Origin of the sequence: Promicromonospora sp. NPDC050262 (genome assembly GCF_040655935.1) — a bacterium.
GTDB lineage: Bacteria > Actinomycetota > Actinomycetes > Actinomycetales > Cellulomonadaceae > Promicromonospora.
This window is the reverse complement of the sequence record NZ_JBFAKX010000004.1, coordinates 170,489-395,310: the sequence shown is the minus strand read 5'-3', so window position 1 is coordinate 395,310 and position 224,822 is coordinate 170,489. Positions and strand designations below refer to the sequence as shown.

General features: G+C 72.0%; 218 protein-coding genes and 1 tRNA gene (2 of these 219 running past the window's edge). 139 read left to right on the top strand and 80 right to left on the bottom strand.

Annotated elements, in window-relative coordinates:
* Both ddaH and AB0I29_RS09235 read left to right on the top strand, forming a co-directional pair.
* Positions 1–472: the 3' portion of a dimethylargininase gene (ddaH, locus tag AB0I29_RS09240; protein ID WP_357480652.1), read on the top strand. Its footprint begins 416 nt before the window's first position; 472 of the gene's 888 nt are visible here — the last part of the coding sequence; its start codon lies off the left edge, out of view; the stop codon is at positions 470–472.
* Complete coding sequence (locus AB0I29_RS09235) at positions 469–1,497, top strand: ornithine cyclodeaminase (RefSeq protein ID WP_357480649.1); 1,029 nt, start codon at positions 469–471, stop codon at positions 1,495–1,497. The genes ddaH and AB0I29_RS09235 overlap by 4 nt, the downstream gene beginning before the upstream one ends.
* A gap of 75 nt (positions 1,498–1,572) precedes the next feature.
* Here the strand turns inward: AB0I29_RS09235 and AB0I29_RS09230 are convergent, their stop codons facing one another.
* Positions 1,573–3,075 (bottom strand): M81 family metallopeptidase, encoded by a 1,503-nt coding sequence (locus tag AB0I29_RS09230; RefSeq protein ID WP_357480645.1) that lies wholly within the window; start codon positions 3,073–3,075, stop codon positions 1,573–1,575.
* Positions 3,072–4,349, bottom strand: a complete 1,278-nt coding sequence (locus tag AB0I29_RS09225) for an ROK family transcriptional regulator (RefSeq protein ID WP_357480642.1) — start codon at positions 4,347–4,349, stop codon at positions 3,072–3,074. The genes AB0I29_RS09230 and AB0I29_RS09225 overlap by 4 nt, the downstream gene beginning before the upstream one ends.
* A 275-nt stretch (positions 4,350–4,624) precedes the next feature.
* Here AB0I29_RS09225 and AB0I29_RS09220 point away from each other — a divergent pair, with 275 nt between their 5' ends.
* Genes AB0I29_RS09220 through AB0I29_RS09200 form a run of 5 tightly spaced genes read left to right on the top strand, consistent with a single transcriptional unit; the run spans position 4,625 to position 10,955 of the window.
* The gene (locus AB0I29_RS09220; RefSeq protein ID WP_357480639.1) at positions 4,625–6,436 is read left to right on the top strand and encodes a peptide ABC transporter substrate-binding protein; all 1,812 of its coding nucleotides are present in this window, start codon (positions 4,625–4,627) and stop codon (positions 6,434–6,436) included.
* A gap of 1 nt (position 6,437) precedes the next feature.
* Positions 6,438–7,475 (top strand): ABC transporter permease, encoded by a 1,038-nt coding sequence (locus tag AB0I29_RS09215; RefSeq protein ID WP_357480636.1) that lies wholly within the window; start codon positions 6,438–6,440, stop codon positions 7,473–7,475.
* On the top strand, positions 7,472–8,308 hold the full coding sequence (locus tag AB0I29_RS09210; RefSeq protein ID WP_357480633.1) for an ABC transporter permease: 837 nt from the start codon (positions 7,472–7,474) through the stop codon (positions 8,306–8,308). Before AB0I29_RS09215 ends, AB0I29_RS09210 begins: the two co-directional genes overlap by 4 nt.
* Positions 8,305–10,050 (top strand): ABC transporter ATP-binding protein, encoded by a 1,746-nt coding sequence (locus AB0I29_RS09205; protein ID WP_357480630.1) that lies wholly within the window; start codon positions 8,305–8,307, stop codon positions 10,048–10,050. Before AB0I29_RS09210 ends, AB0I29_RS09205 begins: the two co-directional genes overlap by 4 nt.
* A complete protein-coding gene (locus AB0I29_RS09200; protein WP_357480627.1) occupies positions 10,047–10,955 on the top strand; it encodes an ROK family protein in 909 nt (302 codons plus the stop codon). Before AB0I29_RS09205 ends, AB0I29_RS09200 begins: the two co-directional genes overlap by 4 nt.
* A 79-nt stretch (positions 10,956–11,034) precedes the next feature.
* Here AB0I29_RS09200 and AB0I29_RS09195 read toward each other — a convergent pair whose 3' ends face one another.
* A complete protein-coding gene (locus AB0I29_RS09195) occupies positions 11,035–11,454 on the bottom strand; it encodes an Hsp20/alpha crystallin family protein (RefSeq protein ID WP_285102515.1) in 420 nt (139 codons plus the stop codon).
* Between the two features lie 103 nt (positions 11,455–11,557).
* On the bottom strand, positions 11,558–12,556 hold the full coding sequence (locus tag AB0I29_RS09190) for a S66 peptidase family protein (RefSeq protein ID WP_357480624.1): 999 nt from the start codon (positions 12,554–12,556) through the stop codon (positions 11,558–11,560).
* A gap of 78 nt (positions 12,557–12,634) precedes the next feature.
* Here AB0I29_RS09190 and AB0I29_RS09185 point away from each other — a divergent pair, with 78 nt between their 5' ends.
* Positions 12,635–12,988: a VOC family protein gene (locus AB0I29_RS09185; protein WP_285102517.1), complete on the top strand. Its 354-nt coding sequence runs from the start codon at positions 12,635–12,637 to the stop codon at positions 12,986–12,988.
* A 30-nt stretch (positions 12,989–13,018) separates the two neighbouring features.
* Here the strand turns inward: AB0I29_RS09185 and AB0I29_RS09180 are convergent, their stop codons facing one another.
* A complete protein-coding gene (locus AB0I29_RS09180; RefSeq protein WP_357480621.1) occupies positions 13,019–14,206 on the bottom strand; it encodes an XdhC/CoxI family protein in 1,188 nt (395 codons plus the stop codon).
* Between the two features lie 149 nt (positions 14,207–14,355).
* Between AB0I29_RS09180 and AB0I29_RS09175 the strand changes: the two genes are divergently transcribed.
* Positions 14,356–14,844 carry a dsRBD fold-containing protein gene (locus AB0I29_RS09175; RefSeq protein WP_357480618.1) on the top strand — a complete coding sequence of 163 codons (489 nt, stop codon included), beginning with the start codon at positions 14,356–14,358 and terminating at the stop codon, positions 14,842–14,844.
* Positions 14,845–14,851: 7 nt separating this feature from the next.
* On the opposite strand, the gene AB0I29_RS09170 is transcribed toward AB0I29_RS09175, so the two are convergent.
* The gene (locus AB0I29_RS09170; RefSeq protein WP_285102521.1) at positions 14,852–15,490 is read right to left on the bottom strand and encodes a hypothetical protein; all 639 of its coding nucleotides are present in this window, start codon (positions 15,488–15,490) and stop codon (positions 14,852–14,854) included.
* A 78-nt stretch (positions 15,491–15,568) separates the two neighbouring features.
* Between AB0I29_RS09170 and glp the strand changes: the two genes are divergently transcribed.
* Together glp and AB0I29_RS09160 are read left to right on the top strand one after the other, a co-directional pair.
* Positions 15,569–16,879, top strand: a complete 1,311-nt coding sequence (gene glp, locus AB0I29_RS09165) for a gephyrin-like molybdotransferase Glp (RefSeq protein WP_357480614.1) — start codon at positions 15,569–15,571, stop codon at positions 16,877–16,879.
* 40 nt (positions 16,880–16,919) lie between these two features.
* Complete coding sequence (locus tag AB0I29_RS09160) at positions 16,920–17,354, top strand: molybdenum cofactor biosynthesis protein MoaE (protein ID WP_285103139.1); 435 nt, start codon at positions 16,920–16,922, stop codon at positions 17,352–17,354.
* On the opposite strand, the gene AB0I29_RS09155 is transcribed toward AB0I29_RS09160, so the two are convergent.
* The 7 genes from AB0I29_RS09155 to AB0I29_RS09125 form a co-directional block, all read right to left on the bottom strand.
* A complete protein-coding gene (locus tag AB0I29_RS09155) occupies positions 17,320–18,765 on the bottom strand; it encodes a glycosyltransferase family 1 protein (protein WP_357480612.1) in 1,446 nt (481 codons plus the stop codon). The two genes, AB0I29_RS09160 and AB0I29_RS09155, sit on opposite strands and share 35 nt — an antisense overlap.
* 76 nt (positions 18,766–18,841) lie before the next feature.
* A complete protein-coding gene (locus AB0I29_RS09150) occupies positions 18,842–20,224 on the bottom strand; it encodes an ABC transporter substrate-binding protein (protein ID WP_357480609.1) in 1,383 nt (460 codons plus the stop codon).
* A 76-nt stretch (positions 20,225–20,300) separates the two neighbouring features.
* A complete protein-coding gene (locus AB0I29_RS09145) occupies positions 20,301–21,155 on the bottom strand; it encodes a carbohydrate ABC transporter permease (RefSeq protein WP_357480606.1) in 855 nt (284 codons plus the stop codon).
* Positions 21,152–22,141: a sugar ABC transporter permease gene (locus AB0I29_RS09140; RefSeq protein WP_357480603.1), complete on the bottom strand. Its 990-nt coding sequence runs from the start codon at positions 22,139–22,141 to the stop codon at positions 21,152–21,154. Before AB0I29_RS09140 ends, AB0I29_RS09145 begins: the two co-directional genes overlap by 4 nt.
* A 149-nt stretch (positions 22,142–22,290) precedes the next feature.
* The gene (locus AB0I29_RS09135) at positions 22,291–23,562 is read right to left on the bottom strand and encodes a DUF4143 domain-containing protein (protein ID WP_357480600.1); all 1,272 of its coding nucleotides are present in this window, start codon (positions 23,560–23,562) and stop codon (positions 22,291–22,293) included.
* 102 nt (positions 23,563–23,664) lie between these two features.
* Positions 23,665–24,783, bottom strand: a complete 1,119-nt coding sequence (moaA, locus tag AB0I29_RS09130) for a GTP 3',8-cyclase MoaA (RefSeq protein WP_357480597.1) — start codon at positions 24,781–24,783, stop codon at positions 23,665–23,667.
* A gap of 57 nt (positions 24,784–24,840) precedes the next feature.
* Positions 24,841–25,224, bottom strand: a complete 384-nt coding sequence (locus AB0I29_RS09125) for a universal stress protein (protein ID WP_285102533.1) — start codon at positions 25,222–25,224, stop codon at positions 24,841–24,843.
* Between the two features lie 225 nt (positions 25,225–25,449).
* Between AB0I29_RS09125 and AB0I29_RS09120 the strand changes: the two genes are divergently transcribed.
* The 10 genes from AB0I29_RS09120 (at position 25,450) to AB0I29_RS09075 (ending at position 37,483) form a co-directional block, all read left to right on the top strand.
* Positions 25,450–26,565, top strand: coding sequence for an SPFH domain-containing protein (locus tag AB0I29_RS09120; protein WP_357480594.1), 1,116 nt, complete (start codon positions 25,450–25,452; stop codon positions 26,563–26,565).
* A 1-nt stretch (position 26,566) separates the two neighbouring features.
* Positions 26,567–27,793 carry a hypothetical protein gene (locus tag AB0I29_RS09115; RefSeq protein ID WP_357480592.1) on the top strand — a complete coding sequence of 409 codons (1,227 nt, stop codon included), beginning with the start codon at positions 26,567–26,569 and terminating at the stop codon, positions 27,791–27,793.
* 62 nt (positions 27,794–27,855) lie between these two features.
* On the top strand, positions 27,856–28,302 hold the full coding sequence (locus AB0I29_RS09110; protein ID WP_285103141.1) for a zf-TFIIB domain-containing protein: 447 nt from the start codon (positions 27,856–27,858) through the stop codon (positions 28,300–28,302).
* Between the two features lie 234 nt (positions 28,303–28,536).
* The gene (locus AB0I29_RS09105; RefSeq protein WP_357480589.1) at positions 28,537–29,379 is read left to right on the top strand and encodes a TIGR03620 family F420-dependent LLM class oxidoreductase; all 843 of its coding nucleotides are present in this window, start codon (positions 28,537–28,539) and stop codon (positions 29,377–29,379) included.
* Positions 29,380–29,605: 226 nt separating this feature from the next.
* Complete coding sequence (kdpF, locus tag AB0I29_RS09100) at positions 29,606–29,698, top strand: K(+)-transporting ATPase subunit F (RefSeq protein WP_020016455.1); 93 nt, start codon at positions 29,606–29,608, stop codon at positions 29,696–29,698.
* A gap of 5 nt (positions 29,699–29,703) precedes the next feature.
* Entirely contained in the window at positions 29,704–31,371 is a 1,668-nt protein-coding gene (gene kdpA, locus AB0I29_RS09095; protein ID WP_357480585.1) for a potassium-transporting ATPase subunit KdpA, read from the top strand.
* Positions 31,368–33,560, top strand: coding sequence for a potassium-transporting ATPase subunit KdpB (gene kdpB, locus AB0I29_RS09090; protein ID WP_285102540.1), 2,193 nt, complete (start codon positions 31,368–31,370; stop codon positions 33,558–33,560). Before kdpA ends, kdpB begins: the two co-directional genes overlap by 4 nt.
* A gap of 32 nt (positions 33,561–33,592) precedes the next feature.
* Positions 33,593–34,219: a potassium-transporting ATPase subunit KdpC gene (kdpC, locus tag AB0I29_RS09085; RefSeq protein ID WP_285102542.1), complete on the top strand. Its 627-nt coding sequence runs from the start codon at positions 33,593–33,595 to the stop codon at positions 34,217–34,219.
* Positions 34,220–34,223: 4 nt separating this feature from the next.
* Entirely contained in the window at positions 34,224–36,767 is a 2,544-nt protein-coding gene (locus tag AB0I29_RS09080; RefSeq protein WP_357480581.1) for a DUF4118 domain-containing protein, read from the top strand.
* On the top strand, positions 36,764–37,483 hold the full coding sequence (locus AB0I29_RS09075; protein ID WP_285102545.1) for a response regulator transcription factor: 720 nt from the start codon (positions 36,764–36,766) through the stop codon (positions 37,481–37,483). Before AB0I29_RS09080 ends, AB0I29_RS09075 begins: the two co-directional genes overlap by 4 nt.
* A 25-nt stretch (positions 37,484–37,508) precedes the next feature.
* Here the strand turns inward: AB0I29_RS09075 and AB0I29_RS09070 are convergent, their stop codons facing one another.
* Entirely contained in the window at positions 37,509–38,270 is a 762-nt protein-coding gene (locus AB0I29_RS09070; RefSeq protein ID WP_357480578.1) for an alpha/beta hydrolase, read from the bottom strand.
* Between the two features lie 134 nt (positions 38,271–38,404).
* Here AB0I29_RS09070 and AB0I29_RS09065 point away from each other — a divergent pair, with 134 nt between their 5' ends.
* Positions 38,405–38,905, top strand: a complete 501-nt coding sequence (locus tag AB0I29_RS09065) for an Lrp/AsnC family transcriptional regulator (RefSeq protein WP_357480576.1) — start codon at positions 38,405–38,407, stop codon at positions 38,903–38,905.
* A gap of 140 nt (positions 38,906–39,045) precedes the next feature.
* Here the strand turns inward: AB0I29_RS09065 and AB0I29_RS09060 are convergent, their stop codons facing one another.
* Entirely contained in the window at positions 39,046–39,999 is a 954-nt protein-coding gene (locus AB0I29_RS09060; RefSeq protein WP_357480573.1) for a dihydrodipicolinate synthase family protein, read from the bottom strand.
* A gap of 125 nt (positions 40,000–40,124) precedes the next feature.
* Between AB0I29_RS09060 and AB0I29_RS09055 the strand changes: the two genes are divergently transcribed.
* Together AB0I29_RS09055 and AB0I29_RS09050 are read left to right on the top strand one after the other, a co-directional pair.
* Positions 40,125–40,631 (top strand): hypothetical protein, encoded by a 507-nt coding sequence (locus AB0I29_RS09055; protein ID WP_357480571.1) that lies wholly within the window; start codon positions 40,125–40,127, stop codon positions 40,629–40,631.
* Positions 40,628–41,509, top strand: a complete 882-nt coding sequence (locus AB0I29_RS09050) for an alpha/beta hydrolase (protein WP_357480568.1) — start codon at positions 40,628–40,630, stop codon at positions 41,507–41,509. Before AB0I29_RS09055 ends, AB0I29_RS09050 begins: the two co-directional genes overlap by 4 nt.
* A 17-nt stretch (positions 41,510–41,526) precedes the next feature.
* Here AB0I29_RS09050 and AB0I29_RS09045 read toward each other — a convergent pair whose 3' ends face one another.
* Positions 41,527–41,943, bottom strand: coding sequence for a MarR family transcriptional regulator (locus AB0I29_RS09045; RefSeq protein ID WP_357480565.1), 417 nt, complete (start codon positions 41,941–41,943; stop codon positions 41,527–41,529).
* 51 nt (positions 41,944–41,994) lie between these two features.
* Here AB0I29_RS09045 and AB0I29_RS09040 point away from each other — a divergent pair, with 51 nt between their 5' ends.
* A complete protein-coding gene (locus AB0I29_RS09040) occupies positions 41,995–42,594 on the top strand; it encodes a TIGR03086 family metal-binding protein (protein ID WP_357480563.1) in 600 nt (199 codons plus the stop codon).
* Positions 42,595–42,760: 166 nt separating this feature from the next.
* Entirely contained in the window at positions 42,761–44,476 is a 1,716-nt protein-coding gene (metG, locus tag AB0I29_RS09035; protein WP_357480561.1) for a methionine--tRNA ligase, read from the top strand.
* Between the two features lie 132 nt (positions 44,477–44,608).
* Here the strand turns inward: metG and AB0I29_RS09030 are convergent, their stop codons facing one another.
* Positions 44,609–45,064, bottom strand: a complete 456-nt coding sequence (locus tag AB0I29_RS09030; RefSeq protein WP_285102560.1) for a SufE family protein — start codon at positions 45,062–45,064, stop codon at positions 44,609–44,611.
* 65 nt (positions 45,065–45,129) lie between these two features.
* Here AB0I29_RS09030 and AB0I29_RS09025 point away from each other — a divergent pair, with 65 nt between their 5' ends.
* Positions 45,130–45,429 (top strand): DUF3175 domain-containing protein, encoded by a 300-nt coding sequence (locus tag AB0I29_RS09025; RefSeq protein WP_357480557.1) that lies wholly within the window; start codon positions 45,130–45,132, stop codon positions 45,427–45,429.
* Positions 45,430–45,433: 4 nt separating this feature from the next.
* Here the strand turns inward: AB0I29_RS09025 and AB0I29_RS09020 are convergent, their stop codons facing one another.
* Both AB0I29_RS09020 and AB0I29_RS09015 read right to left on the bottom strand, forming a co-directional pair.
* Positions 45,434–46,327 (bottom strand): sulfurtransferase, encoded by an 894-nt coding sequence (locus AB0I29_RS09020; protein ID WP_357480554.1) that lies wholly within the window; start codon positions 46,325–46,327, stop codon positions 45,434–45,436.
* Between the two features lie 78 nt (positions 46,328–46,405).
* The gene (locus tag AB0I29_RS09015; protein WP_357480551.1) at positions 46,406–47,710 is read right to left on the bottom strand and encodes a transcriptional regulator; all 1,305 of its coding nucleotides are present in this window, start codon (positions 47,708–47,710) and stop codon (positions 46,406–46,408) included.
* 289 nt (positions 47,711–47,999) lie between these two features.
* Here AB0I29_RS09015 and AB0I29_RS09010 point away from each other — a divergent pair, with 289 nt between their 5' ends.
* Positions 48,000–48,632, top strand: a complete 633-nt coding sequence (locus tag AB0I29_RS09010) for a hypothetical protein (protein WP_285102566.1) — start codon at positions 48,000–48,002, stop codon at positions 48,630–48,632.
* 273 nt (positions 48,633–48,905) lie between these two features.
* Here the strand turns inward: AB0I29_RS09010 and AB0I29_RS09005 are convergent, their stop codons facing one another.
* Positions 48,906–50,579: a von Willebrand factor type A domain-containing protein gene (locus AB0I29_RS09005; RefSeq protein ID WP_357480547.1), complete on the bottom strand. Its 1,674-nt coding sequence runs from the start codon at positions 50,577–50,579 to the stop codon at positions 48,906–48,908.
* Between the two features lie 243 nt (positions 50,580–50,822).
* Here AB0I29_RS09005 and AB0I29_RS09000 point away from each other — a divergent pair, with 243 nt between their 5' ends.
* A complete protein-coding gene (locus AB0I29_RS09000; RefSeq protein ID WP_285102569.1) occupies positions 50,823–52,346 on the top strand; it encodes an aldehyde dehydrogenase family protein in 1,524 nt (507 codons plus the stop codon).
* Positions 52,347–52,439: 93 nt separating this feature from the next.
* Positions 52,440–52,877 (top strand): DUF779 domain-containing protein, encoded by a 438-nt coding sequence (locus AB0I29_RS08995; RefSeq protein ID WP_357480543.1) that lies wholly within the window; start codon positions 52,440–52,442, stop codon positions 52,875–52,877.
* On the opposite strand, the gene AB0I29_RS08990 is transcribed toward AB0I29_RS08995, so the two are convergent.
* A complete protein-coding gene (locus AB0I29_RS08990) occupies positions 52,834–53,334 on the bottom strand; it encodes a hypothetical protein (RefSeq protein ID WP_357480540.1) in 501 nt (166 codons plus the stop codon). The genes AB0I29_RS08995 and AB0I29_RS08990 overlap by 44 nt on opposite strands.
* A gap of 126 nt (positions 53,335–53,460) precedes the next feature.
* Here AB0I29_RS08990 and AB0I29_RS08985 point away from each other — a divergent pair, with 126 nt between their 5' ends.
* Positions 53,461–54,264 carry a MerR family transcriptional regulator gene (locus tag AB0I29_RS08985; protein WP_357480537.1) on the top strand — a complete coding sequence of 268 codons (804 nt, stop codon included), beginning with the start codon at positions 53,461–53,463 and terminating at the stop codon, positions 54,262–54,264.
* Here the strand turns inward: AB0I29_RS08985 and AB0I29_RS08980 are convergent.
* A complete protein-coding gene (locus AB0I29_RS08980) occupies positions 54,228–54,845 on the bottom strand; it encodes a DinB family protein (protein WP_285102576.1) in 618 nt (205 codons plus the stop codon). The two genes, AB0I29_RS08985 and AB0I29_RS08980, sit on opposite strands and share 37 nt — an antisense overlap.
* Positions 54,846–54,900: 55 nt before the next feature.
* Here AB0I29_RS08980 and AB0I29_RS08975 point away from each other — a divergent pair, with 55 nt between their 5' ends.
* Positions 54,901–55,785 carry a PfkB family carbohydrate kinase gene (locus tag AB0I29_RS08975; protein WP_357480533.1) on the top strand — a complete coding sequence of 295 codons (885 nt, stop codon included), beginning with the start codon at positions 54,901–54,903 and terminating at the stop codon, positions 55,783–55,785.
* On the top strand, positions 55,776–56,414 hold the full coding sequence (locus AB0I29_RS08970) for a nucleoside/nucleotide kinase family protein (protein WP_357480530.1): 639 nt from the start codon (positions 55,776–55,778) through the stop codon (positions 56,412–56,414). The genes AB0I29_RS08975 and AB0I29_RS08970 overlap by 10 nt, the downstream gene beginning before the upstream one ends.
* Positions 56,415–56,422: 8 nt before the next feature.
* On the opposite strand, the gene AB0I29_RS08965 is transcribed toward AB0I29_RS08970, so the two are convergent.
* Both AB0I29_RS08965 and AB0I29_RS08960 read right to left on the bottom strand, forming a co-directional pair.
* Positions 56,423–57,040: an Rv3235 family protein gene (locus tag AB0I29_RS08965; protein ID WP_357480527.1), complete on the bottom strand. Its 618-nt coding sequence runs from the start codon at positions 57,038–57,040 to the stop codon at positions 56,423–56,425.
* Positions 57,041–57,098: 58 nt separating this feature from the next.
* On the bottom strand, positions 57,099–58,004 hold the full coding sequence (locus tag AB0I29_RS08960; protein ID WP_357480524.1) for a hypothetical protein: 906 nt from the start codon (positions 58,002–58,004) through the stop codon (positions 57,099–57,101).
* A gap of 153 nt (positions 58,005–58,157) precedes the next feature.
* Here AB0I29_RS08960 and AB0I29_RS08955 point away from each other — a divergent pair, with 153 nt between their 5' ends.
* A complete protein-coding gene (locus tag AB0I29_RS08955; RefSeq protein WP_357480521.1) occupies positions 58,158–58,712 on the top strand; it encodes a hypothetical protein in 555 nt (184 codons plus the stop codon).
* 99 nt (positions 58,713–58,811) lie between these two features.
* On the opposite strand, the gene AB0I29_RS08950 is transcribed toward AB0I29_RS08955, so the two are convergent.
* A complete protein-coding gene (locus AB0I29_RS08950; RefSeq protein WP_020016485.1) occupies positions 58,812–59,030 on the bottom strand; it encodes a helix-turn-helix domain-containing protein in 219 nt (72 codons plus the stop codon).
* Positions 59,031–59,225: 195 nt separating this feature from the next.
* Here AB0I29_RS08950 and AB0I29_RS08945 point away from each other — a divergent pair, with 195 nt between their 5' ends.
* From AB0I29_RS08945 to hisN, 3 genes are all read left to right on the top strand, one after another.
* On the top strand, positions 59,226–59,915 hold the full coding sequence (locus AB0I29_RS08945; RefSeq protein ID WP_357480517.1) for a hypothetical protein: 690 nt from the start codon (positions 59,226–59,228) through the stop codon (positions 59,913–59,915).
* Entirely contained in the window at positions 59,912–61,213 is a 1,302-nt protein-coding gene (locus AB0I29_RS08940; protein ID WP_357480514.1) for a hypothetical protein, read from the top strand. Before AB0I29_RS08945 ends, AB0I29_RS08940 begins: the two co-directional genes overlap by 4 nt.
* 93 nt (positions 61,214–61,306) lie before the next feature.
* A complete protein-coding gene (hisN, locus tag AB0I29_RS08935; protein ID WP_285102588.1) occupies positions 61,307–62,107 on the top strand; it encodes a histidinol-phosphatase in 801 nt (266 codons plus the stop codon).
* A gap of 8 nt (positions 62,108–62,115) precedes the next feature.
* Here hisN and AB0I29_RS08930 read toward each other — a convergent pair whose 3' ends face one another.
* Complete coding sequence (locus tag AB0I29_RS08930) at positions 62,116–62,670, bottom strand: hypothetical protein (RefSeq protein WP_357480510.1); 555 nt, start codon at positions 62,668–62,670, stop codon at positions 62,116–62,118.
* Positions 62,671–62,798: 128 nt separating this feature from the next.
* Here AB0I29_RS08930 and AB0I29_RS08925 point away from each other — a divergent pair, with 128 nt between their 5' ends.
* Together AB0I29_RS08925 and AB0I29_RS08920 are read left to right on the top strand one after the other, a co-directional pair.
* Positions 62,799–63,428 (top strand): hypothetical protein, encoded by a 630-nt coding sequence (locus AB0I29_RS08925; protein ID WP_285102590.1) that lies wholly within the window; start codon positions 62,799–62,801, stop codon positions 63,426–63,428.
* Between the two features lie 65 nt (positions 63,429–63,493).
* Complete coding sequence (locus AB0I29_RS08920; protein ID WP_285102591.1) at positions 63,494–63,922, top strand: VOC family protein; 429 nt, start codon at positions 63,494–63,496, stop codon at positions 63,920–63,922.
* Between the two features lie 8 nt (positions 63,923–63,930).
* Here AB0I29_RS08920 and AB0I29_RS08915 read toward each other — a convergent pair whose 3' ends face one another.
* The 4 genes from AB0I29_RS08915 to AB0I29_RS08900 form a co-directional block, all read right to left on the bottom strand.
* A complete protein-coding gene (locus AB0I29_RS08915; protein ID WP_357480506.1) occupies positions 63,931–64,452 on the bottom strand; it encodes an endonuclease V in 522 nt (173 codons plus the stop codon).
* A gap of 2 nt (positions 64,453–64,454) precedes the next feature.
* Entirely contained in the window at positions 64,455–65,591 is a 1,137-nt protein-coding gene (locus AB0I29_RS08910; RefSeq protein WP_357480503.1) for a ribosome small subunit-dependent GTPase A, read from the bottom strand.
* Positions 65,591–66,907: a 3-phosphoshikimate 1-carboxyvinyltransferase gene (gene aroA, locus AB0I29_RS08905; RefSeq protein WP_285102594.1), complete on the bottom strand. Its 1,317-nt coding sequence runs from the start codon at positions 66,905–66,907 to the stop codon at positions 65,591–65,593. Before aroA ends, AB0I29_RS08910 begins: the two co-directional genes overlap by 1 nt.
* A 91-nt stretch (positions 66,908–66,998) precedes the next feature.
* The gene (locus AB0I29_RS08900) at positions 66,999–67,472 is read right to left on the bottom strand and encodes a DoxX family membrane protein (RefSeq protein WP_357480499.1); all 474 of its coding nucleotides are present in this window, start codon (positions 67,470–67,472) and stop codon (positions 66,999–67,001) included.
* Between the two features lie 377 nt (positions 67,473–67,849).
* Between AB0I29_RS08900 and AB0I29_RS08895 the strand changes: the two genes are divergently transcribed.
* From AB0I29_RS08895 to AB0I29_RS08875, 5 genes are all read left to right on the top strand, one after another.
* Positions 67,850–68,623 carry a sigma-70 family RNA polymerase sigma factor gene (locus AB0I29_RS08895; protein ID WP_285102596.1) on the top strand — a complete coding sequence of 258 codons (774 nt, stop codon included), beginning with the start codon at positions 67,850–67,852 and terminating at the stop codon, positions 68,621–68,623.
* Positions 68,620–68,904, top strand: a complete 285-nt coding sequence (gene rsrA / locus AB0I29_RS08890) for a mycothiol system anti-sigma-R factor (protein WP_285102597.1) — start codon at positions 68,620–68,622, stop codon at positions 68,902–68,904. The genes AB0I29_RS08895 and rsrA overlap by 4 nt, the downstream gene beginning before the upstream one ends.
* A 309-nt stretch (positions 68,905–69,213) precedes the next feature.
* Positions 69,214–70,080, top strand: a complete 867-nt coding sequence (locus tag AB0I29_RS08885) for a DUF4097 family beta strand repeat-containing protein (RefSeq protein ID WP_357480494.1) — start codon at positions 69,214–69,216, stop codon at positions 70,078–70,080.
* Entirely contained in the window at positions 70,080–70,766 is a 687-nt protein-coding gene (locus tag AB0I29_RS08880; RefSeq protein ID WP_285102599.1) for a PadR family transcriptional regulator, read from the top strand. Before AB0I29_RS08885 ends, AB0I29_RS08880 begins: the two co-directional genes overlap by 1 nt.
* 41 nt (positions 70,767–70,807) lie before the next feature.
* Positions 70,808–71,605: a hypothetical protein gene (locus AB0I29_RS08875; RefSeq protein ID WP_285102600.1), complete on the top strand. Its 798-nt coding sequence runs from the start codon at positions 70,808–70,810 to the stop codon at positions 71,603–71,605.
* 159 nt (positions 71,606–71,764) lie between these two features.
* On the opposite strand, the gene AB0I29_RS08870 is transcribed toward AB0I29_RS08875, so the two are convergent.
* Together AB0I29_RS08870 and AB0I29_RS08865 are read right to left on the bottom strand one after the other, a co-directional pair.
* Positions 71,765–72,373, bottom strand: a complete 609-nt coding sequence (locus AB0I29_RS08870; RefSeq protein ID WP_285102601.1) for a GDSL-type esterase/lipase family protein — start codon at positions 72,371–72,373, stop codon at positions 71,765–71,767.
* A 127-nt stretch (positions 72,374–72,500) separates the two neighbouring features.
* The gene (locus tag AB0I29_RS08865; protein WP_357480713.1) at positions 72,501–73,439 is read right to left on the bottom strand and encodes an aldose 1-epimerase family protein; all 939 of its coding nucleotides are present in this window, start codon (positions 73,437–73,439) and stop codon (positions 72,501–72,503) included.
* Positions 73,440–73,613: 174 nt separating this feature from the next.
* On the opposite strand from AB0I29_RS08865, the gene AB0I29_RS08860 reads away from it, so the two are divergent.
* Positions 73,614–74,609, top strand: coding sequence for an aldo/keto reductase (locus AB0I29_RS08860; RefSeq protein WP_357480489.1), 996 nt, complete (start codon positions 73,614–73,616; stop codon positions 74,607–74,609).
* 66 nt (positions 74,610–74,675) lie between these two features.
* Here AB0I29_RS08860 and AB0I29_RS08855 read toward each other — a convergent pair whose 3' ends face one another.
* From AB0I29_RS08855 to AB0I29_RS08845, 3 genes are all read right to left on the bottom strand, one after another.
* Positions 74,676–78,515 carry a multifunctional oxoglutarate decarboxylase/oxoglutarate dehydrogenase thiamine pyrophosphate-binding subunit/dihydrolipoyllysine-residue succinyltransferase subunit gene (locus AB0I29_RS08855; protein ID WP_357480486.1) on the bottom strand — a complete coding sequence of 1,280 codons (3,840 nt, stop codon included), beginning with the start codon at positions 78,513–78,515 and terminating at the stop codon, positions 74,676–74,678.
* Between the two features lie 359 nt (positions 78,516–78,874).
* Entirely contained in the window at positions 78,875–80,119 is a 1,245-nt protein-coding gene (locus AB0I29_RS08850; RefSeq protein WP_285102604.1) for a HAMP domain-containing sensor histidine kinase, read from the bottom strand.
* 16 nt (positions 80,120–80,135) lie between these two features.
* Positions 80,136–80,909 carry a response regulator transcription factor gene (locus AB0I29_RS08845; protein ID WP_285102605.1) on the bottom strand — a complete coding sequence of 258 codons (774 nt, stop codon included), beginning with the start codon at positions 80,907–80,909 and terminating at the stop codon, positions 80,136–80,138.
* Between the two features lie 173 nt (positions 80,910–81,082).
* Here AB0I29_RS08845 and AB0I29_RS08840 point away from each other — a divergent pair, with 173 nt between their 5' ends.
* The 3 genes from AB0I29_RS08840 (at position 81,083) to AB0I29_RS08830 (ending at position 84,589) form a co-directional block, all read left to right on the top strand.
* Positions 81,083–82,564 carry a hemolysin family protein gene (locus AB0I29_RS08840; protein ID WP_357480482.1) on the top strand — a complete coding sequence of 494 codons (1,482 nt, stop codon included), beginning with the start codon at positions 81,083–81,085 and terminating at the stop codon, positions 82,562–82,564.
* Positions 82,561–83,607 carry a hemolysin family protein gene (locus AB0I29_RS08835; RefSeq protein ID WP_357480479.1) on the top strand — a complete coding sequence of 349 codons (1,047 nt, stop codon included), beginning with the start codon at positions 82,561–82,563 and terminating at the stop codon, positions 83,605–83,607. The genes AB0I29_RS08840 and AB0I29_RS08835 overlap by 4 nt, the downstream gene beginning before the upstream one ends.
* 118 nt (positions 83,608–83,725) lie before the next feature.
* Positions 83,726–84,589 (top strand): M15 family metallopeptidase, encoded by an 864-nt coding sequence (locus AB0I29_RS08830; RefSeq protein ID WP_357480476.1) that lies wholly within the window; start codon positions 83,726–83,728, stop codon positions 84,587–84,589.
* A 31-nt stretch (positions 84,590–84,620) separates the two neighbouring features.
* Here AB0I29_RS08830 and AB0I29_RS08825 read toward each other — a convergent pair whose 3' ends face one another.
* The 4 genes from AB0I29_RS08825 to AB0I29_RS08810 form a co-directional block, all read right to left on the bottom strand.
* Positions 84,621–85,292: a CYTH domain-containing protein gene (locus AB0I29_RS08825; RefSeq protein ID WP_357480473.1), complete on the bottom strand. Its 672-nt coding sequence runs from the start codon at positions 85,290–85,292 to the stop codon at positions 84,621–84,623.
* 54 nt (positions 85,293–85,346) lie between these two features.
* Entirely contained in the window at positions 85,347–85,907 is a 561-nt protein-coding gene (locus AB0I29_RS08820; protein ID WP_285102610.1) for an STM3941 family protein, read from the bottom strand.
* A 72-nt stretch (positions 85,908–85,979) separates the two neighbouring features.
* Positions 85,980–86,801 carry a sulfite exporter TauE/SafE family protein gene (locus tag AB0I29_RS08815; RefSeq protein WP_357480470.1) on the bottom strand — a complete coding sequence of 274 codons (822 nt, stop codon included), beginning with the start codon at positions 86,799–86,801 and terminating at the stop codon, positions 85,980–85,982.
* A 125-nt stretch (positions 86,802–86,926) separates the two neighbouring features.
* Entirely contained in the window at positions 86,927–87,967 is a 1,041-nt protein-coding gene (locus AB0I29_RS08810; protein WP_357480710.1) for a TerC/Alx family metal homeostasis membrane protein, read from the bottom strand.
* 412 nt (positions 87,968–88,379) lie between these two features.
* Between AB0I29_RS08810 and AB0I29_RS08805 the strand changes: the two genes are divergently transcribed.
* Positions 88,380–89,405, top strand: coding sequence for a DUF3883 domain-containing protein (locus AB0I29_RS08805; protein WP_357480707.1), 1,026 nt, complete (start codon positions 88,380–88,382; stop codon positions 89,403–89,405).
* 946 nt (positions 89,406–90,351) lie between these two features.
* Here the strand turns inward: AB0I29_RS08805 and AB0I29_RS08800 are convergent.
* The 4 genes from AB0I29_RS08800 to AB0I29_RS08785 form a co-directional block, all read right to left on the bottom strand.
* A complete protein-coding gene (locus AB0I29_RS08800; protein WP_357480467.1) occupies positions 90,352–90,597 on the bottom strand; it encodes a hypothetical protein in 246 nt (81 codons plus the stop codon).
* A gap of 258 nt (positions 90,598–90,855) precedes the next feature.
* Positions 90,856–92,097 carry a DUF6575 domain-containing protein gene (locus AB0I29_RS08795; protein ID WP_357480464.1) on the bottom strand — a complete coding sequence of 414 codons (1,242 nt, stop codon included), beginning with the start codon at positions 92,095–92,097 and terminating at the stop codon, positions 90,856–90,858.
* A gap of 454 nt (positions 92,098–92,551) precedes the next feature.
* The gene (locus tag AB0I29_RS08790; protein WP_357480461.1) at positions 92,552–93,397 is read right to left on the bottom strand and encodes a protein phosphatase 2C domain-containing protein; all 846 of its coding nucleotides are present in this window, start codon (positions 93,395–93,397) and stop codon (positions 92,552–92,554) included.
* Positions 93,394–94,218 carry a hypothetical protein gene (locus tag AB0I29_RS08785; RefSeq protein WP_357480458.1) on the bottom strand — a complete coding sequence of 275 codons (825 nt, stop codon included), beginning with the start codon at positions 94,216–94,218 and terminating at the stop codon, positions 93,394–93,396. The genes AB0I29_RS08790 and AB0I29_RS08785 overlap by 4 nt, the downstream gene beginning before the upstream one ends.
* Before the next feature lie 126 nt (positions 94,219–94,344).
* Here AB0I29_RS08785 and AB0I29_RS08780 point away from each other — a divergent pair, with 126 nt between their 5' ends.
* From AB0I29_RS08780 to AB0I29_RS08730, 11 genes are read left to right on the top strand one after another with little or no spacing between them, the layout of a single operon-like run.
* The gene (locus tag AB0I29_RS08780) at positions 94,345–94,782 is read left to right on the top strand and encodes a plasmid replication, integration and excision activator (protein ID WP_357480455.1); all 438 of its coding nucleotides are present in this window, start codon (positions 94,345–94,347) and stop codon (positions 94,780–94,782) included.
* Complete coding sequence (locus AB0I29_RS08775; protein WP_357480452.1) at positions 94,782–95,039, top strand: hypothetical protein; 258 nt, start codon at positions 94,782–94,784, stop codon at positions 95,037–95,039. The genes AB0I29_RS08780 and AB0I29_RS08775 overlap by 1 nt, the downstream gene beginning before the upstream one ends.
* Positions 95,039–95,284 (top strand): hypothetical protein, encoded by a 246-nt coding sequence (locus tag AB0I29_RS08770; protein WP_357480449.1) that lies wholly within the window; start codon positions 95,039–95,041, stop codon positions 95,282–95,284. Before AB0I29_RS08775 ends, AB0I29_RS08770 begins: the two co-directional genes overlap by 1 nt.
* The gene (locus AB0I29_RS08765; protein ID WP_357480446.1) at positions 95,284–95,517 is read left to right on the top strand and encodes a hypothetical protein; all 234 of its coding nucleotides are present in this window, start codon (positions 95,284–95,286) and stop codon (positions 95,515–95,517) included. The genes AB0I29_RS08770 and AB0I29_RS08765 overlap by 1 nt, the downstream gene beginning before the upstream one ends.
* Positions 95,517–95,762 (top strand): hypothetical protein, encoded by a 246-nt coding sequence (locus AB0I29_RS08760; RefSeq protein ID WP_357480443.1) that lies wholly within the window; start codon positions 95,517–95,519, stop codon positions 95,760–95,762. The genes AB0I29_RS08765 and AB0I29_RS08760 overlap by 1 nt, the downstream gene beginning before the upstream one ends.
* On the top strand, positions 95,759–97,399 hold the full coding sequence (locus AB0I29_RS08755) for an FtsK/SpoIIIE domain-containing protein (RefSeq protein ID WP_357480440.1): 1,641 nt from the start codon (positions 95,759–95,761) through the stop codon (positions 97,397–97,399). The genes AB0I29_RS08760 and AB0I29_RS08755 overlap by 4 nt, the downstream gene beginning before the upstream one ends.
* 2 nt (positions 97,400–97,401) lie before the next feature.
* Positions 97,402–98,094 carry a DUF2637 domain-containing protein gene (locus tag AB0I29_RS08750; protein WP_357480437.1) on the top strand — a complete coding sequence of 231 codons (693 nt, stop codon included), beginning with the start codon at positions 97,402–97,404 and terminating at the stop codon, positions 98,092–98,094.
* A complete protein-coding gene (locus AB0I29_RS08745) occupies positions 98,091–98,486 on the top strand; it encodes a WhiB family transcriptional regulator (RefSeq protein ID WP_357480435.1) in 396 nt (131 codons plus the stop codon). The genes AB0I29_RS08750 and AB0I29_RS08745 overlap by 4 nt, the downstream gene beginning before the upstream one ends.
* Complete coding sequence (locus AB0I29_RS08740; protein ID WP_357480432.1) at positions 98,483–100,048, top strand: replication initiator; 1,566 nt, start codon at positions 98,483–98,485, stop codon at positions 100,046–100,048. Before AB0I29_RS08745 ends, AB0I29_RS08740 begins: the two co-directional genes overlap by 4 nt.
* Before the next feature lie 35 nt (positions 100,049–100,083).
* Complete coding sequence (locus tag AB0I29_RS08735; protein ID WP_357480429.1) at positions 100,084–100,281, top strand: helix-turn-helix domain-containing protein; 198 nt, start codon at positions 100,084–100,086, stop codon at positions 100,279–100,281.
* On the top strand, positions 100,278–101,468 hold the full coding sequence (locus AB0I29_RS08730; protein ID WP_357480426.1) for a site-specific integrase: 1,191 nt from the start codon (positions 100,278–100,280) through the stop codon (positions 101,466–101,468). The genes AB0I29_RS08735 and AB0I29_RS08730 overlap by 4 nt, the downstream gene beginning before the upstream one ends.
* 283 nt (positions 101,469–101,751) lie before the next feature.
* Here AB0I29_RS08730 and AB0I29_RS08725 read toward each other — a convergent pair whose 3' ends face one another.
* On the bottom strand, positions 101,752–102,372 hold the full coding sequence (locus AB0I29_RS08725) for a hypothetical protein (RefSeq protein ID WP_357480424.1): 621 nt from the start codon (positions 102,370–102,372) through the stop codon (positions 101,752–101,754).
* Between the two features lie 196 nt (positions 102,373–102,568).
* Here AB0I29_RS08725 and AB0I29_RS08720 point away from each other — a divergent pair, with 196 nt between their 5' ends.
* A complete protein-coding gene (locus AB0I29_RS08720) occupies positions 102,569–104,035 on the top strand; it encodes a hypothetical protein (RefSeq protein ID WP_357480422.1) in 1,467 nt (488 codons plus the stop codon).
* A 127-nt stretch (positions 104,036–104,162) separates the two neighbouring features.
* Here the strand turns inward: AB0I29_RS08720 and AB0I29_RS08715 are convergent, their stop codons facing one another.
* Both AB0I29_RS08715 and AB0I29_RS08710 read right to left on the bottom strand, forming a co-directional pair.
* The gene (locus tag AB0I29_RS08715; protein ID WP_357480419.1) at positions 104,163–105,377 is read right to left on the bottom strand and encodes a helix-turn-helix transcriptional regulator; all 1,215 of its coding nucleotides are present in this window, start codon (positions 105,375–105,377) and stop codon (positions 104,163–104,165) included.
* The gene (locus AB0I29_RS08710; RefSeq protein ID WP_357480416.1) at positions 105,370–105,690 is read right to left on the bottom strand and encodes an antibiotic biosynthesis monooxygenase; all 321 of its coding nucleotides are present in this window, start codon (positions 105,688–105,690) and stop codon (positions 105,370–105,372) included. The genes AB0I29_RS08715 and AB0I29_RS08710 overlap by 8 nt, the downstream gene beginning before the upstream one ends.
* 158 nt (positions 105,691–105,848) lie before the next feature.
* Between AB0I29_RS08710 and AB0I29_RS08705 the strand changes: the two genes are divergently transcribed.
* From AB0I29_RS08705 to AB0I29_RS08640, 14 genes are all read left to right on the top strand, one after another.
* Positions 105,849–106,079, top strand: coding sequence for a hypothetical protein (locus AB0I29_RS08705; RefSeq protein ID WP_357480413.1), 231 nt, complete (start codon positions 105,849–105,851; stop codon positions 106,077–106,079).
* A complete protein-coding gene (locus tag AB0I29_RS08700; RefSeq protein WP_357480410.1) occupies positions 106,076–106,390 on the top strand; it encodes a DUF6284 family protein in 315 nt (104 codons plus the stop codon). The genes AB0I29_RS08705 and AB0I29_RS08700 overlap by 4 nt, the downstream gene beginning before the upstream one ends.
* Before the next feature lie 11 nt (positions 106,391–106,401).
* Positions 106,402–106,608, top strand: a complete 207-nt coding sequence (locus AB0I29_RS08695) for a hypothetical protein (RefSeq protein ID WP_357480407.1) — start codon at positions 106,402–106,404, stop codon at positions 106,606–106,608.
* Positions 106,609–106,610: 2 nt separating this feature from the next.
* A complete protein-coding gene (locus tag AB0I29_RS08690) occupies positions 106,611–108,860 on the top strand; it encodes a hypothetical protein (protein ID WP_357480404.1) in 2,250 nt (749 codons plus the stop codon).
* 3 nt (positions 108,861–108,863) lie between these two features.
* Positions 108,864–109,091 carry a hypothetical protein gene (locus AB0I29_RS08685; RefSeq protein WP_357480401.1) on the top strand — a complete coding sequence of 76 codons (228 nt, stop codon included), beginning with the start codon at positions 108,864–108,866 and terminating at the stop codon, positions 109,089–109,091.
* Positions 109,092–109,115: 24 nt separating this feature from the next.
* Positions 109,116–110,207 (top strand): hypothetical protein, encoded by a 1,092-nt coding sequence (locus AB0I29_RS08680; RefSeq protein ID WP_357480398.1) that lies wholly within the window; start codon positions 109,116–109,118, stop codon positions 110,205–110,207.
* A gap of 16 nt (positions 110,208–110,223) precedes the next feature.
* The gene (locus AB0I29_RS08675; RefSeq protein ID WP_357480395.1) at positions 110,224–110,607 is read left to right on the top strand and encodes a hypothetical protein; all 384 of its coding nucleotides are present in this window, start codon (positions 110,224–110,226) and stop codon (positions 110,605–110,607) included.
* A 144-nt stretch (positions 110,608–110,751) separates the two neighbouring features.
* Entirely contained in the window at positions 110,752–111,276 is a 525-nt protein-coding gene (locus tag AB0I29_RS08670) for a hypothetical protein (RefSeq protein ID WP_357480392.1), read from the top strand.
* A gap of 13 nt (positions 111,277–111,289) precedes the next feature.
* On the top strand, positions 111,290–111,697 hold the full coding sequence (locus tag AB0I29_RS08665; RefSeq protein WP_357480389.1) for a hypothetical protein: 408 nt from the start codon (positions 111,290–111,292) through the stop codon (positions 111,695–111,697).
* Entirely contained in the window at positions 111,690–112,166 is a 477-nt protein-coding gene (locus AB0I29_RS08660) for a hypothetical protein (protein ID WP_357480386.1), read from the top strand. The genes AB0I29_RS08665 and AB0I29_RS08660 overlap by 8 nt, the downstream gene beginning before the upstream one ends.
* Entirely contained in the window at positions 112,166–113,830 is a 1,665-nt protein-coding gene (locus AB0I29_RS08655; RefSeq protein WP_357480383.1) for a DNA cytosine methyltransferase, read from the top strand. The genes AB0I29_RS08660 and AB0I29_RS08655 overlap by 1 nt, the downstream gene beginning before the upstream one ends.
* 15 nt (positions 113,831–113,845) lie before the next feature.
* Positions 113,846–115,129 (top strand): hypothetical protein, encoded by a 1,284-nt coding sequence (locus AB0I29_RS08650; RefSeq protein ID WP_357480380.1) that lies wholly within the window; start codon positions 113,846–113,848, stop codon positions 115,127–115,129.
* A gap of 175 nt (positions 115,130–115,304) precedes the next feature.
* Positions 115,305–115,535: a helix-turn-helix domain-containing protein gene (locus tag AB0I29_RS08645; protein WP_357480377.1), complete on the top strand. Its 231-nt coding sequence runs from the start codon at positions 115,305–115,307 to the stop codon at positions 115,533–115,535.
* Complete coding sequence (locus AB0I29_RS08640) at positions 115,532–116,689, top strand: site-specific integrase (protein WP_357480374.1); 1,158 nt, start codon at positions 115,532–115,534, stop codon at positions 116,687–116,689. The genes AB0I29_RS08645 and AB0I29_RS08640 overlap by 4 nt, the downstream gene beginning before the upstream one ends.
* Before the next feature lie 101 nt (positions 116,690–116,790).
* Here AB0I29_RS08640 and AB0I29_RS08635 read toward each other — a convergent pair.
* Positions 116,791–116,863, bottom strand: a tRNA-Arg gene (locus AB0I29_RS08635).
* A 268-nt stretch (positions 116,864–117,131) separates the two neighbouring features.
* Here AB0I29_RS08635 and AB0I29_RS08630 point away from each other — a divergent pair.
* From AB0I29_RS08630 to lysA, 4 genes are all read left to right on the top strand, one after another.
* Positions 117,132–117,725, top strand: a complete 594-nt coding sequence (locus AB0I29_RS08630; protein ID WP_285102614.1) for a SigE family RNA polymerase sigma factor — start codon at positions 117,132–117,134, stop codon at positions 117,723–117,725.
* The gene (locus tag AB0I29_RS08625) at positions 117,725–119,266 is read left to right on the top strand and encodes a hypothetical protein (protein ID WP_357480371.1); all 1,542 of its coding nucleotides are present in this window, start codon (positions 117,725–117,727) and stop codon (positions 119,264–119,266) included. Before AB0I29_RS08630 ends, AB0I29_RS08625 begins: the two co-directional genes overlap by 1 nt.
* Positions 119,267–119,375: 109 nt before the next feature.
* On the top strand, positions 119,376–121,037 hold the full coding sequence (argS, locus tag AB0I29_RS08620) for an arginine--tRNA ligase (protein ID WP_357480368.1): 1,662 nt from the start codon (positions 119,376–119,378) through the stop codon (positions 121,035–121,037).
* Positions 121,034–122,395, top strand: coding sequence for a diaminopimelate decarboxylase (gene lysA, locus AB0I29_RS08615; protein ID WP_357480365.1), 1,362 nt, complete (start codon positions 121,034–121,036; stop codon positions 122,393–122,395). Before argS ends, lysA begins: the two co-directional genes overlap by 4 nt.
* Before the next feature lie 32 nt (positions 122,396–122,427).
* Here the strand turns inward: lysA and AB0I29_RS08610 are convergent, their stop codons facing one another.
* The 4 genes from AB0I29_RS08610 to aceA form a co-directional block, all read right to left on the bottom strand.
* The gene (locus AB0I29_RS08610) at positions 122,428–123,258 is read right to left on the bottom strand and encodes a hypothetical protein (protein WP_357480362.1); all 831 of its coding nucleotides are present in this window, start codon (positions 123,256–123,258) and stop codon (positions 122,428–122,430) included.
* A gap of 60 nt (positions 123,259–123,318) precedes the next feature.
* Positions 123,319–124,971 carry a D-alanyl-D-alanine carboxypeptidase family protein gene (locus AB0I29_RS08605; protein ID WP_357480358.1) on the bottom strand — a complete coding sequence of 551 codons (1,653 nt, stop codon included), beginning with the start codon at positions 124,969–124,971 and terminating at the stop codon, positions 123,319–123,321.
* Between the two features lie 461 nt (positions 124,972–125,432).
* Positions 125,433–127,316: a malate synthase A gene (aceB, locus tag AB0I29_RS08600; protein ID WP_357480355.1), complete on the bottom strand. Its 1,884-nt coding sequence runs from the start codon at positions 127,314–127,316 to the stop codon at positions 125,433–125,435.
* Positions 127,316–128,674, bottom strand: coding sequence for an isocitrate lyase (aceA, locus tag AB0I29_RS08595; protein WP_357480352.1), 1,359 nt, complete (start codon positions 128,672–128,674; stop codon positions 127,316–127,318). Before aceA ends, aceB begins: the two co-directional genes overlap by 1 nt.
* Positions 128,675–128,947: 273 nt before the next feature.
* Between aceA and AB0I29_RS08590 the strand changes: the two genes are divergently transcribed.
* Entirely contained in the window at positions 128,948–130,441 is a 1,494-nt protein-coding gene (locus AB0I29_RS08590; protein WP_285102622.1) for a helix-turn-helix transcriptional regulator, read from the top strand.
* A 20-nt stretch (positions 130,442–130,461) separates the two neighbouring features.
* On the opposite strand, the gene AB0I29_RS08585 is transcribed toward AB0I29_RS08590, so the two are convergent.
* Entirely contained in the window at positions 130,462–131,757 is a 1,296-nt protein-coding gene (locus AB0I29_RS08585) for a PHB depolymerase family esterase (protein ID WP_357480349.1), read from the bottom strand.
* 266 nt (positions 131,758–132,023) lie between these two features.
* Here AB0I29_RS08585 and AB0I29_RS08580 point away from each other — a divergent pair, with 266 nt between their 5' ends.
* Genes AB0I29_RS08580 through AB0I29_RS08545 form a run of 8 tightly spaced genes read left to right on the top strand, consistent with a single transcriptional unit; the run spans position 132,024 to position 139,861 of the window.
* The gene (locus tag AB0I29_RS08580) at positions 132,024–133,205 is read left to right on the top strand and encodes a substrate-binding domain-containing protein (RefSeq protein WP_357480346.1); all 1,182 of its coding nucleotides are present in this window, start codon (positions 132,024–132,026) and stop codon (positions 133,203–133,205) included.
* The gene (locus AB0I29_RS08575) at positions 133,205–133,990 is read left to right on the top strand and encodes an ABC transporter ATP-binding protein (RefSeq protein ID WP_357480344.1); all 786 of its coding nucleotides are present in this window, start codon (positions 133,205–133,207) and stop codon (positions 133,988–133,990) included. The genes AB0I29_RS08580 and AB0I29_RS08575 overlap by 1 nt, the downstream gene beginning before the upstream one ends.
* The gene (locus AB0I29_RS08570; protein ID WP_357480341.1) at positions 133,987–134,748 is read left to right on the top strand and encodes an ABC transporter ATP-binding protein; all 762 of its coding nucleotides are present in this window, start codon (positions 133,987–133,989) and stop codon (positions 134,746–134,748) included. Before AB0I29_RS08575 ends, AB0I29_RS08570 begins: the two co-directional genes overlap by 4 nt.
* Positions 134,745–135,620, top strand: coding sequence for a branched-chain amino acid ABC transporter permease (locus AB0I29_RS08565; RefSeq protein WP_285102627.1), 876 nt, complete (start codon positions 134,745–134,747; stop codon positions 135,618–135,620). The genes AB0I29_RS08570 and AB0I29_RS08565 overlap by 4 nt, the downstream gene beginning before the upstream one ends.
* Positions 135,617–136,678 (top strand): branched-chain amino acid ABC transporter permease, encoded by a 1,062-nt coding sequence (locus tag AB0I29_RS08560; protein WP_357480337.1) that lies wholly within the window; start codon positions 135,617–135,619, stop codon positions 136,676–136,678. The genes AB0I29_RS08565 and AB0I29_RS08560 overlap by 4 nt, the downstream gene beginning before the upstream one ends.
* Positions 136,675–138,222, top strand: coding sequence for an AMP-binding protein (locus AB0I29_RS08555; RefSeq protein WP_357480334.1), 1,548 nt, complete (start codon positions 136,675–136,677; stop codon positions 138,220–138,222). Before AB0I29_RS08560 ends, AB0I29_RS08555 begins: the two co-directional genes overlap by 4 nt.
* A 17-nt stretch (positions 138,223–138,239) precedes the next feature.
* Positions 138,240–138,872 carry a TetR/AcrR family transcriptional regulator gene (locus AB0I29_RS08550; protein ID WP_357480704.1) on the top strand — a complete coding sequence of 211 codons (633 nt, stop codon included), beginning with the start codon at positions 138,240–138,242 and terminating at the stop codon, positions 138,870–138,872.
* On the top strand, positions 138,869–139,861 hold the full coding sequence (locus AB0I29_RS08545; RefSeq protein WP_357480331.1) for an alpha/beta fold hydrolase: 993 nt from the start codon (positions 138,869–138,871) through the stop codon (positions 139,859–139,861). The genes AB0I29_RS08550 and AB0I29_RS08545 overlap by 4 nt, the downstream gene beginning before the upstream one ends.
* A 276-nt stretch (positions 139,862–140,137) precedes the next feature.
* Here AB0I29_RS08545 and AB0I29_RS08540 read toward each other — a convergent pair whose 3' ends face one another.
* On the bottom strand, positions 140,138–141,067 hold the full coding sequence (locus tag AB0I29_RS08540; protein ID WP_285102631.1) for a LysR family transcriptional regulator: 930 nt from the start codon (positions 141,065–141,067) through the stop codon (positions 140,138–140,140).
* Between the two features lie 166 nt (positions 141,068–141,233).
* Between AB0I29_RS08540 and AB0I29_RS08535 the strand changes: the two genes are divergently transcribed.
* The 5 genes from AB0I29_RS08535 to AB0I29_RS08515 all read left to right on the top strand — a co-directional run bounded on the left by AB0I29_RS08535 (position 141,234) and on the right by AB0I29_RS08515 (position 146,216).
* Positions 141,234–142,598, top strand: a complete 1,365-nt coding sequence (locus tag AB0I29_RS08535; RefSeq protein ID WP_357480327.1) for an MFS transporter — start codon at positions 141,234–141,236, stop codon at positions 142,596–142,598.
* A complete protein-coding gene (locus AB0I29_RS08530) occupies positions 142,595–143,344 on the top strand; it encodes a 3-hydroxybutyrate dehydrogenase (protein WP_285102634.1) in 750 nt (249 codons plus the stop codon). Before AB0I29_RS08535 ends, AB0I29_RS08530 begins: the two co-directional genes overlap by 4 nt.
* A gap of 79 nt (positions 143,345–143,423) precedes the next feature.
* Complete coding sequence (locus tag AB0I29_RS08525) at positions 143,424–144,230, top strand: CoA transferase subunit A (RefSeq protein ID WP_357480324.1); 807 nt, start codon at positions 143,424–143,426, stop codon at positions 144,228–144,230.
* Between the two features lie 3 nt (positions 144,231–144,233).
* Positions 144,234–144,884, top strand: coding sequence for a CoA transferase subunit B (locus tag AB0I29_RS08520; protein ID WP_285102638.1), 651 nt, complete (start codon positions 144,234–144,236; stop codon positions 144,882–144,884).
* Between the two features lie 159 nt (positions 144,885–145,043).
* Positions 145,044–146,216 carry an acetyl-CoA C-acyltransferase gene (locus tag AB0I29_RS08515; protein ID WP_357480701.1) on the top strand — a complete coding sequence of 391 codons (1,173 nt, stop codon included), beginning with the start codon at positions 145,044–145,046 and terminating at the stop codon, positions 146,214–146,216.
* Between the two features lie 118 nt (positions 146,217–146,334).
* Here the strand turns inward: AB0I29_RS08515 and nhaA are convergent, their stop codons facing one another.
* Together nhaA and AB0I29_RS08505 are read right to left on the bottom strand one after the other, a co-directional pair.
* Positions 146,335–147,627, bottom strand: a complete 1,293-nt coding sequence (nhaA, locus tag AB0I29_RS08510; RefSeq protein ID WP_357480321.1) for a Na+/H+ antiporter NhaA — start codon at positions 147,625–147,627, stop codon at positions 146,335–146,337.
* A gap of 112 nt (positions 147,628–147,739) precedes the next feature.
* Positions 147,740–148,303 carry a DUF1697 domain-containing protein gene (locus AB0I29_RS08505; protein WP_357480318.1) on the bottom strand — a complete coding sequence of 188 codons (564 nt, stop codon included), beginning with the start codon at positions 148,301–148,303 and terminating at the stop codon, positions 147,740–147,742.
* A 468-nt stretch (positions 148,304–148,771) separates the two neighbouring features.
* Here AB0I29_RS08505 and AB0I29_RS08500 point away from each other — a divergent pair, with 468 nt between their 5' ends.
* The gene (locus tag AB0I29_RS08500) at positions 148,772–150,067 is read left to right on the top strand and encodes a PhoH family protein (protein WP_285103152.1); all 1,296 of its coding nucleotides are present in this window, start codon (positions 148,772–148,774) and stop codon (positions 150,065–150,067) included.
* Positions 150,068–150,339: 272 nt separating this feature from the next.
* Positions 150,340–151,107: a GPP34 family phosphoprotein gene (locus tag AB0I29_RS08495; protein WP_285102644.1), complete on the top strand. Its 768-nt coding sequence runs from the start codon at positions 150,340–150,342 to the stop codon at positions 151,105–151,107.
* Positions 151,108–151,181: 74 nt separating this feature from the next.
* Here the strand turns inward: AB0I29_RS08495 and AB0I29_RS08490 are convergent, their stop codons facing one another.
* The 4 genes from AB0I29_RS08490 to AB0I29_RS08475 form a co-directional block, all read right to left on the bottom strand.
* Positions 151,182–152,627, bottom strand: a complete 1,446-nt coding sequence (locus AB0I29_RS08490; RefSeq protein ID WP_357480314.1) for a class II fumarate hydratase — start codon at positions 152,625–152,627, stop codon at positions 151,182–151,184.
* 94 nt (positions 152,628–152,721) lie between these two features.
* Positions 152,722–153,384, bottom strand: a complete 663-nt coding sequence (locus AB0I29_RS08485; RefSeq protein WP_285102647.1) for a carbonic anhydrase — start codon at positions 153,382–153,384, stop codon at positions 152,722–152,724.
* On the bottom strand, positions 153,381–154,307 hold the full coding sequence (locus AB0I29_RS08480; RefSeq protein WP_357480311.1) for a carbohydrate kinase: 927 nt from the start codon (positions 154,305–154,307) through the stop codon (positions 153,381–153,383). The genes AB0I29_RS08485 and AB0I29_RS08480 overlap by 4 nt, the downstream gene beginning before the upstream one ends.
* On the bottom strand, positions 154,304–154,540 hold the full coding sequence (locus AB0I29_RS08475) for an exodeoxyribonuclease VII small subunit (protein WP_357480308.1): 237 nt from the start codon (positions 154,538–154,540) through the stop codon (positions 154,304–154,306). Before AB0I29_RS08475 ends, AB0I29_RS08480 begins: the two co-directional genes overlap by 4 nt.
* A 172-nt stretch (positions 154,541–154,712) precedes the next feature.
* Between AB0I29_RS08475 and AB0I29_RS08470 the strand changes: the two genes are divergently transcribed.
* The gene (locus AB0I29_RS08470; RefSeq protein WP_357480305.1) at positions 154,713–156,332 is read left to right on the top strand and encodes an ATP-binding cassette domain-containing protein; all 1,620 of its coding nucleotides are present in this window, start codon (positions 154,713–154,715) and stop codon (positions 156,330–156,332) included.
* Here the strand turns inward: AB0I29_RS08470 and AB0I29_RS08465 are convergent.
* A complete protein-coding gene (locus AB0I29_RS08465) occupies positions 156,329–156,946 on the bottom strand; it encodes an HAD-IA family hydrolase (protein ID WP_357480302.1) in 618 nt (205 codons plus the stop codon). The two genes, AB0I29_RS08470 and AB0I29_RS08465, sit on opposite strands and share 4 nt — an antisense overlap.
* A gap of 133 nt (positions 156,947–157,079) precedes the next feature.
* On the opposite strand from AB0I29_RS08465, the gene AB0I29_RS08460 reads away from it, so the two are divergent.
* Positions 157,080–157,823: an NAD(P)H-binding protein gene (locus AB0I29_RS08460; protein ID WP_357480300.1), complete on the top strand. Its 744-nt coding sequence runs from the start codon at positions 157,080–157,082 to the stop codon at positions 157,821–157,823.
* On the opposite strand, the gene AB0I29_RS08455 is transcribed toward AB0I29_RS08460, so the two are convergent.
* Positions 157,789–158,745 carry an RNA polymerase sigma-70 factor gene (locus AB0I29_RS08455; RefSeq protein ID WP_285102655.1) on the bottom strand — a complete coding sequence of 319 codons (957 nt, stop codon included), beginning with the start codon at positions 158,743–158,745 and terminating at the stop codon, positions 157,789–157,791. The genes AB0I29_RS08460 and AB0I29_RS08455 overlap by 35 nt on opposite strands.
* Positions 158,746–158,900: 155 nt before the next feature.
* Between AB0I29_RS08455 and AB0I29_RS08450 the strand changes: the two genes are divergently transcribed.
* Complete coding sequence (locus AB0I29_RS08450; RefSeq protein ID WP_357480297.1) at positions 158,901–159,650, top strand: class I SAM-dependent methyltransferase; 750 nt, start codon at positions 158,901–158,903, stop codon at positions 159,648–159,650.
* A 47-nt stretch (positions 159,651–159,697) separates the two neighbouring features.
* Positions 159,698–160,351 carry a TetR/AcrR family transcriptional regulator gene (locus AB0I29_RS08445; RefSeq protein ID WP_357480294.1) on the top strand — a complete coding sequence of 218 codons (654 nt, stop codon included), beginning with the start codon at positions 159,698–159,700 and terminating at the stop codon, positions 160,349–160,351.
* On the opposite strand, the gene AB0I29_RS08440 is transcribed toward AB0I29_RS08445, so the two are convergent.
* From AB0I29_RS08440 to xseA, 3 genes are all read right to left on the bottom strand, one after another.
* Complete coding sequence (locus tag AB0I29_RS08440) at positions 160,312–160,719, bottom strand: RidA family protein (protein ID WP_285102661.1); 408 nt, start codon at positions 160,717–160,719, stop codon at positions 160,312–160,314. The two genes, AB0I29_RS08445 and AB0I29_RS08440, sit on opposite strands and share 40 nt — an antisense overlap.
* A 134-nt stretch (positions 160,720–160,853) precedes the next feature.
* Positions 160,854–161,996 (bottom strand): epoxide hydrolase family protein, encoded by a 1,143-nt coding sequence (locus AB0I29_RS08435; protein ID WP_357480291.1) that lies wholly within the window; start codon positions 161,994–161,996, stop codon positions 160,854–160,856.
* A gap of 59 nt (positions 161,997–162,055) precedes the next feature.
* On the bottom strand, positions 162,056–163,318 hold the full coding sequence (xseA, locus tag AB0I29_RS08430; protein WP_285102665.1) for an exodeoxyribonuclease VII large subunit: 1,263 nt from the start codon (positions 163,316–163,318) through the stop codon (positions 162,056–162,058).
* Positions 163,319–163,381: 63 nt separating this feature from the next.
* Between xseA and AB0I29_RS08425 the strand changes: the two genes are divergently transcribed.
* Positions 163,382–164,419 carry a 4-hydroxy-3-methylbut-2-enyl diphosphate reductase gene (locus AB0I29_RS08425; RefSeq protein ID WP_285102667.1) on the top strand — a complete coding sequence of 346 codons (1,038 nt, stop codon included), beginning with the start codon at positions 163,382–163,384 and terminating at the stop codon, positions 164,417–164,419.
* 28 nt (positions 164,420–164,447) lie between these two features.
* Here AB0I29_RS08425 and rmuC read toward each other — a convergent pair whose 3' ends face one another.
* Entirely contained in the window at positions 164,448–165,947 is a 1,500-nt protein-coding gene (gene rmuC / locus AB0I29_RS08420; RefSeq protein WP_357480286.1) for a DNA recombination protein RmuC, read from the bottom strand.
* 196 nt (positions 165,948–166,143) lie between these two features.
* On the opposite strand from rmuC, the gene AB0I29_RS08415 reads away from it, so the two are divergent.
* The 4 genes from AB0I29_RS08415 to ychF all read left to right on the top strand — a co-directional run bounded on the left by AB0I29_RS08415 (position 166,144) and on the right by ychF (position 170,518).
* Entirely contained in the window at positions 166,144–166,974 is an 831-nt protein-coding gene (locus tag AB0I29_RS08415; protein WP_285102670.1) for an ABC transporter ATP-binding protein, read from the top strand.
* The gene (locus AB0I29_RS08410; protein WP_357480283.1) at positions 166,956–168,569 is read left to right on the top strand and encodes a hypothetical protein; all 1,614 of its coding nucleotides are present in this window, start codon (positions 166,956–166,958) and stop codon (positions 168,567–168,569) included. Before AB0I29_RS08415 ends, AB0I29_RS08410 begins: the two co-directional genes overlap by 19 nt.
* 75 nt (positions 168,570–168,644) lie before the next feature.
* Positions 168,645–169,421 (top strand): DinB family protein, encoded by a 777-nt coding sequence (locus tag AB0I29_RS08405; RefSeq protein WP_357480280.1) that lies wholly within the window; start codon positions 168,645–168,647, stop codon positions 169,419–169,421.
* 11 nt (positions 169,422–169,432) lie between these two features.
* Positions 169,433–170,518 carry a redox-regulated ATPase YchF gene (gene ychF, locus AB0I29_RS08400; RefSeq protein WP_357480277.1) on the top strand — a complete coding sequence of 362 codons (1,086 nt, stop codon included), beginning with the start codon at positions 169,433–169,435 and terminating at the stop codon, positions 170,516–170,518.
* A 248-nt stretch (positions 170,519–170,766) separates the two neighbouring features.
* Here ychF and AB0I29_RS08395 read toward each other — a convergent pair whose 3' ends face one another.
* Positions 170,767–172,044, bottom strand: a complete 1,278-nt coding sequence (locus AB0I29_RS08395; RefSeq protein ID WP_357480274.1) for an FAD-dependent monooxygenase — start codon at positions 172,042–172,044, stop codon at positions 170,767–170,769.
* A gap of 646 nt (positions 172,045–172,690) precedes the next feature.
* On the opposite strand from AB0I29_RS08395, the gene AB0I29_RS08390 reads away from it, so the two are divergent.
* The gene (locus tag AB0I29_RS08390) at positions 172,691–172,975 is read left to right on the top strand and encodes a hypothetical protein (RefSeq protein ID WP_357480272.1); all 285 of its coding nucleotides are present in this window, start codon (positions 172,691–172,693) and stop codon (positions 172,973–172,975) included.
* A 456-nt stretch (positions 172,976–173,431) separates the two neighbouring features.
* Here AB0I29_RS08390 and AB0I29_RS08385 read toward each other — a convergent pair whose 3' ends face one another.
* The 3 genes from AB0I29_RS08385 to AB0I29_RS08375 all read right to left on the bottom strand — a co-directional run bounded on the left by AB0I29_RS08385 (position 173,432) and on the right by AB0I29_RS08375 (position 176,235).
* Positions 173,432–173,707, bottom strand: a complete 276-nt coding sequence (locus AB0I29_RS08385; protein ID WP_357480270.1) for a hypothetical protein — start codon at positions 173,705–173,707, stop codon at positions 173,432–173,434.
* A 434-nt stretch (positions 173,708–174,141) separates the two neighbouring features.
* Positions 174,142–174,918, bottom strand: coding sequence for a hypothetical protein (locus tag AB0I29_RS08380; RefSeq protein WP_357480267.1), 777 nt, complete (start codon positions 174,916–174,918; stop codon positions 174,142–174,144).
* A gap of 372 nt (positions 174,919–175,290) precedes the next feature.
* Positions 175,291–176,235, bottom strand: coding sequence for a helix-turn-helix domain-containing protein (locus AB0I29_RS08375; RefSeq protein WP_357480264.1), 945 nt, complete (start codon positions 176,233–176,235; stop codon positions 175,291–175,293).
* A 188-nt stretch (positions 176,236–176,423) separates the two neighbouring features.
* On the opposite strand from AB0I29_RS08375, the gene AB0I29_RS08370 reads away from it, so the two are divergent.
* From AB0I29_RS08370 to AB0I29_RS08360, 3 genes are all read left to right on the top strand, one after another.
* A complete protein-coding gene (locus tag AB0I29_RS08370) occupies positions 176,424–179,162 on the top strand; it encodes a LuxR family transcriptional regulator (protein ID WP_357480261.1) in 2,739 nt (912 codons plus the stop codon).
* Positions 179,163–179,247: 85 nt separating this feature from the next.
* Complete coding sequence (locus tag AB0I29_RS08365) at positions 179,248–180,069, top strand: alpha/beta hydrolase (RefSeq protein WP_357480258.1); 822 nt, start codon at positions 179,248–179,250, stop codon at positions 180,067–180,069.
* A gap of 2 nt (positions 180,070–180,071) precedes the next feature.
* Complete coding sequence (locus AB0I29_RS08360; protein ID WP_357480255.1) at positions 180,072–180,860, top strand: MBL fold metallo-hydrolase; 789 nt, start codon at positions 180,072–180,074, stop codon at positions 180,858–180,860.
* 36 nt (positions 180,861–180,896) lie between these two features.
* Here AB0I29_RS08360 and AB0I29_RS08355 read toward each other — a convergent pair whose 3' ends face one another.
* Entirely contained in the window at positions 180,897–182,186 is a 1,290-nt protein-coding gene (locus tag AB0I29_RS08355) for an endo-1,4-beta-xylanase (protein ID WP_357480252.1), read from the bottom strand.
* A gap of 51 nt (positions 182,187–182,237) precedes the next feature.
* A complete protein-coding gene (locus AB0I29_RS08350) occupies positions 182,238–183,353 on the bottom strand; it encodes a LacI family DNA-binding transcriptional regulator (RefSeq protein WP_357480249.1) in 1,116 nt (371 codons plus the stop codon).
* A gap of 93 nt (positions 183,354–183,446) precedes the next feature.
* Here AB0I29_RS08350 and AB0I29_RS08345 point away from each other — a divergent pair, with 93 nt between their 5' ends.
* From AB0I29_RS08345 to chrA, 9 genes are all read left to right on the top strand, one after another.
* On the top strand, positions 183,447–184,838 hold the full coding sequence (locus tag AB0I29_RS08345; RefSeq protein ID WP_285102681.1) for an ABC transporter substrate-binding protein: 1,392 nt from the start codon (positions 183,447–183,449) through the stop codon (positions 184,836–184,838).
* A 109-nt stretch (positions 184,839–184,947) separates the two neighbouring features.
* Positions 184,948–185,895, top strand: a complete 948-nt coding sequence (locus tag AB0I29_RS08340) for a sugar ABC transporter permease (RefSeq protein WP_285102682.1) — start codon at positions 184,948–184,950, stop codon at positions 185,893–185,895.
* Between the two features lie 2 nt (positions 185,896–185,897).
* Positions 185,898–186,686, top strand: a complete 789-nt coding sequence (locus AB0I29_RS08335; protein WP_285102683.1) for a carbohydrate ABC transporter permease — start codon at positions 185,898–185,900, stop codon at positions 186,684–186,686.
* 17 nt (positions 186,687–186,703) lie between these two features.
* Entirely contained in the window at positions 186,704–187,447 is a 744-nt protein-coding gene (locus tag AB0I29_RS08330; RefSeq protein WP_357480244.1) for an SDR family oxidoreductase, read from the top strand.
* Positions 187,448–187,501: 54 nt separating this feature from the next.
* On the top strand, positions 187,502–188,575 hold the full coding sequence (locus AB0I29_RS08325; protein ID WP_357480241.1) for a Gfo/Idh/MocA family oxidoreductase: 1,074 nt from the start codon (positions 187,502–187,504) through the stop codon (positions 188,573–188,575).
* A complete protein-coding gene (locus AB0I29_RS08320; protein ID WP_285102686.1) occupies positions 188,572–189,024 on the top strand; it encodes a VOC family protein in 453 nt (150 codons plus the stop codon). The genes AB0I29_RS08325 and AB0I29_RS08320 overlap by 4 nt, the downstream gene beginning before the upstream one ends.
* Positions 189,024–189,875, top strand: coding sequence for an amidohydrolase family protein (locus AB0I29_RS08315; RefSeq protein WP_357480238.1), 852 nt, complete (start codon positions 189,024–189,026; stop codon positions 189,873–189,875). The genes AB0I29_RS08320 and AB0I29_RS08315 overlap by 1 nt, the downstream gene beginning before the upstream one ends.
* 128 nt (positions 189,876–190,003) lie before the next feature.
* Entirely contained in the window at positions 190,004–190,381 is a 378-nt protein-coding gene (locus AB0I29_RS08310; RefSeq protein ID WP_357480235.1) for a DUF4259 domain-containing protein, read from the top strand.
* A 97-nt stretch (positions 190,382–190,478) separates the two neighbouring features.
* Positions 190,479–191,867: a chromate efflux transporter gene (gene chrA / locus AB0I29_RS08305; RefSeq protein WP_357480232.1), complete on the top strand. Its 1,389-nt coding sequence runs from the start codon at positions 190,479–190,481 to the stop codon at positions 191,865–191,867.
* A 10-nt stretch (positions 191,868–191,877) separates the two neighbouring features.
* On the opposite strand, the gene AB0I29_RS08300 is transcribed toward chrA, so the two are convergent.
* Positions 191,878–192,255, bottom strand: coding sequence for a metalloregulator ArsR/SmtB family transcription factor (locus tag AB0I29_RS08300; RefSeq protein ID WP_285102690.1), 378 nt, complete (start codon positions 192,253–192,255; stop codon positions 191,878–191,880).
* Between the two features lie 83 nt (positions 192,256–192,338).
* On the opposite strand from AB0I29_RS08300, the gene AB0I29_RS08295 reads away from it, so the two are divergent.
* Positions 192,339–193,754, top strand: coding sequence for an FAD-dependent oxidoreductase (locus AB0I29_RS08295; protein ID WP_357480229.1), 1,416 nt, complete (start codon positions 192,339–192,341; stop codon positions 193,752–193,754).
* A gap of 9 nt (positions 193,755–193,763) precedes the next feature.
* On the opposite strand, the gene AB0I29_RS08290 is transcribed toward AB0I29_RS08295, so the two are convergent.
* From AB0I29_RS08290 to AB0I29_RS08280, 3 genes are all read right to left on the bottom strand, one after another.
* Entirely contained in the window at positions 193,764–194,189 is a 426-nt protein-coding gene (locus tag AB0I29_RS08290) for an arsenate reductase ArsC (protein WP_357480226.1), read from the bottom strand.
* 28 nt (positions 194,190–194,217) lie between these two features.
* Positions 194,218–195,249, bottom strand: coding sequence for a metalloregulator ArsR/SmtB family transcription factor (locus AB0I29_RS08285; protein WP_357480223.1), 1,032 nt, complete (start codon positions 195,247–195,249; stop codon positions 194,218–194,220).
* A 66-nt stretch (positions 195,250–195,315) separates the two neighbouring features.
* Positions 195,316–197,028, bottom strand: a complete 1,713-nt coding sequence (locus AB0I29_RS08280; protein ID WP_357480220.1) for a DUF1349 domain-containing protein — start codon at positions 197,026–197,028, stop codon at positions 195,316–195,318.
* 284 nt (positions 197,029–197,312) lie between these two features.
* Here AB0I29_RS08280 and AB0I29_RS08275 point away from each other — a divergent pair, with 284 nt between their 5' ends.
* The 7 genes from AB0I29_RS08275 to AB0I29_RS08245 all read left to right on the top strand — a co-directional run bounded on the left by AB0I29_RS08275 (position 197,313) and on the right by AB0I29_RS08245 (position 206,089).
* The gene (locus AB0I29_RS08275) at positions 197,313–198,425 is read left to right on the top strand and encodes a LacI family DNA-binding transcriptional regulator (RefSeq protein ID WP_357480217.1); all 1,113 of its coding nucleotides are present in this window, start codon (positions 197,313–197,315) and stop codon (positions 198,423–198,425) included.
* On the top strand, positions 198,422–200,044 hold the full coding sequence (locus AB0I29_RS08270) for an FAD-dependent oxidoreductase (RefSeq protein WP_357480214.1): 1,623 nt from the start codon (positions 198,422–198,424) through the stop codon (positions 200,042–200,044). Before AB0I29_RS08275 ends, AB0I29_RS08270 begins: the two co-directional genes overlap by 4 nt.
* Before the next feature lie 26 nt (positions 200,045–200,070).
* Complete coding sequence (locus AB0I29_RS08265; protein ID WP_285102699.1) at positions 200,071–201,384, top strand: sugar ABC transporter substrate-binding protein; 1,314 nt, start codon at positions 200,071–200,073, stop codon at positions 201,382–201,384.
* 2 nt (positions 201,385–201,386) lie between these two features.
* Positions 201,387–202,277 (top strand): sugar ABC transporter permease, encoded by an 891-nt coding sequence (locus tag AB0I29_RS08260; RefSeq protein ID WP_357480211.1) that lies wholly within the window; start codon positions 201,387–201,389, stop codon positions 202,275–202,277.
* Positions 202,267–203,241 carry a carbohydrate ABC transporter permease gene (locus tag AB0I29_RS08255; protein WP_357480207.1) on the top strand — a complete coding sequence of 325 codons (975 nt, stop codon included), beginning with the start codon at positions 202,267–202,269 and terminating at the stop codon, positions 203,239–203,241. Before AB0I29_RS08260 ends, AB0I29_RS08255 begins: the two co-directional genes overlap by 11 nt.
* Before the next feature lie 174 nt (positions 203,242–203,415).
* Entirely contained in the window at positions 203,416–205,257 is a 1,842-nt protein-coding gene (locus tag AB0I29_RS08250; RefSeq protein ID WP_357480204.1) for a BCCT family transporter, read from the top strand.
* 43 nt (positions 205,258–205,300) lie between these two features.
* Positions 205,301–206,089 (top strand): GNAT family N-acetyltransferase, encoded by a 789-nt coding sequence (locus AB0I29_RS08245; RefSeq protein WP_357480201.1) that lies wholly within the window; start codon positions 205,301–205,303, stop codon positions 206,087–206,089.
* A gap of 52 nt (positions 206,090–206,141) precedes the next feature.
* On the opposite strand, the gene AB0I29_RS08240 is transcribed toward AB0I29_RS08245, so the two are convergent.
* Both AB0I29_RS08240 and AB0I29_RS08235 read right to left on the bottom strand, forming a co-directional pair.
* Entirely contained in the window at positions 206,142–206,672 is a 531-nt protein-coding gene (locus tag AB0I29_RS08240) for a GNAT family N-acetyltransferase (RefSeq protein WP_285102709.1), read from the bottom strand.
* A 9-nt stretch (positions 206,673–206,681) separates the two neighbouring features.
* The gene (locus tag AB0I29_RS08235) at positions 206,682–207,263 is read right to left on the bottom strand and encodes a histone deacetylase (RefSeq protein WP_357480197.1); all 582 of its coding nucleotides are present in this window, start codon (positions 207,261–207,263) and stop codon (positions 206,682–206,684) included.
* A gap of 218 nt (positions 207,264–207,481) precedes the next feature.
* Here AB0I29_RS08235 and AB0I29_RS08230 point away from each other — a divergent pair, with 218 nt between their 5' ends.
* The 5 genes from AB0I29_RS08230 (at position 207,482) to AB0I29_RS08210 (ending at position 214,546) form a co-directional block, all read left to right on the top strand.
* Positions 207,482–207,937 carry a cold shock domain-containing protein gene (locus tag AB0I29_RS08230; RefSeq protein ID WP_357480194.1) on the top strand — a complete coding sequence of 152 codons (456 nt, stop codon included), beginning with the start codon at positions 207,482–207,484 and terminating at the stop codon, positions 207,935–207,937.
* Between the two features lie 231 nt (positions 207,938–208,168).
* Entirely contained in the window at positions 208,169–209,983 is a 1,815-nt protein-coding gene (locus tag AB0I29_RS08225) for an ABC transporter family substrate-binding protein (protein ID WP_285102714.1), read from the top strand.
* Positions 209,984–210,177: 194 nt separating this feature from the next.
* Positions 210,178–211,698: an ABC transporter permease gene (locus tag AB0I29_RS08220; RefSeq protein ID WP_285102715.1), complete on the top strand. Its 1,521-nt coding sequence runs from the start codon at positions 210,178–210,180 to the stop codon at positions 211,696–211,698.
* A gap of 27 nt (positions 211,699–211,725) precedes the next feature.
* Positions 211,726–212,724 carry an ABC transporter permease gene (locus AB0I29_RS08215; RefSeq protein WP_285102716.1) on the top strand — a complete coding sequence of 333 codons (999 nt, stop codon included), beginning with the start codon at positions 211,726–211,728 and terminating at the stop codon, positions 212,722–212,724.
* A 4-nt stretch (positions 212,725–212,728) separates the two neighbouring features.
* A complete protein-coding gene (locus tag AB0I29_RS08210; RefSeq protein ID WP_285102717.1) occupies positions 212,729–214,546 on the top strand; it encodes an ABC transporter ATP-binding protein in 1,818 nt (605 codons plus the stop codon).
* Positions 214,547–214,615: 69 nt separating this feature from the next.
* On the opposite strand, the gene AB0I29_RS08205 is transcribed toward AB0I29_RS08210, so the two are convergent.
* Entirely contained in the window at positions 214,616–215,584 is a 969-nt protein-coding gene (locus AB0I29_RS08205; protein WP_357480188.1) for a hypothetical protein, read from the bottom strand.
* Positions 215,585–215,673: 89 nt separating this feature from the next.
* Positions 215,674–216,621 carry a 2,3,4,5-tetrahydropyridine-2,6-dicarboxylate N-succinyltransferase gene (gene dapD, locus AB0I29_RS08200; RefSeq protein ID WP_285102720.1) on the bottom strand — a complete coding sequence of 316 codons (948 nt, stop codon included), beginning with the start codon at positions 216,619–216,621 and terminating at the stop codon, positions 215,674–215,676.
* 42 nt (positions 216,622–216,663) lie between these two features.
* On the opposite strand from dapD, the gene dapE reads away from it, so the two are divergent.
* From dapE to AB0I29_RS08180, 4 genes are all read left to right on the top strand, one after another.
* Positions 216,664–217,827 carry a succinyl-diaminopimelate desuccinylase gene (dapE, locus tag AB0I29_RS08195; protein ID WP_357480185.1) on the top strand — a complete coding sequence of 388 codons (1,164 nt, stop codon included), beginning with the start codon at positions 216,664–216,666 and terminating at the stop codon, positions 217,825–217,827.
* A 9-nt stretch (positions 217,828–217,836) separates the two neighbouring features.
* Positions 217,837–218,691: a TIGR00730 family Rossman fold protein gene (locus AB0I29_RS08190; RefSeq protein WP_285102724.1), complete on the top strand. Its 855-nt coding sequence runs from the start codon at positions 217,837–217,839 to the stop codon at positions 218,689–218,691.
* A complete protein-coding gene (gene folP / locus AB0I29_RS08185) occupies positions 218,692–219,642 on the top strand; it encodes a dihydropteroate synthase (protein ID WP_357480182.1) in 951 nt (316 codons plus the stop codon).
* Positions 219,643–219,812: 170 nt separating this feature from the next.
* Positions 219,813–219,980 (top strand): DUF3117 domain-containing protein, encoded by a 168-nt coding sequence (locus AB0I29_RS08180; protein ID WP_084467633.1) that lies wholly within the window; start codon positions 219,813–219,815, stop codon positions 219,978–219,980.
* A 64-nt stretch (positions 219,981–220,044) separates the two neighbouring features.
* On the opposite strand, the gene AB0I29_RS08175 is transcribed toward AB0I29_RS08180, so the two are convergent.
* Entirely contained in the window at positions 220,045–220,617 is a 573-nt protein-coding gene (locus AB0I29_RS08175; protein ID WP_350224564.1) for an O-methyltransferase, read from the bottom strand.
* A 175-nt stretch (positions 220,618–220,792) separates the two neighbouring features.
* On the opposite strand from AB0I29_RS08175, the gene sigE reads away from it, so the two are divergent.
* The 5 genes in view from sigE to trpS are tightly spaced (at most 55 nt apart) and all read left to right on the top strand, a layout consistent with a single transcriptional unit that may run on beyond the window.
* The gene (sigE, locus tag AB0I29_RS08170) at positions 220,793–221,398 is read left to right on the top strand and encodes an RNA polymerase sigma factor SigE (protein ID WP_357480179.1); all 606 of its coding nucleotides are present in this window, start codon (positions 220,793–220,795) and stop codon (positions 221,396–221,398) included.
* On the top strand, positions 221,395–222,333 hold the full coding sequence (locus AB0I29_RS08165) for a zf-HC2 domain-containing protein (protein WP_285102729.1): 939 nt from the start codon (positions 221,395–221,397) through the stop codon (positions 222,331–222,333). Before sigE ends, AB0I29_RS08165 begins: the two co-directional genes overlap by 4 nt.
* The gene (locus AB0I29_RS08160) at positions 222,330–223,805 is read left to right on the top strand and encodes a trypsin-like peptidase domain-containing protein (protein WP_357480176.1); all 1,476 of its coding nucleotides are present in this window, start codon (positions 222,330–222,332) and stop codon (positions 223,803–223,805) included. The genes AB0I29_RS08165 and AB0I29_RS08160 overlap by 4 nt, the downstream gene beginning before the upstream one ends.
* A 55-nt stretch (positions 223,806–223,860) precedes the next feature.
* Positions 223,861–224,247, top strand: coding sequence for a twin-arginine translocase TatA/TatE family subunit (locus tag AB0I29_RS08155; protein ID WP_285102732.1), 387 nt, complete (start codon positions 223,861–223,863; stop codon positions 224,245–224,247).
* Between the two features lie 40 nt (positions 224,248–224,287).
* A protein-coding gene (gene trpS, locus AB0I29_RS08150; protein WP_285102734.1) for a tryptophan--tRNA ligase crosses the window boundary here: on the top strand, positions 224,288–224,822 show its 5' end (the start). The gene runs 539 nt beyond the window's last position; 535 of the gene's 1,074 nt are visible here — the first part of the coding sequence; it begins with the start codon at positions 224,288–224,290; its stop codon lies off the right edge, out of view.

Genomic DNA, 224,822 nt, shown 5'->3' with positions numbered 1-224,822 from the left:
GCTGCTCGCCGGCACCGGCTTCCGCACCACGCCCGCCGGCCACGCCGAGGTGGCCGAGCGGCTGGAGCTCGCGGAGCAGGGCATGGAGCTGGTGCCGCTGGAGCTCGTCGACCCGCGCTACTACCACCTCGACACCGCGCTCTCGGTGCTCGACGACGGCGCCGTCTCCGGCGAGACCGTCGTGGCCTACCACCCCGAGGCGTTCAGCCCGGCCGCGCAGGAGACGCTGCGCACCCTGTTCCCCGACGCGATCCTGGTCGGCGACGACGACGCCGCCGTCCTGGGCCTGAACGTCGTGTCCGACGGCCTGAACGTGTTCCTCAGCGACCGCGCCCGCGACTACGCCGACGCGCTCAAGGAGCGCGGCTTCGTGCCCGTGGGCATCGACCTGTCCGAGATCTTCAAGGGCGGTGGCTCGGTCAAGTGCTGCACGCTCGAGCTGCGCCCCGCCACCACCGAGGAGACCCGATGACCACCGTCCCGTACCTCGACGTCGCCGCCACCGCCCGCTGGGTCGCCCGCCGCGGCCCCGAGGCCGCCATCGCCGCGCTGACCGACGCCCTGGACCGCGACTTCGCGCGCTGGCCCGAGCTCGACAAGCGGCCGCGCATCGCGTCGCACTCGGAGCACGGCGTCATCGAGCTCATGCCCACCTCCGACGCCGAGACCTACGGCTTCAAGCTGGTCAACGGCCACCCGCTCAACCCGGCCAACGGCTTCCAGACGGTCACCGCGATCGGCATGCTGGCCGACGTCGGCAACGGGTACCCGACGTTCCTCGCCGAGATGACGCTGCTCACCGCCCTGCGCACGGCGGCGACGTCGGCCCTGGCCGCGCGCTACCTGGCCCCGGCGAACTCGCGCACGCTCGCCCTCATCGGCTGCGGCTCGCAGGCCGAGTTCCAGGCCCTCGGCATGCGCGCCGAGCTCGGCATCGAGACGCTGCGCGTCTTCGACGTCGACCGCGACGCGATGGAGAAGCTGGCGAAGCACGCCAAGGCGCTGGGCTTCGACGTCGTCCTGGCGGACGACGCCGCCGACGCCGTGCGCGGCGCCGACGTCATCACCACGTGCACCGCCGACAAGCAGAACGCGACCGTGCTGCACGACGCCGACGTGACCGGCGGCGTCTTCATCAACGCGATCGGCGGTGACTGCCCGGGCAAGACCGAGCTGGACCCGGCGATCGTCGCCCGGGCGAGCGTGTTCGTCGAGCTCCCGGAGCAGACCCGCATCGAGGGCGAGATCCAGCGCCAGGCCGCCGACTTCCCGGTGACCGAGCTGTGGCAGGTCGTCACGGGCGCGGCGCAGGGCCGCCGGAGCCAGGACGAGCTGATCGTGTGGGACTCCGTCGGCTTCGCCGTCGAGGACTGGACCGCGCTGAAGTTCGTGCTGGAGGACGTGACGGCGAACGCGCCGGAGCTGCTCCAGCACCTGGACCTCATCGCGGAGCCGGAGAACCCGAAGGACCTGTTCTCCCTGGTCGCGGAGGCCTGACCCCGCGACCTCGTTGAGTGCTGGATATTCGCCCTTCTGGCACACAGAAAAGGGCGAATATCCAGCACTCAACGGTCAGAGGAGTTCGGCGTGGAGCGGTGGTTCCGCGCCGAAGGTGTGGAACGGGTGGGTCGGGACCGTCAGGCGGTGGTGGCCCAGGCGGAGCAGGTCCTGGTCCACGCCGCCCGGGGTGAGCATGAGCATCCAGTCGGCCGCCATGTCGTACAGCTCGGGCTCCAGGTAGCCGATCTTCACCACGACGACGTCGGTGCCGCGCGGGTCCAGGCCGATCGTCGTGAAGTCGCTCTCCAGGTGGTACGGCTTGCGGCGCTCGGTGAGGATCACGCGCAGCCCGCCCACGCACACGACGGCGACGATGCCGGCGTCGGGGTCGCCCTCGCTCACGTGCTCGACCACGCCCGTCAGGCGGACCGGCCCGTGCGGGCCGTCGTCGACCCGGGCGCCGGCCTCGACGTCGACCGCCGCGCCGGGGCCGGCCGACGCGAACGTCGCGGCGACGGACCGCGCCGCCGCGGCGTCCGGCAGCGAGGCGTAGATCGCGGTGCTCCCGCCCTCCTCGACCGGACGGGCGAAGGCCGGCTCCGCGAGGAGCCGGGCGAGCGTCCACGTGACGTCGCCCGCGCCGCCCGCAGTGGGGTTGTCGCCCGAGTCCGACAGGAAGTACGGCCGCGCGTCGCTCGTCAGGGCGGTCGCCACGCACTCGTCGTACGGGGCGGCGGGCGCGACGAACGCGAAGTCGTCCCGCGCGTCCCAGTACTGCCGGGCGAGCTGCTCGGCCTCGCGCACGATCACCTCCTCGTCGTCGCCCGTGACGACGACGGCGGCGCGGCAGCTCGGCTCGTCGGCCCACGCGTACCCGACCCAGAGCGCCGCGTCGACGACGCCCGGCAGGTCGGCCACGCGGGCGACGTCGGCGTAGATGGACGCCGCGGGCTCGATGCGGGTGCTGGTCTTCTCGCCCGGCAGCAGCACGGGGACCTGGAGCCAGGCCTTCTTCGGCGCTCCGCCCGCGCGGAGCCGCGCGAGCAGGTTGGTCGCGGCGCGCTCGCGGGTCTCCCAGGCGTCCTCGTGCGGGGCCATGCGGTAGCAGGTGATCAGGTCGCTGGCCTGGGCCAGCTCGCGCGGCACGTTGCCGTGCAGGTCCATCGTGGTGCTGATCAGCGTCCGGGGGCCGACGACGGCGCGCACTGCCGCCGCGAGGTCGGACTCGGCGTCGTCCCGGCCCACCACGGTCATCGCGCCGTGGATGTCGAGCAGCAGGCCGTCGTACGGCCCGTGCTCCGCCTGCTGGTCGCGCAGGGTCGCAACGATCTCGTCGCGCACCGACTCGTAGACCTCGGCGGGCACGGCTCCGCCGGGCAGTGACCGGGCGTGCAGCACGCCGGTCCACTCGGCGGCGTCGCGCAGGGGAGCGCCGTCGGCGAGGAACGGGTAGTGCTTCACCAGCTCGTCGCCGCGGCGCAGGGTGAAGGCCTCCCACCCGGAGCGGTGCGGGGAGAACGTGCTGGACTCGATCGACATGCCGGCGATCGCGACCCGCGGGCGGGGGTTGGTCATCGTGGTCCTTCCGACGCTGTGGGAGAAGGTGATGGGGACGGTGCAGGAGACGGCGTGGTGGTGAAGGCGTGCGGGACGAGCGCGTCCTCCAGCAGGCGGCCCACGCCCACGAGGTTCGCGTCGGCGCCCAGCCCGGACGGCGCGATCACGAGGTCGCGGGTCATCAGAGGGTGGGCGCCCTCGTAGATCTGGCTGCGGATCGCCGAGACGAACGGCTCCAAGGTCGACAGCGCGCCGCCCAGGTACACGGCGCCGGGGTTGAAGAAGTTGACCACCGTGCACAGCGCCGCGCCGAGGTGCCGGCCCGCGGTGCGGGTCAGCGTGGTCGCCACGGGTTCGGCGTCGCGCACCAGGGCGAGGACGTCGGCCGTCCCCGCGACGTCGTACCCCTGCTCGTTCAGCAGCCGCACCAGGGCGGCGCCCGAGGCCACCGTCTCCAGGCAGCCGCGGTTGCCGCAGGTGCACGGGGTGTCGCCGCCGGCGGGGATGCGGGTGTGCGTGATGTCGCCCGCCGCGCCGCCCGCGCCGCGGTAGAGCCGGTCGTCGACCAGGATCCCGGCCCCGATCGCGCTGCCCGCCTTGACGGAGACGGAGTGCCGGGTGCGCCGGGCGTGCCCGAAGTGCTCGCCGACCGCCATCGCGTTGGCGTCGTTCTCGACGACGGCGGGCACGCCGAGCGCGTCCTCCAGCCAGGAGCCGACGTCGAACCCCGACCAGCCGGGCATCCGCGACGGGCTGTCCAGGGCGCGCTGCGCGACGTCGACGGGCCCCGGCAGGGAGATGCCGACGCCGAGCAGGCGGCCGCCGCCGGGCGCCGTGCCGCTGCCGGTCCCGCCGCTGCCGGATCCGATGCCGTCGGGCGCGGCGACTGTCGCGGCCAGCTCGCGCAAAGCGGCCGTGACCTGCGCCAGGACCGGCTCGGGGCCGTCGCCGATCGCGAGGGCGACCTCCGTGGTCGTGGCCAGCTCGCCGCCGTGCCGCAGGATGCCGAGCCGGGCGTGCGTGCCGCCCACGTCGACCACGCCGAGGTAGCCGGTGCTGCCGGGCACGCGCAGGGCGCGGGGCCGCCGTCCGCCGCTGGACTCGCCCTCGCCGGTCTCCTCCAGCGCGCCGGCGGCGAGCATCGCCTGCACCCGTTGGGAGACGGTGGACGGCGCGATGCCGAGCGACTCGGCGATCTCCTTGCGCGAGCGGGCGCGGCCGCTCGACACGAGCACGAGGATCTCCCGCTCGAGCCGCGGGGCGGCGACTCGGGGACGCGTGGGCTGGGGCACGGGCCTCCTCCAGGCTGGGTGCGGAACGCGGACGTGGGTGCCGAACTTTTTGCGAGATGTGGAACAAGTTCCGGGCACGAGTCTGCACCACGTTCGTGTCGATCCGGGCAGGCCCGCCTTTTTGCGGGGCCGAATTAACAGTCTTGTTACGGCTTTCGCATAGATCCGGGAAACTTGGTACGTCTACGGTGCTCCATTATTCGGCTGGCGAAACAAGTGCCTCCGGGTCGCACAGGCCCCCGGCGTCGTCAGCCCCGCAGACCAAGGAGACCCAGATGCGCACCACGCATGCCGGACGGGCCGCACGGCTGGCCGTCGGCGCGGCCGCCGCCGTCGCCCTCCTCGCCGGATGCTCGACGTCCTCCGGTGCGGACACGTCCGCCGCCCGAACCGACGTGAACTACGCCCTGCCCGCCAACGCGACCCCCAACTGGATCGTGCCGCTGGGCATCGCGGGCAAGCTCGCGACCCACAACTCCGCCATCATGCGCACCCTCTGGGAGCCGCTGGTGGCCTACGACGGCTCCGAGGGGGAGGTGGGGCGCGTGGCGAGCGCCGATCTCGCCGACGAGATCACCTTCTCCGACGACTCCCGCACCGTGACGATCACGCTCGACGAGGACCGCACCTGGAGCGACGGCGAGCCCGTCACCTCGGCGGACGTGAAGTTCTGGTTCGACCTCGTGAAAGCGAACACGGATGTCTGGGCCAGCTACTCCGAGGGCCGCATGCCCGACAACGTCACCGAGGTGGCCACGCCCGACGAGAAGACCGTCGAGCTGACGTTCGACAAGGTCTACAACCCGGAGTGGCTGCAGGCCTCCCAGCTGACGCTCGTGGTGCCGCTGCCGTCCCACGCCTGGGCCAAGACCGCCGACGACGAGGAGCCCGACCCCGCGCTCGCCGAGACGGAGGAGGGCGCCAGGGCGATCTTCGACTACCTCGTGACGCAGAGCGAGGACCTGGGCACCTACGAGTCCAACCCGCTGTGGCAGACCATCAACGGCCCGTACTCCCTGACCGGGTTCACGGACAGCGGCCAGGTCGAGCTCACGAGGAACGAGAAGTACGACGGCGACGACGCCGCCTCGATCACCACCGTCAACCTGCTGCCGTACACGTCGACCGACGCCGAGGTGAACGCGGTGCGGTCCGGCGCCGTGGACTACGGGTACATCCCCACGACCGGCCTGGACGCGCCCGAGCAGTACGAGTCGCTCGGCTACGCCGTCGAGCCGTGGGCGGGCTGGTCCATCACCTACCTGCCGTACAACTTCAACCACCCCGAGATGGGCCCGGTCTACCGCCAGCTCTACGTGCGCCAGGCCTTGCAGCACCTCGTGGACCAGGAGCAGATCTCCGACGTCATCTGGAAGGGTGCGGCGCTGCCCGGCTACGGCCCCGTGCCGCAGAACCCCGAGAGCGACTTCCTCTCCGAGGAGCAGAAGACCAACCCGTACCCGTTCGACCCCGAGGCAGCGGCCACGCTGCTGGCCGACCACGGCTGGACCGCCGGGTCCGACGGCGTGCTGGAGTGCACCAGCCCGGGTGACGGCGACGACGAGTGCGGCGCCGACATCGAGAAGGGCCAGCAGCTCGCGATCACCATCCTGACGCAGAGCGGCTCGGCCGAGACCGACAACATGTTCGCCGAGATCAAGTCCACGTTCGAGCAGTCCGGCGTGGGCGTGACCATCGAGAGCGCGCCGCTGAACACGGTGCTGTCCTCCATCGCCCCGTGCACCGCCGACCAGCCGGACTGCGACTGGGAGCTGCCGTTCTTCGGCACCGCGGGCAGCTGGTACTTCGGCGGCTACCCGAGCGGCGAGCGCGTGTTCGGCACGGGCGCGGCGTCCAACTTCGGCTCCTACTCGGACGACGAGCTCGACACCCTCATGCACGACTCCACCGAGAGCACCGATCCGTCGGTCATGCAGGAGTACTCGGCGTTCGGCGCCGAGAACCTGCCGGTCATGTGGCTGCCCAACCCCGTCTACCAGGTCTCCGTGATCAAGGACGGGCTGGAGGGCACCACGCAGGACCCGCTCGCCAGCTTCCACCCGCAGCGCTGGAGCTGGGCCGGCTGACATGACGACAGCCATCCCCGCCCGGAGCGGGGCCGTCGAAGCCGGTGCCGCCGCGCCCGCGCCCGTCAGGGCAGCGCGCGGCGGCTTCGGCCGCTTCCTGATCCGCCGCGTGCTCCAGGCGCTCGCCGTGATCCTCGTGGTCAGCGTCATCGTGTTCGCGCTGCTGCATGCGCTGCCCGGCGGCCCCGCCCGCGGTGTGCTCGGCCAGCAGGCCACCCCCGAGCAGATCGCCGCGTTCGAGGCCGCCAACGGCCTGGACCAGCCCGTGGTGCTCCAGTACCTCTCGTTCCTGGGGCGGTCGCTGACGGGCGACCTCGGCGAGTCGTACCTGCTCAACCAGTCGGTCTCCGACGCCATCGCGCTGCGGCTGCCCAAGACGCTGCTGCTGACCGGGCTCTCCCTGGTCGTCGCGGTGCTCGTCGCCGTGCCGGCCGGCATCTACCAGGCCGTGCGCCGCAACCGCGCCGTCGACTACTGGCTGTCCACGCTGGCGATCGTCGCCTACTCGACCCCCACGTTCTTTCTCGGGATGCTCCTGATCCTGCTGCTCAGCCAGAACGCCGGGCTGTTCCCCGCGGCGGCGCCGCAGGGCACGGGGATCGCCGAGGTGCTGGCCCAGCCGGCCGGGCTCGTGCTGCCCGTGCTCACGGGCGCGGTGCCGATCGTGGCGACGTTCAGCCGCTACATGCGCTCCTCCACCCTGGACAACCTCGGCGAGGACTACGTGCGCACCGCCCGGGCCAAGGGCACCACCTACCGGCGCGTCGTGCTCCGGCACGTGCTGCGCAACTCGCTCACGCCGGTCGTCGCGATGCTCGGCTACTACCTGCCCGTCATGTTCGGCGGCGCGCTCGTGGTGGAGCAGCTCTTCAACTACCCGGGCATGGGCCTGCTGTTCTGGAGCGCCGCGCAGAGCAGCGACTTCCCGGTGCTGCTCGGCTGCGTGCTGGTCATCTCGGTGGCCACCGTCGTGGGCTCGCTGCTGGCCGACCTGCTCCAGGCCCTCCTGGACCCGCGCACCCGAGGAGGTCTGCGATGACGGGGCTGCGCAGGTTCGCCCGCAACCGGCTCGCCGTGGTGGGCGCCGTGGCGCTCGCGGTGCTGGTGCTGTTCGTGCTCGTCGGCCCGCTGGTGTACCCCACCGAGCAGGTGGCGACCGACCTCGGCGCCGCCAACCTGCCGCCCGGCGTCGACGGGCACCCCCTGGGCACGGACGCCCTCGGCTACGACAACCTGGGCCGGCTGATGGTCGCCGGCCGGGTGTCGCTCCTGGTCGGCGTGCTGGCCGGGGCGCTGGCGACGGTGGTCGGCACCCTCTGGGGCGCGGTCGCCGGGTACGTGGGCGGCGTCGTGGACGCCGTCATGATGCGCGTGGTCGACGCCGGGATCGCGATCCCCGCGATCTTCCTGCTGCTGGTGCTCTCCACCATCGTGCGGCCGACGGTCGGCATGATGATCGTGGTGCTGGGCCTGGTGTCCTGGCTGGTCCCGGCCCGGCTCATCCGGGCGGAGGCGCTGTCCGTCCGCACGCGCGACTACGTGGTGGCGGCCCGCGCGATGGGCGCCACGCACCGCCGCACCGTGCTCACGCACGTCATCCCCAACACCGTGGGCACCGTGGTGGTGAACGCGACGTTCCAGGTGGCCGACGCCATCCTGCTCGTGGCCTACATCAGCTTTCTCGGGATGGGCGTCCAGCCGCCCACGACCGACTGGGGCGCCATGCTCAACGACGGCATCAACTACATCTACCAGGGCGCGTGGTGGCTCATCCTGCCGCCCGGCCTCGCGATCGTCATCGTGGTGTGCGCCCTGAACTTCGTGGGCGACGGGCTGCGGGACGTCGTCGACGTGAAGGGGAGGACCGCATGAGCGACGTCGTCCTGCGCATCGCGGACCTGAACGTCACCTTCGACACCGACTCGGGGGAGGTGCCGGCGGTGCGCGGCATCGACCTGGAGGTGCGGCGCGGCCGGGTGGTGGCGCTGGTGGGCGAGTCCGGCTCCGGCAAGAGCGTCACCTCGCTGTCCGTCCTGGGCCTCCTGCCCGCGACGGCCCGGGTGTCGGGTTCGGTCGAGCTGGCCGACGGCGAGGCCTTGCGCGACGTCGTCAGCACGCCCGAGGAACAGCTCGTGGACCTGCGCGGCCGCGTGGCGTCCATGGTGTTCCAGGAGCCGATGACGGCGCTCAACCCGACCATGACGCTCGGCGACCAGGTGGCCGAGGCCGTGCTGAACCACGAGCGCGTGCCGCGCGCCCTCGCCCGCGAGCGGGCCGTGGAGCTGCTGCGGTCGGTGGGCATCCCCGAGCCGGAGCGGCGGGCGGGGCAGTACCCGCACGAGCTGTCCGGCGGGCAGCGGCAGCGCGTGGTCATCGCCGTCGCGCTGGCCTGCGAGCCCCGCCTGATCGTCGCGGACGAGCCCACCACGGCGCTCGACGTGACGGTGCAGGCCGGGATCCTCGACCTGCTGCGCGAGCTGGTGGCGCAGCACGACACGGCGCTGCTGCTGGTCACGCACAACATGGGCGTGGTGGCCGACCTCGCCGACGAGGTGGCCGTGATGAGCGGCGGCCGGATCGTGGAGCACGGGCCGGTGGAACAGGTGCTGCTGGCGCCCGTGCACGAGTACACGCGGGCGCTGCTGGACGCGGTGCCGGCGGCGCCGCCGGCGAGCACGGTCTCCGTGGGCGCCGGCTCGGTCGGTGCTGGTTCTGTCGGCGCGGCTTCGGTCGGCGCGGCCGCGCCACCGGCCGAAGGCCCGGGCGACGACCGCGAGATCGTGCTCGACCTGCGCGGGGTCAGCCTCGACTACCGCGTGCAGGGCCGGCACGTGCGCGCCGTCGAGAACCTCGATCTGACCGTGCGCGCCGGCGAGATGCTGGGCCTGGTCGGCGAGTCCGGTTCGGGCAAGTCGACGGCGGGCCGGGCCTGCCTGGGCCTGCTCGCGCCGTCCGAGGGCGAGGTGCTCCTGCTCGGGACGTCGGTGGCGCGGGCGCGCGGCCGGGCACGCCGGCGCCTGCTGGCCGACGTCGGCGTGGTGTTCCAGGACCCGGGCGGGTCGCTCGACCCGCGCCGGCTGGTGGGCGAGTCGATCGCGGAGCCGCTGGCGATCCACGGTCGGGACGGGCGGCGGCTGTCCCCGGCCGAGAAGCGGGCGCGGGTGCGCGAGCTGCTCGACGCCGTCCGGCTGCCGGCGGGTGCGGAGCGGCGCTACCCCCACGAGTTCTCCGGCGGGCAGCGGCAGCGCATCGGGCTCGCCCGCGCGCTCGCCCTGCGCCCCCGCCTGCTGGTGGCCGACGAGCCGACGAGCGCGCTGGACGTGTCCGTGCAGGCCGAGGTGCTGCAGGTGCTGCGTGACCTGCACGCGGAGCTGGGGTTCGGCTGCCTGTTCATCAGCCACGACCTGGGCGTGGTGCACGAGCTGACCGACCGCGTGGCCGTGCTGCGCTCGGGCCGCCTCGTGGAGAGCGGCGCGACGGCGGAGGTGTTCAGCGCGCCCCGCGAGCTGTACACCGCCGAGCTGCTGGCCTCCGTGCCGACGCCGGACCCGGTGGCGCAGCGCGAGCGGCGCGCGGCGCGGCTGCGGCTCGCCGGCACGGGCGGGGACCTGTGACGGACGCGCCCACGGCGGGCGTCGACATCGGCGGCACCAAGATCCGTGCCGCCCTCGTCACGCCCGACGGCGAGGTGCTCGCCTCGGCGACCGCGCCGACGCCCTCGGGCGGCCGGGCCATGCTCGACGTCGCGGCGGAGCTGGTCGCGCGGGCGTCCGCGACGGCGGGGCGGAGTGCGGCCGGCATCGGGGTCGGGGCGGCGGGCGTGGTCGACCCGGAGAGCGGCGAGGTGCTCGCGGCGAGCGACTCCTTCGTCGACTGGGTGGGCACCAATCTGCGCTCGGGGCTCGCCGCCCGGACCGGGCTGCCGGTGACGGTCGCGAACGACGTCGACTCGTTCCTCGTGGGCGAGGCGACCTGGGGCACCGTCCGTGGCGTCCGGTCGGCGGCGGGCATCGCGCTCGGGACCGGCGTCGGGGGAGCGCTGTGGCTGGACGGTGCGCTGTACCGCGGTGCGGGCGCGGCCGGGGAGATCGGGCACATGCCCGGCTTCGGCGACGCGCGGTGCACCTGCGGGCAGCGGGGGCACCTGGAGACGCTCGCGTCCGGACGGTCGGTGGAGCGGCGGTACGCGGAGGCGGTCGGGCCGGACGGCGGCGGACCGGACGTCGTCGGCGCCGCGGAGATCGAGGCCCGCGCGCGGGCCGGGGACGAGGCGGCGCTCCGGGTGCTCACGGACGCGGGCCGGGCGGTCGGGTCGGCCGTGCTGGTGCTGGCGGCCCTGCTCGACGTCGGCCACGTGGTGGTGGGCGGGGGGCTGGCCCACGCTTGGGACCTGCTGGAACCCGCGATCCGGGCCCGGCTGGCCGACGAGCCGCCGGTCTCGGGGCACACGGTCGAGGTGCGCCGGGCGGTCCTGGGCGGCGATGCGACGGTCGTGGGCGCGGCGGCGCTGGCCCGCTGAGGGTCTGCCCCGGCGCCAACGACGACGGCGCCCGGCCGCGGTGTGCGGTCGGGCGCCGTCGGGTGGCTGCCTGAGGGGATCAGGCGGCGGTGGTGACCTCGATGCGCTGCGGCGTGGTGCCGGCGAAGACGCCCGGCACGGTGACCGTCAGCACGCCCGCGTCGTAGGACGCGCGGACGACGTCGCCGTCCACGGCCTTGGGCAGCGTGACGACGCGGCGGAAGGAGCCGAAGCGGACCTCCGAGATGCGGCGGCCCTCGGACTCCTCCGAGCGCTGGTCCTTGCGCTCGCCGCGCACGACGAGCTTGCGTCCCTCGACCTCGACGGTGATGTCGTCGGCCGGGTTCACGCCCGGCAGGTCGAGGCGGGCGACGAGGTCCTCGCCCTCACGGTAGACGTCGGCCGCGGGCACGACGCCCTCGGAGACGCCGAGCTGCTGGCTCCACGGCTCGCGGAGCCAGGTGCTGGCGAACGGGGAGCGGGTAAGAACGGTGGTCATGATGTCCTCCTCCGGACGGGTCTGATGACGGGTACAACCTGAGTCGACCCGACTCAATTTCCGGGTTCGCCGACGGCGGACGTGGCCCCTCCCGCACCCCGTGTCAGTGGCGGGTGATCGTCAGGCTCGCGTCGTCCGGGCCGACGGCGACCTCCGCCGTGCCGCCGACTGGGATCGTGAGCAGCGGGCTGGTGTGCCCGAAGTCCACGCCGGCCAGCACCGGCTTGCCGGCCAGTGCGGGCTGGCGCGCGACGATCTCGTCGAGCGCCGCCCGCGTCATGCCCGTGGCGGCCTGGAACCGGCCGACCACCAGCCCGGTCACGCCCCCGGCGTCGGGCAGCTGGAGCAGGGAGGTGAGGTTGCGCGCGAAGGCGACCGTGTTCGACTCGAAGTCGTCCTCCAGGAAGAGCAGCGCCCCCTCCAGCGACGGCATGTTCGCGGTGCCCTGGAGCAGGTTGAGGGTGCAGAGGTTGCCGCCCACGACCCGGCCGGAGGCCTGCCCTGGGCGCAGCCGCCACCAGCCCTCGTTGGCCACGGGGGTGCGGGCGTCCTGGTCGGCGAACCACAGGTCGTCGGTCCAGGCGCGGGAGGGTTCGACGGCGATCGGGGCGTCGTCGGTCACCGCGGCGCGGAACCAGTCGCCGGTGGGCTCGAAGTGGTCGCGCATGCCCCAGCTCGACCAGTGCGGGCCGGAGTAGGTGACCAGGCCCGTGCGGGCGAGGATCGCGTTCTGGAGCGCGGTGATGTCCGAGTAGCCGCAGAACACCTTGGGGTGCGCGGCGATCAGGTCGAAGTCCAGGTAGGGGAGCAGCTCGTTGCTGTTGAACCCGCCGATGACCGTGAGGATGCCCGCGACGGCCGGGTCGGCGAACGCGGCGTGCAGGTCGGCCACCCGGTGCTCGATCGAGGAGCTGCGGAACTGGTCGTCCTCGTCGACGTGCTCGCCGAACGTCAGCGTGAGTCCCATCGCGGCGAACCGCTCGTCGATCCAGCGGGTGTTGTCGTGCTCCATGATCATGGCCCGCGACCTGGCGGGGGCGATGACGCGGACGGTGTCGCCGGAGCGGAGCCGGGGCGGGACGATGGTTGCGTGCGCTGACATGCCCGCAGCCTAGGACGGCGCCGCCGTCGTCGGCCCCTGTTTTCCCGAGAACGGATTTCCTGCGAACTGGAGGACACCGTGCGCGCCACACGCATCATGCCCAACCTTCGGGTGGCCGACCTCGAGGCGGCGAAGGGCTTCTACACCGGCTACCTGGGGCTGAGCACCGAGGAGTTCGACCTGGGCTGGGTGGCCCGGTGCACCTCGCCCGAGACGGGGGCGATCGTCCAGCTCGTCACCCGCGACGCGACCTCGCCCGAGGACGCGGTCGTCTCGGTCCACACGCCCGACGTCGACGGCGCGTACGACGAGGCCAGGCAGCTCGGCTACGAGATCGTGCACCCGCTGACCACGGAGTCGTGGGGCGTGCGCCGGTTCCTCGTCCGGGCACCGGACGGCAACGTGATCAACGTGGTGCACCACCCGGACTGAGACGACACCGGGCGCGGGAATCCCTCGGCCTCAGCCGTGGATCGGGCCGTCCGTCTCGCTCAGGGGACGGGCCGTGGCACCCGAGCGGGCCGCGATCAGCTCGGCGACGATCGACACGGCGGTCTCGTCCGGCGTGCGCGCGCCCAGGTCCAGCCCGATCGGGCTGTGCAGCCGGTTCAGCGCGGCGGGCGGCACGCCGTCCTCGACCAGGCGGGCCTCGCGCTCGGCGTGCGCGCGGCGGGAGCCCATGGCGCCCACGTACGTGCCGGCGGGCAGGTCGGTGAGCGCCGTGTGCAGCAGGGGCACGTCGAACTTGGCGTCATGGGTCAGCACGCAGACGGCGTCGCGCGCGGAGACGCGGCCCGCCGCGATCTCGGCGGCCAGGTACCGGTGCGGCCACTCGGTCACCACCTCGTCGGCCTCCGGGAAGCGGGCCGGCGTGGCGAACACGGGGCGGGCATCGCACACCGTGACGCGGTAGCCCAGCAGCCGGCCGGCCCGCGCCAGGGCCGCCGCGAAGTCGATGGCGCCGAACACCAGGAGCCGCGGCGGCGGCGCGAACACCTGCAGGAACACCCGCGTCCTCGATCCGGTGCGCTCGCCGTGCGGCCCGTACTCGCGCAGGGCGGAGGCACCGGCGGCGACCTGCCCGACGGCGTCCGAGGTCACCGCCGCGTCCAGGCCCGCGTCCCCGAGGGTCCCCTCCGGGCCGTCGGCGCCCGCCCCGGGGACGACCAGGTGCCGGCCGAGCGCGCCGCCGTCGCCACGACGGTCGCCGGCACCGGCGCCGCCGTCGTCCGCCCCGACGACCGTGGCGAGGCACACGCCCGACGGCGCCGCGCCGCCGTCGGGCGACGAGGCGCCCAGCACCTGGCCGGCGAAGGACCCGAAGCCCGGCCAGGCCGCCCGCGACAGGGGAGCGACGAAGACCTCGATGGTCCCGCCGCAGGTCAGGCCCACGTCGAACGCGTCGTCGTCGGAGACGCCGTAGCGGGCCGCCGCGGGGCGGCCGGTCTCGGCGACCTCCAGGCCGAGGTCGTACACGGCCCCCTCGACGCACCCGCCGGACACCGAGCCGATCACCTCGCCGCCCGGGCCCACGGCCATGGCGGCCCCCGGCTCGCGGGGCGCGGACCGGAACGTGCGCACCACCGTGGCCACGGCCGCGCGCTCGTCGGCACGCCACCAGCCCAGCAGCTGCGGCAGCAGATCCCGCACCCCGGCTCCCTCCTCCGCGCGAACCCGTCCTGCTGCCAGGTTCTCACTTCCGTGTCACGCGCCGAGGTCGTCCAGGTAACCGGTACGTCTGTCACGTCGCGAGGTTCGGGGCGATGATGGGGAGATCGCAACGACGCGGGGAGGACCCCATGAAAGCAGCAGTGGGCGACCGGATCGTCACGGCTTCCGGAGTGGTCGGCGGCGCGGTGCGGGACGGCGTGGTGACCGAGTGCCCCCATGGCGACGGCTCGCCGCCCTACCGGGTGCGCTGGTCCGACACGGGCGAGGAGACCCTCGTCTACCCGGGCGGGGACACGTACGTGGACGCGCAGGTGGAGGCCGGCTCGCGCGACTGGGCGGAGGCCCGGCGCGGACGCGCGCTCACCTGGGACGTGCGGATCACCGTGGTCGAGGCGGCGGGCAGCACGACGGCGGAGGCCACCGTGATGAACGGCCCGCCCGACGCCCTGCGCGCCGTCGGGCACGCCAGGAAGTCACCCGACGACGACGAGGTGCCGCTGATCGGCGACGAGATAGCCGCCGGCCGGGCGCTGCGCCGGCTCGCGGACCGCCTGCTCGCGGTGGCCGAGGCGGACGTCTCCGCTGCGGTCGGGCACAAGGCGCACCTGCACCGCTGAGGCGGCGCTACGCCAGGATCCCCGACGCGTCGAGCGCCGCGCGCACCTCGGGGTCGAGCCACGGTTCGACGCCCGCCCAGGTGGTGCGCCACGAGACGCCGGTGATCCGGGTGCCGTCGGGGAACGTCTCGATGTAGTCGGCCTGCAGCACCCCGTGCTCGTCGCACCAGAAGGCGTTCGCGGGACTGCCGTCCAGGAGCTGGTCGATGCGCATCGCGGAGACCGAGACGCCGTCGGGCAGCACCAGGGGCTGGGTGTCGGTGCGGACCAGCAGCGCGTGCCGGGTGCGCGCGGGGTCCGTGTCGTCGAGCTGGGTGTACTCGACCCAGGAGCCGACGGCCGCGAGCTCCAGCACCAGCAGGTACCGGGCGAACGAGGGCACGCCGTCGCCCACGCCCGGCGGCAGGTCGGCGCGCTCGAACGCGACGTCCACGCCGCCCGGCTCGCGCTGGTGCGACCAGCGCACCCAGCGCCGCACGTCGCCCTCGTACTCGACACGGTGGCGGGCCCGCAGCACGACGTCGGGCATCGGGCGCATCGCCAGCACCGACTCGAGTACCAGCAGGCCGTCGGCGGTCTCGGACTCCCGGCGCACCAGGGCGCCGTCCGGGGTGGTCCCGTTGTTGCTCAGCGCCTGGATGTACATGGTCGATCCTCCCGTGCGGCGAGGCTCCCGCGCCAGGTTAACCGCCGCCCGGCACGCCGCGCCGGGTAGGTTGCGGACATGAGCGAGCGCGTGGACGTGGAACAGCACCGGGCCGACGTCGCGGAGCTTCTCGCGGGGTTCGTCGAGCGGCCCGGCGAGCAGTCCGCCGAGCGGCCCGGCGGTCGCCCCGTCGAGGAAGTCCCCCTCGACGGGGACGTGCTCGGCCGGGTGCTGGCGCGCGACGTCGTGGCCCCCGAGCCGCTGCCGCGGTTCCGCAACTCGCAGATGGACGGCTTCGCGGTCCGCGCCGCCGACGTCGCCGCGGCCGCCCCCGACGCGCCGGTCACGCTGCCCGTGGCGGGCGACGTCGCCGCCGCGCCGGGCGACCCGGCGCCCCTGGCGCCCGGCACGGCGGTCCGGATCATGACCGGCGCCCCCGTCCCGGCCGGAGCGGACGCCGTGGTCCCCGTCGAGGACACCGACCAGGGGACCTTCAACGGGTCCGGGGCGGCCACGGCGACCCGGGTCGCGGTGGCCCGCGGGCGAGCGGCGGGCGAGTTCGTCCGGGAGCCCGGGTCCGACGTCGCCGCCGGCACCGTCGTGCTGCCCGCCGGCACGGTGCTCGCACCCCACCACGTGGCCGCCGCCGCGGCGTGCGGCGTGGCCCGCCTCGCGCTCGTCGCCCCGGTCTCGGTCGCGGTCGTCTCCACGGGCAGCGAGCTCGTCGGGCCGGACCGCGAGCCCGGCCCCGGTCAGATCTTCGACGCCAACGGCCCGGCGCTCGCGGCCGCGGTCCGGGCGGCCGGCGGGCGCGTGGGCCTGCGCCTGGCCCTGCCCGACGACCCGGCGGCCGTACGCGCCGGGCTGGAGCGCGCGGCGGCGCTCTGCGACCTGGTGCTCACCACGGGCGGCGTGAGCCAGGGCGCCTACGAGGTGGTCAAGGACGCCCTGCCGGAGGTCACCTTCCGTTCCGTGGCCATGCAGCCCGGTGGCCCCCAGGGCCTCGGCCGGGTGGGCGGCACGCCGCTGCTCGCCTTCCCCGGCAACCCGGTCAGCGCCCAGGTCTCGTTCGTCGTGTTCCTCCGGGAGATCCTGCGGGCGGCCGCGGGCCTGCCGCCGGTGGACCGCGTGCCGGCGGTGCTCGACGACGCGGTGGTCTCGCCCGCCGGCCGGCGGCAGCTCCTGCGCGGCCGCTGGGTGCGGGCGGCCGGGCCGGGCGCGTCGGCGGGTACGGGCGGCTCGGCGGGCGCGGTGCCGCACGTCGCCGTCGTCGGCGGGCCCGGTTCGCACCTCGTGGCGTCGATGGCCGCCGCGGACGTGCTGATCGACGTGCCCGCGGCCGCGACTACGCTCGAACCGGGTGCCGAGGTGGTCGTGTGGCCGCTGTGACGCCGCACCCGACGGAGAGGGACCGGTGAGGGAGCACGTGATGGACGACGCGGTGCCGGCAGAGGTCGTGCGCGTGACGCAGGAGGTCCTGGACGACGCCGTCGGGCGGGCGGTCGAGGCCGCCGTGGCCGCGCCGGAGTGCGGCGCCGTGGTCACGTTCCGCGGCGTCGTGCGGGACGACGACGGGGGCCGCGACGTGGTCAGCCTCGACTACGAGGCACACCCCGACGCAACCGCCGTCTTACAAAAAGTGTGCCAGGCGGTGGCCGCCGAGACGGGCCTCCGTGTCGCCGCGACGCACCGCTACGGGCACCTCGTGGTGGGGGACGTCGCGCTCGTCGCGTCGGCGTCGGCCGGGCACCGCAAGGAGGCCTTCGAGGCGTGCTCCCTGCTGGTGGAGCGCATCAAGGCCGAGGTGCCGATCTGGAAGAAGCAGCAGTTCACGGACGGCGAGTCCGAGTGGGTCGGTCTGTAACGATCCGCCGGACCCGTGTGACCGCCCGGCCGACCGTGCGGGGGATGCTGGCGGGCAGCAGCTCGGGGAGCCGGGCGACGCGGCCGGGCAGCGTCAGGCTCGGCCGCGACAGGCCGGGCCGCGACGGACCGGGCCGCGACCGGCCGGGCAGGTTGAGGCTCGGCAGGTTCAGGCTGGACAGCGACGGCAGGCTCGGCAGGTTGAGCGTCGGCCGGGTCAGGTGCGGCAGCGTCAGGCTGGGCACGGTCAGGCTCGGCATGTTCAGCCCGGTCAGGCCGAGGCCCGGCAGCCGCTGGATCCCGCGCACCCAGATGCGCTCGCGCACCGGCGGGGGCGGCACGTCGAGCCGGTCGTAGAACGCCTCGGCGCAGGCCCGCCAGGAGAACAGCTCCGCGTACCGGCGGGTCTCCTCGCGGGAGCACGCCAGCGCGGCGAGGCAGGCCGCGCGCAGGTCGTCGTCGACGGCGCCCGCGCCGGAGCCGGGGATGAGGTCGCGGGGACCCGGCGCGTCGAAGCCGGCCACGGGCGTGCCCGAGGCCATGGCCTCCAGGATGACCAGGCCGAACGTGTCGGTGCGGCTCGGGAAGACGAGCACGTCGGCGTCGGCGAAGTGCTGGGCCAGGTCGTCGCCCGAGAGGCGGCCCCGGAAGTGGGCGCCGGGGTAGGCGGCCTCCAGGTCGGCGCGGGCCGGGCCGTCGCCCACGACCACCTTGGAGCCCGGCAGGTCCAGGTCGAGGAACGCCTCGACGTTCTTCTCCACGGCCAGCCGCCCCACGTACAGGAAGACGGGCCCGGGCAGGTCCCGGTAGACACCGGTCCCGGTGCCCCCGGTCGTGGCGGCTCCGGCCCCGGCCCCGGTGGCGGCCCGCCGGCGGGGGTGGAACTGCTCCGTGTCCACGCCGAGGCTCCACGGCGTCACGTTCCGGATCCGCCACTGGGTGAGCTGCTCGCGCATGGTCGGCGTCGCCACCAGCACGGCGCCGGACTTGTCGTGGAACTTGCGCACGTAGCGGTAGCCCGCCCACAGCGGGATCCACGACCAGCGCGCGCTCACGTACTCCGGGAACTGGGTGTGGTAGCTGGAGGTGAACGGGAAGCCGAAGTGGTCGCAGACGGCGCGCGCGTACCAGCCGAGCGGGCCCTCGGTCGCGATGTGCACGGCGTCGGGCGCGAACTCCAGGAAGCGCCGCTCCACGTCGTCGCGCGCCATGATCGGCACCCGGATCTCGGAGTAGGTGATCAGGGGGATCGTCCGGTAGCCGTCCCACGGCGTGACCACCTCGACCGCGCAGCCCATCCGGCGCAGCTCGGCCACGGTGCGCGAGAGCGCCGTGGCGACACCGTTCACCTGCGGTTCCCAGGCGTCGGTGACGATCATGATCCGCTGCGGCCGCTCGGTCGCTGTCAGCACGGCGCGATTCAACCACGTTCCGGGTGACGCGCCGACCACCGGGCCGCTCGGCGGCCCGGTGGTCGGCGCGGTCACGTCAGTCCTGGGCGTCGAGGTAGGGCTCGACGTTCTCGGTGTACGCCGTCTCGATGCGCGGCGTGACGGCCTCGAACGCCGTGGCCGGGTCGGCGCCCTCGATGATGATCTGCTCGAGCGCGTCGTTGAGCAGGGCGTCGGCGCCGGGCACGAAGACGCGGACGTCGTCCTGCGTGCGGGCCTTGTCGGCGAGCTGGTCCACCGCGGTGCGGAACTGCGGAGTCTCCTCGTAGGTGGCCTTCATCGTGTCGCTCTCCACGGCGGAGGTGCGCACGGGCATGTAGCCGGTGCTCTGCGAGAAGGTGGCGGTGTTCTCGGTGTTCGTGAGGAACTCCAGGAACATCGCGGCCGCGAGCTGCTCCTCGGGCGTCTTGGACGACGGGATGGCCAGGCCGGTGCCGCCGGTCGGGGTGCCGCCGCCCTGCGGGCCGTCGGGCAGGTAGGCCGTGCCCACCTCGAACTTCGCCGCGTCGAGCGCGCCCTTGAGCGAGCCCGTCGAGCCGATCGTGGAGGCGATGAGGCCGGACGAGAAGTCGGCCATCGCGTCGTCGGCGGACAGCGTGGCGACGCCGGACTCGTGGAAGAGGTCGTGCACGAACTGGCCGCCCGCGACGGCCTCGGGGGTGTCGAGGGTGAGCTCGAAGCCGTCGGAGTACGCCCCGCCCTGGCCCCAGATCATGTTCTCGAACCACCAGGCGCCCCACGACGGCCCGGTCGACAGGCCGAACGTCGAGCCCTTCTCGGGCACCTCCTTCTTCAGGGAGGCGTCCCACTCCTCGAGCTCGGCCCAGGTCTCCGGGCCGCGGTCGGGCAGGCCGGCTGCCTCCCAGAGGTCCTCGTTGTAGTAGAACAGCGGCGTCGAGCGGGCGTACGGCACGGCCCAGTGCCGGCCGTCGTACTCGTAGTCGGAGTAGAGCGCGGGCTGGAAGTCGGCGGCGTCGGCGTCCAGGAACTCCATGACGCCGTCGACCGGCATGATCTGGTCGTTCAGGTGGTAGCGGAACCACCACACGTCCGAGGCGATGACCAGGTCCGGCAGGTCGTCCGTCTGCGAGGCGGCCTGGAACCGCTGCGCGACCTCGTCGTAGTCGGCGCCGGCGGTGACCAGCTTGACGCTGATGCCGGTCTCGGCCTTGAAGTCGTCGATGAGCTGCTGCTCGACCTCCTGGGACGCGCCCGGGTGGTTGCTCCACCAGGTGATCTCCTGGGCGGGCTCGACCTGCGACCAGTCGACGGCCTCGGCCGTCGCCTCGTCGGAGCCGCCGGTAGCGCCGACGCTCGGGCCGGCGCACCCGGCGGCGGTCAGGGCGGTGAGCGCGGCGAGCGCGGTGACGACGGCGGCGCGGGGGCGCCGGGCGGCCCTGCGGGCAGGACTGTGGGACACGGGGGTGCTCCTTGGGTTTCGTTCCGGGACGGCGCACCCGGTTCCGGGCGCTGGGGGAGGGGAAGGAGAGGGCGGCTCAGCCGGTGACGGCGCCCGCGGTGAGGCCGGCGACGAGCCGGCGCTGCAGGACGAGGAAGACCAGCAGGATGGGGAGGGTCACGACGACGGTGGCGGCGAGCAGCACGCCCCAGTTCGTCATGCCGTCGGTGTTCTGCAGCAGGGTGAGCCCCACGGGCAGCGTCATCGTCGAGGGGTCGTCGACCACGAGGAACGGCCACAGGTAGTCGTTCCACTCGGTCACGACGGAGACCAGGGCGACGGCGGCGAGGGTCGGCGTGCTCATCGGCACCACGAACCGCCACAGCTTGAGCCAGTGCCCCGCCCCGTCGAGCTCGGCCGCCTCCAGGACGGACCGCGGCAGCGTGAGGAAGTGCTGGCGGAAGAGGAAGGTGCCGAACGCGCTGGCCAGGCCCGGCACGAGGATGCCCTGGTAGGTGTTGAGCCAGCCGAGGCTCGCCACCAGGGTGTAGTTGGGGATGATCGTGATCTGCGGCGGGATCATCAGCGTCGCGATGACCAGCCCGAACACGACCTTGCGGAACGGGAAGTCCAGGAAGACGAGCGCGTACGCGCAGCACAGGCCGAGCGCCACCTTGAGGCCCGCGCCGACGATCGTCAGGCCGATGCTGTTGGCCAGCAGCCGGCCGAGCGGGATGGCACCCGCGGCCTGCGCGTAGTTGTCGAGGTCCGGCTGGGCCGGGAGCCACTGCAGCGGGAGCTGGTAGAGCTCGTCGGGGGCCTTGAGGCTGGCGAGCGCCATCCACAGCAGCGGCGCGCCGAGCACGACGGTCGCGAGGATCATCGTGAGGTACCCGCCGACCTGGGGCGAGCGCCGTCGTCGGGCGGACTGCTGGAGCGTGGCGGCGGTCATGCGTAGTGCACCTTCTGCTGGACGAACCGCAGCTGCACGGCCGTGACGGCGAGCAGCACGAGGAACAGGACGGTGGCGACGGCGGACGCGTACCCGGCCCGGCCGTTGACGAAGCTCTCGACGTAGATCGAGTACATGAGCGTGGTGGTGGACCCGAGGGGGCCGCCCTGCGTCATGGCCTTGATGGTGTCGAAGGACTGCAGGGAGCTGAGCAGCATCGTCACGAGCAGGAAGAACGTCGTCGGCGTGAGCAGCGGCAGCACGACCGAGCGCAGGGTGCGGGCGGCGGACGCGCCGTCGATGGCGGCGGCGTCCTTGAGGTCCTGCGGCACGGCCTGCAGGCCCGCCAGGTAGATGAGGGCGACGTACCCGAGGTTCTTCCACAGGTAGACGACGATGACCATCACCAGCGGCCACGGGCGGCTCGTGTACCACTCGGGGGAGGCGATGCCCACCCAGCCGAGCACCTCCTGGATCAGGCCGTAGCGCGGGTCGAACATGAACAGCCAGAGGATGCCGACGGCGAAGCCGCCCAGCACGTACGGCGCGAACGCGACGGTGCGGGCGACACCGCGGCCGCGCAGCCTGCGGTTGAGCAGCAGGGCCAGGCCGAGGCCCAGGACCATGGCGCCGCCGACGGTCGCGACGGTGAAGACGAGGGTGGTGGTGACGACCCGCCCGGTGGTGGGCGCGGTGAACCACTCGACGTAGTTGCCGAGGCCCACGAACCGCGCGGTGGGCGAGCCGAGGTTCCACTGCAGGGTCGAGAGGTAGAGGCTCTCGACCAGCGGCCGGTACACGAAGACGAGCAGGAGGGCGATGTTGGGGCCGGCCAGCAGCAGCGCCCAGAGCAGGGCGGTGCGCCGGCGGCCGGCCGCGAGGCGGCTGCGGCGCGGGCGCTGCGGTGCTGTGCGCTCCGGGGCCGCGGAACCGGCCGGCGGGGCGCCGGGGTCCTCGGGCGCCCGTGGCGTCGCGATGGTGGTCACGTGCCGTGAGCCTAGGAACCCGTCTGGGCGTTATGCGGCTTTTTGCCGCCCGCGGTGGGGAGGCTTCCGGCAACGTACACGCAGCCGTTCCCCGGGGGTCACCTGGGACGGCTGGAGGTCATGCGGGCGACATGTCGCGCCGGTTCGGCTCAGGGGCCGAGCAGCGCGAGTGGGACAACCGCGACGCCGTCAGGCCGTCGGTAAGCGAACTCGCCCGTCGTGACGACAACTCGATCGGCCATTCGGTCGCCGATCTGGTCGTGAAGCCAGTTGAGATGGCGCACGTCTTTGTCGGTGACCGTCGCAGCGAGCTTGACCTCGACAGCGACGACCTTCCTGTCCTCGCCTTCGACGATCAGGTCCACCTCGTGGTCGGTGTTCTTGGTGCGGAGGTGGCCGACCTCGGCGTCGAGAGCTCCTGCGTAGACGCGCACGCTTTGCGCAGTGAGCGACTCGAAGAGCGCCCCGAGCCAGGTCCCGGTCTGTGCCGAGACGCGGGTGCCCTCGCCGCGGAGCAGACCAGACTTTCCAACACCAACGAGGCGAGCGGCGATCGCGGGGTCGACGAGGTGGTGCTTGGGAGCCTGCGTGAGCCGCTTGAGAGTGTTGAACGTGGGTATCCAGGCAGGGATCGGGTCGAGGATGAAGATGCGCTGGAGATGCTCGCGGTAGGAGTCGGCAGTCACTCGGCTCGGCTTGTCGTCGTCACCAGCCGTCGCGGCGTCAAGGATCGTGGTGTAGGAGGCATCGGTAGCTGTCGCGGCGCCATAGGCGGCAAGCCAGGCTCTGAGCGCATTCGGCCGCCGTACGGTGACTCCGTTCTCGGGAAGCTCTCGTTCTGCGATTCGTGCCACATAGCTGTCCAACTGGACCCGCCGGGCGCGCTCGGGCAGGCCCCGAATGCCAGGGAATCCCGACCGAAGGATCTCATCGGCATATGTCTGCAGGTCAATGCTGGTGCGACCGCTGATCGTCGGGTGTTCGCCGCGGAGCAGCGCCCCAAGCGAGACCGTTGGGTCCTCGAGGCCTCGTTCCGCGAAGGCGAGGGGGCGCATCGGGAAGCTGACGATTCGCCCGGCCCCCGAGTGAATGCGCACTCCGGACGGCACGCTCGCTGACCCGGCCAGAAGGAACTGTCCACCCTTGCTGTTGTCGTCGACGGCTCGGCGCACGCGGTCCCAGACAGACGGTTCCAGCTGCCATTCATCGATCAGCACGGGCGGTGGCGCCTGGACTACATAGTCGGGGTTGCCTGCGAGCACCTCACGCTGGCGAGGCTCGTTGAGCGTGAGGACCGTTGCGGCTCGCTGGCTGGCAGTGGCCGTCTTTCCCACACCCTTGGCGCCCTCCAGGGCAACTGCCGCCAGGTGGGGGAAGAGGTCGTCGAGAACATCGTCAACAATCCGGCGCTGGTATGCCATGTGCCCAACCTAGCAGTTGGACGGTGCTCTATTAGGCATTTCGACGAGATTCTACTATGCAGATGGACGGCCTTCTACCGGTCATCTCGACGAAGCGACATGTCAGCCGCCGATGGCGCCCATGCTGCGCTCGGTCTCGGCGAAGGCGTCGGCGGCCAGCTCGACGGCGTCGCTGCCGTGGGCGCGGGGCTTGGCCCACATCGCGGCCCGCCACGCGTCGCCCACCTCGTCGTCGGTGGCGCCGTCGCGGAGCAGGGCCTTGAGGTCCGTCTCCTCGTTGCCGAACAGGCACGAGCGCACCGTGCCCTCGGCGGTCAGTCGGGTGCGGTCGCAGGCCCCGCAGAACGAGCGGGTCACGGACGCGATGATCCCCACGGTGGCGGGGCCGTCGTCGACCAGCCACTCCTCGGCCGGGGCGGACGGGTCCTCGCGGCCGGCGGGGGTCAGGGTGAACCGCTCCTCCAGCACCCCCAGCAGGTCGGCCGCGCTCACCACGTCGTCGCGGGTCCAGCGCCCGTCGGCGTCGAGCGGCATCTCCTCGATGAAGCGCAGGTTGCAGCCGTGCGCCACGGACCAGGCGAGCAGGTCGGCGGCGCCCTCCAGCGTCTCGGGCAGCAGCACCGCGTTGATCTTGACGGGCGACAGCCCGGCGGCCAGCGCCGCCCGGATCCCCGTGAGCACGTCGTCGAGGCGGTCGCGCCGGGTCAGGGTCGCGAACGCCTCGCGGTCCACCGTGTCCAGCGAGACGTTGACGCGGTCCAGCCCGGCCGCGACCAGGGCGCCGACGCGCTTGTCCAGCCCGAGCGCGTTCGACGTCATGGCGATGCGGACGCGCTCCTGCGATCCCAGGGCGCGCATCGCGTCGTCGGCCGCCGTGCGGGCCGCGCCGATGATCTGCTCCAGGTCGCGCCGCATGAGCGGCTCGCCGCCGGTGAACCGGATGTCACGGATGCCGAGGTCGCGCACGCCGACGCCGACGAGCCGGCCGATCTCGTCCGGTGTCATCAGCTCGTCGCGCGGCACCAGGGGCAGGCCCTCGGCCGGCATGCAGTACGTGCAGCGCAGGGAGCAGGCCGTCGTGATCGACACCCGCAGGTCGCGCGCGACCCGCCCGTACCGGTCGACCAGCAGCGGCGTCTCCGGGCGCGGCCGGCCCGCCGGCGTGGCCGCGCGCCGGGGCACGCCTCGCACCGACGGGATACCGAGAGTCACAGCGGTCATCCCACGAGAGTAGTCCGCGAGGTCGAGCTCGGGCGTCGCCTGTCTGACGCCTGGGCCTCAGGCGTAGCTGGCCTTGACCACCAGCACCGGCGCCGGGGAGTCGAGCAGCACCTGCTGGGTCGTCGCGCCGACCAGGAACGTGCCCACCGTGGAGTGCTTGCGCGAGCCGATGACCACGAGCTCCGCGGCGACGGCCTCGGCCCGGTCGACGATCGCGTCGGCCACCTCGGCCTGCTCGGCGCGGAACGTGACGGGCGCGACGGTGACCGTGCCAGGGACGGTGTCGAGCAGGTGCGCGAGCGACGCGGGGACCTTGGTGTCCGCCTGCGGCGTGAGCACGAGGACGGCCAGCTCCTGCCGGCGTCGTACCGCCTCGGCGACGGCGGCGCGCATGGCCGCCTCACCCTGGGGCGACTCGTTGTATGCCACGAGGACGGTCATCGGTCCTAGCACCTCCGGACAGGTTCGCCGGGTAGTCACCCTGCGGTGAAACTCTCTCACATGTCCGGTCCACCGGCAGGTGCCGGACAACGCGTGGAACATCCGTGGGAGATCCTGGGCACCGAGCGGGACTCCTTTTCGTTTGCCGGGACGTACCGGACTTGTAGGGTCCGAGTGCTTGGGGTTTCCGGGCGGGCGCCCGGGCGGAGAGAAGAGGAAGACGACATGGGCCTGCTGGACAAGATCAAGGGTGAGCTGGTCGACATCGTCGAGTGGCTCGACGACACCCGGGACACGATCGTCTGGCGGTTCCCCCGCTACGAGAACGAGATCAAGATGGGCGCCCGGCTCGTGGTGCGCGAGTCGCAGACCGCGGTCTTCGTCAACGAGGGCGTGATCGCGGACGTCTTCCAGCCCGGCACGTACACGCTCGAGACCCAGAACCTGCCCGTGCTGTCGACGCTCAAGGGCTGGAAGCACGGCTTCCACTCGCCGTTCAAGGCCGAGGTGTACTTCGTCAGCACCCGCCAGTTCACGGACCTGAAGTGGGGCACCAAGAACCCCGTCATGATGCGGGACCCGGAGCTGGGCATGGTGCGCGTGCGGGCCTTCGGCGCGTTCTCGGCGCGGGTCACCGACCCCGAGGTGCTGCTGCGCGAGCTGGTCGGCACCGACCCGCAGTTCCGCACCGACGAGGTGCACGAGTACCTGCGGCAGAACGTGGTGAGCCACCTCGCGAGCGTGCTCGCCTCGTCCGGCATCCCCGTGATCGAGCTCGCCGCGCACCACGGCGACCTGGGCGACCAGCTCGCGACCCGGCTCACCGACGAGCTCGCGGACCTCGGCATCTCCGTGCCGAAGTTCGTCATCGAGAACATCTCGCTGCCGCCCGAGGTCGAGGAGGCCCTGGACAAGCGCACGTCCATGGGCATCGTCTCGTCCGGCACCGTGGGCAGCATGGCCGCCTTCCAGCAGTTCCAGGCCGGCCAGGCCATGGAGGCGGCGGCCGACGGCGGCGGCAGCGCGGGCGCGGTGATCGGCATGGGCCTGGGCCAGTCGGTCGGCAACGCGATCGTGCCGCCCACGCAGCCGGCGCCCGCCCCGGCCCCCGCAGCGGCGTCGGGCCCGCCGCCCCTGCCCGGCGGCTGGTACCTGGGCAACGGCGGCGCGCAGACCGGCCCGTTCGACGACGCCGCGCTCGCCGGCCAGGCCGCAGCGGGCACCCTCACGGCGAGCACGCTGATCTGGCGCGCCGGCATGGCCGGCTGGGAGCCGGCCGCGTCGGTGCCCGACGTGGCGAAGCACCTGGGCGCGACGCCCCCGCCGCTGCCGCAGGCCTGAGATGGCGGAGCTCACCGACGGCGGCCGGGCCGCCCACCACGCCTACCCCTGCGCGCAGTGCGGGGCAGCGGTCGAGTTCGCGGCCGGGACCGGCACGCTGACCTGCCCGTACTGCGGCCACGAGCAGGAGGTCACCGCCGTCGTCCGCGAGGTGCGCGAGCACGACTTCGCGGCCCTGGCGGCGACGGCCCGGCCCGCCGCGCCCGCGGCGCACGACTACCGGTGCGGCACCTGCGGCGCGGTCACCACCAGCGACCACCTGTCCCAGAAGTGCGGGTTCTGCGGGTCGCCGATGGTCGCCGAGGTCGAGACCCTCGGCCTGGTCGAGCCCGAGGCCGTGCTGCCCTTCGAGGTGGACCGGGCGGCCATGCAGGGCGCCCTGCAGACCTGGGTGCGCTCGCGGTGGTTCGCGCCGTCGGCCCTGAAGAAGGTGGTCTCGGCGGAGCAGGCGCACGGCGTCTACCTGCCGCACTGGACGTTCGACGCACGCACCCGCTCGGACTACACCGGGCAGCGGGGCGAGCACTACTGGGTCACCGAGACCTACACGACCACCGACTCCGAGGGCCGCAGCCAGACGCAGACCCGGCAGGTGCAGAAGACTCGCTGGTACCCGGCGTCGGGCACGGTGGCGCGGGACTTCGACGACGTCCTCGTCACCGGGACCCACCGGGTCATGCCCGAGCACCTGGCGAAGCTCAGCCCGTGGCCGCTGCAGCAGGCGCGGGCCTACCAGCCCGACTACCTCGCCGGCTACGAGACGCTGCGGTACGACGTCGAGCCCGAGGCCGGGCTGGAGGCGGCCAAGCAGGACATGGCGCCGGTCATCGAGAACGACTGCGAGCGCGACATCGGCGGCGACGTGCAGCGCGTGCACCAGGTGCGCACGAGCTACGCGGCGGTGACGTACAAGCTCCTGCTGCTGCCCGTGTGGATCGCCACCTACCTGTACGGCGGCAAGCCGTTCCAGGTGCTGGTCAACGCCCGCACGGCGGAGGTGGTCGGGGAGCGGCCGTGGTCGGCGTGGAAGATCACGCTCGCCGTGCTGGCGGGCCTGCTCGTCGCGGCGGCGATCGTGTGGGCGGTCGTCGCGAACGGGGACGGCGGCTCGGCCGCCGCCCTCGCGGAGGCCGCCCTCGGGCAGGCCGGCCTCGGCGAGGCCGCCGCGCACTGGGCCGCGCCGGGTTGGCGTGAGAGCGTGGGAGTCCCGGTGTACCCGGTGGTGTAGGAACCGCAGACCCGTCCCGTCCGTTGGTGAGCGGTAACGACGACCGCGAGGAGACCATCCCGATGCTGTGCCCCATCGACCAGACCACGCTCGTCATGTCCGAGCGCAAGGGGATCGAGATCGACTACTGCCCCACGTGCCGTGGCGTGTGGCTGGATCGTGGCGAGCTCGACAAGGTGATCGACCGGTCGGTCGAGGCCGAGATCGCCGCGGAGAACCGCCCGACGACGCCGTCGGCCCCTGTCGCGCCGCCCGCCCCCGCCGCTCCGTCCGCGCCGAACCCCGTGCACGCCGGCCCGGCCTACGGCTCGCCGCAGCCGGCCTACGACCCGCGCTACGACGACCGCCGACGCGACGACGACCGCCGCTACGACCGGGACCGCCGGTACGACGAGGGCCGCCGGTACGACAACGAGCGCCGGTACGAGTCCTACGGCGACCGCCGCCACGACCCGCGGTACAAGAAGAAGCGCAAGGAGTCCTTCCTGGAGGACCTGTTCGACTTCTGAGCCTCTGAGCCTCGACGTCGAACGTAGGACCGGTCGCTCCAAGGGGTCGAACGTAGGGGTAGTCGCTCTGTCAGCCCCGACAGAGCGACTACCCCTACGTTCGTCAGAGCCCGACGCGCGGAGCGGCTTGGCGCCCGACGCGCGGAGCAGCTTGACCTCAACTCCGGTTGAGGTCTTAGCGTCTCCCACCTGGACATACGGACCCATTCCGTGATCTGCGACGGGGGAGACGCGATGAGCGAGCTGGAGCTGGGACGGGTGGGGCTGGTCCTCAACGTGGCGGACGATCGGGCCCACCTCGAACAGGCCGCCGAGGCCGAGCGGCTCGGCCTCTCCGCGCTGTGGCTCTTCGGCGGCCAGCTGGAGCTGCTCGAGCCGCTGGCCGAGCTGCTGCACGTGACGAAGACCGCGGCGGTCGCGCCCGCGATCGTCTCGCTCGACGTCCACGGTGTCGACGACGTCGTCCACCTCCTCAAGGTGTTGGACGACAGCGAGGTGGAACGGCTGGTAGGGGGCTTCGGGGCGCCGCAACAGGCTGCGCGGCCGCTCGCAGGGCTGCGTGCGTTCCTGGACGAGATCGACGCCGCGGATGTGTCGTTGCCCGCGGAGCGACGGCTGATCGCGGCGCTGGGCCCCCGCAAGCTGGAGCTCGCACGGGACCGCGCGGCAGGCGCCATCACGATGCTGGTGACGCCCGGCTACACCGCGTGGGCGCGAGAGGTCCTGGGGCCGGACGCGACACTCGTAGTGATCCAGCCGGTGGTGCTGGATACCGATCTCGACCGCGCCCGGCAGACCGTGCGCGGGCCGCTGGGCTTCCTGCTCTCCGTCGGCGGGTACGCGGCGAACATGCGCCGGATGGGTTTCGATGACGACGACGTCACGGGCCTCAGCGACAAGCTTGTCGACGCCGTCGCGACCATCGGCGACGCCGACGCGATCGCTGCCGGGGTGCGGGCGCACCTGGCCGCCGGGGCGAGCCACGTGGCGCTCTCCGTGCTCTCCGACGGGCAGCAGCCCGGGGCGATCGAGGTCGCCCGCGCGGTGGCGGCAGCCGACCCGACCCTGCCGGGGTAGCCGGGCAGCAGAGACGCCTCCCGCATCAGGGGGCCGTTAGCGAGCGCCCAGGCGCCGTCAGCATTCCGTCAAGGACTGGTTCCACCGGTCGCGCGCAGGCGTAGACCAGTGGCATGACCGATCTGGCCTTCATCCTCCTGACCGTGGCGTTCTTCGCCGCGGTGGCTCTGGTGGCGCGCCGCGCCTCCGCGAGCACCGACTCCGCCCGCCCCTCGGGGAGGCGGAAGTGAACCCCTTCGACGCCGTGGGCCTGGTGCTCACCCTGGCGGGCCTCGTCTACCTGTTCGTGGCGCTGATCCGCGCCGACCGGACGCGGTGAGCGCCATGAGCACACCGGTTCTCGTCGCGGTCGCGCAGGTGCTCGTCCTGCTCGCCCTGCTCGCCGCCGTCCACGCGCCGCTGGGCGCGTACATGGCGCGCGTCTACTCCAGCCCGAAGCACCTGCGCGCCGAGCGTCTTTGGTACCGGCTCGTCCGGGTGGACCCCGACGCCGAGCAGCGCTGGACCACCTACCTGATGTCCCTGCTGGGCTTCTCGCTGGTCTCCGTGCTCTTCCTCTACGGGATGCTGCGCCTGCAGGCGTACCTGCCGTGGAGCCTGGGCTTCACCGGGTTCGACCCGGCGGGCGCCTGGAACACCGCGGTCAGCTTCGTGACGAACACGAACTGGCAGTGGTACTCGGGTGAGGCCGCCGCGGGCCACCTGGTGCAGATGGCCGGCCTGGCGGTGCAGAACTTCGTGTCTGCCGCCGTCGGCATGGCCGTCGCGATCGCCCTGGTGCGCGGCTTCGCACGCTCCGGGACGGACGCGCGGGTCGGCAACTTCTGGTCCGACCTGACGCGCGGCGTGACGCGCATCCTCCTGCCCCTGTCCCTGGTCGCCGCGGTGCTGCTCATGGCGGGCGGCGTGATCCAGAACCTGGACCCGCACACCGCGATCACCACGGTCGAGGGCGCCACGCAGCAGTCGCTGGGCGGTCCGGTGGCCTCCCAGGAGGTCATCAAGGAGCTCGGCACCAACGGTGGCGGCTTCTTCAACGCGAACTCCGGCCACCCGCTGGAGAACCCGACGCCGTTCACCAACCTGGTCGAGATCTTCCTGATCCTGCTCATCCCGTTCACGCTGCCGCGCACGTTCGGCATCCTGGTGGGCGACAAGCGGCAGGGCTGGGCGATCCTCGGCGTCATGGGCGGCCTGGCGCTCGCCTCGCTCGTGCTGACCACCTGGGCCGAGATGGCGGGGCCGGGTGCCGCGCCGCAGGCGGCGGGTGCCGCGATGGAGGGCAAGGAGACCCGGTTCGGGCTCGCGGGCAGCGCGCTGTTCGCGGTGGCGACGACGGCGACGTCGACGGGCGCGGTGAACGCGTCGCACGACTCGCTCACGGCGCCGGGCGGCGGCCTGGTCCTGTTCAACATGCTGCTGGGCGAGATCGCGCCGGGCGGTGTGGGCGCCGGCCTGTACGGCATGCTCGTCCTGGCCGTGGTCGCGGTGTTCATCGCCGGGCTCATGGTGGGGCGCACCCCGGAGTACCTGGGCAAGAAGATCGGCCGGCAGGAGATGACGCTCGTCGCCCTGTACGTGCTGACCACGCCCGCGCTGGTCCTGGTGGGCACGGCGGCCGCCGTGGTGGTCGAGCCCGGCCTGGTGGGCATCCAGGAGCCCGGTCCGCACGGCCTGTCCGAGGTGCTGTACGCCTTCGCCTCGGCGGCGAACAACAACGGCTCCGCGTTCGGCGGGCTCACGTCGGGCACCCCGTTCTACGAGGTGACGCAGGGCCTGGCGATGCTCGCCGGCCGGTTCGTGCCGATCGCGCTGGTGCTGGCCCTGGCGGGTCGCCTCGCGAGCCAGACGGCGGTCCCGGCGACGTCGGGCACCCTGCCCACGCACCGCCCCCTGTTCGCGGGCATGCTCGCGACGGTCGCGATCATCGTCGTGGGGCTCACCTTCATCCCTGTCCTTTCCCTCGGTCCCGTTGTGGAGTCCCTGTCATGACCATCGACACCCGGAACGTCCCGGACGCTCCGACCCAAGAGCCCGCGACCGGTGGCGGCACGCGGCACCCCTCGAAGCGGCGGACGCCGCGCGCGCTGACCTGGGCGCAGCTGCGGTCCGCCCTCCCGGGCGCGCTGCGCAAGCTGGACCCGCGCGTGCTGTACACCTCGCCCGTCATGTTCGTGGTCGAGGTGGGCGCGCTGGTCACGACCGTGCTCGCGGTCATCGAGCCGGACATGTTCGCCTGGTGGATCGCGGTGTGGCTGTGGGCCACCGTGCTGTTCGCGACGCTCGCCGAGTCCGTGGCGGAGTCGCGCGGCAAGGCGCAGGCCTCCACGCTGCGCGCCACGCAGAAGCAGACGACGGCGCGCAAGGTCAGCGCCCCGCAGGACACCCTGACCTCGGGCACGCGGCTGGACCTGCTGCCCACGGTCGAGGTGCCGTCCTCGACGCTGCAGGTGGGCGACGTCGTCGTGGTCGCCGCGGGCGAGACCGTCCCCGGCGACGGCGACGTCATCGAGGGTGTCGCCTCGGTGGACGAGTCGGCGATCACCGGCGAGTCCGCTCCCGTCATCCGCGAGTCCGGCGGCGACCGCAGCGCCGTCACGGGCGGCACGGTGGTGCTGTCCGACCAGATCGTCGTGCGCATCACGGCGCCCGCCGGGGCCACGTTCGTGGACCGGATGATCGCCCTGGTCGAGGGCAGCGAGCGGCAGAAGACGCCGAACGAGATCGCGCTGAACATCCTGCTCACGTCGCTGACCATCGTGTTCCTGCTGGCGGTGGCCACGCTGCAGCCGTTCGCCGTCTACTCGGGCTCGCGGCAGTCGCTGCTGGTCCTGGTGGCGCTGCTGGTCTGCCTCATCCCGACGACGATCGGCGCGCTGCTGAGCGCCATCGGCATCGCGGGCATGGACCGGCTGGTGCAGCGCAACGTGCTGGCGATGTCCGGCCGCGCCGTGGAGGCGGCGGGTGACGTGGACGTGCTGCTGCTCGACAAGACGGGCACCATCACCTACGGCAACCGCCGTGCCACCCAGGTGCTGCCGGTGAGCCGGGTGACGCCGCAGGAGCTCGCCGTCGCGGCGCGCCTCGCGTCGCTGGCCGACGAGACCCCGGAGGGGCGCAGCATCGTCGAGCTGGTGGACGAGAAGTACGGCGCGGGCGAGGAGCTGCCGCTGGACGCGGAGCTGGTGCCGTTCTCGGCCCAGACCCGGATGTCGGGCGTGGACCTGCCGCTGACCCGGTCCAGCGAGGCCGGCGGCGCGGGCCACACCGAGCTGCACCGCATCCGCAAGGGTGCCGGCAGCGCGATCCAGCGCTGGGTGCACAGCACGGGCGCGCAGATCTCCGACAAGGAGGTCAAGGACCTGGAGAAGCACGTCGACTCCGTCTCCCGGGCCGGCGGCACGCCGCTGGTGGTCGCGGAGCAGGTGGGCGAGGCGCCCGCGCGGGTGCTCGGCGTCGTCCGGCTCAAGGACGTGGTCAAGGAGGGCATGCGCGAGCGGTTCGACGAGCTGCGCGCCATGGGCATCCGGTCGGTCATGGTGACCGGTGACAACCAGGTGACCGCGCGGGCCATCGCCGCGGAGGCGGGGGTGGACGACGTCCTGGCGGAGGCCACGCCCGAGGACAAGCTCGCGCTCATCAAGCGCGAGCAGGAGGGCGGCAAGCTGGTCGCGATGGCCGGCGACGGCACGAACGACGCCCCGGCGCTGGCCCAGTCCGACGTCGGCGTGGCGATGAACACCGGCACGTCCGCCGCCAAGGAGGCGGGCAACATGGTGGACCTCGACTCGGACCCCACCAAGCTCATCGAGATCGTGGAGATCGGCAAGCAGCTCCTGATCACGCGCGGCGCGCTGACCACGTTCTCCGTGGCGAACGACGTCGCGAAGTACTTCGCGATCCTGCCCGCCATGTTCATGACGGTGTTCCCGCAGCTCGAGGCGCTGAACATCATGCGGCTGGCGAGCCCCGGCTCCGCCATCCTGTCGGCCGTCATCTTCAACGCGCTGATCATCCTGGCGCTGATCCCGCTGTCGCTGCGCGGCGTGAAGTACCGGCCGGCCTCGGCGTCGTCCCTGCTGACGCGCAACCTGCTGGTCTACGGCCTCGGCGGCCTGGTGGCGCCGTTCATCGGCATCAAGCTCATCGACCTCGTCGTCTCGCTGCTCCCGGGCCTGTAGCCCGGTCCCGAGCAGACCCGAAAGGAAATCTCATGGCATCGACCACAGTCGCGAGCGACCTCGCGGCGCTGACCCGGCACTCCCTGGCGGGGCTGCGCATGCTGCTCGTGTTCACCCTCCTGCTGGGGCTGGCGTACCCGCTCGCGGCGACCGCCGTCGGGCAGGTGGCCTTCCCCTGGCAGGCCGACGGATCGCTGGTGCGGTCCGACGGCACGCACACCACCGACCGCTCCGAGGCGGTGGGCTCCGCGCTGGTCGCGCAGGGCTTCGAGGGCGTCGAGTACTTCCACCCGCGGCCGTCGGCCGCCGGCGACGGGTACGACACGTCGGCCTCCGCGGCGTCCAACCTCGGCCCGCTCAACCCCGACCTGGTCGCGACGATCGAGGAGCGCAAGGCCGCCGTCGCCGAGCTGGAGGGCGTGGACCCGGCGGACGTCCCGGCCGACGCCGTCACGGCGTCCGGCTCGGGCCTGGACCCGCACATCAGCCCCGAGTACGCCGCCATCCAGGTGGCGCGCGTCGCGGAGGCACGCGGGCTGTCCGTGGCCGACGTCGAGGCGGCCGTGGCCGAGCACACCGCCGGGCGCGACCTGGGCGTGCTGGGCGAGCCGCGGGTGAACGTGCTGGAGCTCAACCTCGCCCTCGATGACGCACACTGATCCCATGACCACCGGACGCCGGGGCCGCCTCACGGTCTACCTGGGGGCGGCCCCTGGCGTGGGCAAGACCTACGCCATGCTGGACGAGGCGCACCGGCGCCGCGCGCGGGGCACCGACCTGGTGATCGGCCTCGTCGAGACGCACGGGCGGGCCGCGACGGTCGCCAAGATCGGCGACCTGGAGATGATCCCGCGGCGGCTGGCCGAGCACCGCGGGTCGACGCTCACCGAGCTCGACGTCCCGGCCGTGCTGGAGCGGGCGCCCGAGGTGGCGCTCGTGGACGAGCTGGCGCACACCAACGCGCCCGGCTCCCAGCACGCCAAGCGCTGGCAGGACGTGCACGACCTGCTGGACGCCGGCATCGACGTGGTCACCACCGTCAACGTGCAGCACATCGCGTCGCTGACGGACGACGTCGAGGCCATCACCGGAGTGCGGCAGCGCGAGACGGTGCCCGACCAGGTGGTGCGCGACGCCGACCAGATCCAGCTCGTGGACCTCTCGCCGGAGCAGCTCCGGCGCCGGCTCGCGCACGGCAACGTGTACCGGGCCGAGCAGATCGACGCCTCGATGTCGTCGTTCTTCCGCGTGGGCAACCTGACGGCGCTGCGCGAGCTCGCCCTGCTGTGGCTCGCCGACCGGGTGGACGACGCCCTCACGCGGTACCGCGCCGACCACTCGATCGGCGGCACCTGGCCGGCCCGCGAGCGCATCGTCGTGGCCGTCACGGGCGGGCCGGAGACGGAGACGCTGCTGCACCGGGCCGCGCGCATCGCGCAGCGGGCCGCGGGGACCGAGCTGCTGGCGGTGCACGTGCTGCCGACGGACGGGCTGCCGTCCACGCCGTCGGCCACCATCGCCGCCCACCGCGCGCTCGTGGAGTCGCTCGGCGGCGTGTTCCACACGGTGGTGGGGGAGGACGTGCCGTCCGCCGTCGTCGACTTCGCGCGCGGGGTCAACGCGACCATGATCGTCGTGGGCGTTTCCCGCCACCCCGTGTGGCGGCAGGCGCTGCTGGGCTCGTCCAGCGCGGAGATCGCCCGGCTCTCGGGCACGATCGACGTGCACCTCGTGACGCACGAGCGCGCCCGGGTCGGCGTGGGGGTGCGCTCGCGGTACTCCTCGCTGTCCCCGAAGCGCCGCGCTGCGGGCTGGGGTTCGGCAGTGCTGATCCCGGCGCTGCTGACGGCCGCGCTCCTGGCGATCGGCACGGACGACGTCGCGCTCGCCACGGACGCCATGCTGCTGCTGGCGGGGGTGGTCGGCGTCGCGCTGATCGGCGGGCTGTGGCCCGCCGTGGTGGCGGCCGTGGTGTCCAACCTGTGCCTCAACTGGTTCTTCGCGCCGCCGGTGGGCCGGTTCACGATCGCCCAGGGGGAGAACGTGCTCGCGCTGGCCGTGTTCGTGGTGATCGCGGTCGCCGTCGCCTCCGTGGTGGACCTGGCCGCGCGGCGCACCACCCAGGCGTACCGGGCGCGGGCCGAGGCGTCCACGCTGGCCGCGCTGTCGCGCTCGGTCCTGTCGGGCCAGGACACGGCGCAGGCGATCGTGCACCGCCTCGCCCAGACGTTCGCGATGGCCGACGTGCGCCTGGAGGAGCGCACCGACGACCGCTCGCCGTGGTCGGTGGTGGCGCACGAGCGGTGGGTCACGGACGCGGAACCCGTGCCCGCCGGCGCCGAGGCGGACCCGACGGTGACCGAGGTGGTGATCGACGACCGGCACCGGCTGGTGCTCGCCGGCCGCGTGCTGCCGGCGAGCGACCGGCAGGTGGTCGAGGCGTTCGGCGTGCAGGCCGGCATCGTGCTGGAGCGGCGCCGGCTGCGCGAGCAGGCCGCCCAGGCCGAGGTGCTGGAGCGCACCGAGAGCACCCGCACCGCGCTGCTCGCCGCCGTCTCGCACGACCTGCGCACGCCGCTCGCGGCGATCCGCACCGCCGTGGACGGACTGTCCTCGCCCGACGTCGAGCTGGACCGGGAGGACCGCGACGTCCTGACGGCCACGATCGCGGACTCGACGCACCGGCTGGAGCGCCTCATCGGCAACCTCCTGGACCTGTCCCGCATCCAGACCGGCGCCGTCCGGCCCGCGCTGCGGGCCGCGTCGCTGGAGGAGGTGGTGCCGATCGCCGTCGAGCCGTGGCTGTCCGACCTGGCGCTCGACGTGCCGGAGGACCTCCCGCTCGTGCACACCGACCCCGGCCTGTTCGAGCGGGTGGTGGCGAACGTCGTGTCCAACGCGGTGCGGCACTCGCCGCCGGGCGCCAAGGTGCTCTTCACGGCCTCCGCCGCGCGCGACGCGGTGGAGCTGCGCGTGGCCGACACCGGGCCGGGCGTGCCCGACGAGCGCAAGACCACGATGTTCGAGCCCTTCCAGCGGCTCGACGACACGAGCGCGGGCGGCCTCGGCCTCGGTCTCGCGGTCGCGGCGGGCCTCGCGAACGCCGTCGGCGCCCGGATCTCGGCCGAGGACACCCCCGGCGGTGGCCTCACGATGGTGCTGACGGTGCCGCGCGAGACCGCTCTGGATGATGGGATGTCCTCGTGACCGGTGAGACGGACGGCGAGGTGCGCGCGGCGACGTCGGGCAACCGCGTGCTCGTGGTGGACGACGACGCGGCGCTGACCCGCGCCCTGGCGATCAACCTGCGCGCCCACGGCTGGGACGTGACCGCGGCGCCGACGGGCGCGGCGGCGCTCGACGCCGTGGCGTCGGCGCGGCCCGACGTGGTGCTGCTCGACCTGGGGCTGCCCGACATGCCGGGGCTCGAGGTCATCGCGGGCATCCGCGGCTGGACGCGGGTGCCGATCGTGGTGCTGTCCGCCCGGCAGCTCGGCGACGACAAGGTGGACGCGCTCGACGCCGGGGCCGACGACTACGTGACCAAGCCGTTCGCGATGAACGAGCTGCTCGCGCGGCTGCGTGCCGCCGTCCGCCGGGCCGAGCCGGCGCAGGCCGAGGAGCCCGTGGTCACCGCGGGCGACCTGCGGATCGACCTGGCGCGGAGGCAGGTCTCGCGCGCCGGGGAAGAGGTGCGCCTGAGCCCCACCGAGTGGGCGCTGCTGGAGGTGCTGGTGCGCAACCGCGGTCGGCTCGTGGACCGCAAGCTGCTGCTGCACGAGGTGTGGGGCCCCGCGTACTCGACGGAGACCAACTATCTGCGCGTCTACACCGCTCAGCTCCGGCGCAAGCTGGAGCAGGACCCGTCGCACCCGAAGCACATCCTGACGCACCCGGGGGCGGGGTACCGGTTCGAGGAGTGAGGCGGCGGCCCGGCGGACCCGTGCCCTACGACCCGTCCAGGAGGAAGGCCGTGACGTCGGGCGCGAACCGGCGGTCGGTGAGGACCTGCTCGTGACCGCCGCCCGGGTAGGTGGTGACCGTGGCGTGCGGGAGCCGGTCCGCGGTCTCGCGTACGCGGTCCGTCGGGTACACGCGGTCCTGGTCGCCGTGGATCAGCAGCACGGGTGACGCCACCTGGTCGAGCCGGTCGGCGATGTCGAACGTGTCCTCGGCCTGCAGCACGGTGGCGGCATCGGTGTGGTCGCCAGGGCCGTCGGCGAGCCACAGACCGGCCGCCACCAGCGGCTGGAGCGCGGGCGTGCCGGTGACCAGCGGCGCGAGGGCGGGGCTGGGCCGGTGTCCTGCCAGCGCGCGGTCGACGTAGCGGCGCTGTGCGTCGCGGCCGAGTGCGCCGAGCGAGTGCGCGGTGGAGGCCAGGACGAGCCGGTCGACGAGGTGCGGGTGGTCCACGGCGAGCTGCAGGGCGACGGCGCCGCCGGTGGAGACGCCCAGGACGTGCACCGGACCGGACGACAGCCGACCGATGCCGTGGGCATGGACGGCGGCGATGTCGGCCATGGTCGAGCCGGCGGGCAGGCCTGGCGGGCGGTTGAGCACGTGCACGGTGAAGTGCTCCGCGAACGGGCGCACGAGGCGCAGCACCGACCAGCGGCTCAGGCCGGTGATCGCGCCGGCCCGAGGGAGGAACAGGAGGACGGCCAGCGGTGGGCCATCACCTACGACCAGATCGGTAACCTGCGACGTCATCGCACCATCATGGGGCCTACCGGTCGGTATCGACCCGCGGCGGGCATCAAGGTCCCGTCAGGATCCGGCTGGCCGGCGTAGGGATTGCGTTCACGCGGCCCGGTGAGCCGCGGGCCGTTCATAGCGTCGCTGGTATGGCCCTCACCTCTGCCTCCCGCCGCTCCTCCGGTGCCGAGCCGGCGCCCGACGCGGCCCTGGACGACACCGACCGGGCGATCCTGGAGCTGCTGCTGCACGACGGGAGGGCCACGCTCCACGAGCTGGCCGCCGCGACCGGCCTGAGCACGTCCGCGACGTCCGTGCGGGTGCGCCGGCTGGTCGAGCGGGGGGTCATCGCGGGCTTTCACGCCCGGGTCGATCGTGCGCTCCTCGGCCGGCCGGTGGAGGTCCTGGCGCAGGTCCAGGTCCGCGCGGACGCCGACCTCGCGCTGTTCGAGAGCATGCTGGCGGACAGCGTGGCCGTGGTGTCGGCGTGGCAGGTCACGGGGGAGTTCGACTACGCCGTCCACCTCGCGTGCCGGAGCCTGCCCGACGTCGAGGCGGAGCTGCACCGGCTGCGCGAGCAGCCCGGCGTGCGGCGTACGTCGGCGCAGCTCCTGCTGCACCGCGTGCCGTCGTGGTCGGGGGTGGCGTGATGGAGGTCCGCCTGATCACCGCTCCCGCACCGTGGACGGGCTGCCCGAGCTTTCCTGGCCCCTGGGCTACCCGCTCGCCGTGCTCGTGATGGCGGGCTGGGCCGTGCGGCTCTACGTCGGGTTCAAGAAGCGCCACTGGCTCAGAGCAGGCGCAGCGCGCCGCCGTGCGCATCGGGGTGGTCGAGCCGGGCGAGGCCGCTGTGGAAGTCCGGGAGACCCTCGTACACCTCCAGGTCCCGGCGGATCGCCGCGGTCTCCTCGGGGACAGGTCCCACCAGCGGCAGGCGCACCCGGGCGGTGGGCAGCAGGCCGAGGCCACGCAGCACCACCTTGGTCGCCACGGCGGGCGGCACGTGGCGGTGCAGGGCGTGGTCGAGCGGGGCGAGACGCCGGGAGCAGTCGTCCGCGGCGTCCAGGTCGCCGCCCAGCAGGGCGTCGACGTAGGCCCGCCAGAGGGCGGGCTCCACGTTGACGCCGACGCCGACCACGCCCTGCCCGCCGGCCGTCAGGACCATGGCCGCGGCGTCCGACCCGGCGTAGTACGCCAGGTCGGACAGTCCCATGAGCTCTGCGGCCCGGTGCGGGTTCTCCGTGGCGTCCTTGACGGCCCAGACGTTCGGGTGCTCGGCCGCGCGCAGCAGGGTCGGCATCTCGAAGCCGACCCCGAACCGGCGGGGGTTGTCGTAGAGCATGACGGGCACGTCGGCGGCGTCGGCGAGCGCCCGCACGTGCGCGAGGAGCCCGGCCTGCGAGGGGCGGCTGGCCGCGGGCGCCGCGACGAGCACGCCGTCGGCCCCGGCCCGGGCGGCGTCGACGGTGAGGGCGATGCCCGTGGTCGTGTCGTGCTCGCCCACCCCGGCGACGACGGCGGCGCGGTCGCCGGCGGCGTCGACGGCCGCACGCAGCAGCGCGACCCGTTCCTCCGGGGCGAGCGCGCCGGACTCGCCCGTGGTCCCGCCGACGACCAGCCCGTCCACCCCCTCTCGCACCAGGCGGTCGACGTGCACGGCGAGCGCGTCGAGGTCGAGGTGACCGTCGGAGGTGAAGGGCGTGACAGTCGCGGCGAAGAGCCGCGTGGAGCGTGGATCAGGCACACGATCACGCTATGCCGGTGGGTGGGGCACGGTCCGTACGGGCTGCGTCAGGACTTGGCCCGCGCCCGTACGGGATGCGTCAAGGCCCCCGTTCCCGCGGTCGCGGGCGCCGTACGACGGAGGGCATGACCCTCACCGCGATCCTGCCCACGCTCCGCGCGAGCATCCCTGATCCGCTCGCCGCCGACGCGTGGCCGGCCGACACCCGGGCGACCACCACCGACGTCGTGGTGGACGGCGTCTCCCTGCACGGTCTCGCGCTGCTGTGCAGCACGCCGTGCGTGCACACGGCGGACGGCCCGGAGCCGTTCGTGGTGGTCACGACCGTCCTCGACACCACGATCACGCACGACGGCCGGCGGGTCCTGGTCCTCGACGCGGGCCTCGCCCGCCCGGGCGTCGTGGCCTGGCCGGAGCTGCGGCTGCTTGGCCGGGCGTCGGTGGCGCGCCTGGTGCCCACCGTCGTCTGCGACCCGGACAAGGTGCCGCTCGCGGAGGTGCCGATGCCCGCCGACATCGGCGCCCCGGACCTGCTCGGCGTGCCGTGCGCGGGCGATCCGCGCCGCGGGCTCGCCGGCGGTGCTGCCGCCGGCCGCACCACCACCGCCGGTCGTGCCGGACGGTGGTCGTGATCCACCTGGCGGCCGCGTCGGAGCTGGTCGGCACGAGCCTCGGTGACGTCGAGGTCTGCGTCACCGGCGGGCGGCGCGGGACGGTCCTGTTCTTCCCGGGCGGGCACTGTGCCGCGACCGTCGACTGCGGCTGCGAGTCGTACACGCGCCTCGGGTACCGCGTGGTGGCGTTCTCCCGGCCCGGCTACGGCCGGACCCGGGTGGGTGACCTCACCGCGGCCCGGTTCGTCCCGGCGGTCGACGAGGTGTGCGCCGAGCTCGGCATCTCCGCCGTGGCGGCCGTCGTCGGGGTGTCGTTCGGCGGGCTTCAGGCACTGCACGTCGCGGCGTCCGGGTCGGTCCGGCCCGCGCGGCTGGTCCTGCATAGCGCGGCGCCGTCGACGCTGCGCTACCCGGACTCCGCCGGGCGGCGAGCGCTGGGTCCCGTCCTCTTCGGCCCGCGCGCCGAGCGCGGGCTCTGGTCCGCGGTGTCCCGCGCGGTCGCCACGGACGCCGGGCTCCGGATGGCGGCCGGATCGCTGTCCCGGCTGCCCGCGAGCGCCTGGTGGCCCACCTGGAGCCCGGAGGACCGCGGCCGGGCCCGCGCGGCGTTCCTGGCGATGGGGTCCGGCAGCGGCTTCGCCGCCGACCTGCGGCAGGGCCGGCCGGACGACGACGGCGCGCGGCACACGCTGCTGCGCCGGGTGTCGTGCCCGACGCTCGTGACGGGGTCCCGCCACGACGGTGGCGTCGACTTCGCGCACGCCCTGGACCTCGCCGAGCACATCGACGACGCGCGCCTTGCCGAGCTCGACTCGCCGACCCACCTGTTCTGGGTCGGGCCGCACGCCGCGCAGGTGCACCGGGCGGTGCAGGGCTTCATGTGCGAGTGCCTCTGACGAGCGGGCACGGGGCCTCAGCCCCGGGACGTGTCCAGCGCGGTGAGCGCCCGCTCGAACGCCGCCCGCTCGTCGGCCGGGAGGTCGCCCAGCAGCTCCCGCTCCATGGCGGCGATGCCGGCCTGGCAGGTGGTCAGCACCTGCCGCCCCTCGGCGGTGAGCGAGACCACACGGTTGCGGCGGTCGGCGGGGTCGGGGGCGCGCTGCACGAGCCCGAGCTCCACGAGCCGGTCCAGGTTGCCGATCAGCCGGGTCTTGTCGCGACCCGTGGCGGCCGCGAGCTGCGCCTGCGTCGGGGCGTCCTGCTCGCCCAGGGCGGAGAGCACCGCGTAGTCCCACATCACCAGGCCGGCGGCCGCGAGGATCGGCTCCTCCCGGGCGATCACCACCCGCAGCAGCCGGGTCAGCAGGTAGCCAAGCTCGGGACGCTCCACCCGGCGATCCTAACCAGCAACCTACGATCTACTCGGGTGTATCGTCTACGCATGCTTACTTATTCGGAGATGCTCACCCTGCACCACACCGCCCTCGCCGACACCACCCGTCTCGTCGAGCAGGCCGCCCGGGGCCCGCTCGACATCGCGACCCCGTGCGACGAGTGGGACCTCGCCGCCCTGCTGTCGCACATGATCGGCCAGAACCACGGTTTCGCGGCCGCCCTCGGCGACGGCGACGCCGACGTCGCGCACTACGCCGGTCCGGAGGTGACGCCGGCCGGCGCCGTCGACGCGTGGGAGGCGTCCGCGACGGCGCTGCGCGAGGCGTTCGCACGCGCGCAACCGGACGCCCCCGTCCACCTGGCCGAGTTCGACGCCCAGGTCTCGGCGACGCTCGCCCTCGGGATGCAGCTGCTCGACACCGCGGTGCACGCCTGGGACGTCGCCGAGGCGCTCGGCACCACCTACCGGCCCGACGACGCCACCGTCGCCTTCGTGCTCGAGAGCGCGGGCCCGATCGCAGCGCGGCCGGGCGGGACGCCGGGGGTGTTCGCGGCGCCGGTGGCCGAGCCGTCTGCCGGTGACGCCGACCCGTGGTTCACCGCGCTGCGCCTGCTCGGCCGGGACCCGGTGAGCTCCTCCCGCTGACCGGCGCCGGCGCGGGTCGCCGTCGTCGTCCGGCCGCTCACACCGTGACCGCGATGCCGTCCCCGGCACCCGGTGGATCTAGGCTTGGCCGTGGCTCGCCCCGCGAGCCTGCCGGGCACCCTGCCCGGACCCACGGATCCAGAACTACGAATCGGAGCATCCAGCGATGGCTCGCCACCTTGTCACCAGTGCGCTTCCGTACATCAACGGCATCAAGCACCTGGGGAACATGGTCGGGTCGATGCTCCCGGCCGACGTCTACGCGCGGTACCTGCGCCAGCGCGGGCACGACGTGCTCTACATCTGCGCCACCGACGAGCACGGCACGCCGGCCGAGCTGGCGGCGGCCGAGGCGGGCCTGCCCGTCGCGGAGTTCTGCGCGGGCGCGCACGAGACGCAGAAGAAGATCTACGCGGGCTTCGGGCTGTCGTTCGACCACTTCGGGCGTAGCTCCTCGACGCAGAACGCCGAGACCACGCAGCACTTCGCGCGGCGCCTGCACGAGCACGGCTTCATCGAGGAGCGGGCGATCCGGCAGGTGTACTCGCCGGTCGACGGCCGGTTCCTGCCCGACCGCTACGTCGAGGGCACGTGCCCCCACTGCGGGTACGACCGGGCGCGCGGCGACCAGTGCGAGAACTGCACGCGCGTGCTGGACCCGACGGACCTGATCGACCCGCGCTCGGCGATCAGCGGCTCGACCGACCTCGAGGTGCGCGAGACCAAGCACCTGTTCCTGCTGCAGTCCAAGCTCCAGGCCGAGGTCGAGGCGTGGATCGACCAGAACAGCAAGGACTGGCCGCTGCTGTCGACGTCGATCGCCCGCAAGTGGCTCTCGGAGGGCCTGCACGACCGCGCGATCACGCGCGACCTGGAGTGGGGCGTGCCCGTCCCGGCCGACACCTGGCCCGAGCTCGCGGCCGACGGCAAGGTCTTCTACGTCTGGTTCGACGCCCCGATCGAGTACATCGGCTCCACCCAGGAGTGGGCGGACGCCGCCGCGCCGGGCGAGGCCAGGGACTGGAAGTCCTGGTGGTACGAGGCCGACGACGTGCGCTACACGCAGTTCATGGCCAAGGACAACGTCCCGTTCCACACGGTGATGTTCCCCGCCACGCAGCTCGGCGTCCGTGAGCCGTGGACCATGGTCGACTACGTCAAGGGCTTCAGCTGGCTCACCTACTACGGCGGCAAGTTCTCGACGTCGCAGAAGCGGGGCGTCTTCACCGACGCCGCGCTGGAGATCCTGCCCGCCGACTACTGGCGCTGGTACCTGATCGCGAACGCCCCGGAGTCCGACGACTCGTCGTTCACCTGGGAGCACTTCGCCGGCACGGTGAACAAGGACCTGGCCGACACGCTGGGCAACTTCGTCAACCGGGTGCTGACGTTCTCCGCCAAGCGGTTCGGTGAGACCGTCCCCGCGGGCGGCGAGCCGGGGGAGGCCGAGGAGAAGCTCGGCGCTGAGGTGTCCCGGCTCCTGGCCGAGTACGAGGGGCACCTGGAGGCCCTCCAGTACCGCAAGGCCGCGAACTCCCTGCGCGCGCTGTGGTCGGCCGGCAACGCGTACCTGGTCGAGAAGGAGCCCTGGAAGCAGGTCAAGGTCGACCCGGAGGCGGCGGCGGTCTCGCTGCGCACCGCGATGAACCTGATCCGCCTCTACGCGGTGGTCTCCGAGCCGTTCGTCCCGCAGACGGCTTCCACGTTGCGCGGGGTGTTCACCCTCGACGACACCGCGACCTGGGTCTCCCCGGAGGCCGCGACGTCGCTCGACGCCGTCCCGGCCGGGACGGCCTTCACCGTCCCGCCGGTGCTCTTCGCCAAGATCAGCGACGACGACCTGGACGCCTACCGCGAGCGCTTCGGCGGCGGCGAGGTCTGAGTTCGGCAATTCGCCCGTGAGTTCGGCAGTTGGCCGGTGAGCTCGGCAGTTGGCATCGAGGTCGGCACAGGCCTGTGCCGACCTCGATGTCAACTGCCGAACTCACGGCTGTGGGCCGTGCAGACCGCGGGCTCAGACCTGCGCGGCCGCGAGCTGCTCGCGGACCTGGCGCTTGGCGCGGGTCAGCATGCCGGCCATACCGTTGAGGCGCAGCAGGCTCACGACCTTGGTCAGCCCGAGCTGCAGCGGGTAGTCCTCCGGAACGTCCAGCACCTGCTGCGCCGTCAGCCCGGTCAGGCCCTGCGCCAGGATCGACGCGAACCCGCGGGTGGTGGGCGCCTCCTCCGGTGCGCTGGCGTGGAAGGTGACCACCCCGGCGTCGTCCACCTCGGCGAACGCGTAGACCGGTGACTGGCACTCCTGCACCCGCTCGAGCCGTTCGGGCGCGTCCGCGTACTTCTCCGGCAGCGGCGGCAGCTCGCGCGAGACCTCCAGCAGGAGCTGGAGCCGGTCCCGTTCGGGCGTCTCCAGGAAGGCGTCCCGCAGCTCGGCGAGAGCCTCGGGCAGGTTGACGTCGTCGGTGCTCATCCGTTCATCCTTTCACCGTCGCGGTGGCCCGGGCGAGCTCGCGAGCGGCGTCGTAGCGTGGCCGCATGGCCGAGAACAAGGGGCCGGGCGGCGGCCCCGACCGCTGGTCGCAGGACGTCACCGAGGGCAGTGACGCCCTGGACCTGGAGGAGGGCGTGTTCACCTGGGACGACCCCGCCCGGATCGCCGCCTCCCTCAAGCGCTCCGCCGAGGCCAGCGGCCGGCGCAAGAGCTCTCCGTACCGCTCGGCGATGTCCATGCTGACGTTCTACGTCAACCGCGCGGGCAAGGACCTCGACGCCGACCAGCGCCAGGTGCTGGAACGCGCCAAGGACGAGCTCCGCAAGGCCTTCGGCCGGGCCTGACCCGTCAGACGGTGCCCGGCTCGGAACCCGTCGCGACCGGGACGCGCACCGCGTTGCCCCACTCGGTCCACGAGCCGTCGTAGTTGCGCACGTTCGTGTAGCCGAGCAGATAGGTGAGCGCGAACCAGGTGTGGCTGGAGCGCTCGCCGATGCGGCAGTAGGTGACCACGGCGTCGTCCGGGTCGAGGCCCAGGCCCGACGTGTAGATCGCGTCGAGCTCCGCGCGCGCCTTGTAGGTGCCGTCCTCCGCCACGGCCGTGGCCCACGGGACGTTGCGGGCCGTCGGGATGTGGCCTCCGCGCAGCACGCCCTCCTCGGGGTAGTCCGGGATGGCGATGCGCTCGCCCGTGTACTCCTGCGGGGAGCGGATGTCGACGAGCGGGCCGTTGCCGAGGTGCGCCAGCACGTCGTCGTGGAAGGCACGGACCGTCGTGTCGTCGCGCTCGACCACCGGGTACTCGACCGGGGCGGGAGCGGGCACGTCGGTGGTGAGCTCGCGGCCCTCGGCGGTCCACAGCCCGCGGCCGCCGTCGAGCAGGCGCACGTCCTGGTGCCCGAACAGCGTGAACACCCACGCGGTGTACGCGGCCCACCAGTTGTTCTTGTCGCCGTACAGCACGATCGTCGTGTCGCGCGCGATGCCCTTGCCGCCCAGGAGGGCGGCGAACGTGGCGCCGTCGAGGTAGTCGCGGATCTGCGGGTGCTGCAGCTCGGTGTGCCAGTCCACCTTCACGGCGCCGGGGATGTGCCCGGTCTCGTAGAGCAGCACGTCCTCGTCCGACTCGACGACGACGATGCCCGGGTCCTTGAGGTGCTCGGCCAGCCACGCCGTGCTCACGAGCCGTTCGGGGTGGGCGTACTGCGCGATCTTGTCCGACGGGTCGATGGGAGCGGGCATGGTTCCTCCTCGATGAGCGCGTGCACTGTCGAGTCTAGGAACACAGGCAAGGGTCAGGATGATCCCGGCCCGTACCGCTCAGGAGAGCCTTCGTTCCAGCACGGCCAGGTGCGCCCGCGCGCGGGCGGCCCGCGGTCCGCCGGGCTCGGTCAGCCGCACCAGTCGTGTCCAGGCCGTGTGGTCCTCCGCGCCCTCGTCACGGGCGGTCCACTGCTCGACGGCGGCCGCGTCGTCGCAGGCGTGCACGGCCGCCCGCACCTCGGCCTCCAGCTCCTCGCGCAGCCGCTCCACACCGGGCGCGACCGACCGGCGCAGCAAGGGCTCGGGGTACACCGACAGCGCCCCGCGCACGTCGCCGTGCCGCAGCCGGGTGCGCACCGTGTCGACGTCGGACCGGAGCATCCGGGCGAGCCGGTACGGACGGGAGCCGGCCAGCAGCGGACCGTCGAGCACGCCGTCGGCCACCCGGCGCAGGCGGGAGATCTCTGCCCGCACGGCCACCAGCGAGAGGTCGCCCGGGTGCAGCAGCACGGCGAGCTCCTCGGCGCTGAGGCCGCGGGGGCGTTCGGCGAGCAGCAGCAGGATCTCGGCGTGCCGCAGGGAGAGCCGGCGGCCGCGCAGCGTCGGCGCGCCGAGCAGGCGCAGGTCGGGGGCGCGGTCGGCCGCACCACCTGCCGTGCCGGCGTCCCCGTCCGGGCCGACGTCGCCCGCCCAGGGCGCGCGCCCGCCGTCCGCCGCCGTCGCGTCCGTGGCCCGCAGGGCGAGCTCGCGCTCGACCATGGCGACCGTGGCGCGCACCAGGGCGAGGGCCACGTGGGACCCGGCGGCGCTGCCGCCGGTCAGGTCGAGGACGCCGATGATGCCGCCCGCCGGGTCGTGCACCGGGGCCGCGGTGCAGTTCAGCCGCTGGACCGGGCGCGCGAAGTGCTCGGCGCCGAGCACCTGGACGGCGCGGCGCGTGGCGAGTGCGGTCCCGGGCGCGTTGGTGCCCACGGAGTCCTCCCGCCAGAGCGCGCCCTCGACGAAGCCGACACCGTCCACGGCGGAGCGCACCTGCCCGCGGCCCTCGACCCACAGGAGGCGGCCGACGTCGTCGGACACCGCGACCACCAGGCCGTCGCCCGTCGCCCCGCCCACCAGGTCGCGGACCAGCGGCATCGCGCCGGCCAGGGGATGGGCGCTGCGGTACTCGTCCAGCTCGCCCGACGCCGCGACCGTCACCGCGCTCGGCCGGTCGGGGTCCACACCGTTGCGCAGGCTCCGCCGCCACGACGCCGCGACGATCGGGTCGATCCCGTCCGGCTCCAGTGAGCCGGCGGAACCGACGAAGCTCTCATATGCCGCGCGAACCCAGCGCGCGTCCCGGTGTGGCACCTGCTGCATGCTGCCCCTCACCCTGTCCCGACGTCGTCGTCGAACCACGCCAGTGTAGGCATCGGACCAAGTTCATCAACAAGTTGTCCACCGTGATCGCCAAGTTTTCCACCGTCTCAGGCGGGTTTTCCACAGATCACAGACGCATTACGGTCTCGCCGCGCGTGACGCGGAAAGTAGTCTTAGCGTCAATCGCACCGGTAGTTAAACGGGCTTCGCGTCCGACAGATAGTTTTCATGAGAACTCTCTTTGGGGGAAGAGTTGAACACCATCGCTTTAGCTAGACCGGAATCGCAGATGTCTGAAACTGATGAACAGGCCGGAGACAGTCCGAGCCGCGCACTGCCCGCGATCGAGCTCGCGAACCTGCCCGCGCTCGACACCCCTGCGCCGCCGCCCGAACCCGGCGCAGGCCTCGACCTCGCCGGCGCACGTGGCCGCCGCCGGTGGACCTTCGGCGCCGCGATCATCACGTGCCTGGCGGTCGCCGTCACGCTCTGGTCCATGTCCGCCCGCGCCGAGGAGACCGGCCGCATCCTCACCCTGACCGCCCAGATCGACACCCAGGTCACCAGCACCTCGGCCCGGTCGCACGACCTCGCCGCCGTCCTCGAGACGGCCGAGCGGGTCTACGAGGGCTCGGAGGGCCAGGTCGCGGACCCGGCCACGCGCGACGTGCTCGCCCAGGCGCTTGCCGAGGCGCGCCAGGCCGGGGCCCAGCGGCTCACCGACGCCCCGCCCACCTCGGTCACCCAGGCTCGCACCCTGCTCGCCCAGGCCACCCACATCGAGACCTCGCTCGACTGGGCCGTCGAGGACCTGCGGGTCGCCGTCGACATGGTCCAGCAGTCGCAGGGCGCGCAGCGCGCACTCGACTCCCGCGAGCCGCTCGGCAACCGGACGATCCTCACGTCACGCGACGGCTCCTGACCGCCCCGTGGTCGGCCGGCCGCCCGGAGCGCACGGTCCACCTCGAGAACGACCTCGGGGACCGAAAGCGCGAAGATCGGTGTCCGGCGTCATTCCCCGGTAGCGTGCGGCCGGTGCGGATTCGAATTCGGCATTGATCGCGCCCGGTCGAAAATTCCCGGACGGTTCGTCGGCGGTAAAACTATCTCCAGCGCTTTCTGTATGTCTTTCGATCGGGTTTGTCGAAAGCGCGCCGGGTGACAGACGCGGTCCCGCGTCGAGATCACCCCACCCTCACCCCATCTCGCGGTAGGCGTCGACCAGGTCGACGAACTCCGCCCGCAGCCCGTACGGGTCCGCGCCCAGCGCACCCGCCGCCCGGGTGCGAGCCCCGTCGAGGTTCGCCTCCGCCCGGTACTCCGAGCCCGTGGCGATCAGCCCCAGCTCCGCGACCGCGGAGGCGAACTCGAAGTCCGCGGACGGCGCCGTCGTGTACGCGGCGGCGCCGACCGGGAACTCCACCTCGGTGCTCGCTGCCGACACCCCGCCGTCCGGCGACTTGTACCGCACGTGCACCGTCATGAAGTCGTCGCTCGTGCCGACCTCCCGGTCGGAGTACTTCAGGCCGCCGTCCGAGCCCTTGCCGCCGTCCGAACCGGCCGGGACGAGCTCGTAGAACGCCGTCACGGAGTGGCCCGCGCCCACGTCGCCCGCGTCCTTCGTGTCGTCGTCGAAGTCCTCGTCCGCCAGGCGCCGGTTGTCGTACCCGATCAGCCGGTACGAGCCGACGGTGGCCGGGTTCAGCTCGACCTGCAGCTTCAGGTCCTGGGCCACGACGAACATCGTCGAGCCGAACTCGTCGACCAGCACCTTGCGCGCCTCGGCCAGGGTGTCGATGTACGCGTAGTTGCCGTTCCCGTGGACCGCGATCGCCTCCATCATGCTGTCCTTCAGGTTGTACATGCCGAAGCCCAGCACCGACACGTACACCCCGGACGCCCGCTCCGCCTCGACCAGCGTCGTGAGCTCCTGGGGCGAGGACGGCCCCACGTTGAAGTCGCCGTCGGTCGCCAGGATCACCCGGTTGTTGCCACCCTCGACGAAGTTCTTCTCGGCCAGCTCGTACGCCGTGGTCAGGCCGGCCGCACCACCCGTGGAACCGCCGGCCCGCAGCGACCGCAGATGGTCCACCAGCACGCCGTGCTCCGAGCCGGGCACCGAGTCGGCGACCACGCGGTTGTCGCCCGCGTACGTCACGATCGACACGCGGTCGCGCTCGTCGAGCTGCTCCACCAGCAGCGCGAACGACTCCGCCAGCAGGGGCAGCTTGTTCGGCTCGTCCATGGACCCGGACACGTCCAGCAGGAAGACGATGTTGTTGCCCTCCGACGTCGGCACCGCCTCCGTGGCCTGCACGCCCACCATGGCGAGCTGGTGCTCCGGGTTCCACGGGGCCCGCGCCACCTCGGTGGTCACCGAGAAGGGGTGCTCGGCCCCGGCGGCGGGCGCGTCGTAGTCGTAGTCGAAGTAGTTGACCAGCTCCTCGATGCGCACCCCCTCGGGCGCGACGCCCTGGTTCACCTGACGGCGCAGGTTCGAGTAGGACGCCGTGTCGACGTCGGCCGAGAACGTGGACAGCGGGCTCGTGGCGACGTCGAGGAACGGCGACTCGGGGGAGTCGTCGTACTCCTCGCCCGCGGGGTCGACCGGGCCGGGCTCGGGGTAGGGCTCCGGGTAGGGCGGGACGAACGCCTCGTCGCTCAGGGCTTCGGGAGCCCGCGCGGCGTCCGGGGCCGGCGCGCCGTCGGGGGCCGCGTCGGGGGCCGACAGGCTGGTCGCCTCCTCGGCGGCGCCCGACCCGCCGTCGTCGGCGGTGCAGCCCGCGAGCGCCAGCACCACGCTCAGTGCCGCGGCGAGCGGGACCATCAGCGGGACCGTGGGGGCGGTGCGGCGTGGTGCGAGGTTCATGGGGGCTTCTCCTCGGTGTCGGCTCGTCGCACGGGCACGGTCGGTCCGGCGATCTGTCCTCATGAGTCCATCTGTGCCGGCGCCCTCCCGGCTTGCCCCTGCGAGGTCACGGTCGGGTTGCAACGCGGATGCAACGCCCCGCTGCCTAACCTCGCCGCACTCGGGCGCACCGGTGCGCCTGGGGCGCGGCTCCGCCGTCGGGCAACCCGGAGGCGGGCGCGAGATCCTGCGAGGAGGCAGACCATGACCGTGTACGCAGCCCCAGGTACGGAAGGTGCCATCGCCAGCTTCCGGCCCCGGTACGACCACTGGATCGGCGGCGAGTACGTACCCCCGGCGAACGGGCAGTACTTCGAGAACCCCAGCCCCGTGACCGGACGCACCTTCACCGAGGTCGCACGCGGCGACGCCGACGACATCGACCGGGCCCTCGACGCCGCACACGGCGCGGCGCCCGCGTGGGGACGCACGTCGGTCACCGAGCGCGCGATCATCCTGAACAAGATCGCCGACCGCATGGAGGAGCACCTCGAGGAGCTGGCCGTCGCGGAGACCTGGGAGAACGGCAAGCCCGTCCGCGAGACCCTCAACGCGGACCTCCCGCTGGCCATCGACCACTTCCGCTACTTCGCGGGCGCGATCCGGGCCCAGGAGGGGTCGATCAGCGAGATCGACGGCGACACGATCGCGTACCACTTCCACGAGCCGCTGGGTGTCGTGGGGCAGATCATCCCGTGGAACTTCCCGATCCTGATGGCGGTGTGGAAGCTGGCGCCGGCGCTCGCTGCGGGCAACGCCGTGGTGCTCAAGCCGGCCGAGCAGACGCCGACGTCGATCCTGTACCTCATGGAGCTCATCGCGGACCTGCTGCCGCCGGGCGTCGTGAACGTGGTCAACGGGTTCGGCGCGGAGGCGGGCAAGCCGCTCGCGAGCTCGTCCCGGATCCGCAAGATCGCCTTCACGGGCGAGACCACGACGGGCCGCCTGATCATGCAGTACGCGTCGCAGAACATCATCCCGGTGACGCTGGAGCTGGGCGGCAAGTCGCCGAACCTGTTCTTCAGCGACGTCGCGGCGGCGCACGACGACTACTACGACAAGGCCCTGGAGGGCTTCACGATGTTCGCCCTCAACCAGGGCGAGGTGTGCACGTGCCCGTCGCGCGCGCTCATCCAGAGCGACATCTACAGCTCGTTCCTGGCCGACGCCGTGGCACGCACCGAGGCGATCAAGCAGGGCAACCCGCTGGACACGGACACGATGATCGGGGCGCAGGCGAGCAACGACCAGCTCGAGAAGATCCTCAGCTACTTCGACATCGGCCGGGCCGAGGGTGCCAAGGTGCTCACCGGCGGCCACCGGGCGGAGCTGGAGGGCGACCTCGCGGGCGGCTACTACGTGACGCCCACGATCTTCGAGGGCAAGAACGAGATGCGGATCTTCCAGGAGGAGATCTTCGGGCCCGTGGTCGCGGTCACCGAGTTCGCCGAGTTCGACGACGCGATCAAGATCGCCAACGACACCCTCTACGGGCTGGGCGCGGGCGTGTGGACGCGCTCCGGCGCGGACGCGTACCGGGCCGGGCGGGCGATCGAGGCCGGCCGGGTGTGGACGAACAACTACCACGCCTACCCGGCCGCGGCGGCGTTCGGCGGGTACAAGGGCTCGGGCGTGGGCCGCGAGAACCACAAGATGATGCTCGACCACTACCAGCAGACCAAGAACCTGCTGGTCAGCTACTCCCCGAACAAGCTGGGCTTCTTCTAGGCCGGGGGCACCTCGTCGGGCGGGAGGCCGGGCCGGTACGTCACCGGCCTCCCGCCCGGCCGTCCGGTTCGGCTTCGAGTTCTGGGAGGTTCCATGCCCGACGACGTCCGCCCCACCCCCGCCCCCGTGACCGGGTCACCCGCCGCGCGGGTCGCCGTGACCGACGACGCGGCGGCGCTGCTCGTGCGCCTGCGGGACAAGCACGGCGAGCTCATGTTCCACCAGTCGGGCGGCTGCTGCGACGGCTCGTCGCCCATGTGCTACCCGGACGGCGACTTCATCACCGGGGACGCGGACGTGCACCTCGGCGACCTCGCGATCTCCGCCGCGGAGGCCGGGTCGTTCACGGTTCCGGTCTGGATGAGCCGCAACCAGTTCGAGTACTGGAAGCACACCCACCTGACGATCGACGTGGTCCCGGGCCGTGGCGCCGGCTTCAGCGTCGAGGCGCCCGAGGGTGTGCGGTTCCTCATCCGGTCGCGCCTGTTCACCGACGACGAGTGGGAACGGCTCGAGGCCATCGGGGCCTGATGCGGGGCTCGGGTCCGGCCGGCGCGTCGTCCGGAGGCGATGCGGCGTCCGGAGCCAGCGCGGCGACGCCGTCCGCCGTCGCGAGGAAGAACGCGGCGACCGTGAGCCCGTGCTCGGCAGCGGCGGACCGGAGGGCCGCGTGCCAGGCGTGGTCCTCGGGCGAGGCGTAGGGGGAGCCAGGGCGTTCCAGCACGAGCAGCACCGAGGCGCCCGGCTCGCCCCGCAGGATCTCGTGCCAGGCCCGGCCGAGGTTGCTCGTCAGGAGCGCGTCGGGCTCGTCCGGCACGAGGTCCACGGGTACGACCATCGGCAGCGGGCGGCGCGCGCCGTCGAGCAGGGCGAACCAGAGCGTGCGGCGGCGCGGCCGGATGCCGCCGTGCAGGAGGTTCGCGAAGGCGAGGAGCGCCGCGTCGTCGACCAGGGGCTGGTCCGGGATGATCTCGCTCGATGCTGTCATGACGATCAGTCTGGGCGCGAGCGGCATCGGACATGAGTTATCCACAGGTTTAGTTGCTTGATCATGCTTGATCCGCGGAGACTGGGACTTGAAGTTGACGCGACGTCAACCTTTACGGTGATGAACATGCAATGGTCCATCCAGGAGATCTCGCGGCTGACCGGCGTCACGAGCCGGACGCTGCGGCACTACGACGCCGTCGGCCTGCTGCCCGCCGTCCGCACGACGGATGCGGGCCCGCGCCGTTACGACCGCACCGCGCTGGTGCGGCTGCAGCGGATCCTGCTGCTGCGTGATCTCGGGCTCGGCCTCGGCGCCATCGCCGAGGTGCTCGACGCCCAGCGGGACGAAGCGCAGGCGCTGCGCACGCACCTCGTGTCGCTGCGGGCGGAGCAGGGCCGGCTGGCCCGGCAGATCGCGTCGGTCGAACGGACCGTCGCGGATCTCGAGAAGGACCCGGACACCACCGAGGAGAACATCATGGCGAAGGACATGTTCGACGGCTTCGACCACACGCAGTACGAGCAGGAGGTCACCGAACGCTGGGGCCGCGACGCCTACCAGCGGGGCGACGCGTGGTGGCGCGGCCTCACCGCACGGGAGCAGGAGGAGTGGAAGGGGCGGGTCGCGGCGCTCAGCAAGGACTGGGCCGACGCCGCGGTGGCGGGGACCGACCCGGCCTCGGACGAGGCCCAGGCCCTGGCCGCACGGCACGCCGAGTGGCTCGCGTCCGTGCCGGGCACGCCGGGCGCGGGGCAGCCGCTGCCCGACCGCGGCTACCTGCTGGGCCTGGCCGACATGTACGTGGCGGACGACCGGTTCGCCGCGAACTACGGCGGCACGGAGGGCGCGACGTTCGTCCGGGACGCGCTGCGGGTCTTCGCGGAGCGGGCCTATCCCGCCGTGGCCGACGCGGACGGTGCGTACTGAGCCCGGTACAGGTCGCGCAGCAGACAGATCTCGCCGCCGTGCGCCATGGCCTCGCGGTTGAGGTGGGTCACCAGCGCCGCCATCGGGAACTCGGCGAACGCCACGCCCTTGGGGCCGATCGGGCGCATCAGCGACTCGTCGTCCAGAGCGGCGATCCCGGCCTGCCACGATCGGTAGCCCTCCTCGAGCACGGCCAGGCCGCCGTCGGCCGTGACCGGGGCCTCGGGCCAGTGCCGCGCGTCGAACATGTCGGCGTCGGGCGGCGCGTCCGTCGGGCCGAACAAGGCCCGGGCGCGCCGCCCGAACACGTCGCGGCCCACGTGCACCATGCGCCAGGCGATCGTCGTGACCGGCGGGATCTCCGGCTCGGGCACCTCGTGCTCGAGCCGGGGCTCCCCGTCCGCCCCGGCGCGTACGCTCCATGCCGGCGAGGCGGGCTCCCACAGATACTCGGCGTCGGTGAGGCCCTCCAGGCGGGGCCACAGGTGGACGTCCCAGTAGAACGAGAGCTGGTCCAGGAGCAGGTCGCGCCACACGGCAGGGCGCGTTGTCGGCGGGATGGTCGGCTCCGTCGTGGTCATGTTCGGACAGTACGCCCGGTCTCTGACATCCGGTTTCAAAGGTAGCCTCTGCCCCATGTGCGACACCGCCGCCAAAGCTCCGCAAAAACCCCCGGTGACCTGCTGGTTCGCAGGTCTCACGACGCTCGATGTGATCCACCGCAGCGCCGTCCGGCCCGGACGCAACGAGAAGATCACCGCCGTCCGTCAGGACGTCTCCGCGGGTGGCCCCGCGGCGAACGCCGCGGTCATCGCGGCGACGCTCGGGGCGCGTGCGCTGCTGATCAGCGCGATGGGCACCGGTCCGGTGGGTTCGGCCGCCCGGGGCGACCTGGAGCACCACGGGGTCGAGATCCACGACGCGGCGGGCGGCCGGGAGATCCCCATCGCCGTCTCGGCCGTGCTGGTCGACGACGTGACCGGCGACCGGTCGGTCGTCTCGCCGGACGCCACCCTCACCAACGGCCTCGACGTCACCCGCGTGGAGCTCGACGGCCTGCCGCGGCCCGACGTCGTCCTGCTCGACGGGCACCACCCCGACCTGGCACGGAGCGTGCTCGCGTACGCCCTCGCCCTCGAACCCCGCCCGCTCGTCGTGCTCGACGCCGGTCGTTGGCGCCCGGTCTTCGCGGACCTGCTCGGTGCGGCCGACGTCGCCGCCCGGTCCGCGGACTTCCGGGCGCCCGAGGACGCCGCCACGTCCCGGGCCGTCGTCACGACGCACGGATCCGCCCCCGTGACCTGGTGCGACAAGGACGGACGGCACGGATCCACCTACGTGCCGAGCGTCGAGGTGCGCGACACCCTCGGCGCGGGCGACGCGTTCCACGGCGCCCTGTGCGTCGCGCTCGCCCAGGGCGCCGGGCTGGAGTCCGCGGTCCAGGAGGCGATCCGGGTGGCGTCCATCCGCGTGCAGCACGTCGGCCCCCGGTCCTGGCTGGAGTACGCGCCGTGCGCCTGACCACCGCGGAGCTCGTCGAGCGCGCGGCCCGGCTCGCCGACGACGCCGTCCGGCACGGCGAGGCCGGGGTGCTCGGCATCACCGGCCCGCCCGGCGCGGGAAAGTCGACCCTGGCCGCCGCCCTCGCCGACGGACTGGCGCCCGGTACGGCCGTGGTGGTCGGGATGGACGGCTTCCACCTGTCCAACGCCGTGCTGGAGGCCCGCGGCAGCCGCGCGCGCAAGGGCGCGATCGACACCTTCGACGACGCCGGCTACGCCGCCCTGATCGCCCGCATCGCGGGCCGCCGGCCGGGCAGCCCGCAGGTCTTCGCGCCGGAGTTCCGTCGCGAGATCGAGGAGCCCGTGGCGGCAGGAACCGTCGTGGCCGACGAGCCGCTGGTGATCACGGAGGGCAACTACCTCCTCGCGGCCGACGGCGCCTGGCCCGCAGCCCGCGCCCGGATGGCAGAGGTCTGGTACGTCGACCTGCCCGACGCCGAGCGCCTGCGGCGCCTCGTCGCGCGCCACCACGCGTTCGGCAAGCCCCTGCCCGACGCCGAGGCGTGGGCCCGCGGCACCGACCAGCGCAACGCCGACCTCATCGCCACCACCCGGGACGCCGCCGACCTCGTCGTGGAGTGGGTGTAGCCACCCGGTCAGCCGATCTCGAGGACCGCGACGCGCCACACCCCGCGCCGTGCCTCCAGCCGCACGGCCGCGGCGCGCACCCGTCCCTCGTCGTGCAGGATCACCGTCGCCTCCGCGGACGTGGCGCCCAGCCGGACCAGCCGCACGCGCCGTACCGCGGCCGGGTGCGCCTTGGGCCGCGGCGGCCGCACCTGACGGGCCTCCCGCATGAGCCGGCCCCGCTCCAGCAGCTGGTCGTAGACCTGTGGCGTCACCCACCGGGCGAGCTGCGCGGCGGGGCGCTCGCCGCGCAGCACCTCGACCGCGGCGCGGACCACGCGGCACACCTGCGCGGTGGGGTCGGGCAGGGTGGGGTCCGGCTCGGGCACCGGTCGGCCGGACAGCGCCTCCAGGGCAGCCGCCGCGTTCTGCAGCTCGGGGTACGGCGTGCCGCCGATCCGCATGCGGCGCAGCCGCCGGCCGATGCCGGGTCCGGTGACCGGTCCTGCCGGCGGCACGGCGGGCCGCTGGGTGGGTAGCGCCGCCGCCCCGGCCGCCGGGCGTGGAGTAGTGCGGCGGGTGCGGGACGGCGTGGCGGGCTCCGTCGCGGTGTTCGTGGCCTCGGGTGGGCTGTCGAGCGTGGTCATCCGGAATCTCCTGGGGGCGCGGTGCGGGTGCGAGGCGGTGCGGTGGGTCGGACGACTTTCAGGGCTGGTGCAGCACCGTGCCCGGGCGGATCAGGTCCGGGTCGGAGCCCAGCACCTGGCGGTTGGCGTCGTGCCAGCGGTCGACGGCCTCGGCGATCTCTGCGTCGGACGGCCCATCGGTGTCGGCCGGGCCGCCGGCCCGGGCCGACCGGTCGCCATCGGACGGCCTGTCGGCAGCGAGCCCGTCGGCGGCGATCGCCCACAGCGTGTCGCCCGTCTCGACCGTCACCGGTTCCCGGCCCGCTTCCGCACGCCGGTCCTGGTCCACCAGGGACGCTCGCCCGGGCGTCGACCCGGTGCCCGAGGCGACCGACCGGCCCGGGCGGCCCGTCGGCTCCCCGCTCATCGTGCTCGTCGGCCGCCAGCCGAGGTCGAGGACGACCGCGGGCCCCGCCTCCGCGGCGGGTACCCCGACGGCCTCCGGCAGGGCCATCGCCGTCGGCGCGGTGAGCGCCAGACCGAGCCCGGCACCCGCGGCGACCCGGGCCATGCGCCGCACCACGGCCGGCGCATGGCGGGCCACGGTGCGTTCCGCCGCCGCCCAGCGCCTGCCGCGCCGGTCCGCGAGGACGCAGGCCAGCGCGAGGAGCGCGTGCACACCCGTCCAGCCGGCCACCGCCGTGCCGACGGCGACCGCCGCCAGCTCGACGACGTCCTCCACCGGGAACAGCGCCGCACCGAGGCCGGACCCCACCTGCCACGTGCGGGTGCCGAGGACACCGCACGCCGCGACGAGCGCCGTGCCGACGGCGAGCAGCCCGAGGAGCCCTCTCCAGGTGCCTCCGGTCTCCGCGTCCGGGGCCGAGGCCGGGGAGCCGGCCGTCGGGCGGTCGGGGTGCGATGGCTTCCGGCCGACGTCGTGGCGGTCGGCAGCCGGTGCGTGCTCAAGGGCGTGCGTCGACATGGTTCCCCCTGCTGCGATTCGATTCCTGACACTATGAGTCCGAACGGCACTAGTGATGACACTTGATGTCGTCCGGCGACCGTTATTCAACAGGGGTGTCAGGAGGGTGTCCACCGGAGAGCGGGATGCCTGTGGATGGCGCAGGGTGTCTCCATGACATCCGTGCGCCCGACCGGCCCCACGCGCTGGGAGGCGCTCTTCAGCGATCTCGAGGCGCAGGCCCGCGCGCAGGTGGCGGCGGAGGCCGACGCGCTCGTGTCCGAGCTGACGCGCGCCGAGCACGCGACGATGACGCTCGCCGACAGGTTCCGCGCCGTCGTCGGCGCGGTGGTGACGGTCGAGCTGCTCGACGGCGCACCGTTGCGCGGCGTCGTGCTGGAGGCGGCGGACGAGTGGGTGCTGCTCCAGGGGGTCCGGCCGGAGCCGGCGAGCCAGCACCTCGTGCCGCTGGCCGCGGTGGCGGCGGTGCACGGGCTGACCCGTCACGCGGCGTCCGCGACGTCACGGCGGGACTCCGTCGGGCTGGGACCGGTGTTGCGGAGCCTGCAGCGCGACCGGGCGCGGGTCGCCGTGCGCACCCTGAGCGGGGTGTCGGCCGGGCGCATCGCACGCGTGGGCCGCGACCACCTGGACGTCGACCTGCTCGACGGGCGCGGAGCCCGGCTGGTTCCCTTCCCGGCCCTGCTGGTTGTCAGCGAGGCACCCTAAACCGACTGGAATGCCCGGAAATGGACAGCGGGACCGGTCTCACCCCGCATGGAGTGTGCCGGTCCCGTCGGTGTACGACGCGGCCTTTCAGCCGTCTGCTCAGCCGTCAGCGGCCGCAGAGCCCTTGAGCCGCTCACGGCTCTTTGCGTACATACGCTCGATGTACGACTCGAGCTCGGCTGCCTCGACGCGCCAGACCTTCTTGGGCCCCACCTGGATGGCGGGAAGGTCGCCGGTACGAACCAGTGCGTAGCCCTGGGCCATCGAGATGTTGAGGGTCTCGACCACATCCGCCAGAGAGAGAAAGCGCTTTTCCATGGGAACAGTGTGGCACGAGACACCGACATGAGGGGGTTATCCACAAGAAGTGTTTATCTGATGCCGGATCGGCGGCGTTCGATCACTATGGTTCCGGCGCTCTGCCCAGGCTGTGCACCATTCTGAGCGGGTTCGGGGCTCAACTTCTACTCGACGCCCTACCCAAAGTCCACCAAAGTACGCGGAAGGACCGAGATGACGTATGCCCCGGCCGCCCCGGCGCCCGCAGTCCGGGAGCAGGGCCTCCCCGAGCCGGTCGCGACCAGGCTGCGCAGGCCCGGCTGGCGCGACCCGCGCCTCGTGACCGGCCTCGTCATCGTCGCGCTGTCGGTCGCCTGCGGTTCCTGGGTGGTCTCGGCGGCGAGCCGCACCACCCCGGTCTTCGTGGCCGACGGTGCCCTCACGCCCGGCGCGCCTCTGACCGCCGAGTCGCTGCGGACGGTCGACGTCCGCCTCGGGTCCGGGACGGGCCGCTATCTGTCCGCCGCCGAGCCGTTGCCCGCGGACCTGGTGGTGCTCCGCGTGGTGGACGACGGCGAGCTGGTGCCGCTGACGGCCCTCGGCGCGGACGCCGACGTCCGCTCGGTCTCCGTCCCCGTGGGCTCGGGGCTGTCGGACCGCATCCGGGCCGGTGTGGTGGTGGACCTCTGGTTCGTCCCCGACGTGCCCGTCACGCACGAGGCGGGCGCGGCTCGACCGGAGCCGGCCACGCTGGCGAAGGACGTGGTGGTCGAGCAGGTGGACGCGCAGGACGGCGCGATCGTCGTGGACGGCACGGTGACGCTGCACGTGCTGGTCCCGGAGGACTCCCTGCCGACCGTGCTGGCCGCGCTCTCCGACGCCGGCACCGTCGCCGTCGTGCCCGTGGCGGGCGGTGTCCGGTGAGCGAGGACCGGACGGTCACCGTCCTGGTCGCGGTGCAGGCACCCGAGGAGGAGGCGGCGGTGGTGACCGTGCTCGGCGCGCAGCCGCGGATGACCGTCTCCCGGCGGTGCGCGGAGCTCGCCGAGCTCCTGGCCGCGGCCGAGGCGGGCGCGGGTACGGCCGCGGTCGTCTCCGGGGACCTGCCGGGCCTGGACCGGGACGCGGTGGCGCGGCTGCGGGGCGCGGGCCTGCGGGTCGTCGTGGTCGAGGATCCGGCAACGCCGGCCACCCGCCTCGCAGGTCTGGGCTGCGACGCCGTGGTCGCGGGCGGTGACGCGGAGAACCTGGTCGCCGCGGTCCGCGGCGACGGCTCGGCCCACGGCGCCGGACCCGCGGTGGGCGCCGCTCCGGCAGCCCTTCCCGACAGCGGGACCAGGCCCGGCATGCTCGTCGCCGTCTGGGGTCCGGCCGGATCGCCCGGCCGGACCACCACCGCCATCGAGCTCGCCGCGGCCCTCGCGGGGGTGGGCGCCACCGCGCCGCGCCGCTCCGGCGTGCTGCGCCGGCCGCGTCCGGTGCCCCCGGCGCACGGTGCGAGCACGGTGGTGCTGGCCGACGCCGACACCTACGCCTCCTCGGTGACCTCCCGCCTCGGCCTGCTCGACGACGCGCCCGGCCTGGCCGCCGCCGCCCGCGCGGCCGGCCAGGGTGTGCTCGACGTGCGGACGCTGGCCGGGCACGCCCCGGTGGTGCTGCCGGGTGTGCGCGTCCTGACGGGCATCACCCGGGCGTCCCGCTGGCCCGAGCTGCCCGCCAGCTCGCTCGACGTGGTGTTCCAGCGCAGCCGCGAGCTCGCGGCCTGGACCGTGGTCGACTGTGGCCCGGTGCTCGAGGCCGACGAGCTGCTCATGTACGACACGCGCGCACCGCAGCGCAACGGCGCGACCCTGAGCGCGCTCCAGGCCGCGGACGTCGTGGTCGTGGTCGGCAGCGCCGACCCCGTGGGGCTGCAGCGGCTGGTGCGCGGCCTGGAGGACCTGCGGGACGCCGCTGTGCCGATCCCGGCGGCCCGCGTCGTGGTCGTGAACCGGGTGCGGGTCTCCGCCGTCGGACGCCGGGCCGAGGCCCAGGTGCGCGACGCCCTCGCGCGCTACGGGGGAGTGGGCGACGCACACCTCGTGCCGGACGACCCGGCCGGGCTCGACGCCGCGCTGCTGGCAGGCCGCGTGCTGGCCGAGTGCGCGCCGGGATCGCCCGCGCGGGCCGCGTTCGAGGGCCTCGCGACGCGGGTCCGGGAGCTCGTGCCCGTGGTGGTCTGAGCGGACCGGCGGCCCGCACGGGGCACATCGCGCGTAACAATCCGCCCGTCCGGCGCGGCTAGGCGGCGGAAAGTTGGCATCCGGCGCTAGGTTGTGCCCGTGGCCGCCGTGACGAAGGACAACTACGCCGACGACCTGCGTCTGGCGCACGTGATCGCCGACCAGGTCGATTCCATCACCATGTCCCGCTTCCGGGCGCTCGACCTCAAGGTGGAGACCAAGCCCGACCTGACGCCAGTGTCCGACGCCGACCGCGCGGCCGAGGACTTCATCCGCGGCCAGCTCGCCCGCGCGCGCACGCGCGACGCGATCGTCGGCGAGGAGTACGGCTCCGCGGGCAGCGGCGCGCGGCGCTGGATCGTGGACCCGATCGACGGCACCAAGAACTTCGTGCGCGGCGTCCCCGTGTGGGCCACGCTCATCGCGCTGGCCGACGGCGACGAGGTCGTCGTGGGCCTGGTCAGCGCACCCGCCCTCGGCCGGCGCTGGTGGGCGGCCAAGGGCTCGGGCGCGTGGACCGGCAAGTCGCTGGCGTCCGCGTCGCGGATGTCGGTCTCCGGCATCTCGCGCGTCGCCGACGCGTCGTTCAGCTACGCGTCCCTCGGCGGCTGGGAGGAGCGCGGGAAGCTGGACGGGTTCCTCGACCTCACCCGCGCCTGCGCGCGGACCCGCGGGTACGGCGACTTCTGGTCGTACATGCTGGTGGCCGACGGCGCCGTCGACATCGCGGCCGAACCCGAGCTCGAGGTCTACGACATGGCCGCGCTCGTGCCGATCGTCACCGAGGCGGGCGGCACCTTCACGTCGCTCGACGGCCGGCCCGGCCCGTGGGGCGGGAACGCGGTGGCGACGAACGGCAAGCTGCACAAGGAAGCGCTCGACTTCCTCGGCTGACGGCGGCGTCAGGCGCGCGGGACGTCCTTGATCTCGCTCCAGTCGTACCAGAGCAGGTCGCGGTCCGTGACGCGCTGCAGCGCCTCGTCCAGCGCGGTGTCGGACTCCTCGCCCACCTCGGCCGTCGTCTCGGCGTCGCTCTCCTCGTCGGCCGCGGCCAGCACGTCGGCGATGTCGGCGCCGGCCTCCGGCTCGTCGACGTGCACGCAGACGATCGCCACCTGCTCGACCGTGCTGGTCACCTGGACCTCGGAGGCGACGGGCTCGTCGTCGTCCGAGCCGCCGGCCGGGACGGGGCCGACCGCCGCGTCCGGGACCTCCACCGTGATGATCACGCGCTGGTGCGGGGCGTCGGGCCGGCCGGCGATCAGCGCCAGCGAGTCGTCGGCGGCGTTGAGCGCGGCGACGTACTCCAGGCTCTCGGCGTCCTCGTCGGGCAGGGCGGCCTCGAGCTCCTTGGTCACGGCGTGGGCCCGGCGGGGCGCGACGGTCCAGCGGGCGGCGTCGGTGGCGTGAGAGACGGCGTCGAGCTCGTCGAGCGTGGCGGGCACGTAGATGCGCATGTGCTCAGTCTGCCGTGTGTCGAGCCCACGCGAGTGGAGTGGCGGTGTCACCCAGTCCCCGTACTCTCGTGTCCGGCGCCGGGGCGGGACGCCGAGGGTAGTGGTAGCAGCCGAGGGCAGGAGACGAGATGGGTGCCAAGACCGCGATGCTGGTGTACGCGGACGGAGACGTGGCGACGGGTCTGACGGGCGCGGCCGAGTTCGCCGACGAGGCGAGCGCTGCCGAGCTGCTCGGCCTGCTGTGGCCACCGGCCCGGATCCGGCCGGACGGCGAGGAGCCCTGGGACCTCGGGGACGCGGTGTTCCCGCCCGAGGGCCGGGCGTGCGCCCTGTCGACGCCCGAGGTGGACGTGCTGTGCGACCAGGCCCTCATGCTCGACCGGCCCTCCCAGCTGCCCGCCCACCTGGTCGACGCGAGCATGGGCCGCACCCTGTACCTGCACGCGATGCACAGCGTGGTGGACTGGTTCGCCTTCGCGGTGTGGCGGGACGGCACGCTCGTACGCTCGCTGAGCCTGTCCCCGGACGACGGCGTGCTGGAGGACAGGGGCGAGCGCCTCGCCTTCGAGCAGCCGTTCTGGGCGGGCGAGCACCCGGCCGGGGGTGACTACGCGCTCCCGTTCCACCCGCTGGAGCTGGGGGAGCACGCCCTGAGCGAGTTCTTCGGCTTCAACATCGAGGGGGCCGACGACGGCGGCCCGTCCGCCGGCCGGCTGGACCCGTGGGCCGTGGAGCTGTTCGGCTTCCAGGTGGTGTAACCGGGTCCAGCGCTCGACAGATCTCCGAAACACTCGTACATTTGTTCGAGAACGAGGAGGTCGTCATGCCCGAACCCACCACAGCCCGTCCGACCGGGGTGGTCCCCATGCTGTCCTACCAGGACGGCGTGTCCGCCATGGACTGGCTCATCAAGGCCTTCGGCTTCACCGAGGCGGAACGCTGGCTGGACGACGACGGACATCTCTCCCACGGCGAGCTCGACGCCGGCGGCGGTCGCGTGATGCTCTCGGAGCTCGCGTCCTACGAGGGACCGGCCGAGCACCGCAAGCACTGCCGGGCCGCCGACGCGTGGCTGTCGACCCCCTGGGTGATCGACGGCGTGCTGGTCCACGTGGACGACGTCGAGGCCCACCTCGCCCACGCCCAGGCCGCCGGCGCGGGGGTGCTGTCGAAGATCGAGGAGGCGCCGTACGGCCGCTCGTACCGGGCGGAGGACCTGGAGGGGCACCGCTGGATGTTCCTCCAGCCCTGACGGGTCGGCTACGCCGGGTCCCCGCCGCGGGCCAGCCGGTCCACGCGGCGCAGCGCGTCGGGGAACCGCGCCTCGCCGGCCATCTCCCGGACCAGGTCGGCCGCGGCGACGAGCGGCATCCCCGACGCCGTGACGTACAGGGGACGGGCGGACCGGCCGCGCAGCACCTCGGCGGCGTGCGACGCGGCGTGAAACCGGGTCTTGGCCACGCCGAGCACCACGGGGGCCAGTCCGGCGTCGGCCACGTGGGCGCCCAGCCCTGGGCTGCCGGCCGGGTCGAGGTCCACGTAACCGTCCACGATCAGCAGGTCCAGGGGTGCGACGCCGGCCAGCACCTGGCGGAGCGGCGGCAGCTCGCGCTCGTAGAACCGCCCCGGCCGGTACTCCGCGACCTGCTCGACCAGCACGGAGCGCTCCTCGACCAGCGTCGCGAACGTCGGGTCCTCGGCGACGACCAGCGCGGCCCGCGCCCCGCCGTCGTCCAGGTACTGCACGTCCACCGCGCCGTAGCGCGGGGTGCCGTCGGTCATGGTCAGGCGTCCGAGCCGGTCCGGGACGAGAGCAGGCGGCGGAACGAGGCGAGCCGGGCTGCCCGGGCCTGCCGCTCGTCGTCGGGGGAGGCCTCGACCCAGTCGTCGAGGGCGCAGTCCGGGGCGTCCGCGAGGTGCGTGCAGCCGCGGGGGCACTCCTGCGCCACCTCGTTCAGGTCCTCGAACGCCTGCAGCAGGTGCGCCACCTCGACGTGCGCCAGGCCGAACGAGCGCACGCCCGGCGTGTCGATCACCCAGCCGTCGAATGCCTCGCCAGGCTCGGCGCCACCTTCGTCGGGTGCGGCGCCACCTTCGTCGGGCGCGCCGTCGTCCTCGGGCTCGCCCTCCGGGGCCCCGACCGGGAGCCGCAGCGCGACCGCCGACGTCGAGGTGTGCCGGCCGCGCCCCGTCACGTCGTTGACCACCCCGGTGGCCCGCCTCGCCTCGGGCACCAGCGCGTTGATCAGCGTCGACTTGCCGACGCCCGAGTGCCCCACGAGCACCGACACCAGGCCGCGCAGCCGGTCGCGCACCTCCTCGACGGACTCCGGCGTGAGCACCACGGCGCCGTCGTCGCCCGACGGCGCCCGCTGCGTCACCACGACCTCGACCCCGAGCGGCTCGTAGAGCTCGCGCAGGTGGTCGGGGGAGGCGAGGTCCGCCTTGGTCAGGCACAGGAGCACCGACATCCCGGCGTCGTAGGCGGCCACGACGCAGCGATCGATCATGCCGGTGCGCGGCTCGGGCTGGGCCAGCGCGGTGACGATGACGAGCTGGTCCGCGTTGGCGACGACGATCCGCTCGTAGGGGTCGGTGTCGTCGGCGGTGCGGCGCAGCGTGGCGGTGCGCTCCTGGATGCGCACGATCCGCGCGAGCGACCCTTCCTCGCCGGAGGTGTCGCCCACGACGTCGACCCGGTCGCCGACGACGACCCGCGTGCGGGTGAGCTCGCGCGCCTTCATGGCGGTCACTGTCAGCGCCTCGTCCACGAGCAGCGTGTACCGCCCGCGGTCCACGCCGGTGACCAGCCCGGTGACGGCGTCCGAGTGCTCGGGGCGCTGTTTGGTCCGGGGCCTGGACCCGCGCTTGGACGGGCGAGACCTGAAGTCCGACTCGTCGCGGATGTCGCGCCGGCCCATCAGCCCAGCATGCCCAGCCACATGCCCGTGAAGTCGGGCAAGGTCTTGGCCGTGGTGCCGATGTTCTCCACCAGCACTCCTGGCACGCGCAGGCCGAGCAGCGCGGCCGAGGTGGCCATGCGGTGGTCGGCGTACGTGCGCACGACGTCGCCGCGCAGCGGCCGCGGCGTGATGACCAGGCCGTCCCGGGTCTCCTCCGCCTGCCCGCCGAGCCGCGTGATCTCGCGGGCCAGCGCGGCCAGGCGGTCGGTCTCGTGACCCCGCAGGTGCGCGATGCCGCGCAACCGGGAGGGCGAGTCGGCGAGCGCCGCCAGCGCGGCGAACGTCGGTGCGAGCTCGCCGCCGGCGTGCAGGTCGACGTCGATCCCGTGGATCTCGCCCGTCCCGGTCACGGACAGGACGCCGTCGGCCAGGGTGGAGGTGCCGCCCATGCGCTCCAGCAGCTCGGGCACCATGGCGCCCGGCTGGGTGGTCAGGGTCGGCCAGCCGGGGACCCGTACCGTGCCGCCCGCGACGAGAGCCGACGCGAGAAACGGTGCCGCGTTGGACAGGTCGGGCTCGACGCGCACGTCGCGGCCGGCGATGGGGCCGGGGCGCACGCTCCAGATGCCGTCCCGCGAGTCGTCGACCTCGACGCCGACGTCGCGCAGCGTCGCGACCGTCATCTCGATGTGGGGCAGGCTCGGCAGCGTGGCGCCGATGTGCCGCAGCGTGAGGCCACGCTCGTAACGCGCGGCGGCGAGGAGCAGCCCGGACACGAACTGCGAGGACCCCGAGGCGTCGACGTCCACGGAGCCGCCCGGCACGCTGCCGCGGCCCTCGACGGTGAAGGGGAGGTAGCTCGGCAGGTCGCCGGTGTCGCCCGTGCCCTCCGGGTCGTGCACCGTGATGCCGAGGGCGCGCAGCGCGGCGAGCACCGGCAGCATCGGCCGCACGCGGGCCTCGGGGTCGCCGTCGAACCGGACCGGGCCGTCGGCGAGGGCGGCGAACGGCGGCAGGAACCGCATCACCGTGCCGGCCAGGCCGGTGTCGACCTCGGTGCCGCCGGTGACGGGCCCCGGCGTGACGTGCAGCGTGCTCGGCTGGTCGCCCTCCTCGATCCGAGCGCCGAGGGCGCGCAGGGCGCCGATCATCAGGTCCGCGTCCCGGCTGCGCAGGGCGCCGCGCAGGGTGCCCGGGGAGTCCGCGAGGGCGGCGAGCACCAGGAGCCGGTTGGTCAGCGACTTGCTGCCGGGTACCTCGACCGTCGCGTCCAGCGGCGCGCCGGCGAGCGGCGCCTCCCATGTCGGTGCGGGCGCGGTGGTCGAAGAAGTCATGTGCCGAGATTATCGCGGAGCGGAGCCGCGCGGCGGCTCGTGTCCGGCGCGCCGGTCACCGGGGGTGGCCTGCGCGTCCGGCACCCGGCGGTCACGCCTCGGCGGCCGCGGCCTTCTTCTCCGCGCGTGCCGCGCGAGCCTGCTGGACGCGCCACGACATGCCCGGCCGGCCCTCCAGGTCCGCACCCGCGATGAGAGCGGCGCCGACCGAGGCGAGGTTGTGCAGGAACCGGTCGGTGCGCGCTGGCCGCTCCGCCTTGGGCGCGGTGAAGGGCTGGTTCACGACGGCGAGCGGCAGCGTCAGCAGCGCGAGGGCGAGGGCGGAGGCGCGCGGCGCCTTGCCCAGCGCGAGCAGCGCGCCCGCCGTGGCGGTCGCGATCCCGTGCGCGCGCACGAGCGTGGCGACCTGCTTCTCGCTGAGCGGCTCGGCACCGAGTGCCTTGGTCGCCAGGGCCGATCCCGTGCGGGCGGCGGCCACGTGCTCGCTCGGCTTCCGGGCAGCCTGCACGCCGTCGTAGATGAACGAGGAGGCCAGCAGCGGTCGCGCGATGTGTCGAAGCAGCATGGCTCCACCTTGGCAGATGCGGGCCGCGGTCGCAGCAGGATGCCGCGCGCGCCGCCGGGAATTCGAGGCCGTGGACGGCGGTTGAAGCGGACGTGGAGCAATGCCTCGAGAAGGATGCGGTGAACGACACGGTGATCGGCACGGTGACAAACGCAACAACCAGCCCGGAGACCAGCGGCCTGCCCGGTGCGACGGCAGGTTCGTCGGCGGTCGCGCAGAGCGCTCCCCTGATGTTCGGAGCAGTCCCGACGCACCTCCTGGACGCCGGTACCGACTCGGCGAAGGGCACGGCGGACGTCCTGTCCGGCGCCGCCCCGAGCGCTTTCGGCGCCGTTCTGGCGAACACCGGCTGGCCGACGCGGCTAGGCTCAAGGGCGATGACTGACACTTCCCGTGAGCAGAACCAGGGCGCAGGCGCCGATGCCGGCAGCGCCGACGTCGAGGCGCGCCCCGGCGAGGGCGCGAGCGAGGCCGTCGTCGGGACCACGGGACCGACCGAGGGCACCGACGTGACCACCGACGTCGACCCCGAGGACGCCGAGGGAACCGAGCGGTCCCCCCAGGAGGAGGACTCGACGGCTCGCGCCGCGCGGTTCGAGCGGGACGCCCTGCAGTACCTCGACCAGCTGTACTCCGCCGCGCTGCGCATGACGCGCAACCCCGCGGACGCGGAGGACCTGGTGCAGGAGACGTTCGCCAAGGCGTTCGCGGCGTTCCACCAGTACCGGCCGGGCACCAACCTGAAGGCCTGGCTGTACCGGATCCTCACGAACACGTTCATCAACAGCTACCGCAAGAAGCAGCGCGAGCCGCAGCAGTCCCAGGCGGAGGACGTCGAGGACTGGCAGATCGCGCGCGCGGCGTCGCACACGTCGCGCGGCCTGCGCTCGGCCGAGGCCGAGGCGCTGGACCGGCTCCCGGACAGCGATGTGAAGCGGGCGCTCGCCGAGCTCCCGGAGGACCGTCGGATGGTCGTCTACTACGCCGACGTCGAGGGCTTCCCCTACAAGGAGATCGCGGAGATCATGGGGACGCCGATAGGGACCGTCATGTCCCGTCTGCACCGCGGACGCCGGCAGCTGCGTGAGCTCCTCGCCGACTACGCCGCTCAGCGAGGACTCGTCAGCCAGGCGCCCGGAGGTGCGCAGTGAACAACATCAAACCCGTACCGCACGACACGGCGGGGGAGTCCGAGTGCGAACACGCACTGACGCACCTGTACGAGTACCTGGACTCCGAGATGACGCCGGACGACGAGCAGCGCATGCGCGCCCACGTCGCCCACTGCTCGCCGTGCCTGGCGGAGCTGAGCGTCGAGGACCTGGTCAAGCAGCTCGTGAAGCGGTCGTGCAGCGAGCGCGCGCCGGACACCCTGCGCGTACGGATCCACGAGCAGCTGACGGTGATGTCAGTGGTCTCGGTGGCCGACTGACGCAGCAGCCCGAGGCATGACGAAGGGCCGGTACCCCGTGGGGGTGCCGGCCCTTTCGCATGCTCAGGCTGTTCGCCTCAGGCGTTGGGACGCTTGCCGTGGTTGGCGGCCGAGCCCTTGCGGCTACGGCGCTTGCGACCGCGCTTGCTCATGGGTGTCTCCTGACAGGTGACGGACTGAATGGCTCAATGGTCCCACAGATCCGGGGGTTGTCAGGCCGCACGGGGTTGTCAGGTCGAGTAACGCGATATATCGTGTCTGGCATCAACGCGATATATCGCGTTCAGGACCTGACCATCGGAGGCACTCATGAGCACGGACAGCTGGACCGTCACCGGTCCGCAGACCATCGAGCTGAGCGACGTGACCACCGTGGACGCCCACGTCGTCGACGGCCGGCTGGACGTCGTCGCCCACGACGAGCCCGTCGTCCGCGTCGAGGTGCACTCGGTCGAGGGCCGGTCCCTGGAGGTCCGCCTCGAGGACGGCCGCCTGGTCATCGAGCACGAGAGCGGCCTCGGCGGCTGGGGCTCGTTCATGAAGCGGTTCGCCGACTTCGGCGGCAAGGCACGCGCCGACATCCACGTCGCGGTACCCGCCGGCACCGCGGTGCGCCTGGGCACGATCCGCGGCGAGTGCCTCCTGGCGGGCACGACGGCCGGGGCGTCCGCGTCCACCGTCTCCGGGTCCCTGCTGGTCTCCCGCACGGCCGGCGACCTCAGGCTGAACACCGTCTCCGGCGAGGTGACGGTCCGCGACCACGTGGGCGACATCACGAGCAATACCGTGTCCGCCGACGTCGTGGTGAGCGGGTCCGCCGAGTCCGTCGTGTCGTCGTCGGTCTCCGGGGACGTGACGATCGACCTGGCGACCCAGCCGCGGTCGGTCAAGGTCAACTCGGTGTCCGGGAACCTGCTGCTGCGCGTGCCGGACGACGGTGCGGTGGCCGTGTCGGCGCAGAGCGTCAGCGGGCGTGTGACGGTGGGCGGCGCCCAGTTCTCCGGCGGTGGCGGTGCCACGTTCTCCGGCGTCGGCCGCACCGATGCCGGGCCTGCCGGTCCGGGGACCACCCGGCTGCGGGCCACCAGCGTCTCCGGCGAGGTCACCGTCGTCGGCTTCCCGCAGGACGCCCCCGTCGACGCCACCCCCGCGGACCACTCGACCGTGGAGCTGTGATGCCACCGGTCTTCGCCCACGGCGAGCTGCGCCTCTACCTCCTGGTGCTGCTCATGGACGGGCCCCGGCACGGGTACGAGCTCATCACCGAGCTCACCCGGCGCTTCGGGGGCACGTACCGCCCCAGCGCGGGGACCATCTACCCGCGGCTGGCCCGGCTCGAGGAGGAAGGGCTGGTGCGCCGTTCCGCGCCGGGACCCGGCACGGCCGGACCCTCCGGGGCCGGGCGCAAGGGTACCTACGAGCTCACCCCCGCCGGCCAGGCCGAGCTCGACTCCCGCCTCGACGACGTCAAGCGCCTGGAGCGCAGCGTCGCCGAGACGGTACGCAGCCTCGCGGACGACGTGCGGGCCGACATCCGCGACACGATGCGCGGCCTGCGGGCCGAGCTCGCCGCCGCGGCGCAGGAGGTACGCACCCGCCCGCGACCGGGCCCCGACACCACGCCGGACCCGCGCCGCACCCAGTCCAACTCGCTACGGCACGACGCCGAGGCGGTGCTGCAGCGGTTCCGCAACGACGTGCTGGCCGACCTGCGGGAGGCCGACGTCGCCGGTACGGTGTCGGCGCTGACCGTCGAGACGCTGCGCACCGTCCTCGACTCGGCGCGTGCCGCGATCCGTGGGACCCTGCCGAACAGCGCGAGCAGCTCACCGCCCGCCGCACACCGCACGAGCCCGCAGTGACCAGATCAGTGACCCCCCATCCCCATGAACGGAGCACAGCGATGACCACCGAGTCCTGGAGCGTGGCCGCACCGCAGACCATCGAGGTCGGCGGCGCCACGACCCTGACCGTCCGACTGACGAACGGCCGCGCTGAGATCGTGGCCGACCCGAACCGCACGTCCGGTGCCGTCGTGGAGGTTCTCGAGGTCTCGACGCGGCCGCTGCAGATCCTCGCCGAGCACGGCAACCTCCGGGTCGCGTACGACTTCCCGGGCCTCGAGGGCTTCGTGGACCGGTTCCGCGGCCTCAAGGATCAGGACAGCGCCGTCGTGCGGATCACCGTGCCGGCCACGTCCGTGGTCGACGTCGCGACCGTGGGCGCCGAGGTGGTGGTGACCGGCGCGCAGGCCGGCGTGAACGTCAAGACCGCGGGCGGCGCCATCACGGTCACCGGGACCACCGGTTCCGTGACCACCAAGTCCGGCACGGGGGCCGTCAGCATCGCCGAGCACTCGGGCGACGCGTCGGCCACGACCGTGTCCGGCGCCGTGTCGCTCGCAGGTGCCCTGGGCCGGGTCTCGGTCCAGACCGTGTCCGGTGCGGTCGACGTCACCGCCGTCGGCACCACGCCGCTGGTCAACGCCAAGACGGTCTCCGGCGCGGCGGCGGTCCAGCTCGACGCCGGCGCACCGGTCAACCTCCGCGCACGCAGCGTGACGGGCAAGGTCGTGATCGACGGGGCGCAGGCGACGTCGAGCGCGCAGCGCACCGTCGTCGTCGACCACGCGGAGCCGGGCGCCGCGGCCTACATCTCGACCAACACGGTCTCGGGAACGGCCACGATCACCCGCGGCTGACCCCTGTCGCCGTAGTGCAGGAAGCCCGGGTCACCTTGGTGACCCGGGCTTCCGGCATGCGCCTCCGGCGCACGCTCTGCTTCTTGTCGCCTGAGCCTGCGGTTCCGCTTCGGGCGGGTGCCTCGTTCCTCGGCCCCCACCCTGCGCTGCACCTCCGGCTCAGGCGACCTCGTCCTGGGGCAGGCCCAGCCAGCTGTGCCACCCCGTGTGCAGCACGAGCCACGCCATGAGGCCGTAGCCCGCCTGGCCGGGGTAGGTGCCCCCGCCCTGCGCCAGGTCGGCCAGCCACTGCTCGTGCTGCGCCAGCGGCGTGTACGTGTCGACGTACGGCACGCGGCGCCGGCTGGCGACGTCGGCGAACGCGTCGGAGAGCTCCGCGATCCGGTCGCCCTCCGCGGGCGCACCGGGCGGCGGCCCGACGACGAACGCCGCCGTGCGGTTCGAGTCCGCGACGTCGAGGATGTTCGCCAGGTTCAGGCGTGAGCGCGCGACCGTGAGCCCCGCGGCGACGTCATGCCGCCCCAGGGCCACGACCAGGCGGTTCTCGACCTCGGAGTCCGGGCCGAACCGCGCCGCGGTCTCGGCCTCCCAGCGGGCGCCGAGCTGCGTGCTGTTCTCGCCGGGGACGGCGAGCGTGAAGAGCATTGCGGTCCGGGAAAAGTGGGTGCGCGCGACGACGCGGCCGGTCCAGCCGAGCGCACGGGCGTCTCCGACACCCGTGGCCAGCTCGTCACCGACGACGCAGATGCGCACCTCGCGATCCTGCAACGGACTCTCCTTGCCTGTTCCCGGCAGCCTGGCGGACGGCCGGTTCCCCATTGTGGTGCACGGAGCGCGGCCGATCGGTGACAACGCGCCGACGGCCGCGTGCCGCGTCGCGACAACGCGGAGGTCGTCAGAGCAGGGTCATCCCCCAGCGGACGCCGTGGTGCTCGTCCGGGGCGAGGTGCACGAGTCGCTCGCCGGTGCGGAAGGCGTCCGCGACGCAGGTCATGGGCTCGGCGGCCAGCCCCATCCGACGGCGGCCCGGCTCGATGTGGTCGCCCGTGCAGACCTGCCAGACGTCCTGCGACTCGTCCATCCAGACCGCGGCCGTCCTCCCGTCCGGGCCGGTCAGGTGGGCCCAGGACAGGCCCTTCTCGTCGCGGGTCACGTCCACGTAGGCGTCGTCCAGGTCGACGCCGGCGGCGCTGCGTGCCTCGCGCAGGTCGAACATGCCCGACGCCGGCTCGGTACCGGTCGGCAGCAGCCGCTCGTCGGTCGTCACGCGGGTCGCGGCGTCCAGCCGCAGGGTGCACTCGTCCAGGTCCGCGCCGCCCGTGGACAGCCAGGGGTGGAACCCGCACCCGTACGGCGCGGTGTCGGCGCCCACGTTGGTGACGTCGAGGGTGATCTCGAGACCGGCGTCGGACAGGGAGTAGCGCATCTGCGCCACGAGCTGGAACGGGTAGCCGGGCCGTGCCACGAGCTCGAGCTCGAGCGTGACGGCGGAGCCCGTGTGCTCCACGACGGACCAGCGGTCGAACGCCGCCAGGCCGTGCAGCGCGGTGTTGCGCGCGGGCTCGGTCACGGGGAGCTGGTGGCTCACGCCGCCGTACTCGTAGGCGCCGTCCCGCAGCCGGTTGGGCCAGGGGATGAGGACCGCGCAGTTGAACACGGGGTTGATCTCGTCCGCGCCGAACGGCACCACGACATCACGGCCGTCCACCGAGTACTCTCGCAGCGCCGCACCCACCTGGGTGACGGTGGCGCGATGGCCCGCGTGGCTGATGCGGAACTGGTCCCCGGAAGGATGGGGCCTTGCGGCAGCAACCGGAGGAATTTCTGTCGTCACACTCACACCGTAACCGTAGGGCAATTCTCGCCTGCGCCACGTAGCGTGAGACAGCAGACTAGAGAGCAGGCTAGACGGTCGGGCCCCACCCAGCACGCAGGGCCCCGCTGAACGACTGGACCCGACGGCGGGTCCGCGCGGGCAGCTCTGCCCGCCCCAGCAGTAGGAGGAACCATGGAACAGCAGGTACTCGGACGGACTGGTCGGCTCGTATCGGCCGTGGGCCTGGGCACCTGGCAGCTCGGCGCCGACTGGGGAGAGGTCAGCGAGAGCGATGCCCACGCCGTTCTCGAGGCCTCGCTCGAGGCCGGGGTGACCTTCTTCGACACCGCGGACGTCTACGGCGACGGCCGCAGCGAGCAGGTGATCGGCGCGTTCCTCAAGGAGCACCCCGAGGCCGGGATCACCGTGGCCACGAAGATGGGCCGGCGCATGGACCAGGTGCCGGAGAACTACGTGCTGGAGCACTTCCGCGAGTGGACCGACCGCTCCCGGCAGAACCTCGGCGTCGACCGCCTGGACCTGGTGCAGCTGCACTGCCCGCCCACGGCCGTCTACTCCACGGACGCCGTGTACGACGCGCTCGACGAGCTCGTGTCCGACGGCGTGATCGCGGCGTACGGCGTGAGCGTCGAGAAGACCACGGAGGCCCTGGAGGCCATCGCGCGTCCGAACGTCGCCTCCGTGCAGATCATCCTCAACGCGTTCCGGCTCAAGCCGCTCGACGAGGTGCTGCCCGCGGCGTCCGCGGCGGGCGTCGGCATCATCGCGCGCGTGCCGCTCGCCTCCGGGCTGCTCTCCGGCAAGTACACCAAGGACACGGTGTTCGCGGAGAACGACCACCGCAGCTTCAACCGTGACGGCGCCGCCTTCGACGTCGGCGAGACGTTCTCCGGCGTGCCCTACGAGGTGGGTCTCGAGGCGGCGGCCCGGTTCACCGAGCTGTCCCGGGAGATCCTGGGCGACACCCTCACGCCGCCCCAGGCCGCGATCGCGTGGGCGTGGCAGCGGCCGGGCGTCTCGTCCGTCATCCCGGGCGCGCGCAACGTGGAGCAGGCCCGGGCCAACGCCGCCGCGGGCGACGCCGCGACGCTGGGCCCGCTGTTCATGTCGGGCGTGCGGGAGATCTACGACGAGCTGATCAAGGAGCACGTCCACGACCGGTGGTGACACCGCTCGCACACGCCGAAGGGCGGGCACCCCGTGGGGTGCCCGCCCTTCGGCGTGTACGGCCTGTCAGCCGCGGGTGAAGGCCTGCTCCAGCAGCGTCTTCTGCTGCGCCTGGTGCAGCTTCGCGGTACCGGCCGCCGTCGAGGCCGACGCCGGGCGGGAGACCACCTTGACGTACGGCACGTCCAGCGGCAGCGCCAGGTGGATGAAGCCCCACGCGCCCTGGTTCTGCGGCTCGTCCTGCACCCAGACCACCTCGGCTTCGCCGTACTTGGCGATCTCGGCGCGGATCTGCGCCTCCGGGAACGGGTAGAGCTGCTCCAGGCGGACGATGGCCACGCCCTCGTCACCGCGCTTGGTGCGCTCGGCGAGGAGGTCGTAGTACACGCGGCCGGTGCAGAGGATCACGCGGTCGACCTTGGCGGCGTCCGCCGTCGAGTCCGCGATGACCTCCTGGAACGTGCCCGAGGTGAAGTCCTCCACCGCGGACGCCGCCGCCTTGAGGCGCAGCAGCTGCTTGGGCGTGAACACCACCAGCGGACGGCGCGGCCGGGCGTAGGCCTGGCGGCGCAGCAGGTGGAAGTACGACGCCGGCGTGGACGGCTGCGCGATGGTGATGTTGTCCTCGGCGCCGAGCTGCAGGAACCGCTCGATGCGGGCCGACGAGTGGTCGGGCCCCTGGCCCTCGTAGCCGTGCGGCAGCAGCATGACCACCGACGACGACTGGCCCCACTTCTGCTCGGCGGACGAGATGAACTCGTCGATCACCGTCTGGGCGCCGTTGACGAAGTCGCCGAACTGCGCCTCCCAGAGCACCAGGGCGTCCGGGCGCTCCACCGAGTAGCCGTACTCGAAGCCGAGCGCCGCGTACTCCGACAGCGAGGAGTCGTAGACCCAGAACTTGGCCTGGTCGCCCGACAGGTACAGCAGCGGGGTCCACTCTGCGCCGGTCTCCCGGTCGTGGAGCACCGCGTGCCGCTGCACGAACGTGCCGCGCCGCGAGTCCTGCCCGGCGAGGCGCACCGGGGTGCCCTCCGCGAGCAGCGAGCCGAAGGCCGCGAGCTCGCCGAAGCCCCAGTCGATGCCGCCTTCCTTGGCCATGAGCTGGCGCTTCTCCAGCAGCTGGGCCAGCTTCGGGTGGACCGTGAAGCCCTCCGGCGGCGTGGTGTGCACGTCGCCGACCCGCTGCAGCGCGTCGTGGGAGATCGCGGTCTGCCAGCCGACCATCGTGCCGGCGTCCTCGCGCTGCGACTCGGGGCGCTCCAGGCCCGCGAGGTGCTCCGTCTCCGGGGCGGGCGTGAAGCCGGACTTGGTCTCGGTGAAGACCCGCTCGAGCTGCGACTGGTAGTCCTGCAGCGCGTGCTCGGCCTCCTCCACGGTGATGTCACCGCGCGCGACCAGGTTCTCGGTGTACAGCTTGCGCACCGAGCGCTTGGTCTCGATGAGGTTGTACATGAGCGGCTGCGTCATCGACGGGTCGTCGCCCTCGTTGTGCCCGCGGCGGCGGTAGCAGATGAGGTCGATGATGACGTCCTGGCCGAACTGCTCGCGGAACGCGAAGGCGAGCTCCGCGGTGCGGACCACGGCCTCGGGGTCGTCACCGTTCACGTGCATGACCGGGACCTGGTAGCCCTTGGCGACGTCGGTCGCGTAGGTGGTCGACCGCGACGCCGTCGGGCCGGTGGTGAAGCCCACCTGGTTGTTGACGACCACGTGGATGGTGCCGCCGGTGCGGTACCCGCGCAGCTGCGACAGGTTCAGCACCTCGGGGACCACGCCCTGGCCGGCGAACGCCGCGTCGCCGTGCACCAGGATCGGCAGCACGGAGAAGCCGTCGCCACCGAGGTCGATGCGGTCCTGCTTGGCGCGGACGATGCCCTCGAGCACCGGGTCCACCGCCTCCAGGTGCGACGGGTTGGCCGCGAGGTAGACGCGCGTGGTGGCGCCGGACTCGGAGGTGAAGGTGCCCTCGGTGCCGAGGTGGTACTTCACGTCACCGGAGCCCTGGACGCTCTTGGGGTCGAGCTGGCCCTCGAACTCCTTGAAGATCTGGCCGTAGCTCTTGCCCGCGATGTTCGCCAGCACGTTGAGGCGGCCGCGGTGGGCCATGCCGATGCCGACCTCGTCGAGGCCGCCCTCGGCGGCGCGCGACAGGATCGCGTCGAGCAGCGGGATCAGGGACTCGCCGCCCTCCAGCGAGAAGCGCTTCTGCCCCACGAACTTGGTCTGCAGGAACGTCTCGAACGCCTCGGCGGAGTTCAGCCGGCGCAGGATGCGCAGCTGGTCCTCGCGCGGGGTCTTGGCGTAGCCGGCCTCCAGGCGCTCCTGGAGCCACTTGCGCTGACCCGGGTCGGCGATGTGCATGTACTCGATGCCGATGGTGCGGCAGTACGAGTCGCGCAGCAGGCCGAGGATGTCGCGCAGCGTCGCCTTCGGCTTGGGGCCGAAGCCCGCCGTCGGGAACGTGCGGTCCAGGTCCCACAGCGTCAGGCCGTGCGTCTGGATGTCCAGGTCGGGGTGCTTGCGCTGGCGGTAGGCCAGCGGGTCGGTGTCGGCCATGAGGTGACCGCGCGAGCGGTACGCCTGCACGACCTCGGCGATCTTGGCCGGCTTGGCGGCCTCGACGTCGGCGTCGACCGTGTTGTCGCGCACCCAGCGCACGGGCTCGTACGGGACGCGCAGCGCCGCGAAGACGCGGTCGTAGAAGCCGTCCAGGCCGAGCAGCTTGTTCGAGATGATCTTCAGGAACTCGCCGGACTGGGCGCCCTGGATGATGCGGTGGTCGTAGGTCGACGTGACCGTCATGACCTTCGAGATGCCCATGCGGGCGAGCTGCTCCTCGGACGCGCCGGCGAACTCCGCCGGGTAGTCCATGGCGCCGACGCCGATGATGGTGCCCTGACCCTGCATGAGGCGCGGCACCGAGTGCACGGTGCCGATGCCGCCCGGGTTGGTCAGCGAGATCGTGGTGCCCTGGAAGTCCGGCACGCCGAGCTTGTTGCCGCGGGCCTTGCGGACCAGCTCCTCGTAGGCCGCCCAGAACTCGGCGAAGTCGAGCTCCTCGGCCTTCTTGATGCTGGGCACCAGGAGCTGGCGCGAGCCGTCCGGCTTGGCCAGGTCGATCGCGAGGCCGAAGCCCACGTGCGCCGGCTGGTTCACGCCCGGCTTGCCGTCGACCGGCTCGTAGTGGGCGTTCATGACGGGCATGTCGGCCAGCGCCTCGACCAGCGCGAAGCCGATGAGGTGCGTGAACGAGATCTTGCCGCCGCGTCCGCGCTTGAGGTGGTTGTTAATGACGATGCGGTTGTCGACCATCAGCTTGGCGGGCACGGCGCGCACCGAAGTGGCGGTGGGGACCTCCAGCGAGGCCTCCATGTTCGTGACCACGCGCGCGGCGGGGCCGCGCAGCTTCTGGATGTCGTCGACGGCGTCCGGGTGCGCCACGGGGCGCTCGAACGTGTCCGCGTAGTGGGTGGTGGGCGGCGTGGCGATCGGGCTGGCCGGGTTGACCTTCGGGTCGGCCGGCAGGGCCTTCTCCCGCACCGGCTGCTCGGCCTCGGCGGCGGCGGTGCCGCCGGTCACCGGGCCGGCGCTCGGGGCGGGTGCCTCGGGCACGGGCGTCGCGGCGGGCGCGGCAACCGGGGCGGACGCGGCGGGCGCGGCCGTAGGTGCCGCGGTCGGTGTCGGGGAGGCCGGGGCGGGCGCCGTGGCGCCGTCCTTGGTGGAACCGTTCTCGCCCGGCGTGTAGTCGGCGAAGAAGTCCCACCACGCGGGGTCCACCGCGTTCTTGTCCTTCAGGTACTGCTGGTAGAGCTCGTCCACAAGCCATTCGTTGGCTCCGAATGACGAGCTCGCCACGCTGATCGACTCTGAACCAGCCTTAGGGGACACGCGCGGATCGCCCACCTTCACCACAGTTGCGTTCGTCGCGCGCCGCACAGGGGTCACAGCGCGCACAGCCCGAATGGTTTTCGGACCCTCCAAGGGTAGGCCCTCCGCGCTCCGCGGGGGGCGTGATCCCGCGGGTGTTGCGGGCGGGTCCGGTGTCAAAGAAGTAGGTTCGTCATGTTTCTCGCACCAAGAGCAAAACCAGGGCAACATTCGGCCTCGAAGTCCCCAACGTGGTGTTACGGGGTTTCGCCCGGCACGGACAATCTTTGGCGTCTGTGACAGAAATCACGGGACTCCGTCTCACGTTCTGGCGCCTCGCAGCCCTAGGCTGCTGGGTTTCTCGTCGGACGCCGCCGGGCGGGACGTCGCCCGGCTCAGACCGTGTGCGTCGTCGTGACACCCGGTGCCGGGTGGGCCCGCGCGGGGAGCGTGACGCGCATCGTCGCGCCGCGGTCGGAGTCGACCACCTCGACGTGCCCGCCGTGCAGCTCGACCGCCCAGCGGACGATCGCGAGGCCGATCCCGGTGCCGCCGCTCGACCCGACGGTGCCCGACCCGACGGTGCCGTCGGCGCCGCTCATCGTGTCGACCAGGGACTCGTCGACGGTGCCGGCACGCCCCTTGTCGCCCTTGTCGCCCCGGTTCCGGCCGCCCCGGCGGCTGACGCCCCGGCCGCCGCCGTCGCGCCCCCCGTCACCGCGCTGCGCGCCGGTCGACCCGGTGCCGCGGACGAACCGCTGGAAGATCCGCTCGCGGTCGGCGGCGGCGATGCCGGGCCCCTCGTCGCTCACCTCCAGCACGATGTCCGACCCCTCCGTGCCGTCCACGGGGTACGCGTCCAGCCGGACGACGCCGCCCTGCGGCGAGTGCCGGATGGCGTTCTGCAGCAGGTTGATGACCACCTGGTGCAGGCGTTCCGCGTCGCCCTCGATGGTCAGGTCCTCGGGGGTCACGTCGATGACGTAGTGCAGGTCCTTGGCGGCGTCGACCATCTGGAGGTCCTCGGCGCAGTGCTCCAGGAAGTCGCCGACGGCGATCTCGCCGACGTTCAGGGCCGAGGCGCCCGCCTCGATCCGGGAGAGGTCCAGCAGATAGGTGACGAGCCGGGTCAGCCGCTCGGTCTGGGCGTGCGCCTGCTCCAGCGCGGCCGGGGTGGGCTGCACCACGCCGTCCACCATGTTCTCGAGCTGGGCCTGGAGCGCGGCGACGGGCGTGCGCAGCTCGTGCGACACGTTCGCGATGAGGTCGCGACGGGTCTGCTCCACCGAGGCCAGGTCCTCCGCCATGCGGTTGAAGGCGTGCGCGAGCTGACCCACCTCGTCGCTGCTCGTCGCGCGTACCCGGCGGGTGTAGTCGCCGTCGGCCATGGCCTGGACGGCCTCGGTGATCTCCCGGAGGGGCGACGTCATGCCGCGGGCCAGGATCTGGGTGACCAGCAGCGACAGGATGATGGCCAGGGGGAAGGTGCGGCTCGGCCCCAGGGACGCCTGGAGGCCGAGCCAGGTGATGAGCACAGCGGCCGTCACGGTGGCCGCGACGAGCACGCCGAGCTTGATCTTGAGCGAGCGCAGGGGGTCGAGCGGCCGCACGTCGGGGACGCGGGGCACGTGCGGTCTCATCGGAACGACACCCGTGCTACTGGTTGGCGGGCGGCTCGAACGCGTACCCGACGCCGTGGACGGTCCGGATCAGGTCCGGACCGAGCTTGCGCCGCAGCGCCTTGATGTGGGAGTCGACGGTGCGGGTGCCGCTGGCGTCGGCCCAGTCCCAGACCTCGGCGAGCAGGCGCTCGCGCGTGAGCACGGTCTTGGGGGAGCCGGCGAGCATGACGAGCAGCTCGAACTCCGTGGGGGTCAGGTGCACTTCCTCGCCCCCGCGGTAGACACGGCGCTGGGCGCGGTCCACGGTCACGTCGCCCATCGTCATGGGCGGGTCGGCGGGCGTGGTCGCGGCGGCCTGGGCCGCGCGGTCGACCCGGCGCAGCAGGGCCTTGATCCGTGCCACCAGCTCGCGCATGGAGAACGGCTTGGTCATGTAGTCGTCGGCGCCCACGCCCAGACCGACCAGCATGTCGGTCTCGTCGTCGCGTGCGGTGAGCATCAGGATCGGGGTGGGGTGCTCCGCCTGGATGCGGCGTGTGACCTCGAGCCCGTCGATGCCCGGGAGCATCACGTCGAGCACCACGAGGTCGGGGCGCAGCCGGGAGGCGGCGTCGACGCCGGACAGGCCGTCGCGCGCGACCTCGACGCGCCAGCCCTCGGCGGACAACCGCTGGGCGATCGCGGTCGCGATCGTGGGCTCGTCCTCCACCACGAGGACGGTCGCGCTCTGCTGACCGGTCGAGGTGGCGGCCGACGCCGCGCCGGCCTGCTGCGGGGCCCCAGACGGCTGGGGAGTACCAGATGACATAGGTCAATCATGCCCGTACCTGCCTGATAAGACACTGAAGCCAGCCTGAGAGTCGGACCCCGAGGCGCTCGGAGCGCTGTTCCCGCTACGATCTATCGCACGATGATCGAGCGACATCCAGACCGAGAACCCTGGACCCATCAGGACCCCCGCAGTGCCCTCCGGAGGGCGAGATGACCGGCGACTGGATCATGGTCGCCGTCGGCGTCCTCCTCACGGCCGGTACTGCCGTCTTCGTGGCGGGAGAGTTCTCCCTCGTCACCATCGACCCCGCCGTGATCGGCGACTCCGACGACTCGGAGGGAGACAGACCCGGCGGGTCCCGGTCTGCCTCCTCGTCCGACCCGGGCCCCGGCACCCGGCCCGGTTCCGGTACCCAGCCCGCCTTCGGGAACGGCATGCGGGACCGCAGCGTGCGTACCGCGCTGCGCCACCTCTCCACCGAGCTGAGCTCGGCCCAGGTCGGCATCACGCTGACCACCATCCTGCTCGGCTACACCGCCCAGCCGGCGCTGAACTCCCTGATCTCGGCCGCCTTCGGGTCGACCTCCGTGCCGACGGCGGTCTCCGCCGGCCTCGCGGGTGTCCTGGCCCTCATCCTGGTGAACGCGTTCTCCATGGTCTGCGGCGAGCTGATCCCCAAGAACTTCGCGCTGTCGGCCCCGCTGGCCACCGCGCGGCTCGTGGTGCCGATCCAGCGCGTGTTCACCATCACCTTCAAGCCGCTGATCGCGGTGCTCAACGGTTCGGCCAACGCGCTGCTGCGCCGCCTCGGCGTCGAGCCCCGCGAGGAGCTGTCCGGGGCGCGCTCCGCGTCCGAGCTCGCCTCGCTGGTGCGCCGCTCCGCCGAGGAGGGCACGCTCGAGGAGTCGGTGGCGACCCTGCTGACCAACTCGATCGAGCTGGACACCCTCAGCGCGCGTGACGTCATGACCGACCGCCTGCGCATGTCCGTCGTGGACCGGGACGCGACGGCGGAGGACGTCGTCGCGCTCGCCCGGCGCACCGGGCACTCGCGGTTCCCCGTGATCGGGGAGGACCGCGACGACATCGTCGGCCTGGTGCACCTGCGCCGCGCCGTCGGCGTGCCGCACGACCGGCGGGCCGAGGTGCCCGCGGCCGCCCTCATGGTGGACGCGCCCCGTGTCCCCGAGACGGTGCGCCTGGGCCCCCTGCTCGTGGAGCTGCGCGGGTTCGGGCTGCAGATGGCCGTGGTCGTGGACGAGTACGGCGGCACGTCCGGCGTCGTGACGCTGGAGGACGTCGTCGAGGAGCTGGTGGGCGACGTCGCCGACGAGCACGACCCCCGCCGTGCCGGCGCCTCCCGCGCCGCCGACGGGTCGTGGATCGTGCCGGGCGTGCTGCGGCCCGACGAGCTCGACGAGTACACCAACATCGAGGTCCCCGAGGGGGCCGCGTACGAGACGCTCGGCGGCCTCGTGATGGCAGAGCTGGGCCGCGTTCCCGTGGTGGGCGACGAGGTCGTGGTGGGACAGGCCGGCCCGCAGGGGCTGCACGCCCGGGTTGCGCTGCGCGTCGAGGCTATGGACGGCCGGCGCGTCGAGCGCCTCCGCGTCCGCCCGCTGCCCGACGACGGCCCGCCCGACGGCGCCGGCCTCGACCGGACCGGCTCCGGGAAGGGGGCGAACCGATGAGCACCACCACCGCACTCGTCATCGGCCTCGTGCTGCTCGCGGGGAACGCGTTCTTCGTGGGCGCCGAGTTCGCCGTCATCTCCGCGCGCCGCAGCGCCATCGAGCCGCTCGCCGCGGCCGGTGACCGGCGCGCCGTCACCGTCCTGTGGGCCATGGAGCACGTGTCGCTCATGCTGGCCTGCGCGCAGCTCGGCGTGACCGTCTGCTCCACCGGGCTGGGCATCGTGGCGGAGCCCGCCATCGCGCAGCTCCTGGAGGGGCCGCTGCACGGCCTCGGCGTGAGCGAGGACCTCACGCACCCGATCGCGCTGGTCATCGCGCTGTCGCTGGTCGTGTACCTGCACGTCGTGCTCGGGGAGATGGTGCCCAAGAATCTGGCGGTCTCCGGTCCGGACCGGGCGGTCATGTGGTTCGGGCCGCCGCTCGTGCTCCTGGGCCGGGTGCTCCGCCCCGTCATCCTGGGCCTGAACTGGATCGCGAACCACGCGGTGCGGCTCGCCGGCGTGGAGCCCAAGGACGAGGTCGCCTCGGCGTTCACCGCGCAGGAGGTCCAGTCCATCGTGGAGCACTCCCAGGCGGAGGGTGTGCTGCGCGACGAGCAGGGACTGCTGACGGGCGCCATCGAGTTCTCCAACCGCACCGCGCGCGACGTCATGGTGCCGGTCGGCGGCCTGGTCGCCGTGGACGAGACCAGCACGCCCGACGACGTCGAGCGGCTCGTCTCCAAGCACGGCTTCAGCCGGTTCCCGGTCGTGACGCGCCGGGACGACGGCGACGAGCTCGTCGGCTACCTGCACCTCAAGGACGTCCTGTACGCGACCGGGCCCGCCCGGTTCGAGCCTGTCGCCGTCTGGCGCGTGCGCGCCCTGGCGGCCGTCGCGCCCGACGACGAGGTCGAGGACGCGCTGCGCGTGATGCAGCGCTCGGGCTCGCACCTGGCGCGGGTCGAGGGGCCGGACGGCGAGGTGCTCGGCGTGGTATTCCTCGAGGACATCCTCGAGGAGCTCGTGGGCGAGGTGCGTGACGCGATGCAGCGCCGCTGACGCCGGGACGGGCGCGACCGTCCACAGGCCGGGCTTGGCAGCCGGGCCGACCCAGGTTAATGTCACGTGCACATAACGGAACGCGAGGGGGCCGCGGACACATGACGACGGAGGACGAGTGGAGTCCACGGCTGTGACGAGTGCGCCCGTGCTCATGACGCGTCGAGAGCGGCGCGAGGCGGAGCAGCACACGCAGGCGATGCGCAAGGTGACGTCGTTCGACCGGCTGGTCACCGGAGCGGTTCCCCGGGCACCCCGGCCCACGTCCTCGGTCCCCGCCGGGCAGCGGCTCATCTCCCGGGCCGCCGTGGTCGGCACCCTCGCGGCCGCGACCATCGCGGCGCCGTTCGCGCAGGCGGTCGACAAGCCGGGCGACTCCCCGTTCGACGTCGAGGCCCCGCCCACCGGGCCGACGGTGCTGGACCTGGTGACGCAGCCCGTTGAGCGGCCGGAGACCTCGGGATCCGTGGTCCGCGCCGAGGCCCTCACCCGGCCCGAGTCGGCCGCCAGCCGCTCGCTCGACCGCAGCCCCCTGCCGGACTGCGACGTCAACGCCTCCGTGGACGGGACGAACGGCGGGCTCGCCGACCACTCGCTGTGCGAGCTATGGCAGCCGGGGGAGTACCTCCGGCCCGACGCCGCGATGTCGCTCAGCGCGCTCAACGAGGCGTTCCGCGCGTCGTTCGGCCGCGAGCTGTGCCTGGTGGCGAGCTACCGCGACCTGAGCACGCAGTACGAGCTCAAGGCGTCCCGCGGCTACTACGCCGCGTCCCCGGGCACCTCCATGCACGGCTGGGGCCTGGCGATCGACCTGTGCTCCAAGGAGACGGGCGACAGCGACGTCTTCTCGTGGCTGTGGGCCAACGCGCCGGCGTACGGCTGGCAGAACCCGTCCTGGGCGCAGCTCGGCGGCAGCAAGTACGAGCCGTGGCACTGGGAGTTCGTGACCGGCGTCGTCGAGAAGGGCGAGTGGCGGGGCTGACGGTGCCAGCGGTGCCTCGGAGGCGCCTCGCTCAGAGGCGCAGGTGGGTGTTGGGCCCGAAGTCCTGCCGGAAGGTCGGCCCCCGCTCCGCGAGCTCCGTGGCGAACGACGGCGCCCACGCGCTGTAGGGCTCCATGGCCAGCGACTCGTTGGAGAACCGGCGGTCGTCGGTGATCTCCGTGACGCAGAAGTCCGGGATCTGCAGGCCGGTGACGGGGCCGGAGCGCTCGCACTCGGCCACCACCAGCGGGTGGTTGGGCCCGCCGAAGACGTCGATCGACCAGCCGTCCGCCCCGAGCCACGCGGCGTAGCGGACCTTGACGATCGGGGCGCCGCCCCGGCGCACCAGCTCCACGCCGACGCGCGGGTCCAGCTCGCGCTCCGCCTCGTAGCGGGTGCCCCCGACTGCCGGGCCCTTGACGGTGACGGCGGCGAAGTCGATGTCCGCGACGTGCGCGCGGAGCAGCTCGGCCGGATCGGTGTCGGCGGTCAGGTCGGCGTCGACGTCGCCCGCCTGGACCCGGACGCGCAGGGCGTAGCCGTCGTCGGCCAGGAAGTACGACTGGACGATGAGGGCCGGCGCGTCCTTGAGCTCGGCCGGCAGGTCGCGCACGAAGAACCGGCGCTCGAACTCGAAGTCGGCGTAGCCGCGGTCAGGATCGGGGTCGGGGGCGGCCGGCCCGTCGAAGAGGTCGTCGCTCATGAGAGGTCCCTCGCCATGCTCGGCAGATGATTCTCGGCGGATGATCCCAGAAGTCTACGCAACCGGCTTCGCCTGGGGCGCGTGGCCGGCGACGAACTCGGTCAGCGCCGCGGAGAGCTCCTCCGGACGGGTCGCGATGCTCCCGGGCTTCAAGACCACGGGGGTGCCGACCGCGAGAGAGTTCACCGAGGCGGCGATGCGCCGGACGACGGTGCGCTGGCGGACCACGACGGCGCGCGGGTCGGCGACGTCCACGGCGAGCACCCGTCGGAAGGCCAGCCGGGTCTCCCGGACGCCCGTCACCTCGGACCAGAGCACCTGCTCGACGCCGAGGTTGGGCAGCCAGTCGGTGAGGCCGTCGTCGTCGAGCGTGAGCACGGGCCACGCGGGCAGCAGCAGGCGGCGCACCACGATGAGGCCGAGGCCGGTGAAGACCAGCACGCCGATCGCGCTCACGGAGACCACGGTCAGCGCCGCCGGTGAGCCGCTGGTCTGCGCGGCGTCGAAGCCGAGGCGGGTGGCGATCGCGCAGAGCACCACCAGCGCGAGGGTGGTGAGGGCGAGCGTGACGACGTGCGCTCGGGACGGGTAGAAGTCGACGGATTCGTCGGGCATATCCGGACACTAGCGGCCCGCGGGGGCGGATCGGTAGCCCGGGGTCGCCGGGGCCCGGGCTCGGCGGTCGGGTCAGGCCAGCAGGAGGCGCGCGCCCGCCACGGACGTCGCGATCAGCACGACCGTGCTGAACACCGAGCCTGAGATGCGGTGGGCCACGAGCTTGCCGAGCACGAGGCCGGCGACCAGGCCGGGCAGGAGGACGAGCGAGACGTGCAGCGACGCGGGGGAGACCAGCCCCAGCCCGGCGCTGAACGGCAGCTTGGCCACGTTCACCGTGAGGAAGAACAGTGCGACCGTGCCCAGCAGACCGGCGCGCGAGATCCCGGCCCGCAGCAGGTAGAGGCTCATGGGCGGTCCGCCGGCGTTGGCGATCATGGTCGAGACCCCGGCCGTGGCCCCGAGCGCGGTGCGGATGACCCGCTCGCGGAGGCGAGGGCGGGTGGGGGCGGCGTCGCCGTCGGGCACAGGCTCTGGCGTGGGACCGGCGGGGCGGGGCGGTCGGCGGCGCGCGCGGCGCGCGGCGAGCTGCCGGACCAGGTCGCCGAGCCCGGCGAGGAGGAGCAGCGCTCCGACGATCCGGGCGCTGACGTCTGGCGGGGCCCAGCGCAGCGCCGCGAAGCCGACGATCAGCCCGAGCGTGACGCTCGGGAGCAGGTCCCGCAGGACGCGCCACCGGACGTCCCGGCCGTACGCACTCACGGCGACGAGGTCACCGACGATGAGCAGGGGCAATGCGACCCCGGCGGCCTGGACCGGCGGGAGCACCGAGGCGATGACGGCCGCTCCGAACGCGCCGAGCGGCGGCAGGCCGGTCTTGGACAGGCCCATGAGGAGTGCGGCGACCGTGCCGCCGATGACGACGGTGACGGTGAGGTCCAGTGCGGGGTCCATGACGGGGTGGACTCTACGGCGGAACGACGACGGACCGCCGTGGCCGCTCGCCCCGCGGGACCCTCCCCGACGTGTCAGACGTACAGGTCACCGGAGGGACCTGTACGTCTGACACGTACCTCGGGTCAGTGCGCCCCGGGGCGGGAGGTGCTGGGGGCGTCCTCGGCCTCGCCGGCCGGCTCGGTGGTCGAGGCCTCGTCGAGCTCCTGGGTGCCCGGCTCGGTGCCGGCGTCTGCCGCGTCGTCGTTGCGCGTCGCGTGGAGGCTGGTGAAGGTGACGATGACGAGCACGCCGATGATCACGCCGAGCGAGGCCAGGGTCGGGATCTCCGGCACGCCGGCCCAGATGCCGTGGGCCCAGTGCAGCACGAGCTTGACGCCGATGAAGGCGAGGATCGTCGCGAGGCCGTAGCCGAGGTGCACGAGCTTGCTCAGGGCGCCCTGGAGCACGAAGTACAGGGCACGCAGGCCGAGGAGGGCGAAAGCGTTGGTCGCGAACACGAGGTACGGGTCGCTGGTGATGCCGTAGACGGCAGGCACCGAGTCGACGGCGAAGACGACGTCGGCGGCGAAGATCGCGACGACCACGACCGCCAGGGGCGTGAGCATGCGCTTGCCGCCCTCGCGCACCGAGAGCGCAGGGCCGCGGTAGTCGTCCGTGACGGGCATGAAGCGGCGGATCACCTTGACCGACCGCAGCTCGGAGACGTCGATCGCGTGGTCGTCGCCCTTGACCTGGTCACGGAGGATCTTGACCGCGGTGGCCAGCAGGATCGCGCCGAAGAGCAGGAAGGCCCAGCTCAGGTTGGCCAGGACGGCCGCGCCGAGCGCGATGAAGACGCCGCGGAGCACCAGCGCGCCGACGATGCCGAGCAGGAGCACGCGCTGCTGCAGGGCCTTGGGTACCGCGAAGGCGCTGAGCAGCAGCATGAACACGAAGAGGTTGTCCACGGACAGCGACTTCTCGACGAGGTACCCGGTCAGGTACTGCACGCCGGTCGACGATCCGAAGGTGGCCCAGATCCAGCCGCCGAACGCGAGCGGGAGGGCGATGTAGAAGGCGCTCCAGCCGAGGGCCTCCCGCATCGAGACCTCGTGCGGGCGCCGGGTGATGAGGAAGTCGACGACGACCAGAGCGATGACGGCGACGATGGTGACGGCCCACATCGTGGGGGTGGCCACCGTGGTCAGGCCGGAGGCAGGGGCAGCAGAACTCGTCAGCGAGGCGAGCAAGGAGTCTCCAAAGATAGGTCGGCTCCGAGGTCTCCTTCGCCTTGCTGAGCAAGGCCGCCGCCCGAGGCGCTGGTAGCGCCGTAATGACCGGGACGGTGTTGGGAAGTACTCCCCCCGCGCAGCAAACTGTACGGCATGTCGCCCGAAAGGGGCAGACAGGCCGGGGGTCGGGGTCGATCCGGAGGTGCCCGCGCGGGGTGTCGGCCCGGGGTGTCGGCTCGGGGGAACGCCGAGGTTTCGCCCGCTGCTTTGATCGAGCGTATCCGTTGCGGACGCTAGCCTCGCAAACAGATAGGTGCAGCTGGGAGCTGGTGTGGCGCTCTTGCCCGCGAGGATGGAGTCCGTGATGATCAACGAATGGTGGGCACTGGCGTCCGATCAGCGGTACTGGATGGAGACGATCAAGCGCCGCGACTATGGCGATGCCATCCGCGCGCCACACCGGAAGCAGAACGGCGCGGCCATGCCCTACTACGAGCTCGTGAAGTTCGTGCGCGACGGAGATGTCGTTCTGCATTGGGATACCGAGCGTCCCTTCGGCGCCCCGTCCGCATTCGTCGGGTGGTCGGTCGTCGATGGCGCCCCTTATGACACCGACAATGTCGTCTATAGCGACGCTTCGCCCACGACTGGCACGGAAGCCCTTCTCCGCGACTACACCGCGTTCCGGCAGCCGCTCGACTATCACCAGCTCAATGACCGCTTCGCAAAGGTTCGTGCTCTCCGTGATCAGTTGGCGAGCCAGGTCGACGGCACGAACTACTTTCCGTTCAACATCCGGAAGGACGGCACACTCCGCGCTGGACAGGGCAACTACCTGACGAAGTTCCCGGTAGAGCTGTTCGACGCCTTGCCCGAGCTGGCGGAAGCGCGGCGTGGCGCCCAGATTCCGAGAATGGAAACCCGGTACGCAGGCTGGTCCCGGGAGGCGCGTGGGGACCGGCGCCAGGCCACTGAGGCTGGCTACATCGCTGACGCCAAGGTTCGCCGTGCGATCGAGATGCAAGCGGTACATCAGGCGATGGCCTACTACGAGGCTCTTGGCTACGACTGCCTCGACGTGGGTGCGTCACGTCCCTACGACCTGCACCTGACCCGAGCCGGCGTCGACGGCGAGCGGCACATCGAGGTCAAAGGGTCGATGGGAGAGGCGGCGGAGGTCGAACTGACGATTGGCGAGGTGAACCACGCTCGCGACTTCCAACCCACGGATCTCTTAATAGTCGGCGGCATCACGTGGAAACGGGAGGGCGACAGCGTCGTTACCGAGCCGGGGCAAGCCCGCGTGGTCGAGAACTGGACTCCGCGGAAGTTGTCATTGCGGCCCATTCGGTTCCGTCACACCGTCCCACGGGCAGTGTCCATCGAGTGACCGGAACCGTATGCGCGAAACACGGTGCGACCAAGGGGCGCGCGATGAGTATGGTTCGCGCCGTCGAGCGGCACTGCCATCCTTTCGGTGGAACGGGCGAGCTGCACATGACGCGAGACGGCCTCGGACCTGGAGCCCAGGGCCGTCTCTTCGTGCCTCACGGGTCGCTGACCTGTGGTGGGGAGAGTGGTGGGGAACCACTCCCGGCTCGGGACAGCGAAAGGGCCCCTCATCTGGCGTGATGCCTGGTGAGGGGCCCTTTTCGGGTGGTGCGCTTGAAGGGATTCGAAACCCCGACCTTCTGCTCCGGAGGACTTCGGCTCATGGCCGATCGGTGTGTTTCTGCGGGTCGCCCGGCCCGGAACGCCCGGGAAACTGGTGCTCGCGCGAGCGTTCGGAGCTGTTTGGCGGGGAGATTGGCGGGGAAGGCGGGATCATCTGTCAGTGGGCAACGAGGACCGATATCGCTGTGGCTTCTGCGGCGAGCCGACTGACGACGACCCGAGGTACGTCCGCCTTGATCTGTCTTGGGATCACGCGGAGGTCTTCCAAGTCATCGGGGCCCACCATGCCTGCCTGGTCGCAGCGCTACAGCCGGGCTTCCCTCTGGCGGTTGAGGGGCCATACGAGTAGTGAGCTGATGGGGCGGTCGTACCTGCGGGTCTGTGACCCAACATGCTCCTGCTTCGGGGTCCCTGTTCCTCCGTCATCCGTTGGCGCGGGGCACGTCTCGGACATCGGTTCTGCCGGCAGTGCAACAGGTCCCGCTTGTTGGGCTTCGGTGCGGTGATGCTCGGTGTCGGCGGGACCTGTTGCGCTGGCGGCGGGTTCGGTGTCAGGGTCCCGGTCAAGCCAATGGATGACGGAGGAACAGGGGCACCGCGGTCCCTCGATCCTCTTGATTCCGGCAGGTGTCCGCCGGAGGCCCTTCGAGCTCGGCCGAGACCTATCCTCGGGTCGGTCGCGGATCGATCGCCTTCGCGAGAGCAAGGACTATCGCGCTGGTCGTGAGTGGGCCGCTGTCCTGCTCCAGTTCGGCCGCGAGGCTTTGCAGGAAGACCTCCGCTGTGAAGTCATTCCAGGCCGTGGGGTTGTCGTATGCCGAGTCGCGCAGGTCCCACAGGGCGTCGACGAGCTGTTCGTTCGTCTGGGCCGTAGCGAGGTCACGTAGTCCGGCGCTGAGTGCGTCCACACCGCGAATCGTAGGCGGGTCCCGAGCTGAGTCGGGGCCCGCTTCGTCGTTCTTCGAGTTCGGCCCGCTGGGTGGGGTGCGGTGGGGTGCGCGGAGGCGCGGAGCGCCGCAGCGCGGGGCCCCATCGCGGGGCCCCGCCCGGGCGGGCCGGACGCGCGGCGGAGCCGCGCCTTGAGCCAGTAAAGAAAATCCTCACGGAACTGTTGTACGGCGGCGTGCTGGTGCTGCTCGCACCTCGCGGATGGGGCGATCCAGGCCCTAGAGCGGAGGCGAAAGGGGTCCTCTCGGATCCGCCCACTCTGCAATCGAGGTGAGCGTGTACCTTCTACCGCCCTCTTGCTCCGTAACGCCGAACTCAACCCGCTCGATAAGTTGGGCCTGCACATAACTTTGATGTCCGACCCTCAGCCCGTCAATCTGGTCACGCGCTTCCTCATTGACCCGTCCGGAGTACTCCTGCTGTCGGGCCTCATCCAGCAAGAGAAAGGTTCCCCTAAGCGTGTTGGACGCGAGCAGTGTTCCTCGACGGATATAGAGGTCGCGTTCGGCTGGCTTGACTCCATCGATGAGTTCCACCGCCTCAACGACTTGTTGAGCAGTCAGCCGGGCGGAAGTTGGATCGGCTCGTTGGGGACCGACCAATATTCCGAGGCCACTCTCCGCTTGCAAGACCGCGCGAAACAGCGAGATCACCTTCGACCGTGCGCGCGGGCCGTAGGCACGCAGGGCCTCCACAAGAATTTGTGGGTTGCTTCCAGTTTCCACCAGTGCAACTAGACGTTCGAGAGTAGCCTGGACGTTATGCTCATCGTCCATTAAACGCCCTCGCTTATCGGTGGCGAGCACAACGGCGAAAGATGCAGCACGTAGTGCGACAACGTTCATCTGGATGCCGTCTGTGATGCTGGCCGCGATTGCGCCCCTCTCTGTGGGGGTGCCCGTCTCTTCTTGTGCGAGCGCATCGAAGGTCTCCTGCAGCCGCGTGCCGATATTTCCAAGATTCCTTAGTGAAAACTCGGTCAAGTTCTCGCCATTGGCGTCGAGTTCGATTGCGGCAAACGTGCGGAGCGACGCTACTGCGTCGGATCGTAGTTCCTGCTCATTAAGTGGCGGAGCCGTTGGTGTTTCGATATCCAGACGCGCAGAGGGGGTTGGAAGCTTATTCTCCGGAATTTCTCCGTATGGAAGTGCGAACGCATTAACGTAGGGCTCGGCGCGTTCGTGTCGCTCGATGACACTCCAAATCTCCCAAGGCCCGGAAGTTTCAAAAGCTTCTCGCAAGCCGATGTGCCCGGACCTGACCTGGTTAAACCGCTGCGGCGACAGAACGAGATAGAGATACTCAACGCTGACGTCATCCTCGTCCGTACAAATGGCGAGAAGTCTAACGTCGAGACTTAACGAGCGGAGGGCAAAGAAGCGCGGTCCATCGTGCTCGAAGTAGACCTCTAGCATTTCAAGCTCGCCGTAGGGCAGGGCGTTCGAGAGGCTGTCTATCATGCCGTCGTCCCAACTACCTCATTCGGTGGCGGCACTGCACCGTGGGCGGGCCACCAATCGTGATGGTCCTTTCCCGCATGGCTCGGTGTGTTGAGTATAGTTCCGGCATTCGGGACCAGATCGAATCTAACGATCACCTTGCCTCGCGCCCATGGCAGAAACTCCAATGAGGCAATAAGGCTGTCCTCGCGAGTGTACATTGAAAGAGCATACGCGCCGCAGTTGTTCGCGCTTCGATGCGCGCTGCTCGATCTGTTATCGATTGGTAGTTCCCAGTCGATTTTCACGTCAGTGAGCGTAGCTCCGATTTCCGCCCCGCGGTGCCCGAATCGGTAGTAGGTCCCGTTCGGGGGCTCGCTGTTCGCGGGCGGGCAGCCTTCCGGCAAGCGGCTATCTGACACCATGATTAGACGCTACCAGCGTGAACTGCGATTTAAGTGGAAGCGCCACAAAATCACCCTGCGCGTTTATATCCATGCGGATCGACTTGGCATGGCGTGACGACTAGAAGGGTTTTGTCGTCGTGTGGCTTCGACCGGGGCCACTGGCGGCCCTCAGAGTCTGCTTCCTCGGCCTCGTGTATTCGGCGAAGCACCAACTCAGGGCCGTGCATGGTGGCCTCCTCGTAGAGGTCTCGCCATGTTGTAGCGCCAGGGTGCCGTAAGGGGTCCACACCGTCGCTGGCCAGCACGAGTGCGGAGGCAGCCGCGTGATCGTCGATGGTCGTAATGCCGTGTTGCGCGGCCTCGGGCTCTGCGCCGGCTATCCAGTAGCCACCGGGTTGGTTGACCCTCCGGGCCTGCTCCGCCTGGAGTTCGAGAAGATGTGTCCGGTGCCCGTCGTCGTATCCGTGGCCATCGAGGAGTCGCCTACGGTACGCGGCCCGTTCTGCCGTCGCGACTTCGTCCAACCGGTCGTCAGTGTGGACGGTCTCGGTACCGTCCGCCTGCAGAACGACGACGTAGCTGTCTCCAAGGACATAGGTCTCTACGACTTCATCGGACCACCGGGCGAGGGCGACCGTGCTTGTTGGGGTCGTGGCCGGCGTCAGGTGGTGGGTGTCGCGGACTGCGCGGATCGATTCCGTGATGGCATCAGCCAGTGTGCCGCCCTGTGGCACTGTTTCGGCGATCGCTTGTGCCAGCTGTTCGGCGTACCAGCCGGGATCGTGCGAGCGGTCGCCTGCGACGGAGGTTGCACCGTCGAGCACTGCTGCGAATCCGTCTCCGATGACACAGCGGTCCTGGTTGTTCGTGCCTCCCGCAAGAGTCGCACCAAGGGCCTTGCGTGACTCGCTCATGAATGAACCTTCGGGCCCCAGGCGGCGGCCGTGTCCTTGACTGTGGTGCCCTCGAATGTGCTGGTGACGACGAGCGAGAACGGGTTGTCACCAACGGCTGCGTAGACCTCGGAGAGATGTCGTCGCAAGTACTCCACGGCTCCCACCGACCCGAGGGCGTGCACGCCTGCGACGATCAACAGGATCCGGCTGTGACGGTGGATGCGAGCGATGTACGCGATGTCGCCGGCGGGGTCACCGATGTCAGAGGGGGACAGGAACACTTCGCCGGTGGCCCGGTCGGTGATGACCCATCGGCCGTCGCTGTCAGGCTCGAACGAGAGGTAGGGGTCTGCTTCGATCGCCTCGGCAGTGACGTGGGACGACTTCGGGCCGCAGATCGCTACTGCGTCGGTTGGTGGCTCCCACTCGCCGCTAGTCGGGATCTGGAAGACGTCGGCCGCGAGGCTGAGCGATTCGAGGATGCCGGTAAGGCTCTTCGCGGCGGCGTCGTCTTCTGCGGCGATGACGCCGTGAGTGCGGTCCCCGATCGCACGAAGCGGGATGGCAACAGTGACGGGACCGACGCCGAAGAACGCGCGCTCGACGGGCGGGGCGCTCTTGCGCAGCTGTGTGATGCGGCCTTTGGAGATGCCGACCTGGTTCGCGACCTCGGTGTAGGACATGCCGAGTTCGTCGTGGGCGCGGTCGATAGCGGCCTTGCGCAATCGTGCGAGTTCGGTAGTTCGCTGGCCGTAGATCACCAGCAGTTCCGTGGCGCGTCGGGCCTGACGGATGGGGTCACCATCCGTCCTGACGTCCTCGAAGTCCTCCACGCTCATAGGTTCCGAGTTTAGACCCCTTGACGGATCGCTCGGAGGGGCCTACCTTCGTGTTTAGACCCCTCAACTCGAATGGGTCGCCGAACGGGCCGGGTGTTTAGGCCCCTCAACATGAGGAGTTTCGAGATGGCGATGCAGCGACGGTTTGCAGTGGCTCACGAGGACGTGTTCCCCAAGGGCGCGTTCCTGAAGGGCGAGGTCGAGCCCGTGCAGGACTTCAACGCCGACAAGCGCCCCGACGGGTCGCGGCCGCAGCAGCGGGACAAGGACACCGGCCTTCCCCTCTGGCAGGTGGTGGTCCTGGACGCTGACGAGGAGGCGGGCAAGAAGGACACCGCCGTGACGGTGAAGATCGCGGCACCGGTCCAGCCGGTCCCGCCGGAGAACAAGACGCCGTTCCCGTGGACGCCGATCGAGTTCGTGGGCCTGACGGCTCTGCCGTACGTGGACGACAACGGGACCCGGCCGCGCCTGGCGTGGTCGTACAAGGCCGACGACGTGTGCGAGCCCGGCAAGGCCGACGTCCCGACGCCGGCCCGCCCCGACGCCGGCAAGGCCGCGTGATGTCCCGGGCGGAGTCGATGGCTGCTGCGGCGGTCTACCTGTCCGAGGCCGTCGCTGCCCTGGCCGGTGCGGTCGTGACGCTGGCCCGCCTCGACCTGTACGACGCGGTCGACGTGGTCCGGTCCGTGCAGCGACCGGTCGAGGGCCTGTCCCAGGACATCAGTCTCGCGGCCACGGCCGCCCACCGGGCCGAGCGCCCCGAGTTCTACGACGAGTCCGGCCGCTTCGTCGGCCCCTACGGGAAGGGAAAGAACTGATGGCACTGGACGAGACCACGAGGCAGGTCAACAAGCGCGCCGTGAACGCGCTGGACGAGGCGAACTACCGCCTCGGTGAGGCGAACTTCCACGTCCTGCGCGCGGTGCAGCCGTTGGAGGGCCTGAGCAAGTACACCAACGCCCACGACCCGGCCCTGGAAGAGCTGCGGGCCGTGGCTGCCCGGATCGGTGCCGCACGTGAGGACGTGGCCCGTCGCCTGCGCGCTGAGGACGAGGGCCAGTGATGACGGTCGACCTCGACGAGTGGGGCATGAGGCCGGAGAACGAACAGGAGGCGTGGGAGCAGGTCTCCGGGTGCCTCGTGTATGCGATCGATGCCCTCGCGTGGGCGCGGGCCGCGTTTCCGCAGTCCCCGGCCACGGCCGACCAGTACGACCGCATGGACCGGGCCTGCGCGGCCCTGGTCGAACAGCTCGATGAGACCAAGCGACGACTCGGACAGAAGGAGCAGGGCTGATGTTCAACGGACGGATCAGCAAGAAGGACTACCCGGGACTTCTCAACGAGATGGGTAACGACCTGGAGACCGCCCGGGCCATGGTCGCGCGGATGCAGGACTGGGTCACCGAGACCGGTGTGGATCAGGACCTGGCTCAGGCCCTGGGCGGTGCCGTTGCGGCTGTCAAGGACGCGCACGAGGCCGCCCATAACGCCTGGCGCAGGGTCAGCGACGAGATCGAGAAGGAGGGCCGGGACCGATGAACGCCACGACGACGCCGAACACGGGCCTGCGTGCCCGCCTGGACGCCCGAGTCACCACGGCCCGCGCTGCCGTTCGCGCCGCCACCGTGGAGCACTCCGGGTGGTCCGGGAAGGCGTGGCGGGTGCTGGCCTGGATCGCGTACCGCGACTGGATGTTCACCCGGGCCCTGACCGTGTGGGCTGCCCGGCACTGGATGCCGACCGTGCTCGGCGTCGTCGTCTCCGTGAGCTGGTGGGGCATCCTCACCCTCGCAGAGGTCCCCGGGGACCGGATCACTGGCCCGCTGTTGGCGCTGCTGGTGTTCCTGTCCCCGGGGATCTTCCTGGGCCTGTTCGCGATGATCGCCCCGGCCCGCTACCGGCGTCGGGTCCACGCACACAAGATGGCCGCGTACTGGCCCGAGGTCGCCCGCTCCTGCACCCTCTACCGCACCGAGCCCGACGGCACCGTCACCGTGTCCCGCCTCCGGCATGTCTCGCACCAGCCCGGCGCCGTCGTGCTGCGGGTCGAGACGTTCCCCGGCCAGACCCCGGACACCCTGCACCGCGCCGCCCCGGCCATCGCGTCGGCGTACCGGGCGCACGGCTTCGAGGTCACCCCGGTCAAGCCCGGCGTCCTCGACCTCGCGTTGTTCACCACCTACCGCATCGCCCCGGTCGCTGCCCGGATGCCCGTGCCCGAGGGCGCCAACCCCGATGCCCTGCCGGTCGGCAAGGCCCGTACCGGTCACGTCGCGGAGATGGTCGTCCGGGGCCGTCACACGCTCGTCGTCGGGGCGACCGGCGCGGGCAAGGGCTCGGTGCTGTGGTCGGTCATCGGCGGACTGGCCCCGGCGATCCACGACGGGACCGTCTGTGCCTGGGGTCTGGACCTCAAGGGCGGGGTCGAGCTGGAGATGGGCCGCGCCCTGTTCGGTCGCGTCGCCTACACCGCCGAGGACGCCGTCGAGGTTCTGCGGGCCCTGATGCGGGTCATCGACCGACGCAAGGAGTCCATGCGCGGGGTCTCCCGTCTCCACACCCCGACCCCGAGTGAGCCGCTGCACGTCCTGATGATCGACGAGCTCGCGGACCTGATGGCCTACTCCGAGTTCGAGGTCCGCCGCGAGGCCGACCGGCTCATGTCGAAGATCCTGACCCAGGGCCGGGCGCTGGGCGTCGTGGTCGTGTCCTGCGTGCAGAACCCGCGTCAGGAGGCCGTGGGACAGCGCAACCTCTACCCCCAGAAGATCGCGCTGCGCCTGGACTCCGACATTGAGTCGGACATGGTGCTCGGCCCGGCCGCTCTCCAGGCCCCGGCACACGAGATCTCCCGCTCCGACCCGGGCACCGGGTACCTGGTCCGCGAGGACGGCGCACCCGTGATGGTCCGGTTCGCGTACTGGCCCGACGAACTCATTCGTGAGGTCGCCGTCCGGTACGCCGCGCCGTCGTCCCACTCGGCTCCCGAGCCTCGCGACGGTGCCGATGCCGCCAACGCCTGGGCGGCTGCCGCTCGCCGCACCACACCGAACGACAACGAGACCAAGCCCGGCAACGAGGACGCCCCGGCTCCTCGCACCCGCAAGCCCCGCGCACCGCGCAAGCCCCGCGCACCCCGTCCGGCCGCTGAGGCCGCTACCCCTGAGGAGGTCTGATCATGAACCGCACCCCTGGGCCCGTGGCCCGGATCGCGGCCGACTCCCGGCCCGTGCTCGTCTTCACCGTCGTCCTAACCCTCGCCGTCGCCCTCGCGTCCTTCGCGCTCTCGTTCGCCTCGCTGCGGGACGCCGCCCTGTGGGGTCGAGTGCCTGAGGCACTGGCGTTCCTTGTGCCCGTCGTCATCGACGCCTCGGTGCTCGTCTACGGCCTCGTGGCCCTGGTGCTCCGGGACCGTGGCCACTCCAGCGCCTGGGCCTGGACCCTGATGTTCGGGTTCACCGTCGTGTCCATCGGCGCCAACGCGGCACACGCCTACGACGTGGGGCCGGAGCTGCGGACCCTGGTCGGCGTTGTCCTGGTCGCTCTCGCACCGCTGTCCGTGCTCACTTCCACTCATGCCCTCGCGTCCCTCGTCGTCGCGGACGGTCGCGCCGTCGAGCCCGAGCCCGTGCTGGTGCCTGAGGTGGCCGTGGTCGAGCCGGAGCCGGTGGCCGTGATCGAACCCGTCCCCGCCGTCGAGCTGGAGCCCGTGAAGGTCCCCGAGCCTGCGCCGGCCGAATCGCCCACCCCGGTCGCTGCGCCGGTTCGTCCTGCTCCGGCTGCTCGGCGTCCGCGTCTGGGTCGGGTCCGTCCGATCACTCAGGACGCTCTGGACCTGCCCGGCCTGAACATGGCGAGGGCCGAAGCGTGATCGCCTCCGCCGAGCAGATGCGCCGCGCTCTCTGCGCCCGCTCCGAGTACCGCGGGCTGCCGTGGATCAGTGAGGCCACCTCGCCCGCCCAGCGCGCCGCGATGGCGAGTGTGTGTGCCGCCTGCCCCGTCCTGGCTACCTGCGCTGCTGAGGTCGCCACGACGCTCACTACGGCGGGGTTTTGGGCCGGTCAGGACCACACCGCTCGCGACTATCCCGTCCAGGGCGTGCTGGACCTCGACCTGGGTCTGAAGGGTCACCGCGTGGTGCCTGCTGGTGAGGTCGCTGACCTTGGTGACGGCTGGGTCCTGGTCGACCCGCAGGAGTACACCGAGCTGGACGGCTCGACCCGTGTGGGTGGCCTGCTGGCCAAGGTCCGGAACGCCGCATGACCACCACGCCCACGTTCCCCGGCTTCGGGGAACATGCACCACTCGACGTCGCTCCGGGCACCCTGGGATTCGCTACCCAGACCGCCCGGGGCACGTCCTTCCGTTCCCGCCTGGACGCCTTCGCAGACACCGCCGCAGCCGTGGGGTACTGCTCGCACCCGATCAAGCTCAACGGGTCCTCCATGACCATCGACACCACCACCGGTGAGGTCATCTCGGAGTACCACTCGGCCGACGCCCCGATGGGGCAGCTCTACCGGCCCTGCGGCAACCGGCGTGCCGACATCTGCCCCGCGTGCTCCCGCGTCTACGCCCGCGACACCTTCGCGATGATCCGATCCGGCCTCCTGGGCGGCAAGACCGTCCCCGAGACCGTCAAGGACGCGCCGCTGGTGTTCGCGACCCTGACGGCGCCGTCGTTCGGGCACGTTCACGGCATCCGGAAGAAGGACGGTCACAAGACCGGCGGGACCTGCCGCCCCTTCGACCGGGCCAAGGTCTGCCCGCATGGCCGGTCCAAGTCGTGCATGCGTGTGCACACCGAGAACGAGACCATCGTGGGGGCTCCGCTGTGCTGGGACTGCTACGACTGGGACACCGCCATCGTCTGGCAGTGGCACGCCCCGGAACTCTGGCGCCGCTTCACCATCGGTCTCCGCCGCGCCCTCGCCTCCCACCTCGGGCTGACGGACACGGAGCTCAAGCACGCGGTCTCGGTGCAGTACGCCAAGGTCGCGGAGTACCAGGCGCGCGGTTCGGTCCACTTCCACGCCCTGATCCGGCTCGATGGTCCGGACGGTCCCGGGTCGATGGCTCCCGTGGACGGGGACACCCTCAAGGGCCTGATTACGTCTGCTGCCCTCGGTGTCGAGTACACCGCTGTTCCGGTCGATGGTGCCGACGTGCCGCGCAAACTGGCCTTCGGGGTCCAGGTTGATACGCGGACCGTGAGCACTGGCCTGCCGGGCAGCGTCGCTGACGAAGCACACTCCACCGACACCCTGTCGCCCGAGCAGGTCGCGGGGTACCTGGCGAAGTACGCGACCAAGTCCACCGACGTCGACCCGACCGCACCTCGAGCACATCTGTCCCGCCTGATCCGGCAGTGCCGTCGCCTGGCTGACCGTGCCGCCACCGCATGCCGCCCGGACGGGTACGAGCCGGAAGAGGACGAGGACGGGTGCGTGTGTGGGGAGTGCATCAACTCGCCGTACCGGCTGCTGGCGAAGTGGTCGCACATGCTCGGCTTCCGGGGCCACTTCTCCAGCAAGTCCCGCCGCTACTCCGTCACCCTCGGACGCCTGCGCACCGCTCGGGCTCGGTTCGCGCGGCTGGCTGCTGAGGCTGAGCGGGCTGGGGAGCCGTTGGACGTGGCCGACCTGGAACGTCGCCTGTTGGCCGACGACGAGGAAACCACGCTCGTCGTCGAGGGCTCCTGGACGTACTCGGGGACCGGCTGGGCCAGCAACGGTGAGAAGGAACTAGCTGAGGCTGCTGCCGCTCGTGCCCGCGAATACGCGCAGTGGAAGGCAGCACAGAAGAACCCGGGCCGCTCGGCCTGACCAACGACTTGGTGGATGTGGAAGGGGACGTACCGATGAGCCAGAACGACAAGATCCTGACGCAGGCCGAGGTGGCCGCGATCCTCCGCGTGCCGGAGAGCACCCTGCAAGACCTCGCCCGCCGTGGGCACCGCTCGATCCCGCAGGCGTGGAAGGTCGGCCGTGCCTGGCGCTGGCTCGCCTCCGACGTCGACGCCTTCATCACCTCGCGCGGTCAGCAGGTCGCGGCATGAGCGTCAAGAAGCGGGTCTACACCTACCAGGGTGACGACGGAGAGACCCGAACTCGTGAGGTGTGGCGCGCTCGGGTCTGGACCTACCCGCCGCACGGCCCCCGTAAGGAGGTCGAAGACGAGTTCGAGACCTGGAAGGAGGCCAAGAAGTGGGAGGGGGACCAGCGGACCGGGGCTCGCGGTCGGACGCTTGACGTGGAGCGCACCACCCTTGCGGACGCCGGTCTGTGGGAGCGAGCTGAGTCCCGGCTTCGGGCACGGCTGGCACCCAAGACCTTTGACCACTACCGACGCGGCTGGGAAAAGCGCGTCATCGGGTCGTTGGGATCGCTCAAGCTCGGCCAGCTCACCACCGGTGCCATTGAGCACGCTGCGGTCGAGTGGGCGCGAGCTGGCGCTGGTCCGTCAACGGTCCGGCAGGCGCGTCTTGCCCTCTCTGCGGTGCTCGACGTTGCAGTCAGTGACGGACTGCTTCCGGTGAACGTCGCGGCGGTCCGGACGAGGGGGAAGCGCTCGGGTCGGCGTCAGAAGCGCAAGGTCGGCAAGACGATGCGGCCGGAGCAACTGGCGGAACTGGTCGACGGCATTCGGGATCTGCCTGCGGGGGAGACCTATGCGCTGATGGTCGATCTGATGGGTACGGCTGCTCTGCGGTACGGGGAGGCAGCCGGGCTCCGCGTCGGTGACATTGACTTCGGCCGTGGCGTGATCGAACTCCAGCGGCAGGTCACGGAGGTGTCGAAGGAGGAGCTCGACGCACCGCTGAAGGAGGGCTACTGGCGAGACGGGAATCTGGTGTGGGGGCCGCTGAAGAACGGTGACGATCGGACCGTTCCGGTGCCGCTTCACCTGGTGAAGTCGCTTCGTGCGCTGACGGTGGGTCGCCGTGCGGGGGAGCTGGTGTTCCGGTCCGAGCGGGGAGAGAAGGTCGTGCGCCGGAACACCTTGGCGCGCAAGGTGGGGTGGTCCAAGCGGGTGGCCCGCATGGGGTTCGTCGGCTTCCGGATTCACGACCTGCGAGCAACGGCACTGACCAACCTGCTGGAGGCCGGTGTGAAGCTCCACGTCGTTCGGGACATCGCCGGGCACAGCGACCTCCGGGTGACCAACCTCTACACGCGTCCGCATGACGATGCGCTGAGCCTGGCCGCAGCGGCGCTTGACACGTACGCGGGCCGCACGCGGTGAGTGCTGTGGCGGGGAAGTTGGCGGGGAACGACACAGACCCCGGGCACAAAAAATGCCCCTCACCGGGAGTGATGCCTGGTGAGGGGCGCTGTGCGCCTGAAGGGATTCGAACCCCCGACCTTCTGCTCCGGAGCCAAGAACGGTCGCCTATCCGCCTGCCCCGTCGGGGTCGGCCCGTCGTGGAACTGTTCGGATCGGTACAGGGTCGTCCGGGACTGGCCGCGCCGGTGGGCCAGCAGTTAGGCCAGCAGATAGCCCAGCAGTCCGGACGTGCGGAGGGGCGTCAGAGTTGGTCGGACCTGCGAGGTCGCCCGTCCAGGACCAACGGGCCGTCTGAGGTGCCCAATCCCCTCCGCGCCGCCTGTGCAAAGGCATCTCGTGCTGCTCGTGCGCGCTCGACCGCGTCGGCGGCCGAGTCGAACGATTGGTAGCTCTCAAGCAGACCAGCCACGTCCCACAGGGCCTCGTGCAGATTGCGCGCCGTTTCGATCTCGGCTGGCGTGCCGACAAGCGCGATTTCCGAAGCGGTCTCCTCAAGGGCATCGAGACGCTCGAACGCATCCTCGACCGCCTCAACGATGATGTCGCGCGTTATGGCATCGAATACGCCGTCAATGCCTTCCTCTGGGGTGAGCAGGATCGACGTGAAGCCTGGCATCCGCACTCGCCGACCATCGATGTCCAGTTGAGACGCTGCATCCCACATGTCCCGTTCGAGCTTGAGCGATGAAGCCAAGAACGACGAATTAAGGCGCAGACGGTCCGCGTACCAGCGGGACCGCTCGTCTGCCGATCGACGACGACGCTCAGCGCGGCTCGCCAGGACCTGGGTCAGTACCGCAGCCAAGAGGGTACCGAGAACGCCGATTGCGATACCGAGCACCTGGACCGTCGAGTCATCCATGCGTAGATGATGACTGCTCGCTCAGGGCGCAATCCGAGTCGCCACGCCGGGGGCACCAGGGGCACGGTCCTAGCCGCAGGACACGTCTCGCGCACGGCATGCGCCAACTGCTGGCGTCAAGGCCGGCACAGGAGTCCATCCAGATCACCCCTGTCTTCACTGGCTCTGCGGCGCCACGTCGAGGCATGCTACTTCGATGGCAATAGCATCCGCCCTGCTGCGTCCGGACCTGTGGAACGCACTCTTGCCAGCGCTCACATCCGGTCGCGAAGCTGGACGCCGGTACGTGAGCAGCGGGAAGTTCGTCCCACGCCAATCGGTGACGAAGTACGAAGAGAACGACGCCGGCTGGCCCCAAACCGTGGCCAACAGAACTACTCCTTTTAGCAGAGACAGCGATCCGGTGGATTGGGGAGAGTTGTTCTCGCTGAGAGAAGGGACCCTGTCGTACGTGCTGACCAAGCATGTTCCCGAGTTGGATGGTTTCCTCAACGAAACCTCACGGCGAGCCCTCTCCGACGAGCACCTGATGCACGGTCTCAGCATCGTCGCACCGTACTTTCCGGATGATGATCAAGAATCACAAATCCAGCACGAGATGATTACCCGCTTAATCGGACCAATACTGAATCGCGCTGATGCAATCGGCGCAGAGGATGAAGACTCCCTGCGCGAGATATATCGCTCGGTCGAAATGGCGCGTTTTGCTGATAAATTAACTGGCGACGTAGTAATGCCTTTGGTCGCCGTGTCGTTTGACGCGCCCGAGCCTGTGCGGATCGACTCAAATATCTGGATCGAGCCTCTTAGTAAAGCAGATCAAATGGCTCGTGCCATGGATTGGTCCGCCACCGGAAGTGTCTCGCCCTGGGTCTCGGCTGCCGCTACCCATGCAGTCGTCATTCGTGCTGTCACCTTTGACAACGTCGTTCAGTCACTATCGGTACTGCGAGGGCAACTGCCCGAGGGTTTTGGCGTGGTGGACGCCGAAATCGCTGCCGAGGCAGTGACTATCGTCACAGGCAAGCCCACCGGGCATTGTCAGGTTTTGGTTCGGCCTCACGGCTGGGCAAGTGGTTGGGCGCAAGACTTGCCGCCCCTCTGGGAGGCTTGGACGGGGCGCGCGTATCCGGAAATCCTGAATCGCAGAAACGATTGGGACGGCAAATTCGACCCGATAAGCAGCGAGCAAACGGAGAAGATCGCTAAAGTGGCCGGAGGGCTGCGATCGGCCCCTAAGAATATCAAGGTTGCGGCCCGTCGTTGCAGAAGAAGTTCATTCCGTGACGAAGTGGAAGATATGGTCCTCGACGCGGCAATCGGAATCGAGGCGCTCGTCGGTAAAGAAGCCGATGCTGTTACGCACCGGCTCGCGCAACGCACCGCCGTCGCATTGCGCAATAAGCTTCCCCCGGAGGTTACGTACGATGTAACGAAGCGGTTCTATGGCATTCGCTCTACCGTTGCCCACGGTGGCACGCCGAAACGGTGGGATATCGACGTCGAAGGCACGGAGTATCCTGCTGTTGACCTTGGGAAGATCCTCCTGCGATCGTTGCTCATGGATTGGCTACTCGCGGAAATCCCCTGGGACGCAACTTCGCTCGACCGCCAGATGCTCCAACTGGCCACTCCTCCTGATGAAACCGACGACCCCGCCTAGCGGGGAATCCCATGACCCATGTGGTCCGGAAACGGCCCGCCACTAAAACGAGGCAAGGAGGCCACCGCCTATGTGCGGTGGCCTCCTTTCCGCCCGACCTCGCTTTCGACGCGGCCTTCATCTGCTGCTATGCCACAGTTGCGCGCTGCGCGAGCTCCTGCAGATCGACGGGGGTGCGTCGGCTGATCTGCATGAGGTCACGGATTGCCTGTCGTGCCAACGGGTGCGAGCGGATCTGCTCCGGTGCCAGTTGTTCCCCTTCGAGGAGCGCGGCAACCGCCTCTCCCACCTGGCGACGCTGCGTGTATGCCCTCGCCTTGTCGAGGAGCAACCGACTCCGCCGCTCGGCCGAAAGCTCGCTTGTGTCGATCTGCTCGGCCAGGTCCAGTGCCATCCCCGCATCGCCCAGATCGACCGACGCGGTGACGGCGTGAATCTCCACGTTGGCCGGGCCGAACTCGGTTCCGAAGTCGCTTCGACCGGGGCCGACGTCCCCAGCGACGGCGCGGGCCTGGTCGAGCCACATGTGTGTGGCGCTCCGGTCCCCCTCCCGTGAACTGATGACAGCTCGGACGAGCTGCAAAGCACCGTAGAGCGACTTGCCCTCCGTACTCAACGAACCGTCGTCGAGCTTCGGTTGAAGCGCCCGGATCGCCTCGGACGCGGCGTATTCGGCCTGCCCCGGTCGCTGGACCCGCAGAAACGTGTGGGCCAGACGGAACGTGCCGGCCACCACCTCCAGCGGCTGTCCAGACCGCCCAGCGGCGGCAATTGCGCGGTCGGACGCCACCCATGCCGCGTCCGCCTCGTCCTGCCGTGCCAGCACGGCGGCCGTGACTTGGTAGACCTGAGCGAGAACCTCGTGCTCGGCATCCGTCGCGGCACTCCGCCGAACACGGCGTTCGAGCATCGGGATGAGCGTGACGAGCTCCTCCCCAATCTCGCTGAACGCCGAGGCATGAGCCAGCTCCCACAGCCGGTCAACGTGCTCACGCAGCTCGTCGATTGGCCGCTCATCGGCCGGTGCCGAGTTCTCCAGCAGGGTTGCTATCCCCGGGTAGCCCGTCAGCGCTAGGCGGATGCCATCTAGGTCGCTACCTGGCTCGGCTGGGCCGTCCTCGGGTGGCTCGACGGCATCCGAACGCAGGTCCAGCACAGAGACCTCGAGGGCGTCCGCCAACGTCTGGAGCGTGGACAGCCGGTCTACCGGCAGAACCCCACGTTCGACCTGCGACACCCAGGACTCGGACCGGCCAAGCTCGGCGCCGAGGTCCTTCTGCGAGAGCTTGCGCTCCTTGCGCAGTGCCGCGACGCGCGCTCCGAAGATCTTCTGATCACTCACCCTCTGCGTACCCCTTTCCGTCGACTGCGGTCAGCCAGTCGACCTCGACCTGATCGACCAGTGCCTCACGGCCCACAAGGAACTTGCGGGTGTGCGGCTGGCGCTCGTGCTCGTCGAACGCGGCCCGGTCCCGGTAGAGCTCGTAGAAGATCCGCTGGTCCGGCTGCCCCTCGACGAGGTGGTTCACGTAAACCAGCGTCCCGGGCTCTGAGGCCCGGATTCCTGCCAGTGTCTCGGCCACAAGCGCGTCGAATGCCTCTGCGGCACCTTCCTTCAGCGTGAAGCGGACCGAAAGCCCGAACTGCCCAGCCATGTGCACTCCTGTCTCAGAACCACTGTTGGTAGCAACATGCTACCGGTCGCAGGGAAACTGCGTGCTGCTGTTGACACGCAGAAAAACTGCGGGTTAGGTTCGACCCACACCAGCCGGACCGACCATCGGTCCGGCCTGAGGCACCAAGGGGTCGAGCAATGTCGAAGAGGACTGAGGATCTGGCAGCCGCGAGGCGGCTGCTCCTCGCGCTGTCCGAGGGCCTGGCCAAGGCCGGGCAGCTGCTGGTCGCGTCCGGCCTGGTCGAGGACGGCCGGGCCACAGCCCGGATGCGCGCCGAGGTCGGCGTGATGCGCCAGCGAGTTCGCAAGGTCCACAACGCCGCCATCGCCGCCGAGGGCGGCAACACCGCTACGGGGGAGAACCGATGAGCACCTACACCGCACTTGCCGCGCCCGACGACGAGCCGACGTTCACCGAGCTGGCCGCGATCGTCGCGGAAGAGCCCGTCATCGCTGCTGAGGTCGCCGTGGTGGACGCCGAGTGCCGCCTGGCGGCCTCGCCCGACGAGGTGGCCGTCAGGGCGCACCGTCGCGCCGTGGTCGCCCTCGGCGTCGCGCTGCGCACGGCGGTGCAGACCAGCACCAACCGCGCCCTGTCCACGGCCCCGGTGTACGTGCCGGGTAGCCCGCTGTCGACGGCCCGCCGGGTCGTCATCCGTCCCGCCACCCGCACCGCCTGAGAGGAACCGCCATGATCCCCGTTTCGCTCCTGCTGATCCTGCTCATCGCCGCCGTCATCGCCGTCAAGTACGGCAAGGCCAAGATCGGCACCATGCTCCTGGGCATCTGCCTGGGCCTGGCGCTGGCCTCGACCTCGTTCGGCATGTGGGGCACCGAGGCCCTGAACGACCTGCTCAACAACCTGTTCGCTGGCGCCAACGACATGGTGGAGGGCTGACGATGACCACCCCGAACGAGCACATCCCCGGCACCCCGGACGACGGGCTGCCCAACGACGAGCAGCTGTCCGCGATGGTCTACGGTCCCAGCTCCGAGGTCGAGGCCCAGGGCACGGACCTGGTCCCGTCCGGTGCGCCTGCGACGGCTGCCGAGACCGAGGCGGCGGAGGAGGCCGCGTTCATGGGCGAGGTGATCGACGCCCCGCCGCCGCCCGCTGCGACGCCCGCCCCGCCCGCGCCGCGTGTGATCGAGCACCGTGGGGACCAGCGTCGTCAGGTCCTGCCCGACTGGCTCAAGTCGCCTGACGCGTTCTGGGCCACCGCCCGGTGGGCCGTGGGCTATTCGGGCCACGTGTGCGCCTACCACGCGGTGCGTGCCCCGCTGTACGCGCTGCGGCTGGCTGCCCGCGCCCCGATCGGCGCGGGCCGGATCACCTCGGCCGTGTGGCGCTGGGCGACCGACTCGGACAACGTCGAGACCCGCCGCGCGCTGCTGGCCTCGACCAAGGGCGACCCGAACGCCTACCTCAAGGTCCGGAACGACGCCCGGGCCGTGGCCCGGCGCCGTGGGGGAGCGGCCGTGTTCGGCCTCGCGACGGCCACGGCCGGCGCCGCAGCCGTAGCCGTAGCGACCCTGGCGGACCCGGTGTGGCAGGGCGTGACCGTCGCCGCCGCGCTGGGCGTGCTGGGCGTCGTCGGGCGCAACCGGGAGGGCAAGATCACCGGGAACGCCACGGCCGACGCGAAGATCCCGCCGCTAACGGGTGACCTCATCAAAGACGCGCTGCTGTCGCTGCGCCTGGGGTCGGTCAACTCCGGTGTGCGGGCCGACGACAAGGCCATCCGGTTCCTGTCGATCGTGCGCGACGGCGCCGGGTTCCGCGCCGACATCGACCTGCCCCCGGGCGCCACTGCGTCGGAGGTCATGGAGAAGCGCTCCCAGCTCGCCTCCGGCCTGCGCCGCCCCCTGGGCTGCGTGTGGCCCTCCGGTGACCCGGACGTGCACGAGGGCCGCCTGATCCTGTACGTCGGTGACCGGTCCCTGTCGCAGTCCGAGCCGAAGCCGTTCCCGCTGGCCAAGTCCGGCACGGTGGACATCTTCGAGCCCATCCCCGTGGGCGTGGACCAGCGCGGCCGCAAGGTCGAGACGACGTTGATCTTCGCCTCCGGTGTCATCGGCGCCATCCCCCGCATGGGCAAGACGTTCACGCTGCGTCTGCTGCTGCTGGCCGCCGCCCTCGACCCCCGGGTCGAACTGCACGTGCACGACCTGCGCGGCGGCGCCGACCTGGCCGCGCTGGCCAAGGTCGCGCACTACTACCGCTCCGGCGACGACCCCGAGGACATGTCCGCGCTGATCGCCGACGCCCGCGCCATGCGCAAGGAGATGATGCGCCGCTACAAGGTGGTGCGCGAGACCCTCAAGGGCGACCCGCGCTGCCCCGAGGGCAAGGTCACCAACGAGCTGGCCTCCGTCAAGTCCCTGGGCCTGCACCCGATCCTCGCCGCGTACGACGAGACACAGGTCATGTTCGAGCACCCGCAGTACGGCAAGGAGCTGCGCGAGATCTTCGAGGACCTGGTCCGCCGGGGACCTGCCGCCGGGATCATGGTGTGGCTCGCCACCCAGCGTCCCGACGACAAGTCCATCCCCGTGGGCGTCTCCGCCAACGCCGTCCTGCGGTTCTGCCTCAAGGTCATGGGCTGGCGCGAGAACAACATGGTCCTGGGCGACGGCATGTACGCCGCCGGGTACTCGGCCACCACGTTCTCCCGCAAGGACCTGGGCGTGGCCTACATGGTCGGTGAGGGCGACGACCCCGTCATCGTGCGCACCTACTACGTGGACGGCCCCGGAGCCGAGACCGTCACCGACCGGGCCCGCGCGATTCGTGAGGCCAAGGGGTACCTGACCGGCATGGCCGCAGGCGACGAGCCCGCCGACACCGACCACTCCACGATCCTGGACCACCTCATGGACGTCTGGCCCGCCGAGGACCCCGACTGGCCCACCGGCAAGGTCTGGGGCGACGAGCTGGCCGCGCGCCTGGCCGCCTCCAAGCCCGCCCTCTACGAGGGCTGGGACGCCGCCCAGGTCCACGCCGCCGTCAAGGTCCATGGCGTGGCCGCCAAGAACGTCAAGCGGAGCGGCGGCGCGGTCCGCAAGGGCCTCGTGCGCGACGAGCTCGTCACCGCCCTGTCGGGCGACCTTCCCGACTTCACCACCCTCACCGAGACCACGGAGGACTGACCCATGCCTGTACTGCACATCGACGGCGCCGGGCGTGAGATCCGCCCCGGGGACCGGATCGTCACCTACATCAAGATCGACGGCCGCACCGTCACCACCGAGGGGACCGTCGTGTCCCTGACCCAGCTCAAGCGCGGCCGGTACGTCGTCGGCAGCACCGTCCGCGCCCGCGTCCCGGGCCTCGGCCCCGGGGTCCACTCCCTCAACAGCCGCGACGTCCGCAAGCCCTGACCAACGCACGAGAGGAGCACCACCATGAGCACCACGACCGATGCACCGCGGCGCGGATCGCGCCGCCTGGTCCTGGGCGGAGCCGTCTCCGTCGCCCTCATCTCCACCGTCTCCGCCTACCTCGCCATGGTCCGGTTCGGCACCGACGTCCTGGGCATGGACCAGGCCACCGCGTACACGACGGCGGGCGTGTTCGAGCTGTCCCTCATGACCGTCGCTCTGCTGGCTCGTGAGGCGGCCCGGGACAACCGGCCCGGCGGCACGCTGCTGACCCTGACGTGGGCGCTGTCGTCCGCGTCCGGGGTGTTCGCCGCGTGGCACGAGGTCTACCTGGACCACCCCGCCGGCGCCGTCCTGTTCCGGTTCATCGTCCCGCTGCTCGCAGCCCTGATGTGGCACCTCGCCCTCATCGGTGACCGCCACCTCGCGTCCGGCGCGACCTGGTCCGGCATCCGGCAGACCATGCGGATGCACGCCCTGTTCCTCACCACGGAGGACGCTGTCCGGGCCCACGCCGCCGACGACGGCACCCCCGCCGCACGACGCGCCATTGTCCGGGCCGAGGCCCGCCGCCGGGCCGCCCGCGCGGTCGCCCTCAAGACGGTGCCGCCCGCCGAGATGCGCACCCGGACGCTGGAGTGGATGGACTCGCTGTCCGCCGTCGCCGACGCCGTGACCGACGTCGCCCGCCTGCACGTCGAGGCCAACAACCGCGTCGCCGGGTTCGTGTCCGCCCCGGTCGCGTCCGGGCCGGACTACACCGACCGCGCCGCCGACGCTGTCCGGGCCGAACTGGCGGACATCATCGCGGACACCCAGACGGACACGACGGCGGACAGCGACCGCCTGTCCGCCGTCGCGGCAGCCGGACAGGACACCCCGCGTGTCCGGGCCACCGTCCGGCCCAAGTCGACCCGGACCGTCCGCCCGGTCGCATCGGCCGGTGACCGGGCTGTCCGCCTCGACATCGTGTCCGGGCTGCTGACCACCAACCCGGACGCCACCGCCAGTGACGCCCTGTCCGCCCTGGCGGACAACGGCCACCACGTCACCGACCGGACGGCGCGCCGCCTGCTGGCCGACGCCCGCCCCACCGCCACCGTCGCTGTCGCCTGATCGGGAGGAGCCCACCATGAACCGCAACGACACCAGCACCGAGACCATGAGCCCCGCCGAGTACGCCGAGCTGGTCCGCGACGCCCGCGAGCTGGTTACCGCCGTCGAGCGCGCCGTACGCCGCACGGGTGCCGTGTTCGTGGCCGCGATGGGCCTCACCATGGCTGCCACGGCCCTCCGGGTGCCCGTGGTGGGCGAAGTGGCCGCCGTGGTCGCCGTGATCGCGTTCACCGCCGCGCTGCTCACGCTCGTGTGCCGCATCGCCATCGGAACGATGCCCGCCGAGGTAGCCGCCGCCGCACCCGCCGAGGTCTTGCCGAGCCCGGCGAACGGTAGCGGGAGGCCCGCTACCGGTAGCGAGGCCGCTACCGCCGAAAACGGCGTGATTCCAACGAAGTAGCGGGGTAGCGCCCCTCGCCGGCGCACCCCGAAACCCCCACCCCTGGCAGTTCTGAGGGCACGGCGGGCCGCTACCGCTACCCGCCGTGCCCCTACCCCACCCATGCCAAAAACAGGCCGCACACCGGCCTGGGAAGGGATCGCCATGGACACCACCACGACGCTGCACGCCGTGGCCGACAGCACCGACCCGCTGGTCACCGCCGCATGGCTGGACGGGTACGACACCGGGCAGCACATCGGCGCCACCCTCGGCACCCGTGACGCCTGGACCGAGGGCTACGACGCCGGGCACGCAGCCGGGATCGAGGCCGCCCGCCGCCAGCTCGACGCCGAGGCCGAGGCCGCCGCCGACGAGCACCGGTCGCGTGTCCACGCCGACCTGCGACAGGACCGGCCCGCGTTCGACGAGCTGTGCGACCGCCGCGCCGCGACGGCCGACGAGCACGGTCACCACGAGACCGCCGCCGTCGAGCGTGCCCGCGCCGCCCGGCAGCGCTGGCTGCTGCGGGCCAACGGCGTCGTGCCCATGCACACCGCAACCGGGCACGTGTACCCCGCCAACTGGCCCGAGTCCGAGCGGTACTGCGCCCACGCCGTCGCCACCGTCGCTGGGAGTCCCGCCCGGCACACGGCACCCGCCATCACCCCTGTCCGCACCGCCGCCTGAGGGAGAGACCGCCATGAGCAGCACGCCCCGCCACCTGACCGCCGTCCCCGCACACGACGTCGAGACGTTCGTTCTCGACGTCCACCGCACCCACACGAGCTGGTGCTACTGGGCGCCCCAGCCAGGACAGCCCCGCCGCGTCGAGTACGCCGAGGCGCAGGCCGGGACGTACCCCGTCCGCGTCGAGACCAGCCCCGTGGGCGACCTGCTCGCGGTGGTGGACCTGGACACGTTCGTCATGCGCCGCATCACCTGGCGGTGGATCTTCCCCCGCATCGAGCGGCCCTGTGTGCGGTCCGTGTCCGACGTCGCCTGGCTCACCGACGAGGTGATCGACGGCGCCGCGGCGATGACCGATGACGACGGCACCCCGCTCGCCACCTGGCGGCGCCTGACCACGAAGGAGGACGGCCGTGGCTGACCTGCTGCTGAACGTCGGTGACCACCTGCGCGTGACGGTCAACTACTACACGCTCCCGGCCGCGGACTACCAGGGCGTCCTGACCGAATTCGAGCCCACCGGGTTCGACACCACGGGCAGGCCGTTCCCGCCGTACGCCGTGGTGTGCGACCCAGACGGGAACTACCTGGTCTCGTTCCCCCTCGACTACGACGCCCGCCGCGTGAGCTACCCCGACGTGTACCGCGTCGAGCTGGTGAGGGTCTACCCGCGTGACGCGGCGTGGTGGGACCGGCCCGGCACCGCCCGCGCCTACCACGCGCCCGACGACCCGCACGCCCCGGTGTGGGCGGCCTGCGCGCCCGGTCGCATCCTCCTGCACACCCCCGGGGCCAGCACCCCGGACCAGGCCCCGGCACTGTGCCGCCGCCCCGCGTGCACCCGCCGCACCAGCCCCACCAAGCGCACCCAGAGCGAGGAGAACCGCTGATGAGCAACCTGACCATGACTGACCTGTTCTGCGGCGCCGGCGGATCTTCCACCGGAGCAGTCACCGTGCCCGGTGTCTCGGTGCGGCTGGCGGCGAACCACTGGGACAAGGCCATCGCGACCCACAACGAGAACCACCCCACGACCGACCACCTCCAGGCCGACATCTCCAACACCGACCCGCGCTACGTCCCGACCACGGACCTGCTGTGGGCGTCCCCGGAGTGCACGAACCACTCCCGGGCCAAGGGCCGCAAGCTGCACACCCAGCCCGACCTGTTCGGCGACGTCCTGCCCGACGAGGCCACCCAGCGGTCCCGGGCGACGATGTGGGACGTCGTGCGGTTCACCGAGACCCACAACTACCGCGCCGTAATCGTCGAGAACGTCGTCGAGGTCGCGGACTGGTCCTCACCCACGGGCATCCGTGGTGGCCTGTTTGACGCCTGGCTGGCCGCCATGCACTCGATGGGGTACCGGCACCAGATCATCTCGCTGAACAGCATGCACGCCCAGGCCGGGGGACTGCCCGCGCCGCAGTCCCGCGACCGGGTCTACATCGCGTTCTGGCGGGCCGGGGAGCGCGCCCCGGACTTCGAGCACATGCTCCGCCCGGCCGCGTACTGCCCCACGTGTGACGAGGTGGTCCGGGCCCGGCAGTGGTGGAAGCGCGGCAACGGCGACCGCCCGGGCCGGTACCGGTCGCAGTACCTCTACCGCTGCCCGAACACCCGGTGCCGGAACGCCGTCGTCGAGCCCGCGTGGCTGCCCGCCGCGTCGGTCATCGACTGGACCGTCCCGGGCGTCCGGATCGGGGAGCGGGAGTCCCTCGGGTTCAAGCCGCTGGCCGACAAGACTCGCCGCCGGATCGCGGCAGGGATCGCCCGCTACTGGTCCCCCTTCCACCTGGAGGCCGGGGGCAACACGTACGACGCCGCCGACCCCAAGCACGTGAGCCACGGCGACCCGAACGCGTACTACCGCGCCTGGTCCACGGCGGACGTGCTCAAGACGCTGCACACGATCGAGTCCAAGGCTCTCGCCATCCCGGTCGAGGGTCGTGACGGCAAGTCCGCCCAGCCGATGGGGCAGCCGCTGCGCACCCAGACGACGCGTCTCGAGACGGCGATGGTCGCCCCGTTCATCGCAGAGCTGCGGGGCGGTGGTTCCACCGCACGATCTGCCGGTGACCCGCTCGCGACGGTCACGGCGTCGGGCAACCACCACGGTCTGGTGATGCCGTACTACGGCACCGGGCGGACCGCCTCGGCCGGTGAGGCGCTGTCCACCGTGACCACGGTGCAGCGCCACGCGCTGATCCACCGGAACAACTCCGGGGGAGCGGAGATGACCACCCCCGCCGGCGAACCGCTGCGCACGCTGACCACGGCCGGTCACCAGTCGGTCCTCACGCCCGGGGACCTCGCGGCGGCCGAGGCCGCGGTGGATGACTGCACGTTCCGGATGCTGGAGCCGTCCGAGGTCAAGCAGGGCATGGCGTTCCCGACCGAGTACGTGATGGTCGGCAACCGCCGCGAACAGGTCCGCCTCGCGGGCAACGCGGTCACCCCGCCTGCCGCCCGGGACCTGATCGCCACCGTCGCCGCCGCGATCACGGGCGAGCACCACGCCACCACCGCCCAGACCACCGCCCTCGCGGCCTGACGGAAGGGAGCCACCATGACCGCCACGACCCCCGACCTGCACACCACCGAGCCGAGCGACCTTGACCCCGAGTCGGTGTTCTGGGAGGCGCGCCCCGAGCTCGCCGCCGTCCGTCAGACCGCCCGCGCCGCCATGGCCTCACCCTGGGCCGTCCTGGGCTGCGTCCTGGCACGTGTGTCGCTCTCGGTGCCGCCCTCGGTCGTCATCCCGCCCCTGGGCAACGACCGCTCCGCCGTGGCGTCCCTGAACGTGTTCGTGGGCCTCGTCGGCCCGTCCGGCACGGGCAAGGGCGTCGCCACCGCCGCCGCCGAGGACTTCCTGAACACCCCGCCCGGCGGTGGTCGCCTCATCGAGAAGCTGCCCCTCGGATCTGGCGAGGGCATCTCTCACACCCTCATCGAGACCGACAGCGAGGGCGAGGTCACCCCCTCCATCCGCTCCGTGTGGTTCGACGTCCCCGAGATTGACACCCTCACGGCCCTGATCGGTCGCCAGGCGTCCACGACGTCGTCTGAGCTGCGCAAGATGTTCTCCGGTGAGGGGCTGGGCTTCCAGAACTCCGACGCGACTCGCCGCAAGATCGTCCCCGCGCACTCCTACCGCGCCGCTCTCGTCGCCGGGGTCCAGCCGCTCAAGGCCGGGCCACTACTGGACGACGCCGCCGGGGGTACGCCTCAGCGGTTCCTGTGGCTGCCCGCCACCGATCCCGGAGCGCCCGACGTCACCCCGGACGCCCCGGCGCCGCTGTCCTGGTCCAGCCCGGTCCTGGCCACCGAGCACCGCCGCACGCTCCTGACCGTGGCCGCGTCGATCACGGCGGTTCTCCGGGAGGAACGTCTCAACCGGCTGCGCGAGGTGATCACCGATGGGCTCGGACAGCAGTCCCTTGTTCGGCTCAAGGTTGCTGCCCTGCTCGCACTGCTGGCCCGGCGACTCGACGTCACCGAGGGTGACTGGAGCCTGGCCGACTACATCATGCGGATGTCCGACCACACCCGGAACCGGATGCGTGACGTGCTGCGCGCCGAGGCGATGCAGGCTGTCCAGGCGCGGGCCGAGGCACGGGCCGCGTTCGACGAGCACCACGACGCCGCCGCTGCGCAGCGCACGGCCGCCAAGATCCTCAGCAAGCTCGACAACGAACCGGTCTCCGCGACCACCGTCCGGCGCGCCCTCGGCCCGGCGCTGCGGGACTACTTCGAGGCCGCCACGGACGACCTGATCCGGCGTGGCCTGGTCGAGCGCAACGACGACGTCTACCACGGGCAGCCCCGCACCCGACTGCGCCGCCGACAGTGAGCCCGAGACGGTGAGGGGTGACAAACCGTCACCCCTCACCGTCACCCCTAAAACCCCAGGTCAGGGGCACTTTTTAGGGGTGACATCGAGGGGTGACAACTGTCACCCCTCACCCCCTCAGGCCGCCCGCCAGAACCGCACGAAGCACCACCAGACGAACCAGGGAGACGCCGTCATGGCAACCGCCACACCGCCGGTCTACACCGCGACCGAACCCACCGTCACCGCCGTAGTGCCACTGCTGTACCGCGTCGAGGAAGCCGCCGAAGCACTCCGGGTCTCCCGGACCCAGGTCTATGCGCTGATCCGCTGCGGAGCGCTCCGTACCGTCAAGATCGGCGGCAGCCGGCGTGTGCCTGTCGCCGCCGTCGCGGAGTACGTCGCGAACCTCGGAGCTGCTGCGTGAGCGCCCCGACCACGGAGAAGGCGCGCCGCCCTCGGGGCGAGGGCGGCGTGTACTTCAACGCGAAGCGGAACCGGTACATCGCTGAGCATGTTGTCGGGTATGACGGCAAGGGCGACGAGATCCGCAAGACCGCCTCGGGGAAGACCGAGGCAGCGGCGCTCAAGGCGCTCCGTGAGCGCGTGCGCCAGTACGAGGCTGGCATAGTCCAGGGCGCGGACCGGTACACCGTCGGCCAGGCCGTCGAGGACTGGCTGACGTACAGCCGGACCGAGGTCGGGGAGAAGACCGTGCGCGGCAACCGCGACTTCTTCGAGCACCACATCCGCCCGCACCTGGGCGGACGGCGGATCAAGGATCTCCGGCCCGTCGAGGTCGAGAAGTGGATGCACGACCTTGCGCCGGACCTGGGGCGCTCCGCCTTGAAGCAGATCCTCTCCGTGCTCCGGAGGTCGCTCGACCGGGCCGTGACGCTCGGTCTCGCGGAACGGAACGTCACGACCCTGGTTCAGCCCCCGAAGGGGCGCACGGGCCGCAAGTCGAGGTCGTTCACGTTGGAGCAGGTGCGGGCGATCCTCGACAGCCCATCGGCCAGCGAGCACTGGATGTACCCCTACGTCGTCGTGTCGCTCACGGTCGGCTTGCGGACAGAGGAGGCCCGGGCGCTGCGCTGGGATCACGTCCACCTCTCTCCGGTGCCGCATGTGTGGGTCTGGCGCTCCGTGCGCGAGGACGGCGACACCAAGACCGAGAAGTCCCGCCGCACCCTGGCGCTGCCGAGCGTCGCCGTGCGGGCGCTCAACCGGCAGTGGGCATGGCAGGACGACCGGCGGCGGGCGATGGGGGACGCATGGCCCAGCCCGGACCTGGTCTTCACCACGGGATCGGGGACAGAGCTCCAACCTGACAACGTCCGCCGTGACTTCCGCGTCCTGCTCCGTGACGTGCCAGGCATCGAGCCGGAGCAGTGGACTCCGCGCGACATGAGGCACACCTTCGTGTCGCTGCTCTCCCAGGGTGAGGTCCCCATCGAGGAGGTCTCACGGCTCGTCGGGCACAGCGACATCGGCACGACGGAGAACGTCTACCGGCACGAGCTGCGGCCCGTTCTCCAGAACGGAGCGCGAGCGATGGACGGCGTACTCAGCACCCCATAGGCCAGCAGTTAGGCCAGCAGTAGTCGACAGAAGGCCGAGAGAACGGAGAAAGCGACAGGCCGTGACCAGCGTTCGCGCTGGTCACGGCCTGTTTTTGTCTGTGCGCCTGAAGGGATTCGAACCCCCGACCTTCTGCTCCGGAGGCAGACGCTCTATCCACTGAGCTACAGGCGCGTGACCGTTGTCCGGGGAGGCGATGCTCCCCTAACGGCCGAAGCGAGACTACCAGGTGAGCGGCCCGGAGTGTGCATCGGGCGGTGTGACCCGCGCTGCCGTTCGGGCCGGGGGAGCATGCCACGTGAAACCCGGTGGCGGGCAGGAGAGGTGCGGATTGCCCGGCAACCTTCTCTCGACCGCGTGCGTCTGTGTGCCGTGAATCTTCGATGTGCTCGAGACCTGAGGCGTACGGACGGGTACGCGGACGACGAACGAGGTGGTGGACATGGCGAGTGACGACGCGGCGGTCCTCGACGACCCCCGTGCCAGGGTGGTGACCACGGGTACGGCGGCGGAGCGGTTCACGGTGTTCGCACGGGAGCGGTCGCCCGAGCTGTCCCGGATCGCCTACCTGCTGTGCGGCGACGCACACCGGGCCGCCGACCTGGTGCAGCTCGCACTGGAACGGACCTACCGGGCCTGGGGCCGGGTGGGCGACGGCGACCCGTTCGCCTACGCGCGGCGGGTGATCGCCACGGCCCGGATCGACAGCTGGCGACGAACCCGGCGCGACGTCCTGGTGGCCCCGGCCGACCTGCGACCCGGTGCCGCGTCGGACGGCACGCAGCACGTCGTCGACCGCGACGCACTGGTGGGGGCACTCCGGCAGCTCCCGGCGGGACAGCGGCGCGTCGTCGTCCTGCGGTACCTGCTGGACCGGACCGAGAAGCAGACGGCGGAGGACCTCGGGATCTCCGTGGGGGCCGTGAAGTCGGGCGCGTCCCGCGGCCTCGACCGGCTGCGGGCGGTCCTCGGCACCGGCCAGTCGGCGGCCGCCCAGGCCGGCACACCCAACACCTCGCGAAAGGAGGCGCAGTGATGAAGGAGCAGAGCGACACGCTGGTGACCCTGATCCACGACGCGGCGGGCCAGGTCGGGCCCGTGGCCGGGATCGACGGCGAGATGATGGCCCGGCGAGCGATCCGGCACGAGCGCACCCGGCGCGGGGTGATCGGCGGCGCCGTGGCGCTCGCCGTCGCGGCGGTCGTGACCGTCGGCGGCCTGGTCGCGACCGGCAGGCAGACGCTGCCGGCCGGATGGCCCTTCGGGGGCGGGTGGCACGACGTGTCCGGGGGCGGGCTGCTGCTGTCGGTGCCGGCTGACTGGGATGCGTACGACCAGGGCGAGGGCTACCCCTCCTGGGGCACGGACGAGAAGGACGGCGCGTTCGACCCCGCGGCGGTCACGTCGGCCGTGACGGTCGTGCCCGTCGACGAGGGCGGGGCGCTGACGGAGGCGGACGGCGACGTGGTCGAGACCGACGTGCCGGCCGCGGCGTCGGCGCAGTACCTGTTGATGGAGGAGGGCTGGACGGGCGGTCCGGAAGGAGCGCTGGACGTCGAGCTGGAGTCCGGGCGAACCGTCCGCGTCCTCGTGGTCCTGCCCGACGCGCCGGAGTCCGCGGGGCTGTTCGAGCAGCTCGTCGAGGGCGTCCGGGTCGACCCTGACGCGACCGAGGAGGATCTTGAGGGACAGGGGCCGATGCTCGACGTCATCGAGGAGCACCCCGCGGACTGGGCGGTCCAGGAGCACCAGGGCCTGAGCTTCGCGGTGCCGGGCGACTGGGTGGAGGACGAGCTGTCCGCCACCCGGGAGGACAACTGGCCGACCGTGTCGATGGACGACACCGACGGGGAGCTGCGACTGCAGGTGACCACGTCCGGGGCCTCACCTGTCCCGGACGAGGAGTTCGGGTACGCGTACGGTCTCGACCTGCCCCCGGGCGCCGACCGCGCCGGCGCGGAGCTGGACCCGCAGGACGGGACGCTCCACGCCTTCGTCGAGGTCCGACGGGCCGGAGGGCGTACCTACTCGATCGACGTCTACGTCCCGGAGGGCGCGGACGGCGACCGGGTCGTGAGCACGATCGCCGGCAGCCTGGAGTTCACGCCGGAAGCGGACGACCTGCCCGCCTACGAGGACCTGATCGACGCCCGGGCGCTCGTGGACGCCGCACCGGCCGTCCCGCAGGACTGGGTGGTCGTGTCCGACGTCCCGGGCATCCGCCTGCGGGTGCCGTCGGACTGGATCGACCAGGCCGGAGGCGACGGCACGATCGCGCGCTACGCCCCGGGTGACCAGGACGAAGGCGTGGGCGCCTTGATCGAGGAGGCCGGGATCCTCGGCAACGGCGAGATCCCGGTCGGCGGGTACCGGCTGGATGTCCCGGGAGCGGAGCGTGCGACCGTCCGGATGACCGACTACACCGCCTACGGGGAGGCCGAGGCCGCGGCGTTCAACGCCCGGGCCGAGGTGGAGCTCCCCGACGGCAGGTTCGTGCAGCTCACCTACGACGGGCCGCCGGACTCCGGCGAGCGGTTCTGGCAGATGCTCGGCACCCTCGAGGTGGGCACGGACTGACGGTCGTTCCGGACGGCGGTGGTGCATCCCGGTATGGGGTGTGCCACCGTCGTCCGGCGCCTGTGGACAACCGGGGCGGGGCACCCGGCCCGGCCGATAGAATCGATCCGTGACCCCCACCGAGCTCTCCGAAGCGCTGAGCGCTGCCCTTGCCGCGGCCGTCGCCGACGGCACACTCGCCCTGCCTGCCGATGCCGTCCCGGCCTCGGTCCACGTGGAGCGACCCAGGCAGCGAGAGCACGGGGACTGGGCCACGAACGTGGCCCTCCAGCTCGCGAAGAAGGCGGGCACGACGCCGCGGGCGCTCGCGGAGGACCTGGCGGCGCGCCTGGGCGCGACCCCGGGCATCAAGTCCGTCGGCGTCGCCGGCCCGGGCTTCCTCAACATCACGCTCGACGCGGCCGTGGCGGGCGAGCTCGCCCGCACCATCGTGGAGGCCGGCTCGGCGTACGGCCGGGGCGAGGCCCTGACCGGCCAGGTGATCAACCTGGAGTTCATCAGCGCCAACCCGACCGGCCCGCTGCACATCGGGCACACCCGGTGGGCCGCGCTGGGCGACTCGCTGGGGCGCATCCTCCGCGCCGCGGGCGCCGACGTGACCGCCGAGTACTACATCAACGACGCGGGCGCCCAGATGGACCGCTTCGGGGAGTCCGTGCTGGCGCGTGCCACGGACGGCGAGGTGCCCGAGGGCGGCTACCGCGGCGAGTACGTCAAGGAGCTCGCGGCCAAGGTGCTCGCGGACCGCCCGGACCTGCCCGAGCTGCCGCACGACGAGGCCGTCGCGGTGGCCCGCGAGTCGGGCTACGCGCACCAGCTCGCCGAGATCCGCGAGGTGCTGGAGAGCTTCGGCGTGCACTTCGACGTCTGGTTCTCCGAGCGGGACCTGCACAGCTCGGGCGCCGTCGAGAAGGCCGTGGCCCGCCTGCGCGAGCAGGGGCACGTGTTCGACCAGGAGGGCGCGGTCTGGCTGCGCACCACCGACTTCACCGACGACAAGGACCGCGTGATGGTCCGGGCGAACGGCGAGCCCACCTACTTCGCGTCGGACGCCGCGTACTACCTGTCCAAGAAGGACCGTGGGTTCCCGGGCAAGATCTACCTGCTCGGCGCCGACCACCACGGGTACGTCAACCGGCTCAAGGCCATCGCGGCGTGCGCCGGGGACGACCCGGAGACGAACATCGAGGTGCTGATCGGCCAGCTCGTCAACGTCGGCGGCGCCAAGCTGTCCAAGCGCGCCGGCAACATCATCGAGCTGCGCGACCTGGTCGACTGGATCGGCAAGGACGCCGTCCGCTACTCGCTCGCGCGCTACCCCGCGGACACGCCGCTGGAGCTGCAGGGCGAGGACATGCTCAAGCAGACCAACGACAACCCGGTCTTCTACGTCCAGTACGCGCACAGCCGCACGGTGCAGATCGGCGCCAAGGCCGTGGAGCGCGGCGTGCGTCGCGCGGACGGGTTCGACCCGGCGCAGCTCTCGCACGGCTCGGAGGCGGCGCTGATCGGCCGCCTCACCGAGTTCCCGCGGATCGTGGCGCAGGCCGCCGAGCTGCGCGAGCCGCACCGCGTGGCCCGCTACCTGGAGGCCCTCGCCGGCGACTTCCACTCCTGGTACAACGACGACGAGAAGCTGCGCGTCACGCCGTACCCGGACGAGGAGGTCACGGACGCGCACCGGGCCCGGCTCTGGCTGAACGACGCCGTCCGCACGGTCCTGGCCAACGGCCTCGACCTGCTGGGCGTGAGCGCCCCGGAGCGGATGTGACCGGCGCGCCCTGGTCCACCGGTGTCGGCCGGCTGCCGGACGGCGCGCTGGCCGTCGCCGGCGTGGACGTCCGCGACCTTGCCGCCGAGCACGGCACGCCCGCCTACGTGCTGGACGAGGCCGACTTCCGGATGCGCGCCCGCGCGTACCGCACGGCGTTCGAGGCCGCGTTCGGCGCGGTCGGCGCCGGTGTGGACGTCTACTACGCCGGCAAGGCGCTGCTCACCGTGGCCGTCGCGCGCTGGGCGCGCGAGGAGGGGCTGCGGGTCGACACCGCCTCCAGCGGCGAGCTCGCCGTCGCGCTGCGGGCCGAGGTACCGGGGGCCGAGATCGGCCTGCACGGCAACAACAAGTCCGACGCCGAGATCCTGCGTGCCCTGGACGCCGGGGTGGGCCGCATCATCGTGGACTCGCTGGTCGAGATCGAGCGCGTCGCGCGGCTCGCGGCGGAGCGCGGGGTCGTGGCGCCGGTGATGGTCCGCGTGACCACGGGCGTGCACGCCGGTGGCCACGAGTACATCGCGACGGCCCACGAGGACCAGAAGTTCGGCCTCTCCGTCAACGCGGCGGACGGGGCGGAGAGCCCCGCGATGGCCGCCCTGCTGCAGGTGCTCAAGCACCCCGAGCTGAGGCTGCTCGGCATCCACTCCCACATCGGCTCGCAGATCCTCGACCCGGACGGGTTCGAGGCCGCCGCCCGCGTGGTGCTGCGCCTGCGCGCCGACCTGGCCGAGCGGTCGGGCGTGCTGGTCGACGAGGTCGACCTCGGCGGGGGGTACGGCATCGCCTACCTGCCGGGCGACGTCGCGCTCGACCCGGAGCGCGTGGCGAAGGACATCGCGCAGTCGGTCGCCGGGGTGTGCCAGGAGCTGGGCACGAGCCTGCCGCGGTTCTCGATCGAGCCCGGCCGGGCGATCGTCGGCCCCGCGGGCCTCACGCTGTACACGGTCGGCACGGTCAAGCCCGTCACGGTCTCGGCCGACGACGGCGCGGACTTCACGCGCACCTACGTGTCCGTCGACGGCGGCATGAGCGACAACATCCGCCCGGCCCTGTACGGCGCGGCGTACCACGCCGAGGTCGTGGGCCGGACGTCGGCGGCGGAGACCGTGCTGGCGCGGGTGGTCGGCAAGCACTGCGAGTCCGGCGACATCGTGGTGCACGAGGTGCGCCTGCCCGCCGACGTGCGCGCGGGCGACCTGCTCGCCGTGGCCGCCACCGGTGCCTACGGGCGCTCGATGGCGTCGAACTACAACATGCTGCCCCGCCCGCCCGTGGTCGCGGTGGCCGGCGGAGCCTCGCGGGTGCTGGTGCGACGCGAGACCGAGGACGACCTGCTGGGCCTCGACCAGGGCTGAACCGGGTGCCGGCCGCGCGGCCGGCACCCAGGTCAGACGCCCTGGGCGTCGTCCACGTGGCACCCCTCGGCGGTGTCCTCGTAGTCGTCGATGTGCCCTTCGATCTGCTTGCCCAGCTCCTCCAGCTGGACGCTGAGCGCATCGATCTCGGAGCCGATGGTCTCCGCCGCGGAGATGTCGCCTGCATTGATCGCGGCCATGAAGTCGTTCAGGCCCTCCAGGTAGACGACCGTCTTGTCGTCCAGCTTGGCCGAGACCTCGAGCATGGCGTCCGCGTCGTCGATCGCGCCGATGCAGGCGGTCGCCGTGGTCTCGGCCCGCTCCTTGGCGATCTCCAGGTCGTCGATCGTCGCGCGGGCCTCGGCGAGGGTCTCCTCCGCGCCCGCCAGGTCCGCCGAGAGCGCCGCCGCACGCGACTGCCAGTCGTTGGTCGAGACCACGCCGAGCGCGCCCCACACCATGGCCGCGATCAGCAGCACCACCAGCACGAGGGTGACGGCGTGGTTCTTGAGGAACGCCACGGCGCTTCCGAGCGCCTGCCCGGGTGCTGGCGCGTCCGGGGCGCCAGCTCCGGTCGGTGCCACCGCTGACGGCTCCGCTCCAGCCGGCCCGGCCGCGTCGGCATCTTCAGCCGGCCCGGCCGCGTCGGCCGCGGGCGGCGCCGCGCTCTCGGCGGTCAGCACCTGGCCGGCCGCCGGCTCCGCTCCGTCGTTCGCGACCGGGTCGTTCGCGACCGGCCCGGCCGCCGTCGTGCTGCCGTTCGTGGCGTCGGAGACGGAGCCGTTCGATGCGTCCGGAGCCGGAAGGGGCTCGCCGGACGGATTCAGTTCTGGAGCGCGGGTCGCGCTCTCGTCGTCGGACATGGGCGCACCGTATCCGGCCAAAAGGGCGAAAGCCGACGTATTTGAGCCGGAGGTGAAAGATCACCCGGCCCGGTTCGTGGCCCCGCTCGCGCTGCCGCCCCCGAGCAGGCCGTCGACGACTCCGCCGACCACGCCCTCGACCGTGTCGCCGACCAGGCCGACCGTGCCGCCGACCACGTCCTCGACCAGGCCCGAGCCGGTGGGGGAGTCCGGGTCCTCCTGCGCGGGCGGTTCGGTCGGCGTGGGCTCGGCCGGGGCCGGCGGCTCGGGAGCGGTCGGCGTGCTGCCGCCCGGTTCCGCCGACGAGTCGCCGGAGACCTCGGTCCCACCGGATCCGCCGTCCTGCCCGCCGTCCGAGCCGGCGTCGGAGCCGGCCCCGCCGGACGTCGGCCGCTTCGTGGCCGCGGCCTCCTCCGCGGGCCGGGAGCCCAGGTTCGCCGGATCGGTCCGGGACGCCGGGACCGACCCCCACGTGCCGACGTCGGCCGGATCGATGGCCCGGTTCGGGATCGAGCCCGCCGCGAAGAACTCGAAGTGCCACGGCTCCGGCTTGGCGCCGTCGAGCCGGGCCCAGGACGGGTTGTCCCAGCCGTAGTCGGGCGCGTGCAGGCGCAGCCACACGTACTCGGGGGAGCTGCCGCCGGCGACGGGGTCGCCCAGGTCGATCGCGAGGCCCCAGCCGTGGTTCGACGTGCCGGGGATCGCGGCCAGGTGCGGCTTGGTCCCCTTGACCACCACCTGCATGTCGTACGAGCGGTAGGAGTCCGTCAGCGGGATCGGGTGGCCGAACTCGTCCTCGAAGCGTGCGCTGAGAGCCGTCAGCCGCTCGGCCGCGTCGCAGCGCAGCAGGTGGCCGGGCGCGAAGGGCAGCGCGCAGAGCACGTCCGCGGGGATGCGGCCGTTGGCGTACCCCGCGGTGGAGTCGCCGTAGGCCGCCACGGTCTCCAGCAGGTTGCGGCGCAGCGAGGTGCCCGCGTCCGGCAGCGTGTCGATCAGCGCGGTGGGCGACGACGGGTCGAGCATGTTGGCGAGCCGCATCGCGGCGACGGCCACCTCGTCGAACGTCACGTAGCCCGGCCCCTCGTCGGGGACGGCGCGCTTCGGCGGGAAGGCCTCGGACGGGCCCCACTCCGGGGCCCTGCTCTGGTGGAGCGCGCTCGTGACGGTCCGGGACACCTGCTCGGCCCGCATCGCCTCGGCCGCGGGGGTCGCCGTGCCCGACTTGCCCGCCGCCGGTGCTGACTCGACCCGGAGCGGCCGGTCTGCCTCGGCCAGGGCGAGCTGTTGCGCCTGGTAGGTCGTGTAGAGCATGCCGAGCTCCGCGGCGGCCTGGGCGACGCCGGGGCTGGGTGACGAGCTCTGCCGCAGCGTCCGCTCGGCGCGGTCCAGGACGGCGAGGACCTGGCTGACGGTGACGCCGTCCGCCGCGGTGGCCGGTGCGGGCACGGCCTGCCGGACGGCGCCCAGCCGCACCGCAGCCTGTCCCGCGCCGGACGCCGCGGGCACCGCCGCCACACCCGCCGTCGACGCGCCGAGGAGCCCGGCGCCCGCCGTCGGGACGCTCGTGGACACGCTGACGAGCACCCCGCCGGTCACCGCGAGGGCGACGACGCCGGTCCAGGCGCTGCGCCCGTGGCGGCCCCGGGTTGCGCGGCGCCGGTCGTCGGATCGGCGGAACGCCGCTCCCGGCTGGGGCGACTGCGAGCCTGACACCCCTGGCCCTGACGCCCCCGTCTCGGCAGCACCGGCATGAGGCCTGCCCGGACCGCCCTCGTCCGACGTCCGGTCCACCGGCTGTGCACCGTTCGGCTGTTCGCTCACTGGTCAACGCCCCCTTGCGTATGACATCGGCGCCGGCGGACCACGGTCCGCCCGCCGACCGGTCGGGGCAGCGGAGCGGTCCGGAGACCCGCTGCCGTCCGTCGAAGAACGCCCAGGGTAGCGCTACTGACGGTGTGTGCAACAACCGGAATGTCGCGCTTGCCGGCCCCACCCCGGCGCCACCCGCGCGCCACCCCACCCGGCGCCCACGCGGCGCCCCGTGAGAGTGCCCGACGCCGCGCCGGTCTCACCCCAGGGGTGGTGGGGCGCCGAGAGAGCGGCGACCGGCACGGCGTCGGGCGGTGGAAGGGACGCCCCGCCACAGCGGGGCGTCCCAGCCTGAGGTCGACCGGCTACGGCCGGTCGACGGGCGAGCCCACCAGGTGCCCCTGGTAGGCCGGGCTCGTGAGGAACGCCGGGAAGTCGTCCTCGAGAGCGACGGCGCGGAAGATCTCGGCCGCGTCGTCGATCCGGTTGCCGTGGCCGTGCGGCAGCGAGGCCACGACGTCGAGCAGGATGGCCTCGACGCGCTCCCGGGTCACGGGCTGCCGGTCGTCATCGGTCACGGTGCCCGACGCGATCCACTGCCAGACCTGGGACCGGGAGATCTCCGCGGTGGCGGCGTCCTCCATGAGGCTGTCCAGCGCGGCGGCCCCGGTACCGCGGAGCCACGCGTCGAGGTAGCGCACGGCCACCGAGACGTTCGAGCGCAGCCCGGCGGACGTCACGGTCGCCCCGGCCCGCCGCGCCGACGCGACGTCGAGCAGCTCGTGCTGCCCCACGGCGACGTCGGGCCGCAGGCGGGTGACCTGGTTCGGCGCGTCGCCGAGCACGGCGTCGAACTCGGCCTCGGCCACCGGGATGAGGTCGGGGTGGGCCACCCAGGTGCCGTCGAAGCCGTCGCCGGCCTCGCGCTTCTTGTCCACGGCGACCTGCTGGAACGCCTGCCGCGTGACCTCCGGGTTGCGGCGGTCGGGGATGAACGCGCTCATGCCGCCGATGGCGTGCGCGCCGCGCTTGTGGCAGGTGGCCACCAGCAGCTCGGTGTACGCGCGCATGAACGGCGCCGTCATGGTGACCTGGGCGCGGTCGGGCAGCACGTACGAGTCGCCGCGCGTGCGGAAGCACTTGATCACCGAGAACAGGTAGTCCCAGCGGCCGGCGTTCAGCCCGGCGCAGTGGTCACGCAGCTCGTAGAGGATCTCCTCCATCTCGAACGCCGCGGCGAGCGTCTCGATGAGCACCGTGGCGCGCACGGTGCCGCGCGGGATGCCGAGCGCGTCCTGCGCCACCTCGAAGACCTCGTTCCACAGCCGCGCCTCCCGGTAGCCCTCGAGCTTGGGCAGGTAGAAGTACGGGCCACGGCCGCGGGCGACGAGCTCGGCGGCATTGTGGAAGAAGTAGAGACCGAAGTCCACGAGGCTGCCGAGCGTGCTGCTCGTGATGCCGTTCGCGTCCGTGTACCGCAGGTGCGCCTCGTCGAGGTGCCAGCCGCGCGGGCGGAACACGATGGTCGGGAGGTCCACGAGGTCGGCCGACCGCAGCGTGTACTCCTTGCCGCCCTCGTTCGTGAAGCTGAGCGTGCCGCGGATGGCGTCGTGCAGCGCGAGCTGCCCCTCGATCACGTTGGGCCACGTGGGGCTGGACGCGTCCTCGGCGTCGGCCAGCCAGCACCGGGCGCCCGAGTTGAGCGCGTTGATGGTCATCTTCGGGTCGGTGGGACCCGTGATCTCGACGCGCCGGTCCTCCAGGCCGGGCGCGTTGCGCGATCCGGCCACCCGCCAGTCCGGGTCGTCCCGCACCGGCCGCGTCGAGGCCCGGAAGTCCGGGTCGCTGCCGTCGGCGATGTCCTGGCGGCGCAGCTGGCGCTGCGCGATCAGCTCGTCGCGGCGGGCGTCGAACCGGTCGTGGAGCAGGGCGAGGAACGCCAGGGCCTCCGGCGTCAGGATCTCGCCGTACCGCGGCCCGACGGCCGCGGTCACGGTGATCACGCCCCGGCGGGCGCCGGTCCCCGAGGCGCCCACCCCGCCGTTCGGCAGCGTGCTGGGGGCCGAGCTCCGGGGCGCGGGAGCCGGGGCGGGCGCCTGCGTGGGAGCGGGGGTCGACGGGGTGGACGCGGTGCGGGGCGCCGTGGCGGACCCGGTGCGGGCCGCCGGCGGGGTGCCGATCCCGGCCAGGCCGGCGTCGGCGTCGTAGGGGCTGGTGCCCTGGGCGCGGGTGTCGATGGTGGCGGTCATCAGAACTGCGCCGCCTCGGTCGAGCCGGCCAGGGCGGTGGTCGCCGAGTCCGGGTTGAGCGCGGTGGCGACGCGGTCGAAGTAGCCGGTGCCGACCTCGCGCTGGTGCCGCGTGGCGGTGTAGCCGCGCTCCTCGGCGGCGAACTCCAGCTCCTGCAGCTTCACGTACGCCGACATCTGCTCGCGGGCGTACCCGTGGGCGAGGTCGAACATCGAGTAGTTCAGGGCGTGGAAGCCGGCCAGGGTGATGAACTGGAACGTGAACCCCATCGCGCCCAGCTCGCGCTGGAACTTCGCGATCGTGTCGTCGTCGAGGTGCTTCTTCCAGTTGAACGACGGCGAGCAGTTGTAGCTCAGCATCTGGTCGGGGAAGTCGGCCTTGACGGCCTCGGCGAACGTGCGGGCCAGCTCCAGGTCGGGCGTGCCGGTCTCCATCCAGATCAGGTCGGAGTAGGGCGCGTAGGCCTTGGCGCGGGCGATGCACGGCTCGATGCCGTTGGTCACCTTGTAGAAGCCCTCGTTGGTGCGCTCGCCGGTGATGAAGGGGCGGTCACGCTCGTCGACGTCCGAGGTGATCAGGGTCGCCGCCTCGGCGTCGGTCCGGGCGATCACGATGGACGGGACGTCGGCGACGTCGGCCGCGAGCCGCGCGGCGTTGAGCGTGCGCACGTGCTGCTGGGTGGGGATGAGCACTTTGCCGCCCAGGTGGCCGCACTTCTTCTCCGAGGCGAGCTGGTCCTCCCAGTGCACGCCCGCGGCGCCCGACTGGATCATCGACTTCATCAGCTCGTACGCGTTGAGCGGGCCGCCGAAGCCGGCCTCGGCGTCGGCCACGATCGGGGCGAGCCAGTCGCGGGTGGGGGTGCCGTTCTCGGCGACGTCGATCTGGTCGGCGCGCAGCAGGGCGTTGTTGATGCGGCGGACCACGGCGGGCACGGAGTTGGCCGGGTAGAGCGACTGGTCGGGGTAGGTCTGCCCCGAGAGGTTCGCGTCGCCGGCGACCTGCCAGCCGGAGAGGTAGATGGCCTGCAGGCCGGCCTTGACCTGCTGCACCGCCTGGTTGCCGGTCAGCGCGCCGAGGGCGTTGATGTAGTCCTCCTCGTGCAGCTGGCGCCACAGGCGCTCGGCGCCGCGGCGGGCGAGGGTGCTCTCCTCGCCGACCGAGCCGCGCAGGGCGACGACGTCCTCGGCGGTGAAGCTGCGCTCGATGCCGGCCCAGCGGGAATCGGTGTCCCAGGACTGCTGCAGCTCTGCGGCCGTCTGGATCTGGTCCCCGGCGCGCACGGAGGCCTGCGCCGGCACCGCGGTCGTCGCGGACGTGGTCGCCTCGGACGTGTGGTCGATCGTGGGTGCGCTCATGGCGGGTCTCCTTCTCGGGACGGAACGTTGTCACCGCGTCTGCCGGTGACGTGTTACGACCATCTGCCCTCCGCGACCCCCTGCTCAAGCAGATCCGCGCAGAAGTTTTCGTGTTCTTCTGTTGATCGGAAGCCTTTGCCTATGTCACCCTCTGGCATGGCAGGAAGCACCGAGAATCGCGGAACCGCCCGAAACGCGGCATCCTCGCGTTCCCCGCAGAGCGGGCAGAGCGGTCAGCCGCGCCGGCAGGCGGCGGGCGCCACGCGCCGTCCGGTGGCGCGCCCCGCGCCTGGCGCGGCGGCGGGTGCCGCAGGCGGCCCGACGGCGGACGGCGAGCCGGACGCGCTCACGATCGGCCGGCGCATCCGCTACCTGCGGACGAGCAAGGGCATGACGCTCGAAGACCTCGCCGGCGCGATCGACCGCGCCCCGTCGCAGGTCAGCACGCTGGAGAACGGGAAGCGGGAGCCCAAGTTCTCCCAGCTCCAGGCCATCGCCCGGGCGCTCGGCGCCGGGGTGGACGACCTCCTGTCGGCCGAGCCGCCGTCGGAGCGGGACGCGCTGGAGATCGAGCTGGAGCGGGTGCAGCGCGGCCCGCTGTTCGCGTCGCTCGGGATCGACGGCGTGCGGATCGGCAAGTCGCTGCCCACCGACGCGCTCGGCACCATCCTGGCGCTGCACCGGGAGCTGGAGCGCCTGCACACCGAGCGTGCGGCCACCCCCGAGGAGGCGCGCCGGGCCAACGGCGAGCTCCGCGACGACATGCGCGCCAAGGACAACTACCTGCCCGAGCTGGAGCAGGTCGCCAAGGAGCTGCTCGCCGACGTGGGGCACACCTCCGGGCCGCTGCCGCAGCGGATGGCCGCGGAGATCGCCGCGCACCTGGGCTTCACCCTGCACTACGTGAGCGACCTGCCGCACTCGACGCGGTCGGTGATCGACACCCGCAACCGCCGCGTCTACCTGCCGTCCAAGGGGTTCCGTGGCCGCTCGAACACCCGATCGGCGCTGCTCCAGGCGCTCGCCTCGCACGTGCTCGACCACACCGAGCCGGGCCACTACGGCGAGTTCCTGCGCCAGCGGGTCGAGGCCAACTACCTCGCGGCGGCCCTGATGGTGCCGGAGAAGCCGGGCGTGAAGTTCCTGCGCGACGCCAAGGACGAGCGCTCCATCGCGATCGAGGACCTGCGCGACGCGTTCGGGGTGTCGTTCGAGACCGCCGCGCACCGGTTCACGAACCTCGCCACGCGGCACCTCGGCATCCCGGTGCACTTCATGAAGGTCCACGAGTCGGGGATCCTGCACAAGGCGTACGAGAACGACGGCGTGCGGTTCCCCTCGGACGCCCTGGGCGCCGTCGAGGGCCAGCACGTGTGCAAGCAGTGGACGGCGCGCCAGGTGTTCGACGTCGAGGACCGGTTCAACCCGTACGCGCAGTACACGGACACGCCGTCGGGCACGTACTGGTGCACCTCGCGCGTGGAGAACACGTCGGACGGCGCCTTCTCGGTGTCGGTCGGCGTGCCGTTCGCGCACGTCAAGTGGTTCTCCGGCCGCGAGACGACGGTCCGGTCGGCCTCGCGGTGCCCCGACGAGTCGTGCTGCCGGCGTCCGCCCGCGGACCTGACCGAGAAGTGGGGCGACTTCGCCTGGCCCTCCGCCCGGCCGCACGCGTCGATGCTCGCCGCGATGCCCTCGGGCGCGTACCCGGGCGTGGAGACCACGGAGGTCTACACGTTCCTGGAAAGGCACGCCCCCGAGGGCTGAGCGGATTCGGCAGCGCTGCGTCAGCAGCCCGTGACCAGGTCGTACACCCCCTCCGACGTCTCCCGCAGGGTCGTCACGGTCGCGTTCCCCTGGCCGAGATAGTCCAGGGAGCCGACGGCGTAGAACGGGTTGTACGGGTCGATGCCGTACGACGTGGCCCGGCCCGCGGCCTGGTGCTGGGCGTTCGTGGCCGCGCCGCAGAACAGGCCCGGCGGGTCCGTGGGCGGGTCGGTGGGCGGGTCCGTCGGCGGGTCGGTGGGCTCGGCCGACCGGTCCACCCGCCGGTTGTTGTCGAAGAAGAAGTCCGTCACGTACGCGGGGTAGTTCACCGAGCTCGTCGAGATGTACGAGCCGCCCGGCCCGCCGCCGGCCGGCCACGCGTGGCCCACGTTCGTGTTGGCGATGAGGGAGACGCGGGGCCCCGCGGCGTCGGACCACAGCGTTCCGCTGCCGGCGGTGTTCGTACCGGGCAGGCCCGCCAGCGAGAACGACGACTGGCTGGAGGCGCCGTAGATACCGGCCATGACCTGCGCGTTCAGCGTGTTGTAACCCGTCGCGACGGTCGTGTCGGACGACCCGTACACCACCGACGTCACCTGCGTGCCGAAGCCCGGCGACCCGGTCGAGGCGAAGTTGCGGCAGACGGTGGTGGCCTGCGCCTGCGTGGTCGCCACCGACCCGATCTGGCCGGACGTCGTACCGACCGTGGGGCCGGCGTTGATGCCGATCCCCGCGAAGACGTCGGGCGCGAGGCAGCCCATGACCATGGTCTCGCCGCCGCCGGAGGAGAGCCCGGAGAGGTACACCTGGTTGGGGTCGATCCCGAGCGAGGCGTCCCCGAGCAGGTCGTCGACGAGCTGCAGCAGGTTGTCGTCGTGCCGCGCCGGGTTGGCCCGCGAGTGCGAGGTGTCGTAGTAGTCCCAGCAGCCGAGCAGCACGCCGCCGTTCGGCGCCGCTGGGACGGCCACGACCATGCCGTGCTCGTCGGCCGTCGTGGTCCAGTTGCCGCCGTTCTTGAGGTTGGTCGACGTCTGCACGCAGCCGTGCAGGTTGATCATCAGCGCCCGCCCGGCCGCCAGCGCGGGTTCCGAGGTCGGCACGTAGAGCTGCGTGGTCATGCCGCCCGCCGTGCGGGACGACCAGGCGCCGGCCGCGGCGACCTGCTCGACGGCGGTGGGCGCGCCGGGCTGGGCGGCCGCGGTCGTGCTCGCGACGGCGGCCGCCGCGGGCGGGACGAGCGCCACGGCGACGGCCGCGATCCAGACGAGCGCACGGCGGCCGGGTCGGCCGGGCGGGCGCGGGGACGGGTGTGTCATGCGAACCTCCACGTTGAGGTCGTGCTGCCCGAGGCGCTCCGATGCGCGGGGTCAGCCGGACATCTGCGGACATTAGGTGCGACCTGAATCACCTGTCAATAGTTCACCCGGCCGGTTCCGCGGGCGGATGGGTTGACACGAGATGCCCGTCTCGTCCACTATCTCCGCAACCTGAATCGCCTCTCAGGTTTGGGCGACGTAGCCCGCACCCCACGAGCGGCGACCACCCGAAGAAGGGCAGAGTCATGCGGACGAGGAAGTCCCTCATGGCCGTCGCCGCCGCGGCGGTGACGGGCCTGGCGCTCGCAGCGTGCGCGCCGACCGGCGCGACCACCGGCGGCAGCGGCGACGACGGCGCGGACGCGGCGCCGATCGACGTCGGCATCGTCTACTCGGAGTCCGGGCCGCTCGCCGCCTACGGCGCGGCCTACAAGCAGGGGTTCGAGGCGGGCATCGAGTACGCCACCGACGGCACCGGGACGGTGGCCGGCCACGAGCTCAACGTCACGTTCCACGACGACGCCGGCGACCCCGAGAAGGCGGTCTCGCAGGCCAAGGACCTGATCGGCAAGGGCTACCAGATCCTGGGCGGCACGGTCGTCTCGGGCGTGGCGCTGCCGCTCGCCGAGCAGGCCGAACAGAACAAGGTCCTGTACGTCTCCGGTCCCGCGGCCGTGGACACGCTCACCGGCATCAACCGCTACACGTTCCGCAGCGGCCGGCAGTCGCTGCAGGACGTCGCCGCGGCGGGCACGTTCGTGGACCCGGAAGGCGCGAAGGTCGTCGTCTTCGCCCAGGACAACGCGTTCGGGCAGGGCAACCTCGCCGCGGTCGAGGGCGTGCTGGGCGGCCAGGGCGCGGAGGTCTCCTCGGTGCTGGTGCCCGAGGACGCGACCGAGTTCACGCCCTTCGCCAAGAAGGTGCTCGACGCCGAGGCCGACATGGTCTTCGTGGCCTGGGCCGGCGCCACGACGGGCGCGATGTGGCAGGGCCTGGACCAGCAGGGCGTGCTCGACGAGACCACCGTCGTCACGGGCCTGGGCGACGTGGCCACCTACGGCGCCTACGGCGACGCTGCCGAGAAGGTCAGCTTCCTCAACCACTACTTCCCCGGCGCGGCGGGCACCGAGACCGAGACCGCGATGCTGGACGCCGTCGAGGCGGCCGGCGGCACGCCCGACCTGTTCACGCCGGACGGCTTCGTGGCGGCGCAGCTCGTCGTGCACGCGATCGAGGAGGGCGCCGGCGACGTCGAGGCGATGGTCGACGCGCTGGAGGGCTATACGTTCGAGGGCCCCAAGGGCGAGACCACGGTCCGCGCCTCCGACCACGCGCTGATCCAGCCGATGTACCAGGCCAAGCTGGTCAAGGACGCCGACGCCTGGATGCCGGAGCTGGTCGAGGTCATCGACGGCGAGGCCGTCGCGCCCGCCGAGGCGACCGACTGATGGCAGCGGGTGGCGAGCCGGTCCTCGAGACGGCCGGGCTCGGGCTGACGATCGGCGGCGCGCGGATCCTCGACGGGGTGGACCTCCGGGTGGGGCGCGGCGAGCTGCTGGGCGTGATCGGTCCGAACGGCGCGGGCAAGACCACGCTGTTCAACCTGATCAGCGGGATCTACCGGGCCACGAGTGGCCGCGTGCTGCTCGGGGGCCGGGACGTGACCGCGGCGTCCGTCGCCGTCCGGGCCCGCGCCGGCCTGGGCCGGACGTTCCAGACGTCGAGCTTGTTCCCGCGGCTGTCCGTCGTGGAGAACGTCCGGCTCGCCACCCAGCGCCGCCTCGGCGGCAGCCTCTCGGTCCTGAGCTTTCCCCGGCGCGGCGACGTCGCGTCGGCGGAGGCCGCCGAGCACCTGGTCACCGTGGGTCTGACCCACCGGTCCGACGTCGCGGCCGGCGACCTGTCCCACGGCGACAAGCGCAAGCTGGAGATCGCCGTGCTGCTGGCCATGGACTCGTCGGTGGTGCTGCTGGACGAGCCGATGGCGGGCGTGGCGACGGGCGACGTCGCCGGGCTGGTCGAGGTGATCCGGTCCATCAACGACTCCGGCCGCACGGTACTCATGGTGGAGCACCACATGGACGTGGTGCTGGGCCTGGCCGACCGGGTCGCCGTCATGCACCACGGCGAGCTGCTGACCTGCGACGTCCCGGAGAAGGTCATGGCGGACGAGACGGTGCAGTCCGCCTACCTGGGCACGACGGCCGGCTCGACCGCGGGGAGTGCCGCATGAGCGGGCCGAACGTGCTGGAGGTGCGCGGCCTGTCGGCGCGCATCGCCGGGCAGCAGGTGGTGCACGACGTGTCGTTCGAGGTCCCGGCGTCCGGCGTCACCGCGGTGCTCGGCCGCAACGGCGTCGGCAAGACGTCCAGCCTGCGGGCGATCCTCGGCCTGATCGAACGCTCGGGCGAGGTGCTGCTCGACGGCGTCCGCGTGGACGCCGAGCGCACGGACCGCATCGTCCGGCGCGGCGTGGGCTACGTGCCGGAGGACCGCGAGGTGTTCGCGGGCCTGACGGTGGCGGAGAACCTCCGGCTCGCGGAACGCCGCGGTTCCACGGCAGAGCATCGCGAGCTCGTCGACACCCTGTTCCCGGACCTGGTCAGGCGCGCCGGACAGCGTGCGGGCACGCTCTCGGGCGGGCAGCAGCAGATGGTCTCCCTGGCACGGGCGCTGCTCAACGAGAACCGGATCCTCCTCGTGGACGAGCCCACCAAGGGGCTCGCCCCGCGGATCGTGACCGAGGTGGCCGAGACCCTGGCCGCGGCCGCCCGGACCGTGCCCGTGCTGCTCGTGGAGCAGAACCTGCAGGTCGTCGAGCGGCTGGCCGAGCGCGTCGTGGTCATCGACGCCGGACGCGTGGTGCACACGGGCCCGGCGCGGGCCCTGCTCGACGACCCCGACCTGGTCCAGCGGCTGCTGGGAGTCTCGGCCGGCGAGCACGACCCGTCCGGCGAGGAAGCAGCGACCACCGCGGAGGCCGGCCGATGAGCACCCTGATCCTCCTGCTCGCCACGGGCCTCGGCCTGGGCGGGCTGTACTTCCTCGTCGCCTCGGGCCTGTCCCTGATCTACGGCCTGATGGGCGTGCTGAACTTCGCGCACGGGTCGTTCCTCACGCTCGGCGCGTTCGTCGGGCTGGCGGCCGGCAACCTCGTCGGCGCGGGCACCTGGGGCGGCCTCCTGCTGGGCCTCGTGGTGGGCGCGCTGACCGGCGCGGCCGCGGCGACCGCCACCGAGCTGGGCCTCATCCGTCCGCTCTACGACCGGCACATCGAGCAGGTGCTCGTCACCGTGGGCCTCTCGCTCGCCACGGTCGCCCTGTTCGAGGGGATCTGGGGGCCGAACCCCCGGAACGTCACGCGCACCGAGTGGCTCGCCTCGACCACGGACGTGCTGGGCGCGCACGTGCCGAACACCGCGTTCCTCAACGTGCTCGCGGCGGCCGCCGTGCTCGGCGGCATCGTCGCGTTCCTGCGGTACACGCGGTACGGCCTGATCATCCGCGCCGGCGTCGAGAACCGGGCCATGGTCACGGCACTTGGCATCGACGTGCGCCGCGCGTTCACGCTCGTCTTCGCCGTGGGCGGGGCCGCGGCCGGCCTGGGTGGCGTGCTGGCCACGCAGTCGCTGAACTACGTCTCCCCGCACATGGGCGCGAGCCTGCTGATCTTCGCGTTCATCGTCACGGTGATCGGCGGCATGGGCTCGCTGACCGGGGCCGCGGTGGCGTCCGTCGTCGTCGCCGTGCTGCAGCAGCTCGCGAACTTCTACCTGAACAACACCGGCGACCTGATCGTCGTCCTGCTCCTGGCGCTCGTGCTGCTCGTGCGCCCGTCCGGACTGATGGGGAGGCCCGCATGAACCGCGTAAGCACCCGCCTCGGTGGCCTGGCGCTCCTGGTGCTGCTCGCCTGCCTGCCGCTGCTCGCGCTCCCGGTGCCGGGCGTGCTGCCCGGGTACACCTACGAGCCCGGCACGCTCCAGCTCCTCGCCCTGTGCTGGCTGACGGCGGCGCTCGCGCTGTCCTACCACCTGCTGTTCGGGGTGGCGGGCCTGATGAGCTTCGGGCACGCGCTCTACTTCGCGGCCGGGATCTACGGGCTGGCGATCGTGCTGGACCGCACCGACGTGCCGCTCCTGCCCGCCGCCGCACTGGTACTGGTGGGCGGCGTGGCCCTCGCGTTCGTCGTGGGCGCCATCTCCCTGCGCGTCACCGGCATCTCGTTCGCGATGGTCACGCTCGCGTTCGCCCAGGCGGGCAACGTGCTGGTGCGCCGCGACCAGGGCGACCTGACCGGCGGCGAGGAGGGCCTCGCGCTCGCGACCGACGGCGTGCCGGCCGCCCTGGTGGGCGTGGTCAACACCCGCAACCTGTACTGGCTGGCGCTCGCGGTGCTGCTGGTGGTCTACCTGGTGGTGCTGTGGATCGAGCGCAGCCGGGCGGGGCACATGGCCGCGGCCGTGCGTGAGAACGAGGTGCGCGTGCGGATCATCGGCGGCCGCCCGTACCTGACCAAGCTCGTGGTGTTCGTGCTGGCGGCATCGCTCGCGACCGTGGTCGGGATGGCGTACCTGCTGCTGCAGTCCGGCGCGTCGCCGGCGACGTCGACCGCGGACTTCACGCTCACGCTCCTGGTCATGGTGGTGCTGGGCGGCGTCGGGTCGCGGTGGGGCGCGGTCGTGGGGGCGGTGCTCTACACGCTGCTGGACCAGCGCCTCGCCGAGCTCGCGCACTCCGAGGCCGTGGCCGGGCTGCCGGCCGTGCTGCGGATCCCGCTGTCGGAGCCGATGTTCCTGCTGGGCACGTGCTTCGTGCTGGTCGTGATCTTCCTGCCGGGCGGGCTGGCGGGCGCGGCCGAGCGGCTGGCCGCCCGGCGTCGGACCGCGGTCCGGCCCGAGCCCGAGGGGGTGGCGGCATGAGCGACCTGCACACGCTGGGCCGGTGGCCGCGCGACCGCGCGCTGGCCACGCCCGACCGGGTGGCCGTGGACGACCGCGGCGTCACCCTGACATATCGCGCCCTGGACGCGCGAGCCACGGCACTGGCGGGCCGGCTGCTCGACGCCGGGTACGTGGCGGGCGACCGGATCGCCACCGTCACCGGCAACAGCTCCGACCAGGTGGTGCTGTTCTTCGCCTGCGCCAAGGCCGGGCTCGTGCTCGCGCCGCTGTCGTGGCGGCTGTCCCCGCACGAGCTCGCGGCGCAGCTCGACCAGGCCGACCCCGCGCTCGTGCTCGTCGAGGAGGAGTGCGGCACCCTGGCGGACGCCGCGCTCGAACGGCTGCCGCTGCCGCCGTCGCGCACGGCGCTCGGGCCGCACGGCGTGGAGGCGCGCGTGCCCGCGCCCACGCGGCGGACGTCGCTCGCGGAGCCGTCCGCCGGAGCGCGGGGCCGGGTGGTGCGCGACGACGACCCGCTGCTGCTGGTGTTCACGTCCGGCACGGGCGGCGCCTCGCGGGGTGCGCTGCTCACCCACGCGAACTGCTTCTGGAACAACCTGTCGCTGTCCCGGACGGTCGAGCTGACCAGCACGGACGTGGTGCTCTCGGTGCTGCCCCAGTTCCACGTGGGCGGCTGGAACATCCAGCCGCTGCTGGCCTGGTGGACGGGCGCCACCGTGGTGCTGGAGCGCACCTTCGAGCCCGAGCGCGTGCTGCGCCTGGTCGCCGACCGGCGCGTCACCACGATGATGGGCGTGCCCACCAACTACCTGCTGCTCGCCGAGCACCCCGGCTTCGCGGCGGCCGACCTGAGCTCGCTGCGGCACGCGGTGGTGGGCGGCGCGCCCATGCCGGAGCCGCTGCTGCGCGCCTGGCACCGGCGCGGCGTCGCGCTCACCCAGGGTTACGGGCTCACCGAGGCGGGCCCCAACGTGCTCTGCCTGCCCGACGACGTGGCGCGCGACCGCGTCGGCTCCGCCGGCGTGCCGTACCCGCACGTCGAGGTGGCGGTGGCCGACCCGGTCACCGGCGAGCACCTCGTGGGCACCGCCACGGGCGAGCTGCTGGTGCGCGGCCCGAGCGTGTTCGCGGGCTACTTCCGGGAGCCGGAGGCGACGGCGGCGTCGTTCGCGGGCGGCTGGCTGCGCACCGGTGACCTGGTGGAACGCGACGCCGACGGGTACTACCGCGTGGTCGACCGGCTCAAGGACGTGTTCATCACGGGCGGCGAGAACGTCACCCCGGCCGAGGTGGAGGCGGCGCTGCGCCGGCACCCCGCCGTGGCGGACGCCGCCGTGGTGGGCGTGCCCGACGAGCGCTGGGGCGAGGTGGGCCACGCGTTCGTGGTGCCGCGCGGCGGGCTGCTCACCGACGCGGAGGATCTCGCGGCCTTCTGCCGGCGCGAGCTGGCCGGCTACAAGGTGCCGCGGCACTTCGACCTCGTCCCGGACCTGCCACGCTCGTCCCTGAACAAGGTGGTGCGCTCGGCGCTCCACGTACGCCCTGCCAAGGAGGCCCGGTGAGCACCATCTCCCAGCCCATGACCAAGGGGGAGCGCACCCGCGCGCGCATCCTCGTCGCCGCCGAGCGGGTGTTCGCCGAGCTCGGCTTCCACGACGCCTCGATCGTGAAGATCACGGAGGCGGCCGGGGTGGGGCAGGGCACGTTCTACCTGTACTTCACCTCGAAGATCGAGATCTTCGACGAGGTGGTCGAGGACCTGAACCGGCGCGTGCGGCACGCGATGATCGCGGCGTCCTCGCAGGCGTCGGGACGGATCGAGGCGGAGCGGGCGGGGTTCCGCGCCTTCTTCGAGTTCACGGCCGAGCATCCGGCGCTGTACCGGATCGTGCGGCAGGCGGAGTTCGTCTCGCCGGGCGCGCTGCGCCTGCACTACACGCGGATCGTCGAGGGGTACCGCGACGGGCTCGCCAAGGCGCAGGCCGCGGGCGAGGTCGGCGACATCGACCCCGAGGTGGCCGCGTGGGCGCTCATGGGCATCGGCGAGATCGTCGGCATGCGGTGGGTCCTGTGGGGCCCCGACGTCGAGCCCGGCGGCCCGACGTCGGCCGTCCCGCCCGAGGTGTTCGACCAGGCGATGAGGTTCATCGAGCGGGCGCTGGCGCCCGGCGGCACCGGCCCCGGCCGGAGCGAGGGGGAGGAGCGTCCATGAGCGTCGTCGACCAGGTGGAGGCCACCGGCTCGCACACCTACACCACCCACGACGTGGCGGTGGCGGGCGGCGCGCTGCGGGTGGGCGTCTGGGAGCCGACGGCGCCCGAGGCGACCGGCCCCGACGGTGCGCCCCTGCCCGCCATCGTGCTGGTGCACGGCATCACCGCCTCGCACCGCGCCTGGCCCGCGGTCGTCTCCGCGTTGCCCGGGCGCCGCGTCGTCGCGCCCGACCTGCGCGGCCGCGGCCGCAGCAACACGCTGCCCGGCCCGTACGGCATGGCCGCGCACGCCGACGACGTCGCGGCCGTGATCGGGGCGCTCGCGGCCGGGCCGGCGGTCGTCGTCGGACACTCCATGGGCGGTTTCGTGTCGCTCGTGCTGACGCACCGGCACCCGGACCTCGTGGCCCGGCTCGTGCTCGTCGACGGCGGCCTGCCCATCCCGCTGCCGCCGGGGGTGCCGGACGGCGCGACGCCCGAGGAGCTGGTGCGGGCGCTGCTCGGCCCCGCGATCGAGCGGCTGACCCAGACCTTCCCGAGCGCCGAGGCGTACCGGGAGTTCTGGCGGGCGCACCCCGCCTTCGCCCGGTGGAACCCCGTCGTGGAGCAGTACGTGGACTACGACCTGGCGGAGTACCCGCCGGTGGGTACTGCCGTTGCCGGGTCGCCGGGCGCGCCGGTGCTCCGGCCCGCGACGTCGCCCGACGCCGTCGCCGCGGACTCGGCCGACTCCGCACGGGGCGACGCCGTGCCCGCCGCGCTCGCCTGGGCCGCCGAGACCAACCTGCCGATCACGTTCTTGCGGGCGCCGCGCGGCCTGCTCGACCAGCCCGGCGGCATGTACCCGGCCGACACCGTCGCCGAGTGGTTGGGCCGGCTCCCCGGGCTGACGGCGAGCGAGGTGCTCGGCGTGAACCACTACACGATCATCATGGCGGAGCCGGGCATCTCGGCGGTGAGGGCCGCGGTGACCACCGTCGAGGGCTGACCGACGCCCCGGCGAGCGGCCGCGGATCGAGATGTCGCGGGGGAGCGCCGCGGGGTGACCACCGCTTCTGCGGAGGTGGCCGGGTGGGCTGAATCCCGTTCGTCCCGGGTACGGACTTTCTGGCTCTGCCGGACTGTCTGGCAGGGCCGTATTCAACGGGTCCGGGGTGGACAAAGTTCAGCCCACCCGGCCACCTCTCCCGGTGTGTGCCTCACCCCGTCGAGCTCCGCGCCGCCCGCCGGGCCGCGCCTCTGGTCCGGCGACGGTCCAGCGCCGTCAGGCCTCCGGGCGCCGGCCGAGCATGCGGTCGCGCTGAAGGTTCATCTCGTCGGCCAGCACCTGGACGACAGCCGCCACGGCCGGCCGGCGCCAGGACTCGCTGCGGATCACGGCCCAGTAGGGCAGGCGTTCGGTGACCTCGTCGGGCAGGAGGCGCACCAGGTCGTCGTGCCGGTCGGCCATGAAGCAGGGCAGGAACCCGAGCCCCGCGCCCGCGCGCGTGGCCTCGACGTGCACGAACACGTTGGTCGAGGCCAACGCGTCCGGCATGCCCGGCACGAGGCGGCGCGGGGCGTCGAGGTCGTTCACCTGGAGCATCGAGTCGACGAAGTAGACCAGGCCGTGCCGGGACATCTCCTCGACCGTGGTGGGCGTGCCGTGCCGCGCCAGGTAGTCCCGCGAGCCGTACATGCCGAGCACGTACTCGCCCAGGCGCACGGCCTTGGCCCGCTGCACCTTCGGGTCCCCGACCACGACGTCGATGTCGACCCCCGAGCGGTGGTGGGTCGCCACGCGGGTGACCGTGACGAGCTCGACCGACAGCTCGGGGTGCGCGCCGCGCAGCCGGGCGATGGCGGGGGAGGCGACGTACGCGCTGAACCCGTCCGTGGCGGTCATGCGCACCACGCCGGTGACCGGGTCGGCCTCGGCGTCGCCCCCGACGAGCCGGTCCACGGCGTCCGACACGGCCTCGCCCGCCCGGGCCGCGCGCCGGCCGAGCGTCGTGAGCTCCCAGCCGTCCGCCCCGCGCACCAGGAGGCGCCCGCCGAGGGCGCGCTCCAGCGCCGTGATGTTGCGGGCGACGGTGGTGTGGTTGACGCCGAGCGCCTGCGCCGCCGTCGTGTACCGGCCGGTGCGCGCCACGGCGAGCAGCACCAGGAGCTGGTCGGCGACCTGACCGGCCGGCGGGTCGTTGCGGGCTGACATGCCGTGACGTTACCAAGTGTGCATCCGTGCACATGCCGTCTGCCGACTTCGTCATTGCTGTGCACAGTGCTTCCCCGGAACACTCGGCGAGTCACAGGTGGCGGGCTGCGCGGATCGCGCGGGCCGGCCGCACCCCGTGTCAGAGTCGACACCTAGGAGCAGCAGCATGTCCGCACAGCAGGGCACACACGCACCGGACGACCGGTCGCTGATCAGGCGCATCGTCGCCGCCTCGATGGCCGGCACCGTCGTCGAGTGGTACGACTTCTTCCTCTACGCGACCGCCGCGGCGCTCGTGTTCAACAAGGTGCTCATGCCCGAGACGGGCAACGCCTACGACGCGATCATCGCCGCGTTCGTCACCTACGCCGTCGGCTTCCTCGCCCGCCCGCTGGGCGGCATCATCTTCGGCCACCTGGGCGACAAGCTCGGGCGCAAGTACACGCTGCAGTTCACGATCGTGCTGATCGGCGTGGCGACCGTGCTCATGGGCTGCCTGCCCACGTTCCAGCAGGTCGGCTTCCTCGCCCCGGCGCTCCTGGTGGTCCTGCGCTTCGTCCAGGGCGTGGCGCTCGGCGGCGAGTGGGGCGGCGCCGTGCTGCTCGTGGCCGAGCACAGCAAGGACTCCGAGCGGGCTCGCTGGACGGCGTGGCCGCAGGCCGGCGTCCCCGCGGGCAACCTGCTCGCGACCGTCGTGCTCTACACGATGTCGGCCACCCTGACGGACGAGGCGTTCCTCGCCTGGGGCTGGCGCGTGGCGTTCTGGCTGTCGGCGGTGGTCATCGTCGTGGGTTACTACGTGCGCACCCGGGTCTCCGACGCCCCCATCTACGAGGAGGCGAAGGCCGAGATCGACGAGGGCGCCAAGGGCTACGGCGTGCTCGAGGTGATCAAGCGCTACCCGCGCGGCGTGCTCACGGGCATGGGCCTGCGGTTCGCGGAGAACATCCTGTACTACCTCGTGGTCAGCTTCTCGATCGTCTACCTCGGCACCGCGCTCGGCATGGACACCACCCGCATCCTCGGTGTGGTCGCGGCCGCGCACGCCTTCCACTTCGTGGTGATCCTCGCCGTGGGCCGCCTCGCCGACAGCATCGGCCGCAAGCCGCTGTACATCGCCGGTGCCGTGCTCGGCGCGACCTGGTGCTGGTTCGCCTTCCCGGCGATGGACACCAAGAACGTCTGGGTCATCCTCGCCGTGCTCATGGCCGGGCTGCTGTTCCACGCCCTGATGTACGCGGTGCAGCCGGCCATCATGGCCGAGATGTTCCCGACCCGGATGCGGTACTCCGGCGTCTCGATCAGCTACCAGGTCACCTCCATCGTGGCCGGCTCGCTGGCCCCGATCCTCGCCACGACGTGGCTCAAGAACACCGGCTCCTGGTGGCCCACCGCCGTCTACATGGCCATCGCGGCGGTCATCACCCTGATCGCGGCGCTCGCGCTGCGCGAGACCAAGGGCGCGTCCCTGCACGCCCTGGACGCCGAGGACCAGGCCCGCGAGCGGGAGCTCGCGGAGGGCCGTTCGTGAGCCCGACCCTGGAGGGCCGCAGGGCGCTGGTGACGGGCGGCGCGAGCGGCATCGGCGCCGCGTGCGTGCGGGAGCTCGCCGCCCGCGGCGCGCACGTCACGGTGGCCGATCTCGACGGCGACGGCGCCAAGGCCGTCGCGGAGGAGGTGGGCGGCGAGGCCTGGGTGGTCGACCTGTCCGACACCCGGGCGCTCGACGACCTGAGCCTGGAGACCGACGTGCTGGTGAACAACGCCGGCATCCAGCGGGTCAGCCCCATCGAGGACTTCGTGCCGGACGACTTCCGGCTGGTCCAGCGGATCATGCTGGAGGCGCCGTTCCTGCTGGTGCGCGCGGTGCTGCCCGGCATGTACGCGCGGGGCTGGGGGCGCGTGGTCAACATCTCGTCGGTACACGGGCTGGTGGCCTCGCCGTTCAAGTCGGCGTACGTGGCGGCCAAGCACGGGCTGGAGGGCCTGTCCAAGGTGACGGCCCTGGAGGGCGGCGAGCACGGCGTCACCAGTGTGTGCGTCAACCCCGGCTACGTGCGTACGCCGCTGGTGGAGAAGCAGATCGCCGAGCAGGCGCGGGTGCACGGGATCGCGGAGTCCGAGGTGATGTCGCGGGTCATGCTCGCGGAGTCGGCGGTGAAGCGGCTGGTGGAACCGCACGAGGTCGCCGCCCTGGTGGGCTGGCTCACGGGGCCGGAGGCCGCGATGGTCTCCGGCGCCTCGTGGACCATCGACGGCGGCTGGAGCGCGCGATGAGTCGCCGCCCGGGCCGTGATGGGTGTGACACTGGCACATGGCATGACCTGCCGGTACTGACCTGATGAAGGAGTCAACGATGACTGTGGCACGCACCGGGTTCGACAAGGTGGTCGCGAGCGCGGCCGAGGCGGTGGCCGACATCCCCGACGGCGCCTCGCTCGCCGTGGGCGGGTTCGGGCTGTGCGGCAACCCGATCGCACTGATCGAGGCGCTGCTGGCGCAGGGCACCAGCGGCCTGTCCGTGGTGAGCAACAACTGCGGCGTCGACGACTGGGGCCTCGGCGTGCTGCTGAACGCCCAGCGGATCGCGAAGATGACCAGCTCGTACGTGGGGGAGAACAAGGAGTTCGAGCGGCAGTTCCTCTCGGGCGAGCTCGAGCTGGAGCTCACCCCGCAGGGCACGCTCGCCGAGAAGCTCCGCGCCGGCGGCGCGGGCATCGCGGCCTTCTTCACGCGTACGGGCGTGGGCACCCAGGTCGCCGACGGCGGCCTCCCGCGCAGGTACGACGGCTCCGGCGGCGTGGCGATCGCCTCCCCGCCCAAGGAGGTGCGCACGTTCGGGGCGGACGGCGCCGAGTACGTGCTGGAGGAGTCGATCAGCACCGACTTCGCGCTGGTGCACGCCCTGCGCGGTGACCGGCACGGGAACCTCGTGTTCAACAAGTCGGCGCGCAACTTCTCGCCGCTCGCCGCGATGGCGGGGCGCATCTGCATCGCCCAGGTCGAGGAGCTCGTGGAGCCGGGGGAGATCGACCCGGACACCGTGCACCTGCCAGGCGTCTACGTGCACCGGGTGGTGCACGTCGGCACCGACATCGAGAAGCGCATCGAGCGCCGGACCGTGACGGAGCCCGCCGCGGCGTCGTCGGGCGAGGAGGGCTGAACCATGGCACTGACCCGACAGGAGATGGCCGCGCGCGCCGCGCGCGAGCTGCAGGACGGCATGTACGTGAACCTGGGCATCGGGCTGCCGACGCTCGTGCCCAACTACGTGCCGGACGACCGGCACCTGGTGCTCCAGTCCGAGAACGGCATCCTCGGCGTGGGGCCGTACCCCACGGAGGACGCCGTGGACCCGGACCTCATCAACGCGGGCAAGGAGACGGTGACGCTGCTGCCGGGCTCGTCGATCTTCGACTCGGCGACGTCGTTCGGCATGATCCGCGGCGGCAAGATCGACGCCGCGATCCTGGGCGGCATGCAGGTCTCGGCCACGGGGGACCTGGCCAACTGGATGATCCCCGGCAAGATGGTCAAGGGCATGGGCGGCGCCATGGACCTGGTGCACGGCGCGGGCCGCGTCATCGTGCTCATGGAGCACGTGGCGCGCGACGGGTCGCCCAAGATCCTGCGCGAGTGCTCGCTGCCGCTGACCGGCAAGGGCGTCGTCAACCGGATCATCACCGACCTGGCGGTGCTCGACGTGACGCCGTCCGGGCTGGTGCTCCGCGAGCTCGCGCCGGGGGTCACGGCCGAGGAGGTCGTGGAGAAGACGGAGCCGGAGCTCACGGTGGAGCTGGTGGGTTCGGCGGGCTGAGCTCGCGCGCGACCGCTGAGCTCGTCGGTGAATCCGGGGGATACGCTGGGAAGAACGGCCAAAGGAGGTCTCATGAGTGACGCATTTGCTGCTCCGACGGGTGCCACGAGCACCGGTCCGGGCGCCACGGGTCCGGGCGCGACACACAGCGCCGACGACGTGGTGATCGTCTCGGCGGCGCGGACGCCGCAGGGGCGGCTGAAGGGTTCGCTGTCCGCGCTGAGCGCGGTCGAGCTGGGCGCCGTGGCGGCGCGCAAGGCGCTGGAGGGCGCCGGCGCGCTCGCGGCCGACGTCGACAAGGTGGTCCTGGGCCAGGTGATCCAGGCGGGCGCGGGGCAGAACCCGGCCCGGCAGACGGCGGTGGCCGCCGGCGTGTCCTGGGACGTGCAGGCCGTGACGGTGAACAAGGTGTGCCTGTCGGGGCTGACGTCGATCATCGACGGCGCCCGGATGCTGCGCACGGGCGAGGCGTCCGTGGTGCTGGTGGGCGGCCAGGAGTCCATGACCAACGCCCCGCACCTGCTGGCCGGCGCGCGTTCCGGGTTCGGCTACGGGTCGGCGGAGCTGGTCGACTCCGTGGCACACGACGCCCTGACGGATGCGTTCGACGACGTCTCGATGGGCATCTCGACGGAGGACCACAACTCCGGCGCGGTGTTCGTGTCGCGTGAGGAGCAGGACGCGATCGCGGCCGCCTCGCACCAGCGGGCCGCCGCGGCGGCCAAGGACGGCGTGTTCGAGGCCGAGCTGGCGCCGGTCTCGGTGCCGCAGCGGCGCGGTGAGCCGGTCGAGGTCCGCACCGACGAGGGCGTGCGCCCCGACACCACGCCGGAGTCGCTCGCGCGGCTTCGCCCCGCGTTCAAGAGCGACGGGACGCTGACGGCGGGCAACTCCTCGCAGATCTCCGACGGCGCGGCCGCGCTCGTGCTCACCACGCGTGGCCGGGCCGAGGCAGCCGGTGTGCCGGTGCTCGCGACGGTCCGGTCGCACGGCCAGGTGGCCGGGCCGGACAACTCGCTGCACTCCCAGCCGGCCCGGGCGATCGGCCAGGCGCTGGAGCGCGAGGGCTGGACGGCTGCCGACCTCGATCTCGTGGAGATCAACGAGGCGTTCGCCGTGGTGGTCGGGGTCTCGGCGCAGGCCCTGGGCGTATCGCTGGACATCGTCAACGTGCACGGCGGCGGCATCGCGCTGGGGCACCCCGTGGGGGCGTCCGGCGCGCGCATCGCGGTGCACGCGGCGCACGAGCTGGCCCGCCGTGGTGGTGGCCGCGCCGCCGTCGGCCTGTGCGGTGGCGGCGGGCAGGGCGAGGCGCTCCTGCTGGAGGTCTGACCGGCCGACCAACCCACTGACTCGGCGTACGCACCCTGCCGAGTCAGTGGGTTGGTCGGACCAGCCTGCTGACTCGGCGTATCCGCCTTGCCGAGTCAGTGGGGTGGTCGGGCAGGGGTCAGTGGGTCTCGCGGTCCTTCGCGTCGCCGATGTAGTCGTGCACGTCGTCCGGGCGGCCGTCGAGGTTCATGTCCGACGTCCTGGAGTGCCGGGCGTCCCGGCGCAGCGCGATCGCGCCGAGGATCGCCGCCAGCACCGACGAGCCCAGGATCGCGATCTTGGCGCCGTCGGTGTGCTCCGAGTCGCCGAACGACAGCTCGCTGATCAGCAGCGACACCGTGAACCCGATGCCGGCCAGGAGTCCCACCGGCAGCAGGTCGCGCACGCCGATCCCGTCGGGCAGGCGCAGCGGCGTGAGCCGGGTGACCAGCGCGGTGGTGCCCAGCACCCCCACGAGCTTGCCCACGACGAGGCCGGCGGCGATCGCCGCGACGACCGGCTGGCCGATCACGGCGCCGGGCCCCGCGCCGTCGACGAGCGAGACGCCCGCGGCGAAGAACGCGAACACGGGGAGGGCGAAGCCTGACGAGAACGGCCTGATCTGGTGCTCGTACCGCGTGGTGCGCGACGTCGCCTCGCCGTGCAGCGCGACCGCCGGGACGGTGAAGCCCAGCAGCACGCCGGCGATCGTCGCATGCACGCCGGACGCGTGCATGAGGGCCCAGGCCACCAGGGCGAGCGGCAGCAGCACGAACCACCGGGGCGTGCGGGAGCGCACGTGCCAGCCGAACAGCCCGGCGCAGACGAGCGTGCCGAGCAGCGGCAGCCAGTGGATCTCGCTCGTGTAGAAGATCGCGATGACCACGATCGCCAGGAGGTCGTCCACCACGGCCAGGGTGAGCAGGAAGGTCCGGATCGCCACGGGCAGGCCGCGGCCGAAGATCGCCAGCACGCCCACGGCGAACGCGATGTCGGTCGCCGTGGGGATGGCCCAGCCCCGCAGCGCCCCGGGCTCGTCGAGCAGCAGCAGGGTGCCGACGTAGATCAGCGCGGGCACGGCCATGCCGCCCACGGCGGCGATCATCGGGACGCCGGCCTCCCGGGGGTTGCGCAGGCTCCCGGCGACGAACTCCTGCTTGAGCTCCACGCCCACCACGAAGAAGAAGACCGCGAGCAGCCCGTCGGCGGCCCAGGTGGAGAGGGACAGGTCGAGGTGGACCGGGACCGGGCCGATCGCGGCGGGCCCCACGACGGCGTCGGACAGCGCCTGGTAGGACGCGCGCCAGGGGGAGTTGGCCCACAGCAGCGCGAGGAACGCGGCCCCGATCAGGAGCGCCCCGCCGGTCGTCTCACGGGACAGCCAGGTGCGCAGGCGCTGGGCTCGGGTGGGGGCTGGGGCGGTACCGGTCAACGGTCGTCCTCTCGGGTGCGGGGTCGGCTGACACGGACCGGTCGACCCGGTCCACGCCGACCAGACTTCCCGGCACTCCCAGGGCCTCATCCTACCGGGCCGGGGCCGGGGACTACCTGGAGGCCAGCCCGGCGCAGGCGGCGCGCAGCTTGGTGATCGTGTTCCAGTTGCGGGCCGTGGTCGGTGCGCCGACCGCCCGGTCGATGACCTTCGGCGTGAGCTTGGACCGGCCGATCCCGTCCACGTAGTGCACGTACAGCACGCCCGCCGCCGTCGCGAGCATCTCCCGGCCGGGGCTGGCCAGGTCGAGTCTGGCGATGCCCGCCTCGTCGAGGTCGCCGAACGGGACGTGCACCTGCAGGTGGGACGGGTCGTCCCGGGCCGCGGCCGGGAACGGGTTGGCCGCGGCGATGGCGTCGAGCTGCTCCGCGCTCAGCCCGACGGCGGACACGTCCTGTCCCACGCGCTCCGCGAGCCGTTCCTCGACCAGCCGGGCGACGTCGGCGGCGCTCCCGGCCCCGGAGGTCCCGGGCGTCACCACGAGATTGCCGCTGTTCAGCAGCGTGCGGGCGTCGGCGAGGCCCGCGTCGTCGGCGGCTCCGCGCAGGTCCGCCGACGACACGCGCAGGCCGGGTCCGATGTTCACGGCTCGGAGCAGGACGGCGAAGGAAGCCATGTGACCATCCTGCCGCCTGGGCGCGCCTCTCTGCGAGTTTTGCTATTCCTTGGAGTAAAAATCAAGCTATTGCCACCATGTGAACAGTTCGTGACAACTTGCGACCCGCCGGGGCGAGGGTCTGGTCACGGGATGGCAGTGAGCGTAGTTTCCACCTCAGGGACGGCACCCAGTCGCCCCTTCGGGAGGCCAACCTATGGAGTGCTCGCTCCGTGGAGAAGGGCCGGCCCCGGCTCTGCGCCACGACGCGGCGCACCGAGTCGGTCGCTCGGCCCATCCACCAGCCCCGGTTCGACCGGGTCGGTTCCGCCGACAGGCGGTACCCGCCAGGTAGCGACGAGGCTGTCACGGCGTTTCGGCGCCGGAGGGAGAACCGCAGTGAGCCATTCCGCACACACCACCCGTCCGTCCGACCAGAGTGCCGACGCCGCTGCCGGCGCGGCAGGTGACGAACGCAGGACCTTCGTCATCGACACGTCAGTGCTGTTGAGTGACCCGAAGGCGATGTTGCGGTTCGCGGAGCACGACGTCGTACTCCCGATCGTCGTGGTCACGGAGCTGGAGGCCAAGCGCCACCACGCCGAGCTCGGGTACTTCGCCCGGAGCGCCCTGCGGATGCTGGACGAGCTGCGCGTGCAGCACGGCCGGCTCGACTCACCGGTTCCCGTGGGGGAGACGGGCGGCACGCTCCGGGTGGAGCTCAACCACATCGACCCCTCGGTCCTGCCCGCCGGCTTCCGGCTGGGCGACAACGACACGCGCATCCTGGCCGTGGCCGCCAACCTGGCGGCCGAGGGCAGCAGCGTCACCGTCGTCTCCAAGGACCTGCCCATGCGGGTCAAGGCGTCCGCCGTGGGCCTGCAGGCCGAGGAGTACCGGGCCGAGCTCGCGGTGGACTCCGGCTGGACCGGGATGCGCGAGATCGACCTCTCGGACGAGCAGATGGGCGCCCTCTGGGAGAACGACTCCGTCGAGATCGCGGCCCTGGACCCCGCGACGGTCGAGGCGGCCTCGCCGCTCCTGGTGCACACGGGCATGGTCGTGCACTCGCCGGGCGGTTCTGCGCTCGGCCGGGTGACGCCGGACAAGAAGGTGCGGCTGGTCCGCGGCGACCAGGAGGTGTTCGGCGTGCACGGTCGCTCGGCCGAGCAGCGCGTCGCCATCGACCTGCTCCTCGACGAGGAGATCGGCATCGTCTCGCTCGGCGGCCGGGCCGGCACGGGCAAGTCGGCGCTCGCCCTGTGCGCCGGCCTGGAGTCCGTGCTGGAGCGGCAGCAGCACCGCAAGGTGCTCGTCTTCCGGCCGCTGTACGCGGTGGGCGGGCAGGAGCTGGGCTACCTGCCCGGTTCCGAGTCCGAGAAGATGAACCCCTGGTCGCAGGCCGTCTACGACACGCTCGGCGCGCTGGTCTCGCCCGACGTCGTCGAGGAGGTCATCGCCCGCGACATGCTCGAGGTGCTGCCGCTCACGCACATCCGCGGGCGCTCGCTGCACGACTCGTTCGTGATCGTGGACGAGGCGCAGTCCCTGGAGCGCAACGTGCTGCTCACGGTGCTGTCGCGCATCGGCCAGAGCTCGCGCGTGGTGCTCACCCACGACGTCGCGCAGCGCGACAACCTGCGGGTGGGGCGGCACGACGGCGTCGCGGCCGTGATCGAGGCGCTCAAGGGGCACCCGCTGTTCGCGCACGTGACCCTGACCCGGTCGGAGCGTTCGCCGGTGGCGGCGCTGGTGACCGACATGCTGGAGCGACTGGAGGTCTGACGTCCCGCCGGACGCCCGTGCTCGGAGATGCCGGACGCCCAGGTCACCGCAAATGACCTGGGCGTCCGGTTCCTTCGGAACTTCTGGCACTGGAGAGGCGGGCCGGCCGGACGGAACCCCCCAGCCCCGCATGTCCGGTGGACCGCCTCTCCTGCGTGCTCTGCGAGGATAGCACCTTAGGTAAGGCTAACCATAGTCATGGTTCAGGATGAGGTTCTCGGCCACTGGTTCAATCGGGGCGTGTCTCGCTTGTCGGATATAGCATCTGCCCCATGCTGATTGCCGAAGACTTCCTGCTGCTCGCCGTCGACGACGAGACGGGCAAGACCGCCAACGTCGACAACCTGGGTGTTCGCCTCGCCGGTGCGCTCCTGGCCGACCTCTCCGACGCGCGCAAGACCCTGCTGCGGGGTGCGCCCGAGGCCGGTGCCACCAAGGAGGAGCGCGAGAAGGCCGGTGACGCCACGATCATCGTCACCGACAACAGCCCCGTGGGCCACGTCGCCCTGGACGCCGCGCTGCAGTCCGTGCTCGCCACGCCCGACGCTCCCGCGCGGAAGGTCGTCGAGGCGATCTCCAAGGACGCCGAGGAGAACCTCCTGGCCGCGCTCGTCGAGCGGGGCATCCTGGAGAAGGAGGAGTCCAAGCTCTTCCGCATGCTCCCCGTGACCCGCTGGCCGGCCGCCGACTCGAGCCACGAGACCGCGCTGCGCGCCAACCTCACCAAGGTCCTCGTGGAGGGCGCGGAGCCCGACGAGCGCACCGCGACCCTGATCTCCCTGCTGCACGGCTCGGGCCTGATCTCCGGCCTGGTCGGCAAGGAGCAGCGCAAGGCCGCCCAGGACCGCGCCGAGGAGATCGCCGGCAGCGAGTGGGGCGTCGCCACGGTCGCCACGCAGGTCGCCATCGCGGCCTCGGTCGCGGCCGTCGCCACCGTCGGTGCCGCGGTCGCCGCCGCCGTCATCATCTCGGCCACCAAGGAGAACGCGGAGGCCGAGGCCGCCGCGATCCCGGCCGCCGAGGGCACCCCGGTCGCCTGACGACCCCGCCGTACTGACACGAAGAGGGCCGCTTCCGTCCTGGAAGCGGCCCTCCTTCGCGCGTACCGAACGGCTCAGGCCTGCGGCGGCCGCGTCATCGACAGCACGTCGAGGGCCGTGTCGAGCTGCTCCTCGGTGACCTCGCCGCGCTCGACGAAGCCGAGGTCCACGACGGCCTGGCGCACCGTGATGCCCTGCTTCACTGCGTGCTTGGCCACCTTGGCGGCGGCCTCGTAGCCGATCGCGCGGTTGAGCGGCGTGACGATCGACGGCGACGACTCGGCCAGCGCGCGGGCGCGCTCGACGTTGGCGGTGATGCCCACGATCGTCTTGTCCGCCAGCACGTGCGACGCGTTCGAGAGCAGGCGGATCGACTCCAGCACGCCCTGCGCGATCACCGGGATCTGCACGTTGAGCTCGAAGGAGCCGCTCGCACCGGCCCACGTCACGGTGGCGTCGTTGCCGATGACGCGCGCGCACACCATGAGCACGGCCTCGGGGATGACCGGGTTGACCTTGCCCGGCATGATCGAGGAGCCCGGCTGCAGGTCGGGCAGCGCGATCTCGCCCAGGCCGGTGTTGGGGCCGGAGCCCATCCAGCGGAGGTCGTTGCAGATCTTGGTCACGGAGACCGCGATGGTGCGCAGCGCGCCCGACAGCTCGACCAGGCCGTCCCGGGCGGACTGCGCCTCGAAGTGGTCGCGCGCCTCGGTCAGCGGCAGGCCCGTGTCCTGCGCGAGCAGCGCGATGACCCGCTGCGGGAACCCGGCGGGGGTGTTGATTCCGGTGCCCACGGCGGTGCCGCCCAGCGGGACCTCCGCGGCGCGCGGCAGCGCGGACTGCAGGCGCTCCACGCCGTAGCGGATCGCGGCGGCGTACCCGCCGAACTCCTGGCCGAGGGTGACCGGGGTGGCGTCCATCAGGTGCGTGCGGCCGGACTTCACGACGGTGGCGTACTCGTCGGACTTGGCCTGCAGCGCGTCGGCCAGGTGGGTCAGCGCGGGGATCAGGTCGTTGACCACGCCCGACGTCGCGGCGACGTGCACCGACGTGGGGAACACGTCGTTCGAGGACTGCGACGCGTTGACGTGGTCGTTCGGGTGCACGTCCTTGCCGAGCGAGGCCGTGGCGAGCGTCGCGAGCACCTCGTTGGTGTTCATGTTCGACGACGTGCCCGAGCCGGTCTGGTAGACGTCGACCGGGAAGTGGCCGTCGTGCTTGCCGGAGGCGACCTCGTCAGCCGCGGCGACGATGGCGTCGGCGATGTCCTGGTCGAGCACCCCGAGCTCCGCGTTGGCGGTGGCGGCGGCCTTCTTCACCCGGGCGAGCGCCTCGATGTGGGCGCGCTCCAGCGGGGTGCCGGAGATCGGGAAGTTCTCGACGGCACGCTGCGTCTGCGCTCGGTACAGGGCGTTCGCGGGGACGCGGACCTCGCCCATGGTGTCGTGCTCGATGCGGTATGCGGCGTTGGTGTCGCCGGGCTCGGTCGAGCCCGACGAGACGACGGTGTCAGCAGTCATGGGTCTATCGTGCCGCAGGCTCGGGCGGGTGACGCATCCCAGCGCGTGACTCGTGTCACCCCGGCCCGCCCGAGCCCTTCCGGTCGCCCGTCGGTCAGGGCCGTTCGCCGACCTCGCCGATCACGTCGACCATGCGCGCGCTGCCGACGGCGAGGTCGTACTCCAGGCCGACGACGGCGCACCGGCCCTCCTCGACCGCGCGGGCCAGCGCGGCCGAGTAGCCGTGCAGCATCCCGACCGTGTGCTTCACGTGCTCGCGGCGCAGCACGTCCTGGTCGGACAGTGCGGCCATGGCCTGGGCGGGGTCGCCCGACGTGATGCTCGCGATGGACGGGATCACCCGGTCCACGACTGCGCGTACGAACCCGGGCGGCTGCTCGCCGGTGGCGAGCGTGTGGGCGGCGGCGGCGACCGCGCCGCACGAGTCGTGCCCCAGCACCACCACGAGCGACGCGCCGAGCACCTCGACGCCGTACTCGATCGAGCCGACCACGGTGGTGTCCACGACGTGTCCCGCGGTGCGCACCACGAACACGTCGCCCAGGCCCTGGTCGAAGATGATCTCCGCGGCCACGCGCGAGTCCGAGCAGCCGAAGATCACGGTGTGCGGGTGCTGCGCGGCCTGCAGCTCACGCCGCCGGTCCGCGTTCTGCGAGGGGTGCGCGGGGGCGTCCGCGACGAACCGGTCGTTGCCCTCGCGCAGCCGCTTCCAGGCCTCGCTGGGGCTGAGCTGATCCGGGTTCTGGGTGGTGCTCACCGGCCGACCTCCTCGCGACGCGGCGGGTTGGCACCCGCCCGGGAGACAGTGATCGCGGCGACGGCGACGCAGCGGTCCAGGAGCCGCCGCACCGTGTCCGCGTCGACCGCGTTCAGGGCGTCCCGCCGGGCGGCACCCAGCAGGTCGTGCTCCCACAGGCCGTCGATCAGGGCGCCCATGAACGAGTCGCCGGCACCCACGGTGTCGACCACCTCGACGCTCGGCGCCACGGCCTCGACCTCCCCGGCATCGGACACGGCCACCGCGCCCTTGCCGCCGAAGGTGACGACCACCAGCGCGGGCGTGCCGCGCTGCCAGTCCCGGGCGACGGCCACCGGGTCGGTGCCCGGGAAGAGCCAGGCCAGGTCCTCGTCGCTCACCTTGACCACGTCCGAGAGCTGCACGAGTGCCTCGACGCGCGGGCGCACCTCGTCGGCCGGGCCCATGATGGCGGGCCGGGCGTTCGGGTCGTAGGTCGTGGTCGACGTGGCCCGCGCGGCCTCCAGCACCTGCCGCACCTGTGCGGCGCCCGGCTCCAGCATCGCCGCGATCGAACCGGTGTGGACGGCGAGCGCGTCGCCGGCCCCGGCGTCCTGCAGCGCTCTCGCGGGCACCTGCCAGGTGAGGTCGAAGTCGTAGCCGGCCGAGCCGCCGTCGTCCAGCGTGGCCACCGCGACGCTGGTGCGCTCCGCGCCGTCGCTGCCCTCGACGAGCCCCACGTGGGACTCCGCGAGCCAGCCGCGCACGAGGTCGCCTCGCGCGTCGGACCCGAGCCACGTCGCGAGCCGGACCTCCCGGCCCAGGCGACCCAGCGTGAGCGCCACGTTGGCGATGCTGCCGCCGGGGTGCTCGGCCGAGGTGCCGTCGGGCCGGCGCACCTCGTCCACCAGGGCCTCGCCCACGGCGAGCACGTGCGCGCTCACTCGGCGTCCTCCGGCGAGTCGGCCGCGGCCGTCGACGCGTTCTGCGCGGCGGCGAGGCGCTCCCGGGCGCCGTCGAGCCACTCCTGGCAGCGGGCGGCCAGGGCCTCACCGCGCTCCCAGAGCGCGAGGGACGCCTCCAGCGGCTCGCCGCCGGCCTCCAGCCGGCCGACGACCTGCACGAGCTCGTCGCGGGCCTGCTCGTAGCTGAGGGAGGCGACGTCGGGGGTCTTCACCGGCTCGCCTGCATCGGTCACAGCATCTGTACTCACGGGGAACAGTCAACAGCACACCGCCGACATCCGGGGTCCGCTGTCCACAGGTTCGACGGCCGACAGGTCCGACGTCCGACGGGCGGACCGGAATCAGTTTGGTCCCGGCCGGTCCGGCATCGGACCATGGTGACCCATGGGCCATCTTGAAGTCGCGCACGCCGAGTACCACCTGCCGGACGGCCGGACCCTCCTGGGGGACGTCTCGTTCCGCGTGGGCGAGGGCAGCGCGACGGCGATCGTGGGCCCGAACGGCGCGGGCAAGACGACGCTCCTGCGTCTCATCACCGGTGAGCTGGAGCCGCACGGCGGCTCCGTGGTCGTCAGCGGCGGGCTCGGCGTGATGCGCCAGTTCGTCGGCTCGGTGCGCGACGAGACCACGGTGCGCGACCTGCTGGTCTCCGTGTCGGACGCGCGGCTGCAGCAGGCGGCGCGAGCGGTCGACGAGGCCGAGCACGCGATGCTCACCGTGGACGACGAGGACGCGCAGATGGCGTACGCACAGGCCCTGTCGGACTGGGCCGAGGTGCGCGGCTACGAGGCCGAGACGCTGTGGGACGTGTGCACCATGGCCGCGCTGGGCGTGCCCTACGACCGCGCCCAGTTCCGCGAGGTGCGGACCATGTCGGGCGGCGAGCAGAAGCGGCTCGTGCTGGAGGCGCTGCTGCGCGGCACCGACGAGGTGCTGCTGCTCGACGAGCCGGACAACTACCTGGACGTGCCGGGCAAGCGGTGGCTGGAGGAGCAGCTCAAGGCCACCCGCAAGACCGTCCTGTTCGTCTCGCACGACCGCGAGCTGCTCTCCACGGTGGCCGACCGTATCGTGTCGCTGGAGCCGGGTCCGGCCGGGGCCGACGCCTGGGTGCACGGCGGCGGGTTCGCCACGTTCCACGAGGCACGGCGCGAGCGGTTCGCGCGGTTCGAGGAGCTGCGCCGGCGCTGGGACGAGAAGCACGCGCAGCTCAAGAAGCTCGTGCTGACCCTGCGGAACCAGGCCGCGAGCAGCCCCGACATGGCCTCGCGCTACCGGGCGGCGCAGACCCGCCTGCGCAAGTTCGAGGAGGTCGGCCCGCCGCCCGAGCCGCCGCGCGAGCAGGACATCACGATGCACCTGCGCGGCGGGCGCACCGGCCTGCGGGCCGTGACCTGCGAGGGGCTGGAGCTCACCGGGCTCATGAAGCCCTTCGACCTGGAGATCTTCTACGGCGAGCGGGTCGCGGTGCTGGGCTCCAACGGGTCGGGCAAGTCCCACTTCCTGCGGCTGCTCGCGGGCGGCGACGTGGCCCACACGGGCTCGTGGAAGCTCGGGGCGCGGGTGGTCGCGGGCCACTTCGCGCAGACGCACGCCCACCCCGAGCTGTTCGGCCGCGCGCTGCTCGACATCCTGTGGGAGGACCACGCGCAGGACAAGGGCAAGGCGATGGCGCGGCTGCGGCGCTACGAGCTCACCGTGGCGGCCGACCGGCCGTTCGACCGGCTGTCGGGCGGCCAGCAGGCCCGGTTCCAGATCCTCCTGCTCGAGCTCGCGGGCTCGACCGCGCTGCTGCTCGACGAGCCCACCGACAACCTCGACCTGGAGTCGGCCGAGGCGCTGCAGGAGGGCCTGGAGTCCTTCGACGGGACGGTGCTGGCCGTGACCCACGACCGCTGGTTCGCGCGGTCGTTCGACCGGTACCTGGTCTTCGGTTCGGACGGCATGGTGCGCGAGACCCCGGAGCCCGTGTGGGACGAGCGGCGGGTCGAGCGGGAGCGCTAGTCCGCCGGGCGCACGCCGTGCTCGGCGAGCCGGTCCACGAGCACGGCGTGGCCCTCGTCCAGGCACCAGTGCACGGCGGCCATGCCCGTGGACCGCGCTCCCTCGACATTGGCCGGGTGGTCGTCGACGAACAGGATCTCGGCGGACTCTGCCCCGATCCGGGTGGCGGCCTTCTCGAAGAAACCGGGGTCGGGCTTCGCGACGCCGAGGTCGCACGAGTACAGGCTGACGTCGAACAGCTCGTCGTACCCGAGCACGGTGCGCAGGTACTCGGCCCGCCGGCGCACCTGGTTGGTCCCGAGGTGCACCCCGTAGCCGGCCGCACGCAGGCGTCGCACCAGGTCGAACGACGACGCCGACGGCTCGGTGTTCTGCCACACCGCCGCGTACAGGTCGTTCGCGGCGACGTCGAGTCCCTGCTCCCGCAGCACCTGTGCGAGCACCGGCAGAAAGTCCTCGTCGCTGGCCAGGAGCGGTCGCTCGCGGTCGGACGCGGTGTCCAGGACGGCGCGCGCGTGCTCGCCCAGCAGCGCCTCCGCCGCGGTGTAGAAGCCGCCGCGGATCTGCTGGAGCACGCCGTCGGCGTCGAACAGGACGTGTCGGATGGTCGCCACGTGCGAACCGTAGCAACCGGGTCGGAGCGCCCTGTCGCGGCCCGTGTGTCACAGATCCGGGGTGCACCCGGTCGAACACGTGACGGGCCGTCCGGGCCCGTCGCGCGAACGACGCGAAACTGAGGAGCACACCATGAAGATCGTGGTCATCGGCGGCACGGGCCTCGTCGGCAGCCAGGTAGTGAACAATCTGCGGGCGCACGGGCACGAGGCGGTCGCCGCCGCGCCGCAGACCGGCGTGAACACCCTGACCGGTGAGGGTCTCGACGAGGTGCTCGAGGGCGCGCAGGTGGTGATCGACCTCAGCAACTCCCCGTCGTTCGCCGAGGAGGACGTCACCAACTTCTTCCGGACCTCGACGACGAACCTGCTCGAGGCGGAGAAGAAGGCCGGCGTGCAGCACCACGTGATCCTCTCGATCGTGGGCGCCGACGGCATCGACTCCGGCTACATGCGCGCCAAGATCGTGCAGGAGGACCTGGTCAAGGCCTCCGGCTCGGGCTGGTCGATCGTCCGGTCCACGCAGTTCTTCGAGTTCCTCGCCTCGATCGCCGACACGGCGACCGTCGACGGCGTCGTCCACATCGCGCCCGTCCGCTTCCAGCCGATCGCCTCGGCGGACGTCGCCAGGTTCGTCGGCCGGACCGCCGCGGGCACGCCGCTCGGTGCGACCATCGAGATCGCCGGCCCGGACACCTTCGGGTTCGACGAGATCGTGCGCAAGCACCTCGCCACGAAGGACGACCCCCGCGAGGTGCGCGCCGACCCGAGCGCCACCTACTTCGGGGCGGAGCTCAAGGACGCCGAGCTCGTCCCCGCCGGCGAGGCCCAGCTTGGCGAGGTCAACTACGACCAGTGGCGGGCGGCTCAGGCGTAGTGTCCCCGGCGTCGGCCTCCGGCGTGGCCTGGTCTCCCCAGGCCCGCCGGAGCGGCGCCATCTTGTCGGGGTTCATCTGCCACATCAGATCCTGCACGCCCTCGTCGGACACCGTGACGGACAGGACGCCCACCAGTGCGCCGTCCCGCTCCATCGCGAAGCCCTCCGCGCCGTTGACCTCGATCGGCCGCGTGGTGATGCCCGCCCAGAAAGCCTCCGCGAACGACGACAGGACCCGGGCCACCTTGTTCCGGCCCTGGACCGCGACCCGGGCGACGTGCTTGGCCCGGCCGTTGCTGTCGGCACGCGTCACGACGTCCTCGGCGAACAGTTTCTCCAGCCGGGCGACGTCGCCCACCCGGGCCGCGGCGAGGAACGCGGCGAGCAGGTCACGCCGGGCCGTGTCGCTGACCGTGTTCCTGCGCTCCGAGGCGAGGTGCTTGCGGGCCCGGCTCACGAGCTGGCGGGTGGCGGTGGGGGAGACGCCCACGATCTGGGCGATCTCCGGGTATCCGTAGTCGAACGCCTCGCGCAGCACGTACGCGGCGCGCTCCGTGGGGGAGAGCTTCTCGAGCAGCACCAGGACGGCGACGTCCAGGGCCTCGGCGCGCTCCGCACCCAGCGTCGGGTCGTCGCTCGTGTCCACCGGCTCCGGCAGCCACGGACCGACGTACGTCTCGCGCCGCGACCGCGCGCTCTGCAGCACGTTGATCGCCAGCCGGGTCGCCGCGGTCGTCAGGAACGCCTGCGGGTTGACGACGACCGACCGGTCCGTCGTCTGCCACCGCACCCAGGTCTCCTGCACCACGTCCTCGGCCTCCGCGGCCGAGCCGAGCATGCGGTACGCGATGCCGAACAGCCGTCGCCGGGCCGACGCGAAGACCTCCGCGGCGTCATCGAGCGTGTCCACATCGCCTGTCATCGTGCTCTCCTGGGGTAGCGCAGATCTCCCCGGGGGAGACACCGGTCGTTCGCGCACGGCCGGCGTCTCGTCCGGTCGCGCGCCTCGATACCCTCCCGACCGTACGCGACCGAATGACCTTGGGCCGGGTCCGACGGTAGGTGAACATTGTTGCCATGACCACACCCGACCCGATCTTCGTGGACCCCCGCCTCGCGCGCCTCTACGACGCCTTCGACGACGACCGCAGCGACCTCGACCTGTACGCCGGCCTCGCCGAGCGGCTGGGCGCCCGCAGCGTGGTCGACGTCGGCTGCGGCACCGGCGTGCTCGCCCTGCTGCTGGCCGCGCGCGGCCTGGACGTGACGGGGGTCGACCCCGCCGCAGCGTCCCTGGAGGTCGCCCGCCGCAAGCCCGGCGCCGAGGACGTCACCTGGGTCGAGGGCGGGGCCGACGCCGTCGCCGGGCTGGACCTCGCGGCCGACCTGGCGACGATGACCGGCAACGTGGCGCAGGTCTTCACGGGCGACGACGACTGGGCTCGGGCGCTCGCGGCGGTCCACGACGCGCTCCGGCCCGGTGGCGTGCTCGTGTTCGAGACCCGGGTCCCCGCGCGCCAGGCCTGGCTCGGCTGGACACGCGAGAACTGGTCGGCCCGCCGCACGATCCCCGGCGTCGGCGAGGTCGAGACCTGGACCGAGCTGCTGGAGGTCACGCTCCCGCTGGTCACCTTCCAGCACACCTACCGCTTCCCGCCCGGCCTGCTGCCCGACGGCGACGTGGTCGCCTCGGTCTCGACCCTGCGGTTCCGGGAGCGCGACGAGGTGGAGGCGTCGCTGGCCGCCGCAGGGTTCACGGTCGAGGAGGTGCTGGACGCGCCCGACCGGCCGGGTCTGGAGTGGGTGTTCGTGGCTCGCCGGGACTAGGGGCGCGGCGCTCTTTTTATGGCAGCGCCATGCCATAGAATCCCCGCATGGCGAGGCAGAAGGATCCGGCGGTGCGCACGCAGCTCCTGGAGCGCGCGGCGCGGATGCTGCGCGAGCGCGAACCCATCACGCTGCGGTCGCTCGTCGACGGGACCGGGGTCTCGACGATGGCGGTCTACACCTACTTCGGCGGGATGGACGGTGTGTGGCAGGCGCTGCGCCAGGAGGGCTTCACGCGGCTGGCGGCCCGGTTCGAGACCCTCGTCGTGCCCGACGACCCCGTCGAGGACCTCGTGGCGGGGGTGGCGGCCTATGTGGTCAACGCACTCGAGTTCCCCGACCTCTACCGGGTCATGTTCGACGCGACCGTCGAGCTCGAGGACGTCGAGGCGGCCGAGTCGACTCTCGGCTACCTCGTGCGTGCCGCGCGGCGCTGTCGCGACGAGGGCCGCATCGCCGAGGACGCCGACCCCGAGCGGCTCGCCAACGACGTCTGGACCGTCAGCCACGGGATCGTGTCGCTGGTTGTCAGTCGGGTCACCTCCCGGCGCACCCTCGCCTCGGGCGTCCCCCTGCTCACCGCGGTGATCGTCGCGGCCGGCGACGATCCCGCGGTGTGCCGGCGCTCGGTCGAGGCCGGCTGGGTCGCGCTGAGCCCGCCTCAGGGCAGCACGGCGATGGCGTCGACCTCGACCAGGTAGCCCGGCGCGGCCAGCGAGCTGACCCCGATCCAGGTGCTCGGCTGCTGGAGCTCGACGCCCAGCGCCGCCGCCGCTCGCTGACGCCCGATGACGAACTGCTCGGCCTTGGCCGCGTCGAGGTCGACGATGTAGACGGTCACCTTGGCCAGGTCGGCCGCCGTCGCCCCGACCGCGTCGAGCGCAGCCGCGATGTTGAGGTAGGCCTTCTCGGCCTGGGCGGCCACGTCGTCACGACCCACGAGGTTGCCCGCGGTGTCCCACGACACCTGCCCGGCCAGGTAGATGGTGCGCGAGCCCTGCGTGTCGGCCACCTGGTGGTGGACGTCGACCCGGTTGACGCCTTCGGGGTGCACCAGCTTGACGGTCATTGCCCTGCTCCTTCTTCTCCACGGTCTCCGCGAACTTCCGAAACATAACACAGCGATGCTATGTTATCTGCGAGGTGTGGTCAGGGTCACGCCCGGCTCTGCCGGGCGTGGGGCCGGGCCGGCCGGAGCCCGGGTCAGTCGAGGCTGCGGAAGAAGTCGCGGATGTCGTCCGCGAGCAGCTCGGGCTCCTCCATCGCGGGGAAGTGCCCGCCCTCGGCGTGCTCGCTCCAGTGGCTGACGGCGTTCCACGGGTCCAGCGCGCGGCGCATGAGCGGGTGCGTGTCGAACACGACCCAGCCGGCCGGTACGCCGGAGGGGGCGAGCCAGTCGAGGCCGGAGTGCTCGGACTCGTAGTAGAACTGCGCGCTGGAGGCGCCGCTGCGCGTGAACCAGTACAGGCTGACGTTGGTGAGGAGCTGGTCGCGGTCGACCGACTCGTCCGGCGTCGGGCGGGCGGGGTTGGTCCAGGTCTGGAACTTCTCCGCGATCCACGCGAGCTGGCCCATGGGGGAGTCGACCAGGGCCGCGCCGATCGTGTCGGGGCGGTGGTTCTGCATCTCGAAGTAGCCGCGCTCGGCCGCGTCCTTGGCGCGGACGGCGTCGATCTGCGCGATCTCGTCGTCGGACAGGCCCTCGGGGTACGGGAACTTGTCGCCGACCATCCCGAGCGACCGGCCGTCGCTGCCCACGTGGGTGCCGATGACGCGCTCCGGGTAGAGCGCCGCGAGGCGGCCCGTGATGCCCGCGCCGATGTCGGTGCCGTGCGCGGCGAACCGTTCGTAGCCGAGCCGCGTCATGATCTCGGCGTACGCCTCCGTGGTCCGGGCCAGCTCCCAGCCCGTCCCGGACAGGGGCGTCGAGAACCCGAAGCCGGGCAGCGACGGGATCACCACGTGGAACTCGTCGGTGAGCAGCGGGACCAGGCGCTGGTACTCGACGAACGAACCCGGCCAGCCGTGGTTCAGGATGATCGGGGTGGCGTCCGGGTTGGCCGAACGCGCGTGGACGACGTGGAACGTCTGGCCGTCGACGACCGTCGTGAACTGCTCGTAGGCGTTGAGCGCCGCCTCCTGCGCGCGCCAGTCGAACCCGTCGCGCCAGTACTCGGCGAGCTCCGTGAGGTATGCCTGCGGGATGCCGCGGCTGAAGTCCGCGCGGTCGTCGCGGCCGGGGACGGGGACCGGCCGCCGCGTGCGCGCGAGCCGGTCGTGCAGGTCGTCGAGATCGGCCTGGGGGATGTCGATGCGGAACGGGGTGAGTGCGGTGTTCTCGGTCATGACAGCTACCTTTCCAGGAGAGGCGGACAGGTCCTGTCCGCTTCTCCGACCGTTCGTGCCTAGGGAATTGTCGCGGTGACCTCCGCGTCGAGGGCGCCCTGCGCCAGGCGCACGTGCACGCCCGCACCGACCGTCACGTCGTCGGGACGCCGCACCACGTGGCCGTCCGCACGCTGCACGACGGCGTAGCCGCGCTCCAGCGTCGAGGCCGGCGACAGCGCCCTGACCTGGGCGCCGAGCCGGCCGATCTCGCCGCTCGCCCGCAGGAGCAGCGCGTCGAGGGCGTGCCGGCCGTGCCGGATCGCCTGGAGGACGTCGCGTTCGCGCGACTCCAGCATCGTCTGCGGCATCGCGAGGACGGGACGCGAGCGGACGCCGTCGAGCCCGCGCTGCTCGCGGTCCAGCATGGCGGCGACGGCGCCCCGCATCCGGGTGCGGGCCTGGTTCAGCCGGAGCCGCTCCTCCGAGACGTCGGGCACGATGCGCTTGGCGGCGTCGGTGGGGGTGGAGGCGCGGTAGTCGGCGACCAGGTCGAGCAGCGGTGCGTCGGTCTCGTGACCGATCGCGCTGACCAGGGGCGTGCGGACCTGGGACACCGCGCGCACCAGCGACTCGTTGCTGAACGGCAGGAGGTCCTCGACCGAGCCACCGCCGCGCGCCACCACGATGACGTCGACCCGGGGGTCCTGGTCGAGCTCGGTGATGGCGTTCGACACCTCGCGGACGGCGTTGACGCCCTGCACCGCGACCTCACGGATCTCGAACCGCACCTGGGGCCAGCGGGCCCGGGCGTTGACCACGACGTCGTGCTCTGCCTTGGACTCCCGCCCGCAGACCAGCCCGACGACGGCGGGCAGGAACGGGAGGGCTCGCTTGCGGGAGGCGTCGAACAGGCCCTCCGCGGCGAGGACCTTCTTCAGAGCCTCGATCCGGGCCAGCAGCTCGCCCACGCCGACGGCCTTGATCTCGTTCGCCTGCATCTGCAGCGTGCCGCGCTTGGTCCAGAAGACGGGCTTGGCGTGCACCACCACGTGGTCGCCCTCGGCCGGCGGCTGCGCCAGGGTGCTCAGGACGCGCGAGAAGATCGTCACGGGCAGGGACGCGTCGGCGTCCGTGTCGCGGAGCGTCAGCCACTGCATGCCGGAACCGGGCCGCAGGTTGAACTGCACCACCTGGCCCTCGACCCAGACCGGCGGCATCTTGTCGATGTAGCCCTTGATCTTCTCCGAGAGCACGCGCACCGGCCAGGGGCTGGTGGGCGTGGTGTCGAGCGCCTTGGCGGGGAGCTCGGTCGGGAGGATCTGCTGGGTGGGTTCCGTCACGTGTCCAACCCTGCCACCCACCACCGACACAAGCCCTCCGCACACCGCCCCTAGACTGAACCCGTGAGTGTCACGAGCCCTGAGCGTCCTGCCCGGACCAAGACGAAGCGCGTCCTGCTGGCTGCACCCCGTGGTTATTGCGCCGGCGTGGACCGCGCCGTGGTCGCCGTCGAGAAGGCCCTGGAGACGTACGGCGCACCGGTGTACGTCCGCAAGGAGATCGTGCACAACAAGCACGTGGTGGAGACCCTGCGCGAGCGCGGCGCGATCTTCGTCAACGAGACCGACGAGGTGCCCGAGGGCAGCCGGCTCGTGTTCTCCGCCCACGGCGTGTCGCCCGCCGTGCGCGCCTCGGCCGTGGCGCGGAGCCTCGACACCATCGACGCGACCTGCCCCCTGGTCACCAAGGTGCACAAGGAGGCCGTGCGGTTCGCCAAGGACGACTACGACATCCTGCTGATCGGGCACACCGGTCACGAGGAGGTCGAGGGCACGGCGGGCGAGGCGCCCGAGCACGTGCAGATCGTCAACTCGCCCGACGAGGTGGACCAGGTCGTGGTGCGCGATCCCGACAAGGTCGTGTGGATCTCGCAGACCACGCTCTCCGTGGACGAGACCATGGAGACCGTCCGTCGGCTGCGCGAGAAGTTCCCGTCCCTGCAGGACCCGCCCAGCGACGACATCTGCTACGCCACGCAGAACCGCCAGGTCGCGGTGAAGAAGCTGGCGCCCGAGTGCGACCTGGTCATCGTGGTCGGCTCGGCGAACTCGTCCAACTCGGTGCGGCTGGTCGAGGTGGCGCTCCAGTCGGGCGCCACCGCCTCCTACCGCGTGGACCGAAAGACCGAGATCAAGGACGAGTGGCTGGAGGGCGTCACGACCGTCGGCGTGACCTCCGGCGCGTCGGTGCCGGAGATCCTGGTGCAGGACGTCATCGCGCACCTCGCGGACCACGGCTTCGGCACCGTCGACGAGGTGCGGACGGCCACCGAGGACCTCATGTTCTCGCTGCCGCGCGAGCTGCGCGCCGGGCTCAAGGCGGCGGGCGAGGAGACCAAGCGCCCGCGCCGCGAGTCGCGCAAGGAGCTCCCGCAGGCCTGAGGGCCTGGCGCCGGGGCGGCGCGGCGGCTCAGCCCGCCGCGCTGCCCTTGGCGTCGTTCTTGGCGGCGTCCTCGACGGCTTCCAGCGCGCGCTTGTCGCTGACCGCGAGCTCGGTGACCTCGAGCGCCTGCACCAGGATCCCGTCGGCGGCGTCCTGGTCCTGTGCCCGGTCGATCGCGACGACGCCGCCCTCCTCGGCGGCCAGCAGCTCGGGCTTCGTGATCGGCCGAGGCACCTCCTCGATGCCCCGGATCTCCTCGATGCTGTCCTTCTGGTCGACCACGTCGAGCTCGACCATCCGGCGGGCCGAGGTGAGCACGTTGCGCTCCAGCGAACCGATCATCTGGTTGTAGCTCTTGGTCGCCGACTCCAGCGCGCGGCCCGTCCGGGTGACGTGGCCGGTCATGGTGACCAGGCGCGCGTACAGCTCCTTGCCGACCGTGAGCACCCGCTGCGCGTTCTCCGCGAGGGCCTCCTGCCGCCAGGCGTAGGCGACGGTGCGCAGCAGCGCGAGCATCGTGGTGGGCGTGGCGATGATGACGTTCTTCTGCGCCGCGTACTCCAGCAGCTCGGGGGCGCGCTCCAGGGACGCCGACAGGAACGCCTCGGCCGGCACGAACATCACGACGAACTCGGGCGCAGGCTCGAACTGGTTCCAGTACTTCTTGCCGGCCAGGTCGTCCACGTGCTTGCGCATGTGCCGCACGTGCGCGTCGAGGCGCTGCTCGCGGTACGCGGCGTCGTCGGACTGCTGGGCCTCCAGGAAACCCAGGAACGCGACCTTGGAGTCCACGACGACGCGCTTGCCGCCGGCGAGGTTGATGACCATGTCCGGCCGGAGGATGCCGTCCTCCGTGGTGACCTGCGCCTGCTCGGTGAAGTCGACGCGGTTGATCATGCCCGCGGACTCCACGACCTTGCGGAGCTGCAGCTCGCCCCACGCGCCGCGGGTCTGCGACGAGCGCAGCGCCGTGACCAGGTCCGCCGTGCCGTTGCGCAGGTCGGTCGACACCTCGGCGACGTTGCGCATCTGCTCGACCAGGGCACCCTGCCCCTCGATGCGGGCCTTCTCCGCCTGGAGCACCTCGCTGCGCACCAGCTCGACGGCCTTGGTCAGCGGGTCCACCAGAGACTTCACAGCCTGCTCGCGCTGAGCGAGGGCCTGCTCCCCGGCCGACGCCGACCGCTTGAGCCGCTCCTCCGCGAGCTCCAGGAACCGCTTGCTGTTGGCGTCCAGCGCGTCACCGGCGAGCGCCTGGAACTGCCGCCGCGCGTGCTCCTGCTCGGTGCGGGCGGCAGCGATCTGCTCGGCGGCGCGCTCCCGGGCGTCGGCGATCTGCTCGTCCGCCCGGTCCCGCGCGGCCTCCACCTGCCGTTCGGCCGACTCGACCTGGGCGCGCAGACGCACGGCCTCCAGGTCCGACTCGCGCACGGCCGACGTGCTGCGCTGCGCGTGCCCGAGCCACCCCAGCAGCGCACCGACGACGAGGGCGCCGAGGGCCAGCAGGATCGTTGCGGCGATGTCCATGTGCGACAGGCTGCCACGACCCACCGACACTCCTGTACGCCGACACCCCGAGCGTCCCCGATCGTCCGGTATGCGCCGGACATCGTGTCCGTATCGCCGCAGGTGGCGTCGTCCGACCCGAGGCGGACCATCTATCACCCGTACTCATCCTCGCGTCGGATCCGGTGCGTCGGAGGTCCCGGCTAGGTTGGTTGCCATGACGACCCCAGTCGACCCGAGCCCGCCGGGAAGCGCCGGCCCGCAGGGCGCCCCGGAGCCGCCCCCGTACGACCCGTCGGCAGCGCTCAGCGTCCGCGGCCTCTGGAAGCGGTTCGGCCAGAAGATCGCCGTCTCCGGCGTCAGCCTCGACGTACCGCGCGGCTCGTTCTACGGCCTGGTCGGCCCCAACGGCGCGGGCAAGACCACCATGCTCTCGATGGCCACCGGACTGCTGCGCCCGGACTTCGGCACCGCCTGGGTGCACGGCGTGGACCTCTGGGCACGCCCCGACGAGGCCAAGGCCACGCTCGGCGTCCTGCCCGACGGCGTCCGCCTCTTCGACCGCCTGACCGGCCGCCAGCTCCTCACGTACGCCGGGATGCTGCGCGGCATGGACAAGGCCACCGTCGTCGAGCGCACGAACGACCTGCTCCAGGCGTTCGACCTCGGCGCCGACGCCGACACGTTCGTCGTCGACTACTCCGCGGGCATGACCAAGAAGATCGCGCTGGGCAGCGCCATGATCCACGCCCCGCGCACCCTCGTCCTGGACGAGCCGTTCGAGGCGGTGGACCCGGTGAGCGCGGCCAACATCCGCGACATCCTCAAGGACTACGTGTCGGGCGGCGGCACCGTGATCGTCTCCAGCCACGTGATGGACCTGGTGCAGCGCATGTGCGACCACGTCGCGGTGATGGCGGCGGGGCAGGTCCTGGCCGCGGGCACCGTCGACGAGGTGCGCGGCGAGCAGAGCCTGGAGGACCGGTTCGTCGACCTCGTCGGCGGTCGCCAGCACTCGGAGGGGCTCTCATGGTTGCGCGGTTCCTGACCCTCAAGCTGACGCTGATGGGCAACACGTTCCGCAAGAGCGTGTGGCAGACGATCGGGCTGGTCGTCGCCTCGCTGTACGCCCTCAGCATCGTCGCTCTGGTGGTCGTCGCCGTCGTGGGCCTCGGCGTGCTGCAGGACCCGGCCTGGGCCGGGCTGGCGATCACGCTCGGCGGGGCCCTCACCGTCCTGGGCTGGTGGATCATCCCGATCTTCGCGTTCGGCGTCGACGCCACGCTCGACCCGCACCGGTTCGCCACGTTCGCGATCCCCCGGCGCACCCTCGTGGCCGGGCTGGCCGTCGCCGGCCTGGTCTCGGTGCCCGGCATCGCGACCGTCCTGGTCGTCCTCGGCACCTCGTTCGCCTGGGTGCTGGAGCCGGGCACGCTCCTGGTGGCGCTCGCCGGCGGGACGCTCGGCGTCGCGACCTGCGTCATCGGCTCCCGCGCCATCACCACGCTGCTGGCGCCCGTGCTCGAGTCCCGGCGCTACCGCGAGGTCGTCACGCTCGTGGCACTCGTGCTGGTGGTGTCGATCGGCCCGCTGATCGGCTGGCTCGCCAACGGCGTCGAGGTGTCCATGGAGGCGGAGCCCGAGAGCAGCACCGGCATGCAGCTCCTGCCCGTCTTCGAGCAGGCGGCCGGCTTCGTGGGGTGGACGCCGTTCGGCGCGGCCTGGGCGCTCGCGGGCAGCGTGCACGACGGCGACTGGGCCGGTCTGGCAGGACGGCTCGCCGTCGCGCTCGGCACGATCGTGCTGGGCTGGCTGGTCTGGGACCGCGCCCTCGCCCGCGCGCTGGAGCGCCCGCCCGTCGGTGACGGCGGCGGTGGCCGGGCGAAGGGTCTCGGCGCGTTCGGGCGGGTCCCGTTCTCGCCCACCTGGGCCGTGACCGCCAGGACCGCCACGTACTGGCTGCGCGACCCGCGCTACTCGGGGTCCCTCGCGATCGTCCCGCTGCTGCCCGTAATCATGTACTTCTCCGGCCAGAGCACGGGCAACTACTTCCTGCTGCTCGCGACGGGGCCGTTCGTGGCCTGGATCCTCGGCTTCAGCATCTCCAACGACATCGCCTACGACAACACGGCGTTCGCGCTGCACGTCGCCTCCGGCGTCGACGGGCGGGCCGACCGGTGGGGCCGGGCCATCCCGATGCTCACCGTGGGACCCGTGGTCAGCGCGGCCACGGTGATCGCGTCGGTCTGGGTGGCCGATTCCTGGCACCTCACGCTGCCGCTGCTGGGACTGGCCTTCGGCTCCCTGCTGGTGAGCACCGCCGTGGCGTGCGCGGTCTCCGCCCGGCTCGTGTACCCGGTGGCGAAGCCGGGGGAGAGCCCGCTCAAGTCCCCGCAGGGAGCAGCCGTGGCCACGATGGTGTCGCAGGGCATCGGCTTCGTGGTCACCCTGGGGCTGTCGGTTCCCGTGTTCGCGGTGGGGATCGCGGCCCTGGTGCTGGGCGGGGTGCTCTGGGGTGTCGCCACCCTCGTGGTCGGCGTCCTGTACGGCGTGCTGGTCCTGGTGCTGGCGGTGCGGTTCGGCGCCCGCGTGTACGACCGGCGGCTTCCGGAGCTGCTGCAGCAGGTGCAGTCGTTCCCGTGAGTTCCGGGCCCGGCCCGTGCGACCTGGGCCTGAGGCGCGGGCCGGATGTCAGAGGCTCGGCGTAGCGTCGCCCGCATGAACCAGATCACAGGACGCGTCGACGGCATCGAGGGCGCCGACCTCCGCGGGGCCGTCGTGCGCGACGCCGACATGAGCGGCGCCTCGTTCCGCGAGGTCGCCCTGAACGGCGTGCGGATGCGCGGGGTGGAGCTGGCCGGCGCCGACATCGACGGCGAGATCTACGACCTGCGCATCAACGGCGTCGAGGTGGAGCCGCTGGTCGAGGCGGAGCTGAACCGGCGGTACCCGGAGCGCGCCCTGCTCCAGGACCGCACGCTCTCCGGCCTCCGCACGGCCCTGGACGCGTACGAACGCATGTGGGAGGCCACGGTCGAGCGGGTCGCGTCGATGCCCCCGGGGACGGTGGACGTCTCGGTCGACGACGAGTGGTCGTTCGCCCAGACCCTGCGGCACCTCGTGTTCTGCACCGACGGCTGGCTGCGCTGGGGCGCGCAGGGCCGTCGCGACGACGTGTTCTGGCCGGCCGGCGTGCCGCACTCCGGGTTCGCCGCCGGGGCGCCGGGCCTCGGGATCGACCCGGCCGCCACGCCGTCGTACGAGGAGGTGCTGGAGGTGCGCCGGAGCCGGCTGCGTGAGGTGCGGGACTATCTCGCGACCGTCACGCCCGACCAGGCCGGCAGCCCGGCGGAGCCGCCGCCGTGGATGGACCAGTCCGAGGCGTTCGTCGCGGCCCAGTGCGTGTGGGTGGTGCTCACCGAGGAGTGGCACCACCACCGGTACGCGACCCGGGACCTGGACCTGATCGACGCGGGCGCCGCTCCGTCCACGTAAACTTGCGCGACGTGGCTCTCACTATCGGCATCGTCGGCCTGCCCAACGTCGGCAAGTCCACCCTCTTCAACGCTCTGACCCGCAACCAGGTGCTCGCGGCGAACTACCCGTTCGCCACGATCGAGCCCAACGTCGGCGTGGTCTCGCTGCCCGACGAGCGGCTGGCCAAGCTGGCCGAGATCTTCGAGAGCCAGCGGATCCTGCCGGCCACGGTGTCGTTCGTGGACATCGCGGGCATCGTCAAGGGCGCCTCCGAGGGTGAGGGCCTGGGCAACAAGTTCCTCGCGAACATCCGCGAGGCCGACGCGATCTGCCAGGTCACGCGCGCCTTCGACGACCCGGACGTGGTGCGCGTCGACGGCTCGCTCGACGCCCCCGGCGACATCGAGACGATCTCCACCGAGCTCATCCTCGCCGACCTCCAGACCCTCGAGAAGGCCCTGCCGAGGATGGAGAAGGAGGTCAAGATCAAGCGCGGCGACCCCGTGCTGTACGCGGCCGCCAAGAAGGCGCAGGAGATCCTGGACAAGGGGATCACGCTCTACCAGGGCGCCGCGGACGCCGGCCTGGACCTCGCCGAGATCGCGAGCCTGCAGCTGATGACGGCCAAGCCGTTCATCTACGTCTTCAACACGGACGACGCCGGCCTGGCCGACACCGCCTCCCAGGAGGCGCTGCGCAAGGTGGTCGCGCCCGCCCAGGCGATCTTCCTGGACGCCAAGTTCGAGTCGGAGCTCGTCGAGCTCGAGCCCGACGAGGCAGCCGAGATGCTCGCGGAGACCGGCCAGGAGGAGTCGGGCCTCGACCAGCTCGCCCACGTCGGTTTCGACACGCTCGGCCTGCAGACGTACCTCACCGCGGGGCCCAAGGAAGCGCGCGCCTGGACCATCCACAAGGGCTGGACCGCCCCGCAGGCCGCCGGTGTGATCCACACCGACTTCGAGCGCGGGTTCATCAAGGCCGAGGTGATCTCGTTCGAGGACCTGGTCGAGACCGGCTCCGTGGCCGGCGCGAAGGCGGCGGGCAAGGCCCGCATCGAGGGCAAGGACTACGTGATGCAGGACGGCGACGTGGTGGAGTTCCGCTTCAACGTCTGACCTGCGGTATTCGGTGCAGGTCAGGGCGTCTTACGCCTCCGCAGTCCGCGAGGAGTCCGCAGCAGGAGCGAGTGCGGTTTGCACGCCGTCTGAGCCCATCCGACGCCAGCCCCACCAACGCCTCGCATCACCCACAGATCCCCGGAATTCCAACGTTCTTGCGGTGCCCAACCAACTCGTCGGACACCGCGAGACATACCGCTCACCCGCGGGAGAACCCGGCGTACAGACCGGCTCGTCCGCTCCTTCTAGCCCGTCGCGCGCCCGGCGAGCTCATCCGCCAGGGCTGCCAGGAACTTCCGGTCCGCCAGTCGGGCGGCGAATTCCTCGCGCCGAGCGGTCGCCTCGTCACCGGGCGCGAGCAGCCTCTCCTGGGCCGCGCTGTGCTCGACGGTCCGCAGCGCCTGGTCTCGCCGGACGGTGTCATACGCGTCGAGTAATTCGTCCCCGACGACACTCTGGACGGCGGCGCCGAGCCTGTGGGCCAGGTCGGCGGCGTCGAGCAGCCCGGCGTTGAGCGATGGCGCGCCATAGCCGGTGAAGAGGTGGGCGGCGTCGCCCGCGAGAAGTACCCTGCCGGCCCTGAAGGTCGCGGCGACGCGCGCGTTCCTTCCGCCCGTGCGTCGAAGCTGGTGAGGGCCGGGCCCGTGCGGTGGGCGCAGATCGACGGGTCGCCCGACGACCCGCCCGACGCTCTCGCGCATCTCGTCGATGGTCAGCGGAACATCGTCGTCCGGGGCTGTTGCTCCCCACTCCAGCGTGCTGACCGTGGTCAGGCCGCTCCCGAACGAGCCGAAGGTGAACACCCCTCGCGCCAAGCGGTGCGGGTGGAACGGCTTCAGAGCGGGGCCATCGGGCCTGTGCAGGGCGCCGAACGGCGTGAGCTCGCCCCGCGGGATCGTCATGTGCGCGATTCGCGCGACGGCGCCGTCGAGCGTGACGCCCGGGAGATCGATGCCGGCGCTCTTGCGCACCATGCTGTGCGCACCGTCGCAGCCCACGAGGTATGCGGCGGAATACTGCTCGACGCCGGCCGGGGTGGTTACCTCCGCCGTCACGCCGCTGTCAGCCTGCGCGAAGGACCGTAGCTCACACCCCCGGCGGACCGCCACGCCGTGCTCGACGGCGCGACGTTCGAGGATTAGTTCGAGCGTGCGCTGCGGCACCGGCAGCACGAACACCGGGTTCGCGTCGCGCACACGGTGCAGCGGCAGACGCAATCCGGCATAGCTGAAGGACCGTGCCGGACGCGGGTGCCGACCAAGATTCCCCGTGCCGAGGCGCTGCAACGTGCCGCGCAGGCTGCGGTCGTGCCCCGCGAGCTCGTGGTAGATACCGCGCTCGTCGAGCAGTCGGACGGCGTCTCCAACGATGCCGTTCGCACGCGGGAGCCGGTCCGGTTCGACCGAACGCTCGATCACTGTGACGGCGACCCCTTGGGCGGCCAGCTCGCTCGCAAGGAAGAGTCCGGTCGGGCCGGCACCGACTATGACGACGTCGGTGCTGCGGGCAGTGAGAGTGTTCATAAGGCCTCCAGACACCGATGCGATGTGTCAATCTTGGTTGACACATCGGCGGCCTGTCAACCTTGGTTGACGGCATGTCGCGCTGTAAGGAAGGCATGCGGCGCAATGCCAGGTAAGGGCGACCCCACGACAGCTCCGCGTTCGGCTGTGAGCCGACGGGGCGAGGGTCGACAACGTCCGGCGTTCGCCAGCGCTCGCTGGTCCGCCAGGTGACGAGGACACGGCTGTGAGCTGGGGTGAACACCCGCAGTCCCTAAGAGGCTCCTGGCGGTCCGCAGAGAGTCCGCAAGAAGTCCGCGCGAGCCTGTCCGACCCCAACACGACCAACGGCCGGGAGCGTTGGAATTCCAACGCTCCCGGCGGTTATCGCTCCTGCCATACTGTGCCAAATGCCCGGACTGCGATCCACGAACTACCGCTGACGCCTCACCCGTTGGTCGAGCCTCGTCCATTGGTCGAGCCTGTCGAGACCGGCTCTGACCGACGAGCGGACGACTGGCGTTGCTGGCGGTTGCCGGGAACACCGGTGACCGCCCGCTCGGCCTGTCAGGAAGTCTTCGCGGCCCCGGTCATCGGTTGTACAGACGGCATGGTTCGCATGAGCGACGACCACGGATCCGTCCCTTCCTCCCCGTAGCATCGAAGGATGGACAGAAGTTCAGCTGGTGCAGTGGACCCTGCTGATCTGGCAGCACTGATCGGGGTGCTTGCCGTGTTGCAGGGCAGGATTTACACGGGCGAAGTCTCAGCCGACGCAGTGGTCGCGTTGGGACAGCGTCTGGTCATCGACGCGGGTCGCCAGGATGAAGACATCGAGCGTCATGTTCGGCAGGCGTTGGACGATCTTGGGCAGCGACTTCGCTACGCGGCCGGAGAGTATGACGTTCCACCCGAGAGCGAGCCGGTCGCACCGTCCCAGCCACGTGGCTAGTGGCTCCTGTCGGGGCGGTGAAGCGGGCGCTCCACTTCGCGCTTCCCGAGTCCAATAAGAGTCCACAAGATGTCCGACAGCCGCCGAAACTGATCGGCACTGGACAACGCAGAAACCGCTAGATTCCAACGATCCCAATGCGGCCAGCCCCGACCGTCCGCCAGGGACGACTTCGAGCTCCACTACGACATTTGGTAGCCGGTCCCTCGTGACCTGCTGAGATGCCCCGAAACGGCGGCTGACCTGAACTTTCGTCTCGCGACGTTGTGCAGCGTTAGCCGCCGTTTCTCGTGCTCCCGTGTAATTGCCCAGGTCCGCCGCGCGGGTTTGTGACCCGGCCATGCCCCTGCCCCGGTGTCCCTGTCCTCCGTTGTCCTTTGGCGAGGGTCCCGACTGGGACGTCGGTTCTGTTGCGATGCCCGCCAGAGGCACAGAACTGATGCGGAGATTAGATATCTACTGCTGGCCGAGTGGCCACGCGATGACCACGTCCGGCCCGGAGAGGGCACCCGCTAGGACAAGCAATGGGACTGCGACGCCGTGGACAATGAGGAACCAGCCAACGACCTTGACGAAGGCATAGAACCACTGGCTCGTCGGCGCGGCAGGGTCTCTGAACTGCCCTTTCAACATGAGTCGTGTGATCGGCCGGTTCCAAAGGCTCAGCGCGACGCCCGCAGCTATGAAGATGATGCCGAAGGCGACTGCGATGGTCTGGTCTTCGATGATCACTGGCGGAATGTACCGTCGCGCGGTGACGCCGGGCCAGGAGAGCACACCGAGATTGGCGTCTCGTCCGGGACCGGGAGTCCGTCAGGGATGCGTGGTGGGGTGCGCTGAGCGAGCGGCGCGCGGGGGCCGCCCTGCCTCGCGGGTCCCCTGTCGGACGTGGATCCCCAGCGCGTTGTCGTTTGGAACTGCACCGGCACGTGGCGCTGTCCAGGGCCGATGTCCGGTACGCATCGGGTACACATGAACGCCGTCGCGGTCCGTCTGGCGCCAACCTTCAACAGCGCACTGCGACCCCGGAAGATTCCCGAGATTTCAACGTTCTCGCGGTGCCCAACCAACTCGGTGGATACCGCGAGACATACCGTTGCATCCTTCGGGAGAACCCGGCGTACTGGCCGGCTCGTCCGCGCCAATTTCGGATGTGGCGGCAAGTGTCAGTCGTCGGAAGCAACGACCAGGTGCATCGCCTCTTGCTCGCGGTCAATCACCACGAACTCGTGGAACCCGGTCGCGCCGACGCCGACCCAGTTCGAGCGATGCTCTTCGTCGTCAGGCACGTCGAGGCGGTAGACAGTCCCCGAGTCGAGAGCTCGCGCCAGGAGCCGCGCGACTCGTGCACGGGTGCGGACGGACTGCGGCTCGGCCATCTCGTCGTCCAGCCACGTGTCGACCGTTCGCCGCGCGTCGCCCGCCGCGACCGTTGTGAACATCTCGGAGGTCAGTGTCTCGGCAAGCCAGGGCCCGTGGACAGGACGTCCATCGAAGTCAACCTCGGCACCATGCGCATACGGCCAGGCGTACCCGTGGGCGTACAGGCTCGACGACACCAGGGCCGATAGGAGAGCTCGATCGTCCAGCGTCGAGTCAAGAGTGAACTGGACATGGTCGATCCACATGAAGGTTCCTTGATCAGCCTGGACGAGCGTGTGCTCCTCGACCCTGAGCCATGTGAACCTGGGCCATGGCCACTCGGCACGCATCGAATCGGGAGCGACGCGGGCTCCCTTCGCCGCGTCTGCCTCGGAGACAAGCGAGAACGTGACATGACGGCCGTCGACCGCTGTTGCACGGACCCAGGACCATGCTCCCGGTCGGCCAGCAACCAGCAGTTCGCCCTCGTGGATGCTGTAGCGGGAGCGAGTCATGCACCCCTGCCCGACACCGTCTGCTTCCACGGTCATGAGATCAATCGGGATATCGATCTCGATCACAGCCGAACCTCCTCAGTAGCCCTGCGCCAGCAGAGTTCAGGGCAGGTCCGCGGCGCGAAGGCCGAGACTAGGGCACAGCTCGGAGCAACGTGGCTTGTTTTTGTCGCTCGGGCGGGCAGGCGGCCCGCCCTCGGCTCTGAGCGCACATCAATCGGGGCGGGATCAGTCCGCACAGAGTCCGCAAGAGGTCCGCACCAGCCCGTTTCGCACCATGAAAGCCAACGGCCGGGACCGTTGGAGTTCCAACGATCCCGGCCGTTGCCACGACTACCGATCCCGCACATCAGGCCGGGTCAAAGTTCCGCTTCAACGTCTGACCGTCCCCACCGCGCGGAAGACGCTCCGCACCCGCGTGTCGGGGACACCGAGCCGTCACCGGTGGTGTAGCGACTGCCACTCCCGAGGCGTGACCTCGTACGCCGCCCGGAAGCGGGTCGTGAAGTGGGAGGGACTGGTGAAGCCCCAGCGGCGTGCGACCGCCGTGATGGTGCCGCGTGCCGGGGCGGTGCGGGCGAGCTCGTCCGCCGCGCGGGCGAGGCGTTCGCGGATGATCCACTGTTCGAGCCGGAGGCCTGCTCGGGCACACTCCTTGTAGAGGTGCCTGACCGAGACGTGATGCGCGACGGCGATCGACGCGGCGTCCAGATCCGGGTCGCCGAGATGGCGTCGGACGAAGGCCTGGACGCGGAGGAGCAACGTGTCCTCGAGCGCCTCGCGCCCGAGCCGGTCGTCGTCGGTGATGCTGGCGACGAGGGCGCGCGCGAGCGACAGGGTCGCGGTCCCGAGCGCGGCCGAGGCGGGCCCGTCGAGGAGGTGGGCAACCCGTCGGGTCTCGGTCAGATGGTTGACGAACAGGGGTGCCAGCGGACTCTCGCCGATGTGCACCAGGGTCTGGCGCACGAGGTCGTGCGGGATGCCGAGCGTCGCGAGCGCGACCTTGGCCGTGAGCGTGTGGGTGTCCTCGATGTGGTGGACGTAGGGCGCGGTGAGGTCGGTCGCCCAGAGCTGCGACGGCCCGACGGGCAGGTCGCGCCCCAGGTGGCTGTGGACGCCGGTCCCACGCAGTCCGTAGGTCAGGATCAGGGACGGCGGCTCGTCGTCGGACGTCGCACGTGCACCCCGGCGCAACGTGTGCGCCGAGCACGCGGCGTCGAAGACGTCGACGGCGCCGAGCTGCCAGGCGGTCATCGTGAGCCGGACCCGGTGGTCCGGGCCCTCGGGGGTGAAGGCGGTGGCCCGCGCAGCACTGGTCATGGACTCCACGACCATGTCGAGCCGGTCCCTGGGCGGCACCCCTTGGCTGTCGAGGACTTGCACGGGACACCTCACGGATCTGGCTGAAGCGGCGGTGATCTCTCCCCGAACGACAATGGCGCGCGCGCCGTCGAAGCGCAAGGCTGAAAGCGTCGTGCACACACACGCAACGGGTGTGCAGGCAGGGGGAACACGCGCGCGCCGGTCCGTGCGAGCCTGCTTCCAGCGGGGGCGTGACCTGGAGGCTGAGCATGACCACCACTTCGTCGGGCCTGCTCGGCCGCGAGGACGAGCAGGCCCGTCTCGCAGCGCTCGTCGGCGGCGCGCGCAACGGCCGCTCCGGGACGCTCGTCATCCTCGGCGAGCCGGGCATGGGCAAGACCTCGCTGCTCGGCGAGGTGGCGACGCGGGCAGAACACGCCCGGGTGCTGCGGATCGACGGCTACGAGTCGGAAGCCACCATTCCCTACGCCGGCCTGCACCGGCTCACGCTGTCGCTGCGCGAGTTCATGGCAGAGCTGCCCCCGCACCATCGGGACGCGCTGGACGTCGCAGTCGGACGGACCGCGGGCGCGCCGCCCGACCGGTTCCTCGTCGGCCTCGGGGTACTGGAGCTGCTCGGCGCGGCCGCGACGGACCGGCCGACGCTCTGCGTGGTCGACGACGCGCACCTCGTGGACGCCGAGAGCCTCGACGTGCTGGCGTTCGTCGCCCGGCGGCTCATGGTCGAACGGCTCACCCTGCTGTGCGCCGGCAGGGACGAGGGCGACCTCGTCACCCGCATGCGAGGCATCGACCTCGTCACCCTGAGCGGCCTCGCCACGGACTCGGCGGTGAACCTGTTCACCCGCGCCGCACGCGGGACGATCGACCCCGTGGTCGCGACCCAGGTCGCGCACGCGACCGGAGGCAACCCTCTCGCGCTGATCGAGCTCGCTCGTAGCCTCTCCCCGGCGCAGCTGACCGACCTCGGCCTCAGTGCCACGCCCGTTCCCGTGGGCCAGCGACTGGAGCGTCACTACATCGGACGGGTCGACGAGCTCGACGCTCACGCTCGCACGTGGCTGCTCCTCGCGGCGGCGGACTCCACCCGGAAGACCGGTCTGGTCATGGCGGCCGCGGACACGTGGGGTCTGGACCCGGGCGCACCCGACCGCGCCGAGGCGGCCGGTCTGGTCGAGATAGGGGACGTGGTCCGGTTCCGCCACCCCCTGATCGGCTCGGCCGTCTACGGTTCGGTCGACGGCGCCACCCGGCGCAGGGCACACCGGTCGCTCGCCCGGGCGGCCGCCGCGCTGCAGATCACCGAGCTGGAGGCGTGGCACGCGTCGCGGGCGACCGTCGGTATCGACGACGCCGTCGCCGCGCAGCTCGAACGAGTCGCCGACATGGCCGCTCGCCGCGGTGGCATGGCCTCGCGAGCACGGATGCTCGGCCGCGCCGCCGAGCTCACGAGCCCGGGCCCGCTCCGTGACGCGCGCCAGGTCAGCGCGGCGGAGGCCGCGCTCGCCGTCGGCGCCGGAAACGCCGCGGCGACCGCACTCGACGCCGTCGACGTCGCCGAAGCGGAACCGGTGACGCAGGGCCGCGTGACCATGGCGCGGGCCACCCTGGCCGCCTTCACCGGCAGCGGTCCTGACTACGTGCGGGCGAGTGCGGACCTTGTGCGGGCCGCCGACCTGTTCCACGGCCGCGACGCGGTGCTGGAGCAGCGTGCCCTGGTCAGCGCGGCCGAGCTGTGCATGAACGCCGACCGGCTCATGGAGGGCATCACGACGACCGAGCTCGGGCACCGGCTCCACCGGGGCACCGCCGTCGCCGACGGCCCGGCGGCCGTCGTCCTGGCGGGACTGGGAGCGCTGATCCGGCTCCCGTACGCCGAGGCCGTCCCGCACGCGCGGACGGCGCTCGACACGATCCGGGCACTTCCCGACGCCGAGCTGATGCACTCCGGCATCTCTGTCGCCGCCCTCAGCACGTTCCTCTGGGACACCTCCGGCCGCGAGCTTCTCCTGCGTGCGATGCGGGCGGCCCGGGACGCGGGCGCGCTGCAGGTCGTCGACCTGCTGCTCAAGGTCATGTCGCTGAACGAGCTGAGCTGCGGCACCGTCCGGCTGGCGACCCGCTATGCGGAGCTGCTCCGCGAGGTGCGTCTGGCCATGGGCTACGGCACGGCGCCCGTGCTCAATCCCGTCGTCCTGGCATGGACCGGGTCGCCCCGCGGCGAGGTGCTCGCACTGGCCGCCGCCGCACAGGCCGCCGGCCGGGGTGGCGTCAGCGCGCTGACCGAGGCGGCCGTCGCCGTGCGCGACCTGGCGGGCGGGAGCTACCACGACGCCTACGACCGGCTCCGATTCCTGGTCACGTCACCGTTCCTGCAGGTGACGCCGACGCAGTGGGCCGACCATGTCGAGGCCGCCGCCAGGTCCGGACATCCGGACGAGGCGTCGTCGTACGCGGCCGCGCTCCGCGAACGTGCGGTCGTGAACGGTTCACCGTGGTGCCGCGGCGTCGCCGACCGTGCGACGGGCCTGGCGGCATCCGGTCCGGAGGCGGAGAAGTACTTCCGCTCGGCTCTCGACGCGCTCGAACCGACCGCCGTCCTCACCGACCGTGCCCGCACCCACCTCGTCTACGGCGAGTGGCTGCGCCGCTCGCGCCGTCGTGCGGACGCCGTCGTGCAGCTGCGGGAGGCCATCCGCCTGTTCGAGGAGGCCGGTGCTCAGATCTTCGTCCCGCGTGCCACGGCCGAGCTCGAGGCTGCCGGATCGCGCGCGGAGACGACGCCGGCCTCGCCGCGTCAGCCGCTCACGACGCAGGAGCTGACGATCGCGGAGAAGGCGGCCGCCGGGCGCACCAACGCCGAGATCGCGTCGAACATGTTCATCAGCGCCAACACGGTGGACTACCACCTCCGCAAGGTGTTCCAGAAGCTCGGCATCTCCTCGCGCCGACAGCTCGCCGACCGTCTCGGCGCAACCCACTCCTGAACGGCTACGTGGTTCACGTGGTCCGTCACGCCGGAGCACGGGACAAGGTTGGTCATCAACGCCTGAGCACCCGAGAGGAACCACCATGAGCACCCCGGACACCATCGTCCTGATCCACGGCTTCTGGGTCACCCCCCGATCGTGGGAGCACTGGAAGACCCGGTACGAGGCCAAGGGCTACACGGTCCACACCCCGTCCTACCCGGGTTTCGAGGGCGAGGTCGAAGCCCTGCGGGCCGACCCGACGCCGATCGCCGACCTCACCATCGAGTCGATCGTCGGCCACCTCGAAGCATTCCTCGACACCTTGGACACCAAGCCGATCCTCATGGGCCACTCGGCCGGCGGATCGTTCATGCAGGTCCTCCTGGACCACGGGTACGGATGCGCCGGCGTCGCGCTGAACTCGGCACCCACCGAGGGGATCCGGACCACACCCTGGACCCAGCTCCACTCGGTCTTTCCCGCACTCAAGAACCCGCTGAACCACCACCGCGCCGTCGGTCTCAGCCCGCAGCAGTGGAAGTACGCGTTCACCAACACCTACACGGACGAGGAGTCGCTCGCGTTCTACGACCGGTACCACATCCCGGCGTCGGGCCGCGTCCTGTTCGACTCCGTGCTGGCGAACTACCAGCCCGGTCACCAGGGAGCCTGGGTCGACTTCGCCAACCCCGACCGGCCACCGCTGCTGTTCCTGTCCGGGTCGGAGGACCACATCATGCCCGAGGCCGTCCAGGCGTCCAACGCCAAGCACTACAAGGGCGCGGGAACGATCACCGAGCACGAGACGTACGACGGGCGTCCGCACCTCATGGTCGCCGGCCCGGGCTGGGAGGAGATCGCCGACCGCGCGCTCGACTGGGCGCTGGCCCGCGCATCCTGGACCGCGACGACGGGTCACTGAGCATGTCGGCCCTCACCCTCACCCACATCGGCGGGCCGACCACCCTCCTGGAGGTGGAGGGCTGGCGGATCCTCACCGACCCGACCTTCGACGCCCCCGGCCGGACCTACCGGTTCGGCTGGGGGACGTCGTCCCGCAAGACGACGGGACCGGCGATCCCCGCGGCGGAGATCGGGCCGGTCGACGCCGTGCTGCTCACCCACGACCAGCACGCCGACAACCTCGACGTCACCGGGCGCGGCCTCCTGCCCACCGTCGGCAGCGTGATCACCACGGTCTCGGGCGCGACCCGGCTGGGAGGCCACGCCCGTGGACTCCAGCCGTGGGACACGACCCTCCTGGTCGCGCCCGGCAGGCCGGCGATCACGGTCACGGCGACGCCGGCACGGCACGGCCCGGCCGGCAGCCGGCCGATCGTGGGCGACGTCGTCGGCTTCGACCTGGCCTGGGAGGGACAGGAGCACGGGTCGTTGTGGATCACGGGTGACACGGTCCTGTACGACGGCGTCCGGAGCGTCACCCGGCGCCTCGCGGTCGGCACCGCCGTCCTGCACCTCGGACGGGTCGGGTTCCCGATCACGGGCCCGCTCGCCTACACGATGGGTGCCGGGGACGCCGTCGAGCTCGTCCGGCTGCTCCGGCCCGCCTCGGTCGTGCCCGTGCACTACGAGGGGTGGTCCCACTTCCGGCAGGGCCGCGACGACCTCGTGACGGCGCTCGGGGACGCGCCGGACGTCGCCGGGAAGGTCCGGTGGGCGACGCTCGGCGAGCCGCTCGGCCTCACCGTCTAGCGACGACGCCGTTCGCCGGCCGGTGACCCGGCTCCGTCACAGGACGATCGATCTCTCCTGGTCACCGGCCGGCAGCGTGAGGTCCGCCGTGCCGCCACCCGCGCCGAGCCGGAAGTCCCCCGCGAAGGCGTCGATCTCGAGCCGGCCGTGCTCGTCGGTGCGCGTCGCCGTCGGCGGGAGCCACCACGCGCCCTTGATCAGTCCCCTCAAGGCCTCGTACGCGGGCTTGGGCGTGTGGTCGGCGCGTACGAGTCCGCACGGCGCGCCCAGCCAGGCGCCCTCGTCGGTGAGCCCCCAGTAGTTGACGGCCTGGACGGCGGGGTGCGCGACGAGCTGGGTGTAGTGGCGGACGATCTCCTCGGCCTGCCTGGCCTCGCCCTCGGGGGTCGACGGCCAGCGGTCGACGACGTAGTCGTTGAGATCGGTGATCTCGGCCGGCATGAGGTCTCCGGACAGCAGCGTGTTCTCGGTGAGGTGCAGCGGCAGCCCGAAGCGGCTGAACCGGTCGAGCACGTCGGCGAAGTACTCCTCGCCGCGGTACCCCTGGTGCATGTGCGACTGCAGCCCGAGCGCGTCGATCCGGATCCCGGCCGTCAGCACCTCCTCGACGAGCCGCTCGTAGTCGGCCGAGAGGTTGAAGTCGTTGAGCACGAGCGAGACCGGCCGCCCTGCGTCCCGGCCGGCCTCCTGGGCGGCGTCGACCGCGAGCCGCACCATGCCGACCCGGCCGAGCCGCTGTGCCAGGCGTGTGACCGCGTTGTCCTCGCGGTCGAACACCGGCATGATCACCGCCTCGTTGATGGCGTCCCACGTGGGTACGACGTCGCCGAGCGTCGACACCTCGCGGGTGATCCGGAGCCGGATCTCGTGCTCGACCTCCTCGTCGGAGAGGCCGAGGAGCCAGGTGGGCGCCAGCGTGTGCCACAGCAAGGGGTGGCCCTTGACGGCGACGCCACGCTCGGCGAACCACACCGCGGTGCGGCGCAGCCGCTCGGTCTCGGGTGCACCGCGCACCGGCTCGAACCCGCGCCAGTAGAACGGCAGCGTCACCTGGTTGAACAGGTCGAACCAGAGCGGCTCGACCGTGCGCGCGGCCTCGACCGACGCCCCGCCGAACGGGGAGGACGGCGGCGTCGTGCCGAGGTCGTTGGCCAGACCGACGAAGTCGAAGCCGATGTTGCCGAACAGGAAGGCGTGCCCCCTCTGCTCGACACGGACCTCCTGCCCTGCCAGGGGCCGGCCAGCACCGTCGGTGACCGTGACGGTGGCCCGGGTGTGCCGGTGGGAGTAGCGGGGATCGGCGGTGATCGCGGCGCGATGATTCATGGAAAGTTTCCTTGACGGGAGTTCAGGGCTGCGGGCGGATTTCGCGCGGCGTCACTGCCGCGGGGCGGCCGTCGAGCGGCGCTCGACGAGCGACGTGGCCAGCTCGGTGCGCAGGGCCGGACGCAGCTCGTTGCGGGACATCTCGATGACGATGCGCGTCGCCTCGCGTCCCATCTCGAGCAGGGGCTGGCGCACGGTGGTCAGGTGCGGCGTGACCCACTGGCACAGCTCGACGTCGTCGAACCCGATGACGGACACGTCCGCCGGCACCGAGAGCCCGAGCTCCTCGGCGGCGAGGTAGACGCCGTAGGCCTGCTCGTCCGAGCCGGAGACGACGGCGGTCGGGCGGTCCGGGAGCGACAGCAGGTCGTGGCCGTGCTCGCGGCCACCGCCGACCAGCGAGTCGCCGTGGCGGACCAGCAGCTCGTCCACGGGCAGGCCGTGCCGCTGCAGTGCGCTGCGGTACCCGTCGAGACGGTCGCGGTGCGCCTCCTCGTCCATCGGTCCGGTGATCACCGCGATGCGGGTGTGGCCCAGCGCGATGAGGTGCTCCGTCGCGTCGCGCCCGCCGGCCCAGTTCGTGGCGGCGACCGTCGGGAGCGACGGGGGAGCGGCGCCGATCGGGTCCACCAGCACCACGGGCATGCGGAGGCGGGACAGCTCGGTCTCGACCGACTCCTGGACGTGCGCCGCCACCAGGACGACCCCCTCCGAGCCGCGCTCGGCGAGGTGGTCGACCCACGCCGCGGTGCCGAACGAGTCGCCGCTGGCGGTGGTGAGCACCAGGTCGAGGCCGAGCCGGGCAGCTTCCGTCTGGGCGCCGCGCAGCAGCGTCGTGGCCCACTGGGTGTCGAGGGTCTCGATCACGAAGTCGACGAGCCCGCTCCCGGCGCCCGGGTGCGGGCGGCGCTGCTCGTAGCCCCGCTCGGCGAGCACCTCCTCCACCTGGCGGCGCGTGGCCGCGGAGACTCCCGGCCGGCCGTTGAGGACCTTCGAGACCGTCGGGGCCGAGACCCCGGCGGCCTCGGCGACCTCGGCGATCGTGACACCGCCGCGGCGCTCCCTCTTTCCCGCGCCGGCCTCGGGCCTCGTGGCCGTCCCTGTCATCTCGCGCCCCTCCTCGGTGTCGAACAGCGTGCACGACGGGTGTTGACGCCGTCGTGGCACGGACTCTATCGTACCGGCAAGCGAAAGTCTTAAAGAAACTTTCGTGCCTCGCTGGGACCGCATCGGTCGCGAGGACGAGGAAAGGATGCAGAGATGCAGACGTCGAAGAAGACGTTGTCCGGCCGTCGTGTCGGTGCAGTCGCGGCGGTGGCCACGGCGAGCCTCCTCCTGGCGGCGTGCACCCCGAGCGCGATGGGCGGCCAGAGCGGAGCCGTGAGCGGTGACGCGACCAAGGGCAGCATCACGTGGTGGGGCTGGACGCCGGACGCGAACAACGCGGAGAAGCTGATCGCGGCCTTCAACGAGGAGTACCCCGACATCGAGGTCGAGTTCGTCTCGAAGCCGATCGACAGCTACGACTCGGTGCTGTCGCCGGCGATCACCTCGTCGGACGGGCCGGACGTGTTCAACGTCGCGCCGGGCTCGGCGAACGGCGGCGTCGACACCTTCGGGCCCGGGGCGATCGACCTCACCCCCGCGGTCGAGAAGGCGCTCGGTCCCGACTGGGCGAGCAAGGTCTCCGAGCTCGGTGTCAGCGGCCTGACCGTCGACGACAAGCTGGTCGGGCTGTCGGCCGGCGCCGTCTACTCGGGCAACCTGTGGATCAACCAGGGGATCTTCGACGAGTACGGCCTCGAACCCCCGACCGACCTCGCCTCCTGGAAGCAGGTCTGCGACACGCTCGAGGCGGCCGGCGAGGGCTGCTTCGTCCAGGGCGCCGGACAGTGGGCGTTCGACATGGACACCTTCGAGGCCATCGTCGAGAACATCGAGCCCGGGCTGTACCAGAAGGCCTCGCTCGGCGAGGCGTCGTACACCGAGGGCGACTCCGGCCAGAAGTTCACGCAGGCGATGGAGACCTGGAAGTCGCTGTTCGACGAGGGGATCATGCAGGACGGTGCCGTCGGCCTGCAGCAGTACCCCGACGCGAACAACGAGTTCATGCAGGGCAAGTACGCCATGATCATGATGGGTTCCTGGTACACCCAGTACGCGGTGAAGGACTCGATGGTCACGGCCATGGAGGCCGCCGGCGTGTCGGACCCGGAGCCGATCACCATCGTCCCCGTGGACTTCCCGGACCTCGCCGGCACCGGCCAGGTGGGCAACATGTTCGGTGACGCGGACTACGGCCTGGCCGTCTCCGGCCGCTCGGACAACCAGGCGGCGGCCACCACGTTCGTCACCTGGCTGTCGACGTCGCAGGCCGGCCAGCAGTCCGTGGCGAACACGCTGAACAACATCCCCGCGCTGCACGGCGTCACCCCCGACTGGGACCAGATCGACCTGGTGGACCCGGCCGCGCAGGCAGACGTGCTTTCCGCCTACAGCGAGCAGGCCGCGGCGGCCACGCAGCCGCGCTTCGCGTCCGTCAGCTCCGAGCTCAACACGGCCTTCCGCGACGCGCTGGTCGGCGTCGCCGGCGGGGACGTGTCGATCCCGGACGCGCTCCAGACCCTCCAGGGCGTCGTCGACGCGGAGTGAACGACCGGGGTGGGCCGGCCGATCCCTAGCGGGCGGCCCACCCCTTCCTCCCGGCACGAGCCGCCCGTCGCGGCGTCGTCCGACCCTCAACCCACCCGAAGGACAAGCAATGAGCCTCAGCGCAACGCTGCCTGACGCCGCGACACCCACCGGAGGCGCGCCGGCGGCGCGGCCCCGCCGCCACGGGCTGAAGCCGACGGCCAACGGTCTGCCGTGGATCCTGCCCGCGGTCGTCGTGGTGGTCGGGCTGATCTACTTCTCGATCGGCTACACCGGCTACGTCTCCACCCTCGACTGGAACGGCTTCATCCTCACGGAGCCCACGTTCCTGGGGCTCGCGAACTTCTCCGAGATGTTCGGCGACCCCGTCTTCTGGAAGGCGCTGGAGCACACGGCCGTCTTCTACGTCGTCACGTTCACCGTGCAGACGGCGCTCGGCTTCACGTTCGCGGCGCTCATGCACTCCCAGGTCTTCCTGCGCGGGGTGTACAAGGTCGTGGTCTTCGTGCCGACCGTGCTCGCCCCCGCCACGATGGCGCCCGTCTTCCGCCAGATCTTCGACGCCGACGGTCAGCTCAACACGTTCCTGAGGGCCGTCGGGCTCGACGGTCTCGCGCAGACCTGGCTGGCCGGCGGCACCACGGCGATGGCCGTGGTCATGCTCGCCACGATCTGGCAGTGGACCGGTCTGACCTTCATCCTCTTCTACGCCGCCATGAGCCAGATCGACACCGAGGTGCTCGAGGCGGCCCGTGTGGACGGCGCCGGCAACCTGCGGACCCTGTGGTCGATCGTGTGGCCGATGTGCAGGGGTACCACGGTCGCCCTCGCGACGCTGGGCCTGATCGGGGCCCTGAAGACGTTCGACTGGCCGTACCTCATCACCAAGGGCGGCCCCAACTACGCGACCGAGTTCCTGGGCACGTACATCTACCACACGATGCTGTCGGAGAAGCGGTTCGGCTACGCCGCCGCGATCTCGGTCGCCCTCCTGGTTCTCGCACTCGCCTGCGGCGTCCTCATGTCGCTGCGCAACCGCCGTGAGGGAAGGGCCTGACCATGCTCGTGACACGTTCGCGCACCTCGAGGGTCGTCATCCAGGTCGTCGTGACCCTGCTGGCGCTGCCGTTCCTCGTGCCGCTGGTGGCGATGGTCCAGGGATCGCTCGGCGGCCGGGGCCTCGGCAACTACGTCAAGGTCTGGGAGACGGGCGTCCTGCCCACCTACCTGCTCAACTCCGTGCTGATCTCCGTCTTCGCGATCCTCATCGTCTACGCCTGCACCATGCTCGCCGCGTTCGGGTTCTCCAAGCTGCGCATCGCGGGCAAGGAGGTCTGGTTCTGGGCGCTGCTCCTGGCGCTGACCATGCCCGAGGCGGTGCTGCTGACGCCGCTGTTCGTCACCGCGTCGGCCTTCGACATGTACAACCAGCTCGTCGCCGTGATCCTGCCGGTCGCCGCGCTGCAGATCCCGTTCACGGTGCTGCTGGCCCGCAACTTCTACGACGGCATCCCCACGGAGATCATGGAGGCCGCCCGCGTCGACGGCGCGAACATCTGGCAGGTCTTCTGGCAGGTCGTCCTGCCGCTCACCCGCCCGATCGCCGCCGCGATCGTCGTGCTCACGCTCATCTCCGCGTGGAACGCGTACCTGCTGCCGATGCTCATGCTCAACGACCCCGGCCGGCAGGTCCTGACCCTGCTCCCGTCGTACTTCGTCAGCCAGTACACGAACGACCAGACCGGGGTGCTCGCCGCGGCGGTCATCGCCGCCGTCCCCATGCTCGTCGCCTACCTCGCGCTCCAGAAGTACTTCGAGCGCGGCCTCGCGGCGGGCGCGCTCAAGTGAACACGGAGGAGGTACCCATGGGCCTGCTCGAAGGACGGCTCGCCGTCGTCACCGCGGGGACGGCCGGCATCGGCCTGGCCGTCGCGACCCGCTTCGTCGCGGAGGGTGCGACGGTCGTGGTGACCTCGCCGTCCGCGGCCTCGGTCGACGCGGCGGTCGCCCGGCTCGGTCCGCGGGCGGTCGGCGTCGTCGGCGACGCGTCCAGCGTCGCGGACCTGGAGCGGCTGGCGGACGCCGTCGGCCGGCTCGGCCGGAAGGTCGACGTGCTGCACGTCAACGCGGGCCGCGACGTCGAGCCAACGCCGGTGTCCGAGCTGACGCCGGAGCAGTTCGACGCCGTCGCGGACCTGACCTTCCGGGGCGCGCTCTTCACGGTGCGGGCCCTGGCCGGGCACCTGGCCGACGGCGCGTCGATCGTGCTGACGTCGTCGATCGCGGGCACCAACGGCGGCCCCGGCCACGCCGTCTACAACGCGAGCAAGGCGGCCGTGCGGTCCCTGGCCCGCACGCTGACGGCTGAGCTCGGCCACCGCGGGATCCGCGCGAACGCGGTGAGCCCGGGACCGACCCGCACCGCTGGCTTCGACGCGTTCACCGGAGGGTCGGCCGACGTCGAGGCGGCGGTCGTCGCGCAGATCCCGCTGCGCCGCGTCGGCCGTCCCGAGGAGGTAGCGGCCGCCGTGTGCTTCCTCGCGAGCGACGAGTCGAGCTTCGTCGCGGGCACGGAGCTGACCGTCGACGGCGGCATGAGCCAGGTCTGACCCCGGACCCGGATCGATGGACACACCAGACGTACCAACGAAAGGACAGCACGGATGAGCAACCCCGTACGTTTCGCCGTCATCGGGAGCGGGTGGCGCGCGCAGTTCCACCTGCGCGTGGCCGCCGCCGACCCCGCCCGGCTCGAGGCGGTGGCCGTGATGGCGCGCGACCAGGCCAAGGCCGACGCGATCCGGTCTCGCTACGGCGTGCCCGGCGTCACCTCGATCGACGACCTCCTCGCCCACGAGCCGGAGTTCGTGGTCGCCGACGTCTCGTGGCCCGCCATGCCCGGCATCCTCAAGGAGCTGAGCGCGCGCGGCGTCCGGGTGCTGGCCGAGACCCCGCCCGCTCCGGACCTCGCCGGCCTGCGCGACCTGTGGACCACGATCAAGGACGAGACCCTCGTCCAGGTGGCCGAGCAGTACGTGCTCATGCCCGGCCATGCCGCCCGGCTGGCGGTGATCGCCGGCGGCGCCATCGGTACGCCCCAGGCCGTCGAGGTCGCCTCGACGCACCTGTACCACGCCACCTCCCTGATCCGCGCGTTCCTCGCGGTGGGGACGGACCGGGCGGTCGTGTCCGGGCGCTCCTTCGAGACCCGGATGGCCCTGCCGCTCGGGTTCGACGGCTGGAACACCGACCCGCAGCCCGAGGCGCAGACCTCCACCTACGCGACCCTCGACTTCGGCGACGGGCGCGTCGGTGTGTACGACTTCATGAACATGCAGTGGTGGAACCCGCTGCTGGCCCGCCGCGTCGTGGTGCGCGGCACCCTCGGCGAGCTGGTCGACGACACCGTGACCTCGTGGGACGGCCACGACCCGGTCACCTCCCGGATCGAGTACCGCCGGACCGGCGTCGACATGAACCTGGAGGGCAACGAGGTGGTCCACGCCTCGTTCAACGGCACGGTGGTGTGGCGCAACACCTGGGTGGGCACCCGTCTCTCGGAGGACGACCTCGCCGTCGCCGACCACCTGGTCGCCGTCGGGGCGTGGGCGCGCGGTGAGGCCGAGGGCCCCTACTCGCTCGCCGCCGCCTGCCAGGACCACGCGCTCGGTCTCGCGATCGAGGAGTCGGCACGCACGCACCAGGACGTCGTCGTCGAGGGCGAGCCGTGGGCATGAGCGCCCCGGTGCCCGTGGGCGGGCTGATCCAGGTGGCGCTCGTGGTCGAGGACATCGAGGCGTCCCTCGACCGGTGGTGCGCCCTGTTCGACATCGAGCGGCCCGAGGTGGTGACGCTGGAACCCAACCCCGACGAGACCTACCGGGGGCAGCCTGCCGGCTACCGGCTGCGGCTCGCCGTGATCACGGTCCCCGGCAGCCAGGTCGTCATCGAGCTCAACGAGCCCGACGCCAACCCGTCCACGTTCCGCGAGTTCCTGACCGAGCACGGCGAGGGCGTCCACCATCTCGGTTTCGCCGTCGGTGACGCGCGCGACGCCGTCGTCGGCGACCTGGAGGCAGCGGGCTACGCCAAGCGCGTCGAGGCCTACTACCCGGGAGGCTCCTGGACCGTCATGGACACCGAGGCCGCGCTCGGCGTCAACCTCAACCTCAAGCCGCACGCCTGATGTTCGTCGACACCCACGTGCACCTCTGGGACCGGCGCGAGCACGACCTCGGGTACGGGTGGCTGGACGGCGACGACTTCCCCTTCGGGGACCTCGTCGCCGTCCGCACCGCACGCTTCTCGGTACCCGAGCTGCGTGCGGAGGGGCGCCTGGCCGGGCTCACCAAGGTGGTGCACATGAACGCGGCGTCCACCGCCGGGGACCCCGTCGCGGAGACCGCCTGGCTCCAGCGGCTGTCCGACGAGACGGGCTGGCCCGACGCCGCCGTCGTGACGTGCGACCTCGCCGCTCCCGACGTCGCCGCACAGCTCGCCCGGCATCGCGCCCACCCCGTCTTCCGGGGCGTGCGCGAGATGGGGTCCGTCGCACGGTTCGCGGCCCCCGCCTTCCGGCGTGGCTACGCCGAGCTGGGCCGGGTGGGCGGGCTGTTCTTCCACACCGTCGGCCTCGCGGGCACGGCGGCGGCGCTCGACCTCGTGCGCTCCTGTCCGGAGACGGTGTTCGTGCTGGACCAGGCGGGCATGCCGCCGGACCGTGGCGTCGACACGTTCGAGGCGTGGAGGGGCATGCTGCGGGCGCTCGCGGCGGAGCCGAACACGCTCTGCAAGGTCTCCTCGCTCGGTATGGCCGATCCCGTGTGGACCCCGGCCTCGCGCAGGCCCTGGGTGCTCGCACCGATCGAGGCGTTCGGCGCCGACCGGGTCTTCCTCGGTTCGAACTGGCCGGTCGAGCGGCTGTACTCCAGCTACACCGACGTGGTCGAGGCCTTCCGGCACGCGGTCCGGGACCTCACCCCCGCGGAGCGGAACGCCGTGCTGGCGGGCACCGCCGAGCGGGTCTTCGGGATCTAGCGGGGGCGTTCCAGGGCGCAGGTCAGGGCACCCGCCGGCCGCCGGAACCACGACCGCGGCGAGATCGGTAGGCTCCGACCGTCACCCGGCCTGCGGGAAGCGCGGGACGACGAACGGGAGAGAGATCCATGGGTACCTGGGGCCCGGGCAACTTCGACGACGACACGGCCGCGGACCACCTGTCGCGCCTCACCGACCAGCTCGCCACCGAGGTCGCCGAGGCCATGGCCGGCGACCCGGTGGGGCTGGAGCCCGACGAGTACTGGGGGGTTGCCGTCCCGGCGAACCTCGAGCTCCTGGCGGTGCTCGCCCGGACCCACTACGTCGGGGTCCTGCTGCCGGAGGTCGCGACCCTCGAGACGTGGAAGAGCACGTTCCTGGAGATCTGGGACGGCTCGATCGACGGGCTCGAACCCTCCGAGGCGTTCAAGGAGGCCCGGCGCTCCGTCCTGGTCCGCACGTTCGACGACCTCGTCGAGCTCAGGAAGGCCGAGGACGCCGGCTGAGCGTTGGGGCCTATTGTCTGGTTGGTGGCCCGTCCGAGAGGTCGGACCGGCCAAGGCGGCGGGAGAGTTGCCGCTGCCGTCCGAGCGCAGGAGAGACATGAGCACCGAGCAGGACGGCGCCGGCGCGCCCGCCGCCTCCCCGCAGGACCTGATCCCGTTCCGGACCGCCGTGCGCGCCTGGTTCGCGATCTCCTGGCAGACGTTCGGCGGCCCGGCCGGCCAGATCGCCGTCATGCAGCGCACCCTGGTGGACGAGAAGCGGTGGATCGGGCAGGGCCGGTTCCTGCACGCCCTGAACTACTGCATGCTCCTGCCCGGCCCCGAGGCCCAGCAGCTCGCCGTCTACACCGGCTGGCTCCTCAACGGGTGGCGCGGCGGCCTGGTCGCCGGGAGCCTGTTCGTGCTGCCCGGGATGCTCGCCCTGCTGCTCCTGTCCGCGGTGTACGTCGCCTTCGGCGACACGACGGTCGTGGCGGGGCTGTTCGCCGGCCTGGCGCCGGCGGTGCTGGCCATCGTGGTCCAGGCCGTGCTCCGCGTCGGACGGCGGGCCCTGACCAGCCCCGCCCTCGTGGTCCTCGCGGTGGCTGCCTTCGTGGCGCTGACGCTGTTCGCGGTCCCGTTCCCGCTGGTCGTGCTCGGGGCGGGCGTGGCGGGGTGGTTCGTGCACCGCTTCGCGCCGTCCTGGATCGCCACGCCGACCGCCCGGATCCAGGACGGCGGTCCCGCGCCGCTCATCCCGGACGACTCGCTGCACGCCGAACGCCCGTCGGGCCGCCGGGCCCTGCGCGTGCTGCTGCTCGGCCTGCTCGCGTGGTCGCTCCCGGTCGCCGCGGTCGCCCTGCTGACCGGCGTGGACAGCGTGTTCACCCAGCAGGGCCTGTTCTTCTCCGGGAGCGCCCTGGTGACGTTCGGCGGCGCGTACGCCGTGCTGGCCTACGTCGCCCAGCAGGCGGTGCAGACCTACGCCTGGGTGACGCCGGGGGAGATGACGCGCGGCCTGGCGCTGGCCGAGACCACGCCGGGGCCGCTGATCATGGTCGTGCAGTTCGTCGCGTTCCTCGGCGCCTACCGCAACCCCGGCGACCTCGACCCCTGGGCCGCGGCACTGCTCGGCGCGCTGCTGACCACCTGGGTCACGTTCGTGCCCTCGTTCCTGTTCATCTTCCTCGGCGCGCCCTACGTCGAACGGTTGCGCGGCAACCGCACCCTGTCCGCCGCGCTCGCCGCGATCACGGCGGCGGTGGTGGGCGTGATCGCCAACCTCGCGCTGTACTTCACCACGCACACCCTGTTCGCCGACTCCACCACCTGGACCGCCGGACCCCTGAGCCTCGACGTGCCCGACCTGACGACCCTGGAGCCGGTCGCGCTCGGCATCGCCGTCCTGGCCGCGTTCCTGCTCTTCGTCGTGCGCTGGTCGGTGCTGCGCACCCTCGGCGTGTGCGCGGTGCTCGGCCTCGCGCTCGGGCTGGCCGGACTGGTCTGACCGCCCCGTCTCAGCCCGTCGCCTCCGTGAGCAGCACCCCGAGCCGGTTCAGCGCACCCGGCACCACCGAGTAGTAGGCCCACTTGCCGCGCTGCTCACGGGTGAGCAGGCCTGCGTCGACCATCAGCTTGAGGTGGTGGCTCACCGTGGGCTGCGACAGCCCGACCGGCTCGGTGAGGTCGCAGACGCACGCCTCGCCGCCGTCGTGCGCCGCGACGATCGACAGCAGGCGCACCCGGGTGGGGTCGCCGAGAGCCTTGAACACCCGGGCCAGCTCGGCGGCGGTCTGCGGGTCCGCCGCCTCGCGCACGAGGGGCGCGCAGCATGCGCCCGACGCCGCGTCCGGGCTGGTACGCGACGTGTCCGTCAGGGTGAGAGTGGTGACCATGCCCCCATCTTGCCACGCATCGAAGATTATGGATATGTTGCACACGTCAACCCATCGAGAAACTTCGATCTGAGGAGTGGGTCATGTCCGAGACGTCCCGCGAGAACCTGCCCGTCGTCGTCATCGGCGCCGGGCCGGTCGGTCTCGCCGCCGCGGCGCACCTGGTGGAACGCGGCCTGGAGCCGCTCGTGCTGGAGGCCGGGGGCGGCCCCGGCGCCGCCGTCGCGTCGTGGGGCCACGTGCGCCTCTTCTCCCCGTGGCGGTACGACGTCGACGCCGCCGCCCGCCGTCTGCTGACGGGAACGGGCTGGTCGGAGCCCGACCCGGACGCCCTCCCCACCGGCCGCGACCTGGTGGAGAACTACCTGACACCCCTGGCCGACGCCCTCGGCGACCGCGTCCGTTACGACGCCCGCGTCACCGGCGTGGCCCGGGACGGCGCGGACCGGTCCCGGTCGCTGGGCCGCGAGCGCCGGCCCTACCTGGTGCGGTACACCGCAGGCGGGCAGGTCCGGGAGGCGCGGGCGAGCGCGGTGATCGACGCCTCGGGCACCTTCGGCACGCCGAACCCGCTCGGGCTGTCGGGCCTCCCTGCGATCGGCGAGGAATCGGCGGACGGCCACCTGAGCGGTGCCCTGCCCGATGTGCTGGGCGTCGACCGGGAGCGCTTCGCCGGGCGCACCACTCTGGTGGTGGGCATGGGCCACTCCGCGGCGAACACCCTGCTCGGCCTGGTCGAGCTGGCCCACGCGGAGCCCACGACACGGATCGTGTGGGCCATCCGCGGGGGTTCCCCGCGCCGTCTGTACGGCGGCGGGTCGGACGACGAGCTGCCCGCCCGCGGCCTGCTCGGTACCCGGCTGCGCGACGCCGTCGAGGCAGGTGGGGTGCGCCTGCTGACCCGGGTGGCGATCGAGCGGCTCGAGCCCGAGGAGCAGGGAGGCGTCCGGGTGCTCGGGACGGCGCGTGCGGACGGCGTCGACGGCGCCCTGGACCTGCGTGTGGACACGGTCGTCAACGCCACCGGGTTCCGGCCCGACCTGGGCATGCTGCGCGAGGTGCGCCTCGACCTGGATCCCGTGGTCGAGGCGCCGCGTGCCATCGCGCCGCTGATCGACCCCAACCTCCACTCGTGCGGCACCGTGCCCGCGCACGGCGAGACGGAGCTGGCCCACCCCGACGACGGGTTCTACCTGGTCGGCATGAAGTCCTACGGTCGTGCGCCGACGTTCCTGCTGGCCACCGGGTACGAGCAGGTGCGGTCCGTGGTCGCGGCCCTGGCGGGGGACCGCGCCGCGGCCGACGCCGTCGAGCTGAACCTGCCGCAGACCGGCGTCTGCTCCTCGGACCTGGCGTTCGCCGCCGACGCCGACGGCGTGGTCTCCCCGGCGGCCCTGGCGCTGGCGGACGCGTCGGGCGGCGGCTGCTGCGGTGCGCCGTCCGGCCCGCAGGCGGTGACCCTCGGCCTGGGTGCGCCTGCCGAGCCAGCCCAGGCCTGACCTGGGCCGCTACGCCACGGGCTCGACGCCGAGCTGCGCCAGCAGGCCGCGCACGCGGAGCTCGATCTCGTCGCGGATGGGCCGCACCGCCTCGATGCCCTGGCCGGCCGGGTCGTCGAGCTCCCAGTCCTGGTAGTCCTTGCCGGGGTAGTAGGGGCAGGCGTCGCCGCAGCCCATGGTGATGACGACGTCGGAGGCCTGCACGGCCTCGTTCGTCAGCACCTTGGGCTGCTCGGCGCGGATGTCGATGCCCCGCTCCAGCATGGCCTCGACGGCGGTGGGGTTGATCATCTGCGCGGGCATGGACCCGGCCGAGCGCACCTCGACGGCGTCCCCCGACAGCTCGCGCAGGAATCCCGCGGCCATCTGGGAGCGGCCCGCGTTGTGCACGCAGACGAACAGGGCGGACGGCTTGCTGGTCTCGGTGCTGCTCATGAGGGTTCTCCGGCTCTGTGCGGGTGGGTCAGGCGGCCTGAGGGGCCAGGTCGGCGAGCAGGGCGCGCACGCGCTCGTCGAGCTCGTCGCGGATCGCTGCGACGCCGGCGGGTGAGGCGAGGGCCGGGTCGCCCACCATCCAGTCCTCGTACCGGGTGCCGGGCAGCACCGGGCAGACGTCACCGCAGCCCATGGTCACCACGACGTCCGCCGCGCGGACCGCGTCGTCGGTCAGGGGCTTGGGGTAGAAGCGCGTCACGTCGTCCACCTCGTCGGCCGCGGCGGCGTCGCCCAGCGCCTCCAGGAGCCCGCGGACGCCGGCGTGCACGTCGGCCGCGGGCGCCGAACCGGCGGAGCGGACCACCACCCGGTCGCCCGCGTGGTGGCGCATCAGGGCGGCGGCGAGCTGGGACCGCCCGGCGTTGGCCACGCAGACGAACAGCACCTGCGGCGGTCGGCGCGCGCCGTCCGCGCCGTTCTCGCGCGCGTGCGCCCGCTCCGCGTCGACGATCCGCTGCCGGGCGAACTGCTCGGTGAGCGCGACCAGGTGGGTGGCCTCGCCACCCCGGCGGACCAGCGCCGTGTACGACTCGCGGACCACCCGCACGCACTCGCCCCGCGGCGTCGCCGGGAACCGCTCGGCCAGCGAGGTGGCGAGCCGGTCGAGGGCGGGATCGACGTCCTTCAGCGCGGTCAGGTGCGCCCGGCCCGCCACGTCGACCGCCGCCGGGGCGAACCGGTCCAGCAGCGTGGTCACGGCGCCGCGGTAGGCGGGCTCGATGCGGTACCAGACCGAGGTGCCGCGGCGGTCCGCGGTCAGCAGGCCGACGTCGCGCAGCACCCTGAGGTGGTGGGAGACCGTGGGCTGGGACACGTCGGTCAGGGTGGCGAGCTCGCCCACGGTGATCTCGCCGTCCGGGCTGGTCGCGATGGCCGACAGCATGCGCAGCCGCAGCGGCTCGGCCAGGGCCTTGAGCGTGGACGCCACGGCCGTCGCGGCGTCCACGCCCATCGCGTGCGACTCCAGCCCGCGCGCGCCTGACGAGGTGAGAGCTGCCATCGCGGTCCTCCCGTATATCGACTTGTGTCTATGTTGACAGTTGTCGATACAGGACGGCAAGTCCGCTCAGGAGCAGCCGGCCAGCTCGCCCTCGTCCGGGGTGAACCGGATCCAGTCGAACTCCGCCGTGAGCTCGGGCGTCGCCGCCGGCCCGCGGTAGGCGAACGGCCCCACGCCGGTCGCGGCGAGCTGGCCGGCCGGGGTGGCGCGCCCGAGGTTGACGAACGTCGCGCCGTCCACGCTGTACGAGGCGGTCAGCCAGTCGCCGTGGTGGGTGATCCGCAGCCACACGGTGTCGCCCGTCTCCGGCGGGGCCAGCGCGGAGTCCTCCGCCGTCCACGCGTTGTTCCGGTCCACCCCGTTGTTGCGCCAGACGAAGTCGAACCGCTTGCCGGCGTCGACGTGCGAGATGTCGATCCGCACCGAGTTGGCGTCGTCGCGCCGCACGATCAGCCCCGCCTGCTGGAAGTTGACCTGCGGATCGAGCGTGACCTGCGTCGTCACCTCCCAGGGCGGCTGCGGCACCGGCTGCAGGTTCAGCGGCGCCGACGTCGAGTTGCCGGCGTAGGTCGGGATGCGCCACGCGCCGTCGGCCACGACGGAGCGGTCCAGGGTGCCGCGGACCGCCGTCGACCAGAGCGAGCGGTCCAGGGACGAGCCGTCGAGCTCGTCGGAGCCCGCGCCGGTGCACTGCGCGTACATCGGGTCCTCGGGGCGCGTGTTGAGCGGGTCCCGGACGCCGTCGGGGTCGAGCACCGCGTGCCCGATCGTCGTGTGCGACCGCTCGCCGTACTCGTAGATCAGGTGCGTCCTGCCGCGCTCGGTGACGATCTGCGGGGACGACGCCCGCCCGGCCTCGGGCGGCGCCGGGCGCGGGACGAACAGCGGCTCGGGCTCACCCACGTCGGTGAGGGTCCGGTCCACCTGGCGCGCGAAGATCGTGCCGACGGTGGAGCCGTAGACGATGTAGTCCTTGCCCTTCCAGCGCCACAGGTCGGCGGCCGACACGTTCGTGCCCTCCGCCGGTCCGGGCGTCACGATCGGCTCGGGCTCGACCTGCCAGTCCCGGCCGTCCCGCGAGTAGGCCAGGTTGATGTGCCGCACGTTCGTGTCGTAGTTGGTCATGAACAGCATCGCCCAGCGCTGCGGCGACAACCGGTCGGGGTTGGGGAAGACCCGGGCGTACGACGTCTCGGTGGCGTGCCGGCCGGGCTGGGCGGCGTCGACCATCTCGGTGGTGACCGCCTCGTCGCCGTAGTCGAAGGTGACGCCGTCGGTCGAGGTCGCGTAGCGGGTCACCGTGTTGTCGCCGTGGAAGTACAGGTACATCCGGCGCTCGGCGGCGTTCCACACGGCGTCGGGGGAGGAGACGTGGGGCACGTCGTAGACGCCCTCCCACTGGTTCGAGACCACCGGGCTGCCCGCGTACTGGGTCCACGGCCCGTCGAGGGAGTCGGCGTACATCAGGTTGATGCCGCCCGGGTCGTCGTGCGGCGCGTAGTAGACGTACCACTCGCCCAGCGGGTCCCTCAGGTGCGCCCCGGCGTGGAACACCGACGGGAAGATGAACTCCTGGTTGGGGTTGTGCGGGAGCGTGTCGTCGAGCGGGTCGACGATCGCGCCGGTCGAGGCGAAGACCGGCAGCCCGGCCCCGGGCGCCGCGGGTGCGCCGTGACCCGGGGGCGTGGCGGTCGCCGCCTGGGTCATCCCGGGTATCAGCGCGACCACGAGGGCGAGCGTGGCGCCGGCGAGGGCTCGGCGCGCGGTGAGAACAGCCATGATGCGTACTCCTTCGTCGCAGTGCCATGACGTCGTGTGTCACGACCGCGCCAGCCTTCGGGCGCACCGGACGGCCGGTCAAGGGAGGTAATCAAGTCCATCGACGCGGGCGGTGATAATGCGCCACATCCGGCGCCGACGGCGGTCCAGGCGGCCGTTCCGGCCCGCGCGGGCCCTCCGGACGGGGTTGCTAATAATGCGCATCATCAGATTGACCGCACGCTCGGCCTCCCGTGAGACTCCCGGGGTCAACGATGACCCGACCGGGCGTTCGAGGAGGAGCCGTGCCACGTCGTCGCATCACCCAGACGGACGTCGCCGCCATGGCGGGCGTCAGCCAGGCCACCGTCTCGTTCGTGCTCAACGGCAGCACCCCGGCCGGCGTGCGGATCAGCGAGGAGACGCGCCAGCGCGTGCTGGACGCCATCCGCATCACGGGCTACACGGCCAACCCCGCCGCGCAGCGCCTCGCGGGCGGGCTCGCCCAGATCCTCGGCGTCTTCACGTACGAGGCCACGTTCCCGCGCGCCAGCCGCGACTTCTACGGGCCGTTCCTGACCGGGATCGAGCACGCCGCCGAGCGGCTCGGCGTGGACATCCTGCTGTTCACCAGCGCCCCGGTGGCGGACGGCCGCCGCCGGCTCACCCGGGACGGCTGGCAGCGGCTCGGCGTGGCCGACGGCTGCCTGCTGCTCGGGCAGCACGAGCACCGGGGCGAGCTGCAGCACCTGCTCGACACCAACTACCCGTTCGTGTTCATCGGCAAGCGCGGCAGCGACGGGGGCCGGCTGCCCTACGTGGGCGCCGACTACGTGGGCGGGACCGTGCGGCAGATCGACCGCCTGGTGGCCCACGGGCACCAGCGCATCGGCTACGTGGGGATGCGCGGCACCGACCAGCCCACGCTCGACCGCGTCGAGGGCTACCGCACCGCGATGAAGACGCACGGCCTCACGACGCGGTTCGTCGAGCTGGAGGATGTCGCCGCCACCGCGGCCGAGATCGTCGACCAGCGCTTCACCGCCGTCGTCGTGGCCCCGGAGAACCACCCCGAGGAGCTCGCCGACGAGCTCGAACGGCGCGGCAGGCGCGTGCCCGACGACGTCTCGGTGCTGCTGCTCGGGCAGCCGCACCACCCGCGCCGCGACGGCCGGCAGTGGTCCGGCTTCTCCGTGCCCCGCGAGGAGATGGGCGCCCGCGCGCTCTACCTCCTCTCGCGCCTCGTCTCCGACGACGGGCCGCGGCGGGAGCGCGACGCCCGGCGGCCCGCCGCCGTGACCGACGCCGAGCTGCACCAGATCCTCGTGTGCCCGGACGTGGAGGGCGCCACCGTCGCGCCGCCGCCCCCGGGCACAGGCCCCCGAACCGCAACTCACGACAGGACGGACCACGCGTGACCCATCAAGACCTGCAGACCGACGTGCTCGTGGTGGGCGCGGGGCTCGGCGGCATCGCCGCCGCGCTGGCCGCCGCCGACCGGGGCGCCAGCGTCGTCCTCACCGAGGAGCACCCGTGGATCGGGGGGCAGCTGACGTCGCAGGGCGTGCCGCCGGACGAGCACCCCTGGGTGGAGCGGTTCGGCGTGACGGCCCGCTACCGCGCGCTGCGCGACGGGATCCGCGACGTCTACCGGCGGCGCTACCCGCTGACGGACGCCGCCCGGTCGTGGGAGCAGCTCAACCCGGGCGCCGGGTGGGTGTCCAAGCTGTGCCACGAGCCGCGGGTCGCCGTGGGCGTGCTGGAGGAGATGCTCGCCCCCTACCGTTCGGCGGGCCGCGTGCGGCTGCTGGAGCGGGTCCGCCCGACGTCTGCCACCACCGACGGCGACCGGGTCACCTCGGTGACGCTCCGGTCCGTGGTGGACGGCGAGGACGTGACGGTCGTCGCGGCCTACACGATCGACGCGACCGAGACGGGCGAGCTCCTGCCGCTGACCGGCACGGAGTACGTGACCGGGTTCGAGTCGCGGCACGAGACGGGGGAGCCCAGCGCCCCGGACGAGGCCCAGCCGGACAACGTCCAGGCCCTGAGCGTGTGCTTCGTCGTCGAGCACACGGACGGCGACCACACGATCGACCGGCCCGAGCGCTACGACTTCTGGCGCACGTACGCGCCCGCCGCCTGGGGCGGCGAGCAGCTGCTCTCGTGGACCGCGCCCAACCCGCGCACGCTCGCGCTGGAGAAGCGGTCGTTCACCCCCAACCCGGGCGACGACCCGCTCGCCGTGGACGCCGACCAGTCGAAGAACGCCGGCGACGGCAACCTCTGGCTGTTCCGCCGCATCGCCGCGCGCGACCTGCACGCCCCCGGCTTCTACGCCAGCGACCTGTGCCTGGTGAACTGGCCGAGCATCGACTACTTCCTGGGCCACGTCCTGGACGTGCCCCGCGAGGTGGAGGAGGCGCGGATCGCGGACGCCCGGCAGCTCAGCCTGTCGATGCTGTACTGGATGCAGACCGAGGCGCCGCGGGCCGACGGCGGCACCGGGTTCCCGGGGCTGCGGCTGCGCCCCGACGTCATGGGCAACGCGGACGGCCTGGCCCAGGCGGCCTACCACCGCGAGTCCCGCCGCATCAGGGCAGTCACGACGATCACCGAGAACGACGTGTCCTACGCCGTGCGCGGCGACCAGGGCGCCACCCGGTACGCGGACTCGGTCGGCGTGGGCATGTACCGGATCGACCTGCACCCGTCCACGGGCGGCGACACGTACATCGACGTGCCGTCCACCCCGTTCGAGATCCCGCTCGGCGCCCTGCTGCCGCGGCGCACGACCAACCTGCTCGCGGGCAACAAGAACATCGGCACCACGCACATCACGAACGGGTGCTACCGGCTGCACCCGGTCGAGTGGAACGTCGGCGAGGCGGCCGGCCACCTGGCCGCGCACTGCCTCGCCACCGGCCGCACCCCGCACTCCGTCCAGTCCGAGCCGGACCTGCTCGCCGAGTACCAGGCCGAGCTCGTCGCCTCCGGCGTCGAGCTCCGCTGGCCGGACGAGGCCCACCCCTACTGACGCACCCCCTGTTCAAAGGAGAACTGATGTCTGCACTGCACCCCCGGACCCGCAGGACGGCGGGAACCGCCGCCGTCCTCGGGACGGCCCTGGCCCTGACCGCGTGCGCGGGCGGGACCGACGCGCCCGTCGGCGAGCCCGAGACCCCGTCCGAGCCGGTCGACCTGCGGATGACCGTCTGGACGGCGGACGAGACCCAGCTCGGCCTCTTCCAGTCCATCGCCGACGCGTACGTGGCCGACAACCCCGAGCTGGTCTCGAGCGTGACGTTCGAGACCATCCCGTTCGAGGACTACACGACGGCACTGACCACCCAGCTCGCCGGCGGCAACGCCCCGGACCTGGCCTGGATCTTCGAGAGCAACGCCCCGGAGTTCGTGGCCAGCGGCGCGCTCGTGGACCTGCGCCCGGTGCTCGAGGGCACAGAGGGCTACGCGTACGACGACCTGGTGCCCAGCGCCCTGTCGCTGTGGCAGGACGGCGAGGGGCTGTACGCCTACCCGTTCTCGAACAGCCCGTTCGCGATGTTCGTCAACACCGACCAGATCGAGGCGGCGGGCCAGCCCAACCCGGTCGACCTGGTCGCCGACGGCAGGTGGACCTTCGACGCCGCCCGGGACATCGCCGCGGCGACCGCCGCGGACTCCGGCAAGCAGGGCCTGGTGGTGCGGGACTTCGACTACCAGGCGTGGGAGAACCTGGCCACGGTCTGGTCCGGGTGGAAGGCGGCCCCGTGGAGCGCGGACGGGACGCAGTGCACCTTCACGGAGCCGGAGATGGTCGACGCCATGACCTGGTTCCACGACGCCGTGTTCACCGACGGTGCCCTGCCGACGCCGGGCACCACCGCCGACTTCTTCGCCGGTGACGCCGCGATGACGATCACCCAGATCAGCCGGGCCTCGTCGCTCGACGACTCCTTCCACTGGGACATCGTGCCCATGCCCGAGGGCCCGGCCGGCAAGCAGAACGTCGTGGGCCAGGCCGGGGTCGGGGTCTTCGCCGCGGGCGAGCACCCGGACGTCGCGGCCGACTTCCTGGCGTACTTCACCAACGCGGAGAACGCCGAGCAGCTCGCGGCCTACTTCCCGCCGCCCCGCCAGTCCCTGCTCAACGGGGACAGCCTGGCCGCCGCCAACCCGAAGCTGACCGCCGACCAGCTCGAGGCCGTGGTCGTCGAGGGCGTCGAGGACGCGGTGACGAAGCCGGCGCACAAGAACTTCGCCAAGCTGTCGGAGACGGTGCGCGCCGAGCTCGACGCGCTCTGGGTCGAGGACGCCGACGTCGAGGCCGTCCTGGCCGACACCTGCTCGGCGATCACGCCGCTGCTGGAGGACTGATCGTGGCAACGGCGTCAGCGGCGGTGCGCCGCGACTGGCTCGTCGGGTACACCATGGTCGCACCGGTGGTCCTGGGATCCCTCGCCTTCGTCGTCCTGCCGCTCGGCATGGTGGTCTGGTACTCCCTGCACGAGTGGAACGTCCTGGCGAACACGTTCACGTTCGTCGGGGCGGAGAACTACCAGCGGATGGCGTCCGACCCGGGGCTGGCGGACGCGCTCGCGGCGACCGTGTGGTTCTCGATCGGGCTCGTCGTGGTGAACATCGCGCTGGCGCTGTTGCTCGCCGTCCTGCTCAACCAGAAGCTGCCCGGGACCACCACGTTCCGGACGTTCTTCTTCTCGCCCGTCGTCGTCTCGCTGGTCGCCTGGACGATCGTCTGGAGCTTCCTGCTCCAGGCCGACGGCGGCATCAACGGGTTCCTGGAGCAGGCCGGCGTCCAGGGGCCGAACTGGCTGCGGCATCCCAGCACGGCCATGATCGCCGTGATCGTCGTCCAGGTGTTCAAGAACGTCGGGCTGAACATGATTCTGTTCCTCGCCGCGCTGCAGGGCGTGCCCGAGGAGCTGCAGGAGGCGGCGCGGCTGGACGGGGCCGGCGCGTGGCGGCGGTTCCGCTCGATCACCCTGCCGCTGATCAGCCCGACGATCCTGCTGGTCTCGATCATCACGATCGTCGGCTCGCTCGAGGTGTTCGCGCAGATCGACGTCCTGACCGGCGGCGGCCCCGGGAACTCGACCACGGTCCTCGTCTACTACCTGTACCAGCAGGCGTTCCGGTTCAACGAGTTCGGCTACGCCAGCGCGCTGGCGGTGCTCCTGTTCGTCATCGTCCTCGTACTGACGCTGCTGCAGTGGCAGTCGCGCAAGAGGTGGGTCTTCCATGAAGTCTGACGTGAAGCCGGACACGACGTCCGACGTGCTGTCCGTCGCCGGGCGCGGTGCCCCGGCCGCGCCGCCCGGCGCGCCCGGGGACGGCGTGACCGGGGGAGCGGCCCCGCACCGCCGGGGCCTGGGCGCCCGTGCCCGTGGACGCCTGACCCGCTGGCTGCTCGTGCTGGTCCTGGCCGTGCTGAGCGTGCCGTTCGTCTTCCCCACCTGGTGGATGGCGACCTCCAGCCTCAAGCCGATGAGCGAGATCCTGCGCCGGGTGCCGACCATCTGGCCCCAGGACCCGTCGCTGGAGGCCTACGGGCGGGTGTTCACGTTGCAGCCGTTCGCGCAGCAGTACTGGAACTCGCTCTACATTGCGGTGCTGGTCACGATCGGCACCATGCTCGTGGCCGCGATGGCGGGCTACGCGTTCGCGCGGATCCGGTTCCCCGGGGCCAACGCGCTGTTCGTCCTGGTGCTCGTGGGGCTGCTCGTGCCCTCGGAGGTGACCATCGTCCCGCTGTTCCGGATCGTCAACAGCCTGGGACTGATCAACACGCACTGGCCGCTCATCGTGATCCCGGTGCTCGGGGCGCCCGCCGTCCTCGCCGTGTTCATCATGCGCCAGTTCTTCCTGGGGCTGCCGACCGAGCTGGAGGAGGCGGGCCGGATCGACGGGCTCGGGCGCTGGGGAGTCTTCTGGCGCATCGCGGTCCCGCTGTCGCGGTCCGCGCTGGGCGCCGTGGCGATCTTCACGTTCCTCAAGTCCTGGAACCTGTACCTCGAACCCGTCGTGTACCTGTCCAGCAAGGAGAACTTCACGCTCCCGCAGGCGCTGACGCAGTACGTCGACGCGTACGGCGGCCCCATGTGGAACGTCCAGCTAGCAGCGACGACGCTCACCGTGCTGCCCGTCCTGGCCGTGTTCCTCGTGGCGCAGAAGCAGTTCGTCCAGGGGCTCGCGCACAGCGGCCTCAAGGGCTGACCGACGGCGGCGCGCTCCCGGGCGTGCCGCCGTCCGCCGTGCCCCCGCGCCAGGGTGAAAAGCAGGTGTGATGCTAACGTGAAGCGCTCTGTAATCGCCGCTTCATGTGTAAAGGAGTCCTGGCCCTCCCGTGTGACCACCCGGCAGACCCGGGCGGAAAGGAGGGCCGTTGTGATGAGTACCTCAGAAACCACCAAGACCCTGCTGGGGCGGGTCCAGCACGCCGCACGCCGGGTCGAACGGGCCGCACGCGGGCCACAGGACCACCGTGTCGGCACCGACCGGATCGTCTTCGGCGTCGCCGGCCTGATCGCTCTCGCCTTCATCGTGTGGGGCTTCGTCAGCCCCGACAGCCTCGGCTCGGTGTCCGACAGCGCGCTGAGCGGCGTCCTGAAGAACTTCGGCTGGCTGTTCGTCACGGCCGCCACGATCTTCACCGTCTTCGTGATCGTCGTGGCGATGGGCAGGTTCGGCAAGATCCCCCTGGGCCAGGACGGCGAGAAGCCGCAGTTCTCCACCCCGTCCTGGATCGCGATGATGTTCGCGACCGGCATGGGCATCGGCCTCATGTTCTACGGCGTGGGTGAGCCGCTCTACTTCTACATGGCGCCCCCGCCCGGCACCGTCGACGGGTCCACCCCTGCAGCCGCGTCCACCGCGATGGGGCAGACCCTGTTCCACTGGACCCTCTACCCCTGGGCGATGTACGCCATCGTGGGCCTCGGCATGGCCTACGGCACCTACCGCCTGGGCCGCGCGCAGCTGTTCAGCTCGATGTTCACCTCGTTGTTCGGCCGCAAGGCCGTCAACGGCGCGGGCGGCCGGGTCATCAACATCCTCGCCATCCTCGCGACCCTGTTCGGCTCCGCCTGCTCCCTGGGCCTCGGCGCCCTGCAGATCGGCGGCGGCATCCAGCACTCGGGCGTCATGGAATCGGTCGGCACGGCCACGCTCGTGGTCATCATCGCCATCCTGACCTGCCTGTTCGTCCTCTCGGCCGTCTCCGGCATCGAGCGCGGCATCCAGTGGCTGTCCAACGCCAACATGTGGCTCGCGCTCCTGCTCGCGATCATCGTCTTCATCGGCGGACCCACGCTGTTCATCCTCAACGTGCTGCCCGCCTCCCTCGGCGCCTTCGTCGGCAACCTGCCGGAGATGGCCTCGCGGACCGCGGCGTCGGGCGACCAGGCGCTCGCGGACTGGATGGGTTCCTGGACCATCTTCTACTGGGCCTGGTGGGTGTCCTGGACGCCGTTCGTCGGCCCGTTCATCGCCCGCATCTCGCGGGGCCGCACGGTGCGCCAGTTCGTCACCGGCGTGCTGCTGGTGCCGTCCATCGTGTCCACGGTGTGGTTCGCGATCTTCGGCGGCGGCGCCATCGGCCTGCAGGAGCGCGCCGAGCAGGCGCAGGACACCGGCGCGGCCCTCGCCGCGATCGGCCAGGGCGGGGCCGACATCAACTTCGACCTCATCTTCTTCCAGCTGCTCGGGGCCCTGCCGGTGCCCGGCTGGGTCGGGATCGCGCTGATGATCCTCGCCGTCGTGCTCGTGGCGATCTTCTTCGTCACCGGCGCCGACTCCGCCTCGATCATCATGGGCGGGCTGTCCGAGAACGGCGCCGAGAACCCCACCAGGAAGTCGGTGATCTTCTGGGGCGTGAGCACCGGCGCCGTGGCGGCCGCCATGCTGCTGGCCGGTGGCGACGACCCGGCCGCGGCGCTGAACGGCCTGAAGAACATCACCATCGTCTCGGCCCTGCCGTTCGTCGTGGTGATGCTGGTGCTGTGCGTCGCGCTCTGGAAGGACCTCTCCAGCGACCCGCTCGTCCTCAAACGGGAGCTGGCGGTCCAGGTGCTGGCCGAGACGGTCGACACCGGCGTCGAGAAGCACGACGGCGAGCCGTTCGAGCTCTCCACGTCGGCGTCGGCCCCCGAGGCGGACCCGGACGACACCCCGGCGACCCCGGAGAACGGGGTGCCGCTCGTCGCCGACGGCGGCGTGGTCGTCAAGGACTGATATTCCGTTGCCGGGCTCCGGCCCGGCAACGGAGCATCGCCCCATGACCGATCCCTCGCGCCTGCTCCAGGCGTACGACGAACAGCTCCGCACCGACGCCGAGACGCCGAGCGCGATCTCCGTGACCGGCCTCGGCCCCCTGCGCCTGGTGACCTTCCTGGGCGGGCGTGGCTTCGTCACCTACCGCGACCTCGGCGGGGCGGACGAGGTGCGGGTGCGGGAGCTCGTCGAGGAGGCCGTCGCCCACTTCCGGGCCGACGGCGGCATCACCAAGGTCGAGTGGAAGACCCGCGGCCACGACCGCGTGCCGGGGCTGCACGAGGCGCTGCTGACGCACGGGTTCGTCCCCGAGGAGCCCGAGTCGATCATGATCGGCGACGCCGCGGCCCTCGCGGTCGACGTCCCCCTGCCAGACGGCGTCACCCTGCGCCGCGTCACCGAGGAGCCGGACGTCCGCGCCATGTGCGCCATGCAGGACGAGGTGTTCGGCAGCCCGGTCTCGGACAGGACGGCGAACGCGATCCTGCGCCGGCAGGCGATCGACCCCGAGATGGAGCTGTGGGTCGCGGAGGCCGACGGCCAGATCGTGACCGCCGGGCGGCTGGAGCCCGTACCGGGCACCGACTTCGCCGGGATCTGGGGCGGCAGTTCCCGTCCCGAGTGGCGCGGCCGGGGCATCTACCGGGCCCTGACGGCGGCGCGGGCGCGCTCGGCCCTCGCGCGGGGCAAGACCCTGATCCACAGCGACTCCACCGAGTACTCCCGCCCCATTCTGGAGCGCTACGGCTTCGTCCGGGTGTCCACCACGACGCCCTACGCCTGGCAGCGCTGACGGCGGGCGGCGCTGACGGCGGGCGGCGCTGACGGCAGGCCCGCCGCGGGCGTTAGCCCGCGCGCCGTCGGCCCATGATGTTCGCCCGCTCGGTGACGCCGGCGTACCGGAACCCGGGCACCAGGTCCACGAAGCCGAGACGGCGGTAGAGCACCTTGGCCCGGTCGGCGGGGTCGGCGGTGGTGGACAGCAGGGTGTGGCGGTGCGGGGCCCGGCCGAGCAGCTCGCGCATCAGCGCGGTCCCCAGGCCCCGCCCCTGGTGCTCCGGCAGGACCTCCAGCTCGTTCAGCTCGAACGCGTCCTCGGTCCACTCGCCGTGCCCGGCACGCTCCAGCGCCGGCCCCACCTGCTGCGGCCACCAGTGGCCGGGCTGGTAGTCGAACCCGTACACGAAGCCCACGAGCGCCCCGCCCTCGAACGCCCCGAACGTCAGCGCGCCGTCGTACAGCGGCAGGTAGGCGAGCCGGGTGTCCCGGAAGTGGTCGCGCCGCTCGTCGGAGTAGCCGAACGCACGCTGGAACACCCCGGCGATCTCGTCCGCGCGCCGGAGCACCTCGGAGGTCTCCAGCGCGCGGATCGTCATGCCCGCACGCTAGCGCCGTCGGGCGGCGCCGTCGCGAGGGACGACGGACGCCAGGTAGGTGCGCACCTCGGCGTCGGACCAGCCGTGCGCCTCGCGCAGGCCGTCGGCGATCATCGCCAGGTAGGCCGGGGACGGCGTCGTGTGCGGACGCCCCGCGTGCCCGTGCGGCGCGGTGAAGGTGAGCATCGGCAGCCCGTCCAGCCGCCCGACGTCGATCAGCGTCTCGTACCGGCCCGGGCCCGCGGTGTGGCGCCGCGCGATCCCCGAGCGGAGCGTGGCCTCCAGCGGATCGTCGAGCGCGGGGACACGGTGCATCTCCTGGGCGGCGATGTCGGCGAGCTGGGCGGTCGTGACGCGGTAGGCGCGGGCGGGCGTCGGGCCCACGGCGTCGTGGTCGTAGAACGCCGTGCCGCCGCCCCAGACGGCGGAGTCGCCGGCGAACCAGAGGCGTCCGGGCAGCTCGACCGCGCGGTCCTCGCGCGGCATCGTGCGGTCGCGCGCCCCGGGGTAGCGGCGTCGCGCCCCCGGCGGGGAGCCGCCCTCGAGGTAGCAGGCCAGCCGGGCCCGGGCCATGTTGGACCCGTAGCTCACGTACCAGACCTCGGTGCTCAGCGGACTCTCCTCGGGTGCCGGGGCTCCCGGACACGCTACGTGGTATGCCACCGCCAGGGAACCACGGCGGCCGCCGCCGGCCCGCGAGAAAGGGCCCGGACGGAACGCGAGAGGCGCCGTGCGCGTTGCCCAGGCGGAGTTGGACAAGCGTCCTAGACTCGATCATGCAGGGTTTCTCACGAGGTGGAGTGTGTGCCGTGGTTCAAGGCAAGGTCATCAGGTTCGACGAGGTTCGCGGCTATGGGTTCGTTGCCCCGGACACCGGTGGGGACGACGTGTTCATCCACGTCAACGACCTCGAGTTCGACAAGCGCAACCTCGCGGTGGGCGCGGTCGTGGACTTCGCGGTGGAGGACGGCGACCGGGGCCTGAAGGCCTCGACGGTCACGCTGGTGACGCCCGCGCCGGCCCTGGCCCCGACGATGGCGTCGGCCGCCGTCGGTGCGGGCGCGACCACCGCGCCCGTCCCCACCTTCCTCCCGCCCCTGCCCGACGCCGGGTCGCGGCCCGACGGCGACGGCCCGTCCGAGCGGGAGCTCGCGGTGGAGGTGACCGAGGTGCTGCTCGCCGGGGTGCCGACGCTGACCGCCGAGCAGGTGCTCGCGACCCGGGGCGCGTTCGTCGCGGTGGCACGTTCGCACGGATGGGTGTGAAATTTCACCCGAGGTGTTACCGCCCTGTTTCCGTCCTTGATGCGCGGCGACGGTGCCGCTACGGAGCGATATCAGGTCGGTAACGATCAGTTCCGGCAAACGGCGAAGTAGGGCAAACCCTCCCATCGCGTGAGTAGCGTGAGCGGAAACCTTGACGGTGACGGATATCTCACCCCCTGCGCTGAGGCGGACGGCGGTGGTTCGTGACCGTCATCCCCATGAGGAGGAACATTGAAGATCAGGCGACTGAGCGCCGCCGTCGCAGTGGCCGCCAGTGGCGCGCTGCTGTTTTCGGCGTGCACCAGCCCGGCGGGGAACGACGACCCGACCGAAGGTGAAGCCACTGCGACCTCGGCCTCGGCCGACGGCCCGTGCAAGGCGGACCTCGGGGACGTGACCACGGCTGACGGTGAGATCAAGGTGTCCGTCGAGGACGAGTTCCTCGGCTACAACTCGAACACCCCGGAGACCTACTCCACGTACAACAGTGCCGTGACCGAGCGCCTGTTCGGCGGCTTCTGGTACTTCGGCGACGACGGTTCGATCTGCACCGACGAGGAGTACGGCACCTACGAGGCGCTGTCCGAGGACCCGCTCCAGGTGGAGTACACCCTCAACGACGAGGCGGCCTGGTCCGACGGCACCCCGATCACCTACGCCGACTACCTGCTCGACTGGGCGGCCCAGGCGATCACCGAGGACGGCAAGGTCACCGAGGACGGCTCCGAGGTGCCCCTGTTCAACCACATCTCCGGCCTGACGCTGGGTGACTACGTGCCCGAGGGTCCGCAGGCGGACTCCCCGGACGCCAAGTCGTTCACCTACGACTACGAGCGCGTGTACGCCGACTGGAAGATCCAGATCGGCTCGCCGTTCCCGGCGCACGTCGTCGCCGAGCAGGCGGGTGTCTCCACCGAGGAGCTCGTCACCGCCATCCAGGACCTCGACCTGGACGTGCTGAAGAAGGCCGCCAAGTTCTGGAACGAGGGCTGGCTGTCGCAGCCGGGCGAGGTCCCGGACCCGGCGATCACCCCGGTCAGCGGCCCGTACAACTTCAAGGCCGACGGCTGGGAGGCCGGTCAGTACATCACCCTTGAGGCGAACGACAAGTACTGGGGTACGCCGGCTGCCACCAAGGAGCTGACGATCCGGTTCGTCGCCGCCGACGCGCAGATCCAGGCGCTCGCCAACGGTGACCTCGACGTCATCCAGCCGAACGGCCCCACGGTCGACACGGTGACGCAGCTCGAGCAGCTCGGTGACGCCGTCACGGTGGACACCAACCAGAACCTGACCTGGGAGCACCTCGACTTCAACTTCAAGTCGGGCATCTTCGCGGACAGCCTGGAGGCCCGTGAGGCGTTCGCCCTCTGCGTGCCGCGCCAGAAGATCGTGGACGACCTGATCAAGCCGATCGCCCCCGAGGCCGTCGTCATGGACGCCCGCGAGGTCTTCCCGTTCCAGGACAACTACGAGGCCACGGTCTCCGAGTCCTACGACGGCCGCTACGACGAGGTCGACCTCGACGCCGCCAAGGAGAAGTTCGCTGCCGCGGGCCTCAAGGAGGGCGAGAAGGTTCGCATCGGCTACGCCGCGCCGAACCCGCGTCGCGCCGCCGAGGTCGAGGCCATCAAGTCCTCGTGCGACCAGGTCGGCTTCGAGATCGTCGACAACGCCGCGCCGGACTTCTTCGACAAGGACCTGCCGAACGGTGACTACGAGGTGGCGCTGTTCGCCTGGGCCGGCTCGGGCCAGATCGCCTCGGGCGAGAACATCTACTCGACCACCGGTCAGCAGAACTACGGCGGCTACTCGGACGAGACGGTCGACGAGGCGTGGAAGACGCTGGCCGGGACCACGGACGAGGCGGTGCACGCCGAGCAGACCGTGATCATCGAGAAGCAGCTGTGGGACACGCTCTTCGGCATCCCGCTGTTCGCCCACCCGGGCGTCATCGCGAGCAGCTCGAGCGTGGAGAACGTGCGCAACACCGCCGCCCAGAGCGGTGTCGTGTGGAACTCCGAGCAGTGGGCCCGCGCCTCCTGACGCGAGCCTGACGCAAGACCTGCGGGGAAGGGTGCCTCTGGTCCCTTCCCCGCAGGGCTGTTCGCTCCAGGTCGGGATTATTTCCAGTCCTGACCTGGGCGAATGGCGGCAATTTTCATCCGGTGTCCTATAGTGACACGCTGATCGCATTCCCCAGCAGACGCCGTGCTGCGTCCGCCTCGAAGGGCCAACCCGTGCTCAAGTTCATCCTCCGGCGCATCGGCGCCTCGGCGCTCGTCCTGCTCGGCGCCTCATTGCTCATGTACGTCCTGACCATCAACTCGGGCGATCCGCTCAAGGACCTGCGCGAGTCCAACGTCCAGAACAAGCAGCAGCTCATCGACCAGCGGATCGCGCTGATGCGGCTCGACGATCCCTGGTACGAGCGGTACTGGGACTGGCTCAGGGGTGTCGGAGGCTGTTTCACCGGTAACTGCGACCTCGGCGTCACCATCAACGGCGTGGACGTGCTGGGCCTGACCCAGCAGGCGGCGGTCTCGACGCTGCGGCTCATCACCGTGTCCACGGTGCTCGCCATCATCGTCGGCATCGCGCTCGGCATCCTCACCGCGATCCGGCAGTACTCGGGCTTCGACTACTCCATCACGTTCAGTGCCTTCCTCTTCTTCTCGCTGCCGGTCTTCTGGGCGGCGACGCTGCTCAAGGAGTACGCGGCCATCCAGTACAACAACTGGATCGCGGTGGGGCAGTACGCCCCATGGACGATAGTCATCATCGCCGTGGTGACAGGGTTCCTGATCCAGGCGGTGCTGGGCGGGAGCAGGAGACGCCGACTGGTCACGGCGGCGGCCGTGTTCGCGTTCGTCACGATCATGCTCTTCGTCTTCAACGCCCTCGACTGGTGGCGCAACCCGATGTTCGGCATCGGCGGCGTGCTCGTGGTCTCGGCCGCCGCGGGTGTGCTCGTCACCGCGCTGGTCGCGGGCCTGCGGAACCGGCGTGCGCTCTACGCGGCCTTCACCACCGTGGTCGTCGGCATCGTCGCCTACCTCGCCTTCGCACCGCTCCTGGTCAACAGCCCGAGCTGGGGTCTGCTCGCCGGGCTGTTCGTGCTCGCCGTGCTGGTCTCGGTGGGGATCGGCGCCGCCTGGGGTGGTTACGCCCGCAAGCAGTCCATGCTGGTCACCGGCATCACCGGCGTCATCACCAGCCTGATGGTCTTCGCGGACCTCCTGATCGCGCACTGGGCCAGCTTCCTGGGCGTCAAGTCGCGGCCCATCTCGACCATCGGCTCGCAGACCCCGAACTTCACCGGGGGCTTCTGGGAGCAGGTGCTCGACATGGCCACGCAGATCCTGCTGCCGACCATCCTGCTCACCCTGGTCTCCGTGGCGACGCACTCGCGGTACACGCGGTCGTCGATGCTCGAGACCCTGAACCAGGACTACGTGCGCACGGCCCGGTCGAAGGGCCTGTCGGAGCGCGAGGTCATCGTCAAGCACGCCTTCCGCAACGCCCTCATCCCGATCACCACGATCGTCGCCTTCGACTTCGCGGCCCTCATCGGCGGCGCGGTCATCACCGAGCAGGTGTTCGGCTGGAAGGGCATGGGCGCCCTGTTCCAGGACGGCCTGAACGCCGTGGACCCGGCACCGGTCATGGCGTTCTTCCTCGTCACGGGTGTTGCCGCGGTGCTGATGAACCTGCTGGCAGACATCGCGTACGCGGCCCTCGACCCCCGGATCCGGCGCTGAGCGCGGGCCACGGCAGGAGACACAGACATGAGTGACATCAGGAACAGCAACCCCGGCGGCGAGGACTACGAGCCCCAGGTGTCCGTGGCCAGCACCGACGCGATCGGCCTCGCGGCCGGCGGCTCGGCGGCCCCGCTGCCCGGCGAGGACAAGTCCTACAGCCAGGGCCAGCTCGTCGCGCGCCGGTTCTTCCGGCACCGGGCGGCGCTCAGCTCGATGATCGTGCTCGGCATCATCATCATCGTGGCCTTCACGTCGATCGGCATCGGACCGATCCCCGGGTGGTGGCCCAACAGCTACACGCTCCAGTACGACAAGATCGGCGACGGCGCGCCCACCTGGCAGTACCCCTTCGGCCAGGACACCGGCGGCAAGGACTACTTCGCCCTGGTCATGCGCGGCACGCAGTTCTCGCTGATCATCGCGTTCGCCGTGGGCATCATCTCCACGGTCGTGGGCACGCTGATCGGCGCGCTGGCCGGCTTCTACCGCGGCTGGGTCGAGTCGCTGCTCATGCGGCTGACCGACGTCTTCATCGTGATCCCCCTGCTCGTCGTCGCGGCCGTGCTCGGCAAGACGGCGTCCGGCTGGGGCATCTGGGGCCTGGCCCTCGTGCTCGGCCTGGTCACCTGGACCAGCCTCGCGCGCCTGGTGCGCGGTGAGGTGCTCTCGCTGCGCGAGCGCGACTTCGTGCTCGCCGCCCAGGCGGTCGGCACCAGCCCCTGGCGCATCATCAGCAGGCACGTGCTGCCCAACGCGGTCGGCGTGATCATCGTGTCCGCGACGCTCTCGATCTCCAGCGCGATCCTCCTGGAGACCTCGCTGAGCTTCCTCGGCTTCGGCGTCCAGCCGCCCGACACGTCGCTCGGCACGCTGATCTCCGAGTACCAGGCCGCGTTCACGACCCGGCCGTGGCTGTTCTGGTGGCCGGGCCTGATGATCCTCGCCATCGCCCTGTGCGTGAACTTCATCGGCGACGGCCTGCGCGACGCGTTCGACCCCCGCCAGAACCGGAGCAAGGACTGAGGACATGACCACTCTCGACATCAGCGCACCGGGTTCTGCTTCGGCGACCGGCGACGCCGTCCTCTCCTTCGAGGACCTCAACGTCACGTTCAAGACCGAGTTCGGCGACGTGCACGCCGTCAAGGGCATCGACCTGGAGGTCCGGCCCGGCGAGGTCGTCGCGCTCGTGGGCGAGTCCGGCTCGGGCAAGTCCGTCACCTCGATGACGGCGCTCGGCCTGCTGCCTCGCAACGCGCGCGTCGGCGGCACCATCCGCGTGGGTGACAAGGTCGTGGGCGGCCTCGACGGCCGGGGCCTGCGCAACATGCGCGGCAACGACGTGGCCATGGTGTTCCAGGAGCCCATGACCGCCCTGAACCCGGTGCTCACGATCGGCGACCAGCTCACCGAGGGGCTGCAGCTGCACGGCATCGCGTTCGGCAAGCAGGCCATGGCGCGGGCGGCCGAGCTGCTCGCCATGGTCGGCATCCCCGAGCCCGAGCGTCGCCTCAAGCAGTACCCGCACGAGCTCTCGGGCGGTCAGCGCCAGCGCGTGGTCATCGCCATGGCCATCGCGTGCGACCCCAAGGTGATCATCGCCGACGAGCCCACCACCGCCCTCGACGTGACCGTGCAGGCCGACATCCTCGACCTGCTGCGCTCGCTCAAGGACAAGCTGAACACCGGCATCCTGCTGATCACCCACAACATGGGCGTCGTGGCCGACATGGCCGACCGCGTCGCCGTCATGCTCAAGGGCGACCTCGTGGAGACGGGCACGGCCGACCAGGTGCTCAACCACCCGCGGCACGAGTACACCAAGCGTCTGCTGGCCGCCGTGCCCCACCTGGGGTCCGGGCCGGGCCAGTTCGGCGACGTCGCCCCGGTCGACGCGGCGCCCGAGGACCTGCCCGCGCTCGACCTGGGCAACCTCGTGATCGAGTACCACCGGGTGGGCAAGCCCACCTTCCGGGCCGTCGACGACGTGTCGCTGTCCGTGGCCCAGGGCGAGATCGTGGGCCTGGTGGGCGAGTCGGGCTCCGGCAAGTCCACGATCGCCAAGTGCGCGCTGGGGCTCATCCCCGCTGCCTCCGGCTCGGTGTCGATCCTCGGGACCGACTTCGGCAAGCTGCGCGGCAAGGAGCTCAAGGCCCTGCGCAAGCGCATCGGCGTCGTGTTCCAGGACCCGGCGTCCTCGCTCAACCCGCGCCTGCCCATCGGCGACGTGATCGCCGAGCCGCTCGTGGTGCACAAGGAGGGCGACGACCGGTCGCGCCGTCGCCGCGTGCTGGAGCTGCTCGACGCCGTCGAGCTGCCGCGCAGCGTCTACAACCGGTACCCGCACGAGCTCTCCGGTGGCCAGCGCCAGCGCGTGAGCATCGCCCGTGCCCTCACGCTCGACCCCGAGCTGCTGGTCGCGGACGAGCCGACGTCGGCACTGGACGTGTCCGTGCAGGCCAACGTGCTCAAGATGTTCACGGCGCTGCAGGAGCGGTACAAGTTCGCCTGCCTCTTCGTGAGCCACGACCTGGCGGTGATCGACCTGCTGGCCCACCGCGTGGTGGTGCTGCAGAACGGCCGGATCGTCGAGCAGGGCCCGCGCGAGGAGGTGCTGCACCACCCCCGCGAGGAGTACACGCAGCGCCTCATCGCGGCCGCCCCCGTGCCGGAGCCGCTGGAGCAGCGGCGCCGTCGCGAGGCGCGGCACGCGCTGCTGAACAAGCTCGGCGACGACGTCGCGGAGCTGCACGTCGAGGAGGACTACGAGCGGCCGCGCCCGAAGCAGGACGAGGGCGCCAACCCCTCGGGCCTCGGCGGCTTCATGGCGGACGGCGGTAGCTGACCCGCCCGCCTCGTAGACGTGTCAGACCCTCAGGTCACCCCGGTGACCTGAGGGTCTGACACGTTGTGGCTACTCGGCGGCGTCCACCGTGATGCGGACCTCGCCGGGGTTCAGCCGCGTCTCGGCCTCGGTCCAGGCGGCCTCGTCGCGCAGCCACACCTGGTCGTCCACGTGCACCTCGACCGCCTGCGTGGCCTGGGCCGTCGCGACGGCCCACTGGGCGGTGGCCCAGGCGCCGCGCACGGGGTCGTCGGGGGTCAGCGGTGTCGCGTCCACCGTCACGGTCGCCGACGCCGGGTCCTGCCGGTTGGGGTCCGCCGCACCGGTCGCGGGCGCGAGCCCGAGGTCCCGGCCCAGGCGGCCCGCCACGACGTCGCGGGCGGCCTCGGGGGCGAGCTGGTCGCCGTCGGCCACCGGGGCGAGCTCGCACGACAGGGCGGCGGGAGAGTTGCCCGTGAGGGCGGAGGCCCAGGCGCGCGACCGCGTCTCGTGCTGGGCGTACGCGTCGGGATAGGCGGAGCGCTGCACCGTCTGCGCGGCGTCCGTCACCTCCATGTCCTCGTAGCCCTCGACCTCGACCAGCACGTCGTAGAAGGCGTTGGTGGAGTAGGCCGGGTCGAGGATCTCGTCGACCGTGCCCCAGCCCTGGGACGGCCGCTGCTGGAACAGCCCCACCGAGTCGCGGTCGCCGTAGTCGATGTTGATGAGCTTGGACTCCTGCAGCGCCGTGGCCAGGCCGATCGTGGCCGCCCGGGCGGGCAGGCCGCGGGCCACCGCGGTGCCGGCCACGAGCGCCGCGTTGTCCGCCTGGTCGGGCGAGAGGTACCAGTTCGCGTCCTCCAGCACCGCCGTGCAGCGCTCGGTGACGGGACCGGACCCCGCGAGGCGGTTCAGCCCCACGACGACGCCCACCGTCGCGACCACGCACACCGCCCCGACCGCCGCGGCGTACTTCAGGGCGCGACCGACCGACCGCTGCGGCGTGGGGCCGTCTGCGGGTGGCGGGACCGACGAACCGGTCTCAGCCAGGAGGGCCATGCGAGCTCCCTGTCGTCCGGGGCGGTATCAGGAGGGCCACGAATTGTAATCCGCCTGGTCAGGGATGGTGCAAAACGGGAACGGGTGCCTCAGTTGGCGTGCAGCACCTCGTTGAGCTCGATGCCGACGCCGGTCCGGTCGAGCACCTCGACGGTGCCCGTGGTGGAGTTGCGCCGGAACAGCAGGTTGCTGCGGCCCGCGAGGTCGCGCGCCTTGACGGGGGCGGTGCCGTCACCGTACGGATCGGCCGCCGCGCCGAGCACCGTCACCTTGGTGCCCGCCGTGAGGTACAGGCCCGCCTCGACCACGCAGTCGTCGCCGAGGGGGATGCCGAGGCCGGCGTTGGCGCCCAGCAGGCAGCGTTCGCCGAGCGACACGACCTGCTTGCCGCCGCCGGACAGGGTGCCCATGATCGACGCGCCGCCGCCGACGTCGGACCCGTCGCCGACCGTGACACCCGCCGAGATGCGGCCCTCGACCATGGACGTGCCGAGCGTGCCCGCGTTGAAGTTGACGAAGCCCTCGTGCATCACGGTGGTGCCTGGGGCGAGGTACGCGCCGAGGCGGACGCGGTCGGCGTCGGCGATGCGGACGCCCGACGGGACGATGTAGTCGACCATGCGGGGGAACTTGTCGACGCCGAACACGGTGACGTGCCCGCGGGCGCGCAGCCGCAGCCGGGTCTCCTCGAAGCCGTCCACGGCGCACGGGCCGGCGCTGGTCCAGACGACGTTGGTCAGGGCCCCGAAGATGCCGTCCATGTTGAGGCCGTGCGGCTGGACGAGACGGGCCGAGAGCAGGTGGAGCCGCAGGTAGGCGTCCGAGACGCTCCGCGGAGGCTCGGCGAGGTCGATCTGCGTGGTCACGACCTCCAGCCGGACCCGGCGCACGTCGTCGGCGCCGGCGGCCGCGGTGAGCGACCCGGGCGGCGTGGCGCCGGCGGGCGCGTCGCCGAGGGCGGGCGCCGGGTACCAGGTGTCGAGGGTGGTGCCGTCGTCGGCGATCGTGGCAAGGCCGAAGCCCCATGCGGTCGTCATGCGTCCAGCCTAACGGCCACGCGGAGCCCATAGGCTTGTCCTGTGGACACCGCGATCGACCCTGCCCTGCTCGACCCGTCCGGCGAAGGGGCCGACCTGGTCGCCCTCACCCGGATCCTCTGCGACATCCCGTCCGTCAGCGGCGACGAGAAGGCCCTTGCCGACGCGATCGAGGTGGTCCTGCGCGGCTGCCCGCACCTGGAGGTGCTGCGCGACGGCGACGCCCTGGTGGCCCGGACGCACCTCGGCCGCGACCGGCGCGTGGTCGTGGCCGGGCACATCGACACCGTGCCGATCGCGGACAACCTGCCGACGCGTCTGGTCGAGCGGGCCGACGGGGTCGACGGCGCAGGTACCGGGGGTGGCAGTACGGGCGCCGTGCTCTGGGGCCGCGGCACCGTCGACATGCTGGGCGGCGTCGCCGTGGCCCTCGCGCTGGCGGTCGAGCTCGGGGCGCCCGGCACCGCGCCCGCCCACGACCTGACGTGGATCTTCTACGACCACGAGGAGGTGGACTCCGCGCTGAACGGCCTGGGCCGGCTGGCGCGCAACCACCCCGACCTCCTGCGGGGCGACTTCGCGATCCTGGGGGAGCCCTCGAACGCCGGCATCGAGGGCGGCTGCAACGGCACGATGCGCGTCGAGGTGCGCACGCACGGCGTCGCCGCGCACTCGGCGCGGGCCTGGACGGGCGAGAACGCGATCCATGCGGTCGCGCCCGTGCTCGGCCGGCTGGCGGCCTACGAGCCGCGCGAGGTCGAGGTGGACGGACTGGTCTATCGCGAGGGACTCAACGCCGTGCGGATCGAGGGCGGCATCGCGGGCAACGTGATCCCGGACGCGTGCACGGTGGAGGTGAACTACAGGTTCGCCCCCTCGCGCTCCGTCGCGGAGGCGGAGGCCCACCTGCGGGAGGTCTTCGACGGTTTCGAGGTCCTCGTGACGGACGCCGCCGGCGGCGCCCGTCCGGGCCTCGACGACCCGCTGGCGGCCCAGTTCGTGAAGTCGGTGCTGGCCACGACGGGTGGCGCCCCGGCGCCCAAGTACGGGTGGACCGACGTCGCCCGGTTCTCGGAGCTGGGGGTGCCCGCGGTGAACTTCGGGCCCGGCGACCCGCTGCTCGCGCACAAGGACGACGAGCACCTGCCGCTCGCGCAGCTCGCGCAGTGCCGCGACGCGCTGCGAGCCTGGCTCCTGGACGACTAGTTTGGTCGCATGAGCGACGACGGCATTCCACAGTCCGGCCGCGGCTATCGCCGTGGTCCGGTGCTCCTGCGCGGGAACCAGATCCCGCGCACCACGACGGACCAGCGCCTCCTGGCCTCCGACCAGGACACCGACTGGCTGCACTCCGACCCGTGGCGGGTGCTGCGCATCCAGAGCGAGTTCGTCGAGGGTTTCGGCGCGCTGGCCGAGCTCGGCCAGGCCGTCTCGGTCTTCGGCTCGGCGCGGACCAAGCCGGGCCACGCGGACTACGCCGCCGGCGAGACCGTGGGCCGGCTGCTGGTCGAGGCCGGCTACGCCGTCATCACGGGTGGCGGCCCCGGGATCATGGAGGCCGCGAACAAGGGTGCTGCCGAGGCGGGCGGCACGTCCGTGGGCCTCGGTATCGAGCTGCCCTTCGAACAGGGCGTGAACGAGTACGTCAATCTCGGAATCAACTTCCGCTACTTCTTCGCGCGAAAGACGATGTTCCTGAAGTACGCGCAGGGATTCATCGTCATGCCGGGCGGTTTCGGCACGTTCGACGAGCTGTTCGAGGCCGTCACCCTGGTGCAGACGCACAAGGTCACCCAGTTCCCGATCGTGCTCGTGGGCACGCGGTACTGGGGCGGTCTCCTGGAGTGGGTCCGCTCGACGGCGCTGGAGCACGGCACCATCAGCGAGGCCGACCTCGACATCGTCCACCTCACCGACGACCCGGCGGACGCGGTGCGGCACGTGGTCGACCGCGCCCACCAGATCGCGGCGGAGCAGGCGGCCCTGCAGGCGGCGGTGGCCGCCGAGCGCGCCACGGAGGAGGCCGCGGGCAACCGGCAGGGGCAGCTGAACTCCCTGGGCACCGCGTAGGTGGACCGCCCGGAGGTTCCCGGGACGGCGGTTCCGCCGCCGTCCGAGCGGCTGGTGCTGCGCGGGCGCGAGGTGGGGCGCGACGGCCGCGCGGTGCGACCGGTCGTGATGGCGGTGCTCAACCGCACCACCGACTCGTTCTACGCGCCCGCCCGGGTGCCCGACGACGCCGCGGCGCTGGCCGCCGCGGAGCGCGCCTGGGCAGACGGCGCCGAGATCCTCGACGTCGGCGGTGTGCGGGCGGGCAACGGCGCTCCCGTCGACGAGGCCGAGGAGATCCGGCGCGTCGTGCCGTTCGTGGGCGCCGTGCGCCGCGCCGTGCCCGACCTGCTGGTCTCGGTCGACACGTGGCGTGCGGGGGTGGCCCGCGCCGCGATCGACGCCGGCGCGGACCTGATCAACGACACCTGGGCCGGGCACGATCCCGGCCTCGTGGAGGTGGCGGGTGCCGCCGGCGTCGGCGTCGTGTGCTCGCACACGGGCGGCGCCGTGCCGCGCACGGACCCGTACCGCGTGGAGTACGGCCTGGCCGCGGGGGCGGGGGACGGGCGCGACGGCCTGGTGGCCGACGTCGTGGCGACCCTGCGGGCCGCCGCGGAGCGGGCCGTCGCGACCGGTGTGCCGCGCGAGTCCGTGCTCGTGGACCCGACCCACGACTTCGGCAAGAACACGTGGCACTCGCTGCATCTCCTGCGGCGCACGGAGGCGCTCGCCGGGCTCGGCTTTCCGTTGCTCATGGCGCTCTCCCGCAAGGACTTCGTGGGGGAGACGCTCGACCTGCCGCCCGAGGAGCGCCTGGAGGGGACGCTGGCCGCGACGGCGGTGGCCGCGTGGCTCGGCGCGCGGGTCTTCCGGGCCCACGACGTGGCCGCGACGCGTCGGGTGCTCGACCTCGTGGCCGCCCTGCGCGACGAGGCGCCGCCGGCCGCCGCCCTGAGGGGTCTTGCCTGAGCCCACGCACGATTCGACTCCCTTCCGGGCACCCGGTCGGGTGAACGACCGACGAATGGGCGAGTGGAAAGTAAGGAGCGCCATTTGAACTAGAATGGGTCTGTGCCCTCGGCGTTCGCCGGAGACATGAATGCTGCTACACACCGGACAACGGAATGGGAGAGCCACACATGGCTGCGATGAAGCCGCGAACGGGTGACGGACCGCTCGAGGTCACCAAGGAGGGGCGCGGCATTGTCATGCGTGTGCCGCTCGAGGGCGGCGGTCGGCTCGTCGTCGAGCTCAACGCGACCGAGGCCAGCGAGCTCGGAGACGCTCTCCAGACCGTCGTCGGCTGACCCGGCCGACCCGGTCTCCAGTCTTTCGGCGGCCGTCCGTCGCGAGAACCGGCCTCTCGGCAGGTCAGCGGCGGACGGCCAGCAGCAGCCCGTCCCCGCTCGGCAGCATGGCGGGCAGCACCCGCTCGTCGTTCCGCAGCGTCCGGCCCACCTCGCGCACCACGGTGGTGAGCTCGTCGCGACGTGCGGGGTCCGCCACCCGGTCCCGCAGCAGGGCGCTGTCGACGGCGAGCACGCCGCCCGGGCGCAGCAGCCGCAGGGCCTCGTCCACGTACTCGGGGTACGCGAGCGGGTCGCTCGCCACGAGCACCAGGTCGTAGGCACCGTCCGCCAGCCGCGGCAGCACGTCCCCGGGCCGCCCGGGGATGATCCGGGTGCGGTGCGGGGCCACGCCGTCCTCCACGAACGCCGCGCGCGCGGCGCGCTGGTGCTCCACCTCCCGGTCGATGGTGGTGAGCTGGCCGTCCTGCGGCATGCCTCGCAGCAGCCAGAGCGCTGCCACCCCGGCCCCCGTGCCGACCTCCACCACGGCGTGCGCGTTCGTGGCGGCCGCGAGCACCCGCAGCACCGCGCCGACCCCGGGCAGCACGGCGGTGCAGCCCAGCTCCGAGGCGCGTTCGCGGGCGCGCAGCAGCACCTCGTCCTCGGGGACGAAGGCCTCGCTGTAGACCCAGGCCGCGACCCTGCCGTGGCCTGACGGCTCCGCTGTGCTGATGGCTTCCTCCGCTGAACCGGGCAGTTGTGTACATCACGTGCGGCGTCAGGGTACAGCCCGTGGGAACGCCTGGGCTTTGACGTACGTTGAGAGGACGATGACTTCTGTGAGCACTCGCCCAGCAGCAGACGCGGCCGCGTCGGTACCCTCCGGGGCCGGCGCGGCAGACCTGCCCTGGCAACCGCCTACCTGGGAAGAGATCGTGCGCGAGCACTCCGCGCGCGTCTACCGGCTCGCCTACCGTCTGACCGGCAACAAGCAGGACGCCGAGGACCTGACGCAGGAGACCTTCATCCGGGTGTTCCGTTCGCTGTCCAGCTACACGCCGGGCACGTTCGAGGGCTGGCTGCACCGCATCACCACCAACCTGTTCCTGGACCAGGCGCGCCGCAAGAAGCGCATCCGCATGGAGGCGATGGGTGACGACGACGGTCACGTCGCCGACACCGGCGACTTCGGCCGCCCGGAGCGCGGGTACGAGCACGCCAACCTGGACCAGGACGTGCAGCGCGCGCTCGACGCCCTGCGCCCCGAGTACCGCGCGGCCGTGGTGCTGTGCGACATCGAGGGCCTGAGCTACGAGGAGATCGCCGTGACCCTGGGCGTCAAGCTCGGCACCGTGCGCTCCCGGATCCACCGCGCCCGGGCCCAGCTCCGCGACGCCCTGGAGCACCTGGCGCCGACGCGCGGGGGCGCGCGATGAGCCACCTCGGTGACCTGGTCAGCGCGCTGGCCGACGGGCAGCTCTCGCCCGCGGAGACGGAGCGCGCGCTCTCCCACGTGACGATGTGCCGCCTGTGCGCCCGCGAGCTCGACACGGCGCGCGCGGCTCGGCGGGCGCTCCTGTCGGCCGCCGACGTGGTGCCCGACCCGGCCCTCACCGCCCGGCTGATGGCGCTGCAGGCCAGCATCCCGTCCACCGACGAGGACCCGCTGCGCCGCCCGTTCCTGGGTCCGGACCCGCTGGCCGCGCCGGTGTGGCAGGCCTCGGCCTTCGGCGACTTCGACGGCCGGATCGACCGCCCGGCGCGCCGCCGCAGGACGGCCCGGATCACCGCGCTCGGCGTCGGCGGCGCCGGTGTGCTGGGCCTCGCCCTCTTCACGCTCGGCGACGTGCCCGTGGTGTCCCCGCAGCTCTCCGCGCAGACCAGCATGACGATGCTCGGCCGCACGGGGCCCGACGCCGCGGCGGCCGGCCAGGACGTGCTCGCGGAGCTCGACGTGGACCCCGCCCAGGTCACGCCCGCCGCGCTCGACTGGGCCGCGGACAACGGCTGGGTGGCGCCCGCCGACCTGCCCGACGGCTACACCGTCTCGGCCATGCGCCTGGTGGGCGACGAGGGCCAGACGCTGGAGATCGACCTCACCGGTCCCTCGGGCCACGCCGTGGTGCGCGAGCGCGCCGGGCAGCTCGCCCAGGGCGGTACGACGGTCGGCGGCGTCCAGGTGCTCGCCACGGAGCCCGCCCACGTGGCGTGGCAGTCCGACGACATGGTGGTCGACGTCGTCGCCGACGCGCCGGAGGAGGTGCTGACCGAGCTCGTGGCGTCGTTCGGTGAGCATGGCTACGATGCCGGGGTCCTGCCCCGCATCGCCCGCGGGTGGCACACCGTGACAGGAGCCATCGAAAGCCCATGACCGACGAGAACCCGTTCGCGCCTCCCACACCGCGCGCAGCAGTGCCCCCCGCGAACGAGCCGACGCCGGCCGCGGGGCGCACGCCCGAACCCGCGCCCACGGGGGCGCCGGCAGAGGAGCCGGCGGCCGAGCGTCCGACGGCGCAGCTCCCGGTGCAGCACGCCCCGGCGCAGGGCCAGCCGGCCCAGAGCCAGCCGACGCAGCAGCTCCCGACGACGGGCTACCTGACCACGATCCCCGCGCCGCCGGCCGTCGGGCAGGACGCGCCGCACACGGGCTCCGAAGCGTCCCGCACGGGGACGGACCCCCACGCAACGGCGCCCCACGGGACCGCCCCGTACGGCACGGCACAGCCGCCCCGGTCGCGCCGGAGCAGGCTCGGCGCGGGGACGGTGTCCGCCGTCGTGCTGCTGGGCCTGCTCGCCGGTGCGGGCGGCGGCGTGGGCGCCTACGCGCTCCTGGACGCCCGCGAGACGGCGCGCCCGGCGGACGCCGCGTTGCCCCGGCCCGCCGCGGGCACCACCCACGTGGACCGTCCCGAGGGCTCGGTGGCCGCGATCGCCGCGGCCGCGCTGCCGAGCGTGGTCTCGATCGAGGTGCGCGCCCAGCAGGGCGTGGCCACCGGGTCGGGCATGATCCTGAAGTCCGAGGGCTACATCCTCACGAACAACCACGTGGTCGCCGAGGCGGCCTCGGGGGCGGACGTGACGGTCACCTTCTCGGACGGCCACGAGCAGCCCGCCGAGCTGGTGGGGGCCACGCCGGACTACGACCTCGCCGTCATCCGGGTCGAGGAGACGGGGCTGGAGCCGCTCGTGCTGGGCGACTCCGACGACGTCGTGGTCGGCGACTCGGTGCTCGCCGTCGGTTCGCCGCTCGGCCTGGAGGCCACGGTGACCACCGGCATCGTCAGCGCGCTGCACCGCCCGGTCAAGGCGGGGGAGTCCGCGGAGGCGGCCTTCATCGACGCCATCCAGACGGACGCCGCGATCAACCCCGGCAACTCCGGCGGCCCGCTCGTCAACTCGGCGGGCGAGGTGATCGGCATCAACTCGGCCATCGCGCAGGGGCCGGGCACCACCACGGCCACCGGCAACATCGGCCTCGGCTTCGCCATCCCGTCCAACCAGGCGCGGCACACGGCCGAGCAGCTCATCGAGACGGGCACCGCGACGTTCCCGATCATCGGCGTGCTGCTCGACCCCAGCTACCAGGGCGAGGGTGTCCAGGTGTCCGAGGAGGCCCAGCAGGGCACGCCCGCGGTGACGCCGGACGGTCCCGCCGACCAGGCGGGCATCAAGCCCGGCGACGTGATCCTCGCGGTCGACGGCCGCCCTGTGTCGGTGGCCGACGAGCTCATCGTCGCGATCCGCGCCAAGGCGCCCGGCGACCCGGTGACGCTCGAGGTGCGGTCCGGGAACGACGAGCGCGAGGTCCGCGTGGTGCTCGAAGAGCGGTCGAGCGGCCAGTGAACGGGGTTCATCCGGCGTTCTCCGGGCCGTCCCGCGACGCGAGTAGGCTCTGACCGTGTTCGGTATCAACGGCTGGGAGTTCGTGATCATCCTGGTGGTCGCGATGCTCGTGATCGGCCCGGAGCGCCTGCCCACCTACGCGGAGCAGCTCGGCGCCCTGGTGCGTCGTGGCCGCGACCTGCTCCAGAACGCCAAGGCCCGCGTCGACGACGAGCTCGGGCCGGAGTTCAGCGACGTGGACTGGTCCAAGCTCGACCCGCGCCAGTACGACCCGCGCAGGATCGTGCGGGACGCGCTGATGGACGACGGCCCGTCCGAGTACTCCCGATCCGCCGCCTCGCGGGCCGCGGACGGGGTCGCGGCGCGCAACGGCATGTCAGCGACGTCGGCCGGACCGGCCGCGGAACCCGGGAAGGCGCCGTACGACGACGAAGCGACCTGAGGATTCGGTGAGCGCGCATGGACCTGCCAGAATGTTGGCCATGTCGTCCCACACCCCGACCGCGCCGGACACCGCTGCCGTGGCCGACCACCCCACCCGGAAGCGCATCTTCTCCGGGATGCAGCCGACCGACGGCTCGCTCCACCTGGGCAACTACATCGGTGCCCTGTCCCAGTGGATCGCGCTGCAGGACTCCTACGACGCGCTCTACTGCGTCGTCGACCTGCACGCGCTGACGGTCAACCCCGACCCGGCGCTGCTGCGCGAGCGCACCCGCCGCACCGCCGCGCAGTACCTGGCCGGCGGCATCGACCCCGAGCGCTCCATCCTGTTCGTGCAGTCGCACGTGGCGGCGCACGCCGAGCTGGCGTGGCTGCTGAGCTGCCAGACCGGGTTCGGCGAGGCCGGGCGCATGACGCAGTTCAAGGACAAGTCGGCGAAGCAGGGCAGCGAGGGCACCACGGTCGGGCTCTTCACGTACCCCGTGCTGATGGCGGCCGACATCCTGCTGTACGACGCCGGCCTGGTCCCCGTGGGCGAGGACCAGCGCCAGCACCTGGAGCTCACCCGCGACC

Coding starts and splice junctions, on each gene's coding strand:
- AB0I29_RS09235 (WP_357480649.1), top strand. CDS start 469: ATGACCACCGTCCCGTACCTCGACGTCGCCGCCACCGCCCGCTGGGTC.
- AB0I29_RS09230 (WP_357480645.1), bottom strand. CDS start 3,075: ATGACCAACCCCCGCCCGCGGGTCGCGATCGCCGGCATGTCGATCGAG.
- AB0I29_RS09220 (WP_357480639.1), top strand. CDS start 4,625: ATGCGCACCACGCATGCCGGACGGGCCGCACGGCTGGCCGTCGGCGCG.
- AB0I29_RS09215 (WP_357480636.1), top strand. CDS start 6,438: ATGACGACAGCCATCCCCGCCCGGAGCGGGGCCGTCGAAGCCGGTGCC.
- AB0I29_RS09210 (WP_357480633.1), top strand. CDS start 7,472: ATGACGGGGCTGCGCAGGTTCGCCCGCAACCGGCTCGCCGTGGTGGGC.
- AB0I29_RS09205 (WP_357480630.1), top strand. CDS start 8,305: ATGAGCGACGTCGTCCTGCGCATCGCGGACCTGAACGTCACCTTCGAC.
- AB0I29_RS09195 (WP_285102515.1), bottom strand. CDS start 11,454: ATGACCACCGTTCTTACCCGCTCCCCGTTCGCCAGCACCTGGCTCCGC.
- AB0I29_RS09190 (WP_357480624.1), bottom strand. CDS start 12,556: ATGTCAGCGCACGCAACCATCGTCCCGCCCCGGCTCCGCTCCGGCGAC.
- AB0I29_RS09175 (WP_357480618.1), top strand. CDS start 14,356: ATGAAAGCAGCAGTGGGCGACCGGATCGTCACGGCTTCCGGAGTGGTC.
- AB0I29_RS09170 (WP_285102521.1), bottom strand. CDS start 15,490: ATGTACATCCAGGCGCTGAGCAACAACGGGACCACCCCGGACGGCGCC.
- glp (WP_357480614.1), top strand. CDS start 15,569: ATGAGCGAGCGCGTGGACGTGGAACAGCACCGGGCCGACGTCGCGGAG.
- AB0I29_RS09160 (WP_285103139.1), top strand. CDS start 16,920: ATGGACGACGCGGTGCCGGCAGAGGTCGTGCGCGTGACGCAGGAGGTC.
- AB0I29_RS09145 (WP_357480606.1), bottom strand. CDS start 21,155: ATGACCGCCGCCACGCTCCAGCAGTCCGCCCGACGACGGCGCTCGCCC.
- AB0I29_RS09135 (WP_357480600.1), bottom strand. CDS start 23,562: ATGGCATACCAGCGCCGGATTGTTGACGATGTTCTCGACGACCTCTTC.
- moaA (WP_357480597.1), bottom strand. CDS start 24,783: ATGACCGCTGTGACTCTCGGTATCCCGTCGGTGCGAGGCGTGCCCCGG.
- AB0I29_RS09125 (WP_285102533.1), bottom strand. CDS start 25,224: ATGACCGTCCTCGTGGCATACAACGAGTCGCCCCAGGGTGAGGCGGCC.
- AB0I29_RS09120 (WP_357480594.1), top strand. CDS start 25,450: ATGGGCCTGCTGGACAAGATCAAGGGTGAGCTGGTCGACATCGTCGAG.
- AB0I29_RS09115 (WP_357480592.1), top strand. CDS start 26,567: ATGGCGGAGCTCACCGACGGCGGCCGGGCCGCCCACCACGCCTACCCC.
- AB0I29_RS09110 (WP_285103141.1), top strand. CDS start 27,856: ATGCTGTGCCCCATCGACCAGACCACGCTCGTCATGTCCGAGCGCAAG.
- AB0I29_RS09105 (WP_357480589.1), top strand. CDS start 28,537: ATGAGCGAGCTGGAGCTGGGACGGGTGGGGCTGGTCCTCAACGTGGCG.
- kdpA (WP_357480585.1), top strand. CDS start 29,704: ATGAGCACACCGGTTCTCGTCGCGGTCGCGCAGGTGCTCGTCCTGCTC.
- kdpB (WP_285102540.1), top strand. CDS start 31,368: ATGACCATCGACACCCGGAACGTCCCGGACGCTCCGACCCAAGAGCCC.
- kdpC (WP_285102542.1), top strand. CDS start 33,593: ATGGCATCGACCACAGTCGCGAGCGACCTCGCGGCGCTGACCCGGCAC.
- AB0I29_RS09080 (WP_357480581.1), top strand. CDS start 34,224: ATGACCACCGGACGCCGGGGCCGCCTCACGGTCTACCTGGGGGCGGCC.
- AB0I29_RS09070 (WP_357480578.1), bottom strand. CDS start 38,270: ATGACGTCGCAGGTTACCGATCTGGTCGTAGGTGATGGCCCACCGCTG.
- AB0I29_RS09065 (WP_357480576.1), top strand. CDS start 38,405: ATGGCCCTCACCTCTGCCTCCCGCCGCTCCTCCGGTGCCGAGCCGGCG.
- AB0I29_RS09055 (WP_357480571.1), top strand. CDS start 40,125: ATGACCCTCACCGCGATCCTGCCCACGCTCCGCGCGAGCATCCCTGAT.
- AB0I29_RS09040 (WP_357480563.1), top strand. CDS start 41,995: ATGCTTACTTATTCGGAGATGCTCACCCTGCACCACACCGCCCTCGCC.
- metG (WP_357480561.1), top strand. CDS start 42,761: ATGGCTCGCCACCTTGTCACCAGTGCGCTTCCGTACATCAACGGCATC.
- AB0I29_RS09030 (WP_285102560.1), bottom strand. CDS start 45,064: ATGAGCACCGACGACGTCAACCTGCCCGAGGCTCTCGCCGAGCTGCGG.
- AB0I29_RS09025 (WP_357480557.1), top strand. CDS start 45,130: ATGGCCGAGAACAAGGGGCCGGGCGGCGGCCCCGACCGCTGGTCGCAG.
- AB0I29_RS09020 (WP_357480554.1), bottom strand. CDS start 46,327: ATGCCCGCTCCCATCGACCCGTCGGACAAGATCGCGCAGTACGCCCAC.
- AB0I29_RS09015 (WP_357480551.1), bottom strand. CDS start 47,710: ATGCAGCAGGTGCCACACCGGGACGCGCGCTGGGTTCGCGCGGCATAT.
- AB0I29_RS09010 (WP_285102566.1), top strand. CDS start 48,000: ATGTCTGAAACTGATGAACAGGCCGGAGACAGTCCGAGCCGCGCACTG.
- AB0I29_RS09005 (WP_357480547.1), bottom strand. CDS start 50,579: ATGAACCTCGCACCACGCCGCACCGCCCCCACGGTCCCGCTGATGGTC.
- AB0I29_RS09000 (WP_285102569.1), top strand. CDS start 50,823: ATGACCGTGTACGCAGCCCCAGGTACGGAAGGTGCCATCGCCAGCTTC.
- AB0I29_RS08995 (WP_357480543.1), top strand. CDS start 52,440: ATGCCCGACGACGTCCGCCCCACCCCCGCCCCCGTGACCGGGTCACCC.
- AB0I29_RS08990 (WP_357480540.1), bottom strand. CDS start 53,334: ATGACAGCATCGAGCGAGATCATCCCGGACCAGCCCCTGGTCGACGAC.
- AB0I29_RS08985 (WP_357480537.1), top strand. CDS start 53,461: ATGCAATGGTCCATCCAGGAGATCTCGCGGCTGACCGGCGTCACGAGC.
- AB0I29_RS08980 (WP_285102576.1), bottom strand. CDS start 54,845: ATGACCACGACGGAGCCGACCATCCCGCCGACAACGCGCCCTGCCGTG.
- AB0I29_RS08975 (WP_357480533.1), top strand. CDS start 54,901: ATGTGCGACACCGCCGCCAAAGCTCCGCAAAAACCCCCGGTGACCTGC.
- AB0I29_RS08965 (WP_357480527.1), bottom strand. CDS start 57,040: ATGACCACGCTCGACAGCCCACCCGAGGCCACGAACACCGCGACGGAG.
- AB0I29_RS08960 (WP_357480524.1), bottom strand. CDS start 58,004: ATGTCGACGCACGCCCTTGAGCACGCACCGGCTGCCGACCGCCACGAC.
- AB0I29_RS08955 (WP_357480521.1), top strand. CDS start 58,158: ATGACATCCGTGCGCCCGACCGGCCCCACGCGCTGGGAGGCGCTCTTC.
- AB0I29_RS08950 (WP_020016485.1), bottom strand. CDS start 59,030: ATGGAAAAGCGCTTTCTCTCTCTGGCGGATGTGGTCGAGACCCTCAAC.
- AB0I29_RS08945 (WP_357480517.1), top strand. CDS start 59,226: ATGACGTATGCCCCGGCCGCCCCGGCGCCCGCAGTCCGGGAGCAGGGC.
- AB0I29_RS08930 (WP_357480510.1), bottom strand. CDS start 62,670: ATGCGCATCTACGTGCCCGCCACGCTCGACGAGCTCGACGCCGTCTCT.
- AB0I29_RS08925 (WP_285102590.1), top strand. CDS start 62,799: ATGGGTGCCAAGACCGCGATGCTGGTGTACGCGGACGGAGACGTGGCG.
- AB0I29_RS08920 (WP_285102591.1), top strand. CDS start 63,494: ATGCCCGAACCCACCACAGCCCGTCCGACCGGGGTGGTCCCCATGCTG.
- AB0I29_RS08915 (WP_357480506.1), bottom strand. CDS start 64,452: ATGACCGACGGCACCCCGCGCTACGGCGCGGTGGACGTGCAGTACCTG.
- AB0I29_RS08910 (WP_357480503.1), bottom strand. CDS start 65,591: ATGGGCCGGCGCGACATCCGCGACGAGTCGGACTTCAGGTCTCGCCCG.
- aroA (WP_285102594.1), bottom strand. CDS start 66,907: ATGACTTCTTCGACCACCGCGCCCGCACCGACATGGGAGGCGCCGCTC.
- AB0I29_RS08900 (WP_357480499.1), bottom strand. CDS start 67,472: ATGCTGCTTCGACACATCGCGCGACCGCTGCTGGCCTCCTCGTTCATC.
- AB0I29_RS08895 (WP_285102596.1), top strand. CDS start 67,850: ATGACTGACACTTCCCGTGAGCAGAACCAGGGCGCAGGCGCCGATGCC.
- AB0I29_RS08885 (WP_357480494.1), top strand. CDS start 69,214: ATGAGCACGGACAGCTGGACCGTCACCGGTCCGCAGACCATCGAGCTG.
- AB0I29_RS08880 (WP_285102599.1), top strand. CDS start 70,080: ATGCCACCGGTCTTCGCCCACGGCGAGCTGCGCCTCTACCTCCTGGTG.
- AB0I29_RS08875 (WP_285102600.1), top strand. CDS start 70,808: ATGACCACCGAGTCCTGGAGCGTGGCCGCACCGCAGACCATCGAGGTC.
- AB0I29_RS08860 (WP_357480489.1), top strand. CDS start 73,614: ATGGAACAGCAGGTACTCGGACGGACTGGTCGGCTCGTATCGGCCGTG.
- AB0I29_RS08850 (WP_285102604.1), bottom strand. CDS start 80,119: ATGAGACCGCACGTGCCCCGCGTCCCCGACGTGCGGCCGCTCGACCCC.
- AB0I29_RS08845 (WP_285102605.1), bottom strand. CDS start 80,909: ATGTCATCTGGTACTCCCCAGCCGTCTGGGGCCCCGCAGCAGGCCGGC.
- AB0I29_RS08840 (WP_357480482.1), top strand. CDS start 81,083: ATGACCGGCGACTGGATCATGGTCGCCGTCGGCGTCCTCCTCACGGCC.
- AB0I29_RS08835 (WP_357480479.1), top strand. CDS start 82,561: ATGAGCACCACCACCGCACTCGTCATCGGCCTCGTGCTGCTCGCGGGG.
- AB0I29_RS08825 (WP_357480473.1), bottom strand. CDS start 85,292: ATGAGCGACGACCTCTTCGACGGGCCGGCCGCCCCCGACCCCGATCCT.
- AB0I29_RS08820 (WP_285102610.1), bottom strand. CDS start 85,907: ATGCCCGACGAATCCGTCGACTTCTACCCGTCCCGAGCGCACGTCGTC.
- AB0I29_RS08815 (WP_357480470.1), bottom strand. CDS start 86,801: ATGGACCCCGCACTGGACCTCACCGTCACCGTCGTCATCGGCGGCACG.
- AB0I29_RS08810 (WP_357480710.1), bottom strand. CDS start 87,967: ATGTGGGCCGTCACCATCGTCGCCGTCATCGCTCTGGTCGTCGTCGAC.
- AB0I29_RS08805 (WP_357480707.1), top strand. CDS start 88,380: ATGATCAACGAATGGTGGGCACTGGCGTCCGATCAGCGGTACTGGATG.
- AB0I29_RS08795 (WP_357480464.1), bottom strand. CDS start 92,097: ATGATAGACAGCCTCTCGAACGCCCTGCCCTACGGCGAGCTTGAAATG.
- AB0I29_RS08790 (WP_357480461.1), bottom strand. CDS start 93,397: ATGAGCGAGTCACGCAAGGCCCTTGGTGCGACTCTTGCGGGAGGCACG.
- AB0I29_RS08785 (WP_357480458.1), bottom strand. CDS start 94,218: ATGAGCGTGGAGGACTTCGAGGACGTCAGGACGGATGGTGACCCCATC.
- AB0I29_RS08780 (WP_357480455.1), top strand. CDS start 94,345: ATGGCGATGCAGCGACGGTTTGCAGTGGCTCACGAGGACGTGTTCCCC.
- AB0I29_RS08775 (WP_357480452.1), top strand. CDS start 94,782: ATGTCCCGGGCGGAGTCGATGGCTGCTGCGGCGGTCTACCTGTCCGAG.
- AB0I29_RS08770 (WP_357480449.1), top strand. CDS start 95,039: ATGGCACTGGACGAGACCACGAGGCAGGTCAACAAGCGCGCCGTGAAC.
- AB0I29_RS08765 (WP_357480446.1), top strand. CDS start 95,284: ATGACGGTCGACCTCGACGAGTGGGGCATGAGGCCGGAGAACGAACAG.
- AB0I29_RS08760 (WP_357480443.1), top strand. CDS start 95,517: ATGTTCAACGGACGGATCAGCAAGAAGGACTACCCGGGACTTCTCAAC.
- AB0I29_RS08755 (WP_357480440.1), top strand. CDS start 95,759: ATGAACGCCACGACGACGCCGAACACGGGCCTGCGTGCCCGCCTGGAC.
- AB0I29_RS08750 (WP_357480437.1), top strand. CDS start 97,402: ATGAACCGCACCCCTGGGCCCGTGGCCCGGATCGCGGCCGACTCCCGG.
- AB0I29_RS08740 (WP_357480432.1), top strand. CDS start 98,483: ATGACCACCACGCCCACGTTCCCCGGCTTCGGGGAACATGCACCACTC.
- AB0I29_RS08735 (WP_357480429.1), top strand. CDS start 100,084: ATGAGCCAGAACGACAAGATCCTGACGCAGGCCGAGGTGGCCGCGATC.
- AB0I29_RS08730 (WP_357480426.1), top strand. CDS start 100,278: ATGAGCGTCAAGAAGCGGGTCTACACCTACCAGGGTGACGACGGAGAG.
- AB0I29_RS08725 (WP_357480424.1), bottom strand. CDS start 102,372: ATGGATGACTCGACGGTCCAGGTGCTCGGTATCGCAATCGGCGTTCTC.
- AB0I29_RS08720 (WP_357480422.1), top strand. CDS start 102,569: ATGGCAATAGCATCCGCCCTGCTGCGTCCGGACCTGTGGAACGCACTC.
- AB0I29_RS08710 (WP_357480416.1), bottom strand. CDS start 105,690: ATGGCTGGGCAGTTCGGGCTTTCGGTCCGCTTCACGCTGAAGGAAGGT.
- AB0I29_RS08705 (WP_357480413.1), top strand. CDS start 105,849: ATGTCGAAGAGGACTGAGGATCTGGCAGCCGCGAGGCGGCTGCTCCTC.
- AB0I29_RS08700 (WP_357480410.1), top strand. CDS start 106,076: ATGAGCACCTACACCGCACTTGCCGCGCCCGACGACGAGCCGACGTTC.
- AB0I29_RS08695 (WP_357480407.1), top strand. CDS start 106,402: ATGATCCCCGTTTCGCTCCTGCTGATCCTGCTCATCGCCGCCGTCATC.
- AB0I29_RS08690 (WP_357480404.1), top strand. CDS start 106,611: ATGACCACCCCGAACGAGCACATCCCCGGCACCCCGGACGACGGGCTG.
- AB0I29_RS08685 (WP_357480401.1), top strand. CDS start 108,864: ATGCCTGTACTGCACATCGACGGCGCCGGGCGTGAGATCCGCCCCGGG.
- AB0I29_RS08680 (WP_357480398.1), top strand. CDS start 109,116: ATGAGCACCACGACCGATGCACCGCGGCGCGGATCGCGCCGCCTGGTC.
- AB0I29_RS08675 (WP_357480395.1), top strand. CDS start 110,224: ATGAACCGCAACGACACCAGCACCGAGACCATGAGCCCCGCCGAGTAC.
- AB0I29_RS08670 (WP_357480392.1), top strand. CDS start 110,752: ATGGACACCACCACGACGCTGCACGCCGTGGCCGACAGCACCGACCCG.
- AB0I29_RS08665 (WP_357480389.1), top strand. CDS start 111,290: ATGAGCAGCACGCCCCGCCACCTGACCGCCGTCCCCGCACACGACGTC.
- AB0I29_RS08655 (WP_357480383.1), top strand. CDS start 112,166: ATGAGCAACCTGACCATGACTGACCTGTTCTGCGGCGCCGGCGGATCT.
- AB0I29_RS08650 (WP_357480380.1), top strand. CDS start 113,846: ATGACCGCCACGACCCCCGACCTGCACACCACCGAGCCGAGCGACCTT.
- AB0I29_RS08645 (WP_357480377.1), top strand. CDS start 115,305: ATGGCAACCGCCACACCGCCGGTCTACACCGCGACCGAACCCACCGTC.
- AB0I29_RS08630 (WP_285102614.1), top strand. CDS start 117,132: ATGGCGAGTGACGACGCGGCGGTCCTCGACGACCCCCGTGCCAGGGTG.
- AB0I29_RS08625 (WP_357480371.1), top strand. CDS start 117,725: ATGAAGGAGCAGAGCGACACGCTGGTGACCCTGATCCACGACGCGGCG.
- AB0I29_RS08610 (WP_357480362.1), bottom strand. CDS start 123,258: ATGTCCGACGACGAGAGCGCGACCCGCGCTCCAGAACTGAATCCGTCC.
- aceB (WP_357480355.1), bottom strand. CDS start 127,316: ATGACCGCCACCATCGACACCCGCGCCCAGGGCACCAGCCCCTACGAC.
- aceA (WP_357480352.1), bottom strand. CDS start 128,674: ATGAGCGCACCCACGATCGACCACACGTCCGAGGCGACCACGTCCGCG.
- AB0I29_RS08585 (WP_357480349.1), bottom strand. CDS start 131,757: ATGACACACCCGTCCCCGCGCCCGCCCGGCCGACCCGGCCGCCGTGCG.
- AB0I29_RS08580 (WP_357480346.1), top strand. CDS start 132,024: ATGGCCGTCGCCGCCGCGGCGGTGACGGGCCTGGCGCTCGCAGCGTGC.
- AB0I29_RS08575 (WP_357480344.1), top strand. CDS start 133,205: ATGGCAGCGGGTGGCGAGCCGGTCCTCGAGACGGCCGGGCTCGGGCTG.
- AB0I29_RS08570 (WP_357480341.1), top strand. CDS start 133,987: ATGAGCGGGCCGAACGTGCTGGAGGTGCGCGGCCTGTCGGCGCGCATC.
- AB0I29_RS08565 (WP_285102627.1), top strand. CDS start 134,745: ATGAGCACCCTGATCCTCCTGCTCGCCACGGGCCTCGGCCTGGGCGGG.
- AB0I29_RS08560 (WP_357480337.1), top strand. CDS start 135,617: ATGAACCGCGTAAGCACCCGCCTCGGTGGCCTGGCGCTCCTGGTGCTG.
- AB0I29_RS08555 (WP_357480334.1), top strand. CDS start 136,675: ATGAGCGACCTGCACACGCTGGGCCGGTGGCCGCGCGACCGCGCGCTG.
- AB0I29_RS08550 (WP_357480704.1), top strand. CDS start 138,240: ATGACCAAGGGGGAGCGCACCCGCGCGCGCATCCTCGTCGCCGCCGAG.
- AB0I29_RS08545 (WP_357480331.1), top strand. CDS start 138,869: ATGAGCGTCGTCGACCAGGTGGAGGCCACCGGCTCGCACACCTACACC.
- AB0I29_RS08540 (WP_285102631.1), bottom strand. CDS start 141,067: ATGTCAGCCCGCAACGACCCGCCGGCCGGTCAGGTCGCCGACCAGCTC.
- AB0I29_RS08535 (WP_357480327.1), top strand. CDS start 141,234: ATGTCCGCACAGCAGGGCACACACGCACCGGACGACCGGTCGCTGATC.
- AB0I29_RS08525 (WP_357480324.1), top strand. CDS start 143,424: ATGACTGTGGCACGCACCGGGTTCGACAAGGTGGTCGCGAGCGCGGCC.
- AB0I29_RS08520 (WP_285102638.1), top strand. CDS start 144,234: ATGGCACTGACCCGACAGGAGATGGCCGCGCGCGCCGCGCGCGAGCTG.
- AB0I29_RS08505 (WP_357480318.1), bottom strand. CDS start 148,303: ATGGCTTCCTTCGCCGTCCTGCTCCGAGCCGTGAACATCGGACCCGGC.
- AB0I29_RS08495 (WP_285102644.1), top strand. CDS start 150,340: ATGCTGATTGCCGAAGACTTCCTGCTGCTCGCCGTCGACGACGAGACG.
- AB0I29_RS08490 (WP_357480314.1), bottom strand. CDS start 152,627: ATGACTGCTGACACCGTCGTCTCGTCGGGCTCGACCGAGCCCGGCGAC.
- AB0I29_RS08470 (WP_357480305.1), top strand. CDS start 154,713: ATGGGCCATCTTGAAGTCGCGCACGCCGAGTACCACCTGCCGGACGGC.
- AB0I29_RS08460 (WP_357480300.1), top strand. CDS start 157,080: ATGAAGATCGTGGTCATCGGCGGCACGGGCCTCGTCGGCAGCCAGGTA.
- AB0I29_RS08455 (WP_285102655.1), bottom strand. CDS start 158,745: ATGACAGGCGATGTGGACACGCTCGATGACGCCGCGGAGGTCTTCGCG.
- AB0I29_RS08450 (WP_357480297.1), top strand. CDS start 158,901: ATGACCACACCCGACCCGATCTTCGTGGACCCCCGCCTCGCGCGCCTC.
- AB0I29_RS08445 (WP_357480294.1), top strand. CDS start 159,698: ATGGCGAGGCAGAAGGATCCGGCGGTGCGCACGCAGCTCCTGGAGCGC.
- AB0I29_RS08440 (WP_285102661.1), bottom strand. CDS start 160,719: ATGACCGTCAAGCTGGTGCACCCCGAAGGCGTCAACCGGGTCGACGTC.
- AB0I29_RS08435 (WP_357480291.1), bottom strand. CDS start 161,996: ATGACCGAGAACACCGCACTCACCCCGTTCCGCATCGACATCCCCCAG.
- rmuC (WP_357480286.1), bottom strand. CDS start 165,947: ATGGACATCGCCGCAACGATCCTGCTGGCCCTCGGCGCCCTCGTCGTC.
- AB0I29_RS08415 (WP_285102670.1), top strand. CDS start 166,144: ATGACGACCCCAGTCGACCCGAGCCCGCCGGGAAGCGCCGGCCCGCAG.
- AB0I29_RS08410 (WP_357480283.1), top strand. CDS start 166,956: ATGGTTGCGCGGTTCCTGACCCTCAAGCTGACGCTGATGGGCAACACG.
- AB0I29_RS08405 (WP_357480280.1), top strand. CDS start 168,645: ATGAACCAGATCACAGGACGCGTCGACGGCATCGAGGGCGCCGACCTC.
- AB0I29_RS08395 (WP_357480274.1), bottom strand. CDS start 172,044: ATGAACACTCTCACTGCCCGCAGCACCGACGTCGTCATAGTCGGTGCC.
- AB0I29_RS08390 (WP_357480272.1), top strand. CDS start 172,691: ATGGACAGAAGTTCAGCTGGTGCAGTGGACCCTGCTGATCTGGCAGCA.
- AB0I29_RS08370 (WP_357480261.1), top strand. CDS start 176,424: ATGACCACCACTTCGTCGGGCCTGCTCGGCCGCGAGGACGAGCAGGCC.
- AB0I29_RS08365 (WP_357480258.1), top strand. CDS start 179,248: ATGAGCACCCCGGACACCATCGTCCTGATCCACGGCTTCTGGGTCACC.
- AB0I29_RS08360 (WP_357480255.1), top strand. CDS start 180,072: ATGTCGGCCCTCACCCTCACCCACATCGGCGGGCCGACCACCCTCCTG.
- AB0I29_RS08355 (WP_357480252.1), bottom strand. CDS start 182,186: ATGAATCATCGCGCCGCGATCACCGCCGATCCCCGCTACTCCCACCGG.
- AB0I29_RS08345 (WP_285102681.1), top strand. CDS start 183,447: ATGCAGACGTCGAAGAAGACGTTGTCCGGCCGTCGTGTCGGTGCAGTC.
- AB0I29_RS08340 (WP_285102682.1), top strand. CDS start 184,948: ATGAGCCTCAGCGCAACGCTGCCTGACGCCGCGACACCCACCGGAGGC.
- AB0I29_RS08335 (WP_285102683.1), top strand. CDS start 185,898: ATGCTCGTGACACGTTCGCGCACCTCGAGGGTCGTCATCCAGGTCGTC.
- AB0I29_RS08330 (WP_357480244.1), top strand. CDS start 186,704: ATGGGCCTGCTCGAAGGACGGCTCGCCGTCGTCACCGCGGGGACGGCC.
- AB0I29_RS08325 (WP_357480241.1), top strand. CDS start 187,502: ATGAGCAACCCCGTACGTTTCGCCGTCATCGGGAGCGGGTGGCGCGCG.
- AB0I29_RS08320 (WP_285102686.1), top strand. CDS start 188,572: ATGAGCGCCCCGGTGCCCGTGGGCGGGCTGATCCAGGTGGCGCTCGTG.
- AB0I29_RS08315 (WP_357480238.1), top strand. CDS start 189,024: ATGTTCGTCGACACCCACGTGCACCTCTGGGACCGGCGCGAGCACGAC.
- AB0I29_RS08310 (WP_357480235.1), top strand. CDS start 190,004: ATGGGTACCTGGGGCCCGGGCAACTTCGACGACGACACGGCCGCGGAC.
- chrA (WP_357480232.1), top strand. CDS start 190,479: ATGAGCACCGAGCAGGACGGCGCCGGCGCGCCCGCCGCCTCCCCGCAG.
- AB0I29_RS08300 (WP_285102690.1), bottom strand. CDS start 192,255: ATGGTCACCACTCTCACCCTGACGGACACGTCGCGTACCAGCCCGGAC.
- AB0I29_RS08295 (WP_357480229.1), top strand. CDS start 192,339: ATGTCCGAGACGTCCCGCGAGAACCTGCCCGTCGTCGTCATCGGCGCC.
- AB0I29_RS08290 (WP_357480226.1), bottom strand. CDS start 194,189: ATGAGCAGCACCGAGACCAGCAAGCCGTCCGCCCTGTTCGTCTGCGTG.
- AB0I29_RS08285 (WP_357480223.1), bottom strand. CDS start 195,249: ATGGCAGCTCTCACCTCGTCAGGCGCGCGCGGGCTGGAGTCGCACGCG.
- AB0I29_RS08280 (WP_357480220.1), bottom strand. CDS start 197,028: ATGGCTGTTCTCACCGCGCGCCGAGCCCTCGCCGGCGCCACGCTCGCC.
- AB0I29_RS08265 (WP_285102699.1), top strand. CDS start 200,071: ATGTCTGCACTGCACCCCCGGACCCGCAGGACGGCGGGAACCGCCGCC.
- AB0I29_RS08255 (WP_357480207.1), top strand. CDS start 202,267: ATGAAGTCTGACGTGAAGCCGGACACGACGTCCGACGTGCTGTCCGTC.
- AB0I29_RS08250 (WP_357480204.1), top strand. CDS start 203,416: ATGAGTACCTCAGAAACCACCAAGACCCTGCTGGGGCGGGTCCAGCAC.
- AB0I29_RS08245 (WP_357480201.1), top strand. CDS start 205,301: ATGACCGATCCCTCGCGCCTGCTCCAGGCGTACGACGAACAGCTCCGC.
- AB0I29_RS08240 (WP_285102709.1), bottom strand. CDS start 206,672: ATGACGATCCGCGCGCTGGAGACCTCCGAGGTGCTCCGGCGCGCGGAC.
- AB0I29_RS08215 (WP_285102716.1), top strand. CDS start 211,726: ATGAGTGACATCAGGAACAGCAACCCCGGCGGCGAGGACTACGAGCCC.
- AB0I29_RS08210 (WP_285102717.1), top strand. CDS start 212,729: ATGACCACTCTCGACATCAGCGCACCGGGTTCTGCTTCGGCGACCGGC.
- AB0I29_RS08205 (WP_357480188.1), bottom strand. CDS start 215,584: ATGGCCCTCCTGGCTGAGACCGGTTCGTCGGTCCCGCCACCCGCAGAC.
- dapD (WP_285102720.1), bottom strand. CDS start 216,621: ATGACGACCGCATGGGGCTTCGGCCTTGCCACGATCGCCGACGACGGC.
- AB0I29_RS08190 (WP_285102724.1), top strand. CDS start 217,837: ATGAGCGACGACGGCATTCCACAGTCCGGCCGCGGCTATCGCCGTGGT.
- AB0I29_RS08180 (WP_084467633.1), top strand. CDS start 219,813: ATGGCTGCGATGAAGCCGCGAACGGGTGACGGACCGCTCGAGGTCACC.
- sigE (WP_357480179.1), top strand. CDS start 220,793: ATGACTTCTGTGAGCACTCGCCCAGCAGCAGACGCGGCCGCGTCGGTA.
- AB0I29_RS08165 (WP_285102729.1), top strand. CDS start 221,395: ATGAGCCACCTCGGTGACCTGGTCAGCGCGCTGGCCGACGGGCAGCTC.
- AB0I29_RS08160 (WP_357480176.1), top strand. CDS start 222,330: ATGACCGACGAGAACCCGTTCGCGCCTCCCACACCGCGCGCAGCAGTG.